The sequence below is a fragment of the Ferrovibrio terrae genome (assembly GCF_007197755.1).
GTDB lineage: Bacteria > Pseudomonadota > Alphaproteobacteria > Ferrovibrionales > Ferrovibrionaceae > Ferrovibrio > Ferrovibrio terrae.
Window position 1 is genome coordinate 1,733,490 of record NZ_CP041636.1, and the last position, 226,861, is coordinate 1,960,350.

214 protein-coding genes, 1 tRNA gene and 1 riboswitch (2 of these 216 only partly in view) are annotated in these 226,861 nt (G+C 64.5%); of the genes, 134 read left to right on the forward strand and 81 right to left on the reverse strand.

All coding sequences use genetic code 11. From position 1 onward, the window contains the following. From gpmI to pdxH, 7 genes are all read right to left on the reverse strand, one after another. Positions 1–1,299: the 5' portion of a 2,3-bisphosphoglycerate-independent phosphoglycerate mutase gene (gpmI, locus tag FNB15_RS08500; protein WP_144068286.1), read on the reverse strand. The gene continues 282 nt to the left of window position 1, outside the view; only the first 1,299 of its 1,581 coding nucleotides appear in the window; its start codon is at positions 1,297–1,299; its stop codon lies beyond the left edge, outside the window. A gap of 78 nt (positions 1,300–1,377) precedes the next feature. Next, positions 1,378–1,848 (reverse strand): 23S rRNA (pseudouridine(1915)-N(3))-methyltransferase RlmH, encoded by a 471-nt coding sequence (rlmH, locus tag FNB15_RS08505; protein ID WP_144068287.1) that lies wholly within the window; start codon positions 1,846–1,848, stop codon positions 1,378–1,380. 51 nt (positions 1,849–1,899) lie between these two features. Next, positions 1,900–2,559: a ribosome silencing factor gene (rsfS, locus tag FNB15_RS21500; protein ID WP_144068288.1), complete on the reverse strand. Its 660-nt coding sequence runs from the start codon at positions 2,557–2,559 to the stop codon at positions 1,900–1,902. 72 nt (positions 2,560–2,631) lie between these two features. After that, positions 2,632–4,041 carry a sodium:proton antiporter gene (locus tag FNB15_RS08515; RefSeq protein WP_144068289.1) on the reverse strand — a complete coding sequence of 470 codons (1,410 nt, stop codon included), beginning with the start codon at positions 4,039–4,041 and terminating at the stop codon, positions 2,632–2,634. Positions 4,042–4,130: 89 nt separating this feature from the next. Further along, positions 4,131–5,567, reverse strand: coding sequence for a sodium:proton antiporter (locus tag FNB15_RS08520; RefSeq protein WP_144068290.1), 1,437 nt, complete (start codon positions 5,565–5,567; stop codon positions 4,131–4,133). Positions 5,568–5,622: 55 nt separating this feature from the next. Next, complete coding sequence (locus FNB15_RS08525; protein WP_246068825.1) at positions 5,623–6,567, reverse strand: cation diffusion facilitator family transporter; 945 nt, start codon at positions 6,565–6,567, stop codon at positions 5,623–5,625. Beyond that, positions 6,564–7,151 carry a pyridoxamine 5'-phosphate oxidase gene (gene pdxH, locus FNB15_RS08530; RefSeq protein ID WP_144068291.1) on the reverse strand — a complete coding sequence of 196 codons (588 nt, stop codon included), beginning with the start codon at positions 7,149–7,151 and terminating at the stop codon, positions 6,564–6,566. The genes FNB15_RS08525 and pdxH overlap by 4 nt, the downstream gene beginning before the upstream one ends. Positions 7,152–7,290: 139 nt before the next feature. Between pdxH and FNB15_RS08535 the strand changes: the two genes are divergently transcribed. Further along, complete coding sequence (locus FNB15_RS08535; RefSeq protein WP_185973779.1) at positions 7,291–7,821, forward strand: RT0821/Lpp0805 family surface protein; 531 nt, start codon at positions 7,291–7,293, stop codon at positions 7,819–7,821. Positions 7,822–7,957: 136 nt separating this feature from the next. Here the strand turns inward: FNB15_RS08535 and FNB15_RS08540 are convergent, their stop codons facing one another. Then, positions 7,958–9,763, reverse strand: a complete 1,806-nt coding sequence (locus tag FNB15_RS08540; protein WP_185973780.1) for a PAS domain-containing sensor histidine kinase — start codon at positions 9,761–9,763, stop codon at positions 7,958–7,960. A 146-nt stretch (positions 9,764–9,909) separates the two neighbouring features. After that, entirely contained in the window at positions 9,910–11,175 is a 1,266-nt protein-coding gene (gene fabF / locus FNB15_RS08545) for a beta-ketoacyl-ACP synthase II (protein ID WP_144068293.1), read from the reverse strand. Positions 11,176–11,280: 105 nt separating this feature from the next. On the opposite strand from fabF, the gene FNB15_RS08550 reads away from it, so the two are divergent. Together FNB15_RS08550 and FNB15_RS08555 are read left to right on the forward strand one after the other, a co-directional pair. Further along, entirely contained in the window at positions 11,281–11,763 is a 483-nt protein-coding gene (locus tag FNB15_RS08550; protein ID WP_144068294.1) for a MarR family winged helix-turn-helix transcriptional regulator, read from the forward strand. A gap of 19 nt (positions 11,764–11,782) precedes the next feature. Continuing rightward, complete coding sequence (locus FNB15_RS08555; protein WP_144068295.1) at positions 11,783–12,241, forward strand: DUF3237 domain-containing protein; 459 nt, start codon at positions 11,783–11,785, stop codon at positions 12,239–12,241. 12 nt (positions 12,242–12,253) lie between these two features. Here the strand turns inward: FNB15_RS08555 and FNB15_RS21375 are convergent, their stop codons facing one another. The 3 genes from FNB15_RS21375 to FNB15_RS08570 all read right to left on the reverse strand — a co-directional run bounded on the left by FNB15_RS21375 (position 12,254) and on the right by FNB15_RS08570 (position 15,468). Then, positions 12,254–13,345, reverse strand: coding sequence for a PAS domain-containing protein (locus tag FNB15_RS21375; protein ID WP_144068296.1), 1,092 nt, complete (start codon positions 13,343–13,345; stop codon positions 12,254–12,256). Positions 13,346–13,508: 163 nt separating this feature from the next. Beyond that, complete coding sequence (locus tag FNB15_RS08565; RefSeq protein WP_144258692.1) at positions 13,509–14,537, reverse strand: site-specific DNA-methyltransferase; 1,029 nt, start codon at positions 14,535–14,537, stop codon at positions 13,509–13,511. A 277-nt stretch (positions 14,538–14,814) separates the two neighbouring features. Then, positions 14,815–15,468 (reverse strand): ribonuclease HII, encoded by a 654-nt coding sequence (locus tag FNB15_RS08570; RefSeq protein WP_425460310.1) that lies wholly within the window; start codon positions 15,466–15,468, stop codon positions 14,815–14,817. A 151-nt stretch (positions 15,469–15,619) separates the two neighbouring features. On the opposite strand from FNB15_RS08570, the gene FNB15_RS08575 reads away from it, so the two are divergent. Both FNB15_RS08575 and FNB15_RS08580 read left to right on the forward strand, forming a co-directional pair. Beyond that, positions 15,620–16,426, forward strand: coding sequence for a crotonase/enoyl-CoA hydratase family protein (locus tag FNB15_RS08575; RefSeq protein WP_221932774.1), 807 nt, complete (start codon positions 15,620–15,622; stop codon positions 16,424–16,426). After that, positions 16,426–17,886 (forward strand): M48 family metalloprotease, encoded by a 1,461-nt coding sequence (locus FNB15_RS08580; protein ID WP_144068297.1) that lies wholly within the window; start codon positions 16,426–16,428, stop codon positions 17,884–17,886. Before FNB15_RS08575 ends, FNB15_RS08580 begins: the two co-directional genes overlap by 1 nt. Positions 17,887–17,890: 4 nt before the next feature. On the opposite strand, the gene FNB15_RS08585 is transcribed toward FNB15_RS08580, so the two are convergent. The 7 genes from FNB15_RS08585 to FNB15_RS08615 form a co-directional block, all read right to left on the reverse strand. Next, the gene (locus tag FNB15_RS08585) at positions 17,891–18,715 is read right to left on the reverse strand and encodes an RNA polymerase factor sigma-32 (RefSeq protein WP_246068826.1); all 825 of its coding nucleotides are present in this window, start codon (positions 18,713–18,715) and stop codon (positions 17,891–17,893) included. 155 nt (positions 18,716–18,870) lie between these two features. After that, complete coding sequence (locus FNB15_RS08590; RefSeq protein WP_185973781.1) at positions 18,871–19,482, reverse strand: PAS domain-containing protein; 612 nt, start codon at positions 19,480–19,482, stop codon at positions 18,871–18,873. 57 nt (positions 19,483–19,539) lie between these two features. Beyond that, complete coding sequence (locus tag FNB15_RS08595; RefSeq protein WP_144068300.1) at positions 19,540–20,316, reverse strand: hypothetical protein; 777 nt, start codon at positions 20,314–20,316, stop codon at positions 19,540–19,542. 294 nt (positions 20,317–20,610) lie between these two features. Next, positions 20,611–21,096: a CarD family transcriptional regulator gene (locus tag FNB15_RS21525; protein ID WP_425460316.1), complete on the reverse strand. Its 486-nt coding sequence runs from the start codon at positions 21,094–21,096 to the stop codon at positions 20,611–20,613. Between the two features lie 891 nt (positions 21,097–21,987). Further along, complete coding sequence (fdxA, locus tag FNB15_RS08605) at positions 21,988–22,329, reverse strand: ferredoxin FdxA (RefSeq protein ID WP_144068302.1); 342 nt, start codon at positions 22,327–22,329, stop codon at positions 21,988–21,990. 215 nt (positions 22,330–22,544) lie between these two features. Next, a complete protein-coding gene (locus FNB15_RS08610) occupies positions 22,545–22,826 on the reverse strand; it encodes an RNA-binding S4 domain-containing protein (RefSeq protein WP_144068303.1) in 282 nt (93 codons plus the stop codon). Between the two features lie 31 nt (positions 22,827–22,857). Then, a complete protein-coding gene (locus tag FNB15_RS08615; protein ID WP_144068304.1) occupies positions 22,858–23,982 on the reverse strand; it encodes a carboxylate-amine ligase in 1,125 nt (374 codons plus the stop codon). A 180-nt stretch (positions 23,983–24,162) separates the two neighbouring features. On the opposite strand from FNB15_RS08615, the gene FNB15_RS08620 reads away from it, so the two are divergent. The 15 genes from FNB15_RS08620 (at position 24,163) to FNB15_RS08690 (ending at position 35,908) form a co-directional block, all read left to right on the forward strand. Continuing rightward, on the forward strand, positions 24,163–26,478 hold the full coding sequence (locus tag FNB15_RS08620; protein ID WP_185973782.1) for a fused MFS/spermidine synthase: 2,316 nt from the start codon (positions 24,163–24,165) through the stop codon (positions 26,476–26,478). A gap of 57 nt (positions 26,479–26,535) precedes the next feature. Continuing rightward, positions 26,536–27,276, forward strand: a complete 741-nt coding sequence (locus FNB15_RS08625; protein ID WP_144068306.1) for an SDR family NAD(P)-dependent oxidoreductase — start codon at positions 26,536–26,538, stop codon at positions 27,274–27,276. 101 nt (positions 27,277–27,377) lie between these two features. Further along, entirely contained in the window at positions 27,378–28,688 is a 1,311-nt protein-coding gene (locus FNB15_RS08630) for a bifunctional phosphopantothenoylcysteine decarboxylase/phosphopantothenate synthase (RefSeq protein WP_144258695.1), read from the forward strand. Then, on the forward strand, positions 28,688–29,173 hold the full coding sequence (dut, locus tag FNB15_RS08635) for a dUTP diphosphatase (protein ID WP_144068307.1): 486 nt from the start codon (positions 28,688–28,690) through the stop codon (positions 29,171–29,173). Before FNB15_RS08630 ends, dut begins: the two co-directional genes overlap by 1 nt. A gap of 3 nt (positions 29,174–29,176) precedes the next feature. Next, positions 29,177–29,629, forward strand: a complete 453-nt coding sequence (locus tag FNB15_RS08640; RefSeq protein ID WP_144068308.1) for an RrF2 family transcriptional regulator — start codon at positions 29,177–29,179, stop codon at positions 29,627–29,629. 124 nt (positions 29,630–29,753) lie between these two features. After that, entirely contained in the window at positions 29,754–30,725 is a 972-nt protein-coding gene (gene cysK, locus FNB15_RS08645) for a cysteine synthase A (protein ID WP_144068309.1), read from the forward strand. A gap of 5 nt (positions 30,726–30,730) precedes the next feature. Beyond that, the gene (locus FNB15_RS08650; protein ID WP_144068310.1) at positions 30,731–31,489 is read left to right on the forward strand and encodes a HesA/MoeB/ThiF family protein; all 759 of its coding nucleotides are present in this window, start codon (positions 30,731–30,733) and stop codon (positions 31,487–31,489) included. A gap of 122 nt (positions 31,490–31,611) precedes the next feature. Further along, the gene (locus tag FNB15_RS08655; protein ID WP_144068311.1) at positions 31,612–32,205 is read left to right on the forward strand and encodes a PAS domain-containing protein; all 594 of its coding nucleotides are present in this window, start codon (positions 31,612–31,614) and stop codon (positions 32,203–32,205) included. An 82-nt stretch (positions 32,206–32,287) separates the two neighbouring features. Continuing rightward, the gene (locus FNB15_RS08660) at positions 32,288–32,866 is read left to right on the forward strand and encodes a PAS domain-containing protein (protein ID WP_144068312.1); all 579 of its coding nucleotides are present in this window, start codon (positions 32,288–32,290) and stop codon (positions 32,864–32,866) included. Between the two features lie 262 nt (positions 32,867–33,128). After that, positions 33,129–33,509, forward strand: coding sequence for an AtpZ/AtpI family protein (locus FNB15_RS08665; RefSeq protein ID WP_185973783.1), 381 nt, complete (start codon positions 33,129–33,131; stop codon positions 33,507–33,509). Position 33,510: 1 nt separating this feature from the next. Beyond that, a complete protein-coding gene (locus FNB15_RS08670; protein ID WP_144068314.1) occupies positions 33,511–34,269 on the forward strand; it encodes a F0F1 ATP synthase subunit A in 759 nt (252 codons plus the stop codon). 55 nt (positions 34,270–34,324) lie between these two features. After that, entirely contained in the window at positions 34,325–34,549 is a 225-nt protein-coding gene (locus FNB15_RS08675; RefSeq protein WP_144068315.1) for a F0F1 ATP synthase subunit C, read from the forward strand. 5 nt (positions 34,550–34,554) lie between these two features. Then, on the forward strand, positions 34,555–35,049 hold the full coding sequence (locus tag FNB15_RS08680) for a F0F1 ATP synthase subunit B family protein (RefSeq protein ID WP_144068316.1): 495 nt from the start codon (positions 34,555–34,557) through the stop codon (positions 35,047–35,049). 11 nt (positions 35,050–35,060) lie between these two features. Next, positions 35,061–35,546: a F0F1 ATP synthase subunit B family protein gene (locus FNB15_RS08685; protein WP_144068317.1), complete on the forward strand. Its 486-nt coding sequence runs from the start codon at positions 35,061–35,063 to the stop codon at positions 35,544–35,546. 95 nt (positions 35,547–35,641) lie between these two features. Next, the gene (locus FNB15_RS08690; protein ID WP_144068318.1) at positions 35,642–35,908 is read left to right on the forward strand and encodes a hypothetical protein; all 267 of its coding nucleotides are present in this window, start codon (positions 35,642–35,644) and stop codon (positions 35,906–35,908) included. Here the strand turns inward: FNB15_RS08690 and FNB15_RS08695 are convergent. Together FNB15_RS08695 and FNB15_RS08700 are read right to left on the reverse strand one after the other, a co-directional pair. After that, positions 35,905–36,843, reverse strand: a complete 939-nt coding sequence (locus FNB15_RS08695) for a class I SAM-dependent methyltransferase (RefSeq protein ID WP_185973784.1) — start codon at positions 36,841–36,843, stop codon at positions 35,905–35,907. The genes FNB15_RS08690 and FNB15_RS08695 overlap by 4 nt on opposite strands. A gap of 272 nt (positions 36,844–37,115) precedes the next feature. Beyond that, a complete protein-coding gene (locus FNB15_RS08700; protein WP_185973785.1) occupies positions 37,116–37,865 on the reverse strand; it encodes a DEAD/DEAH box helicase in 750 nt (249 codons plus the stop codon). A 726-nt stretch (positions 37,866–38,591) separates the two neighbouring features. On the opposite strand from FNB15_RS08700, the gene rpmI reads away from it, so the two are divergent. From rpmI to FNB15_RS08740, 8 genes are all read left to right on the forward strand, one after another. Further along, positions 38,592–38,792: a 50S ribosomal protein L35 gene (gene rpmI / locus FNB15_RS08705; protein WP_144068321.1), complete on the forward strand. Its 201-nt coding sequence runs from the start codon at positions 38,592–38,594 to the stop codon at positions 38,790–38,792. A 17-nt stretch (positions 38,793–38,809) separates the two neighbouring features. After that, positions 38,810–39,178 (forward strand): 50S ribosomal protein L20, encoded by a 369-nt coding sequence (gene rplT / locus FNB15_RS08710; RefSeq protein ID WP_144068322.1) that lies wholly within the window; start codon positions 38,810–38,812, stop codon positions 39,176–39,178. Between the two features lie 100 nt (positions 39,179–39,278). Then, positions 39,279–40,364 (forward strand): phenylalanine--tRNA ligase subunit alpha, encoded by a 1,086-nt coding sequence (pheS, locus tag FNB15_RS08715; RefSeq protein ID WP_144068323.1) that lies wholly within the window; start codon positions 39,279–39,281, stop codon positions 40,362–40,364. After that, positions 40,361–42,769: a phenylalanine--tRNA ligase subunit beta gene (gene pheT, locus FNB15_RS08720; RefSeq protein ID WP_144068324.1), complete on the forward strand. Its 2,409-nt coding sequence runs from the start codon at positions 40,361–40,363 to the stop codon at positions 42,767–42,769. The genes pheS and pheT overlap by 4 nt, the downstream gene beginning before the upstream one ends. Before the next feature lie 9 nt (positions 42,770–42,778). Continuing rightward, positions 42,779–44,449 (forward strand): hypothetical protein, encoded by a 1,671-nt coding sequence (locus FNB15_RS08725; protein ID WP_144068325.1) that lies wholly within the window; start codon positions 42,779–42,781, stop codon positions 44,447–44,449. A 112-nt stretch (positions 44,450–44,561) separates the two neighbouring features. Next, a complete protein-coding gene (locus FNB15_RS08730) occupies positions 44,562–45,536 on the forward strand; it encodes a tripartite tricarboxylate transporter substrate-binding protein (protein WP_144068326.1) in 975 nt (324 codons plus the stop codon). 77 nt (positions 45,537–45,613) lie between these two features. Further along, positions 45,614–46,684 (forward strand): tartrate dehydrogenase, encoded by a 1,071-nt coding sequence (locus FNB15_RS08735; RefSeq protein ID WP_144068327.1) that lies wholly within the window; start codon positions 45,614–45,616, stop codon positions 46,682–46,684. A 152-nt stretch (positions 46,685–46,836) separates the two neighbouring features. After that, entirely contained in the window at positions 46,837–47,643 is an 807-nt protein-coding gene (locus FNB15_RS08740; RefSeq protein WP_144068328.1) for a class I SAM-dependent methyltransferase, read from the forward strand. Positions 47,644–47,666: 23 nt separating this feature from the next. On the opposite strand, the gene FNB15_RS08745 is transcribed toward FNB15_RS08740, so the two are convergent. After that, positions 47,667–49,688, reverse strand: coding sequence for a BTAD domain-containing putative transcriptional regulator (locus FNB15_RS08745; RefSeq protein ID WP_144068329.1), 2,022 nt, complete (start codon positions 49,686–49,688; stop codon positions 47,667–47,669). Positions 49,689–49,930: 242 nt separating this feature from the next. On the opposite strand from FNB15_RS08745, the gene mddA reads away from it, so the two are divergent. Together mddA and FNB15_RS08755 are read left to right on the forward strand one after the other, a co-directional pair. Then, on the forward strand, positions 49,931–50,692 hold the full coding sequence (gene mddA / locus FNB15_RS08750; protein ID WP_144068330.1) for a methanethiol S-methyltransferase: 762 nt from the start codon (positions 49,931–49,933) through the stop codon (positions 50,690–50,692). A 294-nt stretch (positions 50,693–50,986) separates the two neighbouring features. Beyond that, positions 50,987–51,736 (forward strand): hypothetical protein, encoded by a 750-nt coding sequence (locus FNB15_RS08755; RefSeq protein ID WP_185973786.1) that lies wholly within the window; start codon positions 50,987–50,989, stop codon positions 51,734–51,736. 156 nt (positions 51,737–51,892) lie between these two features. Here the strand turns inward: FNB15_RS08755 and FNB15_RS08760 are convergent, their stop codons facing one another. Beyond that, entirely contained in the window at positions 51,893–52,165 is a 273-nt protein-coding gene (locus FNB15_RS08760; protein ID WP_144068332.1) for a hypothetical protein, read from the reverse strand. Positions 52,166–52,685: 520 nt separating this feature from the next. Here FNB15_RS08760 and FNB15_RS08765 point away from each other — a divergent pair. Further along, positions 52,686–53,114 (forward strand): PaaI family thioesterase, encoded by a 429-nt coding sequence (locus tag FNB15_RS08765; protein ID WP_221932775.1) that lies wholly within the window; start codon positions 52,686–52,688, stop codon positions 53,112–53,114. Between the two features lie 27 nt (positions 53,115–53,141). Further along, positions 53,142–54,947 carry a translation elongation factor 4 gene (gene lepA / locus FNB15_RS08770; RefSeq protein ID WP_144068334.1) on the forward strand — a complete coding sequence of 602 codons (1,806 nt, stop codon included), beginning with the start codon at positions 53,142–53,144 and terminating at the stop codon, positions 54,945–54,947. 19 nt (positions 54,948–54,966) lie between these two features. Here lepA and FNB15_RS08775 read toward each other — a convergent pair whose 3' ends face one another. Next, positions 54,967–55,287: a hypothetical protein gene (locus tag FNB15_RS08775; protein ID WP_144068335.1), complete on the reverse strand. Its 321-nt coding sequence runs from the start codon at positions 55,285–55,287 to the stop codon at positions 54,967–54,969. Positions 55,288–55,412: 125 nt separating this feature from the next. On the opposite strand from FNB15_RS08775, the gene FNB15_RS08780 reads away from it, so the two are divergent. From FNB15_RS08780 to FNB15_RS08815, 8 genes are all read left to right on the forward strand, one after another. Next, positions 55,413–55,503: transfer RNA gene (locus FNB15_RS08780), tRNA-Ser, on the forward strand. Between the two features lie 476 nt (positions 55,504–55,979). Beyond that, entirely contained in the window at positions 55,980–57,101 is a 1,122-nt protein-coding gene (locus FNB15_RS08785; RefSeq protein WP_144068336.1) for a BMP family ABC transporter substrate-binding protein, read from the forward strand. A 4-nt stretch (positions 57,102–57,105) separates the two neighbouring features. Continuing rightward, positions 57,106–58,197, forward strand: coding sequence for an ABC transporter permease (locus FNB15_RS08790; RefSeq protein WP_144068337.1), 1,092 nt, complete (start codon positions 57,106–57,108; stop codon positions 58,195–58,197). Then, the gene (locus FNB15_RS08795; RefSeq protein ID WP_144068338.1) at positions 58,194–59,120 is read left to right on the forward strand and encodes an ABC transporter permease; all 927 of its coding nucleotides are present in this window, start codon (positions 58,194–58,196) and stop codon (positions 59,118–59,120) included. Before FNB15_RS08790 ends, FNB15_RS08795 begins: the two co-directional genes overlap by 4 nt. Continuing rightward, positions 59,117–59,827 carry a biuret amidohydrolase gene (gene biuH, locus FNB15_RS08800; protein ID WP_221932776.1) on the forward strand — a complete coding sequence of 237 codons (711 nt, stop codon included), beginning with the start codon at positions 59,117–59,119 and terminating at the stop codon, positions 59,825–59,827. The genes FNB15_RS08795 and biuH overlap by 4 nt, the downstream gene beginning before the upstream one ends. Next, a complete protein-coding gene (locus FNB15_RS08805) occupies positions 59,827–61,374 on the forward strand; it encodes an ABC transporter ATP-binding protein (RefSeq protein ID WP_221932777.1) in 1,548 nt (515 codons plus the stop codon). The genes biuH and FNB15_RS08805 overlap by 1 nt, the downstream gene beginning before the upstream one ends. Further along, positions 61,374–62,042, forward strand: a complete 669-nt coding sequence (locus tag FNB15_RS08810; protein ID WP_144068339.1) for a cysteine hydrolase family protein — start codon at positions 61,374–61,376, stop codon at positions 62,040–62,042. Before FNB15_RS08805 ends, FNB15_RS08810 begins: the two co-directional genes overlap by 1 nt. A gap of 32 nt (positions 62,043–62,074) precedes the next feature. Continuing rightward, positions 62,075–62,782 carry a GntR family transcriptional regulator gene (locus FNB15_RS08815; RefSeq protein ID WP_144068340.1) on the forward strand — a complete coding sequence of 236 codons (708 nt, stop codon included), beginning with the start codon at positions 62,075–62,077 and terminating at the stop codon, positions 62,780–62,782. 51 nt (positions 62,783–62,833) lie between these two features. Here the strand turns inward: FNB15_RS08815 and FNB15_RS08820 are convergent, their stop codons facing one another. After that, positions 62,834–63,418 (reverse strand): GNAT family N-acetyltransferase, encoded by a 585-nt coding sequence (locus tag FNB15_RS08820; protein WP_144068341.1) that lies wholly within the window; start codon positions 63,416–63,418, stop codon positions 62,834–62,836. A 60-nt stretch (positions 63,419–63,478) separates the two neighbouring features. On the opposite strand from FNB15_RS08820, the gene FNB15_RS08825 reads away from it, so the two are divergent. The 15 genes from FNB15_RS08825 to FNB15_RS08895 all read left to right on the forward strand — a co-directional run bounded on the left by FNB15_RS08825 (position 63,479) and on the right by FNB15_RS08895 (position 78,533). After that, positions 63,479–64,123 carry a helix-turn-helix domain-containing protein gene (locus tag FNB15_RS08825; RefSeq protein ID WP_185973787.1) on the forward strand — a complete coding sequence of 215 codons (645 nt, stop codon included), beginning with the start codon at positions 63,479–63,481 and terminating at the stop codon, positions 64,121–64,123. After that, complete coding sequence (locus FNB15_RS08830; RefSeq protein ID WP_144068343.1) at positions 64,120–64,608, forward strand: class I SAM-dependent methyltransferase; 489 nt, start codon at positions 64,120–64,122, stop codon at positions 64,606–64,608. Before FNB15_RS08825 ends, FNB15_RS08830 begins: the two co-directional genes overlap by 4 nt. 40 nt (positions 64,609–64,648) lie before the next feature. Next, positions 64,649–66,235: an ABC transporter substrate-binding protein gene (locus FNB15_RS08835; protein WP_144068344.1), complete on the forward strand. Its 1,587-nt coding sequence runs from the start codon at positions 64,649–64,651 to the stop codon at positions 66,233–66,235. A gap of 24 nt (positions 66,236–66,259) precedes the next feature. After that, positions 66,260–67,288: an ABC transporter permease gene (locus tag FNB15_RS08840; protein WP_144068345.1), complete on the forward strand. Its 1,029-nt coding sequence runs from the start codon at positions 66,260–66,262 to the stop codon at positions 67,286–67,288. Beyond that, positions 67,285–68,181 (forward strand): ABC transporter permease, encoded by an 897-nt coding sequence (locus FNB15_RS08845; protein WP_144068346.1) that lies wholly within the window; start codon positions 67,285–67,287, stop codon positions 68,179–68,181. The genes FNB15_RS08840 and FNB15_RS08845 overlap by 4 nt, the downstream gene beginning before the upstream one ends. Next, positions 68,174–69,016: an ABC transporter ATP-binding protein gene (locus FNB15_RS08850; protein WP_144068347.1), complete on the forward strand. Its 843-nt coding sequence runs from the start codon at positions 68,174–68,176 to the stop codon at positions 69,014–69,016. The genes FNB15_RS08845 and FNB15_RS08850 overlap by 8 nt, the downstream gene beginning before the upstream one ends. Further along, complete coding sequence (locus FNB15_RS08855; RefSeq protein ID WP_144068348.1) at positions 69,013–69,780, forward strand: ABC transporter ATP-binding protein; 768 nt, start codon at positions 69,013–69,015, stop codon at positions 69,778–69,780. Before FNB15_RS08850 ends, FNB15_RS08855 begins: the two co-directional genes overlap by 4 nt. Positions 69,781–69,917: 137 nt before the next feature. Further along, positions 69,918–71,201 (forward strand): hypothetical protein, encoded by a 1,284-nt coding sequence (locus FNB15_RS08860; RefSeq protein ID WP_144068349.1) that lies wholly within the window; start codon positions 69,918–69,920, stop codon positions 71,199–71,201. Then, positions 71,198–71,974 (forward strand): VanZ family protein, encoded by a 777-nt coding sequence (locus FNB15_RS08865; RefSeq protein WP_144068350.1) that lies wholly within the window; start codon positions 71,198–71,200, stop codon positions 71,972–71,974. The genes FNB15_RS08860 and FNB15_RS08865 overlap by 4 nt, the downstream gene beginning before the upstream one ends. After that, positions 71,949–73,553 carry a sulfatase-like hydrolase/transferase gene (locus tag FNB15_RS08870; protein ID WP_144068351.1) on the forward strand — a complete coding sequence of 535 codons (1,605 nt, stop codon included), beginning with the start codon at positions 71,949–71,951 and terminating at the stop codon, positions 73,551–73,553. The genes FNB15_RS08865 and FNB15_RS08870 overlap by 26 nt, the downstream gene beginning before the upstream one ends. After that, on the forward strand, positions 73,550–73,864 hold the full coding sequence (locus tag FNB15_RS08875) for a hypothetical protein (RefSeq protein WP_144068352.1): 315 nt from the start codon (positions 73,550–73,552) through the stop codon (positions 73,862–73,864). Before FNB15_RS08870 ends, FNB15_RS08875 begins: the two co-directional genes overlap by 4 nt. 305 nt (positions 73,865–74,169) lie before the next feature. Beyond that, on the forward strand, positions 74,170–75,228 hold the full coding sequence (locus tag FNB15_RS08880) for an ABC transporter ATP-binding protein (protein ID WP_144068353.1): 1,059 nt from the start codon (positions 74,170–74,172) through the stop codon (positions 75,226–75,228). Between the two features lie 23 nt (positions 75,229–75,251). Further along, the gene (locus FNB15_RS08885; RefSeq protein ID WP_144068354.1) at positions 75,252–76,556 is read left to right on the forward strand and encodes an ABC transporter substrate-binding protein; all 1,305 of its coding nucleotides are present in this window, start codon (positions 75,252–75,254) and stop codon (positions 76,554–76,556) included. Positions 76,557–76,643: 87 nt separating this feature from the next. Then, the gene (locus tag FNB15_RS08890; RefSeq protein WP_144068355.1) at positions 76,644–77,606 is read left to right on the forward strand and encodes a carbohydrate ABC transporter permease; all 963 of its coding nucleotides are present in this window, start codon (positions 76,644–76,646) and stop codon (positions 77,604–77,606) included. Positions 77,607–77,648: 42 nt separating this feature from the next. Next, positions 77,649–78,533, forward strand: coding sequence for a carbohydrate ABC transporter permease (locus FNB15_RS08895; protein WP_144068356.1), 885 nt, complete (start codon positions 77,649–77,651; stop codon positions 78,531–78,533). Between the two features lie 92 nt (positions 78,534–78,625). Here FNB15_RS08895 and FNB15_RS08900 read toward each other — a convergent pair whose 3' ends face one another. Genes FNB15_RS08900 through FNB15_RS08915 form a run of 4 tightly spaced genes read right to left on the reverse strand, consistent with a single transcriptional unit; the run spans position 78,626 to position 83,262 of the window. After that, entirely contained in the window at positions 78,626–79,852 is a 1,227-nt protein-coding gene (locus FNB15_RS08900; RefSeq protein ID WP_144068357.1) for an ABC transporter substrate-binding protein, read from the reverse strand. A gap of 44 nt (positions 79,853–79,896) precedes the next feature. Then, positions 79,897–80,655: an enoyl-CoA hydratase/isomerase family protein gene (locus FNB15_RS08905; protein ID WP_144068358.1), complete on the reverse strand. Its 759-nt coding sequence runs from the start codon at positions 80,653–80,655 to the stop codon at positions 79,897–79,899. After that, on the reverse strand, positions 80,655–81,893 hold the full coding sequence (locus tag FNB15_RS08910; protein ID WP_144068359.1) for a CaiB/BaiF CoA transferase family protein: 1,239 nt from the start codon (positions 81,891–81,893) through the stop codon (positions 80,655–80,657). The genes FNB15_RS08905 and FNB15_RS08910 overlap by 1 nt, the downstream gene beginning before the upstream one ends. Before the next feature lie 37 nt (positions 81,894–81,930). Then, the gene (locus FNB15_RS08915; RefSeq protein WP_246068828.1) at positions 81,931–83,262 is read right to left on the reverse strand and encodes a hydroxymethylglutaryl-CoA reductase, degradative; all 1,332 of its coding nucleotides are present in this window, start codon (positions 83,260–83,262) and stop codon (positions 81,931–81,933) included. Between the two features lie 149 nt (positions 83,263–83,411). On the opposite strand from FNB15_RS08915, the gene FNB15_RS08920 reads away from it, so the two are divergent. Next, positions 83,412–84,791 (forward strand): aminotransferase-like domain-containing protein, encoded by a 1,380-nt coding sequence (locus tag FNB15_RS08920; protein WP_144068360.1) that lies wholly within the window; start codon positions 83,412–83,414, stop codon positions 84,789–84,791. A 1-nt stretch (position 84,792) separates the two neighbouring features. Here the strand turns inward: FNB15_RS08920 and FNB15_RS08925 are convergent, their stop codons facing one another. Then, entirely contained in the window at positions 84,793–85,458 is a 666-nt protein-coding gene (locus FNB15_RS08925) for a TetR/AcrR family transcriptional regulator (RefSeq protein ID WP_144068361.1), read from the reverse strand. 131 nt (positions 85,459–85,589) lie between these two features. Here FNB15_RS08925 and FNB15_RS08930 point away from each other — a divergent pair, with 131 nt between their 5' ends. The 7 genes from FNB15_RS08930 (at position 85,590) to FNB15_RS08960 (ending at position 95,022) form a co-directional block, all read left to right on the forward strand. Next, positions 85,590–86,684: an efflux RND transporter periplasmic adaptor subunit gene (locus FNB15_RS08930; protein ID WP_144068362.1), complete on the forward strand. Its 1,095-nt coding sequence runs from the start codon at positions 85,590–85,592 to the stop codon at positions 86,682–86,684. 3 nt (positions 86,685–86,687) lie between these two features. Continuing rightward, complete coding sequence (locus tag FNB15_RS08935) at positions 86,688–89,759, forward strand: efflux RND transporter permease subunit (protein ID WP_144068363.1); 3,072 nt, start codon at positions 86,688–86,690, stop codon at positions 89,757–89,759. A 72-nt stretch (positions 89,760–89,831) separates the two neighbouring features. Then, positions 89,832–90,893: a TauD/TfdA family dioxygenase gene (locus tag FNB15_RS08940; RefSeq protein ID WP_144068364.1), complete on the forward strand. Its 1,062-nt coding sequence runs from the start codon at positions 89,832–89,834 to the stop codon at positions 90,891–90,893. 2 nt (positions 90,894–90,895) lie between these two features. Beyond that, positions 90,896–91,819: a 3-hydroxyacyl-CoA dehydrogenase NAD-binding domain-containing protein gene (locus tag FNB15_RS08945; RefSeq protein WP_246068829.1), complete on the forward strand. Its 924-nt coding sequence runs from the start codon at positions 90,896–90,898 to the stop codon at positions 91,817–91,819. 117 nt (positions 91,820–91,936) lie between these two features. Next, on the forward strand, positions 91,937–92,761 hold the full coding sequence (locus FNB15_RS08950) for an isocitrate lyase/PEP mutase family protein (protein ID WP_144068365.1): 825 nt from the start codon (positions 91,937–91,939) through the stop codon (positions 92,759–92,761). Between the two features lie 75 nt (positions 92,762–92,836). After that, entirely contained in the window at positions 92,837–94,318 is a 1,482-nt protein-coding gene (locus FNB15_RS08955) for a sensor histidine kinase (protein ID WP_144068366.1), read from the forward strand. After that, on the forward strand, positions 94,315–95,022 hold the full coding sequence (locus FNB15_RS08960; RefSeq protein WP_144068367.1) for a response regulator: 708 nt from the start codon (positions 94,315–94,317) through the stop codon (positions 95,020–95,022). The genes FNB15_RS08955 and FNB15_RS08960 overlap by 4 nt, the downstream gene beginning before the upstream one ends. A gap of 66 nt (positions 95,023–95,088) precedes the next feature. On the opposite strand, the gene FNB15_RS08965 is transcribed toward FNB15_RS08960, so the two are convergent. Continuing rightward, the gene (locus FNB15_RS08965; protein WP_246068830.1) at positions 95,089–96,804 is read right to left on the reverse strand and encodes an MFS transporter; all 1,716 of its coding nucleotides are present in this window, start codon (positions 96,802–96,804) and stop codon (positions 95,089–95,091) included. Positions 96,805–97,087: 283 nt separating this feature from the next. Further along, positions 97,088–98,593, reverse strand: a complete 1,506-nt coding sequence (locus FNB15_RS08970; RefSeq protein WP_144068368.1) for a M20 family metallopeptidase — start codon at positions 98,591–98,593, stop codon at positions 97,088–97,090. Positions 98,594–98,703: 110 nt separating this feature from the next. On the opposite strand from FNB15_RS08970, the gene FNB15_RS08975 reads away from it, so the two are divergent. Then, entirely contained in the window at positions 98,704–100,287 is a 1,584-nt protein-coding gene (locus FNB15_RS08975) for an ABC transporter substrate-binding protein (protein WP_221932778.1), read from the forward strand. Between the two features lie 68 nt (positions 100,288–100,355). On the opposite strand, the gene FNB15_RS08980 is transcribed toward FNB15_RS08975, so the two are convergent. Both FNB15_RS08980 and FNB15_RS08985 read right to left on the reverse strand, forming a co-directional pair. Next, positions 100,356–100,949, reverse strand: coding sequence for a carboxymuconolactone decarboxylase family protein (locus tag FNB15_RS08980; protein ID WP_144068369.1), 594 nt, complete (start codon positions 100,947–100,949; stop codon positions 100,356–100,358). Between the two features lie 20 nt (positions 100,950–100,969). Further along, positions 100,970–102,652 (reverse strand): long-chain-fatty-acid--CoA ligase, encoded by a 1,683-nt coding sequence (locus tag FNB15_RS08985; protein WP_144068370.1) that lies wholly within the window; start codon positions 102,650–102,652, stop codon positions 100,970–100,972. 148 nt (positions 102,653–102,800) lie between these two features. Between FNB15_RS08985 and FNB15_RS08990 the strand changes: the two genes are divergently transcribed. Both FNB15_RS08990 and FNB15_RS08995 read left to right on the forward strand, forming a co-directional pair. Next, complete coding sequence (locus FNB15_RS08990) at positions 102,801–104,099, forward strand: aromatic ring-hydroxylating dioxygenase subunit alpha (RefSeq protein WP_144068371.1); 1,299 nt, start codon at positions 102,801–102,803, stop codon at positions 104,097–104,099. A gap of 2 nt (positions 104,100–104,101) precedes the next feature. Continuing rightward, positions 104,102–104,602, forward strand: a complete 501-nt coding sequence (locus tag FNB15_RS08995; protein ID WP_221932779.1) for an aromatic-ring-hydroxylating dioxygenase subunit beta — start codon at positions 104,102–104,104, stop codon at positions 104,600–104,602. Here FNB15_RS08995 and FNB15_RS09000 read toward each other — a convergent pair. Beyond that, positions 104,599–105,384, reverse strand: coding sequence for an IclR family transcriptional regulator domain-containing protein (locus FNB15_RS09000; RefSeq protein WP_144068372.1), 786 nt, complete (start codon positions 105,382–105,384; stop codon positions 104,599–104,601). The genes FNB15_RS08995 and FNB15_RS09000 overlap by 4 nt on opposite strands. A gap of 115 nt (positions 105,385–105,499) precedes the next feature. On the opposite strand from FNB15_RS09000, the gene FNB15_RS09005 reads away from it, so the two are divergent. The 5 genes from FNB15_RS09005 (at position 105,500) to FNB15_RS09025 (ending at position 110,996) form a co-directional block, all read left to right on the forward strand. Next, entirely contained in the window at positions 105,500–106,831 is a 1,332-nt protein-coding gene (locus FNB15_RS09005) for an aromatic ring-hydroxylating dioxygenase subunit alpha (RefSeq protein WP_144068373.1), read from the forward strand. Positions 106,832–106,856: 25 nt separating this feature from the next. Next, entirely contained in the window at positions 106,857–108,296 is a 1,440-nt protein-coding gene (locus FNB15_RS09010; protein WP_221932780.1) for a glutamine synthetase family protein, read from the forward strand. Next, positions 108,296–108,919, forward strand: a complete 624-nt coding sequence (locus tag FNB15_RS09015; protein WP_144068375.1) for a TIGR02466 family protein — start codon at positions 108,296–108,298, stop codon at positions 108,917–108,919. Before FNB15_RS09010 ends, FNB15_RS09015 begins: the two co-directional genes overlap by 1 nt. A 103-nt stretch (positions 108,920–109,022) precedes the next feature. Then, positions 109,023–110,135, forward strand: coding sequence for an NADH:flavin oxidoreductase/NADH oxidase (locus FNB15_RS09020; RefSeq protein ID WP_144068376.1), 1,113 nt, complete (start codon positions 109,023–109,025; stop codon positions 110,133–110,135). Between the two features lie 102 nt (positions 110,136–110,237). Then, a riboswitch (FMN riboswitch) is annotated at positions 110,238–110,394 on the forward strand. Positions 110,395–110,486: 92 nt separating this feature from the next. Continuing rightward, a complete protein-coding gene (locus FNB15_RS09025; RefSeq protein ID WP_144068377.1) occupies positions 110,487–110,996 on the forward strand; it encodes a 6,7-dimethyl-8-ribityllumazine synthase in 510 nt (169 codons plus the stop codon). A 65-nt stretch (positions 110,997–111,061) separates the two neighbouring features. Here FNB15_RS09025 and FNB15_RS09030 read toward each other — a convergent pair whose 3' ends face one another. The 4 genes from FNB15_RS09030 to FNB15_RS09045 all read right to left on the reverse strand — a co-directional run bounded on the left by FNB15_RS09030 (position 111,062) and on the right by FNB15_RS09045 (position 115,510). Next, complete coding sequence (locus tag FNB15_RS09030; protein ID WP_144068378.1) at positions 111,062–112,003, reverse strand: hypothetical protein; 942 nt, start codon at positions 112,001–112,003, stop codon at positions 111,062–111,064. Positions 112,004–112,013: 10 nt separating this feature from the next. Then, positions 112,014–113,168: an aminotransferase gene (locus FNB15_RS09035; RefSeq protein ID WP_144068379.1), complete on the reverse strand. Its 1,155-nt coding sequence runs from the start codon at positions 113,166–113,168 to the stop codon at positions 112,014–112,016. 93 nt (positions 113,169–113,261) lie between these two features. Then, entirely contained in the window at positions 113,262–114,068 is an 807-nt protein-coding gene (locus FNB15_RS09040) for a hypothetical protein (RefSeq protein ID WP_144068380.1), read from the reverse strand. A 2-nt stretch (positions 114,069–114,070) separates the two neighbouring features. Then, complete coding sequence (locus FNB15_RS09045; RefSeq protein ID WP_144068381.1) at positions 114,071–115,510, reverse strand: DHA2 family efflux MFS transporter permease subunit; 1,440 nt, start codon at positions 115,508–115,510, stop codon at positions 114,071–114,073. 251 nt (positions 115,511–115,761) lie between these two features. On the opposite strand from FNB15_RS09045, the gene FNB15_RS09050 reads away from it, so the two are divergent. From FNB15_RS09050 to FNB15_RS09060, 3 genes are read left to right on the forward strand one after another with little or no spacing between them, the layout of a single operon-like run. Continuing rightward, complete coding sequence (locus FNB15_RS09050) at positions 115,762–117,165, forward strand: cytochrome ubiquinol oxidase subunit I (RefSeq protein ID WP_144068382.1); 1,404 nt, start codon at positions 115,762–115,764, stop codon at positions 117,163–117,165. A gap of 4 nt (positions 117,166–117,169) precedes the next feature. Next, a complete protein-coding gene (gene cydB, locus FNB15_RS09055) occupies positions 117,170–118,177 on the forward strand; it encodes a cytochrome d ubiquinol oxidase subunit II (RefSeq protein ID WP_144068383.1) in 1,008 nt (335 codons plus the stop codon). Then, the gene (locus tag FNB15_RS09060; RefSeq protein ID WP_185973788.1) at positions 118,161–118,295 is read left to right on the forward strand and encodes a DUF2474 domain-containing protein; all 135 of its coding nucleotides are present in this window, start codon (positions 118,161–118,163) and stop codon (positions 118,293–118,295) included. The genes cydB and FNB15_RS09060 overlap by 17 nt, the downstream gene beginning before the upstream one ends. Here the strand turns inward: FNB15_RS09060 and FNB15_RS09065 are convergent. Both FNB15_RS09065 and FNB15_RS09070 read right to left on the reverse strand, forming a co-directional pair. Continuing rightward, on the reverse strand, positions 118,273–118,983 hold the full coding sequence (locus tag FNB15_RS09065; protein WP_144068384.1) for an RluA family pseudouridine synthase: 711 nt from the start codon (positions 118,981–118,983) through the stop codon (positions 118,273–118,275). The two genes, FNB15_RS09060 and FNB15_RS09065, sit on opposite strands and share 23 nt — an antisense overlap. A gap of 42 nt (positions 118,984–119,025) precedes the next feature. After that, entirely contained in the window at positions 119,026–119,799 is a 774-nt protein-coding gene (locus tag FNB15_RS09070) for a COG3650 family protein (protein ID WP_144068385.1), read from the reverse strand. Positions 119,800–119,908: 109 nt separating this feature from the next. On the opposite strand from FNB15_RS09070, the gene FNB15_RS09075 reads away from it, so the two are divergent. From FNB15_RS09075 to FNB15_RS09130, 12 genes are all read left to right on the forward strand, one after another. Further along, positions 119,909–120,415, forward strand: coding sequence for a GNAT family N-acetyltransferase (locus FNB15_RS09075; RefSeq protein WP_144068386.1), 507 nt, complete (start codon positions 119,909–119,911; stop codon positions 120,413–120,415). Positions 120,416–120,548: 133 nt separating this feature from the next. Continuing rightward, entirely contained in the window at positions 120,549–121,235 is a 687-nt protein-coding gene (locus FNB15_RS09080) for a GntR family transcriptional regulator (protein ID WP_144068387.1), read from the forward strand. 243 nt (positions 121,236–121,478) lie between these two features. Beyond that, on the forward strand, positions 121,479–122,585 hold the full coding sequence (locus FNB15_RS09085; protein ID WP_144068388.1) for a TRAP transporter substrate-binding protein: 1,107 nt from the start codon (positions 121,479–121,481) through the stop codon (positions 122,583–122,585). A 9-nt stretch (positions 122,586–122,594) separates the two neighbouring features. Continuing rightward, positions 122,595–123,155: a TRAP transporter small permease subunit gene (locus FNB15_RS09090; RefSeq protein ID WP_144068389.1), complete on the forward strand. Its 561-nt coding sequence runs from the start codon at positions 122,595–122,597 to the stop codon at positions 123,153–123,155. Further along, a complete protein-coding gene (locus FNB15_RS09095; protein ID WP_144068390.1) occupies positions 123,142–124,467 on the forward strand; it encodes a TRAP transporter large permease in 1,326 nt (441 codons plus the stop codon). The genes FNB15_RS09090 and FNB15_RS09095 overlap by 14 nt, the downstream gene beginning before the upstream one ends. A 44-nt stretch (positions 124,468–124,511) precedes the next feature. Continuing rightward, entirely contained in the window at positions 124,512–126,101 is a 1,590-nt protein-coding gene (locus tag FNB15_RS09100; protein ID WP_144068391.1) for a gamma-glutamyltransferase family protein, read from the forward strand. Positions 126,102–126,229: 128 nt separating this feature from the next. Then, positions 126,230–129,667 (forward strand): transglutaminase family protein, encoded by a 3,438-nt coding sequence (locus FNB15_RS09105; protein WP_144068392.1) that lies wholly within the window; start codon positions 126,230–126,232, stop codon positions 129,665–129,667. Between the two features lie 36 nt (positions 129,668–129,703). Beyond that, the gene (locus tag FNB15_RS09110) at positions 129,704–132,277 is read left to right on the forward strand and encodes a circularly permuted type 2 ATP-grasp protein (protein ID WP_144068393.1); all 2,574 of its coding nucleotides are present in this window, start codon (positions 129,704–129,706) and stop codon (positions 132,275–132,277) included. Continuing rightward, positions 132,277–133,161 (forward strand): transglutaminase family protein, encoded by an 885-nt coding sequence (locus FNB15_RS09115; protein WP_144068394.1) that lies wholly within the window; start codon positions 132,277–132,279, stop codon positions 133,159–133,161. Before FNB15_RS09110 ends, FNB15_RS09115 begins: the two co-directional genes overlap by 1 nt. A 427-nt stretch (positions 133,162–133,588) precedes the next feature. Beyond that, positions 133,589–134,200 carry a glutathione S-transferase gene (locus tag FNB15_RS09120; protein ID WP_144068395.1) on the forward strand — a complete coding sequence of 204 codons (612 nt, stop codon included), beginning with the start codon at positions 133,589–133,591 and terminating at the stop codon, positions 134,198–134,200. A 25-nt stretch (positions 134,201–134,225) separates the two neighbouring features. Further along, entirely contained in the window at positions 134,226–134,774 is a 549-nt protein-coding gene (locus FNB15_RS09125; protein ID WP_185973789.1) for a PAS domain-containing protein, read from the forward strand. Next, positions 134,764–135,573 (forward strand): alpha/beta fold hydrolase, encoded by an 810-nt coding sequence (locus FNB15_RS09130; protein ID WP_144068397.1) that lies wholly within the window; start codon positions 134,764–134,766, stop codon positions 135,571–135,573. The genes FNB15_RS09125 and FNB15_RS09130 overlap by 11 nt, the downstream gene beginning before the upstream one ends. Here FNB15_RS09130 and FNB15_RS09135 read toward each other — a convergent pair. Beyond that, positions 135,570–137,645 carry an elongation factor G gene (locus FNB15_RS09135; RefSeq protein ID WP_144068398.1) on the reverse strand — a complete coding sequence of 692 codons (2,076 nt, stop codon included), beginning with the start codon at positions 137,643–137,645 and terminating at the stop codon, positions 135,570–135,572. The two genes, FNB15_RS09130 and FNB15_RS09135, sit on opposite strands and share 4 nt — an antisense overlap. A 399-nt stretch (positions 137,646–138,044) precedes the next feature. On the opposite strand from FNB15_RS09135, the gene FNB15_RS09140 reads away from it, so the two are divergent. Next, the gene (locus FNB15_RS09140; protein ID WP_144068399.1) at positions 138,045–139,334 is read left to right on the forward strand and encodes an NCS2 family permease; all 1,290 of its coding nucleotides are present in this window, start codon (positions 138,045–138,047) and stop codon (positions 139,332–139,334) included. Positions 139,335–139,436: 102 nt separating this feature from the next. Here FNB15_RS09140 and FNB15_RS09145 read toward each other — a convergent pair whose 3' ends face one another. Continuing rightward, positions 139,437–139,709 (reverse strand): GNAT family N-acetyltransferase, encoded by a 273-nt coding sequence (locus FNB15_RS09145; RefSeq protein ID WP_144068400.1) that lies wholly within the window; start codon positions 139,707–139,709, stop codon positions 139,437–139,439. Positions 139,710–139,747: 38 nt separating this feature from the next. Continuing rightward, entirely contained in the window at positions 139,748–140,659 is a 912-nt protein-coding gene (locus FNB15_RS09150) for an EamA family transporter (protein WP_144068401.1), read from the reverse strand. Positions 140,660–140,803: 144 nt separating this feature from the next. Here FNB15_RS09150 and FNB15_RS09155 point away from each other — a divergent pair, with 144 nt between their 5' ends. After that, positions 140,804–141,550, forward strand: coding sequence for a substrate-binding periplasmic protein (locus FNB15_RS09155; RefSeq protein ID WP_185973790.1), 747 nt, complete (start codon positions 140,804–140,806; stop codon positions 141,548–141,550). 92 nt (positions 141,551–141,642) lie between these two features. On the opposite strand, the gene FNB15_RS09160 is transcribed toward FNB15_RS09155, so the two are convergent. The 3 genes from FNB15_RS09160 to FNB15_RS09170 all read right to left on the reverse strand — a co-directional run bounded on the left by FNB15_RS09160 (position 141,643) and on the right by FNB15_RS09170 (position 143,850). Further along, complete coding sequence (locus FNB15_RS09160) at positions 141,643–142,128, reverse strand: SRPBCC family protein (RefSeq protein ID WP_221932781.1); 486 nt, start codon at positions 142,126–142,128, stop codon at positions 141,643–141,645. A gap of 85 nt (positions 142,129–142,213) precedes the next feature. Further along, positions 142,214–143,461: an RNA polymerase sigma factor gene (locus FNB15_RS09165; RefSeq protein WP_144068404.1), complete on the reverse strand. Its 1,248-nt coding sequence runs from the start codon at positions 143,459–143,461 to the stop codon at positions 142,214–142,216. Then, the gene (locus FNB15_RS09170; RefSeq protein ID WP_144068405.1) at positions 143,458–143,850 is read right to left on the reverse strand and encodes a YciI family protein; all 393 of its coding nucleotides are present in this window, start codon (positions 143,848–143,850) and stop codon (positions 143,458–143,460) included. Before FNB15_RS09170 ends, FNB15_RS09165 begins: the two co-directional genes overlap by 4 nt. Positions 143,851–144,108: 258 nt before the next feature. Between FNB15_RS09170 and FNB15_RS09175 the strand changes: the two genes are divergently transcribed. The 7 genes from FNB15_RS09175 (at position 144,109) to FNB15_RS09205 (ending at position 152,326) form a co-directional block, all read left to right on the forward strand. After that, the gene (locus tag FNB15_RS09175) at positions 144,109–145,293 is read left to right on the forward strand and encodes an HPP family protein (RefSeq protein ID WP_144068406.1); all 1,185 of its coding nucleotides are present in this window, start codon (positions 144,109–144,111) and stop codon (positions 145,291–145,293) included. A 64-nt stretch (positions 145,294–145,357) separates the two neighbouring features. Further along, the gene (locus tag FNB15_RS09180) at positions 145,358–146,014 is read left to right on the forward strand and encodes an alternative oxidase (protein WP_144068407.1); all 657 of its coding nucleotides are present in this window, start codon (positions 145,358–145,360) and stop codon (positions 146,012–146,014) included. Positions 146,015–146,319: 305 nt separating this feature from the next. Next, on the forward strand, positions 146,320–146,970 hold the full coding sequence (gene cmk, locus FNB15_RS09185) for a (d)CMP kinase (protein WP_144068408.1): 651 nt from the start codon (positions 146,320–146,322) through the stop codon (positions 146,968–146,970). Between the two features lie 123 nt (positions 146,971–147,093). Beyond that, positions 147,094–148,824: a 30S ribosomal protein S1 gene (rpsA, locus tag FNB15_RS09190; RefSeq protein WP_144068409.1), complete on the forward strand. Its 1,731-nt coding sequence runs from the start codon at positions 147,094–147,096 to the stop codon at positions 148,822–148,824. Between the two features lie 156 nt (positions 148,825–148,980). Continuing rightward, positions 148,981–149,628: a hypothetical protein gene (locus FNB15_RS09195; protein ID WP_144068410.1), complete on the forward strand. Its 648-nt coding sequence runs from the start codon at positions 148,981–148,983 to the stop codon at positions 149,626–149,628. Positions 149,629–149,704: 76 nt separating this feature from the next. Next, positions 149,705–150,379 carry a hypothetical protein gene (locus FNB15_RS09200; RefSeq protein WP_144068411.1) on the forward strand — a complete coding sequence of 225 codons (675 nt, stop codon included), beginning with the start codon at positions 149,705–149,707 and terminating at the stop codon, positions 150,377–150,379. A 9-nt stretch (positions 150,380–150,388) separates the two neighbouring features. After that, on the forward strand, positions 150,389–152,326 hold the full coding sequence (locus FNB15_RS09205; RefSeq protein WP_144068412.1) for an adenylate/guanylate cyclase domain-containing protein: 1,938 nt from the start codon (positions 150,389–150,391) through the stop codon (positions 152,324–152,326). A 4-nt stretch (positions 152,327–152,330) separates the two neighbouring features. On the opposite strand, the gene FNB15_RS09210 is transcribed toward FNB15_RS09205, so the two are convergent. From FNB15_RS09210 to FNB15_RS09220, 3 genes are all read right to left on the reverse strand, one after another. Then, entirely contained in the window at positions 152,331–155,468 is a 3,138-nt protein-coding gene (locus tag FNB15_RS09210; protein ID WP_144068413.1) for a CHAT domain-containing protein, read from the reverse strand. A gap of 88 nt (positions 155,469–155,556) precedes the next feature. After that, a complete protein-coding gene (locus FNB15_RS09215; protein WP_144068414.1) occupies positions 155,557–157,086 on the reverse strand; it encodes a hypothetical protein in 1,530 nt (509 codons plus the stop codon). A gap of 142 nt (positions 157,087–157,228) precedes the next feature. Continuing rightward, positions 157,229–157,753: an RNA methyltransferase gene (locus FNB15_RS09220; RefSeq protein WP_144068415.1), complete on the reverse strand. Its 525-nt coding sequence runs from the start codon at positions 157,751–157,753 to the stop codon at positions 157,229–157,231. Positions 157,754–157,828: 75 nt separating this feature from the next. On the opposite strand from FNB15_RS09220, the gene FNB15_RS09225 reads away from it, so the two are divergent. After that, the gene (locus FNB15_RS09225; protein ID WP_144068416.1) at positions 157,829–158,860 is read left to right on the forward strand and encodes an asparaginase; all 1,032 of its coding nucleotides are present in this window, start codon (positions 157,829–157,831) and stop codon (positions 158,858–158,860) included. Next, positions 158,860–159,309, forward strand: a complete 450-nt coding sequence (locus FNB15_RS09230; protein WP_144068417.1) for a GNAT family N-acetyltransferase — start codon at positions 158,860–158,862, stop codon at positions 159,307–159,309. Before FNB15_RS09225 ends, FNB15_RS09230 begins: the two co-directional genes overlap by 1 nt. Here the strand turns inward: FNB15_RS09230 and FNB15_RS09235 are convergent, their stop codons facing one another. The 4 genes from FNB15_RS09235 to FNB15_RS09250 form a co-directional block, all read right to left on the reverse strand. Then, positions 159,310–160,128, reverse strand: a complete 819-nt coding sequence (locus FNB15_RS09235; RefSeq protein WP_144068418.1) for a BUD32 family EKC/KEOPS complex subunit — start codon at positions 160,126–160,128, stop codon at positions 159,310–159,312. Beyond that, a complete protein-coding gene (locus tag FNB15_RS09240) occupies positions 160,125–160,541 on the reverse strand; it encodes a flagellar protein FlgN (RefSeq protein WP_144068419.1) in 417 nt (138 codons plus the stop codon). The genes FNB15_RS09235 and FNB15_RS09240 overlap by 4 nt, the downstream gene beginning before the upstream one ends. Before the next feature lie 9 nt (positions 160,542–160,550). Beyond that, positions 160,551–161,702, reverse strand: a complete 1,152-nt coding sequence (locus tag FNB15_RS09245) for a CobW family GTP-binding protein (protein ID WP_144068420.1) — start codon at positions 161,700–161,702, stop codon at positions 160,551–160,553. 71 nt (positions 161,703–161,773) lie between these two features. Then, positions 161,774–163,063 carry a nucleotide sugar dehydrogenase gene (locus FNB15_RS09250; protein ID WP_144068421.1) on the reverse strand — a complete coding sequence of 430 codons (1,290 nt, stop codon included), beginning with the start codon at positions 163,061–163,063 and terminating at the stop codon, positions 161,774–161,776. A gap of 155 nt (positions 163,064–163,218) precedes the next feature. Between FNB15_RS09250 and FNB15_RS09255 the strand changes: the two genes are divergently transcribed. Genes FNB15_RS09255 through FNB15_RS09265 form a run of 3 tightly spaced genes read left to right on the forward strand, consistent with a single transcriptional unit; the run spans position 163,219 to position 167,396 of the window. Further along, positions 163,219–164,391 (forward strand): glycosyltransferase family 4 protein, encoded by a 1,173-nt coding sequence (locus FNB15_RS09255; protein WP_144068422.1) that lies wholly within the window; start codon positions 163,219–163,221, stop codon positions 164,389–164,391. Beyond that, positions 164,388–165,422 carry an MraY family glycosyltransferase gene (locus FNB15_RS09260; RefSeq protein ID WP_144068423.1) on the forward strand — a complete coding sequence of 345 codons (1,035 nt, stop codon included), beginning with the start codon at positions 164,388–164,390 and terminating at the stop codon, positions 165,420–165,422. The genes FNB15_RS09255 and FNB15_RS09260 overlap by 4 nt, the downstream gene beginning before the upstream one ends. 9 nt (positions 165,423–165,431) lie before the next feature. Further along, a complete protein-coding gene (locus FNB15_RS09265; protein WP_246068831.1) occupies positions 165,432–167,396 on the forward strand; it encodes a polysaccharide biosynthesis protein in 1,965 nt (654 codons plus the stop codon). Between the two features lie 147 nt (positions 167,397–167,543). On the opposite strand, the gene FNB15_RS09270 is transcribed toward FNB15_RS09265, so the two are convergent. The 4 genes from FNB15_RS09270 to FNB15_RS20945 form a co-directional block, all read right to left on the reverse strand. After that, a complete protein-coding gene (locus tag FNB15_RS09270) occupies positions 167,544–168,521 on the reverse strand; it encodes an HpcH/HpaI aldolase/citrate lyase family protein (RefSeq protein ID WP_144068424.1) in 978 nt (325 codons plus the stop codon). Positions 168,522–168,624: 103 nt separating this feature from the next. After that, positions 168,625–169,536: a site-specific tyrosine recombinase XerD gene (gene xerD, locus FNB15_RS09275; protein ID WP_144068425.1), complete on the reverse strand. Its 912-nt coding sequence runs from the start codon at positions 169,534–169,536 to the stop codon at positions 168,625–168,627. 6 nt (positions 169,537–169,542) lie between these two features. Beyond that, a complete protein-coding gene (locus FNB15_RS09280; RefSeq protein ID WP_144068426.1) occupies positions 169,543–171,486 on the reverse strand; it encodes a hypothetical protein in 1,944 nt (647 codons plus the stop codon). Positions 171,487–171,488: 2 nt separating this feature from the next. Continuing rightward, positions 171,489–171,629: a hypothetical protein gene (locus tag FNB15_RS20945; protein ID WP_185973791.1), complete on the reverse strand. Its 141-nt coding sequence runs from the start codon at positions 171,627–171,629 to the stop codon at positions 171,489–171,491. A gap of 189 nt (positions 171,630–171,818) precedes the next feature. Between FNB15_RS20945 and FNB15_RS09285 the strand changes: the two genes are divergently transcribed. From FNB15_RS09285 to FNB15_RS09295, 3 genes are read left to right on the forward strand one after another with little or no spacing between them, the layout of a single operon-like run. After that, complete coding sequence (locus FNB15_RS09285; protein ID WP_281287797.1) at positions 171,819–172,454, forward strand: shikimate kinase; 636 nt, start codon at positions 171,819–171,821, stop codon at positions 172,452–172,454. Further along, positions 172,451–173,575 carry a 3-dehydroquinate synthase gene (aroB, locus tag FNB15_RS09290; protein ID WP_144068427.1) on the forward strand — a complete coding sequence of 375 codons (1,125 nt, stop codon included), beginning with the start codon at positions 172,451–172,453 and terminating at the stop codon, positions 173,573–173,575. The genes FNB15_RS09285 and aroB overlap by 4 nt, the downstream gene beginning before the upstream one ends. A gap of 16 nt (positions 173,576–173,591) precedes the next feature. Then, entirely contained in the window at positions 173,592–174,482 is an 891-nt protein-coding gene (locus FNB15_RS09295; RefSeq protein ID WP_144068428.1) for an AEC family transporter, read from the forward strand. On the opposite strand, the gene FNB15_RS09300 is transcribed toward FNB15_RS09295, so the two are convergent. Together FNB15_RS09300 and FNB15_RS09305 are read right to left on the reverse strand one after the other, a co-directional pair. Further along, a complete protein-coding gene (locus FNB15_RS09300; RefSeq protein ID WP_144068429.1) occupies positions 174,436–174,783 on the reverse strand; it encodes a ribbon-helix-helix domain-containing protein in 348 nt (115 codons plus the stop codon). The genes FNB15_RS09295 and FNB15_RS09300 overlap by 47 nt on opposite strands. A gap of 147 nt (positions 174,784–174,930) precedes the next feature. After that, positions 174,931–175,203 carry a BolA family protein gene (locus tag FNB15_RS09305; RefSeq protein WP_144068430.1) on the reverse strand — a complete coding sequence of 91 codons (273 nt, stop codon included), beginning with the start codon at positions 175,201–175,203 and terminating at the stop codon, positions 174,931–174,933. Between the two features lie 105 nt (positions 175,204–175,308). Here FNB15_RS09305 and FNB15_RS09310 point away from each other — a divergent pair, with 105 nt between their 5' ends. From FNB15_RS09310 to cobT, 3 genes are all read left to right on the forward strand, one after another. Further along, positions 175,309–175,920 carry a J domain-containing protein gene (locus tag FNB15_RS09310; protein WP_144068431.1) on the forward strand — a complete coding sequence of 204 codons (612 nt, stop codon included), beginning with the start codon at positions 175,309–175,311 and terminating at the stop codon, positions 175,918–175,920. 84 nt (positions 175,921–176,004) lie between these two features. Continuing rightward, the gene (gene cobS, locus FNB15_RS09315; RefSeq protein ID WP_246068832.1) at positions 176,005–176,976 is read left to right on the forward strand and encodes a cobaltochelatase subunit CobS; all 972 of its coding nucleotides are present in this window, start codon (positions 176,005–176,007) and stop codon (positions 176,974–176,976) included. A gap of 18 nt (positions 176,977–176,994) precedes the next feature. Continuing rightward, complete coding sequence (gene cobT, locus FNB15_RS09320) at positions 176,995–178,878, forward strand: cobaltochelatase subunit CobT (protein WP_144068433.1); 1,884 nt, start codon at positions 176,995–176,997, stop codon at positions 178,876–178,878. Positions 178,879–178,912: 34 nt separating this feature from the next. Here the strand turns inward: cobT and FNB15_RS09325 are convergent, their stop codons facing one another. Next, positions 178,913–184,132 (reverse strand): PAS-domain containing protein, encoded by a 5,220-nt coding sequence (locus FNB15_RS09325; protein WP_185973792.1) that lies wholly within the window; start codon positions 184,130–184,132, stop codon positions 178,913–178,915. A 91-nt stretch (positions 184,133–184,223) separates the two neighbouring features. Here FNB15_RS09325 and FNB15_RS09330 point away from each other — a divergent pair, with 91 nt between their 5' ends. Next, positions 184,224–185,231, forward strand: coding sequence for an esterase-like activity of phytase family protein (locus FNB15_RS09330; protein ID WP_144068435.1), 1,008 nt, complete (start codon positions 184,224–184,226; stop codon positions 185,229–185,231). Positions 185,232–185,318: 87 nt separating this feature from the next. On the opposite strand, the gene rpmB is transcribed toward FNB15_RS09330, so the two are convergent. After that, a complete protein-coding gene (gene rpmB / locus FNB15_RS09335) occupies positions 185,319–185,612 on the reverse strand; it encodes a 50S ribosomal protein L28 (protein ID WP_144068436.1) in 294 nt (97 codons plus the stop codon). Positions 185,613–185,930: 318 nt separating this feature from the next. On the opposite strand from rpmB, the gene rpmH reads away from it, so the two are divergent. From rpmH to argB, 6 genes are read left to right on the forward strand one after another with little or no spacing between them, the layout of a single operon-like run. Then, on the forward strand, positions 185,931–186,068 hold the full coding sequence (rpmH, locus tag FNB15_RS09340) for a 50S ribosomal protein L34 (RefSeq protein ID WP_144068437.1): 138 nt from the start codon (positions 185,931–185,933) through the stop codon (positions 186,066–186,068). A gap of 10 nt (positions 186,069–186,078) precedes the next feature. Beyond that, entirely contained in the window at positions 186,079–186,447 is a 369-nt protein-coding gene (gene rnpA / locus FNB15_RS09345) for a ribonuclease P protein component (protein WP_144068438.1), read from the forward strand. After that, complete coding sequence (gene yidD, locus FNB15_RS09350; protein WP_144068439.1) at positions 186,444–186,701, forward strand: membrane protein insertion efficiency factor YidD; 258 nt, start codon at positions 186,444–186,446, stop codon at positions 186,699–186,701. The genes rnpA and yidD overlap by 4 nt, the downstream gene beginning before the upstream one ends. After that, on the forward strand, positions 186,701–188,545 hold the full coding sequence (gene yidC / locus FNB15_RS09355; protein ID WP_144068440.1) for a membrane protein insertase YidC: 1,845 nt from the start codon (positions 186,701–186,703) through the stop codon (positions 188,543–188,545). The genes yidD and yidC overlap by 1 nt, the downstream gene beginning before the upstream one ends. A 5-nt stretch (positions 188,546–188,550) precedes the next feature. Beyond that, a complete protein-coding gene (yihA, locus tag FNB15_RS09360) occupies positions 188,551–189,216 on the forward strand; it encodes a ribosome biogenesis GTP-binding protein YihA/YsxC (RefSeq protein ID WP_185973793.1) in 666 nt (221 codons plus the stop codon). Between the two features lie 36 nt (positions 189,217–189,252). Further along, on the forward strand, positions 189,253–190,167 hold the full coding sequence (argB, locus tag FNB15_RS09365; protein ID WP_144068441.1) for an acetylglutamate kinase: 915 nt from the start codon (positions 189,253–189,255) through the stop codon (positions 190,165–190,167). 52 nt (positions 190,168–190,219) lie between these two features. Here argB and FNB15_RS09370 read toward each other — a convergent pair whose 3' ends face one another. Both FNB15_RS09370 and gcvA read right to left on the reverse strand, forming a co-directional pair. After that, complete coding sequence (locus FNB15_RS09370; RefSeq protein ID WP_144068442.1) at positions 190,220–191,110, reverse strand: DMT family transporter; 891 nt, start codon at positions 191,108–191,110, stop codon at positions 190,220–190,222. Positions 191,111–191,182: 72 nt separating this feature from the next. Then, positions 191,183–192,094 (reverse strand): transcriptional regulator GcvA, encoded by a 912-nt coding sequence (gene gcvA / locus FNB15_RS09375; RefSeq protein ID WP_144068443.1) that lies wholly within the window; start codon positions 192,092–192,094, stop codon positions 191,183–191,185. An 86-nt stretch (positions 192,095–192,180) separates the two neighbouring features. Between gcvA and FNB15_RS09380 the strand changes: the two genes are divergently transcribed. Beyond that, positions 192,181–192,645 carry a VOC family protein gene (locus tag FNB15_RS09380; RefSeq protein WP_144068444.1) on the forward strand — a complete coding sequence of 155 codons (465 nt, stop codon included), beginning with the start codon at positions 192,181–192,183 and terminating at the stop codon, positions 192,643–192,645. Here FNB15_RS09380 and FNB15_RS09385 read toward each other — a convergent pair whose 3' ends face one another. Together FNB15_RS09385 and purB are read right to left on the reverse strand one after the other, a co-directional pair. After that, on the reverse strand, positions 192,646–193,527 hold the full coding sequence (locus FNB15_RS09385; RefSeq protein WP_144068445.1) for a haloalkane dehalogenase: 882 nt from the start codon (positions 193,525–193,527) through the stop codon (positions 192,646–192,648). An 83-nt stretch (positions 193,528–193,610) separates the two neighbouring features. Then, positions 193,611–194,990 carry an adenylosuccinate lyase gene (gene purB, locus FNB15_RS09390; RefSeq protein WP_144068446.1) on the reverse strand — a complete coding sequence of 460 codons (1,380 nt, stop codon included), beginning with the start codon at positions 194,988–194,990 and terminating at the stop codon, positions 193,611–193,613. A gap of 352 nt (positions 194,991–195,342) precedes the next feature. Between purB and FNB15_RS09395 the strand changes: the two genes are divergently transcribed. Then, positions 195,343–195,912: a PRC-barrel domain-containing protein gene (locus tag FNB15_RS09395; RefSeq protein ID WP_185973794.1), complete on the forward strand. Its 570-nt coding sequence runs from the start codon at positions 195,343–195,345 to the stop codon at positions 195,910–195,912. A gap of 80 nt (positions 195,913–195,992) precedes the next feature. On the opposite strand, the gene FNB15_RS09400 is transcribed toward FNB15_RS09395, so the two are convergent. Beyond that, positions 195,993–196,463, reverse strand: coding sequence for a MarR family winged helix-turn-helix transcriptional regulator (locus tag FNB15_RS09400; RefSeq protein ID WP_144068448.1), 471 nt, complete (start codon positions 196,461–196,463; stop codon positions 195,993–195,995). A gap of 144 nt (positions 196,464–196,607) precedes the next feature. Between FNB15_RS09400 and FNB15_RS09405 the strand changes: the two genes are divergently transcribed. From FNB15_RS09405 to FNB15_RS09420, 4 genes are all read left to right on the forward strand, one after another. Next, positions 196,608–197,033: an organic hydroperoxide resistance protein gene (locus FNB15_RS09405; protein ID WP_144068449.1), complete on the forward strand. Its 426-nt coding sequence runs from the start codon at positions 196,608–196,610 to the stop codon at positions 197,031–197,033. Between the two features lie 53 nt (positions 197,034–197,086). Continuing rightward, the gene (locus FNB15_RS09410; RefSeq protein ID WP_144068450.1) at positions 197,087–197,878 is read left to right on the forward strand and encodes an alpha/beta fold hydrolase; all 792 of its coding nucleotides are present in this window, start codon (positions 197,087–197,089) and stop codon (positions 197,876–197,878) included. Positions 197,879–198,148: 270 nt separating this feature from the next. Beyond that, entirely contained in the window at positions 198,149–198,781 is a 633-nt protein-coding gene (locus tag FNB15_RS09415) for a LysE family translocator (RefSeq protein WP_144068451.1), read from the forward strand. Positions 198,782–198,785: 4 nt separating this feature from the next. Continuing rightward, positions 198,786–199,427, forward strand: a complete 642-nt coding sequence (locus FNB15_RS09420) for a glutathione S-transferase family protein (protein WP_221932782.1) — start codon at positions 198,786–198,788, stop codon at positions 199,425–199,427. 43 nt (positions 199,428–199,470) lie between these two features. Here FNB15_RS09420 and FNB15_RS09425 read toward each other — a convergent pair whose 3' ends face one another. From FNB15_RS09425 to FNB15_RS09465, 9 genes are all read right to left on the reverse strand, one after another. Further along, positions 199,471–199,653 (reverse strand): hypothetical protein, encoded by a 183-nt coding sequence (locus FNB15_RS09425; RefSeq protein ID WP_144068453.1) that lies wholly within the window; start codon positions 199,651–199,653, stop codon positions 199,471–199,473. Then, positions 199,653–201,284: an anti-phage dCTP deaminase gene (locus FNB15_RS09430; protein WP_144068454.1), complete on the reverse strand. Its 1,632-nt coding sequence runs from the start codon at positions 201,282–201,284 to the stop codon at positions 199,653–199,655. Before FNB15_RS09430 ends, FNB15_RS09425 begins: the two co-directional genes overlap by 1 nt. A 93-nt stretch (positions 201,285–201,377) precedes the next feature. Beyond that, positions 201,378–201,779, reverse strand: coding sequence for a hypothetical protein (locus tag FNB15_RS09435; RefSeq protein WP_144068455.1), 402 nt, complete (start codon positions 201,777–201,779; stop codon positions 201,378–201,380). A 62-nt stretch (positions 201,780–201,841) separates the two neighbouring features. Next, the gene (locus FNB15_RS09440) at positions 201,842–203,026 is read right to left on the reverse strand and encodes a benzoate/H(+) symporter BenE family transporter (protein ID WP_144068456.1); all 1,185 of its coding nucleotides are present in this window, start codon (positions 203,024–203,026) and stop codon (positions 201,842–201,844) included. 71 nt (positions 203,027–203,097) lie between these two features. Further along, a complete protein-coding gene (locus FNB15_RS09445) occupies positions 203,098–204,129 on the reverse strand; it encodes an HlyD family secretion protein (protein WP_144068457.1) in 1,032 nt (343 codons plus the stop codon). 25 nt (positions 204,130–204,154) lie between these two features. Then, a complete protein-coding gene (locus FNB15_RS09450; RefSeq protein ID WP_144068458.1) occupies positions 204,155–205,492 on the reverse strand; it encodes a glycosyltransferase family 2 protein in 1,338 nt (445 codons plus the stop codon). A 12-nt stretch (positions 205,493–205,504) separates the two neighbouring features. Beyond that, positions 205,505–206,821 (reverse strand): TackOD1 domain-containing metal-binding protein, encoded by a 1,317-nt coding sequence (locus FNB15_RS09455; protein ID WP_144068459.1) that lies wholly within the window; start codon positions 206,819–206,821, stop codon positions 205,505–205,507. 289 nt (positions 206,822–207,110) lie between these two features. After that, positions 207,111–208,130, reverse strand: a complete 1,020-nt coding sequence (locus FNB15_RS09460; protein WP_144068460.1) for an NAD-dependent epimerase/dehydratase family protein — start codon at positions 208,128–208,130, stop codon at positions 207,111–207,113. Between the two features lie 169 nt (positions 208,131–208,299). Further along, positions 208,300–209,037 (reverse strand): SDR family oxidoreductase, encoded by a 738-nt coding sequence (locus tag FNB15_RS09465; protein WP_144068461.1) that lies wholly within the window; start codon positions 209,035–209,037, stop codon positions 208,300–208,302. Between the two features lie 131 nt (positions 209,038–209,168). Between FNB15_RS09465 and FNB15_RS09470 the strand changes: the two genes are divergently transcribed. Continuing rightward, a complete protein-coding gene (locus FNB15_RS09470; protein ID WP_221932783.1) occupies positions 209,169–209,807 on the forward strand; it encodes a TetR/AcrR family transcriptional regulator in 639 nt (212 codons plus the stop codon). 95 nt (positions 209,808–209,902) lie between these two features. On the opposite strand, the gene puuE is transcribed toward FNB15_RS09470, so the two are convergent. Genes puuE through FNB15_RS09485 form a run of 3 tightly spaced genes read right to left on the reverse strand, consistent with a single transcriptional unit; the run spans position 209,903 to position 213,376 of the window. Next, positions 209,903–210,886: an allantoinase PuuE gene (gene puuE / locus FNB15_RS09475; protein WP_144068462.1), complete on the reverse strand. Its 984-nt coding sequence runs from the start codon at positions 210,884–210,886 to the stop codon at positions 209,903–209,905. 5 nt (positions 210,887–210,891) lie between these two features. Continuing rightward, positions 210,892–212,127 (reverse strand): ArgE/DapE family deacylase, encoded by a 1,236-nt coding sequence (locus tag FNB15_RS09480; RefSeq protein WP_144068463.1) that lies wholly within the window; start codon positions 212,125–212,127, stop codon positions 210,892–210,894. Positions 212,128–212,140: 13 nt separating this feature from the next. Next, complete coding sequence (locus FNB15_RS09485) at positions 212,141–213,376, reverse strand: allantoate amidohydrolase (protein ID WP_144068464.1); 1,236 nt, start codon at positions 213,374–213,376, stop codon at positions 212,141–212,143. 185 nt (positions 213,377–213,561) lie between these two features. Between FNB15_RS09485 and FNB15_RS09490 the strand changes: the two genes are divergently transcribed. From FNB15_RS09490 to FNB15_RS09520, 7 genes are read left to right on the forward strand one after another with little or no spacing between them, the layout of a single operon-like run. Next, entirely contained in the window at positions 213,562–214,785 is a 1,224-nt protein-coding gene (locus tag FNB15_RS09490; RefSeq protein WP_144068465.1) for an AGE family epimerase/isomerase, read from the forward strand. Further along, a complete protein-coding gene (locus FNB15_RS09495) occupies positions 214,782–216,068 on the forward strand; it encodes a glycerate kinase type-2 family protein (RefSeq protein ID WP_144068466.1) in 1,287 nt (428 codons plus the stop codon). The genes FNB15_RS09490 and FNB15_RS09495 overlap by 4 nt, the downstream gene beginning before the upstream one ends. After that, complete coding sequence (locus FNB15_RS09500) at positions 216,068–217,345, forward strand: serine hydrolase domain-containing protein (RefSeq protein WP_144068467.1); 1,278 nt, start codon at positions 216,068–216,070, stop codon at positions 217,343–217,345. Before FNB15_RS09495 ends, FNB15_RS09500 begins: the two co-directional genes overlap by 1 nt. 43 nt (positions 217,346–217,388) lie before the next feature. After that, positions 217,389–217,931 (forward strand): 2-oxo-4-hydroxy-4-carboxy-5-ureidoimidazoline decarboxylase, encoded by a 543-nt coding sequence (gene uraD, locus FNB15_RS09505; protein WP_246068833.1) that lies wholly within the window; start codon positions 217,389–217,391, stop codon positions 217,929–217,931. A gap of 11 nt (positions 217,932–217,942) precedes the next feature. After that, positions 217,943–218,296 carry a hydroxyisourate hydrolase gene (gene uraH / locus FNB15_RS09510; RefSeq protein WP_144068468.1) on the forward strand — a complete coding sequence of 118 codons (354 nt, stop codon included), beginning with the start codon at positions 217,943–217,945 and terminating at the stop codon, positions 218,294–218,296. Positions 218,297–218,316: 20 nt separating this feature from the next. Then, positions 218,317–218,790 (forward strand): nucleoside deaminase, encoded by a 474-nt coding sequence (locus FNB15_RS09515; protein ID WP_144068469.1) that lies wholly within the window; start codon positions 218,317–218,319, stop codon positions 218,788–218,790. 12 nt (positions 218,791–218,802) lie between these two features. Further along, positions 218,803–219,600, forward strand: a complete 798-nt coding sequence (locus FNB15_RS09520; RefSeq protein WP_144068470.1) for an alpha/beta fold hydrolase — start codon at positions 218,803–218,805, stop codon at positions 219,598–219,600. Positions 219,601–219,637: 37 nt separating this feature from the next. On the opposite strand, the gene FNB15_RS09525 is transcribed toward FNB15_RS09520, so the two are convergent. Next, positions 219,638–220,825, reverse strand: a complete 1,188-nt coding sequence (locus FNB15_RS09525; protein WP_144068471.1) for a urate hydroxylase PuuD — start codon at positions 220,823–220,825, stop codon at positions 219,638–219,640. A gap of 170 nt (positions 220,826–220,995) precedes the next feature. Between FNB15_RS09525 and FNB15_RS09535 the strand changes: the two genes are divergently transcribed. After that, positions 220,996–221,559 (forward strand): histidine phosphatase family protein, encoded by a 564-nt coding sequence (locus tag FNB15_RS09535; protein WP_144068472.1) that lies wholly within the window; start codon positions 220,996–220,998, stop codon positions 221,557–221,559. Between the two features lies 1 nt (position 221,560). On the opposite strand, the gene phnF is transcribed toward FNB15_RS09535, so the two are convergent. Then, positions 221,561–222,313, reverse strand: a complete 753-nt coding sequence (phnF, locus tag FNB15_RS09540; RefSeq protein WP_144068473.1) for a phosphonate metabolism transcriptional regulator PhnF — start codon at positions 222,311–222,313, stop codon at positions 221,561–221,563. 132 nt (positions 222,314–222,445) lie between these two features. Here phnF and phnG point away from each other — a divergent pair, with 132 nt between their 5' ends. The 6 genes in view from phnG to phnL are tightly spaced (at most 7 nt apart) and all read left to right on the forward strand, a layout consistent with a single transcriptional unit that may run on beyond the window. Then, the gene (gene phnG, locus FNB15_RS09545; protein ID WP_144068474.1) at positions 222,446–222,919 is read left to right on the forward strand and encodes a phosphonate C-P lyase system protein PhnG; all 474 of its coding nucleotides are present in this window, start codon (positions 222,446–222,448) and stop codon (positions 222,917–222,919) included. Between the two features lie 2 nt (positions 222,920–222,921). Then, positions 222,922–223,527 (forward strand): phosphonate C-P lyase system protein PhnH, encoded by a 606-nt coding sequence (gene phnH, locus FNB15_RS09550; protein ID WP_144068475.1) that lies wholly within the window; start codon positions 222,922–222,924, stop codon positions 223,525–223,527. A 1-nt stretch (position 223,528) separates the two neighbouring features. After that, a complete protein-coding gene (locus FNB15_RS09555; protein WP_144068476.1) occupies positions 223,529–224,629 on the forward strand; it encodes a carbon-phosphorus lyase complex subunit in 1,101 nt (366 codons plus the stop codon). Beyond that, a complete protein-coding gene (locus FNB15_RS09560) occupies positions 224,626–225,537 on the forward strand; it encodes an alpha-D-ribose 1-methylphosphonate 5-phosphate C-P-lyase PhnJ (protein ID WP_144068477.1) in 912 nt (303 codons plus the stop codon). The genes FNB15_RS09555 and FNB15_RS09560 overlap by 4 nt, the downstream gene beginning before the upstream one ends. Further along, a complete protein-coding gene (gene phnK, locus FNB15_RS09565) occupies positions 225,534–226,322 on the forward strand; it encodes a phosphonate C-P lyase system protein PhnK (protein WP_144068478.1) in 789 nt (262 codons plus the stop codon). The genes FNB15_RS09560 and phnK overlap by 4 nt, the downstream gene beginning before the upstream one ends. A 7-nt stretch (positions 226,323–226,329) precedes the next feature. Further along, on the forward strand, positions 226,330–226,861 hold the 5' portion of the coding sequence (gene phnL / locus FNB15_RS09570) for a phosphonate C-P lyase system protein PhnL (RefSeq protein ID WP_144068479.1). The gene runs 167 nt beyond the window's last position; 532 of the gene's 699 nt are visible here — the first part of the coding sequence; it begins with the start codon at positions 226,330–226,332; its stop codon lies off the right edge, out of view.

The window sequence follows — 226,861 nt, forward strand, 5'->3', positions numbered from 1 at the left end:
GGTCACGGCTTTCTCAAGCTTGGCGATGCAGGCATCGATCGTCTCCGCCGCCTTGATCGCCGCCGGCATCGAGCCGGTATGGCCCACCATGTCGGGGTTGGCGTAGTTGACGATGACGAGATCGTATTTGCCCGACGTAATGGCTGCCGTCAGCTTGTCGGTCAGTTCCGGCGCCGACATTTCCGGCTGCAGGTCATAGGTCTTCACTTTTGGCGAAGGAACCAGAATCCTGTCCTCGCCAGAGAACGGCTGCTCCTCGCCGCCATTCATGAAGAAGGTGACATGCGCGTATTTCTCGGTCTCGGCAATGCGCAGCTGGGTCTTGCCGGCATTGGCCAGCACTTCGCCCAGCACATTGGGATAGCGCACCGGCGCATAGGCGGTCGCGAGGAAGGGGTTCAGTGCGGTGGAATATTCGGTCAGGCCGACAGCGCCGGCAAACTTGACGACACGCGCGCGATTGAAGCCATCGAAATGCGGATCGAGCAGGGCCGTGAGAATTTCGCGTGCACGGTCGGCGCGGAAATTCGCCATCAGCACGGCGTCGTTGTCCTGCATGCCCGTGAAGCCATCCAGCGCGGTGGGCGAGATGAACTCGTCGGTCTCGTCTGCTGCATAGCCCTGTTCGACGGCGGCTTCCGCCGTTGCGGCCGTTTTGCCTTTGGCATTGACCAGCGCGTCATAGGCCTGGCCGACACGCTCCCAGCGCTTGTCGCGATCCATGGCGAAGAAGCGGCCGGAGACGGTGGCGAAGGACACGTTCTTCGCATCGCCGATCTGCCGGCGGAAAATTTTCAGGAAATTCAGCGCGCTTTTCGGCGGCGTATCGCGGCCATCGGCGAACATGTGGATGTTCACCGCGAGGCCGGCGGCCGAGAAGATTTTCGCCACGGCGGCCATATGGTCCTGGTGCGAATGCACGCCGCCATCCGACAGCAGGCCGAGCAGATGCAGCCTGCCGCCGCTCGCCTTCAGCTTTTCGATCAGCCCGGTGATGGCGGCGTTGTCCTTCAGCGTGCCGTCGGCCACCGCATTGTCGATGCGGCCGAGATCAGGCACGGCAATACGCCCGGCGCCGATATTCATATGACCGACTTCCGAATTACCCATCTGGCCGTCGGGCAGGCCGACATCGCGGCCGGACGTGCCGACTTTGGCGAACGGGCGGGTGTCCAGCAGGCGGCGATAGTTCGGCAGCCGCGCCTGGGCCAGCGCGTTGTCGGTCGGGTCATCGCGCAGGCCCCAGCCGTCCAGGATGCACAGAACGACGGGTTTGCGGGCGATATCGGTCTTGGTCATGGCAATCAATGAAAAGGCTGAGGTTTCTAGGATTCTACATAGCGCAGATGGCCGGAAAGGTCGATCCGTCCCGGTAAATCAGTCCCGGTGATAGGGATGCCCGGTCTGCAGGCTCCAGGCCCGGTAAAGCTGCTCCAGCAGCATCACTCTGGCCAGCAAATGCGGCCAAGTCATGGCCGAGAGCGACAGCGTCAGCCTCGCCTTGGCCGCCAGTGCGGGGTCCAGCCCGTCGGCCCCGCCGATCAGGAAAGCCACCTCCTGCTCGCCATGGTCGCGCCATTGCGCCAGCTGATCGGCGAACTGCCGGCTCGACAGGCTCTTGCCGCGCTCGTCCATCGCCACGATCACGGCGCCTTTGGGCAAGGCGGCCAGCAGCAGTGCGGCTTCGCGACTTTTGCGCTCCGCCGGGGTGCCGCCCTGCTTCTTGTCCTCCACCTCGCGGATGGTGACCGGCCAGGGCAGGCGGGCGCTGTAGCCCTCGATCAGGCTCTGGGCCGCATCATGCTTGGCGCGGCCGGCCTTGCCGACGCAGGCGATGGTGATCTTCATGGGATGATGTTCATGCCGCCAGCCGTACAGACCGGCGGCATGCGTTCGGTCTCAGGCCGCAGCCGGCTCAGGGATGGCCGCGCCGCCCCACATCTTTTCAAGATTGTAGAAGTTGCGCACATCGGGCCGGAAGATATGGACCACGATGTCGCCGGTATCGATCAGAACCCAGTCGCCGACCGCCTTGCCTTCGGCGCGTACTTTGCGGCCGGTTTCCTTGGTGATCCGGTCGACCAGATGTTCGGCGATGGCGGCGACCTGGCGCGACGAGCGGCCAGAGGCAATCACCAGGAAATCCGCAATCGAGGACTTGCCGGCCAGCTCGATCGATACGATCTCCTCGGCCTTGTCGTCGTCGAGCGACTTCAGGATCAGCTGATGCAGCTTGAGCACGGCCGGCGGCAGGACGTGCTTCTTCGCGGCGGGTTTTGCGGCTGCGGCTTTCGGGGTCTTGCTCGCCGCCTTGGGCTTGGCAGCGGATGTCCTTGCTGTCTGGGCAGCGGCCTTGGTCACCCTGGTTGTACTCTTCTTCGGGGTCGTGACCGTCTTGGCTTTACCCGCAGCAGCCGGTTTCTTGGCGGCGGCGGTGGATTTCGACTTGGTGGCGGCCTTGGCCTTGCTGGCGGGGGCCGTCGATGCGCGCTTGCGCGACGTGGTGTTTGCTATGGCCGATACTCCTCTGCAAACTCCGGAAATCAGGGGATCCGACATGCGTCGAATCGGGCTCAGTCTATCGCGACTCGGGTTTATCGACAATGAAAGTCCGGTGACGAAGGTTAGTTCCTACAGAAACCACAGCCAGGTGATCAGGGCGAAGGGCAGCAGCAGCAACGGGAAGGACCACAGCATGTAGCCGAAGAAGCTCGGCATGCGGACGCCGCTTTGTTCGGCGATCGCCTTGACCATGAAATTCGGCGCATTGCCGATATAGGTCAGCGCGCCCATGTAGACCGCGCCCATGGAAATGGCGAGCAGGGTGGAGGCCATCGGCCCCATCAGCGCCTGCGCATCGCCGCCCGCCATATGGAAAAACACCAGGTAGGTCGGCGCATTGTCGAGGAAGGCGGACAATAGCCCGGTCAGCCAGAAATACATCTCGTCGCGTGGCGCGCCGTCCGGCCCGGTGGCGATCGCGATCAGGTCGCGCAGGGCGCCGCTTTCGCCGGCGCGCAGGATGGCGATCACCGGCACGATGGTCAGGAAGATGCCGGCAAACAGCTTGGCGACTTCCAGGATCGGCTCCCAGTTGAAGCCGTTGCCGTCGCGTGTTGCCTTGCTGGTGATCAGCAGCGACAGCCCGGCCAGGCCGAGCAGGATGACGTCGCGCGCCAGATTCTGCGGCTTCAGCTCCACGCCGGCGATATCGAAACTCCAGGCCGGCTGCCAGGTGCCTGACATCAGCACGGCGCCGATCACGCCGCCCAGCAGGAAAATGTTGGCGCCGCCCTCGACGCCGATCGTGGTATCCGGCGTCGGATCGCGGGTGATGCCTTCCTTCACATAAAGATAGCGGTCAACCAGATAGAAAACCCCGAGCAGGATGCCGCCGAGCAGCAGCGTCGGCGTGAACAAGGCTTCCATGGTCCAGAAGAATCGCACGCCGTTGAGGAAGCCGAGGAACAGCGGCGGATCGCCCAGCGGCGTCAGCGCACCGCCCACATTGGCGACCAGGAAGATAAAGAAGATCACCACATGCACATTGTGCCGGCGGTTGTCGTTGGCGCGGATCAGCGGCCGGATCAGCAGCATGGCGGCGCCGGTGGTGCCCATCCAGCTTGCCAGCACGGTGCCGGCGGCCAGCAGCCCGGTATTCAGGCTCGGGCTGCCCTGCAGGTTGCCGGTGATGCGCACGCCACCGGCGATAGTGAACAGCGACAGCAGCAGCACGGTGAACGGAATATATTCGTGCAGCGCCACTTCCAGCACGACATGCACGGCGCTGCCGGTGCCGCTGTGCAGTGCGAAGGGCAGAAGGAAGGCCAGCGCCCAGAAGCCCGCGATCTTGCCGTAATGATGATGCCAGAAGGCCGGTGCGACCAGCGGACAGAGCGCGATTGAGAGCAGGATGCCGGCAAACGGCAGGCCCCAGAGCAGCGTGAGCTGCGAACCGTCGATAGCCGCGGCCTGCGCCGGGGCCGCGAAGCCGAAAACAGATGCGGCGACGAGGCCGATGCGAAGGACGGGCGCGCGCATCGGCCACCTCTTGATGGTTAAGAATATTTACGCGATGTTTATATCGGTTAACGCCGCGGCCGACAACCCGTCCAGCAGTCCTGGGCCGGTTACCACAGGAAGAACAGCAGCGTCACCAGCACGAAACAGGGCAGCAGGATGCCGCAACTCCACACCATATAGCCGAAGAAGCTCGGCATCTTGACGTTCATCTCTTCGGCAATCGCCTTGACCATGAAGTTGGGTGCATTGCCGATGTAGCTGTTGGCGCCCATGAACACCGCGCCGGCCGAAATCGCCAGCAGCGTGGAGGCCAGCGGACCCATCAGGGTCTGCGCATCGCCGCTCGCCATGTTGAAGAAGACGAGATAGGTCGGCGCATTGTCGAGGAAGCTCGACAGGATGCCGGTCAGCCAGAAATACATCGCATTGTTCGGCGAACCGTCAGCATTGGAGGCCAGGCTGACCAGACCGCCCAGCGCGCCATCGGTGCCGGCGCGCAGGATGGCGATGGCCGGGATGATGGTGACGAAAATGCCGGCGAACAGCTTGGCGACTTCGACAATCGGCCCCCAGGTGAAGCCGTTATCGCTGCGGGTCTGTTGCGCGGTCAGCTTCAGCGAGGCGAAGGCGATGGCGAGCAGCAACAGGTCGCGCGCCGCGTTTTGCAGTTCAACGCCGACGCCGAAGATGCTCAGTTCCACGCCGGGTTTCCAGGTGCCTGACATCAGCACGGCCAGGATCACGCCGCCGAGCAGGATCAGATTGACGCCGCCTTCCATGCCGATAGCGCTGTCGGGCGTCGGGTCGGGTGCCACGATGCCCTCCTTTTTATAGTAGTGGCTGTCGACGGCATAGAACACGCCGAGCAGCACCACGGTGACCAGGAAGGTCGGCATGAACAGCGCCTTGGTGGTCCAGAAGAAGTCGACACCTTTGAGGAAGCCGAGGAACAGTGGCGGATCGCCCAGTGGCGTCAGCGCACCGCCGATGTTCGACACCAGGAAGATAAAGAAAATCACCACATGCACATTATGCTTGCGGTCGTCATTGGCGCGGATCAGCGGCCGGATCAGCAGCATCGAGGCGCCGGTGGTGCCCATCCAGCTTGCCAGCACGGTACCGACCAGCAGCAAGGCGGTGTTCAGGCTTGGGCTGCCATGCAGGTTGCCGGTGATACGCACACCGCCGGCGACAGTGAACAGTGCGAACAGCAGGATGATGAAGGGGATGTATTCGTGCAGCGCCACTTCCAGCAGCACATGCGCGGTGGGGATGGCGCCAATCTGCAGCGCGAACGGCACGGCAATGCACAGGCCCCAGAAGCCCGCCACCTTGCCATAGTGGTGATGCCAGAATTGCGGCGTGAACAGCGGCATCAGCGCGATGGAGAGCAGGATGCCGGCAAAGGGCAGCACCCACAGGATGCTCAGCGTCTTGCCCTCGATGGCGGCAGCAGCCTGCGCCGGGGCGGAAATGGTCAGGGCAGCGATCAGGCCTGGACCAACGGCAGACGCGACAAGGCGCAGGATGCGTGAAAACGACATGACTCCCCCAACGGCAAAGCAGAGCCGCTAACTTAGCGGGGGCGGCAACCGGGGATCAACCCGTCCCGGTCGGCTTGCCCGACGGACTGACGAATTCAGAAACCGGATCGTCATAGCCTGCCGGATCCTGGTGGATCAGCACGCCGGCGCCGGGGAACATCCGGCGCAACTCGGTCTCGATCTCATCGGTGATGCGATGCGCCGCGCGTAAACTGATCTCCGGGTCGAGTTCGAGATGGAACTGAATGAAGACCTGCAACCCGGCGCGGCGCGTGCGCAGGTCGTGCAGGGCGCGCGCCTGCGAATGCTGCCGCACCACGGTCAGGATGCGCTCGCGGTCCACCTCAGCCATCTCGCGATCCATCAGGTTGTCGAGCGCACCGCGTACGATGTCGATGGCGCTTTTCACGATGATGGCGGCGACGATCAGCGCCGCGACGGCATCGACCCAGACATAGTCGGGCTGGCTGGCCAGCAGCAGTGCCGCAATGACGGTGAGGTTGGTGGCCAGATCGGCAACGTAATGCAGCCGGTCGGCGGCGATGGCGAGAGAGCCCGTCTGCCGCACGATGTGGCGCTGGTACAGGATCAGGCCGCCGGTCAGCAGGATCGACAGCACCATCACGGCGATGCCGGCCGGGCTGCTGCCGATCGGTTGCGGCGTGATCAGATGCTGGATGCCGGTAATGAAAAGATACAGCGCCGAGCCGGTGACCAGGGCACCCTGGCCCAGACCGGCGAGCGCTTCGGCCTTGCCATGGCCGAAGCGGTGTTCGTCATCGGCTGGCGTCAGCGCGTGGCGCACCGCCAACAGATTGATGGCGGAGGCCACGCCATCGAGCAGGCTGTCGACCAGCGATGCCAGCAGGGCGACGGATTCGGTCTGCAGCCAGGCTGCCATCTTTGCCGCCACCAGCACCAGGACCACCAGCACCGAGGCATAGGTGGCACGGCGCATCAGCCGCGCCTTTTCGCTGGCGGCTGGCGCGCTCTTGCTCACGGATACAGGAATTCCGTTGTCCACGGCACGGATGCGTCGCTGCGCCGGTAGACCAGCCGTTCATGCAGGCGGAATGGCTTGTCGGTCCAGAATTCGATGTAGCTCGGCGCGATGCGGAAGCCCGACCAGTAGGGCGGCCGCGGGACATCGCCGATGGCATGCCTGGCGGCGTATTTCGCCACCGCGGCTTCCAGTGCGAAGCGGCCCTCCAGCGGACGCGACTGCTGCGAGGCCCAGGCGCCGATGCGGCTGTCGCGCGGGCGCGAGGCGAAATAGGCATCGGCCTCGGCCTCGGTCACCACGCTGACCGGACCGCGCAGGCGCACCTGCCGGCGCAGGCTCTTCCAGTGGAACATTGCGGCGGCCTGCCGGTTGGCCAGCAGTTCGCGGCCCTTGGCGCTTTCGAAATTGGTGTAGAAGACAAAGCCGCGCTCATCGAAGCCCTTCAGCAGCACCATGCGCACATTCGGCAGGCCATCCGCGTCGCTGGTCGCCACCGCCATGGCGGTGGGATCGTTGGGTTCGCCGGCTTCGGCATCCTTCAGCCATGCGGCAAACTGGGCAAGCGGGTCAGCGGCGGTCATTGCGGTTCTCTGAGCTTCCGGGGTGCCCCATGTTACATCCTGCCGCCAAGTTACCCAACCCTTGCCGCAATCCCGCCTCAATCCGCCCGCAGATTTTTCCCGTGTCCAACCTGGGCATGTATATAGGATTCACACGGCCATGAACGTCCTCGCCCCCCGCCCTCCGTACCATCCCCGTCCGGCCCGCGCCCTTGCGCGTCGCGCCGTTTCGGTGGTTGCCGCGCTCGGCATCGTCGGCATGCTGGCCGCCTGCGCCAATGACAGCGGCCCGAAGCAGAATGTCGGCACCGTGCTCGGTGGCGTCGGCGGCGCGGTCGCCGGCGCGCAGTTCGGCAAGGGCTCTGGCCAGCTGGTCGGCGTCGCCGCCGGTACGCTGATCGGCGCGTTGCTTGGCTCGGAAGTCGGCAAGTCGCTCGACAAGGCCGACCGCGGCTACATGGACCGCGCAAACCAGCGCGCGCTGGAAACCACGCCTTCGGGCACGCAGGTGTCGTGGCGCAACCCCGATAGCGGCAATGCCGGCACCATCGTGCCGCAGCCGGCCTATCAGGCCGCCAGCGGCGAATACTGCCGTGAATTCCAACAGACCATCCAGGTCGGCGGCGAAAGCAAGCAGGGCTACGGTACGGCCTGCCGCCAGCCCGACGGAAGCTGGAAGATCATGCACTGATTGCGTCCGGGAGCCATTAGTGCTTCCGGGACGCCGAGTACCGCGTTTTTTCTTTTCCCTTCCCCCCAGACTTACGGCGTGTTCTTCGAGCACGCCGTCTTTTTTTGTGCTGCGTGAGATTGAGAAGAGACGGGAGCTATGCGTGGCCGGCCAGCGGCAGACGAAGATGCAGCGCGGTGCCGTCGCCGCGTGTCTCGCTACGCAGATCGCCGTGATGGCGCCGGACCAGTTCCTTCATCAGCGCCAGATGCAGTCCCAGGTCGCTGGCATGATAGGCGACGCGCGCCTCGAAACCGTGCAACAGCGCAGTGTCGGCGGCGATATCGGGCAGTGGCGCCTCGCTGGTCAGGGTCAGGCGCAGCATCGTCTGCTCATCCGCGCTTGCCAGACTCAGCCGGTTGCCCGGCGGCGACAGCCGTATGGTTTCAGCCAGCAGGGTTGCCAGGATCTGCCGCACGCGCTGCGCGTCGCCGCGGATATCGCCGCCGCCGCCTGAAACCTCCAGCCGGCAATCCGCCTTTTCCAGCGCCGGCTGCGCCTGTGCGGCAGTTTCGGCGATCAATGCCGCCATGGCGATGGTTTCGGATTTCAGTTCCATCTGACCGGTTTCGATCTGCGCGATATCCAGCAGGTCGTCGATCAGCACCAGCAGCTCGCGGCTGCTGGTCAGGATCAGGCTGGCATATTCCGCCGTGCGCGGCGTTCCGGCTGCGCCAGTCCGAGGCAGGGTCAGCATTTCAGCGAAACCGATCACGGCATTCAGTGGTGTGCGCAGTTCGTGGCTCAGATTGCCAAGAAAATTGGTCTTGGCCCTGCTGGCCCGCTCAGCGACCGCTTTCGCGGCGATCAGCGCATTCTCGTAGTCGCGCTGTTGTGTCACGTCGCGCAGCGTGCCGGCAATGCGCACGATTTTTCCGGTCTCGTCCTGCATCGCTTCCGTGACAGCGAACAGGATGCGCGTCTCGCCATCGATCGGCTTGAGACGGAATTCCGCCGTGACCCGTGTACCGCTGCGGGTCACTTCTTTGAGGCGCTCCGTCACCCGGTCGCGGTCTTCGGCATCGACCAGGGCCAGGAATGCCTCGCCATCGGGTGTCATGCTGCCGGGTGCTTTGCCGATCAGGCGATAAAGCTGGTCTGACCAGAACAGCTTATCTGTTGCGGCATACCAGTCCCAGTTGCCGACATTGCCGATGCGCTGGGCATTCTGCAGCGAGTCGAGCGTGCGATGGTAATTGTCTTCTGCCAGGTCGCGCGCGGTTTCCGCCATGGCGCGCGCCTGCTCCACCTCGTGGATCAGTTCGGCGTTGCGCAGGCGCAAGGCGGCCGAGCGCAGTTCGCGGTCGTGCGCATTGTGACTCCAGATCGAGGTGAAGATCACGAAGACCACGCCGCAGAAGGCAATCGTCAGGGCTCCGGGTGTTCCTTCTATCAGGCAGCGCAGCAGCGGTGGTGTCAGGGTTGCGGCCATGAAGGTGTAATAGGACGGCAGGTGCACGCTGCGGGTCAGCACGCTCAGGGTGATCAACCCGCACATCGCGAAGCCGAGCGTGAGCTGCGATTCGAAATTGTCGGGTGCGAAAGCGAACCAGCCGAGCAGGCCCCAGCCAGTGCCCGTGACGGCTGAAGCCAGTGCGAAGCGGGTGGTCCAGACGTCGGCCGCCGCGAAAGGGTCTGGCCGGCTGGCGAAACGGCGGCGCAGATGGTCGAACCACAGCGTGCCGCCCAGATTGAAGGCAAAGCACAGGGCCATCTGCCAGCCCTGCAGAGTGTGCCAGAAGGCGGCAAACAGCCCCGCCATGAACAGGAAGGCCATGTATCGCGTCGGACGACTGGCGCGATACAGCCGTTCGGCGATCACCGCGTCGGTCAGCGGTCGGTCGGCGGGTTCCGGGGTGGCATCGGTCTCATCGATCAGCCGTTTCAGCCGGTCTGCAGACATCCCCTCAATTCTGTTCATGCATCCCTGGTCCGGCGTCGGAAGACCAGAGCAACTTAACCAGCCGGGGACAAAATGCCACGGCTAGTTTCGGCTACCACCCGTTGGTGGCGGCGGCTACAGCGGGAGGTAGAGGGCGCCGCCGTTTCTTAGCGACCGAAGATCAATGCCGCATTGACGCCGCCGAAGCCAAAGGCGTTCGACATCGCATAGTCCACGGTTTTCTCTTTCGCCACATGAGGCACCAGGTCGATGCCGTCGCAGGCCGGATCGACCTGATCGAGGTTGCGCGTCGGCGGCAGCAGGCCGCTGCGCACAGCCAGCAGGCTGTAGATCGCCTCCACCGCACCGGCTGCGCCCAGCAGGTGGCCGATGGCGGATTTGGTGGACGACATGGCCAGCTGCGCGATGACGTTGCCGAACAGGCTTTTCACCGCCGAGATCTCAGCGGCATCGCCCACCGGCGTGGCGGTGGCATGTGCGTTGATGTAGCCGATCTGGCCCGGTTCCAGTCCGGCCTGGGTCAGCGCGATCTGCATGGCGCGGCGCGCGCCGTTACCGTCGTCCGGCGGTGCGGTGATGTGATGGGCATCGGCCGTGGTGCCATAGCCCAACACGCGGCCGACGATTTCCGCGCCACGCGCCCGCGCATGTTCCTCTGATTCCAGCACCAGGATGCCGGCGCCTTCGCCCATCACGAAGCCATCGCGCGCCGCTTCGAAGGGCCGCGAGGCTTTCTCCGGTTCGTCGTTATGCGCGGTGGCCAGCGCGCGCGCCGCGCCGAATCCGGCCAGGCTGACGCGGTCGATGCAGGCCTCCGCGCCGCCGGCCAGCATCACATCGGCTTCACCGCTGCGGATCAGGCGCGCGGCGTCGCCGATGGCCTGCGCGCCGGCGGCGCAGGCCGTCACCGGGCAGCCGAGCGGGCCCTGCAGGCCGTGGCGGATCGAGACATGGCCGGCCGCCAGATTGCCGAGGAAAGAGGGGATCACGAAAGGCGACAGCCGGCGCGGTCCGGCGCGCTCCACCGTGCGGGTCGCTTCGGCAATCGCCGGAAAGCCGCCGATGCCGGTGGCGATCATGCAGCCGGCGCGCACTTTCGCAGTCGTTGCCGCATCGGTCAGGTTCAGCCCGGCCTGCTTCAGCGCCTCACCCGCCGCCACCAGCGCGAACTGGATGAAGCGGTCCATCTTGCGGCGGTCTTTCAGTGGTGCGGCCGCATCCGGATCGAAGCCCTGCGGGTCGTCGGCGATATCCGGCACGATGCCGGCGACTTTCGCGGACAGATCCGAGGTGTCGAAGCCGCTGATGCGGCGCAGGCCGGAAAGTCCGGCCGTCAGCCGCTGCCAGTTGATCGCGGTTCCGACGCCGAGCGGCGTGACAAGGCCCAGTCCGGTGACGACGACGTTGCGCATGGCGGCAGGCCCTTTCCAAAAAAGATGTATATACATATATTGTAGCTACAGATAGGCTGCGTCAGAGCGGTTTGCAAGGCCGGCTGAAACCGCTATTGAAAAGGGATGACCCGCAAGCGCGAGGCCAGACGCAGCGACCTGCCCGACACAGCTGCCTTCCGCCAGTTGATGGAGGAGGGCTGCACGGTGCTGCGCCTGCATGCTGCAACGCGACTGGGCATGCAGGCCTATAATGCCTTCATGGCCGAGGTCGATCTCACCATGCCGCAATTCGCCACGCTGGCCTCGCTCTGCCAGGCAGATGGTCTCTCGGTGACGGCGCTGGCCCAGCTGATCGGCGTCGATTCCACCACACTGACCCGTAATCTGCGCCTGCTCGAACAGCGCGACCTGATTATCCAGGGCGCTGCGGTCGATGATCGGCGGCGCCGTATCGTGCGGCTGACGGCGGATGGCCGGCGGCTGTTTGCGCGTGCGCTGCCGCTCTGGCAGAAGGCGCAGGCGGCATTGACGCGCAAGCTCGGTGCGGCGCAGACCGCGACCCTGCATCAACAGCTCAGCCAGACGATTGAGAAGCTGAGGACCTGAGGACCTGAGGGAGACTGCCATGCTGACACCGGTTTTCGAACTTGCCGTCGAAGTGGGCGTGCCGCAAAGCGTGGGCCGCGATGCCGCCGGCGAACGCCGCTGCGTGCCGATCACCGGCGGTGCGGTGACCGGCAAACTCAGCGGCGTGGTGCTGGCGGGCGGCGCGGACTGGCAGGTGCTGCGTCCTGACGGGCTGGCGGATCTTGATGCGCGCTACATGCTGAAGCTGGACGCCGATTCTCCAGGTGGGGCAGCACAGGTCGAGGTCTGGAGCCGCGGCCTGCGGATCGGCCCGGCCGAGGTGATGGCGAAACTGGCGCGTGGCGAGCGCGTCGATCCCTCCAGCTATTACATGCGCACCGCGATGCGGTTCGAGACGGCGGCACCCGATCTGCAATGGCTGGTGCAGCGCCTGCATGTCGGCTTCGGCGAACGCACGCCCGACCAGGTGCGGCTCAAGGTCTACAGCGTGGATTGATCTGCAGGCCAGTCAATCTGCAGGCTCGGCGCGCAGCAGACCGCGGATCCAGGTCACACTGCCATCCGGGCCGCGTTCGCTTTCGGCAATCGACTGCAGCCATACCGCCGGCGAAGCATCGCCCGCCAGCCGGAAGCTGACCGAGTCGCGTGTCGCGCCGCTGCGCAGGCGCTGGTAATGGCTGCGCAGGATTTCGCGATCATCCGGGTGCACGCGGTCGAGCCACGCCGCCGGCGCGGCCGGGCAGGATTGCGGCACCAGGCCGAGCAGGCGATAGAACTGGTCGCTCCACACGATGTTGCCGTCCGGCCCCTGCCAGTGCCACGAACCGGTCTGGCTCAGCCGCTGCAGGCTGGTGAAATCTGCCGCCATGGCGTGGTGCGCGCGTGACAGTTCCACGCGACTGGTTTCGGCGGCGACGCGCGCGCGGTCCATCTGGCCGATCAGTTCGGCATTGCGCAGGCGCAAAGCTGCTGACAGGCGTTCGCGTCGATTGTTGACCTGGGCGCAGAAGCATTGTGCCGCCAGCAGGATGGTGCCGAAGAAGGCCATGCCCACCGTGCTGGCTTCGCCGAACAGGAAGCCGCGCGCAAAGAACGGCACCGAAATGCCGATGATGAAGGCATAGAAGGAGGGCAGATGTACCGCGCGGGTGTTCAGGCTGCTGGTGGTCAACCCGGCCCAGGCGACGCAGAGCATCGCCTGCAGGGCGAAGTCGCCCGGCGGATAGCCGAACCAGCCGAGCAGGCCCCAGGCGAGGCCGGTGCCGCCGCAGCCGATGGCGAAAAGCAACCCCCAGTTCCTGCCGATTTCCAGTCCGCCGCTTAGGGTATAGGCATCGCGCAGGCGATCGAGATGCAGCGTGGAGACGCAGTAAAGCAGGCCGATCAGGCCGATCTGCCACCAGTTCAGGTGATCCTGGTAGATGACGAAAGCGCCGAACAGCATCGGGATCGGCACATAGCGGGTAGCGAAGCTGCTCTGGTAGAGCCGCTCGATCAGCATGGCGTCGATGCGCGTGTCGTTGCGGTCGAGCAGCGACTCATCGTCTTCGGCCAACCGCTGCAGTAATGCGGCTGATGCTGTCTGCCGATTTTCCGACACCCCGGATCCCCTTGAACGCCGCCCTAGAATCGACCTGTTGAGTCTCTTGGGGCGAATCACCCCGGCAGCGCATGTCGCAAGGTAACACCGGCCTGACGAATCAGGCCAGTTATTCCAGAGTCCGGGATCCTGAATTAATTGCGGAAAATGAAACTTTCCGGCGTCAGATCATTTCGGCGCGCAGTTTCTGGCGCAGGATATCGATCGGCTTCAGCTGGCCCTCGACATCATAGAACCAGAAGGTCCAGCCGTTACAGGCCGTAGCACCCATCACATGGGCGCCCATCTTGTGGATCGAACCGCTGGCATCACGCGTGGCCAGGCTGCCATCGGCGCGCACCTTGGCGGAGTGCCGGCGCGACTGGTCGAACAGCACGGTGCCGGGCTGCAGCAGGCCGCGTTCGACCACCCAGCCGAACGGAATGCGCGGTTCTTCCTTCTTAGAGCGCATGGTCTCGACATCGTCATGCGCGGCCGGCTGTACGGTAGAAATGCGGCGTTCTGCCGCTTTTGCGTAGCGTGTTTCACGCTCGATACCGATGAAGCGGCGGCCGAGCCGCTTGGCCACCGCGCCGGTGGTGCCGGAGCCGAAGAAGGGGTCGAGGATCACGTCGCCCGGCTTGGTGGAGGAGATCAGTACGCGATGCAGCAGGGCTTCGGGCTTCTGCGTCGGATGCGCCTTGGCGCCATCGTCGCCGCGCAGGCGTTCGCCGCCCGAGCAGATCGGGATCAGCCAGTCGGAGCGCATCTGCAGATCGTCGTTCAGCACCTTCATGGCGTCGTAGTTGAAGGTATAACCGCGCGCATCCTGGCTCTTGGAGCACCAGATCAGCGTTTCATGTGCATTGGTGAAGCGCTTGCCGCGGAAATTCGGCATCGGATTGGTCTTGCGCCAGACCACGTCGTTCAGCATCCAGAAGCCAAGGTCCTGCAGCTGCGCGCCAAGGCGGAAGATGTTGTGGTAGCTGCCGATCACCCAGATGGTGCCATTCGGCTTCAGCAGGCGCTGCGCGGCCTTCAGCCAGGCCTTGGAGAATGCGTCGTAATCCGAGAAGGAATCGAACTTGTCCCAGTCGTCATCGACCGCGTCGACCATGCTGTCGTTCGGGCGGCGCAGTTCGCCGCTGAGCTGCAGGTTGTACGGCGGGTCGGCAAAGATGCAGTCGATCGATTCCGCCGGCAGGGCGTTCATCTGCGCGATGCATTCGCCGATCAGGATCTTGTCCAGCGGCAGGTCGGGATGCGGCAGGCTCTGCGCCAGTTCGGCGCGGACCGGCTTGGCCAACAGCGGCTTGGCGCGGGTTGCGGTCGCGGTGCGCTTGGTGTCGGGGCTGGTGCCGACGAGCCGGAGATGACCCTTGCGCAGCCCGGCCTTGTTGCGGGATTTGCTGGTCGGATCGATAAACGTCGGCGCCATGTGCGGATCATCCCCCAAAAACAATCCGCAAGTTATTAGATTCTCTAGGTTTTTAATTGGTTAACACTAAATCTAGAGTCAGCTGACTCCTCACAGGCGCAAAACCTAGTCGGTGGTGCTTGGAGACTCCAGCGAGGCGTAGCCCGGCCTGGTGTTCCGGGGTGCCGTAGCCCTTGTTGTTGGCCCAGCCATATTGCGGGTAACGGGCATGCAGTTTGGCCATCGCGCGGTCGCGCACCACCTTGGCCACGATCGAGGCCGCCGAGATCGAAACGCTGAGCGCATCGCCATCGACCACGGGAGTGCAGGGGCAGCCGAGCTGTTTCGGCGCATGGTTGCCGTCGATCAGGGCATGCGCCGGCTGCACGCGCAGCGCCGTCACGGCGCGGCACATCGCCAGCATGGTGGCGTGAAAGATGTTGAGCCGGCCGATTTCAGCCACGGATGCCGCGCCCACGCCGATATGCGCATGGCCCTCGCGGGCATAGTCGAACAGGCGCGCGAACAGCAATTCGCGCTGTTCGGCCGTCAGCTTCTTGGAATCGTCCAGTCCGCGCGGGCGTCTCCGGCGGTCCAGGATCACGGCGGCGGCCACGACAGGGCCGGCCAGCGGGCCGCGGCCGGCCTCGTCCACGCCGCAGATCAGTCCGCCGGGGAACTGGCCCCCGGGCCCCATCAGTTTCAGTTCGAGTGCGAAATCAGGCACCCAGCCCCCATTCCCCACAATGCCAAGCTTCTGCCATGAATCAGCTTCTATACTGGGGCGTATTATATACTGGCCTGCCTTGCCTGTATCCGGCGCGGTATGGAAAAGTCGACGCATATCCCAGCCCCAGGGCCAACAAGGAAAACGGCGGATGTCTGCCCAAATGAAGACGGTCGATGCGGACGGCGAAATCCTTAGCCGGCGCGAGGGTGCGGTTTTCCTGATCGGCCTCAACCGCCCGGCCAAGCTGAACGGCTTCACGCCGAAGATGCTGAAGGAACTCGCCGCCGCCTATACGGCTTTCGAGCATGACCCGGCCGCGCGCGTCGCCGTGCTTTATGCCGAGGGTTCGCATTTCACCGCCGGGCTGGATCTGCCGAAGGTCGCCCCGCTGATGGGACAGAAAAACCTGCTGCGCGCGCCCGACCAGATCGATCCCTGCAACAACCTGCCGCCGTTCCGCACCAAGCCGGTGGTGGCGGCCGTGCAGGGGATTACATATACGATCGGCATCGAACTGATGCTGGCCGCCGACGTTGTCATCGCGGCCAGCGACTGCCGCTTCAGCCAGCTGGAAGTGAAGCGCGGCATCATGGCCACCGGTGGCGCCACCATCCGCATGGTTGAGCGCGCCGGCTGGGGCAATGCGATGCGCTACCTGCTCACCGGCGATGAATTCGATGTCGCCACGGCCCTGCGCCTGGGCTTCGTGCAGGAGGTGACGGCGCCGGGCGATCAGCTGAACGAGGCGATGAAAATGGCCGAACGTATCGCGGCCCAGGCGCCGCTGGCGGTGTCAGCCACGTTGCGTAACGCGCGACAGGCGGTGGAGAACGGCCCGGCCGCCGCGGTGACGGAATTCGAGCCGACACAGGCGGTGCTGATGGGCAGCGAAGATGTCAGGGAGGGTGTCGCCAGTTTCGTCGAGAAGCGCGCCGCCAATTTTAAAGGACGCTAATGATGCGCCGTATTGCTTTCGTCTTCGCTTTCACTTGCTCCCTCGTCGCCGCCGCCATGCCGGCCACGGCACAGATTTTCATGTCGCCCGAGGATGCCAAGAAAGTCGGCAAGGAAGAGCATCCGAAAATCCTCAAGGAGTTCGGCGGCGTGTATGACGATCCCGAGATCGGCGCCTATGTCGCCGGCATCGCCGGGCGCATCGCCGGGCAATCCGGACAAGCTGCCAGCAGCTTCACCTTCACGGTGCTGAACTCGCCGATCGTCAACGCATTTGCGCTGCCCGGCGGCTATGTCTACATCACGCGCGGCACTCTGGCGCTGGCGAACAACGAAGCCGAGACGGCTGGCGTGCTGGGCCATGAAATCGGCCATGTGATCGCGCAGCATTCGGAAAAGCGTTACGACAAGTCGATCATGACCAATCTCGGCGTCGCCGGGGCGTCGATCCTCGGCTCGATCTTCGGCGGCTCCGGTGTCGGCGACCTGATCGGCCAGGGCGGCCAGGTGCTGGGTGGCGCCTATCTGGCCGGGCACAGCCGCAGCAATGAATTCGAGGCGGATACCATCGGTGTGAAGCTGCTGTCGCGTGTCGGCTATGCGCCGGATGCGCAGGCCGGCTTCCTGCAGGGCCTGAGCGATTACAGCGACCTAGCCAGCAAGATGGCGGGCCAGGCCGGCAAGGATCGCATGAACGACCTGTTCGCCACGCACCCGGGCGGTCCCGAGCGTGTGAAGGAGGCGATGGCAGCGGCGAAGGAATATCCGAATTCGCCGGTCTACAACCGCGATGAATATCTCAAGCGCATCGACGGCATGATCTACGGCGACGACCCGAAGGAAGGCGTGGTACGCGGCAATACGTTTACGCATCCCGACCTTCGCCTCAGCTTCTCGGTGCCGGACGGCTGGCGCATTTCCAACACCAGCGATGCGGTTCTGGCCACGGGGCCGGGCGGCCGGCTGCAGTTTGACATCGAACTCGACAAGAAGAAGCTCCAGTCCTCGCGCGGCGCGAAGGATTATCTGACCCGCATCTGGCTGCCGAACCTGCGGCTGAACAATGCCGAAGACATCAAGGTCAATGGCATGCCGGCGGCCACGGCATCCGGGCGCGTACAGATGAAAAGCGGCAATGCCGATGTGCGCTTCGTCGCGGTCGGTTTCCCCACCGATGCGATCCTGCGCTTCGTGATCATCGCGCCGCCCGGCGGGTTGTCGAAGATCGAGCAGCCGGTGATCCGCGCGGTCAACACGCTGAAGCATCTGTCTGATGCCGAGGTGAAGGCCGTGCGGCCGGTGCGGCTCAAAGTCGTGCAGGTCGGCAGCGGCGACACGGTGGAGAAATACGCCGCCGCCACGCCGCTGGGCAATTATGCCGCCGAGCAGCTGCGCGTGCTGAACGCCCTCAAGGCCGGCGAACAGCCCAGGGCCGGTGAGAAGTTCAAGACGGTGGAGTGACGCCTCAGGTCTGCGCCGCGACTTCGCGCTGCAGGTCGGGGATGTCGCCCAACCGCCGGCGCAGCCGTGTCAGCGCCTGCGCTTCCAGCTGGCGCACGCGCTCCTTGGAAATGCCCATATGCGCGCCGATGCGGTCCAGCGTGATCACCTGATCGGCAAAGAAGCGCGCTTGCAGCACGCGACGTTCGCGTTCCGGCAGGTCGGCCAGCGCGCGGCCGAGCCAGCGGCGCTTCAGCCGACCGTCTCGCTGCTGCATGATGATGGCCTCCGGGTCGGGGCCGTCATCCACCAGCAGGTCCTGCCACTCGCTGTCGCTGTCCTCGCTCAGGGTTACGTTCAGTGAGCGGTCGCCGGCCCCAAGCCGGCCTTCCATATGCAGCACATCGGCTTCGCTCACCTTCAGTTGCCGCGCCAGTTCGCGGCGGCCCTGTGGCGTCAGCCGGTCTTGTCCGCCAGCTTCAATGCGCGCGCGCAGACGGCGCAGATTGAAGAACAGCGATTTATGCGCCGCCGTGGTGCCGGTGCGCACGATCGACCAGTTGCGCAGCACGAAATCCTGGATGGCGGCGCGAATCCACCAGGCGGCATAGGTGGCAAAGCGCACCTCGCGCGCCGGCTCGAAACGTGCTGCCGCCTGCATCAGGCCGAGATTGCCCTCCTGGATCAGGTCGCTGACGGCCAGGCCGTAATGACGGAAGCGGATCGCCGTCGAGATCACCAGCCGCAGATGCGGCGTGACCAGCTTGTGCAGCGCGGCCTGGTCCTGCGCCTCGCGCCAGCGTCGGGCGAGCTGCACTTCCTCATCGGGCGTCAGCAGCGGCAGGCGCATGGCATGGCGCACAAATGCTCTGTCGGCGTCTGGGGCGCGGTCAGCATCCTGAGTGGGAGGGGCGGTCGGATGGGGCGCAGTCGGCAGTGGCGTCATGGCAGCCTCGCGGATCTGCCATTTTTACGCAGGCCACCGCGCCCCGGATCACTTGGGGATCACCTGATGTCGGCGGTTTCCGGCCGGGCTGTCCTGCTCTTCCAGGCCGGCGGGCGCCAGGGGCCGGCGATGTTGCAGGCCAGGAAACGGCTGACCTGTCCGTCCGGGCCGGCCAGCGGCAGGGCCAGGCGCTGCCAGGATTCCACCGCCACATGGGCGGGCGGGAAATGGTGCGAGTAATAGGGCGCCCTGCGCAGCCAGGCGGCACGATACAGGGCGCGGAAGAAGACCGAGACATAGTTGCCGCCGTCGATCTCCGAGATCAGGCGGCCGGTCATGTCGCGCCCGTAGGTTTCGGCCACCTTGGTGCCATAGAGGCGGAAGCGGCCGTCCCAGCCTTCGTCCAGCACGTCGATCAGCACGATATGGCCCAGTGCCGGTTTCAGCTCGAAGGGCGAAACATCGCAGGCCTGCGGAATCGCCGCGTCGCCACGCAACTGATGCCAGTATTCGATCAGAAAGCGCATGACGTCCTGACCCGTATCCGTGCTGGTTGGATTCCAGATCAGGCTGTCAAGCCGCGCGCTACGCGCGGTGAAATAGTCTCTGAGGACCGTCTGTCGGTCGTCGAGCATGTCGACGACCAGTTGCTCCATTTCGGGAGTCTGCATGGCGGGCATGCTATCGACGCCACGCCATCTTGCAACCGTCAGGCGGTGTTTGGCCGGCTAGATCGCGAAACTTTCAACCAATGCGCCATCCAGCCCGAAGCAGGCGACATTGAGCGGGCCACCGAAACCGGCGCCGCCATCGAGGCAGCAGGTGAAGGCATCGAGATGCGCACCCTCGCCACGCGGGTTGCCGCCGCTGACCACGCGGCGGAAGCCGGCATAGGGCTGGGTCAGGCCGCGGAAGGCCGGCGAACCCCACCAGAGATGATCAGACTGTGCGGTTAGTGCCACGGCGGGGTCGATGCCGGCATGCACGAACAGCAGTTCGTTGCCCGATGTATAGGCAGCGCGGCGGAAGCAGCCGAACAGATCGTCATGGCCCGGATGCTTGCGGATCGCAGCGCGGAGCGAGTTGGTCCAGCGGCTGATGCCCTGCGCGCCTTCACGCAGGACGCCGCGCGCCTGCTGCGGATCGACGCCATAGCCTTGCAGCATCGGCGTCAGGCCATGCTTCAGCATCCAGTCGAACACTTCGGCCGGGCCGGGCGCGAACTGGATCTGCAACAGCTTGCGCCACATTTCTTCCTGCGCGCCGCGCAGGTAGACGATGTCTTCCGGAATGGCGCCGGGCAGGCAGAGAAAGTCGCGGCGAAACGCCAGCAGTTCATTCAGCGTGGCAATGGTGTCGCTGCCATGGCCGATCATGTTGCCAAGATAGATCAGCCGGTCGCCAGGCAGCAGCCGGGCGGCAAGCTCATTATGCGCCTCGTGCAGTTTCCCGGTTTCGGAATGCGCGGCGGCAACAGCCCAGACGCGGCGCGCATGGCGCAGCACGGCAAAGGCTTCGGACGATGAGGGAGGGGTGGCGGGCGCAGCCCGGGCAGGAGCCCCGGAAGCAGACACGGGTGGTTTCGCTGCCGGGATCGGCGGCGGTACGAGGGTAGTGGCTGTGCTCAGAGGCGCGGACAAATCAATAACGAATCGGCCATATGAAAGCGGGTCCGGCAACCGATGCTACCGGACCCGCTGGATAATGCGAGCGAAAAGCCCTGTGATTTTTTCGCGTCTCGCGTGATTGCGAGAACAAATCAGAATCAAACGCCGAGAAGATCTCCTGCAAGTCTCCGGTCAGGGGACCTTGAGAATCTTCTCCAGTTTCTTGCCGGCGGAATCCTCGTCGATGCGTTCCACGGCGGCGAGTTCGCGCACCAGACGATCGAGCGCGGATTCATAGATCTGGCGCTCGGAATAGCTCTGGTCCGGCTGGCCGGCATTGCGATGCAGGTCGCGCACCACTTCGGCAATCGACACCGGATCGCCGGAGTTGATCTTTGCCTCGTATTCCTGGGCGCGGCGGCTCCACATGGCGCGCTTGACGCGAGCGCGGCCCTTCAGGGTTTCCAGCGCCGACTTCATCTTCTGCGGCGTGCTGAGCTTGCGGATGCCGACCGAGTTCACCTTGGTCAGCGGCACGCGCACGGTCATCTTGTCGCGCTCGAACTCCACCACCATCAGTTCCAGTTCGAAACCGGCGATCATCTGGCGCTCGATGCGCAGGATCTTGCCCACGCCATGGGTCGGGTAGACGACATGGTCGCCGGCGGCGAAATCGATCTTCACCTTGGCCGGCACGGGCTTGAGCTGGATCGGCTTGGTCGCCTGCGACTGCTTCGGCTCGGGCGCCGGTGGCTTCACCGGCTGCGGCAGCGGACGGGTCGGTGGCGCGGACACGGCGAGCGGACGGCCCGAGAAGGCCGGCTTCACCGGCGCGGCAGCCACCTTGGCGGCGATGCCCTTGCCGGCCGACTTGGCGGCAGGCTTCGTGGCAGCGGCAGCTTTGGCGGCCGGCGCGGCAGCAGGCTTGGCGGCGGGCTTCGCCGCAGCAGCGGGTTTCGCGGCAGCCACCGGCTTCGCCGCCGGCTTGACGGCGGGCTTTGCCACCGGCTTCGGGGTCGGCTTGGCAGCAGCTTTCGCGACCGGCTTGGCGGCAGCCGATTTCGCGGCCGGCTTCGCAGCGGCCTTCGGGGCCGGCTTCTTGGCCACGGTCGCGGGCTTCTTGCTCGCCGCCGCCTTGGCAGCCGGCTTCGACTTGGCCGGCGTCTTGGATTTTTTCACTGGGGCTTTCGTCACGGAACCACCCTCGCTTGGCATTTACGCATCAGAACGGCGGTCCGATCGGTCCGCCTTGTGAAATTGACCTGAACCAGGCCCGACCGAATAACCGCCTGCCCAGGTTCGCTAAGAACCTGCCGCAAAGGCGCTATAGTCGAAACCTGCGACGCGAACGCAACCGGGAGCTGCACATTGCCTCCCCTGCAGTCCAGCTGGCGTTCGACCGACCGCAAAGGATTGCAGGCCGGGGTTATTCAATCGTTATAAATCTACCACAAAAACCCGCCTGATGACAGACGGGAACGGCCCTTCTGGCGGCTCGGAAAGCGCGTGAAAGTAGAATCTTGTCGGATATCTGACGGATTTGGAGAAATCCGGCACGGATCGGGTGGCTTACTTGTTACCGTCGCCGGGGTTCGGGCTGAAATGCGTCTCGAACTTGCCCTCGACGCCCTTCCAGGCATCGGCATCGGCCGGCTGCTCGCCCTTGCGAGTGATATTGGGCCACTTGGCGGCATATTCCCGGTTCATCTCGACCCATTTCTCAGCTCGATTGTCTGTATCGGGCAGGATCGCCTCGGCCGGGCATTCCGGCTCGCAGACGCCGCAGTCGATGCATTCATCCGGATTGATGACCAGCATGTTCTCGCCGACATAGAAGCAGTCGACGGGACAGACCTCGACGCAATCCATGTATTTGCACTTGATGCACTGCTCGTTCACGACATAGGTCATGGCGGGAGTCCCGGGGTCGAAATGCTGGTCGATACTGAAACCGCCGTTGATATGGGGCGGCGGCGGGCGTTCGGGTAGCACAGGGCCTGATTACGGTCAATTATTCGTACACATATGATGACTGGTCAAACCCTATTTGATGTGGGGTGTGCGAAACGGCTGCGACACTGCGCCGCGAATCCACAGGCGCGGGCGGGAAATCATCAGGCGCGTGATCAGGGGATCACCTCGTAGCTCGCCTGCGCCTCAGAGGCGGGCCCGCGGCGTTCGGGCAGGTGCAGCACCTTCAGCACTTTCACGCCAGCCGGCAGCGGCAGGGTGATCACGTCACTGGCGCGCACCAGCGCATGCGGCTTGTCGACCACGCGGCCGTTGATGCGGATGCGGCCCTTGTTGGCCAGCTTCTGCGCGATCGCCCGCGTCTTGCAGAAGCGCGTCATCCACAACCATTTGTCGAGCCGCAGCGCCCCGGGAATATCATCATCGTCGTCACGCATGACGCAACTATATCGCCTTGCGCAAAGCTGGCTAGGCCGCCGTCGTCTCCGCCAGCCAGGTCATCACCTGCTGCAGCGCTTCGGGCCGCGCCGCGCCGTCTTCATCACGCGCCTTGCGATAGATCGCCACCTGCTGCGCCGCCGAGGTGCCGCGTGCGATGATGGTGCGGGCATGCAGAACTTCCGCGGTGCACCCCAGCGCCTCGGCATCCTCGGCCACCAGCTTCAGGATGTTTTCAATCACGTCGGCAAACGGGATGATGCGCTTCTCGTTGAAATCGATCATGCCTTCGGTGGTGCCGTAGCGCTGCGCACGCCAGCGGTTTTCCTCGATCAGCAGCCGGGTATGATTGCGCCAGATGCCGTTGATGTCCGGCTGGCGGATCAGTGCGCGGATCAGGCAGCGATACAGCGCGGCGATGCACAGCGTGTCTTCCAGATGGGTGCAGGAATCGCCGATGCGCAGTTCCAGCGTGGGATAACGCAAACTCGGCCGGATCGCCCACCAGACATGGCTGGAGTCTTCGATGGCGCCAGCCGAGACCAGCGTGTCGACGAAACTGTTGTAGTCGGCCAGGTTCATGAAGAAATCGGGAATGCCGGTGCGCGGCAGCTCGTCATAGGCGGCGAGGCGATAGCCCATCAGACCGGTCGGATATTTGCGCCAGAACGGCGACGACGTGCTGAGCGCCAGCAGCACCGGCAGGAAGGCGAGCATGCGATTCATGACGTCGATGCGCACATGCGGATTGGCGATCTCGACATGGATATGCATGCCGCACATCATATTGCGCCTGGCAAGGAATTTGAGGTCGTTGGCCAGCTTCTCGTAGCGCGGCTTTTCGGTTGGCGTTTGCTCGGACCATTCCGCCATCGGATGCGTGCCGGCGGCAAACACCTCGATGCCGAATTCGGCACCGGCGTCTTTCAATGCGCGACGATAGCGCCGCAGATGCTGGCGTGCTTCATCCAGCGAATGGCAGACCGGCGTCACCACCTCGATCTGCGACTGCAGCAGTTCGGGCGTCACCTGCGCGCCCAGCACGCCGGATGCACGGCGGGTGAAGCCCTCCGGTACTTTCGAGACGGCATTCTTGCCGTCGACCTCGGCCAGGAAATACTCTTCTTCGATGCCAAGCGTGTAATCCGATGTCATGCACTCTCCATTCAGGGCCGCATGACCAGCTGTGGCTGCGGCGGCAATGGAAAACGATGTGGCGGCGAAAAAACTCCCGCTGCACTGCGGCAATTACGGCAGGATTGTGGTGTTTTCGCTGGCGTGCGGCGGCCGCCCAGCCTTAAGGTTCCTGCCGATTACAGGGTGGGAACCAGAAACATGCCGCAGGTCAGTACAGCAGCGTCCGCGCGTCCCGTTGCTTTCCTGGCGCTCTGCGCCGCCTTCTTCCTCTCCGGTTTCGCCGCGCTGATCGATCAGATCGTCTGGCAGCGCATGCTCGGCCTGTTCGCCGGCTCCGATGCGGTGACGGCCGCGCTGGTGGTGGGCGCGTTCCTGCTCGGCCTCGGTCTCGGCAGCCTGGTTGCTGGCCTGGTTACCGACCGGCTCGGCATGCGCGCCGCCCTCATCGGCTTCGTGCTCTGCGAAATCGGCATCGGTGTGTTTGCGCTGTGCAGCCGCGTCTTCCTCTATGATTTCGTCGTGCAGGTGATCGGCCCGCTGGTGCCCAGTCGCTGGGGCATCTTCGCCGTCTGCTTCGCCGGCGTTCTGATTCCCACCGTACTGATGGGCGCATCGCTGCCGCTGCTGACCAAAGCCGCGATCAACTCGCTGGCCGATGCCGCCCCCCGCATCGGCTGGCTATACGGTCTCAACACGCTGGGTGCGGGGTTGGGTGCGCTGCTTGGTGGCTGGTGGCTGATCGGCACGCTGGGCTATGAGCACAGTTTGCAGGTCGCTGCGCTCTTCAATCTGATCGCTGCAGGTATCGGCCTGGTGCTGTGGCGCCGGGATGCCGCGCCGGCACTACAGCCCGCTGCAGCTGATGAAAAATATGCGCAGCCGGCCGGCAACTTCGGTTTCCCCACCTGGGCCATACTGGTCTTTGTCTCGGGCTTCGCCATCGTCGCGCTCGAAATCCTGTGGGTGCGCGTCGCCGGCGTGATCGCGCAATACACCGCCTACAGCTTCGCCACCATCCTCGGCACTTTCCTGCTGGCCGATGGCCTCGGCATGGTGCTCGGCGCGGTCTGGCTCAAGCGTCTGAAAGATACGCGCGCCGCCTTCTTCGCCGTGCAGGCGCTCGCCACGCTCTATGCGCTGGCCTCGATCTGGCTCGTCTATGCGCTGGCCGGCTCCGACTGGTGGGAAACGCTGCTCGCCACCGAAGTCACACGGCATTACGGCCTGTCGCTGGCGGCGGCCTTGCTGGTCACCGTGCTGCTGGTCGCGCCGCCCTCGCTGCTGCTCGGTATCTCTTTCCCGCTGGCACAGCAGGCGGTGCAGACCGATCTCAGCACCATCGGCTGGCGCGTGGCGGCCGTGCAGGTGGCGAATATCCTCGGCAACGCGGCCGGCAGCCTCGCCACCGGGCTGGTCGCGCTGCACTGGCTCGGCACGGCTGGCACGCTGAAACTGATCGCATTGCTGGCGGTGGCGCTGCTGCTGTTCTGGAGTCTGTCGGCCTGGCGCGAACGTCTGCCGTCGGCTGCCGGTATGGCGGGCGCGCTGGCGGGTGTGCTGGCCATCGTCGTGATCGCCTTTCCCGGCAACGCACAATTCTGGGCGCGCCTGCATCAGGCCGCCGAAGAGCACGAAATCCTGGTGGCCGAAGATCGCTCGGGGTTGGCGCTGTTCCGCCTCAACGAAGCCGGCGGTGCCAGTCCCTTCTTCATCCAGGGCTTCACGCAGTCGAAGTGGCCTTTCCTGATCGAACACGCCTTCCTCGGCGCCGTCGGTCCGCTGCTGCATGATGATCCGAAGGACGTGCTGGTGATCGGCTCGGGCAGTGGCGGCACGCCATTCGGCGCCGGTGTCAATCCCGCCACCGAACGCGTGCGCGTGGTCGAACTGGTCGGGCCGGTGTTCGATGTACTGCGAAAATTCGCCGCGCGTGAGCCGGACTCCGCCATCGCGGGCATTCTGCGCGACCCGCGCTATGAATTCGTGGTCGGCGACGGTCGCCGCGCGATCTTCGCCGCCGCGCGGAAATACGACGTGATCCAGGCCGATGCGATCCTGCCGGAATCGTCGCACAGCGGCCTGCTGTATTCACAGGAATTCATGCAGCTGGTGCTGGCCGCACTGGATGATGACGGCATCTATGTGCAATGGGGGCCGACGGCGCGCAGCGTGGCGACGTTTACGGCGGTCTTCCCGCATGTCGCGATGCTGCAGCCTTTCCCGGTGCTGATCGGTTCACGCCAGCCGGTGCAGCTCGATCATGCGCGTCTTGCCAAAGTATTCGGTTCGCCGGACACCCAGACGCATTTCGCCACCGCCGGCATCGACACGGCCTCGGCCAGCCGCCTGTTCCAGGATGCCATCCTGCGCGACCCGGTTTCATCGGGCGCAAGTGTGAAAGGGGCGGGGCTGATCAACATCGATCTGTTCCCGCGTGATGAATATTACATCAACAACCGCCTGCGCGCGGCGACGGTGACTCCGCAGGGTACTGGGGCGAAACCTGGTACCTGAGGGTATTTCGCGGGGGGTGGCTGGTTTCCGCGCCCTTGCCGCGATAGATTTGCATCTATGCCAGATCGACAGCGCACACTCATCCTCACCGGCGCCAGCCGTGGTATCGGTCATGCCACCGTGAAACGCTTCTCCGCCGCGGGCTGGAGGGTCTTCACCGTGTCGCGGCAGCCCTTCTCGGAACATTGCCCCTGGGAGGGCGGCGCCGAGAGCCATGTGCAGATGGATCTCAACGATATTTCCACCCTGCCGGCGACGATTGCCGATCTGAAAAAGCGCCTGCCCGACGGCAAGCTGGACGCCCTGGTCAACAATGCGGCGATCTCGCCCAAAGGCGCGGGCGGCTCGCGCATGGGCGTGCTGGACACCGATCTCGCGGCGCTGATGCATGTCTATAACGTCAACCTGTTCTCGGTGGCCCTGCTGGCCAAGGGCCTGTTCGACGAGCTGAAGGCGGCGCAGGGTTCGATCGTCAATGTCACCTCGATTGCCGGCAGTCGCGTGCATCCCTTCGCCGGCATGGCCTATGCCACCTCGAAGGCGGCGCTGGCCGCGCTGACCCGTGAAATGGCCTGGGAATTCGGGCCGCATGACGTGCGGGTGAATGCGATTGCCCCGGGCGAGATCGATACCTCCATCCTGTCGCCCGGCACCGACGAGATCGTGCGCCGCGATATCCCGATGCACCGTCTGGGCAAGCCGGAGGAGGTCGCTTCTACGATCTATTTCCTCTGTACACAGACTTCTTCCTATGTGAATGGCGCCGAAATCCACATCAACGGCGGCCAACACGTCTGAAATTACCCCCGAAGCCTTGTAGTTTCTGCTCAGGTGGATTAACTTGAAGCACATTCAGCTTGCGTGGTATTCCGCCCGCAGCTGAGGTGAGGGTGGAGACGATGCTCAAGGGCAAGCGAATCCTGCTGGTGGTGTCTGGCGGTATTGCCGCCTTCAAGGTGCCGGACCTGATCCGGCGCCTGGCCGAGCGCGGCGTGAGCGTGCGCTGTGCCATGACCAGGGCGGCCGAGCAGTTCGTCACCCCGCTGACGCTCGCCTCGCTGTCGGGCGAAAAGGTCTCCACCGATATCTTCTCGCTGACCGACGAAGCCGAGATGGGCCATATCGAGCTGTCGCGCGATGCCGATCTGGTCGTGGTCGCGCCGGCCACCGCCAATATCCTCGCCCGCATGGCGAACGGCCATGCCGATGATCTGGCGACGACCCTGCTGCTGGCCACCGACAAGCCGGTGCTGGTCGCGCCGGCGATGAATGTCCGCATGTGGTATCACCCGGCCACGCAACGCAATGTCGAACGGCTCAAGGCTGACGGCGTCGACTTCATCGGGCCGAACGAAGGCGAGATGGCCTGCGGCGAATACGGCCCCGGCCGCATGTCCGAACCGCTGGAGATCGTCGCCGCCATCGAGGCGCAGTTCGGCAAGCCGCTGCCGAAGCATCTGACGCTGGTGCAGTCGCGCCCCGCCCAAAAGGAGAGCGGCGCGGCCATCACGCCGCTCAAGCAGGATCTCAAAGGCCGCCGCGCCATCGTGACCTCCGGTCCGACGCATGAGCCGATAGATCCGGTGCGCTATATCGCCAATCGTTCGTCGGGCAAGCAGGGCCATGCGATTGCCGCAGCCTTGGCGGCGCGCGGCGCGGAGGTGACGCTGGTGACCGGGCCTGTCACGCTGCCCGATCCGCCGGGCGTCAGGACCGTGCATGTCGAAGCGGCGCGCGACATGTTCTCGGCCTGCTTCCTCGATCTTCCCGTCGATATTTTCGTGGCAGCCGCCGCCGTCGCCGACTGGCGTGTGGCGGTCGAGGCGCCGCAGAAGCTGAAAAAGTCCGGCGACCTGCCGCCGGTGCTGAAGCTGGCGGAGAACCCCGATATCCTGCGTGCGATCAGCACCACCGATGCCAAGCGACGGCCTGCTCTCGTCGTGGGATTTGCCGCCGAGACCGAAAATGTGGTCGCGCATGCGCAGAAGAAGCTCAGCAGCAAGGGCTGCGACTGGATTCTCGCCAATGACGTGTCGGAAGGCACACAGACCTTTGGCGGCGACAGCAATGCCGTGCATCTGGTGACGGCCAATGCGGTGGAAGACTGGCCGCGCATGAGCAAGACCGAAGTGGCCGCGCGGCTGGCCGAACGCATCGCCGCCGCCTTCAACGAAGACACAACGAAGAAAAATCTCAAGAAAGGTTCGTGATGACCCGTCCGGTTCCCCTGCATGTGCCGATCAAGCAGCTGCCGCATGGCGCCGACCTGCCGTTGCCGGCCTATGCCACGCAGGACGCCGCCGGTTTCGACCTGCTCGCCGCCGTCGCCGAACCGGTGACGCTGAAGCCCGGTGAACGCAAGCTGGTCCCGACCGGCCTGAGCATTGCCGTGCCGCCCGGTTTCGAGGCGCAAGTGCGCCCGCGCTCGGGCCTCGCACTGAAACAGGGCATTACCGTGCTCAATTCGCCCGGCACCATCGATGCCGATTATCGCGGCGAGGTAGGCGTGATCCTGATCAATCACGGCGATGCGCCCTTCACCATCAATCGTGGCGAACGCATCGCGCAGATGATTGTCGCCGCCTACAGCCGCGTGGAATGGGTGCCGGTCGCCGACCTGCCCGAGACCGCGCGCGGCACCGGCGGCTTTGGTTCTACCGGCGTTGCGACGCCCAAGACTGCAGCAGGAGACTGAGCCATGTTGAAGTGTACGCGGCGCACCATGCATGCGCTGGAGGCGGTGGTGGATATTGCGTTCCATGCGCGGCCTGAACCGGTCCAGTCAAAGGATATCGCCGAGCGGCAGAATGTGCCGCAGCGCTATCTCGAACAGGTGATGCAGCATCTGGTGCGCAATGGCGTGCTGAAGGGCGTGCGCGGCCCGCGCGGCGGCTACACGCTGGCGCGTGAACGTCGCCGCATCACGGTGGGCGAGGTGGTGCGCATCGTGTCGGAACTGGATGCCGATGGCGAGGAGGATTTCTCCGCCGGCTCCGAACTCGGCAAGCGCACGGTGCAGCCGATCTGGGAAGAATGCCAGGCCGCCATCCTGGCGCGTATCGACAAGATCACGCTCGACGACCTGTGCGCCCGTGCCGAGACCAGCGGTTTCGCGGCCCAGCTCGAAGGCGCCGACAATTTCGCCATCTGAATTTTTTATACCTCGTCATTCCCGCCCAGGAACGGTTCGTTGGCGGGCATCCCATTTTTAGAAAACGAAAGAATGGGATGCCGGATCAAGTCCGGTATGACGTAAGAAAGAGATCGGAGACGCCATGACCGAAGCCAAGAATCCGCATTTCAACCCGCCGCGCGGCAAAGTGTATGACTCGATCGTCGACACCATCGGGGCCACGCCGCTGGTGCGCATCAATCGTCTGGCGAAAGAGTCCGGCGCGCGCGCCGAGCTGCTGGCCAAGCTGGAATTCTTCAATCCGCTGAATTCGGTGAAGGATCGTATCGGCATTGCCATGATCGAGGCGATGGAGCAGGCCGGCAAGCTGAAGGCCGGCGCCACCATCGTCGAACCGACCTCGGGCAATACCGGCATCGCGCTCGCCTTCGTCGCCGCCGCCAAGGGCTATCGCCTGATCCTGGTGATGCCGGAAAGCATGTCGATGGAACGCCGCAAGATGCTGCGCTTCCTCGGCGCCGAACTTGAGCTGACGCCGCCGGGCTTGGGGATGAAGGGCGCGCTGGCGCGTGCCGATGAACTGCTGAAGGAAATTCCCGGCAGCGTGATGCCGCAGCAGTTCGAGAATCCGGCCAATCCGGACATTCATCGCAAAAGCACGGCGGAAGAAATCTGGGTCGATACGGCGGGCAAGGTCGATGTGGTCATCTCCGGCGTCGGCACCGGCGGCACGCTGACCGGCGTGGGCAGCGTGCTGAAATCGCGAAAACCGTCCGTGCGCATGATCGCGGTCGAGCCGGAAGACAGCCCGGTGATTTCCGGCGGCAAGGCCGGCCCGCACAAGATCCAGGGCATTGGCGCCGGCTTCATCCCGGGCAACCTGGATACCAGCCTGATCGACGAGATCGTCACCATCGGCAACGAAACCGCTTTCGAGACCTCGCGCCGCCTCGCGCGGCTGGAGGGCATTCCCGCCGGCATCTCGTCGGGCGCTGCGATCGCCGCCGGCCTTGAAGTCGCGGCGCGGCCGGGCATGGAAGGCAAGACGGTGGTGGTGATCATTCCGTCGTTTGCCGAACGCTATCTCTCCACGGCGCTGTTCGACGGTCTGTAATATCCGTGTTTGGCCCGGACGAACTGGAGCGCTATTCCCGGCATATCATTCTGCCGGAAATCGGCGGCGCGGGTCAGCAGACGCTGAAAAAAGCGCGCGTGCTGGTGATTGGCGCCGGCGGGCTGGGCTCGCCGCTGCTGCTCTATCTGGCGGCGGCCGGCATCGGCACCATCGGCATCGTCGATGACGACACGGTGTCGCTGTCGAATCTGCAACGCCAGGTGTTGCATGGCACCGAGGATATCGGCCGCAGGAAAACCGAAAGCGCCGCCGTCAGCATCGCTGGCCTCAACCCGCATGTACGCGTGGTCGAGCATACCGAGCGGCTGACGCCGGAGAATGCCGATGCACTGATCGGCGCCTATGACATCATCGCCGACGGCAGCGACAATTTCGACACGCGCTTCCTGGTCAATGACACCTGCCACAAGCTGAAGAAAACCCTGGTGACGGCGGCGATCCTGCGCTTTGACGGCCAGCTCTCCACCTTCAAGGCGTATCGGGGCGAACCGCATCCCTGCTATCGCTGCGTCTTCCCCGAACCGCCGCCGCCCGGCAGCGTGCCGGCCTGTTCCGAAGCCGGCGTGCTCGGCGCGCTCGGCGGCGTGATGGGCAGCCTGCAGGCGCTGGAGGTCGTGAAGGAACTGCTGGAGCTGGGCGACAGTCTGTCGGGTCGTCTGCTGCTGTATGATGCCTTGCGCGGCGATGTCCGCACCGTGCGATTGCGCCGCGACCCCCAGTGCCGCACCTGCGGCACAAAGTAGAGATCCAGTGCCGCACCTGCGGCAGTATCACGATCTAATCCTGCAGGGCTAAATCACCCGTCGTCGTTGTGGCGTATCCTCCCGGCCAAAGATCAGACTGCGATCAGCAGTCATGGGGGAACATGCAGGATTATCTGGTGAAGGCGGGCGTCGCAGACGCCGTCGCCCGCGAAGCAACCCTGTCGCCGCCGGGCCGTTGGCCCGATCTGAATGACCCGCGCTTCATACGCGTGCTGCGGCACTGGGCCGAGTGCCGCCAGGGCGCGATGACACCGCGCAGCGCCATCGACCCCGGTGCAATCCGCGACTGCCTGCCCAATGTCTGGATCTACCAGTATCTGCCCGAGGAGGACGATTTCATCTGCAGGCTGTCGGGCGAAGCGGTCAACCAGGCCTGGGGCCAGAGCCTGATTGGCAAGCGCGTCAGCGCGATCATGCCGGAAGCCATCATCGACCGTGTGCAGCTGCTCTATCGCAGCACGCTGCTGATGCCGGCAGTGCAGTTCAGCCGCCGCCGCATCCTGCCCAACGATGGCGTGGCGCAGAGCGCCGACCGCCTGATCGTGCCGCTGTCGCGCGACGACGGCAGCCCCTACGGGATATTCGGCCTCACGCTCTATTACCTCGGCAAGCAGAGCACGTTCGACGATCCGCGCGACATCCAGGGCCACGTCACCCTGTACGACTGCAACACCCTGCCGCCCACCTTCCCCTGAAGGCGCCGGCCAGAGGGGGTGTCTGTTTTTCAACCCTCAGATGCGTCGACGGCCCCCCTGACCCTCGCTTAGCATTGCCAGCATGGTGGGACAGGCTGGCAATGCGGGGGCGGCGGAGGGCGCGGTGGCGGAGCCAGGCGTCTGGCCGGTCTTTCGCGATCCGCGTTTCCTCACCCTGCTGCGTCACTGGGCGTCAAATCGCGTCGGACTGATGATGCCGCGTGCAGTCCTCGATCCCGTCGACATCAAGGCCTGTCTCGCCCATATCTGGCTGGCGCAATACCTGCCGGGCGAGGACAGCTTCGTCTTCCGCCTGGCCGGCGAGCGGGTCAATGAGGCCTGGGGCGCCAATATCACCGGCAAACGGTCGGAAGAGTTCATGCCCGCGGCCAGCGCCGTTACCGCCACGCAGATTTACCGCCGCATCCTGCTCACCCCCGCCGTTCATGTCGGCTATCGCCGCATCGAGCCGGCCGAGCGGCAGGAGAAGGGCGCCGAGCGGCTGGTGGTCCCGCTGAGTGACGCTGATGGCGGCCCCTGGGGCATCGTCGGCATGTCGCTGTATCACTTTAACCCGGTCACCGAGGCCGACCTGCCGCCCTATGTCGGGCCCGATGTCACCTATTATCCCTGTGCCGGGCTCCCGTCCGGCAGCCCTTAAGCCACATCCGAGTCGACCAGTGCGGCGGATTGTCGCAGCGCAGGGGTGCTCGGCCAGCCCCCCGCCGGAGCGTATATCGGGGGATCGCGGCTTTCAGGAATAGGTCAGAAAAACCCTAGTCTTGCTAGGGGGTTGATTTGGCACATGCGATCAATTCTTAACTAAAACCCACCCGGCTGCCGGCTTGACGCTGACTCACCCTGTTTCTATGGTGCCCGCGCTTTCTGGGGGCGGTCGCCTCTGGCGCCGGGGGTATTTGTCCATGGCCGAACAGGAACGACCGACACCAGCAGGCAGCGATGCCGACGATCCGGCGCTCGCCCGGCTCGACCGCGATCTAGAAGCGGTCCGGGTCAGGAAGGCAGCCGAGGCGGCCTCGCGGCGTCCGGATGCCGATCCCGCGCAGGTGCGGAATCTCGGCAAGGCCTGGTCGCTGGCGATCGAGATGGTCGCGGCGGTCGGTGTCTGTGTCTTCATCGGCTGGTGGGTAGACCGCTGGTTCGGGACGGCACCCTGGGGGCTGGTCGGATTTATCCTGCTCGGCATTGCCACGGCCATGTGGTCGGCGATCCGGACGGGCATGGCGATGCAGCGCGCGCAGCTCGAAGAGAGTGAGCGCGGCGCAAGGAAAGAAGGGGACTAACGTGGCAACCAGCCCGCTCGATCAATTCAAGGTCAAGTGCATCGCCTTTTGCGGCGAGGGCGGCCAGCTTCAGGCCTTCTCCTTCACCAACGCTTCCCTCTTCATGGTGCTGAGCGCCGCGGCCGCCGTGCTGCTGATGGTCTACGGCATGCGCCAGCGCAGCCTGGTGCCGGGCCGGCTGCAGTCGGTGGCGGAACTCTCCTACGAATTCGTCGCCAACATGGTGCGCGAAAACGTCGGCCCGAACGGCCGCGAATATTTCCCCTTCATCTTCTCGCTGTTCATCTTCGTGCTGATGGCGAACATGCTCGGCATGATCCCGTACAGCTTCACGGTGACCAGCCACATCATCGTCACCTTCGCGCTGGCGATGACCGTGTTCCTCGGCATCACGCTGATCGCGATCGTGCGCAACGGCATCCACTTCTTCACCCACTTCATGCCGTCGGGCGTGCCGATGTGGCTGGCGCCGATCATCGTGCCGATCGAGATCATCTCCTATCTCTCGCGCCCGATTTCGCTCAGCCTGCGTCTTTGCGCCAACATGCTGGCGGGTCACACCACGCTGAAGGTCTTCGCCGGCTTCGTCGTGTCGATGATCGGCATGGGCGGCGTGCTGTCGGCTTCGGGCTTGCTGCCGATGATCATGCTGATCGCGCTCACCGCGCTGGAATTCCTGATCGCCTTCCTGCAGGCCTACGTCTTCGCCATCCTCACCTGCCTCTATCTGGCTGAGGCCGTGAACATGGAACACCACTAAACTTTATCACCAGTTCAACCAAACCAGTTCAAACCTAGAAAGAAGGATGAGTATTATGGATCTTGCTTCAGCCAAGATGATCGGTGCCGGCATTGCTGCTATCGGCATGGGCGGCGCCGCGATCGGCGTGGGTCTGATCTTCGCGAACTTCCTCAACGGCGCGCTGCGCAATCCGGGCGCTGCCCCGAAGCTGTTCGGCAACCTGATGCTCGGCTTCGCGGTGACCGAAGCGCTCGGCATCTTCGCGCTGCTGATCGCGCTGCTGATCCTGTTCGTCTGAGTTAAATGCCTCAGCTCGATACAGCCACTTTTCTGCCGCAGCTCGTCTGGCTGCTGATCTCCTTCGTCGTCCTCTATGTGTTGATGGCGAAGGTAGCTCTGCCGCGCGTAGCTGAGGTGGTGGACGGGCGTCGCAAGCGCCTCGAACACGACCTCGAGGAAGCGGCACGGCTGAAGCGCGAGACTGAGAAGGCGATCGCCGACTACGAGCAGGCGCTGGCACAGGCCCGGGCGAAAGCCCAGGCCATTGCCGGTGAGACCCGGGCCCGCATCTCTGCTGAACAGGCGGCGGTGAAGGCCAAGCTCGAAGCCGAGATCACCGAGCGGACCAAGGCGGCGGAAGCCAGCATCCTCGCGGCCAAGCAGCAGGCGTTGAGCCAGCTGAAGGCGGTCGCGGCCGGTGCTGCCTCTGATGTCGTGGCCCGTATCAGCGGCACGGCGCCGAGCAACGATGCGGTTTCCACCGCCGTTGACCAGGCGCTCGCCAAACGCGGCGCATAGGGAACACAGATATGTTGCAGGACTCGACATTCTGGGTTCTCGTCGCCTTCGTCCTGTTCTTCGCCGGCATCTTCTATCTGAAGGTTCCGGGCAAGGTGCTGGGGCAGCTCGATGAGCGCGCCGCCCGCATCAAGAAGGACCTGGACGAGGCCGAGAAGCTGCACCAGGACGCGCAGCATCTTTTCGCCGAGTATCAGCGCAAGCAGCGCAACGCTCTGAAGGAAGCCGAGGAGATCGTCGCTGCGGCCGAGGCCGAGGCGAAGGCCCTGTTCAAGGAGACCGAGGCCGATCTGAAGATCAGCCTGGAGCGTCGCCGCAAGCAGGCCGAGGACAAGATCGCCCAGGCCGAGAAGCAGGCCGTGCAGGAAGTGCGCGATACTGCCGTTGAAATCGCCGTTGCCGCCGCCGGTGCGGTTCTGAGCCAGTCGCTGCAGGGACCTGCCGCCGCCGCCCAGATCGACCGCGCCATCGGCGACGTCAAGGCCAAGCTGCACTAAGCTCTCGCTGAAGCACACGGATACGAAAAGGGCCGCAGCGATGCGGCCCTTTTTCTTTGTGCTAGGCTGCCCTCAGCAAATACGGGGGACCCGCCATGCATATGCTGATGATGACGTCGCTGGGGCTGGCGCTGCTCGCCGCCTTCTGGTTCGTCGGCCGCATGCTGAATGTTCGCGCCGGCCGCGCGGTGATCAACGGTCCGCGCGTCTTCCTGCTCGTCTGGGCGGCGGTCAGTTTCTACAACGGCTATGTCGGCGTGACCAAGGCCGGCTACTCAGTGCAGGCCGAGCTGCTGGTGCATGTCGTGGTGTTCGGATTGCCGGCCGCGATCGCGGTCTGGCTGATGCTGCGGAAAGCTTAGTCGACCGTGCGGCAGAACACGCGGTAGAGCCGGATCACGTTGGCGTCCATGGCGCTGAGGCGGATCGCCCAGTGCTCGCCCTCGGTGATCGCCCATTCGCGCTCGTTCTCGTCGACCGCCTTGCCGAGCAGCTTCACTTCCTCGGCGTATCTGCCAAAGGACTCGATCACCGCGGCTTTGAGCTCGTGGGTGACGTCTTCCATGTAGCAGATGATGAAGTTCAGGCTTTCCAGTTCGGCCTGCAGGCCCTCGGGCGTCAGCAGATGCGGCTTCACCGGCTCGCGGTCCCACCACACTTCATAGACGCGGCTCTCGGTCGAACCGGTCAGCAGGAAATCGGTGAACATCAGCTGCCCGCCCGGCTTCATGGCGGCGCGCAGCTTGGCGAGCAGCAGGCGCTTGTCCTGCACGCTCATCAGCCCGTCCTTGGACAGGAAGACGTCGACGCTCTTGCGCTTGAAGCTGATATCGTCAAGCGCCGTCGATTTGATATTGGTGCGCTGTTTTACGCCCTGGCCTTTCGCCAGTTCGATCGAGACGGCGGCCAGGTCCGGATCGGGCTCATAGGCATCGATCCACAGATTCTCGCGCGCCATCATGCGCGACATGCCACCCATGCCGCTGCCCAGTTCGGTGATCGACATATTGGGATTGAGGCCGAGCGGCGCGGTCAGCGGCTTCATCAGCTCTTCGCCGCCGGGCGTGTTGAAGCCTTCGCCGAACAGCTTCTGCGCCACCTGCAGACGGCGCGGCGACCAGCTATCGATGCTGGGCACTTCCCTGGGCGCGTCCTCGGCCGGAAGATCGGTCGTGGACGGCTGTGTCGAGTAGTCCTTGACCATGTGTTGCATCACATAGTCATCGCCATGCCACCAGGCGCGCAGCTTGTCGCGCCAGGTCATGTCGTCGGACTGCTCAGAATTCTCCTTCGCCACCAAAGCCGTATCCAAATCAGAATCAGCCAAATTTAGAATCAGACTGTCTGCTGTAGCGCCGGGATGGTTGATTTTTGGTTGCCAAGCCCGCAGCGCGACGATGTCCGTGTCAAAAACACTGGCGCAGGGGGTGCCCATAAGCAAGCGCCCGCTGTTTAGGCGGGCGCTCTCATATACTTTAGATTTGGTTACCGTTCCTTCGGCCCAGTTCTTTTGGCTAAGAACGGCAGGCCGAAATCGTCAGGCTGCGGCGCTTTTAGCGACGCCAGTCTTCAGCGACGGCTGGCCATACGTTCGGGCAGCAGGTCGCGCACGCGACGACGGGCTTCGGTGTCGCGGATGCGGGCCGACTGGGCCGTGGTGATCAGGCGCGGCGCCGGCGGATTGGCCAGCACGGTGACCGGATCGGTCAGCAGGTTGTCGGCCAGTTGCTTGATCTCGGCCGGCAGGGTGGTGGCAAACACGATGGTCTGGCGCTCGGTCGGCGCGGCCTCGAAAATGGCGCGCAGTTCGTTGGTCACGCCCAGTTCGAGCATGCGGTCGGTCTCGTCCAGCACCATGATCTCGAGCTTGTTCAGCTCCAGCTGGCCGGCATTGATCAGTTCGACCACGCGACCGGGCGTGCCGATCAGGATGTCGATGCCGCGCGACAGGGCCTGCGCCTGCGCAGCCTTGCCCGGGCCTTCATAAACGGTGACCTGTGACAGCCGCACGAAGCGGCCGTAGGCGCGGAAGCTTTCCTGGATGTGCTGCACGCGCTCGCGCGACGTGGTCAGGATCAGGGCACGCACCTTGCGCGGACCGGCCGGATGACGGTCGATCGACAGGTGCTGCAGGATCGGCAGGGTGAAAGCCACGGTTTTGCCGGCGCCGGCTTCGGCCTGGCCCAGCAGATCGCGGCCCTGGAGCAGGTGCGGAATGGCCTTGGCCTGAATCGGCGTTGGCGCAACGTGCTTCTCAGCCGTCAGGGCGCGCTGAATGGGTTCAACAAGATCGAGGGAAGAGAATTGGCTGTTGCTCAAAATTGGCCTGCAAAGGTTAGTTACGCGGCAGGGATACCACTTGAGACCGTAACACCTGGAACCGGGCTTGAGTGACAAATTTTCCCTGTCCGGCAGCGTACGAAGCGCGGCGGCGAACGAAGGTTTTTGTCATGGAGGCCAGGATCTAGAGGCTACGGCTACGTCCGGCGGGGTACCGCGAACCCGCGTGATACTAGCGGTCGTTCCCTGTTTTGCAAGCGCGAAACAACGTGGTGCGACAATCGGGTAAAATCCACCAAAAACGCCGTTTTTCCGAGCCTGCCTTACAAAAAGCAAATGGGGACAAGAGTCTGGCTTTTCAAGCATATGCCAAAGATTTCCACAGCCGTTCTGCGGCGCTCCCGCGCCAGGCGCATGGCAGCCTTGCCCGCGCGGCAGACGGGCGAAACAGCCCCGGCCGGTGACGACTCGGGGCCGCTGTGCCAGGGGACTCGGTCTGGGCGGGAAATTGGTTAACGGGGCGGTTTTCAGGCGACTTTCCCTTACGGAAGCCGGGTGCCCGGCCAGAGTCATTTCAGGAGCCACGCCCGGGGCTGCGGCCGGGGCGTGGAAAACCGGTCCCGGCCCACCGTCTTTCTGGCCCCAATCCGCCTTGCATTCCCCGGGATTGGCCGCTAAAACCGCGCGCTCTACGTATCGGGCGTTCCGGCTAAAGGGCTGCCGAGTTCGTCTTGAAGATCACTCCATACCTCGGAGGTATATGAAATGCCCAAGTTGAAGACCAAGAGCTCGGCCAAGAAGCGCTTCAAGCTCACGGCTACGGGTAAGGTGAAGCGGGCCCATGCGGGCAAGCGTCACGGCATGATCAAGCGCACGAACAAGCAGATCCGGAATCATCGCGGCACCGCCGTGGTGTTCGAAGGCGATGCGCGCAAGATCATCAAGAACTACCTGCCCAACGCCTGAGTTAAGGAGACACCCACATGGCACGTGTTAAGCGGGGCGTTACCGCCCATGCCCGCCACAAGAAGGTCCTGAAGCTCGCCAAGGGCTATCGTGGCCGCAATTCCACTGTATTCCGCGTCGCGATCGAGAAGGTCGAAAAGGGCCTTCAGTATGCGTTCCGCGACCGTCGCGCCAAGAAGCGCAACTTCCGTTCGCTCTGGATCCAGCGCATCAACGCTGCGGCCCGCGAACAGGGGCTGACCTACGGCCGATTTATCAACGGCCTTGAGCTCGCCGGCATCGAGATCGACCGCAAGGTCCTGGCCGATCTCGCCGTGCATGAGCCCGAGGCTTTCAACGCCCTGGTGGCGCAGGCCAAAGCGGCCCTGCCTGCCGCGGCGGCCTGATCGGCCCGCACTCGCCAGTTCAATATTAGCGACCGTTTGCGAAGGGGGCCGTCACCACGGCCCCCTTTGTTTTTGTCTGCACTGAAAAAGAAGAGTCCCAATGACCGAGATCGCCAGGCTGGCTGCTGAAACCGAAAGCGCAGTCGCCACTGCCCAGACTCTGGATGCCCTGGAAGAGGCCCGCCTTGCCGTGCTCGGCAAGAAGGGCTGGCTCTCGGCGGCGATGAAGGAACTCGGCGCGCTGTCACCTGAGGACCGCAAGACGCGCGCTACGCAGCTCAATGAAGTGAAGGATCGTGTCACGGCATCGCTCGAGGCGCGCAAGACCGTGCTGGCCGATGCCGCCATCGAGGCAAGGCTGAAGGCCGAAACGCTCGACATGACGCTGCCGCTGGCCGAGAGCGCCGAACAGGCCGGCCGCATCCATCCGGTCAGCCAGGTGATCGACGAGATCACCGAGATTTTCGCGGCGATGGGGTTCAGCATCGCCGAGGGTCCGGATATCGAGGACGACTTCCACAATTTCACCGCGCTGAACATCCCGCCCGAACATCCGGCGCGGCAGATGCAGGATACCTTCTATCTGCCCAAGCGCGGCGCAGATGGCGAGCAGATCGTGCTGCGCACGCATACCTCGCCGGTGCAGGTGCGCACCATGCGCGGCGGTCCGCCGCCCTATCGCATCATCGTGCCGGGCCGCACATACCGCAGCGACTACGACATGACGCACACGCCGATGTTCCATCAGGTGGAGGGTCTGGTGATCGACCGCGCCATCCATATGGGTCACCTCAAGGGCGTGCTGACCGAATTCTGCAAGGCCTTCTTCGAGACCGACAAGGTGAAGATGCGCTTCCGCCCGAGCTATTTCCCCTTCACCGAACCCTCGGCCGAAGTGGACATCAACTGCTCGCGCGACGGCGGCGTGCTGCGCGTGGGCGAGGGCAATGACTGGCTCGAAATCCTCGGCTCCGGCATGGTCAACCCCAAGGTGCTGGAGTATTGCGGCCTCGATCCGAATGAATGGCAGGGCTTTGCCTTCGGCATGGGCATCGACCGCATCGCCATGCTGAAATACGGCATCCCGGATCTGCGCAGCTTCTTCGATGCCGATCTGCGCTGGCTCAAGCATTACGGTTTCGTGCCGCTCGACATTCCCACGCTGGGTCAGGGAGTCGCGCGATGAAATTCACGCTCGCCTGGCTCAAGAGCCATCTCGACACCTCTGCGTCGCTGGATGAAATCGCCGCGAAGCTGACCGCCATCGGCCTGGAAGTGGAAGGCATCGAGGATCGCGCCGCGATCTTCGCGCCTTTCATCGTGGCCGAGGTGAAAAAGGCCGAGCAGCATCCCAATGCCGACAAGCTGCGGGTCTGCGAAGTCTTCACCGGCACCGAAACCATCCAGGTCGTCTGCGGCGCGCCGAATGCGCGCGCCGGCATGAAGGGGATTTTCGCGCCGGCCGGCTCGACCGTGCCGGGCACGCAACTGCTGCTGAAAGCGACCACCATTCGCGGCGTGGCCTCGAACGGCATGCTCTGCTCCGAACGCGAGATGGGCCTGACCGACGAGCATACCGGCATCATCGACCTGCCGCTCGACACGCCGCTGGGCGCTCCGATGGCCAAGGTCTTCGGCCTCGATGATCCCGTGATCGAGATCAAGCTGACGCCGAACCGCGGCGACTGTCTGGGTGTGCGCGGCATTGCGCGCGATCTGGCCGCGGCCGGTCTCGGCACGCTCAAGCCTTACGCGGTGCCGTCGATCAAGGGCAGCTTCAAGAGTCCGATCGGCGTGTCGCTCGATTTCCCGGCCGGCGTGGAAAATGCCTGCCCGGTTTTCGCCGGGCGTTACATTCGTGGCGTGAAGAACGGTCCGTCGCCGGCCTGGCTGCAGCAGCGCCTCAAGGCCATTGGTCTGCGTCCGATTTCGGCTCTGGTCGATATCACCAACTTCTTCACCTACGATCTCGGCCGCCCGCTGCATGTCTTCGATGCCGCCAAGGTGAAGGGCAACATCACCGCCCGTCTGGCCAAGACCGGCGAAAAGCTGCTGGCGCTGGACGGCAAGGAATACACGCTCGACGACAGCATCACTGTCATCGCCGACGAGAACGGCCCGGAAGGCCTTGGCGGTGTGATGGGTGGCGAACATACCGGCTGTTCCTTCGACACCACCGAGGTCTTCCTCGAATCCGCCTGGTTCGATCCGGTGCGCACGGCCACCACCGGCCGCAAGCTCGGCATTCATTCCGATGCGCGCCATCGCTTCGAGCGCATCGTCGATCCCGCCTTCATCCAGGGCGGCGTCGAGGTCGGCACGCAGATGATCCTCGATCTCTGCGGCGGCGAGGCCTCCGAGGTCGTGCTGGCCGGCAAGGCGCCCGACTGGAAAAAGACCGTCAGCTTGAGGCCCTCGCGCCTCCTCGGCCTGGTCGGTTTCGATCTGCCGGTCGCGGAGCAGACCCGCATCCTGGAATCGCTTGGCTTCACGATTGCCAAAAGCGGCGATGTCCTGTCGGTCGATGTGCCGTCCTGGCGTCCCGATATCGACGGCGAAGCCGATCTGGTCGAGGAAATCGCGCGCCAGCATGGTTTCGACGCCATTCCGGCCGAACCATTGCCGCCTTTGCGCGCCGTGCCAGCGCCGGCCGTGAGCGCCGGGCAGCGTCGCGTGCGTGTCGCCCGTCGTGCGCTCGCCGCGCGTGGCCTCACCGAAGCCGTCACTTACTCCTTCATCCGCGGCACGGAAGCCGAAGTCTTCGGCGGCGGGCAGGAGGAATTGCGTCTGGTCAATCCGATCAGCGCCGATATGGACACGATGCGGCCCTCGATCCTGCCCGGCCTGATTGCGACGGCGAAACGCAACATGGATCGTGGCCAGATGGATGTCGCGCTGTTCGAGATCGGACCGCAATATGCCTCTGTTGCCATGGATGGCCAGTCCATCGTGGCGACCGGCCTGCGTCGCGGCGCCACTGGCGCACGCCACTGGCGCGACCGCCCGCGTAACGTCGATGGCTACGATGCCAAGGCCGATGCGCTCGCCGCGCTGTCTGCGGCCGGCGTCGACACCGCGCCGCTGATGGTGATGGATGGCGCACCCGGCTGGTATCATCCGGGCCGCTCGGGCACCTTGCGCCTTGGCCCGAAAACCGTGCTGGCCACCTTTGGCGAATTGCATCCGCGCGTGCTGCAGACTCTCGACATCAAGGGACCGGTCGTGGCCTTTGAAGTCTGGCTCGAACGTATCCCGGCCAGCCGTGGCAAGGCGGGTGTCCGCACCAAGCCGGCGCTGAAGCTGGCCGAACTGCAGGCGGTGGAGCGCGATTTCGCCTTCATTGTCGATGCGGATGTGCAGGCGGAAAATCTGCTGAAAGCCGTGCGCGGGTCAGACAAGGCGCTGATCGCACGCGCCTCCGTGTTCGACGTCTTCTCCGGCGCGGGCATCCCCGAGGGCAAGAAGTCGCTGGCGATCACCGTGCGGCTTGAGCCGCAACAGCAGACGCTGACCGATGCCGAGATCGAGGCGGTGGCGAAGAAGATCGTGGCAGCGGCCGAGAAGGCCTGCGGCGCCACGCTCCGTGCGTAACGGCTGATCATGCTGGTGCTCGGCGTCCATTCCGGTTGGCAGGACGCCGGCGCCGCTGTCTTTGATGGCAGCCGTCTGCTGGCTGCCGTGCCGCTGGCGCGGCTGAGCGGCGTGATGCGCGATGGCGGGCGTCTTCCCAATGAGGCGATCGGAGAGTGCCTCGACATCGCGAATCTGCGCGCCGGTGATATTGCCGGGCTGGCGTTGAGCCAGGGTCTGTTCCCGGGCCGGCATTTCCGCGCACTGTCCTTGCCCCGGCGTGTCGGCCGTGGCTTGCGCAGCCTGCTCGGCCGCGACACGCCAATCAGCCTGCCGGACGAGGCGCGCAAGCATAACCGCAGCTCACCCGACAGCCTGCTCGACCTCGGGCTGCTCGCCGGCGATCTCGGCCTCAACCGCCATGTGCAGACGCGGCTGTATGGCCGGCATGAGGCTTACGCGCTGCTGGCGCTGGCCGATGCGCCCTGGGCCGACGACACGCTGGTCTTCACGGCGGACCAGACCGGCTGCGCCGCGCGCGTGCTGAAATACGGTCGCCTTGCCGTGCTGTACGAAGACAGCGAAGGCAGTGCCGCAGATTCACCCAGTCGAGACTCTCTGGGTCGCCTTGTGGGTCTTGCCATCGACGGTCTTGGCCTGCCCGATATGGCCGCACTGTTCGCGCTCGGATTGCAGGCGGAGCCGATCTTCGGCGAAGCCTTCCGTGCCCATGTCACTGTCGATGCACAGGGACATATCAATACCGATTTCTCCGACGAAGGCGGCGCGGCGCGGTGGCTGCGCCGGCTCGCCGAGGATCAGGCGCCGGAGCTGCTTGCCGCCTCGCTCAACCTGCTGCTGGCCGACCGTTTCGCCGAAGCGATCAGGGCGCTGCTCGACCGTCACAGCCTGCGCCGCGTGGCTCTGGCCGGGCCGCTGCTGGCCGATCCGGTTCTGCTGCTGCAGTTGCAGACGCGGCTGGGCGAGGGTGTCGCCATCTCGGCGCAGCTGATGGAGGAAAGCGCCTTGCCGATGGGCGGTGCGCTCACCCTTCTGTTGCAGCAGGACGGTCTCGACGCATTTTTGCGCCAGCGCCGGCCATTGCGTGACGCCGCCTGGGGCCGTGACTACACCGGCGATCTCGATCCGGTGCTGGGCAATGCCGGCTGCCGCATGGTCAGCCGGGATCCGCTGCGCGCCGCCGCCGCCTTGCTGAATGCCGGCAAGGTGATCGCTATCGGCGACGGCCGCGGCATCGGCAGCAGCGGCGGCATCAATCGCCTGATCCTGTTCGCCGGCAGCGATGCCGCATTGCCGGCCCAGGTGAATGCGCGGCTCGATCGCCCGGCCTTCGTGCCGCCCACGCTCTATGCGCCGCGTGCGGCGCTGATCGAGCTGCTGCCGGATTGGCGCGATCCGGCGGTGGCCGCAGTGCTCGCCCCGCGCTGGGTGCCGCAGCTGCCGGCCGCGGCACAGCAGCCGCTGCGCGCCGATGAGGTGGACGAATTGCGGCATCCGCTGCTGCATGGCCTGATCGAGACCTACAAGTCGCTGTGCTGGCTGCCCGGCCTGCTGGGTCTGCCGATGCAGATCGGCAACGAACCCGCGCTGGATGCCCCGTCCGACATGCTGCGCCTGCTGCGCGAGGGACGTGTGGATTACATCGTCACCGACCAGGCAGTGTGGGAGCGGGGCGTATAAGGCTGGCCGCTATGCCGCCCCGGCATCGAGTGAGGCAACAGCGGCATTGGCCGCCGCCTGCGCCTGCGCGCTAAACTCTTCCGTACAAATATAAAACCGGAGGAAACCCCCAATGCGTCATCTGATGATTGCGGCAGCCTTGCTGCCCGTTCTGGCCGCCGCGCCCGCTCTTGCGCAGGCCTGGCCGTCCAAGCCGATCACCGTCGTGGTGCCCTATGCCGCCGGCGGCCCGACCGATACGGTCGCGCGCCTGACCGCGCTGGGCCTGTCGCGCCAGCTCAACAACCATACCGTGGTGGTCGAAAACGCCACCGGTGCCGGCGGCACCATCGGCGCCAACCGCGTCGCCACCGCCGAACCCGATGGCCATACTTTGCTGGTGCATCATGTCGGCATCTCCACGGCGGCGACGCTGTATCGCAAACTGCCGTATGATACCAGGACCTCGTTCGCGCCGATCGCGCTGCTGACCGATTCGGCAATGACCATCATCGCGCGCGATGATTTTCCGCCCAACACGCTGCCCGAACTGGTCGCCCATCTGAAGAAAGAGGGTAACAAGGTCTCCTATGGCAATGCCGGTATCGGCGCCGCCTCGCATCTCTGCGGCATGCTGATGATGTCGGCCATGGATGTGCAGCTCAACACGGTCGGTTATCGCGGCAATGCGCCGGTGATGCAGGACCTGCTGGGCAAGACGCTCGACATGACCTGCGACCAGGCCACCAACACCACCGGCCAGATCAAGGCCAAGAAGGTGAAGGCCTATGCCATCACCACCAAGCAGCGCCTGGCCGACCTGCCCGACCTGCCGACCGCCGACGAGGCCGGCCTGAAGGGCTTCGAGGTCAATGTCTGGCACGCGCTTTATGCGCCGAAGGGCACGCCGGAGGCGACCGTGCAGAAGCTGGCCGGTGCTGTGCGGGGCCTGCTGAAGGATGCCGAAATCGTCAAACGCTTCGCCGATATCAACACCACGGTGGCCTCGGATGCGCGGGCGACCCCGGCGGCGCTGAAGGCGCATCTGGACGCCGAAATCGAGAAATGGGCCCCGCTGATCAAGGCGGCCGGCCAATATGCTGACTAAGACTGGATGCTGACTGAAACTGAGTAAACTGCTTAAGTCTCCCCAGATTTGAAAATCAAAAAAGGACGCGTGAACTCATGGCCAAGAAACACAGGATCGCGGTGATCCCCGGCGACGGCATCGGCAAGGAAGTGGTGCCGGAAGGCGTGCAGGTGCTGGATGCGGTGGCGCGCCGCTTCGGCATCGATTTCGCCTACGACCATTTCGACTGGAGCGTCGATCACTATATGAAGCATGGCGCGATGATGCCGGCCGACTGGAAAGACAAGATCGGCGGCCATGACGCCATCTTCTTCGGTGCGGTCGGCTGGCCGGAGAAAGTGCCGGACCATATCTCGCTCTGGGGCTCGCTGATCCAGTGGCGCCGCGAATTCGACCAGTATGTCAATCTGCGTCCGGTGCGCCTGATGCCGGGCATCCCGTCGCCGCTGGCCAATCGCAAGGTCGGCGATATCGACTTCTACGTCGTGCGCGAGAATACCGAGGGCGAATATTCCTCGATCGGCGGCCGCATGTTCCATGGCACCGAGCGTGAATTCGTCGTGCAGGAAACCATCCTCAGCCGCATCGGCACGGATCGGATTCTCAAGTTCGCCTTCGAGCTGGCGCAGAGCCGGCCGAAGAAGCATCTCACCTCGGCCACCAAGTCGAACGGCATCTCGATCACCATGCCCTACTGGGACGAGCGCGTGGCCGAGATGAAGAAGAGCTATCCGGGCGTCAAGGTCGACCAGTATCACATCGACATTCTCACTGCGCATTTCGTGCAGCATCCCGACTGGTTCGATGTCGTGGTCGGTTCCAACCTGTTCGGCGACATCCTGTCCGATTTGGGCCCGGCCTGCACCGGCACCATCGGCATCGCGCCTTCGGCCAACCTCAACCCGGAACGTAAATTCCCCTCGCTGTTCGAGCCCGTGCATGGCTCGGCGCCGGACATTGCCGGCAAGGGGATTGCCAATCCCGTGGGCCAGATCTGGTGCGGCGCGATGATGCTCGAGCATCTCGGCCACAAGGACGCGTCCGACGCGGTGATGAAGGCGATCGAGGAGGTGCTCGAAGCCGGGCCTCGTACCCCCGACATGGGCGGTCAGGCCAATACGAAGGATGTCGGCAAGGCGATCGCCGAAGCGGTGGCGAAGGGCTGAGACTTCAGGTCATCCGGAGAAAGCGAAACGGCCGGGGCTTCACCTCCGGCCGTTTTCATTTTTCGCCTGCATTCACATGCCGGCTTCAACGGGCATTCCCACGTCAGTCTGCGACGTCACGCTCCGGTTTTAACGGACAGGGACACAACGCGATGACACCCTCCGATCTCGAAGCGGTCAAGACGCGGCAGCAGGCCGCCTGGTCGTCGGGTGATTATGCAATTGTGGGGACGACATTGCAGATCGTCGGCGAGCAGCTGTGCGAAAGCCTCGATCTGCGGCCCGGCGCCAGGGTGCTGGATGTCGCGGCCGGCAACGGCAATGCCAGCCTGGCGGCGGCACGGCGCTGGGCCAGCGTCACCTCCACCGATTATGTGCCCGAGCTGCTGGAGCGCGGTCGCGAACGCGCCGGCGCCGAACGGCTGGATATCAGCTTCCGCACCGCCGATGCCGAGGCGCTGCCGTTCACCGACCACAGCTTCGATGTCGTGGTTTCCACTTTCGGCGTGATGTTCACCGCCAACCATGACCGCGCCGCCGGCGAACTGCTGCGCGTCTGCCGGCCGGGCGGCAAGATCGGGCTGGCCAACTGGACGCCGGACGGCTTCATCGGCGAGATGTTCAGAATCCTCGGCCGCTATATCGCGCCGCCGCCGGGCACCCGGCCGCCGCCGCAATGGGGCTCGCTCGCGCGGATCGAGGAGATGTTTGCAGCAAATGCCGATATTCAGGCCGAACGGCGGGTGTTCAATTTCCGCTATCGCTCGGCCGAACACTGGCTGCATATCTTCCGCAGCTATTACGGCCCGACGCTGAAGGCCTTTGCCGCCCTGCCCGCCGCCGCGCAGGCGGCGCTGGAGGAAGATCTGCTGGCCAACGTGCGGCAGTTCAACCATGCCGGCGATGGCACGATGGTGGTGCCGTCGGAATATCTGGAGGCAATAATCGTGACGCGCTAAGCGCCAGCGGCACGCATCGTATTTCAGGCATCGACGCGGCGCGCCACGTTGCGCACCATCGCAGCCCCTTCGGGCGCCAGCCGCATGGCCGAGAGATAAGTCTCGACATTATAGGACGGCCAGTGCTTTCGGATGCGCGCCATGCCGGCTTTGGCATCCGACAGGCGGTCGGCCAGGCCGAGCGCATAGGCGCTCAGGGCCTGCACATGCAGATGCGCATTGGGACGGGCTGCCGCGCGCAGGGCCCAGTCGGAGGCCTCGTCGAAGCGCTTGAGCCGCAGCAGCGCGACGGCGCGGCTCGCCAGCATGGCGAACATCAGCGGATCGAAGGGGCTGATCTCGCGCGAATGATCCGATGCCGTGATCGCGGCCTGCGGATCGCCGGCCAGGCAGTGGAAGAACGAGAATGTATAGTGTCCCGGCACGAAATTCGGGCTCAGGTCAATGGCGGTTTCCAGCTCGGTCAGTGCGCCATCCAGCTGGTCGCGCAGCCACAGCGCGCGGCCCATCACCTCATGCACCGCCGGATCGCGGTCATCGGCCATCAGGCCCTGGCTGGCGGTGGCATAGGCGCGTTCAGCCTCCTGCGCGCGGTCGGCGGCCCAGCCCTGGAAGGCATTCTGGTAATGCGTGAACGACAGCCCGGCATGGGCGCGCGAAAAGGTCGGATCGAGCTGCAGGGCCATCTCGAAACACTGCTGCGCCTTGCGGTTTTCCTCGCGATCGAACCGGTAGAAATGCCACATGCCGCGGTGATAGGCCTCCCAGGCGGTCAGCGACGCCGGCGGTTTCAGGATGGCGTGCCGGCGCTCAGCGGCATCCACCTCGTTGGTGATGCGATCCGCCACGCTGCTGCCGATCTCGTCGAAGGCCAGCAGCGCGTCCTCTGCCTTGCGATCGAAGGCCTCGGTCCACAGGATGCGGCCCGTGCGCGTCTCGGCCAGTTCGACGGTGATGCCGAGGCGGCCATTCTGGCGGCTGAAACTGCCGTTCACCAGATAATCGACATTGAGCAGCCGCGCAGCATCCTCGGGCGAAACCCAGCGGTCGCGCAGCGCCAGCGTCGTGCCCTGTGAGATCACCAGCAGGCTGCGCAGCCGTGCCAGCCGCACGATCACGTCGGTGGTCAGCCAGTCGGCGATGCTGGAAGGGGCGTTGCTGTCGCGGAACGGCATCACGGCAATCGAGGCGCGCCGCATCGACTCAAGGATCGGCAGGCCGGCCGCTGGAGTGGCCGCGGCCGGTTCGATGCGCGGCAACACAGGATGGCTGCGCTGACGCGCCGTCTGCCAGGCGGTGCGCAGCGGCCGGTGTTCCAGCTCTTCGGACTCGAACAGCCGCACCGTCGCCTGCAGATGCGCCTCACCCTCGGCGAAGCGGCCCTGCCTGGCCAATGTCTGCAGCAGCTTTTCATGCACCCGCAGATCGAAGGGCATCAGCTGCTGCCACTGTTCCAGCCAGGGCAGGGTGGCAGAGGCGTCGCCGTGTGCCACGATCTGCTCCAGCAGCGCAACGCGCAGGCCGCGCAGGTGGCGGCGCTGCGCCATCAGCCAGGTGTTGAAGGCCGGCATGCGGTCGGCATCCAGGCCTTCCAGAAACTCGCCGGCGAATAATCCGGCCAGCCTGTGCAGCTCGTCCTGCGGCAGGTGCTCGAGCCCGCCCTGCACGGCAGCGGTCACCTCGGCGGCATCCAGACAGGTATTGTCCAGCCGCAGGCCTACGCTGTCATCCTGCGTCTCGACGCGGCTGGAACAGGGAGGTGCATCGATCACGGCACGGATGCGGCTCAGGCACCAGCGCAACTCGCCGCGCGGATCGTTCGGACCGTCCCACAGCAGGTCGCAGAGCTGGCTGCGTGGCACCGGCTGCGCCGTCATGGCAAGGTAGCCGAGCAGCGCGCGCACCTTGCGCGAGGCCGGCAGTGCAATGGCAGTGGCGTCACGGGTCACGCGCAGGGGGCCGAGCAGGCGCAGCTGCAGCGGCGCGGCTCCCGCGCGGGTTCCGGCGCTGGTCCCGTCCTGCATTGCCCGGCTCTGTGTCGTCATGGGTGCCATCGCTCCATCCCGTCCAGGATAACGTGTCTGCCCCGCCGCAGGCTGTGACATAGCCCGCAGCGCTGCCTCAATAGTCCTTGGGGGCTATCCGGTTTTCACCGCTCCATAGATAGACCGGTTCCGCGGGCTTTTATTCCGTGACGTTTCCATTGCCGCTTCCATGCCGGCTCCCACGCGCAAGGATTAGACCTCTGGCCCTCTGCGGGCGGCCGCGGGACCGGTAAGAGGAAAAAATGGGCGGATTTCTTGCACTTGTGTATGGCCTGGGCTGTTACCTGATCTTCTTTGTCACCTTCAGCTATGCCATCGGATTCGTCGGCAACATCCTGGTGCCCAAGAGCATCGATGGTCCGGTCCAGTCTTCACTCACCTCGGCCTCCATGGCCGAAGCGCTGGTGATCAACACGCTGCTGCTCGGCGCCTTTGCCATCCAGCACAGCGTGATGGCGCGGCCAGGCTTCAAGCGGCTGTGGACCAGGATCGTGCCCAAATCGGTCGAGCGCAGCACCTATGTGCTGTTCGCCAGCCTGATCCTCGCGCTGCTGTGCTGGCAGTGGCGGCCGATGCCCGCGCCGGTCTGGGTGGTGGAGCATCCCGTCGGTGTGCTGGTGCTGCAGGCCACCTTCTGGCTCGGCTTCGGCCTGGTGCTGCTCAGCACCTTCCTGATCGACCATTTCGAACTCTTCGGTCTGCGCCAGGTGGTCGGCCGCCTGCTGAAGCGCGAACTGCCGGGTCCGGTCTTCCATCTGCCCTGGGTGTATCGCCAGGTGCGGCATCCGCTCTATCTCGGCTTCATCATCGCCTTCTGGTCGGCGCCGGTGATGAGCCAGGGCCATTTGTTCTTCGCGATCGCGTGCACGGCCTACATCTTCATCGGCATCTTCTTCGAGGAGCGCGACCTGATCGACACCTTCGGCGATACCTATCGCAACTATCGCAAGCAGGTCGGCATGCTGATCCCGCGCCTCGGCGGCGGCGCGACGCCGGAGAAATAGATCCCACCTGCGGGCCGCGGCTCCCTCAGTAAAACATCCGCGGCCGGCAGTGAGCGGCCGGAGACAAACGTCTCCGGCCGTTTCTTTTTTGGGTCGGGTGCGGGAGATCAAAGGCCAAGCTGCGCTGGCTTTTGGCTCTGCGTTAATCAACGGCTGCCTGCGACATCGCGTCCACCGCAGTGATTCCAACGACATAAAAAATGTCCCGCCGGTGTCACCTCGCCAGCCACTTTTCCTGCCCTAAATAGGGGCTGCCCAGCCGTCTCCCCAACCCCGGCCGGCCCCTTGAAAAACATGCTGAACGAACTCTCCTGGGACACCTATGTCCTGCCGGCTGAAGCCCTGCTTTGGCGCGCGGATGTCGAACGCGCCAGCGGGCTTACGGTACACCTGATGCGTGACGACGAGATGAGCGGCGCCGAGGGCGAGGCCTGGTCGGAGCCCGGCCTGCGCGCGGTGGTGCTGGCAGGGGCGGCCCCGGCACCTGGCGATACCATGACCATCGTGCACGAACTGGGACATCTCAAGCTCGAAACGCAGGGCTGGCCGCATTGCTATCTCTGCCATGAAGACGCGCGCTGGATCGACTGGCATTACGGCCTGATCAGCGATCTGGTCTCGCTGATCGAGCATCAGTCTTTCTTCCCTGCGATGCTGCGCATGGGGCTCGATCCCTACGCGGCGTCGGAAGCCGATCTCGCCGATGCCGATGTGCTGGACGAGTTGCGTAACCTCGCGCCGTCGCTGCCGCTGCCCGGCCTCAAACCCGACTGGGCGATCACCATGCAACTGCTGCGCGCGTTGCTGGAATGCGGGCCGCAGACGGCCGAGGCGATCCTGCGCGATGCCGCGCAACTCGGCCCGGAAGTGCGCATGGCGCGCGAGCTCAGCAGCATCATCCGCACCGCACCGCAAACGCCGCAGGGTTTTACGACGGCGATGCGCGACTGCTGGCGTGCCATGGGGTTTGCCGAGGATACGCTGTGTGTGGGTGAGGAGGAGGCGGAAACGCCGTCTCTCAATATACTGGCCGCCGGCGCCTGACAGACTCAGTTGCTTATGATCGTGTGATGTCTGGGTTCAGGCCGTGGCCTCGGGCGCAGCATTATGGTCGTCGCGCGATGCGCCACAAAAATGGCCGGACAGATCGCTCTGTCCGGCCGTCTGTCAGTCACCGTTTGCGAGACGGGCGGGAAAACCTTATTGCAGGCCGGCGGCGGCCAGGCGGCGCTGCAGGGTGATCAGCTGGCGGCTGGCGACACGCCATTCATCCGAGATGCGCTCGCGCTTGCGCAGGATCGTGTCGTAATCGTCCATATCCTGCGGACGGATGCTGATGCGGCCCAGATGCGCATTCATGGCGCGGAATTCCATGTCGCAGACATCGCGCTCTTCGCGCAGGTCATGCTCCTGCTGCTGGGCGGCGTGGATCTGGGACTGCAGATTGACGAGCGCGATGTGGGTCTGGGTCATTTTTCTCTCCGCTTTTGCGTCTTGTCTGGTGTGTCGTCGTTGCAGAAACCATAGGCCGGATTTTGCCGCCCGTGGTGTGATGGCTTCGCTATCAGCCGGTGACGCGGCCGTGACTGTCGGCCCCCTGGCTGTGACCGGAAGGGGACAGGCGGCCTCCACCGGGCACCGGCGAGGTCACAAGCTGGACAATCCGCTCATTTGTTCCTATAATGTTCTCATAATCCCGAGCCCGGGTCAAGCCCGGATGCTGTATTCGCAAACCATTGGAAAAACGCATGAATCAGGAATTAGTGAGAAATAAGCATCAAATAAGCCGAGATAAGCGTGCTTTCAGCCGGCATACCCTCCGGCAAGCCACGACCAAGGCGAAACCGGGGTCGGTTGCCGCGCCCCGCCGCAATCGTCGCGCGGCTGCGGCGGCGCCTGCCGCTTACATTGCCGCTCTGGTCCCCGGATGCTACAACCCCCGCCCATGAGCTCCCCCCAAACAATGGAAAATCCGGCGACTGTTCCGGCCGGCATGAAAAAGCTGCAGCTGCTCGCCGGTTTCCTCGAAACCAACGGGCCGCTTTGGGGTCGGCTGCATGAAGACGACGGACTGCCGGTGATGGGGTTCCGCGTCGAGCTGCGGCACTGCAATCCGATGCAGATCTGCCATGGCGGCATGCTGATGACCTTTGCCGACATGCTGCTGAGCTTCACCTGCGGCATCGGCGCCGGCGGCAGGAAGTTCATGCCGACGATTCAGTTGTCGGGCGACTATGTCGGCCCGGCGCCGCTGGGCAGCTGGGTCGAAGGCCATGGCCGCCTGCTGCGCACCACGCGTAACCTCGCCTTTGCCGAGGCAATGATCACCGCCGATGGCGCGCCCTGTCTGCGCACCTCCGGCATCATGAAGATTCCGAGCCAGGAAACCCGCGAAGGCAACATCCTCGCGCTGTTCAACTGAGCCCATTTCCGTAGAGCAAGAGCAATCGTGGCGACCGATCCTTCCCTGATCCGCAACTTCTCGATCATCGCGCATATCGACCATGGCAAGTCGACGCTGGCCGATCGTCTGATCGAGGCGTGCGGCGGCCTCGAAAAGCGCGAGATGAGCGAACAGATTCTCGACAGCATGGATATCGAGAAGGAGCGCGGCATCACCATCAAGGCGCAGACCGTGCGCCTGAACTATCATGCGAAGGACGGCAAGGATTACGTCCTCAACCTGATGGACACGCCAGGCCATGTCGACTTCGCCTATGAAGTCAGCCGTTCGCTGGCCGCCTGCGAGGGCTCGCTACTGGTGGTCGATGCGTCGCAGGGTGTCGAGGCGCAGACGCTGGCCAATGTGTATCACGCGCTGGATGCCAAGCACGAAATCGTGCCGGTGCTGAACAAGATCGACCTGCCGGCCGCCGAGCCCGACCGCGTCAAGCAGCAGATCGAGGATGTGATCGGTCTCGATGCCTCGGATGCCGTGCCGATCTCGGCCAAGACCGGCATCGGCATCGATCTGGTGCTGGAAGCGCTGGTCAATCGCCTGCCGGCGCCCAAGGGCGATCGGAACGCGCCGCTCAAGGCATTGCTGGTGGATAGCTGGTACGATGCCTATCTGGGCGTCGTCGTGCTGTTCCGCGTCGTCGATGGCGTGCTGAAGAAGGGCATGAAGATCAAGTTCATGTCGTCCGGCGCCGTGCATCCGGTCGAACGTGTCGGCATCACCACGCCGAAAAAGGTCATGGTCGATGAACTCGGCCCCGGCGAGATGGGCTTCTTCACCGCCGCGATCAAGGAAGTGGCCGACACCTCCGTCGGCGACACCATCACCGAAGACAAGCGCCAGGCGGCCGAAGCCCTGCCGGGCTTTAAACCCTCCGTGCCGGTGGTGTTCTGCGGACTGTATCCGATTGATGCCGGCGCCTTCCCGGAACTGCGCGAAAGCCTGGGCAAGCTGCGGCTCAACGATGCCAGCTTCCATTTCGAGATGGAGAGTTCGGCAGCACTGGGCTTCGGCTTCCGCTGCGGCTTCCTGGGGCTCCTGCATCTGGAAATTATCCAGGAGCGGCTGGAACGCGAATTTAATCTCGACCTGATCACCACCGCGCCGAGCGTGATCTATCACGTCTACAAGACCGACGGTTCGATGGAAGAAGTGCACAATCCGGCCGACATGCCGGATGTCATGCAGATCGACCATATCGACGAGCCGTGGATCAAGGCCACCGTGATGGTGCCCGACGAATATCTCGGTGCGATTCTCAAGCTGTGCGAAGACAAGCGCAGTCGCCAGATCGAACTCACCTATGCCGGCAATCGCGCCATGGTGGTCTATCGCCTGCCGCTCAATGAAGTGGTGTTCGATTTCTACGACCGCCTCAAGTCGGTCAGCCGCGGCTATGCCAGCTTTGATTACCAGATGGATGGCTACGAGGCCGGCAACCTGGTGAAGATGACCATCCTGGTGAACAACGAGAATGTCGACGCGCTGGCCAGCATCGTCTATGCCGGCCGCGCCGAGACGCGCGGTCGTCAGCTCTGCGAGCGCCTCAAGGAACTGATCCCGCGCCAGATGTTCAAGATCGCCATCCAAGCCGCCATCGGCGGCCGTATCGTGGCCAGAGAAGACATCTCGGCCTTGCGCAAGGACGTGCTCGCCAAATGCTACGGCGGCGACATCAGCCGCAAGCGCAAGCTGCTGGAGAAGCAGAAAGAGGGCAAGAAGCGCATGCGTAATGTCGGCAATGTCGAGATTCCGCAGGAAGCCTTCATCGCCGCGCTCAAGATCTCGGACAATTAAGTCCGTTTCGCTGAGCGTCCTAGGAGAGGGCGCCGAACCGCTGGCGTCGCTTCGTGGCGCGCCGGCGGAAGATCAGCAGCAGCACCAGCCCGAAGACGCCAGACACCGCGACGGCCGGCCAGCGCAGGATGGTGGCCAGGCCCGGGTCCCACAGGACCGGCGGCAGGTAGTCGTGGCCGATCGTCCGCAGCAGGTTCCAGGTCGGCGGGTCGAGCCGGGCCCAGAAATCGCCCAGCGAGATGAAATTCATCATGCCGGTTTCAAGCCAGCGCAGTCCGTCGCCGCCCAGCGCCAGCAGCGCCACGGCCATCAGCAGCCAGCCCAGAATGCGTCCCAGCAACACAGCCTTCCCCCTCGGCCAGTGGCGGCTTCGCTTGGTGAATCCGCCTGTCCCGACAGCATGTTAAGCCCAAGGCCCGGCCGATTGCAAATTCGCTGCCGGCGGGTATAGTGCCGGCCCGCGCTGGAGAGATGGCCGAGCGGTCGAAGGCGCACGCCTGGAAAGTGTGTATACCTCAAAAGGGTATCGTGGGTTCGAATCCCACTCTCTCCGCCACCCGATCAGTCCCTGGAGATCCGCTCTCCACGGGATCGCCCGCACACACATCCTTCCACATCAGGATCAGTGGCTGACGACCTTCAAGGCGGCAAGCCGCCTGACGATGTCGGATGTAGAGAGAGTCGCGGCCGGGATTCTCGGCGGCAATGTCCATGCCGCCCGTCAGGACGGAAGCATCACGAACGCGCGGCCGATATCCGGACCTGGAGATCATCCGGGGCCGGTACTCATGGCCATCCGGAGACCAGGCACTTCCCGAAGAGGGCACGCCCTTCCCGCGCCCAAATTGCATACAATAACGAAATAATGATCGACATTTAATCAGTTCTCTTGGCGATCCGGACCTCGGCGCTTCCTTGAAATCAATCTAAGGCATTATAAAATAAACATATTATGACCACCTGCCCTGACGGCACGACTTTTGCTCTCTCCAGAAGACGAGACATGTCAGCCACGGGGAACAGGGGGATATCATGACATCCGCATTCAAGCTCAGCCGTCGCGCACTCTTGCAGGGGACTGCTGGCCTCGGCGCCGCCGCTCTCACCGCCGGCCTGCCGTTCGGCCAGGCCCAGGCCAAGGACGTCGCTATCGGCTTCATCTATGTCGGGCCGCGCGATGACTTCGGCTACAACCAGGCTCATGCCCAGGGCGCGGCTGCGCTGAAGAAGCTCGGCGGCTTCAAGGTGCTGGAAGAAGAGAACGTGCCGGAGACCGTCGCGGTCGAGAAGACCATGGAGTCGATGATCAACCTCGACGGCGCGGCTTTGGTCTTCCCCACCTCGTTCGGCTACTACAACCCGCATATGATCAAGCTGGCCAAGAAGTACGACAAGGTCCGCTTCCTGCATTGCGGCGGCCTGTGGTCGGACAAGGACCCGGCCAATGCCGGCAGCTATTTCGGCTATATCGACGAGGCGCAGTATCTCAACGGCATCGTCGCCGGCTATACCAGCAAGACCGGCAAGCTCGGCTTCATTGCCGCCAAGCCGATCCCGCAGGTGCTGCGCAACATCAACGCCTTTACGCTCGGCGCCAGGCTGGCCAATCCGAATGTTACCACGCAGGTGATCTTCACCGGCGACTGGTCGATGCCGGTGAAAGAAGCCGAAGCCACCAACGGCCTGATCAACCAGGGTGTCGATGTCGTCACCTGCCATGTCGACAGCCCCAAGGTGATCGCCGAGACCGCCGAGAAGCGCGGCATCATGGTCTGCGGCTATCACGTCGACCAGTCCAAGCTGGCGCCGAAGGGCTATCTCACCGGCGCCGAGTGGAACTGGGAAGCGCTGTATCCCAAGCTCGCCAAGTCGATGCAGGGCGGCGAGAAGATTCCCAATCTGGTGCGCGGCGGCCTCAAGGAGGGCGTAGTCAAGACTTCGGCCTACGGTCCGCTGGTGGAAGAAAAGGCGCGCAAGCATGCCGACGATATCAAGACCAAGCTGACCGCCGGCTCCTATGTGATCTTCAAGGGTCCGATCAAGGACAACAAGGGTGCCACGGTGATCGGTGCCGGCACCGAACGTGGCCAGACCGATATCGAACTGGAGAAGATGAATTACCTGGTCGAAGGCGTCCTCGGCGCCATCGCCTAAATACGTGGAAGCCAGCCCGCTTAAAGTCGACGACGCCTCGGCCCATTGGCAGGATATCCTGCGCAGCGGTGCCGAGGCTGTCGCCGTGCCGCTGCTGGCCATCCTGGCCGCCCTCGTGGTGTTCGGTATTTTCGTCACACTCGCCGGCGTCAATCCCTTCGACACCTACCAGCTGATGTATGCCGGCGCCTTCGGCTCGTGGTTCTCCTGGCAGAACACGCTGACCCGCGCAGCCCCACTGATCCTGACCGCCTTGTGCTGCGCCCTGCCGGCGCAGCTCGGCATGGTGGTGATCGGTGGCGAAGGCGCCCTGGTGCTGGGTGGCCTTGCGGCGGCCGCGATCGCGGCGACCATGCCCGATGCCGCGCCGCTGGTGGTGCAAATCGCGATGATCATTGCCGCCATGATCGCCGGTGCGGCCTGGATCGCACTGGCCGGCGGATTGCGGCACTGGCGCGGCGTGAATGAAACCATTTCCAGCCTGCTGCTGGTCTATATCGCCATCGCCGTGTTCAACCATCTGGTCGAAGGCGCGCTGCGCGATCCGGCCAGCCTGAACAAACCTTCCACGCCGCATATCGGCGATGCCAACATGCTGACGGCGATTCCGGGCACCGACATCCATTGGGGCCTGGCCTACGGCGTCATCGCCTGTGTGCTGGCCTATATCCTGATCTATCGCACCACCTTCGGCTTTGGCATGCGCGTCGCCGGCGGCAATGTGAAGGCCGCGCGCATGGTCGGATTGCCGGTCGGAAAACTCGTGCTGGTGGCCTGCGGCCTCGCCGGTGCCTGCGCCGGCCTCGCCGGTATGGTGGAAGTGGCGGCCGTGCATGGCAAGGCCAATGCCTCTCTGGTCGTCGGCTACGGCTATACCGGCATCCTTGTCGCGTTTCTCGCGCGCCATAACCCGCTTGCCATTATTCCGGTCGCGATCCTGCTTGGCGGCATCGGCGCGAGCGGCGGACTGCTGCAACGTCGCCTTGGTCTGCCCGATGCCACCGTGCTGGTGCTGCAGGGCATGATCTTCATCGCGATCCTGACCAGCGAAGTGCTGTATGGGCGTATTCCCTGGCTGAAACGGAGACCGGCATGACGGGCGACCTGCTCGGCTGGTGGGGCGTGCCGCTGGCGGTGCTGGCGGGGGCCATCCGCGTCAGCACGCCGTTCCTGTTCGTCAGCCTCGGCGAATGTATCACCGAGAAAAGCGGCCGCATCAATCTCGGTCTCGAAGGCACGCTGGTAATGGGTGCCATGAGCGGCTACGCCATCTCCTACCTCACCGGTTCGCCATGGCTTGGCGTGCTGGCGGCCGGCTGCGCCGGTGCCGTCTTCGGCATCCTGCACGCGGCGATCTGCAGCTTGCCGCGCGTCAACGACATCGCTGTCGGCATCGCGTTGATGCTGTTCGGTATCGGCCTTGCGTTCTTCCTCGGCAAACCGTTCATCCAGCCGCAGGCGCCGAACCTGCCCTCCATTCCCTTCGGCAACTGGAGCGACAATGCGCAGGTGCGGGATTCGCTGCGCATCAACGCGCTGTTCCTGATCGGCGTGGTGTTGGCGCCGCTGCTGCTCTGGGCTTTCCGCAACACACGCTGGGGTCTGATCGTGCGCACAGTGGGCGACAGCGCCGATGCAGCGCTTGCGCTCGGCTATGCCATCAACCGCGTGCGCATGTTCTCCACGGCCGCCGGCGGCTTCCTCGCCGGGATCGGCGGCTCCTTCCTGTCACTGTCCTATCCTGGCAGCTGGAGCGAAGGACTATCATCGGGCCAAGGCATTACGGCGGTCGCGCTCGTGATTTTCGCACGCTGGAATCCGATGCTGTGCTTCTGGGCCTCGCTGCTGTTCGGTGGCGCGGCCGCATTGGGCCCGGCGCTCCAGTCCGTCGGCATCACGTCGGGCTACTACCTGTTCAATGCCGCGCCCTATGCGTTGACCCTGCTGATCATGATCCTGACCTGCTCGCGTGACCGCACACTGGCCGGTGCACCGGGTGAACTGGGGGTGACCCGATGACCGACCAGACCGCGATCACCGCCAAATTGACAGGGCGTCACGTCGTCGCCGATCCTTATCCCTGGCCATGGAACGGCGATCTGCGGCCCGCGAACACCGCGCTCGTCATCATCGATATGCAGACCGACTTCTGCGGTAAGGGCGGCTATGTCGACACGATGGGCTACGACCTGTCGCTGACCCGTGCGCCGATCGAACCGATCAGGACGCTGCTCGCCGCCATGCGGGCCAAGGGCTACCACATCATCCATACCCGCGAAGGCCATCGCCCCGACCTGGCCGACCTGCCGGCCAACAAGCGCTGGCGTTCGCAGCGCATCGGTGCAGGGATTGGCGATCCCGGCCCCTGCGGCCGCATCCTGGTGCGCGGCGAACCGGGCTGGGACATCATTCCCGAACTGGCACCGCAGGATGGCGAGGTCATCATCGACAAACCCGGGAAGGGTTCGTTCTGCGCCACCGATCTGGAACTGATCCTCAACCTGCGCGGCATCCGCAATATCGTCCTGACCGGCATCACCACCGATGTCTGCGTCCACACCACGATGCGCGAAGGCAACGATCGCGGTTTTGAATGTATCCTGCTGGAGGATTGCTGCGGCGCCACCGATCGCGGCAACCACGATGCCGCGCTGAAGATGATCAAGATGCAGGGCGGCGTCTTCGGCGCGGTCGCCACCTCGGCTGATTTCCTGAAGGCCATCTGATGGTGATGTTCGTCCCGGATCCTGCCGCTCCGCCCAGCACCGGCGCCGTGTCGCTGGAAGCGCTGGGCATGAGCAAGCAGTTCGGCGCGCTGAAGGCGCTGGACAATGTGACCATGAAGGTCGAGGCCGGCAGCTTCCATGCCCTGCTCGGCGAGAACGGCGCGGGCAAGAGCACGCTGGTCAAATGCATCATGGGCTATTACACGGCCGACCACGGCCAAGTGATGGTCGGCAACCACGAGCAACCGATCTCCAGCCCGCGCATGGCGCATACCCTGGGACTGGGCATGGTCTACCAGCATTTCACGCTGGTGCCGGATATGACGGTGGCGGAAAACCTGGTGCTGGCCCGCACCGATCTGCCGGCCGTGATCGACTGGAAAGCCGAACATGCGGCGCTCGAGGCTTTCTTTGCCACCATGCCCTTCCGGGTGCCGCTCGACCGCAAGGTGGCGGCGCTGGCGGCTGGCGAGAAGCAGAAAACCGAAATCCTCAAGCAGCTCTATCTGCAGCGCCGCTTCCTGATCCTGGATGAGCCGACTTCAGTGCTGACGCCCGCCGAGGCTGACGAAGTGCTCGGCCTGCTGCGTGACATGACGCGTGCGAAGCAGCTGACGGTGCTGACAATCACGCATAAATTCCGTGAGGTCTTTGCCTTCGCTGATACCGTCACCGTGCTGCGGCGCGGTAAATTCGCCGGCAGCGGCAAGGTCGCCGATCTCACCGCCGACGATATGGCGAAGATGATGATGGGTGAGCAGAAGCTACCCGATCCCGCGCCCCGAACTGGTGCACCTCGCGATGAAACCCGGCTTGCGATCACAATGCTGAACGTGGCCGACGACGCCGGAAACCCGGCCGTGAAGGAGATGTCCCTGCAGGTGCGCGCTGGCGAAATCCTCGGCATCGCCGGTGTCTCTGGTAATGGCCAGCGCGAACTGGTGGAAGCCATCGCCGGACAGCGCGATATCCGGGATGGCACGATCATCCTGCATGGCGAAGCCTTCGACCGCAGCCGCGCGGCGATGAAACGTCACAAACTGTCCTGCCTGCCGGAAGAGCCGTTGCGCAATGCCTGCGTGGCGAAGATGAGCGTGGCCGAGAATCTCGCCTTCCGCCGTTTCGACGAGGAGCCATTCGCGGCCGGCGGCTGGTGGCTGAAACCCGGCGCCTTCCGCACTGCGGCGCAGCAGATCATCGCGCGCTATCGCGTGAAAACGCCAGGGCCAGATGCCGCCATCGGGCAGCTCTCGGGCGGCAATGTGCAGCGCGCCGTGCTGGGCCGTGAGATCGGCGGCGAGGTGAATGTTCTGGTGGCGGCCAATCCCTGCTTCGGCCTCGATTTTGCCGCCGTCGCCGATATCCACGGCCAGATCATGGCGGCGCGGAACCGTGGTGCCGCCGTGCTGCTGGTCAGCGAAGACCTCGATGAACTGTTCGAGCTGTCCGATCGGATTGCCGTGATGTTTTCCGGCCGTATCGTCTACGAGGATGCCATCGGCAATGCCGACCTCACCGTGATCGGCCGCCATATGGCAGGACATTGATGCCAACGATCTCAGCCGCCAGACCCTATCCCTACAATTTCCCGCTGGAGCGCACCGCGCTGGTGATGATCGACATGCAGCGCGATTTCATCGAACCCGGCGGCTTCGGCGCTGCACTGGGCAATGATGTCAGCCGGCTCACCGCGATCATCCCCACGGTGGCGCGGCTGCTGGCGGTGTGGCGCAAGGCGGGATTGCCGCTGATCCACACGCGCGAAAACCACCGGCCCGATCTGTCCGACTGCCCTCCGGCGAAGCTGACGCGCGGCAATTCAAGCCTGCGTATTGGCGATCCCGGCCCGATGGGTCGTATTCTGGTGCAGGGCGAACCGGGCAACGATTTCGTGCCGGAACTGGCGGCCCTGCCCGGCGAACTGGTGATCGACAAGCCCGGCAAGGGCGCCTTCTATGCCACGACGCTGCAGGATGAGCTGAAGGCGCGCGGCATCACGCATCTGCTGTTCGGCGGCGTCACCACCGAAGTCTGCGTGCAGACCTCGATGCGCGAGGCGAATGACCGCGGTTATGAATGCCTGCTGGTGGAAGATGCCACCGAAAGCTATTTCCCGGAATTCAAGGCCGCGGCGGTCGAGATGATCCGCGCCCAGGGCGCCATCGTCGGCTGGACCGCCACCACCGATCAGGTGACCGCCGCATTGGCGTCTTGAAATTGATGTGCGGAATATTCTAAGACCATTCCATGAGTGAAAAGCGCACGCTGGCGGAGCAATTGCGAGACACGCTCGCCGAGCAGATCGTGACCGGGGAACGCCTGCCCGGGGCACGGCTGGACGAAGCGGATCTTGCGGAAACCTTCGGCATGTCACGCACGCCGGTGCGCGAGGCCCTCAAGGCGCTGGCCGGGATCGGTATGGTGGAATACCGCCCCCATCGCGGCGCCCTCGTTGCTCTGCCGACCACGCGCCGCATCGAGGAAATGTTCGAAGTCATGGCCGAGATCGAGGCGACCTGTGCCCGCCTGGCCACGTTGCGCATGACGGCATCTGAGCGGCGGGAGCTGGCGGCGATTCACGGGGCGGCCCTCACCCTGGTGAAGGCTGGCGATCTGAAGGAATACGCGTCCTTCAACAACGAGTTCCACGACCTGATCTATCGCGGCAGCAAGAACGACTTCCTGGCGGAAACGGCCTGGGCCACCCGAAGACGCGTCCTGCCCTTTCGCCGGTCACAGTTCCGCGTGCTCGGCCGGTTGCAGGATTCGCATGCCGAGCACGACCGCGTGGTACAGGCCATTCTCTCTGGCGATGCGCCAGGCGCCGAGGCCGCCATGCGCGGCCATGTCGGCAAGGTGACGACTGTTTCGCTCGGCCAGGTTACCGAAGCGCGGCCGGAACAGTCTCCGGCTGATGCACCTACGGCCGGGCTCGCCATCCGCCCGGCGAAGTGATGTCCGGCGTATCGCTTCGGCATGCCACGCCGCAGGGACTGGCTCAGTAGATCAGGACGGGCCTGTCTCGCTGGCGAGGCAGGCGTAGATCAGCCGGTCGATCCATTCGCCCTTGATCCATTCCGATTGCCGGAACTGCGCCTCGCGCCGCATCCCGAGTTTTTCCATCAGGCCGGCAGAAGCCAGGTTACGCGCATCGCAGCGGCCGATGATGCGACGCAGGCCGGCATCGCGGAAGCCGATATCCAGCATCGCCCGGGCTGCCTCCAGGGCATAGCCGCGGCCTTGATGGTCGGGATGCAGGATGAAGCCGATCTCGCCCTGCAGTAGCGCGCGGTCATTGAGGATCAGCGCCACTTCGCCCAGCAGCCCGCCGTTTTGCTTTCCGGTCACCGCCAGCACCAGCTTGTCACCGTCCTTTATTAGTCCTGGCACCGCCCTGCGGGTGTCGAGCAGCAGGCGGGACTCATCGAGGCCGGCATGGGCTGGCCATGAGACGTAGCGCACCACTTCGGCGCGGCGATGGATGTCGTGCAGCGCCGCGAGATCGTCGGGCTGGTAGGGCCGGATCAGCAGCCGCGCCGTTTCGACCGGTTCGGGTCGCCAGAGGCAGTCAGGCAGGATGGGATCGGGCATCGCGGTTCACTTTTACTAAAATTATTTTACTCCTGTCAAAATCCTTGTAATACTTCTGCCATGGAGCGTGATTCCCTTTCCACCGATGTGGCGGGCGATACCGAGGATGCCGCATTGGCGGCCCGCGAGGCGCTGGTCTCCAACCTTGGTGTGCTGATCCGTCAGGAGCGCCAGAAGCGCAAGCTGACGCTGGTGCAGGTGAGTGAGAAGGCGAGGCTGTCGCCGGCCTTCCTGTCGCTGGTCGAGCGCGGCATGGCGACGCCTTCGCTCGGCAGCCTGGCCGGCATTGCCTTCGCGCTCGAACTGCCGGTCTCCACCTTCGTGCATGTCAGTTCCACCGCCGGCGCGATCACGCGCGCCAGCCAGCGGCACCAGTTCGGCATCGAGGCGTCTGACCTGCGGTACGAGCGCCTGTCCACCGTGTTTCCCGGCCAGCAGATGGATGCCGTGATCATTCATGTCCCGCCGGGCTATGGCGCCGAGACGATCGCGCATGTCGGCGAGGAATGGCTCTACGTGCTGAACGGGCAGCTGGAACTGGTGATTGACGGCGAAGCGGCCACGCTGGGGCCTGGCGATACCTGCCATTTCCGCGGCGACACGCCGCATTCCTACAGCAATCGCGGCAAAAAGCCCGTCGCCGTCATCTGGGTCGGCACCGTGCCGGTGTTTCGCAGTAACGAGTCGCAGGGATTCCATCCATGAGTTCAATCAACACTCTGGTTTTCGATATCCAAGGCAGCTGGGCCGCGCCGGATCAGCCGCGCAGCCTGCTGGAAGCCGTGGGCAAGGCCTTCGCCGCCACCGTGGGCTTCAAGCTCTATACCGTGACGCAGATTCTGAAGGGCGGCCGCGAGGTGGAGCGGATTCACTCGACCAATCCGGCCGTCTATCCCGTCGGCGGCCGCAAGGCGGTGCTGCCCAATGCCTATAACGAGCGGGTGCGCACCCAGATGCAGCCCTTCCTGGGCCGCACGGTGGAGGATTTCAAATCCTATTTTCCCGATCACGAGACGATCGCCGGTTTAGGTCTGGGCTCGGTGATGAATCTGCCGATCGTCTATGGCGGCGCAGTGCTGGGGACGGCCAATCTGCTCGACAGCCCGCTTGTTTACGACACACAGCATCTGGAACCGGCCATGACCATCGCGCGGCAACTGCTGCCGGCGCTGCTCACCGCCGAAAGCTGAACTGCATCGATTGCATCATCTGACCAAAGGGGGACCGACCATGAACCGAGTAAGTCTGACATTGGCCGCGACGCTCATCGCCGCCGCCGCCGCCGTGCCTTTCGCGGATGCCAAGACGCCGCCGAACCTGCTGGTGGTGGCGAAAAATATCGACGATATCGTCAGCCTCGATCCGGCGCAGGCTTACGAGTTTACCAGCGGCGAGGTGGTCGCCAACATCTACAACAAGCTGGTCGAATACAATCCGGCGCAGATCGAGACGGTCGTGCCGGGCCTGGCCGAGAGCTGGAAGATTTCCGATGACGGCAAGACCATCACCTTCAAGCTGAAGAGCGGCGTGAAATTCGCATCTGGCAATGCCGTGCGGCCGGAAGACGTGGTCTTCTCGCTGCGCCGCGTGATCGTGCTGAAGAAGGCGCCCGCCTTCATCCTGGCGCAGTTTGGCTGGACCGCCGACAATATCGACCAGATGGTGAACAAAGTGTCGGACAGCGAGGTCTCGGTCTCCATCGCCGAGAATTTCGCGCCCTCCTTCGTGCTGAACGCGCTCGCCGCGCGTCCCGGCTCCATCGTCGACGAAAAGGAAGCGATGAAGAACGCCAAGGACAACGACCTGGGCAATGCCTGGCTGTCGCGCAACTCGGCCGGCTCCGGCCCGTTCGCGCTGCGCGTCTGGCGCCCGGGTGAGTCGCTGGTGCTGGATGCCAACAAGAATCACGCCGGTGGCGCGCCGAAGATGAACCAGATCGTCTTCAACCATGTCGCCGAGGCTTCGACCCAGCGCCTGATGGTGGAATCCGGCGATGCCGATATCGCCCGCAATCTCGGTCCCGACCAGATCGCCGCCGTGAAGGACAAGGCCGGTATCAAGGTCGAGACCTATCCGCAGGCCGCACTGCATTTCTTCAGCTTCAACCTGAAGCACGACAAGCTGAAGAACCCGGCGCTGTGGGAGGCGATGCGTTACCTGATCGACTATGACGGCATCGCCAACACGCTGCTGCGCGGCCAGATGAAGGTGCATCAGACCTTCTGGCCCTCGGGCTTCCCCGGCGCGGTAGAGGACAAGCCCTACAAGCTGGATGTCGCCAAGGCGAAGGACATTCTGGCCAAGGCCAACATCCAGAGCCTGTCGGTCGACATGGACATGATCTCGTCGGCGCCGTTTACCGACATCGCCCAGTCGATGCAGGCGACCATGGCGCAGGCCGGCATCAAGGTGAATCTGCTGCCTGGCACGTCGGCGCAGGTGATCACCAAGTATCGCGCCCGCCAGCATGAAATGATGCTGCTCTACTGGGGTCCGGACTTCATGGACCCGCATTCCAACGCGAAGGCCTTCGCCTACAACGTCGACAATGCCGATGGCAGCCCGCAGAGCACCACCACCTGGCGCAATTCCTGGGCCCCTGCGGATCTTTCGGCCCGCACCCGCGCCGCGCTGGTCGAGCGCGACGCTGCCAAGCGCCTGGACATGTATCGCGACCTGCAGCGCGACGTGCTGAAATCGTCGCCCTGGGTGATGACCTTCCAGGCCCAGGCCCAGGTTGCCTTGCGCAACGAGGTGAAGGGCTTCATCCATGGCCCGACCAATGACCTGGTGCTGTACCGCAACGTGACCAAGTAAAGTCGGCGGAGTGGTATCCAGTCCATGAAGGGGAGTGCGGCCGGCTTTCTGGTCTTCCTGCGCGGCGTGGCGACTTTGCTCGTCACGCTCGCAGGCCTCCTCTTTGCCACCTTCATCATTGGCCGGGTCATGCCGATCGACCCGGTGATCGCGGTGGTGGGCGACAAGGCCTCGGCCGAGACCTATGCCCAGGCCCGCGAGGAAATGGGCCTCGACCGCCCGCTCTGGGTGCAGTTCGGCCGTTACATCGAAGGCATCGTCCAGGGCGATCTCGGGCAATCGTCGTCCAGCGGACAGCCGGTGATCGAAGACATCGCCCGCGCTTTCCCGGCCACGCTGGAGCTTTCGGTTCTGGCCATCATCATCGGCATCTGCGTGGGGCTTCCGTTAGGCGTCTATGCCGCGCATCGCCGCAACACCTGGTTCGACCATACGGCGCGGGTGCTGTCGCTGTTCGGCTATTCCACGCCGGTCTTCTGGCTCGGGCTGATCGCCTTGCTGATCTTCTATGCCCAGCTCGGCTGGACCGGCGGTCCCGGCCGCATCGGCACGGCCTATCGCTACACGGTGCAGGAGTGGAGCGGCCTGATGCTGGTCGACACGCTGCGCAGCGGCGACTGGCATGCCTTCCGCAGCGCGTTTTCGCATATCATCCTGCCGGCGCTGCTGCTCGGCTATTTCTCGCTCGCCTATATCGCGCGCATGACGCGCAACTTCATGATCGAGGAACTGAACAAGGAATATGTCACGATGGCGCGCATCAAGGGCGCCTCGGAAACCCGCGTGCTGTGGCACCACGCCTTTCCCAATGCGCTGGTGCCGGTGGTGACCGTGATCGCGCTGTCGTTCGGCCATCTGCTGGAAGGCGCGGTACTGACCGAGACGGTGTTCGCCTGGCCCGGCCTTGGCCTCTATATCACCAAGAGCCTGTTCTCGGCCGATATGCCGGCCGTGCTGGGCGGCACGCTGGTGGTCGGTATCTGTTTCGTGCTGCTGAACAAGCTGACCGATGTGATCTACCCGCTGCTCGATCCGCGGACCCGCAACCGATGAGCAGCGCGCCCGCTTCATCACTGCAGTCGCCAACCTCGCGGCGCGAAGCCCGGCTGATCCAGTTCAAAATCGGTCTGCGCCGCGTGGTGCGCAATCCGTCCACGCTGGTGGGCGGCCTGCTGGTGCTGACCCTGCTGGTCATGGCGCTGATCGCGCCGCTGATCGCCACGCATGATCCGATGGCGCAGGTGCTGGCCGACCGGTTGCAGCCGCCGGGCGCCGCGCACTGGCTCGGCACGGATCAGCTCGGGCGCGACATCTACAGCCGTCTGGTCTATGGCGCGCAGCCCACTTTGCTGATCGTCATTCTGGTCATCGTCTTCTCGGCGCCGTTCGGCCTGATCATCGGCATGGTGGCCGGCTATATGGGCGGCTGGGTGGAAACGCTCCTGATGCGGCTCACCGACATCTTCATGGCGTTTCCGCGCCTGATCCTGGCACTCGCCCTGGTCTCCGTGCTCAAGCCCGGCCTGACCAATGCCGTGATCGCCATCGCCATTACTGCATGGCCGTCCTATGCGCGACTGGCGCGTGCCGAGACATTGGCCTTGCGCCATGCCGATTTCGTCGAGGCCGCGCGCGGGCTCGGCCAGTCCGGTCGCCGCATCGTGATGGGCCAGATTCTGCCGCTGTGTCTCTCGTCGGCCGCCATCCGCGCCACGCTCGATATGGCCGGTATTATTCTGACCGCCGCCGGCCTCGGCTTCCTCGGCCTGGGCGCCCAGCCGCCGATGGCCGAATGGGGCGCCATGATCGGCACCGGCCGCGACCATGTCTTCGATGCCTGGTGGGTCGCCGCCGCGCCCGGTGTGGCGATCCTGCTGGTCAGCCTCGGCTTCAACCTGCTGGGTGACGGCCTGCGCGACGTGCTGGACCCCAAGCATCATGACTGAAGCCTCGCTGCTCAGCATCGACGGCCTGACCGTCACTTTCCCGAGCCCGGATGGCCCGGTGTCGGTGGTGCGCGATTTCAAGCTCGAGATCGGCCGCGAGAAGGTCGGTATCGTCGGCGAGAGCGGGTCCGGCAAGTCGATGACGGCGCGCGCCATCCTCGGCCTGATCCCGAAGCCGGGCGTGACGACGGCGAACAGCATGCGCCTGCACGGCCGCGACATGCTGTCGCTCGACAAGGTCGGCTGGCGCCGCCTGCGCGGCAAGCAGATCGGCATGATCCTGCAGGACCCGAAATTCTCGCTCAATCCGGTGATGCGGATCGGCGACCAGATCACCGAAACGCTGCGCCTGCATGAAAAGATCAGCCGCGCCGAGCAGCGCGAGCGTGCGCTGGCCATCCTCACTGCCGTCGGGATCGATGATCCGCAGCGCGTCTATGCCGCCTATCCGCATGAACTGTCGGGCGGCATGGGGCAGCGCGCCATGATCGCCGCCATGCTGGTGTCCAGTCCCGACCTGATCATCGCCGACGAGCCGACCAGCGCGCTGGATGTGCTGGTACGCGAACAGGTGCTCAAACTGCTGGACGATCTGGTGACGCGGCGCGGTATCGGTTTGATCCTGATCAGCCACGATCTGCCGATGGTGGCGCGGTTCTGCGACCGAATTCTCGTGATGTATCGCGGCCGCGTGGTGGAAAGCCTGGATGCAAAACATCTCGACCGTGCCACGCATCCCTATACGCGCGGCCTGATCGCCTGCCTGCCATCGCCCGCGCTGCGCGGGCAGACGCTGCCGAGCCTGAGCCGCGATCCGGCCTGGGAAACCGCATGAGCATTGCTGCAGCCATCATCGTCAGCGGCGTCGACATCTATCATGGCGCTGGCCACCAGCGGTTCCATGCCGTGCGCCAGGCCGACCTGACGGTAGCGCCGCGCGAAACCTTCGGCCTGGTTGGCGGCTCCGGTTCGGGCAAATCGACATTGCTGCGTGTGCTGGCCGGGTTGTCGTCGAACTGGACTGGCACAATCACACTGGCCGGACAGAGCCTGCCGCCCGGCAAACGACCGCCGCGCAGCTATCACCGCCATGCGCAGATGGTGTTCCAGGATCCCTATGCGTCGCTGAATCCGCGTCACACCGTCGACCGCATCCTCGCCGAAGGGCTGGTGCTGCACGGTTTTGCGGATGTCGAACCGCGCATCCGCAATCTGCTGGACCAGGTTGGTCTGGGTCCGCGTTTCCGCTTCCGCTATCCGCATGAACTGTCGGGCGGCCAGCGCCAGCGTGTCGCGATTGCCCGCGCCATTGCGCTGGAGCCCGACGTGCTGCTGCTGGACGAACCAACCAGCGCGCTGGATGCCTCGGTGCAGGCGGAAATCCTCAATTTGCTGATGGCGATCCGTCGCGAACGCCCCGTCACCTGTGTCTTCGTCAGCCACGACCTCGCCGTGATCGCGCATCTATGCGACCGCGTCGCCGTCATGCAGCAGGGTGCCATCGTTGAGCGTCTGAGCGGCGACGACCTGGTGGCCCGCCGCGTGCAGCATCCCTATACCCGCCAGCTGCTGGCCGCCTCCGAAGGCCTGTCCGGATAACGCGTCTGGCGAGACGCGAATTGTTCATCGTGACAATTGCGCAGATCGGATACTGTCCGGGCAGGAGTCACTCATCTGTCGCGCGTCGCATGATATCCCGCCCAGTCCGTTGTTTCGCTACCGCTCTGCTGGTCGGCATGGCCCTCGCGGGCTGCGCCGCTGCGCCGCGGTTTGAACTGCCCGACAGTCCGGTGCAGGGCATGTATCGCTCGGGCGTGCCGCATACCGACCGCGAGGGGCGCAGGATGATGGCCTTCGAGGCGGGTCGGTCGTTCCTGCCGATCGGCATCTACCATGGCCTGCAGGGCGATCATTTCGGGCGGCGGTACGATCCGGCCGATCTGGCTGCTGCCGGGTTCAACACCGCGCATCTGTGGCAGGTGCAGGACATACCGGCGGCTGTGTCGGCCGCGCAGCGCAGTGGCCTGCAGGTCATCTTGCCGGCGGCAACAGAGGTCGAACTGGATACTGTGGCGGGCAATCCTGCGATCCTGGCCTGGCTGGGCGAGGATGAGCCGTCGCAATATGTGCCGGCGGCAAAGACCGCGGCACGGATTGCGGCTTTTCAGGAGTTGCGCGCGCGCCTGCAGCGGCGCGACATGGCCGAGCGTCCGGTCTTTGTCATGGAGCCCGCCGGACTTTCGCCGCGGCAGGCCAGCACCTGGCGGCAATGGATCGCGCAGGGCGATGTTGCCGTCCACTTCAATTATCCTTTCGCCCGCCAGTTTGCGCCGGTGCGGACTATTGAACGCGTCGCGGTTTCGGTCCGCCGCGCGGTGCAACTGAACGACGCGTGCAAGCCGGTCTGGTTCGTCTATCAGGCGTTCGCCGGTCAGGCCGGCTGGACCATGCCCGAACCGATACAGATGCGGAGCATGGTGTATGCCGCGCTGATCCATGGCGCCACCGGCGTCATGGCCTTCGGACTGGACAGCTACGCCATGCGGGATGGCCATGTGGTCGGGATCGCGCCGCAACCCGCGGCCTCTTACGGCCCGACGCCGGACTACGACAATAGCGGCCGCCCGCCGCTGGAGGTCGACGCGGCGCAACTGGCGAAAAGCCGCCGGCTCTGGCAGGCCGTCGCAAAGCTCAATGGCGAGCTGAATGCGCTGACGCCGGTCATCCTGTCGCCGACCGCCGCGATGACGGTTGAGGTTGAGCCTCACGGACAAGCCGTCACGCCGATGCCGGTCCGTATCCTGCTCAAGCGCCTGCCGGATGGCAGTCACGTGATGCTCGCCGTCAATCTGGATGATGCGCCGCTTGACGTGAGCTTCCGGTTCCCGGCAGACATCATTGCGGTCGCGCGACGTTTCGATGAGGGCAGCGAGCCCATGCGGCAAGGCCGGCATCTGCAAGACAGGTTCCGGGCCTTCGATGTGCGGGTCTATGACTTGCGGTTTGCTGGCGCGTCATGACGCAGAGACTCCTGCCATGGGCGATCTATATGACTGCGGCCATCCTGGTGGTCATCTACGTCAACCTGTTTCCGGTCTGGCAGGGCCTGTCGCAGCTGGCAGCTGGCAGGGGACTGACGGTGGCGCCGATTGTTGCGGCGCTGGCAGTTCCCCTGTTGCTGATGATCCGGCGTCGTCGGCGCTGGCTGCCGGTTTTGCTTGCACTGGCCTTTGCCGCAGGTGGCCTGCTGCTGGCCGATCCGCTATTTCCGGCCAAGCGCATTCATGTGGCTGAATACATGCTGCTCGCGGCCCTGCTGCGTCTGGCCGCGCCCCGGTCACTGGGCGCCTGGCAACGCACGATGGTCGCGGCCATGGCGGGTGCGCTGTTCGGGATGCATGACGAGATGATCCAGGGCCTGCTGCCGGAACGGACATTCGGGCTTGCCGATCTTGCGGTGAATGCCTGCGGTGCCGCGGCCGGTGCATTGCTGGTGCAGGGAGGCTCGGGTGACGATGTGAAGCCTGAAGAACGTCTCACGGATTTGCCATGGCCGTTCTGGGCTGTGCTGTTCGGCGTCGTCCTGGAGGCGGTCGCATTGCCGGCCTTCCGCGATCGTGCGCTGCCGCTATGGAGCACGGCGCCCGTCCTGGCGGCAGCCGCCGCCTGTTTTCTGCTGCCGCCGCCGCGCAGTGCGGCTTTGCGGCATGTGCAGGTTCTTGTCGTGGTGCTGGGCGTTGCGCTCGCGCTCTATCCGGTTGTGACCCATGTGGCTCCGCTCAGTTTTCGCTAGCCTGCTGGCGCTGGCCGCGCTGGCGTCGCTCGTGCCGCTGCTGGCCGGGCGTGCCGCGCCGCCACGATATAATGTCATCCTGCTGACGGTAGAGAGCCTGCGCATCGAGATGATGAGCGACGCCAATGCGCCGCAGCTGCGCGCCGCAGCCGGGCAGGGATTGAGCTTCACGCAGCATCGCGCCATCTCGGCCTGGACTGCGCCGAATATCGTCGCGTTGCTGACTGGCCTGGATGGTTTCCGCCAGGGGATGCATTCCTCGGCCGACATGCTGCCACGCGGCCTGCCGCGGCCCCTGCAAGATCTCTCGCGCGAGGGCTGGCGGGTGTCAGGCCTACAGCCATTCATGCTGCTCAACCAGTTCCAGTCGCTCGGTCTGCTAATCGAAGCCGGCGAAAGCCTGTTGCCCTGGCTGGCGGCGCGCCGGCTGGAGCAACGGCCTTTCTTTCTCTGGCATCATTATCTCGACACGCATCTGCCCTATGCCCCGGCGCCGGCCTTCATGCCCGACTGGGAGAGTCTGCTGCCCGCCGGTGACGCCAGGGCGCAAGCGCGGATGCAGATAGTGATGACGCAGTCGTCCATCCCGGCCGGCAGTGTCGCATGGCAACCCTCGGATCGCCCTGCTATCGCTGCCCTGCATGCGGGAACCTTACGCCAGTTCGATGCCTGGTTCGGCGACTTCTGGCGCTTCTTCAATGACAGCGGCCTGCGCGACACGACGATCCTGGTGGTGACGGCAGATCACGGCGACGAGCATCTGGAGCGCGGCCAGGTCGGCCATGCCTCCACCACACGCGCGGGGCATCTGCATGAGGAACTGCTGCGCGTCCCGCTCTTCGTCTGGCTGCCGCCGGACCTGAAGGTCGCGCCGCAGCACCTGGATCGTCCCACCGATCATACCCAGGTGATGCCCAGCCTGCTGAGCTGGCTCGGGCGTCAACCCTCCGCGCCGCCGCTGCTCAGTTCGTCGCAGCGGTCCTGGTCGGGCCTGACCAGCCATGCCGGATTCGGTGAGCCGGACCCGTATCGGGTGACAGTCTTTCACGCCGCGCGGATCGAAGGTGACTGGAAACTGCATCATGAATACCGCGATGGCCGCCTGACGGAGGCGCGGCTGTATAATCTGTCAGACGATCCGGGCGAGACGCTCAACCGGATCGCGCAAGCGCCGGAGATCGCGACGCGACTGGGGACAAAGCTGGAGTCTGACTTTGCCGCGCGCCAGCAGTCGGTATCCCTTGCGGCCCCGGCGGCTGATGTTGGGGCGCCGGCGCCGCACTGGCTGGAGCCGGCCGGCAGCCGCGCGTTACGCTTTGTCGATGTGAAGGATCGCTTCCGGCTGGCCTGGAGCGGCGCGCCGGAAACCGCTTATCGCATCGAATACGAAGCCGGCGAGGGACGCATGACGCTGAACGGTACGCTCGAAACCCTCGGGCCGGAACGGATCTTCAGCGGCATCGATGAACATTACTGGCGAACCTATATCCTGCCCTACCAGCGCGTCAGGCTGCGGGTCGGTCCGGTCGGTCGTGACGATGCCTGGAGCGACTGGCTGGAGTTGAGGGCGCTGCCATGAGCCATCTCCTGCGGCACAGCATCGCGATCCTGATTTTTGTTCTCGCCTGCGGCGGCTGGCTGCTTGGGGCGATGGACACGCCACTGTTGAACCGGCAGCTGGCGGCGCAACATGCATTGGCGACCTCTGTCGCCAAGACCGGCGGCCTCGACCTGATGGCGGAACAGCGGCTCGCAGAGGCCTATTGGCAGCGCAATCCGGATGTCGCCGCCAGCAGCCATTACGGCCGCCAGGGCAGAACAGGCATTTTTGGTGCCCGCGAGCATTGGCTCAGTCATGGCAGGGGCGAGGGACGGCACTGGGGCGAGTGAGCGAAGCCAGGCTTGCCTCATGCGCCGGTGACGATCTGTATACGCCACAATTAGGCAAGTGCATCGCGGTATCGCACCTGCGAAGTGTTGCAGTTGCGAAGTTTAGTAAACTCCACGCAGTCTCTGCGGTCGCAGTTGCGCAATATGGCAGCTGATACTCTGCGAGTTTAGTAAACCCTGCCGCAGCTGCGGCATGCGACACAGGTCGAAAGCCGCCGCGTCTTGTCATGCTTGCGGCTGCCGCAAGGCCAGCTATATGCTGCCCGCAAGTCTGAACATATATATCAGATATAAAGGGAGGCATAATGGCGGGAGTATTCTGCCGCGACGTCCGCAAGGCGTTCGGCTCGACACAGATTCTGCACGGCGTCTCGATCGATATTCAGGATGGCGAGTTCGTCGTGCTGGTCGGGCCTTCAGGCTGCGGCAAATCCACCCTGCTCCGGATGATCGCCGGCCTGGAAAACATCACGGGCGGCGAAATCGCCATTGGTGATCGTGTGGTCAACAACGTTCCGCCGAAAGAGCGCGACGTCGCCATGGTGTTCCAGAATTATGCGCTCTATCCGCATATGACGGTGGAGGCCAACATGGCCTTCTCGCTGATGTTGCGCGGCGCCGAGAAGTCCGAGATCGACCAGCGTGTGCAGCAGGCTGCCGGCATCCTCGGCCTGAAGCCGCTGCTGGAGCGTTTCCCGCGCCAGCTGTCCGGCGGCCAGCGCCAGCGCGTCGCCATGGGCCGCGCCATCGTGCGCGATCCGCAGGTCTTCCTGTTCGACGAGCCGCTGTCGAATCTCGATGCCAAGCTGCGCGTGGCGATGCGCACCGAGATCAAGGAACTGCACCAGCGACTCAGAACCACCACCATCTATGTGACGCATGACCAGATCGAAGCCATGACCATGGCTGACAAGATCGTGGTGATGCATGACGGCCGCGTCGAGCAGATCGGCACGCCGCTCGAACTCTACGACCGGCCCGACAACATATTCGTCGCCGGCTTCATCGGCTCGCCGGCGATGAATTTCGTGCGTGGCAAGACCAATGGCGGCAGCTTCGCGGCCGACAGCGGCATTCATCTGCCGTTGCCCACGCGCGGCGGCGGCGCATCCGGCCAGCCCACTGTCTATGGCGTCCGGCCCGAGCATTTCGCGCTTGCAGATGACGGTGCCGAAGCCGAGGTGCGCGTGGTCGAGCCGACCGGCTCCGAAATCATGGTCGCCGCCAAACTCGGCGATGCTGATGTGATTGCAGTGTTTCGTGAACGTCACAAATTCAAGCCGGGCGACAAGATCCGGCTGAAGCCCAATCCCGAGCTTGCCCATCTGTTTGACGCGTCGACTGGAAAAAGGCTGAACGCCTGAATAATCAACGGAGGAAAAGACCGATGAAAGATTTATCACGTCGTACATTCGTCCAGGCCAGTACTGCTGCTGCCATTCTGAGCAGCTCCTCGTTTTTCGATTGGGCCAAGGCCTGGGCGCAGACCGCGCCCTGGAAGCCTGAAGCCGGAGCCAAGATCAACCTGATGCGCTGGCGCCGCTTCGTGGAAGCCGAAGATGCCGCCTTCATGAAGATGGTCGCCGCCTTCAAGGCCGCCACCGGCGTGGACGTGAATGTCGTCAACGAATCGTTCGACGACATCCAGCCCAAGGCTTCCGTGGTTGCCAATACCGGCCAGGGCCTCGACATGGTCTGGGGCCTGTACTCGCTTCCGCATCTGTTCCCGCAGAAGTGCCTCGACCAGACCGACGTCGCCGACTATCTCGGCAAGAAATACGGCGGCTGGGCTCCGGCGGCCGAGATGTACGGCAAGTCGGGCGGCAAGTGGATCGGCATTCCGGTGGCCACCACCGGCGGCCTGATGAACTACCGCATTTCTTCGATGCAGAAGGCAGGCTTTAAGGAGTTCCCGAAGGACACGGCGAGCTTCCTTGAGCTGGTCAAGGCGCTGAAGAAGAACAACACGCCGGCCGGTTTCGCGCTTGGCCATGCCTCGGGTGACGCCAATACCTGGCTGCACTGGGCCTTGTGGTCGCATGGCGGCCAGCTGGTCGACAAGGACGACAAGGTCATCATCAACTCGCCTGAGACCGCCAAGTCGCTCGAATTCGTCAAGGCGCTGTACGAGAACTTCATTCCCGGCACCGCGTCGTGGAATGATTCGTCCAACAACAAGATCTTCGTGTCGGGCGATCTCCACCTCACCTCGAACGGCATCTCGGTCTATGTGGCGGCCCAGAAGGATAACAAGGCCGTTGCCGACGACATGGACCATGCCTATATGCCGATCGGCCCGGTGGGCAAGCCGACCGAACTGCATCTGGCCTTCCCGATCCTGACCTTCAACTTCACGAAGGCGCCGAATGCCTGCAAGGCCTTCACGGCCTTCATGCTGGAAGCGGAAAACTTCAATCCGTGGGTCGAGGCGGCGCAGGGCTACCTGTCGCACTTCCTGAATGCCTACGACAAGAATCCGGTCTGGACGTCAGATCCGAAGCGCACGCCGTATCGCGACGTGTCGAAGCGGACCCTGACGCCTGGCGGTCTTGGTTCGCTCGGCGAAAAGGCGGCGGCTGCGGTTGCCGACTTCATCGTCGTCGACATGTTCGCCAACTACGCGACGGGCCGTGAAGACGTCAAGGGAGCGATTGCCGTGGCTGAGCGGCAGGCCAAGCGCATCTATCGCTGATCGAGAAACGGATCGCGGGCGGGCAACTGCCCGCGATCCTCTCTTCTCCCGATATTTTGAATATGAGCGGCACTGGACGGAAACAGAATGGTTGATGTGGCCGAGAAACCGACGACGAGGCGCGCTCCGCAGGCGATGGAAGTCAGCGCCTGGAGCCAGCTCAAGGCGAACCGCAACTGGCTCGGCTGGTGGTTCATGCTGCCAGCGCTTGGTATCCTGGTGCTGTTCCTGGCCTATCCACTCGGCCTTGGTGTCTGGCTGTCCTTTACCGATACCAAGATCGGCCGCAGCGGCGTTTTCATCGGCCTGGAGAATTACGAATGGCTGCAGGGCGATACAGTCTTCTGGCTGTCGGTGCTCAACACGCTGCTCTACACCATCGTCGCCAGTATCGTGAAATTCGCCGCAGGCCTCTATCTCGCGCTGCTGCTCGACAAGCATATTCCCTTCAAGGCGCTGATCCGCGCCGCCATCCTGATCCCCTTCATCGTGCCCACCGTGCTGTCGGCCATCGCCTTCTGGTGGATCTACGATTCGCAGTTCTCGATCTTGTCCTGGTCGCTGAAAAAGATGGGGCTGATCACGCAGAATATCGATTTCCTCGGCGACCCGTGGAATGCGCGCTGGTCCACCATCTTCGCCAATATCTGGCGCGGCGTGCCCTTCGTGGCGATCACGCTGCTGGCCGGCCTGCAGACAGTGTCGCCATCGCTCTATGAGGCCGCGACGCTGGATGGCGCCACGCCCTGGCAGCGCTTCCGCCATATCACCTATCCGCTGCTGACGCCGATCATCGCGGTGGTGATGACCTTCTCGGTGCTGTTCACCTTTACCGACTTCCAGTTGATCTGGGCGATGACCCGCGGTGGCCCGGTGAACGCCACCCATCTGATGGCCACGCTGTCGTATCAGCGCGGCATCCTGGGCGGACAGCTCGGCGAGGGCGCGGCCATCGCCACGGCTATGATTCCGTTCCTGCTCGGCGCGATCATGATTTCCTGGTTCGGCCTGCAGCGCCGCAAATGGCAGCAGGGTTCAGATAATGACTGACAGGGCAATGACTGATACGGCAATGACTGGAGTGCGAATCTGATGGCGATTGCAGAAACGAAGTCCGATCACTCCGAGGGCATGAGCTATCTCGAGACCGTGCCGAAACGGCTGGTCACGCTGTATCTGCCGCTGCTGATCTTCCTGGTCGTTCTGCTGTTCCCGTTCTACTGGATGGCGCTGACGGCGATCAAACCGAACGAGCAGCTGCTCGACATGGAGCGCGTCAGCCCGTTCTGGACCTGGGATCCGACGCTGCAGCATATCAAGAAGCTGCTGTTTGAATCGAATTATCCGAAATGGCTGTGGAACACGATGTATGTCGCCGCCGGCGCCACGGCACTGTCGATCATCGCCAGCGTGCTGGCCGCCTATGCCATCGTGCGCCTGCGTTTCAAGGGTGCGCAGACGGTGGGGGGCCTGATCTTCCTCGCCTATCTGGTGCCGCCGTCGATCCTGTTCATCCCGCTGGCCACCGTGGTATTCCAGTATGGCCTGTTCGACAGCCCGCTGGCGCTGATCCTGGTCTACCCCACCATCCTGATCCCGTTCTCCACCTGGCTGCTGATGGGCTATTTCAAGACCATCCCGTTCGAGCTGGAGGAATGCGCGCTGATCGACGGAGCCTCGCGCTGGCAGATCCTGACCCGCATCGTGCTGCCGCTCTCGATCCCCGGCCTGATCTCGGCCTTCATCTTCTGCTTCACGCTGTGCTGGAACGAGTTCATCTATGCGCTGACCTTCCTGCAGTCGGTGACCAACAAGACTGTGCCGGTCGCCATCGTGAACGAGTTCGTCGACGGCGATATCTATCGCTGGGGCTCGCTGATGGCTGGCGCGCTGGTCGGCTCGCTGCCGCTGGTGGTCCTCTATGCCTTCTTCGTCGAGCACTACGTCTCGGCGATGACCGGCGCCGTGAAGGAGTAGCCGCGAAGGAATAGCAGGAGTCTTCTCCGCGAATAAAAAAGCGGGCCTGCATTGCAGGCCCGCTCCCGTTTAAGCTTCCGACTGGCGTGAAATTACTTCTTCACCAGCGGGCATTTCGACTGCGACAGCGGCTGGAAGGCTTTGTCGGCCGGGATGGTCGCCAGCAGCTTGTAGTAATCCCAGGCAGCCTTCGACTCAGACGGCTTCTTCACCTCGAACAGATACATGTCGTGGACCATGCGGCCGTCCTCACGGATCTTGCCGTTCTTGTAGAAAACGTCGTTGATGGTGATCTCGCGCATCTTCGCCATCACCTCTTCGGTGCTGTCGGTGCCGGCCGCCTGCACCGCCTTCAGGTAATGCAGGACCGACGAGTATGTGCCGGTCTGCAGCATGTTCGGCATGGCGCCCACGGTGGCGAAGAACTTCTGCGACCATTTCCGCGTGTCGTCATTCATGTCCCAGTAGGAGGCTTCGGTGATGGTCAGGCCCTGGGCTTCCTTAAGGCCAAGCCCATGCACGTCGTTGATGAAGCCGGCGAGCGCTGCGAGCTTGTAGCCGCTCTGGGTCAGGCCGAATTCCGAGGCCTGCTTGATCGAATTGATGGTGTCGCCGCCGGCATTGGCCAGCGCGATTACCTTCGGCTTGGCGTTTTGCGCCGTCAGCAGGGCGGACGAGAAATCCGACGTGCTGACCGGATGCCGGGTGTTGCCGAGCACCTTGCCGCCGAGGCTGGTGACGACGGCGCTCAGGTCGTTTTCCAGGCTGTGGCCGAAAGCGTAATCGGCCGTGACAAAATACCAGGTGTCGAAGCCCTGCTCGACCAGCGCGCGCCCGGTGCTTTGGGCAATGGCATAAGTGTCATAGGCCCAGTGAACGGCATAAGGCCCGCAGGCATCGTTGGTGATGCGGATCGAGCCCGGCGAGCTCAGCGTCAGGATCTTTTTCTTTTCCTTGGCGATCTCAAGCACCGCGAGTGCCGGCGAGGAGGAGGCGACATCGAGGATGGCGTCGACCTTTTCGGTATCGAACCATTTGCGCGCCACGGCGGCGCCGATATCGGGCTTGTTCTGGTGGTCGGCATAGACAAGTTCGACTGGCATGCCGTTGACCTTGCCGCCGAATTCATCGATCGCCATCTGCGCGGCGGTCACCGCGCCCTTGCCGGTGATGTCGGCATAGACGCCGGACATGTCTTCGATGACGCCGACCTTGATCACGCCGTCGGAAATCTTGGCACTCTGCGCGAGTGCGGTGTGCGAACAGAAAGCCGCTGTGGTGGCGATCAGGGCTGCGGCGGTGCGATATGGCATTTTCATTTGAGTCCTCCCCAGGACGTTGATACTCAGTTTCGGATATCGGCCTACTTTTTGGTCCCTTTGTCGGCAAAGGCGGCGAGGCCGCGTCTGGCGTCCTCGCTGGTAAAGGTGCGCTGGCCCAGCGCGGCCTCCTGACGGAAGGCCTCGGCGAGCGGAAGATCCTGCAGCGTGAGTGCGGCTTCCTTGATTGTCTGCACGGCGCCGGGGCTCAGGGTCGCGATCTTCTCCGCGATCTTGAAGGCAAGAGGTTCGACCTGCTCAGAAGGACAGACCCGGTTTACGACGCCTTTGGCCAGCATGTCCTGCGCCGAAAAACGTTCGGCGGTCAGCATGATCTCCATGGCATGGGCATAACCGATCTGCCGCACCAACCGCACCAGCGTACCGCCTGCCGGTACGAAACCGTGCTTGGGCTCCGGTAGCTGGAAGATGGCTGTGCCTGCGGCGATACGGATGTCAGTCGCCAGCATGATCTCGAAGCCACCGCCCATGCACAGGCCGCGAATGGCGCTGATCATCGGCTTATGGAAGCCGGTGAATTTGAGATGCGCCGGGTCCCAGGCCGAGATATCCATCTTGTCCGACGCCAGCGCGGGAATGGATTCGGTGAGATCGGCGCCGACGCAGAAGGCGCGCTCGCCCGCACCGGTCAGCACCACGACGCGGACATCAGCATCGTCCTTGATGTCGAGGAAGGCGCTGCCGAGATCGTCATACATGGCCAGCGTCAGCGCATTCAGCTTGTCGGGCCGGTTGATGCGAACCGTGGCGATATGACCGTTTCTGATCAGATCGATCGACATCAGATCGCCCCCGATGACTTGAGGCGTGCGAATTCCTCCGGCGTCACGCCAGCCAGGCGTGCCAGCACCAGTTCGTTATGCTCGCCGGGCGCCGGGGCTTTCTCGAAGGCGATGTCGGCCAGGCCGGACAGTTTGATCGGCTGGCCGAACATGCCGAGCAGCCGGCCCGCGATGGGCACGTTGACGATCATGTTGCGGGCCGCGATATGCGGGTCTTCCACCACTTCAGCGATATTCTTGATGGCGCTGAGCGGCACCTTGTCGCCGGCCATCTCCTCCAGTTCGGCCTTGGTGTATTTGCCGAACCAGCCTTCCAGCAGCGGCTTGACGATGGTTTCCGCCACCTTGTGGTCGAAGCGCTTTTCCATCGTATCGATGGCCGGGTCCTTGGCCTTGTCCGGTTCGCCGAACAGGGCGCAGGTAATCGCCCAGAATTTGTCCGTATAGCCGCCGAAGAAAACGTAGCCGTCCTTGCAGCGGAACTGCCCGTAGGGCCGCACGAAAGGATGATCGTTACCGAGTGGCGAGGCGATCTCCTGCTTGCTGGTGTAGCGCACGACGGCATGTTCAGTGAGTGTCAGCACCGAATCCTGCTGCGAGACATCGACCACCTGGCCGCGGCCGGTCTTTTCGGCTTCGCGCAGGGCCGCCAGCGTACCGATGGCGGCATAAAGCGAGGCAGCCAGATCGCCGATAATGGTGCCGACGCGCACCGGCGGCATATCGGGATAGCCGTTCATCGACCACAGCCCGCCGGCGGCCTGCCCGGTATTGTCATAGGCCGGCTTCGACGAGTTGGGCCCGGTGCGGCCGAAGCCGCTGATCGCGGTGTAGATCAGGCGCGGATTGATCTGCTGCAGCACCTCGTAGCCCAGTCCGAGCTTGTCCATCGTGCCAGGGCGGAAATTCTCGACCAGGATATCGGTGTTGCGCACCAGCTTCTTCAGCAGCTCCTTGCCCTCGGCCGATTTGAAATTGAGGGTGATGCCGAGCTTGTTGCGGTTGTACTGCGTGAAGAAGGCGCTGAGCTGCGCATCGTCCGGGCCGACGAAAGGCGGGAAGCTGCGCGCATAATCCGGATCGCCGGGATGCTCGACCTTGATCACGGTGGCGCCCAGATCGGCCAGCAGCATCGAACAGAAGGGTCCTGCCACGACGCGCGTGATGTCCAGCACCGTCAGGCCTTTCAAAGGGCCGGCGCGTTCCTCGAGTCCTTCACTCTGCGTCTTTGCGGTCACGTCAGTCTCCGATGCTGCAATGGATCTGCGGCATCAACTATTTCCGGGATTTATGACCGCGCAAGGCGTCCAGCAGCTCCTTGGCGCGATCGGTGCGCACGTCATGGCTGGCGGCCAGTTCGGCCGCCACCTTGTCGATCTCCTCGCCCGAGGCACCGGCGACGATGGCGATGTTGCGGGCATGCAGCGCCATATGGCCGCGCTGGATGCCTTCGGTGGCCAGCGCGCGCAAAGCCGCCATGTTCTGCGCCAGGCCGACGGTGACGGTGATTTCGGCCAGTTCCTGTGCGCTGCTCACGCCCAGGATACGCAGCGCCAGCTGGGCCAGCGGATGCGTCTTGGTCGCGCCGCCGACCAGGCCAAGCGCCATCGGCATTTCCAGCGTGCCGACCAAGCGGCCGTCCTTGCTGAGTTCCCAGGTGGTCAGCGAGGTGTAATGCCCGCTGCGCGCGGCAAAGGCATGCGCGCCGGCTTCGATGGCGCGCCAGTCATTGCCGGTGGCGACCACGACCGGGTCGATGCCGTTCATGATGCCTTTGTTATGCGTGGTGGCGCGGTAGGGATCGACGGCCGCAAAGGTATAGGCATCCAGGATGCCTTCGATCACGCGCTTGCCGGAGAATTCCTTCGTGGTCAGCGATTCTTCGGTCAGGCTGACGCGGGCGCGTGCAATGCGGCGATCGGCCAGATTCGACAGGATACGCAGGCGCACCTGGCCGCCGGTGACACGCTCGATGATCGGCGCGACCGTCTCGGCCATGGTGTTCACCGTGTTGGCGCCCATGGCGTCGCGCACATCGACCAGCAGATGCGTCACCACGATGGGGCCGCGCGGCGTCTGCGGGAAGACATGCACCTCGATGTCGCGGCAGCCGCCGCCCAGCCCGATCAGCACCTTGTCGCGCGCATTGGCTGCGGTCACGATCTCGTCGCGCGCTGCCAGGATCTGCAGTCGTGCGCCATGCGGATCGCTCACGCCGATCAGTTGCACCTGGGCGCGCATGATCGGCAGCGTGCTGGAGGTTTCGAAGCCGCCGCAGTCGCGCGCCAGCCGCGCCATGTAGGAGGCGGCGGCGACAACGGAAGGCTCTTCCACCGCCATCGGGATCAGATAGTCGCGGCCGTTGATCTGGAAGTTGGTGGCAATGCCCAGCGGCAGCTCGAAGGTGCCGACCACATTCTCGATCATGCCGTTGGCGCGCTCGACCGGCAGGGCGCCAGGTTGCGCCAGCAGGGCACGGTCGGCATCCGACAGGCCGGCGGCGGCGGCGAGCGCCGCCAGACGCTGCGCCGGCGTCATGTTGCGGTAATTCTCGATACGCGAATTGATCATCTGTCCTGCCGTACCGGCAGAGACCGCCTTGCTCATCGTGTTTCCTCCACTTGGCCGCCGCCTTGCCGGCGCGGTCCTGATCACGGTTTCAAAATCACGGTGCATGCCGGTTTAAACAAGGGACAATTTCCGCTATTGTCCGAGGAACTGTACTGATTGAATAACTGGTACAGTCTGGAGGAAACATGCGGATTTCCCGCGCCGAACAGATCGCGCGCAACATCGCGCAGCAGGTCGAGCAGGGTCATCTGACGCCCGGCGCGCGGCTGGGCTCGGTGCGCCAGGCCGCCGCTGAATTCGGCGTGTCCAAAAACACTATGGTCGAGGCCTACGACCGCCTGGTGGCGCAAGGCTATCTCGAACCCAAGCGCGGCTCGGGCTTCTATGTCGCGCGGCCGCGACCCAGGACATCGAGCGCGATCCGCCCCGCGCATGTCAGCGAGGCAATCGACCTGGTCTCGCTGCTGCGCGAGCAGCTCAACCAGCATTATGCCGTGCGCGTCGGCGACGGGCGGCCGCCAGCGACCTGGATGGAGGCGTCTGAACTCGGCCGTCATCTGCGCCTCAGCACGCGCGGCGGCGAACGTGTCGAACATGGCTATGGCGCGCCGCAGGGTTATGAACCCCTGCGCGAAATGATCGCGGGCCGGCTGATCGAACGCTCGATCCATGTCACGGCTGAACAGATACTGCTCACCTTCGGCGCCAATCACGCGCTCGATCTGATCGTGCGGCATTTCATCGAACCGGGCGAGGCCGTGCTGGTCGACAGTCCCGGCTATTACCCGCTGTTCGGCAAGCTGAGGCTGGCGCGCGCCAATGTGATTGGCGTGCGCCGCACTGCGGATGGCCCCGATCCCGAAGACCTTGAGGCCAAGGCGGCGCAGTATCGGCCCCGCCTGTTCTTCACGCAGACGCTGGCGCATAACCCGACTGGCACCTCGATGACGCCGGCTGCGATGCACCGCCTGCTGCAACAGGCCGAACGGCTTGGCATGATCCTGGTGGAAGACGATCCCTTCGCCGACCTGCTGCCGCCGATCACGCCGCGTCTTGCCACGCTTGATCGTCTGGAGCGCGTGATCTATGTCGGCACGTTTTCCAAGACGCTGTCGGCCTCTTTACGCACCGGCTATATCGCCGCGTCGCCGGCGCTGATCCGTTCGCTCACCGATGTGAAGATGCTCACCGTGGTGAACAGTTCAGGCTATGTCGAACGCCTGATCCACGAGCTGATGGCCGATGGGCATTACCGCCATCACCTGAGCCGGCTGCGCGACCGCGTGGCGCGCGCCTCCAGCCGCGCCATGGCCGAGCTCTCCGCCATTGGCATCGACGGATTCAATCCGCCGGCCGGCGGCTATTACATGTGGTGCCCGCTGCCCGCCAGCTGCGACGATGTGGAACTGGCGCGGCTGGCGGCCGAGCGCGGCATCTTCCTGGCGCCCAGCTCGATCTTCACGCTGGACCGCGCCACGCATGTCTCGGCTCTGCGCGTCAACATCGCCTATGCGGATGATCCGGCATTTCTGGGGTTCATGGCCGAACACTGCCGCCCAGTTTAGCCTAAGCTGGCGTGCGGCGTTTAAGGCAGCCATTGAGAAACAGTTCGACCGCGTGGTCGATGGCGGCATCAAGCGCAGCCTTTGATTTCGCCGCCGGTTTGCCGGCCAGCAGCAGGCCGAGCTGGTTCTGCGCCAGCACCATGCCGAGGAACTGCTGCGCCGCCAGGTCCGGGTTGGCGATCCGCAGGCTCGGCTGCGCCTTCAGATATTCCGCCAGGGTGGCGGCGATGGCGACCGGGCCATGGCGGTGGATGAGCCGGCCGAGCTGCGGCTGGCGGGCGGCCTCGGCCACCACCAGACGGTGCAGCGCCAATGAGCGCGGGGCGAGTGCGAGGTCGAGATAGGCGCGCGCCATCTGCCGCAGTGCCTTTTCAGGGGGCAGTCCGGCCAGGGTCATGCGCTGGAAAGCGCCGGTCAGCCGGCCGGCCAGTTCGGCGATGATGGCGCTGAACAGCGCCTGCTTGCTGGAAAAATGCGCATAAACCGTGATTTTCGAGACTTTGGCGCGGGCTGCGATCGCATCCATGCTGGCGGCGTGGTACCCGCCCTCGAGGAAGACGTCCATCGCCACCGCCAGGATATCGGCATGCTTGCGGGCATCGGCCGGGCGTCCGCGCCGCCGTGGCGGCGGGGTGGGGGAATTGGTACGTTTGGTCCGTGCTGTCATGCGGTAATAATTGCCTTATATTTTCTACACTCTACAGTACAGATATATGGCGCGCATCCGGATCCGCATGAGGATCCGGCGAAAACCCGGGGAGGGGTGGCGCCGTAGATTTCCGAATTGGCAGGCGGGTGATGAAGAAGAGCTTCGGTATCAGCATTGTTGCGCTGGCGGTGGTCGGCGGCGTGATCTGGGTTTACGGCCCGGAGATCCGCGAGAAGGTCACGCCCAGCGCATCGGGCACGACGGCGACCGCGCCGCGGCAGGGCAGCGCGCAGGCGCCGATCCCGGTGGATATCCGCCAGGTCGGCACCGGCGCGGTGCGTCAGCAGATCGAAGCCATCGGCAGCCTGCGCTCGGATGAGTCTGTCGTGGTGCGGCCGGAAATCGCCGGACGTGTCAGCGAAATCCTATTCGAGGAAGGCCAGCCGGTGAAGCGCGGTGCGCCGCTGCTGCGGCTCGACGCCGCCATCGCACGCGCGCAGGTCAACCAGGCGCGCGCCAGCATCACGCTCAGCCGCGCCAATTTCAGCCGCGCCAAGGAACTGGCCGACCGTGGCGCCGGCACCCAGCGCACGCTGGACGAAGCGCAGGCCAAGATGTCGACTGACGAAGCGGCTCTGGCGCTCGCCCAGGCCACACTCGACAAGAGCACGCTCAGCGCGCCCTTCGACGGCATCCTCGGCCTGCGCCAGGTCAGCGTCGGCGACTATGTCAATCCTGGCCAGACCATCGCCAATATCGAAAGCGTCGAACAGCTGAAGGTCGATTTCCGCATTCCGGAAATCTATGCCCAGGTCATCGCCAGCGGCCAGGCGATCCGCGTGCGCCTCGATGGCTTCCCCGGCGCGACCTTTGACGGCCGCGTCTATGCCATCGATCCGGCGATCGACCCGAACGGCCGCGCCGTGATCCTGCGCGCCCGCCTGCCCAATGCCGACAAGAAGCTGCGGCCGGGCATGTTCGCCCGCGTCACGCTGATCGTGGAAGAGCGCCCGAATGCGGTGCTGATCCCCGAAACCGCGCTGATGCCGATGGGGCGCGATGTCTTCGCCTTCCGCGTCATCGATGGCAAGGCCGTGCAGACCAGGCTGCGCACCGGCCTGCGCCGCGGCGGCGAGGTCGAGGTGCTGGAGGGCCTGCAGGCCGGTGACACCATCGTGTCGGAAGGCGCGCAGAAGCTGCGCGACGGCCAGTTCGTACGCGCGTCGAAGCTGGCGGGTTCGTAAGCCATGAAAATCTCCGACCTCTGCATCCGACGGCCCGTTTTCGCCACCGTGCTCAGCCTGGTGGTGATCCTGGTCGGCCTTGTCGCCTTCACGCGGCTGACGGTGCGCGAATATCCCAATATCGATCCGCCGGTGGTGCTGGTGGAAACCGTCTATCGCGGCGCCAGCGCGGAAGTGATCGAAAGCCAGGTTACGCGCGTGCTGGAAGAGTCGATCGCCGGCATCGAGGGGATCGACTTCGTGCGCTCGATCACGCGGCCGGAGCGCAGTCTGGTGGTGGTGCGCTTCAAGCTGTCGCGTGACGCAGAGTCCACCGCCAATGACGTGCGCGACCGCGTCAGCCGCGTGCGCGGTAAGCTGCCCGATGAAATCGACGAGCCGATCGTGTCGAAGGTCGAGGCCGATGCCCAGCCGGTGCTCTATATCGCCTTCTCGTCGGATCGCCATTCCGCACTTGAATTGACCGATTTTGCCGACCGCTATGTGAAAGACCGCCTGCAGTCGATCGCCGGCGTGTCCGAGGCGCGTATTTTCGGCGAGCGCCGCTACGCCATGCGCATCTGGCTCGATGCCGGGCGTCTGGCCGCCTACAACCTGACGCCGCAGGATGTGGAAGGCGCGCTGCGCCGCCAGAATGTCGATCTTCCGGCCGGCCGCATCGAAAGCCGCAACATGGAATTCACCGTGCTGTCGGAAACCGACCTGCGCACGGCCGAACAGTTCGGCGCCATTATTGTCCGTGAAGTGAACAGTTACCCGGTGCGGCTCAGCGATGTCGGCCATGTCGAGGTCGGCCCGGCCGATGAGCGCGTCAGCGTGCGTTTCAACGGCAAGCCCGCCGTCTCGCTTGGCGTCGTCAAGCAGGCGGTTGCCAATCCGCTGGATATTTCCGCAGGCGTGCGCGAGGCGCTGCCGTCGATCCTGGAAAACCTGCCCGAAGGCATGCAGGCGCAGATCGCCTACGACACCTCCGTCTTCATCCGCGCCTCCATCGACTCGGTGTATCGCACCATTGGCGAGGCGGTTCTGCTGGTGGTGGCGGTGGTGTTCCTGTTCCTGCGCAACTGGCGCGCCACGCTGATTCCGGTTGTCACCATCCCGGCCTCGCTGATGGGCGCGTTCGCCATCATGTATGCGATGGGTTTCACCATCAACACGCTGACCCTGCTCGCCATGGTGCTGGCCATCGGCCTGGTGGTCGACGACGCCATCGTGGTGCTGGAAAACATCTATCGCCATATCGAAGACGGCATGGCGCCGCTGGACGCCGCCTTCAAGGGCGCCAAGGAAATCGGTTTCGCCGTGGTGGCGATGACGCTGACGCTGGCCGCCGTCTATGCGCCGATCGGCTTCATGAGCGGCACGACCGGCCGCCTGTTCACCGAATTCGCCTGGGCGCTGGCCGGTGCCGTGCTGGTCTCCGGCTTCGTCGCGCTGACGCTCAGCCCGATGATGTGCGGCCGCCTGCTCAAGCATGAAGTGAGCCATGGCCGGCTGTTCAACCTGGTGGAAAAAGCGCTCAACGGCATGACCGACGGCTACAGCCGTTTTCTGCGGCAGGCGCTGAAGGCGCGGCCGCTGGTGATCCTGATCGGCGTCGTCTTTGCCGGCGGCAGCTATTTCCTGTTCGCCATGCTGAAGCCCGAACTGTCGCCCATTGAAGACCGCGGCACCATCATCGGCAGCTTCAACGGCCCCGAAGGTGCCACGCTGAACTACATGGAGAAATACGCCCGCCAGGTCGAGAGGATCATGGAAGAAGTGCCCGAGGCGGTGTCGCGCTTCGTGGTGTCGGGCAATCCGATCCTGTCGCAGGGTGTGTCATTCACCCGCCTGGAACACTGGAACGACCGCGACCGCAAGCAGCAGCAGATCGTCACCCAGCTGACGCCCAGGTTCAACGAGCTGGCCGGCGTGCAGGGCTTCGTCAACAATCCGCCGTCGCTGGGCCAGAATCTGCGCTCGCCGCCGGTCTGGATCGTACTGCAGGGCAGCATGGACTACAGCGAACTCAACCGCCTGGTCGGCCTGGTGACGGCCGAGGCGGCGAAGTATCCGGCGCTGACCAACATCGACACCCGGCTGAAAATGAACAAGCCGGAGATCAAGGTTGCGGTCAATCGCGAGAAGGCGTCCGATCTCGGCATCGATGTCGACACCATCGGCCGCACGCTGGAAACCATGCTGGGCGGCCGCCAGGTCACGCGCTTCAAGCAGAACGGCAAGCAGTACGACGTCATTGTGCAGGTGGCCAATATCGAGCGCGCCAACCCGGAAGACCTGTCGAAGATCTATGTACGCGGCCGCAGCGGCCAGATGGTGCAGCTGTCGAACCTGGTCGATGTGCGCGAGTCGCTCACCGCGCGCGAACTCACCCGCATGAGCCAGCTGCGCGCCGCCGACGTGACCGCCAACGTGGCGCCGGGCTATTCGGAAGGCGAGGCGCTGGCCCAGCTGGAAGCCGCCGCCCGCGCGGTGCTGCCAGCCACGGTGCAGATCGACTACAACGGCCAGTCGCGCGAATTCAAGCAGGCCTCGGGCGATATCCTGTTCACTTTCATCCTTGCGCTGTTGTTCATCTACCTGGTGCTGGCGGCGCAGTTCGAAAGCTTCATCGACCCCTTCATCATCATGCTGACGGTGCCGCTCTCGATGACCGGCGCGCTGCTGGCACTGAAACTGGGCGGCGGCACGATGAACATCTACAGCCAGGTGGGATTGGTCACACTGGTCGGCCTGATCACCAAGAACGGCATCCTGATCGTGGAATTCGCCAACCAGCTGCAGGAAGAAGGCCGCAGCCGGCTGGAGGCCGTGATCGAGGCCGCGTCGCTGCGCCTGCGCCCGATCCTGATGACCACGGCGGCGATGGTGCTGGGCGCGCTGCCGCTCGCCATGGCGCTGGGCGCCGGCGCCGAAAGCCGCAACCAGATCGGCCTCGTCATCGTCGGCGGCCTGCTGCTTGGCACGCTGCTGACGCTGTTCGTGGTGCCGACCGCCTATACGCTGCTGGCACGCGACCGCAGCAAGGTGAAGGCCGCCGCTCCTGCGGCGGTGCACCATCCGGCCGAGTGACTGCTGTCTGCTGGCGGGGCCTTGATCAGCCCCGCCTCTTGATCGAGCACGGAGGTCGGGCATTATCGCCGCATGACCGCAGCCGCAACCCTGCCGCCCGAAATCAACGATGCCTCCGCCTGGTATGGCCCGGCCATGCTGCAGGACCAGAGCTGGCTCACGCATTTCACACCTGACGAAGTCGCCGAGGTCGAGGCCGCGATGCGGCGTATCGCCAGCGGCCCGGATGCGGTAGCCGCGCAGCTGACGCCGGCGGATTTCCCGTTGCCGATACTGGGCCCGCGGCTGGCCGGCATCAGGGCCGAGGTGCTGGACGGTCGCGGCTTTGCGCTGCTGCGCGGACTGCCGGTCAAGCACTGGTCCTTGCGTGAATCCGCGATTGCCTTTCTCGGGATCGGCAGCCATCTGGGCAGCGCGCGGTCACAGAATGCGCGCGGACATATCCTTGGCCATGTCAGGGATATGGGGCTCAGCAGCAACGATCCGAATGTGCGTATCTACCAGACGCATGAACGCCAGACGTTTCACACCGATTCCGCCGATATCGTCGGGCTGCTGTGCCTGCAGGTGGCAAAATCCGGGGGCCATTCGGCTCTGGTCAGTTCGGTCACCGTGTTCAACGAAATGCGCCGGCGCCGGCCGGACCTGCTGGCGCATCTGCTGGCACCCATCGAGACCGACCGGCGCGGCGAAGTGCCGGTGGGCGAGAAGCCGTATTTCACCATCCCGACCTACAACTGGCATGACGGCCATCTCTCGGCGATCTATCAGCGCCAGTATATCGAGAGCGCACGCCGCTTCGACGACGTCGCGCCGCTGACGCCCGAACAGGTCGAGGCCTATGACCTGTTCGACGCGCTGTGCAACGATCCGGCGCTGAATTTCCACATGGTGCTGGAGCCGGGCGATGTGCAGCTGGTGCACAATCACACCCTGCTGCATGATCGCACGGCCTTTGAGGACTGGGATGATCCGGCGCAGCGGCGGCACCTGCTGCGGCTCTGGCTGGCGCCGAAACAGGCACGATCGCTGCCGCCGGTCTTCGCCCAGCGCTATGGCAGCGTCACGCCCGGCGAGCGCGGCGGGATTATTGTCCCTGGCACGCAGCTGACCGTGCCTTTCGAAGCGGTATGAGCATGATGGATATAAAAACGGTTGCCATTGTTGGCGGCGGACTGATCGGCGCCAGCTGGGCGGCGTTGTTCACGGCAAACGATATCGACGTTATCGCCTGGGACCCCGATGCCACGGCGCGTGCGCTGTTCCGCGAGCGTATGAAAGCGGCGCGCAAGCAGCTGGCCCAGCTCGGCCGGCGTGGCAAAGGCAAGGTGAAGGTTGTGGCGCGGCTCAAGGCGGCCGTTGCCGATGCCGACCTGATCCAGGAAAACGCACCCGAGAAACTGGAACTGAAGCACAAGCTGTTTGCCGAGATTCTCGCCGCCGCCAAACCGCAGGCCACCATTGCCAGCAGCACATCCTCCTTTGCCTGGTCGCAGCTGACCGAGGGCATGAAAGACGCGGCGTCGCGACTGATCGTGTCGCATCCTTTCAATCCGCCGCATCTGGTTCCGCTGGTCGAACTCTATGGCACCGATGCCGACCGCGTGGCGCAGGCCGGCGCCTTCTATGAGGCGATGGGCAAGGTGACGATCCGCATGAAGCGCGAGGCGCCCGGCCATGTCGCCAACCGGCTGGCCTCGGCGCTGTATCGCGAGGCCGTGCATATCGTCGCCGAGGGCATCGCCGGTGTTGCTGATGTCGACAAGGCGCTGGTCGAAGGTCCGGGTCTGCGCTGGTCGATCCAGGGCGCGCATATGACCTATCACCTCGGCGGCGGTGATGGCGGCTACCGTCACTATCTCGACCATCTCGGCCCCAGTCAGGAAAAGCGCTGGGCCGCCCTCGGCCAGCCGTCATTGACCTCCGAGGTAAAGGACAGGCTGGTGCGCGGCGTCGATGAGGAAGCCGCCGGCCGCAGCATCGCGGAGCTGTCGGCCGAACGCGACACCATGCTGATCGAGACGCTGAAACTGCGGGCGAAGCAGCGCCGGCAGCGCTGAACCGCGAAATGTAGCCAGACAATATTCGGCCCATAATTCGGTCCTGGCCGAAACATCCTGCCTTGTTCCGGCACGATCCGGCCTTACTCTGGTGCAAACAAACCAGAGGAAACCGCCATGCCTGTCTCCGCCACCGACAAACGCACCGCCTTCCGCAAGCTGCATGAGAGCGGCTGCTTCGTCATTCCCAATCCCTGGGATGCCGGCTCAGCCGTGCTGCTGCAGAGTCTGGGTTTCAAGGCGCTCGCCTCCAGCAGCGCCGGCATGGCCTGGTCGATGGCGAAGCCCGACAACAAGGTTGAGCGTGACGACGTGCTGGCGCATCTGCGCGCGCTGACCGCTGCCACCGACATTCCCGTCAATGCCGATTACGAGAACGGTTTCGCCGACGACCCGGACGGTGTCGCCGCCAATGTGGTCAGGGCGGTCGAGGCTGGTGTCGCCGGGCTGTCGATCGAGGATTCGACCGGCAACAAGGCGGCGCCGCTGTATGATTTCGACCTCGCCGTGAAGCGCATCGCGGCGGCGCGGGCTGCCATCGACAAGACCAACAGCGGTGTGCTGCTGACCGCGCGCACCGAAGGTTTCTTTGTCGGTCGTCCGGACCTGGACGAGACGGTGAAGCGGCTGAAGGCCTTCGCGGCCGCCGGCGCCGATGTGCTCTATGCGCCCGGCATCAAAGAAGACGCGCAGATCCAGGCGGTGGTCCAGGCTGCCGGGAGCAAGCCGGTCAATATGCTGACCATGGGGCAGAGCGTGGCCGACCTGGCCAGGCTCGGCGTGCGCCGCATCAGCGTCGGCGGTTCGCTGGCGCGCGTTGCCTGGGGTGAATTCATCCGCACCGCCAAGGAGATTGCCGCCGAAGGCACCTTTGAGCATTTCAAGCAAGGCGCACCGGGTGCGGAACTGAACCGGCTGTTCACCCAGCGCCTGAACAGCTGACGGAATTGGCGGCAGCTTAGTTGCCGCCGGCTTGGTTGCCGATGGGGGCGGGGCAGGGCAGACTGTCGCTCCGCCATGCGCCATATCCTGCCATATCTGCTTACCAGCCTGGCCCTGATTGCGGCCGGGGTGGCGGCGCATATCGTCACCAGTGTGACGCCGGTGGTGGCGGTGTCGCTGTTCTTCGTGCCGGTGGTGCTGGTCTCGGCGCTCGCCTTTGGCGTGTTCCTGGCGCTGTATGCCGCGATCTGCACGCTGGTCATTGCGGCCTATTTCTTCTATCCGCCCATCTTCTCGCTCGCCGTGCTCGACCCGGTGCAGATGGTCGATCTGGCGATCTTCACTGTGGTCGCGGCGGTGGTCGGGCCGCTGGCGGCCTGGGCGCGCAGTTCGGCACAGCGCATGCAGCAGCTTTACGACGTCGGCCGACATCTCGCCGCCGTGGCAGAAACCCCCGAGATTCCGCAAGCCATCGCGTATCAGACCCAGCGGGTTGCCGGCGTTCCTTGCGCCGTGTTGCTGCACCAGGATGATGCCTGGACGGTCGCGGCGGTTTCGGGAATGGCCAATCCGCCCGAAGCCGATCTGATCGATGCGGCCTCGAGCTGGGTCATGGACAGGGACGGCGTACAGCGCAAAGTGGTGGAGGGCCCATGGGTTCTTTATGCGGTGCGCCACGGCAAACGACTGCTGGGCGGCCTGGCGCTGCATGGCAGCAGTACGGCGATGGAACCGGTCTTCCTGGCCGCGCTGATCGAACTGGTGGCCACTGCGCTGGAGCGCAAGCGCCTGGCCGAACGCAGCGAGATTGCCCGTATCGATGCCAAGGCGGACCAGTTGCGCGATGCAATCATCAGTTCGATGTCACATGACCTGCGCACGCCGCTGGCCGCCATCCTCGGCTCTTCCTCAACGCTGGAGCGCTACGGCAACCTGTGCAGCGAAGAAGAGCGCACGGAACTGGTGGTCGCGATCCGCGAAGAGGCCGAACGGCTCGAGCATTTCATCGGCCGCCTGTTCGACCTCACTCGCATCCGGGCCGGCCGCCTGCATCCGGTGCTCGAGCCGACCGACCTGATCGATATCGTCGAGGCGGCGCTCCGACACTGCCACGGTCATCTTGAGGGCTATCACCTGCGCGTCGAACTGCCAGCCCACCTGCCCATGGTGACGGCGGATGCGGTGCTGCTGCAGCAGGCGCTGGTCAACGTGCTGGAAAACGCCGCCAAATACGCCTCGCCTGGCAGCCCGATCCTGATCGGCGCCTTTGCGGCTGCGCGTTATGTCGAACTTTTCGTGCGCGACAACGGCCGCGGCATGACCCCGGAACAGAGTCTGCAGGTCTTCGACCAGTTTTATCGTGCCATCAGTCAGGTCGAGGAGCCGCATGGCACCGGCCTTGGCCTGACGATCAGCCGAGCCTTCATCGAAGCCAGCGGCGGGAGTATCATGGCGGAAAGCGCCGGCCTGGGACAGGGCACCACGATGCGGATACGCCTGCCGATCATGGAATCCAGCGGCGCGGCCCAGGGCGAATATCGCGGAGTCGCGGAATGAACAGTGCGCGTACCATCCTGGTCGTCGATGACGAGAAACAGATCAGACGTTTCCTGCGCACCGGCCTGTCGGTGCATGGCTATGAGGTGATTGAAGCCGAATCAGGCGCCGAAGCCCTTCGCGAGGCCTCCACGAAATCGCCCGACCTGGTGGTGCTCGACCTGCAGCTGGGCGACATGGACGGGCTGGATGTGCTGCAGCGGATTCGCGAATGGTCGTCGTTGCCGGTGCTGATCCTGTCGGTGCGCAACCGCGAGGTCGAGAAGGTGAAAGCGCTGGAGCTGGGCGCCGACGATTACATCACCAAGCCCTTCGGCATCGCCGAATTCATTGCCCGGGTGAATGCGCTGCTGCGCCGCATCCCCGAAGTCGTCGCCCAGCCGGTCTTCGCCGTCGGTGACCTGAACATCGATATGGCGCGTCGCCAGGTGCTGCTTGCCGGCGCCGAGATCAGGCTGTCGCCTAAGGAATATGCCCTGCTGCAATACCTGACCCGCCACGCCGGCAAGGTGGTGACGCATGAGCAGATGCTGAAGGAAATCTGGGGCGACGGCCATGCCGAGGATGCGCATTACCTGCGCATTTTCATGCGCAAGCTGCGCCAGAAGGTGGAACGCGACCCGACCCAGCCGCGCTATATCGTCACCGAGGTCGGCGTCGGCTATCGCCTGCGCGTGCAGGACCAGCTCGAAGCCTCATCCTGAACGGATTGCCCGATAAAAAAGGCGCCGGGTTGCCCCGGCGCCTTCTTCGTGTCCTGGCGACGACGATTACTTGTCGTCGGCGAAGATGTCCTTGTTCCGGTTCTCCGGAACGAAGATCGCGCCGATGATCAGCGTGCCGACCGCGATCACGATCGGGTACCACAGGCCGGTGTAGATGTTGCCGGCTTCGGCGCTCATCGCGAAGGCAGTGGCCGGCAGCAGACCACCGAACCAGCCGTTACCGATATGGTAGGGCAGCGACATGCCAGTGTAGCGGATGCGGGTCGGGAAGAGTTCGACCAGCGCCGCGGCGATCGGGCCGTACACCATCGTGACCAGGATGATCAGGAAGGTGAGGAGCACGATCAGCTTGAGCGGCTGCGCCCGGAAGATGTCGAAGAAGCCCGAGGTCTTGACGATCTCGGTATTGGCGACACCCGGAACCGGATACCCGGCGGCGCCCAGCGCGTCGTTCACCGACTTGGTGAAGGCGGCCGGAACGGTCTTGGCTTCGTCGCCAGTCAGCTTGCTGGCGTCGTAGGAGTGGATCTCCTTGCCGGCGATCTTCACCACCGTTTCGGTCGCACCCGCCTTGCTCTCGGTGGTGTACTGCACCGAGCTGCGCGCGAGCGTCGCCTTGGCGATGTCGCAGGCCGTGGTGAACTTCGAGGTGCCCGTCGGGTTGAACTGGAACGAGCAGTTCTTCGCGTCGGCGATCACCACCACCTCAACCGACTGATGCGCCTTGTGCAGCTGCGGGTTGGCGGTTGCGGTGATGTAGTTGAACACCGGGAAGTAAGTGATGGCTGCGATCAGGCAGCCGGCCAGGATGATTACCTTGCGGCCGACACGGTCGGACAGCGAGCCAAAGAACACGAAGCCGCCGGTACCGATGATCAGCGCCCATGCGATCAGCACGTTCGTGGTCAGCAGGTCGACGCGCAGCACGTTCTGCAGGAAGAACAGGGCGTAGAACTGGCCAGTATACCACACCACGGCCTGACCGGCGGTGAGGCCGAGCAGGGCGATCAGGGCGAACTTGGCGTTCTTCCACTGGCCGAAGGCTTCCGACAGCGGCGCCTTCGAGGTGCGACCCTCTTCCTTCATCTTGGTGAAGGCCGGGCTCTCTTCCATCTGCATGCGGATGTAGACCGAGATGATCAGCAGGAAGATCGAGAGCAGGAACGGCACGCGCCAGCCCCAGTCGGCGAAGTCCTTCTCACCGAGGTAGCTGCGGCAGGCCAGGATGACCAGCAGCGACATCAGCAGGCCGAGCGTGGCCGTGGTCTGGATCCAGCTGGTGAAGTAACCGCGACGGTCCTGCGGGGCGTGTTCCGCCACGTAGACCACGGCGCCGCCGTATTCACCGCCGAGCGCCAGACCCTGCAGCATGCGCAACGCGATCAGGATGATCGGCGCGGCCCAGCCGATGCTGGCATAGCCGGGCAGCAGGCCGACCAGGAAGGTCGAGGTGCCCATGATCAGGATGGTCATGAGGAAGGTATATTTGCGGCCGACAATATCGCCGAGGCGACCGAAGACCAGCGCACCGAACGGGCGGACCAGGAAGCCGGCGGCGAAGGCGAGCAGCGCGAAGACGTTGCGCGTCGCTTCCGGGAATGCCGAGAAGAACTGCGCGCCGATCATCGCGGCCAGCGAACCGTAGAGATAAAAATCGTACCATTCGAAGATGGTGCCGGCGGACGAGGCGAGAATGACTCGCTTCTCATCCTTGGTCATCGGCCGACGGCGCCCGCCGTCGGCAGCAATATTGGCGCTCATGAGCGTTCCCTTCCCTTGTGAAGCGGTCGCGGCTTTTCAAGCGCGCGATCCGATGGGGAATCATAAATTGTTGAGGTATCGGAGTGGGATAGACCAAGGTCAAAAGCACCCCCCGACCTTGGTGGAGGCGCATGCGGCGTTTCGTATACGCGTTGTTTACAGGGTGACTCGCGTTTGTTTATACGCATGAAGAAAGAGCGCAAGAATACGGTCTTTTCTGATCGTCACCGCATAGCCGGTCGGCCGCGCCGCGCCGCGCTTCGCTATCTGGCCTTCAGACGATTCAAACCGGCTTGCTGCGGGTGAGCGGTGCGGCGGTGAAGGGAGAAGCGCCGCCGCCCAGCAGCACGCCGCCTTTGCTCTTGCGCGCGAATGGCAATTCGACCAGCGGCGGGATCGGGCACTGATACGGCGCACCGGCGGTGCGCTTCTCCCATTCGCTGCGCGCCTGCTTCAGCAGGTCTTCATCGGTCAGTGCATCGATGGCAGTGGCTGCCATCGCCTTGGCCGCCTGCGCCATGGCCTTATGCGCGGCTGGCTGCTTGCCCTGTGCCACCAGCTGCCAGGAATGGCCCGGCGTGCCGACGGCAAAACACGGACCCCAGCACTGAACAGTGGGCGTCAGCCAGCTGACATCACCTACATCGGTGGAGCCATAGAGCTGTCGCGGCGTGCCGTTGAACGGCAGGATGCCGTCATGCAGCGGCTTGTCGTAGGTGGTCGGCTCGCCGACGCTGCGCAAACTGGAGAACACATCTTCCGGCGTCAGCGCCTCGCGCCGCATCCTGTCGGCGAAGGCGCGGTCGGCGTCGTCAAAGGCCACCGGGCCCAGCGCCTCGATATTGCGATGCATGGCCCATTCCAGCGCCGTGTTGGGCAGCACTTCGGAACAGGCCTTGTCGAAATCGACAAAGGCCTGCGTCTCGGTCATCAGCGCGGCGCCCTCGGCGATCTTCTTCACCCGCTCGAACAACTGGGTGGCCGCGGCGACGGTGGGCGCGCGCACCAGATACAACACCTCGGCAGTGGCCTGCACCACATTGGGCGAAATGCCGCCGGTATCGGTGACGGCGTAATGTACGCGCGCATTGGCCGGCATGTGCTCGCGCATGTAGTTGACGCCGACATTCATCAGTTCCACGGCATCCAGCGCACTGCGGCCCAGATGCGGGGCGCTGGCGGCATGTGCCGCGCGACCCTGGAAACGGAAATAGGCCTGGATATTGGCCAGGGTGTTTACCGACATCACGCCCCAGAAGTTGCCGGGGTGCCAGCAGATCGCGGCATCCAGATCCTTGAACAGTCCGGCGCGGGCCATGAAGGTCTTGCCCGAACCGCCTTCTTCCGCCGGGCAGCCGTAGTAGCGCACGCGGCCGGGAATCTTATGGGCGGCCAGATGATCCTTCACGGCAATCGCCGCCAGCACCGCACCGGCGCCCAGCAGGTTGTGGCCGCAGCCCTGGCCATTCGCCTGCGCCGTCGGCCGGCGTTCGGTCACGCCCGCCGTCTGGCCCAAGCCGGACAGGGCATCGTATTCGCCGAGCAAACCAATCAGCGGACCATTGCCGCCGCCGCTGTCATGGCCGGCTTCCGCCATGAAGGCGGTGGGAATGCCGGCAATATCGCGCGTCACGCGAAAGCCCTCTTTTTCCAGCAGCGCGATCTGTGCCGCCACGGCGCCATGCTCCTGGTAGCGCAACTCGGCCAGGTCCCAGACCGCGTCGCTCATGGCGATGCAGGTATCGGCTTTGGCGTCGCACATTGCTGCAATGTCGGTAATGGTCTGCATGTGGTTCACGTCTTTTTGCGCTTTCAGGGAGGCCTAACTCCTTCTACTCTGAACTCCTGACTGCGGTAAGGGCAACAGACCCGAGGCCGCAAAATAGCGGGGACATAACGATGACGCAGCCTGAACATTTCCATCGCCGGATGGCGCTCGTGCTGACCAGCGCAGTCGCGCTCGGTCTGGCATTGCCGGCCGCAGCGCAGGAGCTCAAGATCGGTCTGAAGACCGAGCCCAGCTCGCTCGATCCACAGTATCACGCGCTGACACCGAACCTGCAGATCGCCTTCCATATCCATGATGCCGTCACCATGGCCGACAAGGATGGCAAGATCTATCCGGGCCTGGCCGTATCGTGGAAACCGCTCGACGACACCACCTGGGAATTCAAGCTGCGGCCGAATGTGAAATTCTCCGACGGCTCGCCCTTCACCGCGGAAGACGTGGTCTACACCTACCAGCGCGCCGCCAAGGTGCCGAACAGCCCGTCGCCCTACACGGTCTACACGCGGCAGATCGCGGGTTACGAGATCGTCGATCCACTCACGCTGCGCATCAAGACCGATGGTCCGGCACCGGCGCTGCCGCTCGATATGTCCAACATGCCGATCATGCCGAAGAAAATCGCCAAGGCGGAAATCGCCGAAGGCGTGACGTCTGAATCGCTCAACCAGGGCCAGGGCCTGATCGGCACCGGCCCTTACAAGTTCGTCGAATGGAAGCGCGGCACCCAGCTGGTGCTGGAACGCAACGATGCCTACTGGGGCAACAAGGGACACTGGAAGACGGTGACGTTCCGCCCGATGAGCAATTCGGCAGCACGCACCGCTTCGATGCTGGCCGGCGACGTCGACCTGATCGAGGATCCGCCGACCGACGATATCGAGAAGCTCAAGAAAGATCCGAAGCTGAATGTCAGCCAGGCGGTGTCGAACCGCATCATCTACATTCACCTCGATCATGTTGGCGAACCCAGCGTCGGCATCGAGGGCACGACCAAGAATCCGCTGAAGGACAAGCGGGTGCGCCAGGCGCTCTCGCTCGCCATCGATCGCGATGCGATTTCCTCCCGCATCATGGAGAATCTCGCCATTCCGGCCGCAGACTTCCTGCCCTTCCCGATGTTCGGCACGCGCAAGGATGCCAAGCCGGACAAGTATGACCTGAACAAGGCCAAGGCGCTGCTGGCCGAAGCCGGCTATCCCGATGGCTTTGGCATTTCGCTCGGCACGCCGAACGGCCGCTACATCAACGACATCAAGGTGGCGCAGGCCATTGCGGCGATGTGGACGCGCGCCGGCGTGAAGACCAAGGTCGATTCGGCCGTGCCGCCGGTCTTCTTCAAGAACCGCGACGAGTTGAAATACAGTGCCTATATGGCCGGCTGGTCGTCGCAGGAAATGAGCAACGCCCTGCGCTCGCTGGTCGCCACGCCGAACCGCGAAAAGGGCATGGGCACCACCAACAAGGGGCGGTATTCCAACCCGGCCATGGATGCCAAGTTGCTGCAGGCCATGGGTACGGTGGACGACGAGAAGCGCTCGGCCCTGCTGCAGGAAGCCAGCAAGATGGTGGTCGAGGATTACGGCCTGCTGCCGCTGCATTTCGAGCAGTCGGCCTGGGCGATGAAAAAGACCATCAACTATCCCGGCCGCAACGACCAGATGGTGCGTGCCGACTACATCATGCCCGCCAAGTAAGCGACGGGCTCCGGACGTGGAAAGGGCCGCAGCGATGCGGCCTTTTTTTTTATGGATGGCGAAGACGGTCAGTCGGCATGCTTGCCCTTCTGCCAGCCGGTGTGTTCCAGATTGCGGCTGCCGGCTTCGATGCCGATATCTTCCAGTGTCGTGGCCATTGAATCGTTCCAGCGATTGAGGAAGCCGAACAGCGCCACCACGCCGACGATTTCCACGATCTCGTCTTCGTTCCAGTGCTGACGCAGGGCCTGCTGGATATCCGGTGTGACTGCATTCGGCACGCAGGCGGCGGCCAGTGCGAAATCGAAGGCTGCCCGTTCCGCCGAAGTGAAATGTGGGCTCTTCTGGTATTCCCAGATATCGCGCAGCCGTTCCGGGCTGGCACCGAAGCGTTCGGCGGCCAGAATCGTATGAGCCTCGCAGTAGTGGCAGCCGGCGGCATGCGAGGCGACATAGCCGATCAGGCGCTTCTGCTCGGCGGTCACGCGGCCGCCAGTCTCCATCACGGCCTTGTTCAGGTCGGTGAAGGCGCGGGCGATGGCTGGCCGACGCTGCATGGTCAGCACGCTGTTCGGCACCACACCCAGAGGGCCGCGGAAAAACTGGACCAGGTCGACAAGATCGGGATTGTGGTCTTCAGGCAGCGGCGTAACCAGGGGCATGAACGGCCTTTCAAAAAAACTCAGTCTGCGGCGTCAGGTTTCGCGGCAGCGCGCTCCTCGTCCTGCAATACGCGCCACAGAATCTTTCCTGTGGCGGATTTCGGCAGGCTTTCCGCGAAGGTGATCACGCGCGGCACCTTGTAGGCCGCCATGCGCTCGCGACACCAGGCCTGCACATCGTCTGGCGTCAGCGTCGCACCCTCATTCGGAATGATCACGGCTTTCACCGTTTCGCCGCGATGCGCATCGGCGGTGGCGATCACGCAGACTTCGCGGATGCCGGGATGGGCATACATCATCGCCTCGATCTCGCTGGGCCAGACCTTGAAGCCGGAGGCATTGATCATGCGCTTCAGCCGGTCGACCAGGTAGAAGTAGCCCTCGTCGTCGTAATAGCCGAGATCGCCGGAGCGGAAGAAGCGCTTGCCGTCGCGCTCGAAGACCACCTGCGCTGTTTCCTCCGGCCGGTTCCAGTAGCCGAGGAAAATCTGCGGCCCGGCCATCACGATCTCACCGGTCTCGTTCGGGCCGAGTTCCTCCAGGGTGTCGGGATTGACGATGCGGGAATCGACGTCGAAGACCGGAATGCCCAGGCATTGCGGCTTCGGATTGCTCACCGGGTTGATATGCGTGGCGGCGATGGTCTCCGACAAGCCATAGCCTTCGATATACTCCAGTCCGGTGAATTCCTTCAGTTTCGCAGCCACCGCTTTCGGCATCGGTGCGCCGCCGCCGCCGATGCCGATCAGCGACGACAGGTCCCAGTTGGCCGAGTCGGGGTCGGACAGGAAATCGACGCACATGGTGGTGATGTTGCGCCAGTGCGTGACGCGATGGCGGCGGATCAGGTCGGCGGCCACCTTGCGGTCCCAGCGCGTCATCAGCACCAGCGTGGCGCCGTTGAACAGCGGCGCATTCATCGAATTCTGCATGCCGGTGACATGGAACAGCGGCAGTGTGACCAGTTGCACGGATTCGGGCGTTGCCGGATTCCAGGCAATCGAACCGAACAGGGTGGCCGTCACGCCGCGGATGCTGTGCAGGCAGCCCTTCGGCGCCCCAGTGGTGCCCGAGGAATACGGCAACACGCACCAGTCGTCATGCGTGGCCTTGTGCGGACCGGCGGCATGGTTGGCTGCCAGCGTGTCGTTCCACGCGATGGCCGGGGCGGGCACCGGCATACGCGGCGCGGCGACGACATCGGGCTGCACGATGTCGTTCGGCCTCAGATGATAGGGTGTGACGTAATCGGCATAGGCCGCGACGATGGCGTGCTGCAGCTCATGGCCGAGCAGCGGCTGTGCGAAGGCGAAGACATCCTGGCCGCAGAGAATGGTGCTGGCGCCGGTGTCGCGCGCGATATGGCGCAGCTCCTCAGTCTTGCTCATCGGATTGACCGGCACGACCACGGCGGTCAGGCGCTGGATGGCGTAATAGGCGATCACGAATTGCGGGCTGTTCTGCATATACAGCAGCACGCGATCCTGCCGCCGCACGCCGCAGACGTGTTCCAGCCAGCCGGCGAGACGGTCGACATGATCCTTCAGTGCGGCATAGCTCAGCGCCGAGCCGTAATAGATCAGCGCCGGCTTGGTGGGGTAACGCCGGACGGACAGTTCCAGATTCTCGTACAGGCTGGTGGCCGGCAGGGTCAGGTGCTTGGGCACGCCCTTGGGCCAGACCGCATAGTGACGGTCGAACATTCGTTTCCTCCGGTTCTGCCCGGCATGGTCCGGCGTTTTGCGTCGCGATTCAATTATGACCTAGCGGAAAGCACGCGCAGTTGACGCGGAGCCGGATTGGACGGATAATATTTGCAAATGCAAATATTATCCGTATCGGGAGTATCGGATGAATTTCGCGCCCCCCCAGACTGCATCCTCGCCTGAAACCCTGCCCCCCAGCGGCTTGCCTGAATGGGAGGGCGAAGGCTCCAGCCGGATACCCTTCTGGGCCTATACCGATCCGGCCGTATACCGCCGCGAACTGGACCGCATGTTCTACGGCAACGGCCACTGGTGCTATGTCGCACTGGAGGCCGAGCTGCCGAAATTCGGCGACTACAAGATATCTTACGTTGGCGAACGCCAGGTGATCGTGGTGCGCGAGCGCGATGGCAGCCTGAATGTAGTGGAGAACCGTTGCGCCCATCGCGGCGTGCGTTTCTGCCAGAAGCCACGCGGCAATGCGCGCAGCTTCGTCTGTCCCTATCACCAGTGGACCTACAAGCTGAACGGCGACCTTGCCGGCCTGCCGTTCCGCCAGGGCGTGAAGAAGGACGATGGCGAAGTGCAGGGCGGCATGCCCGCCGATTTTGACCTCAAGCAGCATGGCCTGACCAAACTGAAAGTCGCGACCTATAACGGCCTGGTCTTTGCCACCTTCGATCATGACGCGCCCAGCTTCGAGGACTATATCGGCCCGGATGTCCTGCCCTGGCTCAACCGCATCTTCGACGGCCGCAAGCTGACCATCCTCGGTACCAACCGCCAGCGCATTCCGGGCAACTGGAAGCTGATGATGGAAAATATCAAAGACCCGTATCACCCGGGTCTGTTGCACACCTGGTTCGTCACCTTCGGCCTGTGGCGCGCCGACCAGCAGTCGCGCATGGTGATGGACAGCGAGGGCCGCCACGCGGTGATGATCTCGCAACGTAATGCCGGCGGCGAAGCCAGGGCCGTCACCGAAGGCGTTACCAGCTTCAAGAAGGATATGGCGCTTAACGATGCACGCTTGCTCGATGTGGTGCCGGAATACTGGTGGAAGGGGCCGACCGTCACGATGATTACGCTGTTCCCCAGTGTGATCATCCAGCAGCAGGTCAATTCGCTGTCCACGCGGCATATCGTGCCGTCGGGGCCGGACTGTTTCGATTTCGTCTGGACGCATTTCGGCTTCGAGGAAGACGACGAGGCGATGACGCGGCGCCGTCTACGGCAGGCCAATCTGTTCGGCCCGGCCGGCTTTGTCTCGGCCGACGACGGTGAGGTGATTGAATTCTCTCAAGCCGGCTTCCGCCAGAAAGGTGCTGAAGGTTCGACGATCTGCGAACTCGATGGCCGTGGCGTGGCGCCGACCCCGCATATGGTGACCGAGACGCTGATCCGCGGCATGTACGGCTACTGGCGCAAGGTGATGGAGCTCTGATCATGCAGATGCGTCCACAGGCATTGCCGCTGTCCGTGCTGGAAGCTCAGTATCGCGTCGACCAGTTCAATGCCGCCTATGGCGATATCCTCGACCGCGGCGACTATGCCGCCTGGGTCGAGCTGTTCATCGAGGAGTGCCTCTACAAGGTGATCCCGCGCGAAAACCACGATGCGGGCCTGCCGCTGGCGACCATGGCGCTGGAAAGCCAGGGCATGCTGAAGGATCGCGCCTATGGCATCGTCAATACGCTGTTCCATGCGCCCTATTACCAGCGCCATGTGATCGGCGTGGCGCAGATCCTGAACGACAACGGCATCGAAATCCGCGCGACGGCGAATTATTCGGTCTTTCGCACCAAGCCGGGCTCGGTGTCGGAGATCTACAATGTCGGGCGCTATCTCGATATCTTCATACGGGAAGGCGAAGGCCTGAAACTGAAGGAGCGCGTCTGCGTCTTCGACAGCGAGATGATCCTCAACTCGATGATCTATCCGATCTAGACGACCCGGTCCTTTAGTTCCTCCGCCGCGCGCAGCAGATGAGGCAGGAACTCGCTACGCATCTGTGCCGCGCCAGCACGTTCGACGCGCACGCCGATGTTCAGCGCAGCTACAATGCGCCCATCAAATCGCCGCACCGGCACGGCGATCGAGCGGAACCCCAGTTCCGTCTCCTGGTCGGCCAGCGCATAGCCGTCACTTACGACCTTGGCCAACAGCCTCTGCAGCTCGCTGGCATCCGTCACGGTCTGCGGCGTCAGCTTGCGCATCTGGAGCGTTGCGGCATCGATGCCGGTCTCCGACAGCAGCACGCGGCCTAATGCCGAGCAGAAGGCCGGTACGCGGAATCCCAGGCCAGGCGCCGAGGACATGAAGCGCGGTGGCGAGGCATGCGCCACCATGACGGCTTCCTGGCCATGCAGCACGGCGGCCGAACAGGCCTCATCCAGTTTGCGACAGAGCGCATCGCAGGCAATCTGTAAGGCCATCGCATTTCCCGCGGATCCAAGATACGCACCGGCGAGCCCCACCACCCGCGGGGTGAGGCGGAACAGCTTGCCGTCGCTCTCCAGGTAGCTGAGTTCGGTCAGCGTATAGAGCGCACGGCGCACCGTGGCGCGCGGCAGGTCGACGGCGCGGGCGACGTCGCTCAGCGTCATCTGCGGTCGGCTGCCGTCAAAAGCGGTCAGCACGCTCAGGCCCCTGGCCAGTGCCTCGAGGAAATCGGGGCTGCGGCCGGACTGGGCGCGCGTCTTGGCATCGGTATCGCGCAGGCGGGTCATGTTCGGCGTTGCCCTCGGACAAGAAGGGGTTTAAAATCGCACAAATGTTCGCTAGTCGGACATAATCGGACCTGTGGGAGGGTCCGTCAAGGCCAGGATTTGAGGGAGCGGCCCCATGACCACGCACGAGCAGAATATGCGCATGACCCGGGTCGGCCCGGGCCAGCCGGCCGGCCGGCTACTGCGTCGCTACTGGCAGCCGGTCGCCCTGATCGAGGAACTTGACGATCTGCGTCCGGTGCGTCCGGTCAAACTGATGGGCCAGGATTTCGTGCTGTTCCGCGATGAAGCCGGCCACTTCGGCCTGCTGGATCGCGACTGCCCCCACAGAGGGGCCGACCTGGCGTTTGGCCGGCCGGAAGACGGCGGCTTGCGCTGTCCCTTCCATGGCTGGCTGTTCGATGTGAAGGGCAACTGCCTGCAGACGCCGGCCGAGCCGGAAAACAGCAAGCTCTGCCAGCGCATCAAGCAGAAGAGCTATCCGGTGGTGCTGCGCAGCGGGATTCTCTTTGCCTATCTCGGTGAAGGCGAGCCGCCGGCTTTCCCTGATCTCGACTGTTTCATCGCGCCTGACAGCCATGTCTTCGCCTTCAAGGGGCATATCGCCTGCAACTGGCTGCAGGCGCTGGAAGTCGGCATCGATCCGGCGCATGCCTCCTTCCTGCATCGCTTCTTCGAGGATGAAGACCCGAATGCCAATTATGGCCGGCAGTTCCGCGCCAATTCGGCTGATTCCGACATGCCGATGACGCAGGTGCTGCGCGAATTCGAACGCCCCACCATCGAGATCGAGCGCACCGACTACGGCATGCGGCTGATTGCACTGCGCGAGCTGAACGAGAAGAGCACGCATGTGCGCGTGACCAACCTGCTGTTCCCGCAGGCCTTCAACATTCCGCTCTCGGCCGAGATGACCATCACGCAATGGCATGTGCCGGTCGATGACGTGAACTGCTACTGGTTTGCCATCTTCACCAGCTTCACCGGCCCGGTCGACAAGCAGCAGATGCGCGCGCAGCGGCTCGAGCTTTACGAGCTGCCGGACTATATCCCGCGCAAGAACAAGTCGAACAGCTACGGCTTCGACCCCTATGAGCAGAAGACGCGGACGTTTACCGGCATGGGCGACGACATCAACGTGCATGACCAGTGGGCGGTGGAAAGCCAGGGCGCGATCCAGGACCGCACCCGCGAGCATCTCGGCAGCACCGACAAGGGCATCATCAACTACCGCTCGATGCTGATGAAGGCGATCGACCAGGCCGAAACCGGCAACGAGCCGCCGCTGATGGTGCTGGATGCCGAAGCCGCCAAGGCCATTCGCGGTCCGGTCACCATCGACGGCATTGCTCCGACCGGCGCATGGCAGGCATACTGGCGCGAGGCCGATGCGCGCAAACGCGCGGCCGCGCCGTGGCGGGCTCCGGCAGTCCTCGCGGCCGAATAACGCGCTTCGTTTCGGGGGATTTTTCGTGGAGTCATTTGTCGACCGGCACGGCCTGTGGACGGCCGAGCAGCAGAAGGCGGCCAAGGCTGTCGAAAAAGAGGTCGCCGAACGCGGCCTCTCGGTGATCCGCTTCTCCTTCGCCGACCAGCACGGCATCCTGCGCGGCAAAACAGTCGTCGCCGAGGAACTCGCCGGCGCCATGCGCAGCGGTGTCGGCTTCACCACGACCCTGCTGGCGAAAGACACCTCGCATCGCACGGTGTTTCCGGTCTTCACCAAGGGCGGCGGTTTCGGCCTGGAGGAGATGCAGGGCGCTGCCGATGTGCTGATGGTGGCGGACCCCACCACGTTCAAGGTGCTGCCGTGGGCGCCGCAGACCGGCTGGCTGCTCTGCGACCTTTACTTTGCCGATGGCCGCCCGGTGCCGTTCTCGACGCGCCAGCTTTATCGCGATGCGTTGAAACAGGTGAACGATGCGGGCTACGACTATGTCGCCGGCCTGGAAGTCGAGTTCCATGTCTTCAAGCTGGAAGACCCGAAACTGAAGCCGGAAGATGCCGGCCAGCCCGGCACTCCGCCCGAGGTCAGTCTGCTGACGCAGGGCTACAACTATCTCACCGAGCTGCGCTACGACCAGTATGACGCGGTCTATGAAATCCTGCGCAAGGACATCCAGGCGCTCGGCCTGCCGTTGCGCTCGATGGAAGTGGAATTCGGCCCGAGCCAGGCCGAATTCACCTTCCGCCCCGGCACCAATATGGACTCGGCCGATACCATGATCCTGTTCCGCTCGGCGGCGAAACAGATCGCGCGCCGGCATGGCTATCACGTCACCTTCATGTGCCGGCCGAAGCTGCCCAATATTTTCTCGTCGGGCTGGCACCTGCATCAGTCGCTCAATGATCGCAAGACCGGCAAGAATGCCTTCATGCCCACGGAGGACGGCCAGCCGCTATCAATACTCGGCCGGCATTTCCTCGCCGGGTTGCTCGAGCATGCGCCGGCAAGTGCAGCCTTCGCTGCGCCGACCATTAATGCCTATCGACGGTATCGGCCGTATTCGCTGGCGCCCGACCGCGCCATCTGGGGCCGCGACAATCGCGGCGTGATGTGCCGCGTGCTGGGCGCGAAGGACGATCCGTCCAGCCGCATCGAGAACCGGCTGGGCGAACCGGCGGCCAATCCCTATCTCTATATGGGCTCGCAACTGCTCGCAGGCCTGGACGGCATGGCGAAGGGCAAGGAGCCGCCACCGTCGGCTGATACACCTTACGAGACACCGGCACCGGCGCTCCCTCGTTCTTTAGAGGGCGCGCTCGCTGCCTTGAAGGACAGTGCCTGCTACCGCGCCGGTTTTGGCGACCGTTTCGTCGATTACTTCCTGCATATCAAGCAGGCCGAGATCGCCCGCTTCCAGCTCGAAGTGAGCGAGTGGGAACATCGCGAATATTTCGAGCTGTTCTGATGCCGCTGCTCAGCCTGTTTCCCACCCGCATAGAAGTCGCGCCCCTGAAAAAGCGCGGCATGGACGCGTTCAACCAGGACATCATCAATGTCTGCGAGTCCCTGCGTCTGGCCGACAGGACCGGACAGCGCTGGAGTGCCAGGCATTATCCCGGCGGCTATACGTCCTACGGCAGCCACGACCAGATGCATCGCATTTCGTCAGTCTTCGCCACGCTGGAAAAGGCGCTCAATCCGCAGGTGAAAGCCTATGCCCTGGCGCTGGGCTACGATCTGCGCGGACGCAGGCTCAGCATGACCGACTGCTGGGTCAACATGATGGCCGGCGCGGTGACTCATAACCTGCATCTGCACCCGCTCAGCTTCATCAGCGGCACATACTATGTGCAGGTGCCGCGTGGCGCGGCGCCGATCAAGTTCGAGGATCCGCGGCTCGACCGCCTCATGGCGGTGCCGCCGAAACGCGACGACCTCAGCCCGCGCGAACGCCTGCATTTCAGCGTGAAGCCGAAAGCAGGCCAGGTGGTGCTGTTCGAAAGCTGGCTGCGCCATGAAGTGCCGCCCAGTTTCACGGTGCGGGAGCGTATTTCGGTCAGCTTCAATTACGCCTGGTCGCCGGCGTAACAGGCGGCTGAACCACCCGCACCAATCTGGCAGGACTTGACCGCAGGCGTCGCTGCGTCATCCTTCCGGGCAGTCGTTTCCTAAAGCCCGGGATGCCCGCCCCATGTCCGCCCTGTTCGAACCTCTGCAACTGCGTTCCGTCACCCTGCCGAACCGCATCGTGCTGTCGCCGATGTGCCAGTACAGTGCCGTGGATGGCGTACCGAACAACTGGCATCGCATTCATCTCGGCCGCTACGCCACTGCCGGCCTTGGCCTGATCATTGCGGAAGCCACGCATGTGAATGCGAAGGCACGCATCACGCCGGGCTGCCTCGGCCTCTACAATGCCGTGCAGGAAGCCGCCTTCGCGGAGATTGCCGCCGATGTGAAGCAGTTCGGCCCGACGCCGTTCGGCATCCAGCTGGCGCATGCCGGGCGCAAGGCGTCGGCCGACCTGCCCTGGCGCGGCGGCCAGTCGCTGCAGGGCCCGCTGGCCTGGCCCACGGTCGCGCCCAGCCCGATTCCGCATGACACCGGCTGGCACACGCCGGCCGAACTTGATGACGAGGGCCTGAACGAAATCAAACGCGATTTCGTCTCGGCTGCCGGGCGTGCCGACCGCGCCGGCGTCGATCTGATCGAGTTGCATGGCGCGCATGGCTACCTGATGCACCAGTTCCTCTCGCCGATTTCCAACAAACGCCAGGATGGCTATGGCGGCAGTCTCGACAACCGCATGCGTTTTCCGTTGGAAGTGTTTGAGGCTGTGCGCTCCACATGGCCGGCGCATAAACCGCTCGGCATGCGCATGACCGGCAGCGACTGGATGGGCAGCGAAGGCTTAAACATCGAGGATGCGATCATATTCGCCGCGAAGCTGAAAGAACGCGGCGCCGACTTCGTCGATGTCAGTTCCGGCGGCGTGTCGATGCAGCAGAAGATCACCACCGGTCCGGGGTATCAGGTTCATTTCGCCGAAGCGGTGAAGAAGGCCACCGGCATTGTGACGATGGCGGTCGGCATGATCACCGAGCCCGTGCAGGCCGAGGCCATCGTGAAAGAGGGCAAGGCCGATCTGGTGGCGATGGCGCGCGGCCTGCTCAACGATCCCTACTGGGCCTGGCGCGCCGCCGATGCGCTGCACGGCGAGGTGCATGTCGCGCCGCAGTATCTGCGCGGTCGCCAGCGTGGCGTCGATACGCCGCGCGAGGTGGTGCTGAAACCTGCCCGCTGACGTAACGGCCATCACGCAGAATTTGTATCGCTGCAATCGCGGACTTGCCGGCTGTGCGACTTCGTCCTATTCCTGAACACAGGTCGCCGGATGGTCCGGCGGCCACGTTCTCAGGGCGGGGTGAAAGTCCCCACCGGCGGTAAGTGTCGCAAGGCACGAGCCCGCGAGCGCCTCACGGCTTTCATTCGGCCATGAGGGTCCAGCAGATCCGGTTTAATGCCGGAGCCGACGGTCATAGTCCGGATGGAAGAGAGCGGTTAACCGACCATGCTGATGGCGTGCGACCTGTCGCGCGTCTGCGGCAATGTCGGCGCCGTGCGCCCTGATTCAATGGCTGAAAGGATATGCCAGATGAATCAGCGCCTAGAACCCAGTTTTCCCGAAATCCGTCTCGACACGACAGGCAAGGATGCAAAGCGCGTCGCTTTCATCCAGGCCTGCTGGCATCGCGATATCGTCGATGAGTCCTGGGAAGCGTTCCTTCCCGAAATGGCCAAGGCCGGGCTGCGCCAGGGCAGCATCGAGCGTTTCGAACTGCCCGGCGTGTTTGAAATCCCGCTGCAGGCCAAGCTGCTGGCCAAGACTGGCCGCTATCATGCCATCGTCGCCGCCGGCTTCGTGGTCAATGGCGGCATCTACCGCCATGACTTCGTGTCGTCGGCGGTGATCGACGGCCTGATGCAGGTGCAGCTCGAAACCGAAGTGCCGGTGCTGAGCTGCGTGCTGACGCCGCATCACTTCCATGAGCATGACGAGCATCGCCAGTTCTTCCGCGACCATTTCAAGGTCAAGGGCCGGGAGGTAGCGGTGGCCTGCGCCGCGACGCTGAAGAATATTGGCGCGCTGCAGAAGGCGGCGTAACTCTGCAGCCTAAGCCACTGTGTCATGGCCGGGTCAAGTCCGGCCATGACAATCGGGGTGGCTTCTTAAACCGCCAGCCGCTTGACCAGCGCGGGCACTGCATCCATCGCCAGCGCGACCAGGCGGATCAGCAGCAGGATCAGTATCACGCGGAAGACCAGGATCACCCAGATGTCGGCGCCGACGGCCAGCATCAGCCCTGTGTCTTCGATCAGCGAATGGCCGAGCGAGATCCAGCACAGCGCCAGCACGCGCATCTTCGGCTCGAAATTCTTTTCCTGCGCTTCCTTGATGATCAGGCCGCCGCCATAGGTCAGGCCGAGCAGCACGCCCACGGTGGTGACCGGCGCGAGATCCCGGCTCAGTCCGGAGAGGCGCAGCAGCGGCATGATGGCGGCGGTGAACCGGCGCGTGGTGCCGCTGCGCTCGAACAGGTCGAGCAGCAGGATCAGCGCCACGATGATGACAAATGTCGCTGCCAGCGAGATCAGCGACGACACCAGCCAGTCGCTCCAGCCCGCGGTCGGCGAAGCCATGCGATGCAGCAGTCCGGCATCGGCGGGTTCGGACAGCCAGCCGGTGGCCCGGCAGATCGCCGCGATCAGCGCCGCATAGAGCAGGGCGGCGACCAGGCGCAGGCCAGCGGTGAACCAGAAGCTGGCGCCGGCCTTGCGCACGATGGCCTGCTCCATCGGCAGGGCGTGGCAGAACAGCATCATTGAGCAGACGATGGAGAGCTGGGCGACGGTGACACCGGCATCGGCCAGCAGCGGCAGCGCGCCCAGCCCGCCATAGATGCCGATGGTGAAGGCGGCGACCAGTACGAGGCCGGCTTCGGCCGGCAGGCCGAGCAGCGCCATCATCGGCGCCAGCAGCGGGCCTAATGCTGCGATCAGCCCGAGTTCAGCGGCGATCTTCACCGCCAGCATCACCGGCACCATGATCTTGATCAGCTGCCAGAACACCCTCAGGCTGGTCTGCAGCCTGGAATTCAAGTAAGCGCGCATTCTGTGGCGGTCAGCCGCGCTTGATATGGGCGGCGATGCGTTCGATCGCGCCGTCCAGCTTGTCGTAGGTCTTGGCGAAGCAGAAGCGGATCACGGTCTTCACCTGGTCTTCCGAATAGAAGGCGCTGACCGGAATTGCCGCCACCTTGGCCTGTTCCACCATATTCTGGCAGAAGGCGGCGTCATCGACGTCATTCGAAATGGGCGAGAGATCGACATTGAGGAAATAGGTCGCCTGGCTCGGCAGCACGGTCAGCCCGGCTTCGGTCAGGCCTTTGGCGAAACGGTCGCGCGCGGTCTGCAGGGTCTGGCGCATGCCGGTGAAATACGCGTCGTCCTTGTCGAGGCCATAGGCGACGGCGGCCTGCAGGTTCGGCGGCGTGGTGAAGGTGACATATTGATGTGCCTTGGCCAGCACCTTCATGATCGCAGGTGCCGCGCAGACAAAGCCGACCTTCCAGCCGGTCAGCGAGAAGATCTTGCCGGCCGAGCCGATCTTGATGCAGCGTTCGCGCAAACCGGGCAACGAAATCAGCGGCGTGTGCGACAGCCCGTCGAACAGCACATGTTCCCAGACCTCGTCGCAGATCGCGATGGCGTCGTATTTCACCAGATAACGGCCCAGCAGTTCGAGGTCTTCGCGCGGAAATACGCTGGCGGTGGGATTGAGCGGGTTGTTGAAGATGACGGCCTTGGTCTTGGGCGAGAAGGCGGCCTGCAGGGCGGCCTCGTCGATGCGCCAGTGCGGCGGGCGGAGCGTGACGAATTTCGGCACGCCGCCGGCGCGTTTCACCAGTGGCAGATAGGCATCATACATCGGCTGGAACAGCACGACCTCGTCGCCCGGCTGCAGGATGGCGAGCAGGCTGTCGGCCAGCGCTTCGGTGGCGCCCGAGGTGATCATCACTTCGCTCTGCCAGTCGAGGTCGAGCTTGTGGAAGCGCTTGTAATGTGTCGCCACCGCCTGGCGCAGGTCTGGAATCCCCATCATCGGCGGATACTGGTTCCAGCCCGACAGCAGGGCGGCGGCGGCCTTGGCGCGTACATCCTCGGGGCCGGGATCGTCGGGGAAGCCCTGGCCCAGGTTGATCGCGTCATGCTGCATGGCCAGCCGCGACATGGTTTCAAAGATAGTGGTCGGCGCGTCGGCGAAGATCGGGTTCATAGCCAGAAAGTCCAATGAAATCGCGTGAATTGCGCAGTCCTGTGCGCGTCGCTCATGTAGCATGATGGCCGCGAAGGCAACAGGGCCGGATTGTTAACGGGCCGCGCTCCGCAGGTGGCGGCGGCGCAGGACACCCAGCGCCACCGCGATGCCGAGCGAACCGACCACGCCCAGGGTGAAAGCCGGCCAGGTCCCGAGCTTGGGGCCGAGCAGGGCGATGGCCGTGAAGAAGGGGATGTGGCTCGCCATGCCGATCTGGGCCGCGCGGAGCGCTGCGCGGATGCCCGCGCTTTCCAACCGGCGTGGCAGGAACCAGCAGACCGTCATCAGCGCCACCGGGAAGGAGGCAAAGATGCCGGCCACCGTCGGCCCCAGCAGATGCGCCAGGCCACTCACGACCGCAACCAGTATACCGGCGGCGCAGCCGCGCAGCGCAATCTCGTAAAGCGGCGAACGTCCGCTTGCCGCAGGTGCCGTCATCGGCACGCGCCGGCCGCTCCACCACGCGATCAGGCCGGCGACGGCGATCACGCCGAAGGAGACCGGCAGCGCGGCGGGCAGGGCGCGGATGATCAAGCCTGTCGCGAGCCAGGCGCCGAGTGCGCCCGCCAGCACGACCGCCATCGGCAGGCGGCCGACCAGCGCGATGGCGGTGACCAGGAAGAGCAGCACCGACCCGACGGTGGCAAGGCTGCCGAGAGCGGCCTGCGCCACGAAGCCGGCATCCTGGTGCAGGATGATGAAGACGTAAGCCGGCGCGGTGACGATCGGCAAGGCCAGCACGATCCCGCCGATGAAGGGCGAGGCGCGTTCCATCAGCGCCACCACGCCGCCGACGAAGCCGGCAGCGGCGATGCCGCGCGCCGCCACGGCGAGAATTGCGAAGGCGGTTGCATCCATGGTCAGCGGGGCCCGGTGTCGCCCGGGCGCGGCGGTGTGCCCTGGCTCAGGCGCTGGGTCGGCGCCACCAGGCGATGGCCGCTGACTTCGGCACCGGCATCTTTCGGCAGTCGCAGGAAAACGAAGACCGACAGGGTCGCGATGGCACCGACGGTGAAGAAGGCCGGCATGAAACTGTCGGCGCGGATCTGGTCGACGCCGCCGCCATAGCTGACGGTGGCATGCAGCACCATGGCGCCGACCGCCACGCCGGCCGACAGCGACAGTTGCTGCATCATCGAGGTGAAGCTGGTGGCGCGGCTCATCTGGTTATTCGGGATATCCGAGATGGTCAGCGTGTTGGTACTGGTGAACTGCAGTGAGCGGAAGAACCCGCCCATCAGCAGGAGGCCCATGATCAGGGCATGCGACAGATCGGGCCGGAACAGGCCGCAGACCGCGATGAAGCCGCCGCTGATCAGCGCATTGGCGATCAGCACGCGTCGGAAGCCGAGATGGCGCAGGATCGGGCCGGCGGTCACTTTCATGGTCATCGCGCCGGCCGCCGAGACGAAGGTGATCATGCCGGACTCGAATGCCGAGAGGCCGAAGCCGAGTTGCAGCATCAGCGGCAGCAGGAAGGGCATGGCGCCGACGCCGATGCGGAACAGGAAGGCGCCAGCCATGCCGGCGCGGAAGGTCGGCACTTTCAGGAGCGACAGATCGATCAGCGGATGCGGATGCCGTCTGGCATGGCGCAGGTAAAGTCCGATGCCGATGGCGCCGACCACCAGCAGGCCGGCGACGGCAGCATCTGGAAGCAGCCCGCGGCCGATAGTCTCGAAGCCGAAGACCAGGCCGCAGAGGCCGAAGGCCGACATCAGGAATCCACGCCAGTCGAGCGGTGGTGCCTTCTCTTCGCGGATATTCGGGATATAGAGCGACACCAGCACAATGCCGAGCAGGCCGATCGGCAGGTTGATCCAGAAGATCCAGCGCCACGACAGGTAGGTGGTCAGGAAACCGCCCAGCGGCGGACCTATCACGGGGCCGATCATCGCAGGCACGGTGAGCCAGGTCATCGCGCGCAGCAATTCGGATTTGGGGGTCGAACGCAGAATCACCATGCGGCCCACCGGTACCATCAGCGCGCCGCCGAAGCCCTGCAGTACGCGCGCGCCGACCAGGGTCCAGAAACTGTCGGCCAGACCGCAGAGCAATGAGCCGATAGTGAAGATGATGATGGCGGTGCGGAACACGGTGCGCGCGCCGAAACGGTCGGCGACCCATCCGCTGACCGGGATGAACACCGCCAGGCTGAACAGATAGGAGGTGATCGCGAGGTTGAGCTTGAGCGGGCTCTCGCCCAAGGAGGCGGCAATGCTGGGCAGCGCGGTGGCCAGCACGCTGGAGTCGATATTCTCCATGAACAGCGCGCAGGCAACGATCAGGGGAATCAGCATGGCGGTGGGCGGAACTGGAAAACCGGAGGGGCGGGGCGGCGGCAGCTTGGGCGGCACTATAGTGCCTTGCCGGCGGTTATAGCCTTGCGAAGGCTGCAAGTCTCGCATGACGGGGCGGCAGACGCCCTGCGGCGCTTTGCCTCAATGTGGCAATTCGCGCCTGCAGCATCGCGTTGACCCCAGCGCAGCGGTGCGGTTTTCTTTGGGCGCGACCGGCAAACGGTTTACCATGCCGGCACGGAGGTCCGCCGATGCAAGCGCTGCTCGATCCCGTCTTTCTGGCCAGGCTGCAGTTCGCCTTCACGGTCTCGTTCCATATCGTTTTCCCGGCCTTCACCATCGGACTCGCCAGCTATCTGGCGGTGCTTGAGGCGCTGTGGCTGTGGACCAAACGCGAGGTCTACATCCAGGTCTTTCGCTACTGGATCAAGATCTTCGCCGTCACCTTCGGCATGGGCGTCGTGTCGGGGCTGGTGATGAGCTACCAGTTCGGCACCAACTGGGCGGTGTTTTCCGACAGGGCCGGGCCCGTGATTGGTCCGCTCATGGGTTACGAAGTGCTGTCGGCCTTCTTCCTCGAAGCCGGCTTCCTCGGCGTGATGCTGTTCGGCATGCAGCGTGTGGGCAAGGGTCTGCATTTCTTCGCCACCGCCATGGTCGCTTTCGGCACGTTCATCTCCGCCTTCTGGATTCTCGCGGTGAACAGCTGGATGCAGACGCCAGCCGGCTATGCCATCGCGCCGAACGGCCAGTTCGTGCCGGAAGACTGGTTCGCCGTGATCTTCAATCCGTCCTTCCCCTATCGCCTGGTGCATATGGTGCTGGCGGCCTATCTCACCACCGCCTTCGTGGTTGGCGCAGTCGGCGCGTGGCATCTTTTGCGCGACAAGACCAATGCCGGCGCGCGCGTGATGTTCTCGATGGCGATGTGGATGGCGGCCATCGTGGCGCCGATCCAGATCTTTGCCGGCGACCTGCACGGCCTGAACACGCTGCAGCACCAGCCGGCCAAGATCGCCGCGATGGAAGGCCATTACGAGGAAAGCATCAAGGGCGCGCCGCTCTACCTGTTCGGCCTGCCCGACAACGAGGCCGGCGAAACGAAATACGCCATCGGCATCCCCAAGCTGGGCAGCCTGATCCTGACGCATGACTGGGATGGCGAAATGAAGGGGCTGAAGGCCTTCCCGCGCGAAGACTGGCCGCCGACCCCGGTGGTGTTCTGGAGCTTCCGCATCATGGTGGGGCTGGGCATGCTGATGGCGCTGGTCGGACTGGTCAGCCTGGTCATGCGCCTCGGCGGCCGCATCTACAGCAACAGCCTGCTGCATCGCGCCGCACTCGTGATGGGGCCGAGCGGCTTCGTTGCCGTGCTGGCCGGCTGGGTCACTACCGAGGTCGGCCGCCAGCCTTATACAATCTATGGCCTGCTGCGCACGGCCGACTCCGTCTCGCCGATCGGCCTGCCCGGTGTGGCGACCTCGCTGATCGCCTTCATCATCGTCTACTTCATCGTGTTTGGCGCCGGCATCTTCTACCTGCTGCGCCTGATGGCCAAGACGCCCGGCGCCATCGGCAAGGCCGAACCTGAAACGCCGATGCGGGCCGCCGGCATCATGCCTGGTCCGGCTCAGCAAATCGCGAAAGGGGAGTAGGGCCATGACACTCGATCTTCCGCTGATCTGGGCCGGCCTGATCGCCTTTGCGGTGCTGGCCTATGTGGTGCTGGACGGTTTCGATCTCGGCATTGGCATCCTGTTCCCGCTGTTCAAGAAAGAACGCGAGCGCGACGTGCTGATGAATTCGGTAGCCCCCGTCTGGGACGGCAACGAGACCTGGCTGGTGCTGGGCGGCGGCGGATTGCTCGCCGCCTTCCCGCTCGCCTACGCCACCATCCTGCCGGCGCTCTATGCCCCGCTGACCGTGATGCTGCTTGGGCTGGTCTTCCGCGGCGTCGCCTTTGAATTCCGCTGGCGCACCGTGCGCTGGAAACGGGTGTGGGACTGGAGCTTCACGCTCGGCTCGCTGCTTGCCACGTTTATGCAGGGGATCGCGCTTGGCGGCCTGATCCAGGGCATCAAGGTGGCGAACCGGGCCTATGCTGGCGGCTGGTGGGACTGGCTGACACCGTTCAGCCTCCTCACGGGGCTCTCGCTGGTGGTGGGTTACGCACTGCTCGGCGCCTGCTGGCTGGTGATCAAGACCGAGGGCGAGATCCAGAATCGCTGCTACGATCTTGGCCGCAAGCTCAGCGTCGGCCTCGTGCTGCTGATTGGCCTGGTCAGCCTGTGGACGCCATTCCTGGGTGAGCAGTTCCTGCAGCGCTGGTTCACCTGGCCGAATATCCTGCTGACCGCGCCGATGCCGCTGCTGGTACTGCTGGCGGCCGGATCGCTGTGGCGCGGGCTGCATGATTACAAGCGGCCGCTGCAGCCTTTCCTCTCGGCGCTGGCGCTGTTCGTGCTGTCGTATATCGGTCTGGGGATCAGCTTCTGGCCGTTGATGGTGCCGCCTTCGCTCACCTTCTACGACGCGGCGGCACCAGATGTCTCGCTCGGCTTCCTGCTGGTCGGTGCGGTGATCCTGCTGCCGATCATCCTCGCCTATACCGCCTATTCCTATTACGTGTTCCGCGGCAAGGTCGATCCCGATGCCCATTATCACTGACAGCGAAGCGCAGAAGCCGATCTGGCAGCGACTTTTATGGTTTGTCGCGCTGTGGGCCGGCAGCGTCGCGGCGCTCGGCGTGGTCGGCTATGCGATCAAGCTGGTGCTGAAACCGTAGCCGCCTTGACCCAGCCGCAGGCGGTCAGTGCCACCTGCATATGCGGCGGCGGCTCGGCGCTCACTGTAATTGGCTCGCGTGAGGGATAGAGCGGCAGCGTGATCGCATGACTCTGCAGATGCAGGGTCAGCGGCTTTTCCAGCGCGGCATCGCCGTATTGCGCATCGCCCAGCAAGGGCGCGCCCAGGGATGCCAGATGCACACGGATCTGGTGCGTGCGGCCGGTGCGCGGATGGCATTCGATCCAGCAGAGTCCGTCAGGAGATGTGCCCAGCACACGCCAGTCGGTGACGGCATGCTGGCCGTCCTCGGCAATCGCCATATGCCAGCCGCCGCTTTTGGTGCTCAGCTTTTTCAGCGGCGCATCGACGCGGCCTTGTGCCTCGGCCGGCGCATGACGCGTCACCGCCCAGTAGGTCTTGTCGACCTTGCCGTCCTGGAACAGCTTGCCCAGCTTGCGCAACGCTTTCGGATGCCGGCCCAGTACCAGGCAACCCGACGTGTCGCGATCCAGCCGGTGCGCCAGCGATGGCGGCTTGGGCAGGCCGAAGCGCAGCCAGTTCAGGTGGCGTTCCAGATTGTCGCCGCCGCCGGGGCCGGCATGCACCGGCAGGCCGGGCGGCTTGTCGACCACCAGCATCAGCCCGTCGCGATACAGCAGGCGTTTTTCCAGTTCGGCGGCATTCATGCCGCAGGGGTGACGCAGATGTGGGCGCCGGTCAAGGCTTGCTTACGGAATGGCGGCGGTCTTCTCGGCGCAGCCACGATAGGTGCGGCCCTCAAAGCGCAGTTCCGCCGTATAGGGATAGCTGCGCCTCATACTGTCGCCGCAGGCGGCTTCGGTGATGCTGACCTGCAGCTGCGAGCCGTCGTTGTTGAGCGACCAGGTCTGGCGGTTACCCTCGCTGACCGGCCGCTTCGCGCTGTAATTCTGCGGCAGTTCGCCCAGCCGGTCGAACACCACGTCATTGCCGCTGATCCGCAGGCTCCAGTAGGGTTCATTGCCAAAACCGCGCCAGCCGCTTTCGGCGGCCACGCTGCGCGGCGGGCAATCGGGATTGAAATAGGTGAGCCAGCCGAGCAACCGGCCGGTGCCGCTCAGCACCGGCTCGGGCGTGCCGCAGCGCATATAGGGCTCTGGCATGCTGGCCGGCGTGAAAGCTGGGCCAGCCACGCGCTGACGTTCCGTGACCGCAATCTGCGGCGCCGGGCTGCCGGTCGTACCGGTGCTGCATTCATACAGGCTGCGGTCGGCGCCGCGCAGGCGCACCTGCATCATGCCGTGATTCTGCAAGGTCACATGGGTGGCATAGGCCGGCTGGACCGGATGCGCCGCGAGACAGGCCTGCAGCCCGCCCCAGACATCCGGCAGGTGGCGGCCCCAGTCAGGCGCTTCCTTGCTCTGTTTGGTCAGCACGATGCCGTCATGCGGACGGCTGTCCGTCCCGCCCGAACAGGCGGCGAGCGTGGTGAGGGCGGCGAAGATCAAGATTACACGTTTCATACAGGCATCCAGACAAAGCATCGCGGTGTCACGTCTGTGACACCAATGGCGGGCTATAGGGAAAAACGCAGTTTTCCATGCCCGGTTCCCGAAAGAGTCCCGAACGACCATGGCCATATCTTTACCCGATGCCGTCAGCCTGCAGGCCTATACCTCCGCTGACCTGCCCGCGGTGCGGGCGTTGCATGCCCTGGCCTTCCGCCAGCTGGCCGCCAGCCATCACGATGCAGCGCAGATCGCGGCGCATGAGGCGCTGATCGCAGCCGACGACTATGCGGTGGATGTGGCGCGCTCCAACCTGATCCTCGCCCGCGATCAGGCGGGCAGCCTGATCGCCACCGCCGGCTGGCTGCCGATGCCCGAGCGGCCGAACACGGCCCGCATCCGCAAGGTCTTCGTGCATCCCGGCTGGGCGCGGCGCGGCCTGGCCACCGCGCTGGTGCAGGCGGCCGAACAGGCTGCAGCCGCCGCCGGTTATCCGCAGCTCTATGTGCGGGCCAATATCAATGCCGTGCCGCTGTACCTGAAAATGGGATATCGCGCGGAAGCCGAGGGGCTGATGCCGGCCGGCGGCGCCGAGCTGCCGGTCGTCTATATGACGCGCCCGGCCCGCTGACAGCTTCCACCAAAGGTTTACGCAGATTTTGCACCCGGCGGCGCGGTGCTTCCGCTATCCTGCCCCGATGCGGCGACCATCCGGATAAGGGCGGCGCCGCATTCGGGGGAAACAGTTACGGATTGCCAAAGCCATGAACACGGCTGTGATGGATGGTGGTGTGCGGCGTTCGCAGACGCGCCGCGCCTATGACGAACTGAAGCGCCGCATTCTCGACAATGAATTGCCGCCGGGCACCCAGGCGCTGGAACAGCAGGCTGCCGAGTGGCTCGGCATGAGCCGCACGCCGGTGCGCGAGGCGCTGATCCGGCTGGCGCAGGAGGGTATGGTGGAAGTGCGGCCGCGCCATGGCATGCGCGTGCTCCCCATCGCGATTGCCGACCTGCGCGATATTTACGATCTGCTGGCCGGACTGGAAGCCACCGCCGTCGACATCATCGCGCGGCGCGGGCTGCAGCCGCAGGAGAATGCCGAGCTCGACCGGCTGCTGGCTGACATGACCGAGGCGTTGGCGCTGGATGACCGCACGGTCTGGGCCGAAGGCGATGCGCGTTTCCATCGCCGGCTGGTCGAGATGTCGGGGAACCAGCGGCTGATCGTGATGGTGGAAACCATCCGCGAGCAGTCGCATCGCGCCCGCATGGCCACGCTGCAGCTGCGGCCCAAGCCGACGACCTCGAATGACGACCATGCCGCCGTGGTCGCGGCGTTGCGGCGGCGCGATGCCGAGGCCGCCACCCGGCTGATCCGCACGCATCGCCTGCGCGCGGCCCGGCTGCTGATCGACCTGCTGGAACATCACGGCCTCAATCACCTCTGAATCATCGCGCAGGACGCAGCATTCCGTGCATCTGCCGAGATAAGCAGCAGCGCGCTGCCGGAACCTATTGCGTGCTGTTGCCGGATTGGTCCGTGCGCAGGCTGCGGGCAGGCGTAAAAACAACGGCGTACCAATTTCCGCGCAATGTATACGCGGTGGCATATCGATTGCATACACCAACAGGTCTTTTGCCGCGAAGCGCGCCAGCGTCACGCGGTGTCACTCGGACCTATGGGGGTTGCCATGAAACGTCGTTTCTTCGTCAAGGCTGGTCTGCTCGGCGGCGCTGCCGCTGCCACCTTCGCCAAACCGAATATCGCCACCGCGCAGGCCAAGACCTTCCAGTGGAAGATGACCAATGCCTATGGTCCGGGTTCGCCCTTCTATGTGGCCGGCCCCGGCAGCCCGACCGATTTCTGCGAGATGGTGAAGAAGATGTCGGGCGGTCGCCTGACCATCCAGCATTTCGCCGCCGGCGAGCTGATCCCGGCGCTGGAAGGCTTCGACGCCGTGTCAAAGGGCATCGTCGAGATGAATGCGGCCAACAGTTACTTCTGGGCCGGCAAGATTCCCGCGGCGCAGTATTTCACCACCGTGCCCTTCGGCCTGAATTTCCAGGGCATGACCGCCTGGATTTATCACGGCGGCGGTCAGAAGCTGTGGGATGAGCTGTATGCGCCCTTCGACCTGGTGCCGATGGCGATGGGCAATACCGGCGTGCAGATGACCGGCTGGTACCGCAAGCCGATCACCGGCCTGGACGATTACAAGGGCCTGAAGATGCGTATCCCCGGCCTGGCCGGCAAGGTCTACGCCACGCTCGGCGTCGATGTGAAGCTGCTGCCCGGCGGTGAAATCTTCCCGGCACTGGAACGCGGCGTGATCGATGCGGCCGAATTCGTCGGCCCCTACCAGGACCGTCGCCTCGGTCTGCACAAGGCGGCGAAGTTCTACTACACCACCGGCTGGCACGAGCCCTCCAACGTCACCGAGCTGATCGTCAACAAGAAGGCCTGGGAGTCGCTGCCGCCCGACCTGCAGGAAATCGTTCGTGCCGCGGCCGCCGCCTGCAACACGATCAGCCATACCTGGTGCGAAGCCACCAATGCCGAGGCGCTGGACGATCTGGTCAAGAACCAGGGCGTGACGGCGCAGCCGCTGCCGCCGCAGATCGTCGCCAAGCTGAAGGAAGCCACCGAAGTGGTGCTGAACGACGGCGCCGCCAAGGATCCGGCGATGAAGAAGGTGCATGACGCTTTCCTCGCCTTCAAAGCCAACCACGACAAATGGGCCGGCGTTTCGGAATCGGTCTACCAGAGCCAGATCCGCGGTCAGCTCAGCAAGGCGTAATCACCGTTCATGTTTGCTTTGCGTCTGGAGTCGGCGGCCCGTTTTCTCGATGTCATTGTCGAGCATTCGGGCCGCCTCGCATCCTGGACCGGCTTCGCGCTGGTCTGCGTCATGGCCTTCAATGTGCTGCTGCGCTACCTGTTCCATACCGGATCGGTGGCGATGCAGGAGCTGGAATGGCATCTCATGGCGCCGGTCTCGCTGCTCTGCATTGCCTATGCGATCAAGCATGAGGGCCATGTCCGCGTCGACATCCTCTACGGCCGTTTCCCGCCGTACATCAGGCAGGTGCTGGAAGTCGTCTCCTGCCTGGTTGCGGTCGCCTTTTCCGCCATCATCATCAAGCTCAGCATCGGCTATGTGATGCAGTCCTACCTGATCGGTGAGAAATCACCCGATCCGGGAGGGCTGCCCTATCGCTTTATCCTCAAGGCGATGATACCGGCCGGCTTCCTGCTGTTGCTGGTGCAGAGCCTGGCCGCGACGCTGCGGTCGCTGATTCCCTTTTTCGGTGGCGTGGTTCCGCCTGCCGCCCAACCAGACAAGCCGTTAGAACATGCCGCTGAATGAAATCCTGGCGCTGTCCTGTATCGCGTCCTTCTTCGTCCTGCTCGCGCTCGGCATTCCGGTCGCGCTGACGCTGGCGATCAGCGGTTTCTTCTTCGGCTGGCTCGGCTTCGGCTCGCTGCTGTTCAACCTGCTGCCGGCGCGCATCTATGGCGTCACCGCCAATTATACGCTGATCGCCATTCCGCTATTCGTCTTCATGGGCATGATGCTGGAGAAATCCCGCATCGCCGACGAACTGATGGAAGTGATCGGGCATCTGTCTGGCGGTTTGCGTGGTGGTATGGGGATCGGCATCGTGCTGGTCGGCGTGCTGATGGGCGCCACCACCGGCATCGTCGGCGCCACGATCGTAACTTTGGGCCTGCTCACGCTGCCGACCTTGCTCCGGCGCGGCTACAACAAGAGCATCGCCTGCGGCACCATCTGCGCCTCGGGCACGCTGGGTCAGATCATCCCGCCCAGCACGCTGATCATCCTGCTGGCCGATATCCTCGGTGAATCGGTCGGCACGCTGTTCGCTGCCGCGCTCCTGCCCGGCATGATGCTGGCCGGCATCTTCTGCATATATCTGCTTGCGCTCGGCATCTTCAAACCCGATTTGGTGCCGCCGATCCCGGCCGAGGAACGTTTCGCCATGAGCCGGCAGGAACTGCTGCGCAAGACCTTCAAGGTCGGCCTGCCGCCGATCGCGCTGGTGCTGGCCGTGCTCGGCTCGATCATCGGCGGCATCGCCGCGCCCACCGAGGCCGCCTCGATGGGCGCGCTGGGCAGCATTGTTGTGGCCGCCATCGCAGGGCGCTTCAACTGGAAAATGCTGAAGGAAACCGTTTACGCCACCGGGCGGATCACCGCTTCGATGATGTTCATCCTGATCTGCGCGCAGGTCTTTGCGCTGGCCTTCCGCGGGTTGCAGGGCGAGCAGCTGGTGCACGACTTCTTCAAGCTGGTGCCCGGCGGCATCGAGGGCGTGCTGTGGTTCATGATGTTCCTGATCTTCATCCTCGGCTTCTTCATCGAGTGGATCGAGATCAGCTACATCGTCGTGCCGCTGTTCCTGCCGGTGCTGCAGGCCGCTAATGTCGACATGGTCTGGGTCGCCACGCTGATCGCGCTCAACATGCAAACCTCCTTCCTGACGCCGCCGTTTGGCTGGGCGCTGTTCTACCTGCGCGGCGTGGCGCCGCCGCAGGTGACGACCATGGATATCTATAAGGGCGTGGTGCCGTTCATCGGCCTGCAGGTTTCCGCCGTGGTGATCCTGTTCTACACGCCGTCCATCGCCACCTGGCTGCCGCGGGCCATCGGTTGGTAAGAGATCGGCTGGTAAAGCGCACAGGCCTGTCGTAAGAAACCACCATGCTGAACACACCACGCGCCCGCCGGGGCATGGTCACCGCGCCCCATCATCTGGCTGCCGAAGCCGGCCTTGCCGTTTTGCGCGAGGGCGGCAACGCCATCGAGGCGACGGTGGCGATGGCCGCGGCGCTCACCGTGGTCTATCCGCATATGACCGGCATCGGCGGCGACGGCTTCTGGCTGATCGCGGCACCCGGCAAGGACCCTGTCGCGGTCGAAGCCTGCGGTCGCGCAGCAATCGCCGCCACGCCGGAGCTTTATAAATCCAGAGGTCTCGCTAGCATCCCGTGGCGCGGACCATTGGCGGCCAATACCGTGGCGGCGACCGTCAGCGGCTGGGGCGAGGCGCTGAAAGTCAGCGCCGAACTCGGCGGCCGGCTGCCGCTGTCGCGCCTGGTGCAGGATGCCGTCTGGCATGCCGAGAATGGTTTTGCCGTCACGCAGAGCCAGCACGATCTGACCACCGAGAAAATGCCGGAACTTAGGGACGCGCCGGGTTTCGCCGCGCGCTTCCTGCCCGACGGTGCGCCGCCGGCCGAACGCAGCCTGATGACGCTGCCGGCGCTGGGCGCGACGCTGAAAACCATCGGCGCACATGGCACGGAAGATTTCTATCGCGGCGCGCTGGCCAAACAGATCGCCGCCGATCTGGCCCGCGCCGGCAGTCCGGTGACGGGCGAAGATCTGGCGCGCCATCAGGCCCGCCGCGTCGCACCGCTCTCCGTGGCGCTGAAAGCCGCAAGGCTGTTCAATTTCCCGCCGCCGACCCAAGGGCTGTCGTCGCTGATGATCCTGGCGTTGTTCGAACGGCTGGGTGTGACGCAGGCTGAAGGTTTCGATCACATCCACGGCCTGGTCGAGGCCACCAAGCAGGCCTTCATCATCCGTGACCGCATCGTCGGCGATCCCGAGGCGATGCCCGAACCGCCGGAGAAATATCTCGAAGCCACCATCCTGGATGCGCTGGCCGCGACGATCGACCGCAAGACCGCGCTGCCCTGGCCGCAACCGGCCTCCGGCGGCGACACCACCTGGATGGGCGCGATTGATGCCAATGGCGTGGCGGTCAGCTTCATTCAGTCGATCTACTTTGAGTTTGGTTCGGGCTGCGTGCTGGACGAGACCGGCATCAACTGGCAGAACCGCGGCTCCAGCTTCCTCTTGGAAGGCAGCAGTCCGCGCCTGCTCACGCCCGGCCGCATGCCGTTCCACACCCTCAACCCCGCCATGGCGCGCTTTGCCGATGGCCGCGTGATGGTCTACGGCACCATGGGCGGCGAGGGGCAGCCGCAGACCCAGTCGGCCATCTTCACGCGCTACGGTCTGTACGGCCAGGGGCTGCAGCAGGCCGTCACCGCGCCGCGCTGGCTGCTGGGCAAGACCTGGGGCGAGAACAGCGTGACGCTGAAGCTGGAAAGCCGCTTCGATCCGGGGCTGGTCGCCGCCCTGAAGGCCGCCGGCCATGACGTGGAAATGCTCGGCGCCTTCACCGGCACCATGGGCCATGCCGGCGCCATCGTCCGGCATGCCGATGGCGTGCTGGAAGGCGCCACCGATCCGCGCAGCGACGGTGCGGCGGCGGGATTCTGACATCCCTGCCTAAAATTCGCCCCGACCGCCCCGAGCAAGGCAACTCCCGGCGGCCTTTGTCGTTTTCGCTGGACAGCCGGGCGGCATGTCGATTGCATCGTCTGGAGTAAATCCCGCCGAGAGAGCGCATGAGCATCCAGGTCGCCCTGCACCACCGTACCACCTACCGCTATGACAGGCTGATCAGCCTCGGGCCCCAGGTGGTGCGTTTGCGGCCAGCCCCGCATTGCCGCACGCCGATCGTCAGCTATTCGCTGAAAATCTCGCCCAAGGACCATTTCATCAACTGGCAGCAGGACCCGCAGGGCAACTATCTCGCCCGCCTGGTCTTCCCCGAACGCACAGATCATTTCGAGGTCACGGTCGATCTCGTTGCCGATATGGCGGTGATCAATCCGTTCGATTTCTTCCTCGAGCCGCAGGCCGAGGAGTTTCCCTTCGACTACGACCCCGACCTGAAGGAAGACCTCGCACCTTTCCGGCGCGTCGACGCCCCCGGCGCGCTGCTCAGCCGCTGGCTCGCCGCCGTGCCGCGCGAGAAAAAGCGCACCATCGATTTCCTCGTCGGGCTCAACCAGCGCCTGTCGAACGAGATCAAGTATCTCATCCGCCTGGAGCCCGGCGTGCAGACTGCCGAGCAGACCCTGCAGCTCGGCAGCGGTTCCTGCCGTGATACTTCATGGCTGCTGGTGCAGGCGCTGCGGCACCTGGGGTTCGCCGCGCGTTTCGTCTCAGGATATCTGATCCAGCTGGTCGCCGATGTGAAGGCGCTGGATGGTCCCTCGGGTCCGACGGCGGATTTCACCGATCTGCATGCCTGGGTCGAAGTCTATCTACCGGGTGCGGGCTGGATCGGCTTCGATCCGACATCGGGGCTGATGGCGGGCGAGGGGCATATTCCGCTGGCGGCCACACCGGAACCGCAATCGGCGGCGGCAATCAGCGGCGCCATCGAAAAGGCCGAGGTCGAATTCGACTACGACATGAAGGTGACGCGCTTCGCCGAAACGCCGCGCGTGACCAAGCCGATCCCGGATGAAGACTGGGAGAAAATGCTGCGCCTCGGCGATGCGGTGGATGCCCGGCTCAATGCCGGCGACATGCGTCTCACCATGGGCGGCGAGCCGACCTTCGTGTCGATCGACGACATGGAAGGGACGGAATGGAACACCGCAGCATTGGGCCCTGACAAACGCGAACTGGCCGGCAAGCTGCTGCGCCGGCTGGCGGATCGCTTCGCGCCGTCGCCGCTGCTGCATTACGGCCAGGGTAAATGGTATCCGGGCGAACAGCTGCCGCGCTGGGCGCTGAGCTGCCATTGGCGCAAGGATGGCGAACCGGTCTGGCGCGACCGCGCGCTGCTGGCGGCCGATGAAGATGCCGGAGATGGCTGCACCGTGCATGACGCCGATATCTTCGCGGCTACGCTGGCCGACAGGCTCGGCATCGATCCGGCGCATCGCGTGCCGGGCTTCGAGGATATCTGGTACTACCTGTGGCGCGAGCGCCGCCTGCCGGTGAATGTCGATCCGTTCAAGTCGCATCTGAAAGACGAGCAGGAACGCGCCCGCCTCAGCCGCATCTTCGAGCAGGGGCTCGACAAGGTGGTGGGCTACGCCATCCCGCTGACGCGCGAATGGACAGCGAACGGTGGCGCCAAGCGCTGGCGGTCGGGCGTGTGGTTCCTGCGGCCGCAGGCGATGTATCTGCTGCCCGGCGATTCTCCGATGGGCCTGCGCCTGCCGCTGGATTCACTGCCCTGGGTGGTAGCCAAGGATTATCCCGGCCGTCATCTGCCCGACACGATGGTAGCGCGTCCGCCGCTGCCGCCACTCGACAGGCCCTTGCAAAGCGCGCCGGCCGCAGCGATCGCGACAACGGCGCCGTTGCCGATGGATCGCAGCCTGATGCAGCGCCTGCAGGAGTGGTTCTCCGGTGGCGGTCGGGGCATGGCACCCGCTGCGGCGCCGCTGCAGCCGCTGGGGCCGCAGACACCGGCGCCGGCGATCCGCGAACAGGAGCCGCTGGCCACCCGGCCAGCCAACCAGCAGTCCGATCCCACCGTGGTGCGCACCGCGATGTGCATCGAGCCGCGTGGCGGCCTGCTGCATGTGTTCATGCCACCTTTCGATATGGCGGAAGACTATCTCGATCTGCTTGTCGCCGTGGAGGATACGGCCGCCCGGCTGGGCCGCAAGGTGGTGATCGAAGGCTATCCGCCGCCGCGCGATCCGCGCCTGATGAATTTCAGCGTCACGCCCGATCCCGGTGTCATCGAGGTCAACATCCATCCGTCGTCGAGCTGGCGCGAGCTCGCCGAGAAGACGTCGATCCTTTACGAGGAGGCGCGGCAGACACGGCTCGGCACCGAGAAGTTCATGCTCGATGGCCGCCATGTCGGCACCGGCGGCGGCAACCATGTCGTCATGGGCGCGGCGCAGCCGTTCGACAGTCCCTTCCTGCGCCGGCCCGATCTGCTCAAGAGCCTGGTCGGTTACTGGCAGAACCATCCCTCGCTGTCGTATCTGTTCTCCGGCCAGTTTATCGGCCCGACCTCGCAGCATCCGCGCGCCGATGAGGGCCGCGACGATGCGCTGATCAACCTGCGCATCGCGTTTGACGAAGTGGCGAAACATCCCGATCCGTCGCCCTGGCTGGTCGACCGCATTTTCCGCAACGTGCTGGTCGATATCACCGGCAATACCCATCGCACTGAATTCTGCATCGACAAGCTCTATTCGCCTGATGGCCCGACCGGCCGCCTCGGCCTGGTCGAGCTGCGCGCCTTCGAGATGCCGCCCGATCTGCGCATGAGCCTGGCGCAGCAGTTGCTGCTGCGCGGCCTGCTGGCCTGCTTCTGGGAACAGCCCTACCAGCGCAAGCCGATCTTCTGGAGCACGCGCCTGCATGACGAATTCCTGCTGCCGCATTTCTGCATGCAGGATTTCCATGATGTGCTGGACGACCTGAACCAGCAGGGCCTTGGCTTCGATCCGGCCTGGTTCGCGGCCCATGCCGAATTCCGTTTCCCGCAGATCGGCCAGCTGGCGGTGCGCGGCATGGAACTGGAACTGCGCCATGCGCTGGAGCCCTGGCATGTGCTGGGCGAGGAAGCTACGGCCGGCGGCACCGCGCGCTATGTCGACTCTTCGGTCGAGCGCCTGCAGGTGAAGATCAAGGGCCTGGTCGATGGCCGGCATGTCCTGGCCTGCAACGGCCGCGCCGTGCCGCTGCGCGCCACCGGCGTGGCGGGCGAATATGTGGCCGGCATCCGCTACAAGGCCTGGGGCCCGCCGAGCGCCATGCATCCCAGCATCGGCGTGCATACGCCGCTGGTGTTCGATCTGTTCGACAGCTGGTCGGGCCGCTCGCTGGGCGGGAGCACATATCACGTTGCGCATCCCGGCGGACGCAACTACGACACCTTCCCGGTCAATGCCAACGAGGCCGAGGCGCGCCGTCGTGCCCGCTTTTTCGCCATGGGCCACACGCCGGGCAGCATGCCGCCGCCGCAACCCGCCTCGTCGCGTGAACAGCCGCTTACCCTCGACCTGCGAACGGGTTAAACTTCCGGTCCGATTCGGACCGCGAAGGGTAGCCTTGTGAATTCGCCCCTGAAGGCCCCGGTTTCCCAACTGCCGCCAGCTCCGGGAACTCCGGCTGAGGCCTATGATGAGATGGTGACCGGCCAGGGCTTCATTCGTGGCCACTGGCAGCCGCTGCTCGCGACCTTGAGCGAACTCGGGCCGGCCGGTCTGCTGGAGCGCGCCGAACGCGGCCGCCAGTATCTCGAAGACGAAGGCGTCACCTACAATCTCTACGAACTGCCCGATGGCGCCGGCGGCGTGATCGCCCCGCCGCTGCCGGAACAGCGGCCATGGCAGCTCGATCCGGTGCCGGTGCTGCTCTCGGCCGAGGAATGGGAAACCATCGAGGCCGGCCTGGTGCAGCGCGCCCGGCTGCTCGATGCGGTGCTGCGCGATGTCTATGGTCCGATGGATCTGCTGCGCGATCACCGCATTCCGCCGGCGCTGGTCTATGGCCATCGTGACTTCCTGCGCGCCGGCCGCCGCACCGATGGCCAGACTCATGGCCGCATGCTGCAGCATTACGCCGCCGAACTGGTGCGCGGGCCCGATGGCGTCTGGCGCGTGATCGCCGACCGCACGCAGGCCCCTGCAGGGGCCGGGTACGCTTTACAAAATCGCCGCGTGATGTCGCGCCTGCTGGGCCAGGCGCTGCGGCAATGCCGCGTGCGGCCGCTGAATGCCTATTTCGAATACTGGCAGGCCGACCTCGCCAATCGCGCACCAAAGCTGCCCAGCGGCGCGGCACCTGACAATCCACGCCTCGTGCTGCTCACGCCGGGGCCATATAATGAAGCCTATTTCGAGCATATCTATCTGGCGCGCGAACTCGGCGCCACGCTGGTCGAGGGCGCCGACCTCACCATGCGCGAGGGCCGCATCTTCCTGAAGACGCTGGCGGGTCTTGAACTGGTCGACGTGATCGTGCGCCGGCTGGATGGCGAATGGTGCGATCCGCTCGAACTGCGCGCCGATTCCACGCTGGGTGTCGTCGGCCTGTTGCAGGCGGCGCGCGATGGCCAGGTGGCGGTGTACAACGCCATCGGCAGCGGACTGGCCGGTGCGCCGGCCCTGCATGCGTTTTTGCCGAACCTGTCGCAGCATCTGCTCGGCGAAGAGCTGGCGATGCCGTCGATCGCCACCTGGTGGTGCGGCCAGTCCTATGCGCTGAGCACCGTCGAGCAGAATTTCGAGAAGATGGTGGTGCGCGGCGCCTACGGCCTGAACGACCGGCCGGTCGTGGTGTCGACGTTGCCCGAAGCCGAACGCGCCAGCCTGCTGGCGCAGATCAAGGCGCATCCGGCCGATTATGTGGCGCAGGAATGCATCGTGCCGTCTGTGTCGCCCGGTCTCGGTCCGAACGGGCTGGAGCCGCAGCCGATCCTGCTGCGCGTGCAGCTGGTGGCTGATGGCGACGATTATGTGGTGATGCCGGGCGGGCTTGCCCGCGTGCCGGCGCGCAACGATCCTTTCGGTGCCACCCTGCAGCGCGGCGGCATCAACAAGGATGTCTGGGTCGTCGCCCGCGACCAGTCGCCCACGGTGATCCGCGGCAGCAGCACGCGGCAGCGGCTGACCCTGCGCCGCTCGTCCGGCACGCTGCAGAGCCGCGTGGCTGATGATCTGTTCTGGCTCGGCCGCAGCGTCGAGCGGCTCGATGACGGCGCCCGCCTGCTGCGGGCCGTGCTGTCGCGGCTGGTCGGCGAATTTGCCTCTGCGCGCGACATGGTGGAAATGGCCGTGCTGGCGCGCGCACTGGCGCGCTGCGGCATTCTTGACCAGCGTGCCGCCGGTGCGCCGCCCGATTCCGCGCTGTTTGCCAGTGCGATCACGCGCGCCTGCACCTCCGGGCAGCTTCTGGGCCAGACGCTGGATGGCATCGAGCGGCTGGCCGCCGTGTCGCGCCATCGCTACTCGGCCGATATGTGGCGCATGTTCAACCACCTGCTGGGCGAGCTGCGCCAGAGCCGGCCGGGCGCGGCGGGCGATGCCGATGCCATGCTGGAATTCTGCGACCAGATGATCCGCGCCACGGCGGCGATCGCCGGCATGCTGTCCGAACATATGACGCGCGGTTCGGGCTGGCGCTTCATCGATTTCGGCCGTCGGCTGGAACGCGCCGTCTTCATCACCCGCAGCGTCTCGGCCGCCACCACGGTGCTGGGCGCCAACAGCGACAGTGCCTTCCGCATCGCGCTGGAAGTCAGCGATTCCACGCTGACCTATCGCCGCCGCTATCGCGCCTCTCTGCAGGCCGCGGCCGTATTCGATCTGCTGCTGCTGGATGGCAGCAATCCGCATGCGCTGGCCTTCCAGCTCAATGCGATGGCGCAGCATCTCGATACCCTGCCGAACTCCGAAGCGCCACCGCGTGGCGCCGACTGCCTGGCGCTGACGCGGCCGTTCACCGATCTGGTCGGGCTGTTCGACCGCGACGAGATCAATCGCGAGGAGATGATCCAGCTGGCGGCGCGTCTGCGCGGCAGCCTGGATGCCGCCGGCGATGCGCTGATGGATATTTCCGACCAGCTGTCGCGCACCTATTTCAGCCACGTTCAGGTCGCCCGTGCATTCGGCTTTGGTTCCTGATGAAATACCGTCTGCGCCATACCACCTCGTACAGCTACTCCTGGGCGGTCGATATCTCGCACCACATGCTGCATCTCGCACTGCCGGACCTGCCGCGCCAGCGCGTGAAAAGCAGTGCCGTCAGCACGAGCCCTACCGCGGGCCGCGTGATCGAGCAGCGCGACCATTTCGGCAACCGCGTCACCTGCCTGACACTGGAAGAGTCGCATACGCGCTTCGATGTCGAGCTGCGCGCCGAGATCGAGGTCGATGCCTTCCTGCCGCCCGATCCATCAGCGACGCCGGCCTGGGAAGAGATTCGCGACGCGCTGGCCGGCGACGGCTTTCCCGAAATGGTGCTGGAAAGCGAATTCGTGCATGACTCGCCGCTGGCCCTGCCGAGCGACGACGCGATCCAGTATGCCCTGCAGAGTTTCACCGCCGGCCGGCCGGTGCTGGCTGCGGCACGCGACCTCACGCAACGCATCTTCACGGATTTCCGCTACGATCCGGCGGCCACCGAAATCTTCACGCCGGTCGCCGCCGTGATGCAAAAGCGCGCCGGCGTCTGCCAGGATTTCGCACATCTGCAGATTGCCATGCTGCGCGGCCTCGGCCTCGCCGCGCGCTATGTGTCAGGTTACATCCGCACGCAGAAGACGGGCGACGATCCCGAGACGGGCTTGCGCGGCGCCGATGCCAGCCATGCCTGGCTCAGCGTCTGGTGTGGGCCGGATCATGGCTGGATCGACCTCGATCCGACCAACAACCTGATCTGCTCGGATGAGCATGTGGTGGCCGCCATCGGCCGCGATTACGGCGATATCAGCCCGGTGCGCGGCGTGGTGCTGGGCGGCGGACCGCACCGGATCGGCGTCGCGGTCGAGTTGCTGCCGCTGTCTTAACAACTGAAATCCTCCGGCCCCGGTGCACCACTGGCCTGCCTCGCTGCTGGGCAGCCGCGCCGCCAGACGCCCGCCTCTTGGGCAGTGAACGCGGCTTTGCCGGAGCAAAAGGGCCCAAACCGCCCTGAAAACGCTGGCACGAAATCTGCTTTATGTAGAACGGCATCCGATGCCGAGGCGCATCGGGCTGCGAGTACCCCGGCTGCTGGGCTTTTGTTCGGCCCCGGGTGGCGAGACGGACACTTTACGCCGGCTGCGGGGTCTTCCCGCCAGCCGGCGTTTTTTTGCCGGACGGGCCCTGAATGCACCCGCCGGCCGCCGAAATTCCGGGAATTGTCCGCATGGCTTTGGCGGCGGACGAGAGCTAGGCTGGCCGCGCCGACAGAAAATACTCCGCCACGACACTCATCCCGGGGACGCCTCAACAATGAAACTCTACTACTCGCCGACCTCGCCCTATGTCCGCAAGGTCACCGTGCTTGCACTGGAAACCGGCCTCGACGCCAAGATCGAGCGCCTGGTCTCGCCGACCACGCCGATCGACCAGAATCCCGATGTGGCCAAGGCCAATCCGGTCGCCAAGGTGCCGACGCTGGTCACCGCCGACGGCCTGCATCTCTTCGACAGCCGCGTGATCTGCGAGTATCTCGACACGCTGCACGACAAGCCGAAATTCTTCCCGGCCAGTGGCCCCGAGCGCTGGAACGCATTGCGCCAGCAGGCACTGGGCGATGGCCTGCTCGATGCCGCCCTTCTGGCGCGCTACGAAGGCTTCCTGCGTCCGGAGGACAAGCGCTGGTCCGACTGGTCGGATGGCCAGATGAAAAAGGTGCATGGCGCGCTGGCCGAAATCGACGCCATCGCCAACGGGCTGGGTGATCGCGTCGATATCGGCACGGTCACGCTGGCCTGCGCGCTGGGCTACATGGACTTCCGCTATGCCGGCATTGGCTGGCGCCAGAAATATGCCAAAGCCGCCAGCTTCGCCGACCGCCTGTTCGCGCGGCCGTCCTTCAAGGCTACCATCCCCCCGGCCTGACCGGCCCTGCTTTGAGTCTGACAGCATGAGCGATGCGGCGTCCCCACGGCCCTGGCTGCAGGATCGCCGCGTCGCGCATCTGCTGTCCTTCTGGCGCGCGGCGCGTCCGGCGGTCGACCGGTTGCCGGCGCGCGCGGCGATGGATCCGGTGCGCCTTGGCCCCGATATCCTGCCCTATCTTGCGCTGGTCGAGGTCACGCATGGCGGGACGCGCTTTCGCTTCCGCCTGGTCGGCAGCAAGCTGATCGAGCATGCCGCGCTCGATCTCTCGGGTAGCTATATCGACGACCTCAATCCCAACACGGACTATGCCGAATACATCAACGGCCTGTACCGGCTTGGCCGCGATGCGCGACTGCCGGTGTATTCCGAAACGCGCTATCGCGCCGACAGCGGCCGTGTCGGCCTGACCCGCCGTCTGCTCTGTCCGCTGGCCGATGACGGCCTCGCGGTCGACCGCTTCGTCGCCGTGCAGGTTTTCGAGACCGATGACCGCATCGGCGATGCACCCACCTACACCTATGCCGCACGATTCCTGCCGGGCATCGCCAAGGCGCTGGCCGATGCGGATTAGTCACAAGATCGCATCCGGACGCGCCACCCTGGCTGCCGAAGTCAGCGGCAGCGGCAGCCCCGTTGTCTTCCTGCATGCCGCCGTCTGCGACAGCCGGATGTGGCGCGCGCAGCTGGATGCCGCCGCCGCAAGCCATCTCGCCATCGCTTACGACAGACGCGGCTTTGGCCAGACCGTGGCTGAAACGGAAGATCACTCGGCGGTTGGCGATCTGCTGTCAGTGATCGATACCGTGGCGCCGGGCGCGCCGGCCATCCTGGTGGCCTGCTCCCAGGGCGGGCGTGTCGCGCTCGATGCAGCATTGCTGCATCCGGCGCGTATCCGTCATCTGGTGCTGATTTCGCCCTCGGTATCAGGTGCGCCGGATCCGGTGCTGTCGCCTGAAATCCAGGCGCTGATGGCGGCGCAAAAGACGGCGGAAGATGCCGGCGATCTGGATCGCGTGAATGCCCTGAAGGCGCATCTCTGGCTGGATGGCCCGCTGCAGCCCGAGGGCCGTGTCAGCGGTCCCGCGCGCGAGCTCTTCCTCGATATGAACGGCATTGCGCTACGCGCGTCGCCGGCCGGGGCAAATATTGATACCGTAACGGCCTTCCGGCGACTGGGCGAGATCACGGCGCCGGCGCTGGTGATCTGCGGCGAGGCCGATTTCTCACATATCCACGCACGCAGCCGCGACATGGCCGCGGCAATGCCGAATGCGTCGTTCCACTCGCTGCATGGCGCGGCGCATCTGCCGAGCCTGGAGCGCCCGGCAGACATCGCGCGTCTGCTGATGGCCTATCTCGCCGGAACTTAAGCGGCCGTCAGCATTCGCCTGCGATCTTCCACCACGCGGTCGGCCAGCTTTCCCGCCAGCTCCTGCAGATGGTCGAAGCGCGAACTGAAGCCGCCGACGCCCAGCGTCATCGAGCGCAGTTCGACGGCCAGGTCATGCATCTCGGCTTCGGGCAGATAGCATTCGATCTCGTCCCAGCCCGGCCAGTCGGCGCGGGCGCTGATGCCGAGAATCTGGCCGCGCCGCGACGACACGATGGCATGCACCTTCGCCGTATATTCGGTCGGCACCGTGAAGGTGACGGCCTGGATCGGCTCCAGCAGCACCGGCGCGCATTTGCTCAGGCCCTCGGTCATCGCCAGCCCGCCGCAGGTGCGGAAGGCCTGATCCGATGAATCGACCGAGTGATACTGCCCGTCGGTCAGCGTCACCATCACATCCACCACCGGGAAGCCGAGCGGGCCTTTGACCAGCGAGTCCCGGACGCCTTCATCCACCGCCGGGATGAAATTCTTCGGGATCGCGCCGCCGACCACGCGGTTGACGAAGTGATAGCCGGCGCCGCGTGCTTGAGGCGCGATATCCACCTTGATGTCGGCGAACTGGCCATGGCCGCCGGACTGCCGCTTGAAGCGGGCATGCTGATACGCGCCATGGCGGATCGTCTCGCGGTATTCGGTCTGCGGCGCGCTGCTATGCACGCCGACATTGAAGCGGTGCTGCAGCTTGTCGAGGCTGAGCTTGAGGTGGATTTCACCCTGGCCCTTCAGCCGCAATTCACCGCCGCCCTGTTCCATGACCAGGCTGGGATCTTCCTCGCACAGCTTGTGCAACGCCGCGGTCAGCTTCACGTCGTCCTTGCGGTCGGTCGGATGCAGCGCCATGGCATGCACCGGCTGGGCGGGGCGCGGCCAGTCGGCAATCGCGCGGCCGCTGCCGTCGCTGCCCAGATGCTGGCCGGTGCTGATCTCCTCCAGCCGGCCGAGGCCGACGATATCGCCGGCCCGTGCCTGCGCCATCTTCTCGCTCTGGCCACCCATCATGCGGTACAGACCGCTCAGGCGCCGGCCGCCGAGCTGCGCATTCTCACTGATGCTGCCGCGCCACAGTCGCGCCAGGCTCAGCTTGCCGGTGTGTGACATGTGCAGCGTCTTGAACACGGTGGCGCTGAGGCCGTCGCCCTTGCTGTCGTCGGCATCGACATCCAGCCGCGTCATGGTTTCCTCGTGATGCGGCGCTTCGTGGCGGAGCGCCTTCCACAGCCGCAGAACGCCATTGCCATGTTCGGCAGAGCCGAAGAAGACCGGCACGATCAGGTCCTCGGCCAGATCCTTGCGCAGGCGACTGTAGATGTCCTTCGGCGCCGGCACGCGGTCTTCCAGCAGCTGTTCCAGCAGCGTGTCGTCGAAATCTGCGATGGTTTCCAGCAATTGCTGCCGTGCCTCGGTTTCGCGCGGCCGCACGCTGTCGGGCATCTCGACCAGGTCGGACACCTTGTTCTCGCGCCACAGATACGCGCGTTCCGACACCAGGTCGACATAGCCGGTGATCGCGTCATTCTCGCGGATCGGCACCTCGCGCAGCACCAGCGGCTTGGAGGAGACCTGCTGCAGCGCCGAGAGCAGGTCGCGCATGCGGATGCTGGTCTTGTCCAGCTTGTTGACGAACATCACATGCGGAATGCGGCGCTCATCCAGGAAGCGCAGCAGCGGCGCCAGGGTCACGGCGCGGGCGGGATCGGGTTCGGCTACCACGATGGCGATATCGGCCACCATCAGCGCGCTCATCGCTTCCTGCGCCAGTTCGACTGATCCGGGACAATCGAGAAAAACCCAGGGCTCGTCGAGGAAACGGCAATGCGTGACATTCGGCTCGATGGTCATCTGCCGGCTGCGCGCTTCGGCGCTGGCATCGCCCACCGATGTGCCGGCGGCGACGGCGCCTTTGCGCGCAATCGCGCCGGCCACGAACAGCAGCGCCTCCATCAGGCTGGTCTTGCCTGCCGTGTAAGGCCCCACGATGGCGGCGACGCGGGGACTGCTGAGTACACTGGGCGAGGATTCTTTGGGCGAGGATTGAGCGGTGTTGGGCATGATCGGTCTCCTCTGTGCGGCATGGATATGCGGCAGGCCTGGAAGGCGGTGGGACCGGTCTTGCTGCCGGTCTCAGACGGACGGAACAGCGTTTAACCCTGCCCCAAGGATTCCATAGAACCCGGCGAGGCGATAGCGGATTCGATCCACAGGGGTGTCGCAGCTTGGCCGTGGACGGAGGGATCGCCCCGGCGTCGTATGACCGGGCCGGCTATGCCCGCAAGGAGGAGGGCGATCCCGTAACCGCATGACGAGTCGCAAGGATTCTGTGTTTTACGGTCCGGTTTCATACTAAAGTCGAACGCATGATTCGGCGGGGGCGTGCCGGGGGGCACGCATCGCCACTGCATCGTCAGCAGGGAAAGCGGATGCAGCCAGACGCACTGGGGGACAACATCCATGCTTGATCGCTATTTCAAACTGGCCGAGAACGGCACCACGGTGAAAACCGAGGTGCTGGCCGGTGTCACCACCTTCCTCACCATGGCCTATATCATCTTCGTCAATCCGGCGATCCTGGGTGATGCCGGCATCGACAAGGGCGCGGCCTTCGTCGCCACCTGCCTGGCCGCTGCCATCGGCACCGCAATCATGGGCCTTTATGCGAATTACCCGGTCGCCCTGGCGCCGGGCATGGGCCTGAACGCCTATTTCACCTACGGCGTCGTGCTCGGCATGGGCCATAGCTGGCAGGTCGCGCTCGGCGCGGTCTTCGTCTCCGGCATCCTGTTCCTGATCCTCTCCATCCTGCCGGTGCGCGAGAAGATCATCAATTCGATCCCGATGTCGCAGAAATACGCCATCGGTGCCGGTATCGGCCTGTTCCTCGGCCTGATCGGCCTGAAGAATGCCGGCATCGTGGTGGATCATGCCGCCACGCTGGTCGGCCTGGGCAAGCTGATGAGCCCCGCCGTCGGCATGGCGATCCTCGGCTTCTTCGTGATCGCCATCCTCGACTATCGCAAGGTGCCCGGCGCGATCATGATCTCGATCCTCGGCGTCACCGTGCTCGGCATCGCGCTCGGCCTGTCGAAGTTCGGCGGTCTGGTGTCGGCGCCGCCCAGCCTGGCGCCCACGCTGCTGCAGATGGATGTCAAGGGCGCGCTGTCGCTCGGCCTGCTCACCATCGTCTTCGCCTTCCTGATGGTCGATCTGTTCGACACGGCGGGCACATTGGTTGCTGTCGCGCCGCGCGCCGGCCTGATGAACAAGGACGGCACGCTGAAGCGGCTCGGCCCCGCGCTGGTGGCCGATGCCACCGCCACGGTGGCTGGTGCCGCGCTCGGCACCTCCACCACCACCAGCTACATCGAATCGGCAGCCGGCATCCGTGTCGGCGGCCGCACCGGACTGACCGCGGTTGTGGTGGCGATCCTGTTCCTGCTGGCGCTGTTCTTCGCCCCCCTGGCCGGCTCGATCCCGGTCTATGCCACTGCGCCGGCGCTGATCTTCGTGGCCTGCGTCATGGCCAGCAGCCTGGCCAAGATCGATTGGGAAGACATCACCGAATATCTGCCGGCGGTGGTCACCGCAGTGATGATGCCCTTCACCTTCTCGATCGCCACCGGCATCGGCCTCGGCTTCATCACCTATGTCGTGCTGAAGCTCTTCACCGGCCGTGCCAAGGATATCCATCCGGTAATGGCAGCCGTGTCGCTGGTCTTCCTGATCAAGTTCATCGTCGCGTAATAACGCCACATCTGAAACGACGCGGGCGGCCCGAAAGGGCCGCCCGTTTTCGTTTTGCCTTTATCGTCATGCCGGCTCAAGGCCGGGGTGACGGATATGGAATTACCCCAGAAGATCCGCCGTCTCGGGATGCCGCTTCATCCAGGCCGCCGCGTAGCTGCACAGCGGAACCAGCTTCTCGTTCTTCTGCCGCGCCAGTTCAACAATGCCCTGCATCAGCCGGCCGGCCGCGCCGGTGCCCCGCAATGCAACGGGTGACTCGACATGCAGCAGCGCGACTGTATCCCCGGTCCGGCGATAGCGCGCGAACACGATCTGGCCCTCGACGGGCATCTCATACTGGCTTCTGGCGGTGTTGTCGGTGACGTCGCTCATACCAATAATCTGGTGAGGCGCGCCGCGCTGATCAAGTCCTATTTGCGCACAGCGAGGCCAAGCAGGATGCCGCCCAGCAGCACCACCACGCCGATGATCTCGGTGCGTGAGGGTTTTTCGCGAAACACCAGATACGACATCAGGAAGGTGAAGATCATCTCGCTCATGCCCAGCATGCGCACATAGGCTGCCGTCATCAGCGCCATGGCGGTGAACCAGCCGGCCGAGCCGGCGGCCGAGGCGAAGCCGACCACCAGGCCGGGCCGCCAGGCGGCGATCACGCGGCTGATCTCGCCCGGCTCGCGCCACAGCAGATAGACCAGCATCAGCGCGATCTGCAGCACGATGGCATGCACCAGCGTCGTGGCGGCGGCCAGTGGCAGGAAGTCTTCGCCGAGCGAAAGAGAGGCCGCGCGGAAGCCGATGGCCGAGACGGCGAACAGCGCGCCCGAGCCGATGCCGATCAGTGCGGATTTTTCCATCCAGCCGAACAGGAACGACTTCAGCGCATTGTCGCTGCCCTTCAGCGAGATCAGCAGCACGCCGACGGTGCCGATCACGATGGCCGCTACACCCGCCGTGCTGACCGGTTCGGCCAGGATCAGCATGCCGAAGGCGGCGGCCTGCAGCGCCTCGGTTTTCGAATAGGCGGTCGCGACGACGAAGTTGCGCATCGACAGCGCCAGAATGAGGAGATTGGTGGCGAGGATCTGCGCCACGCCACCCATGGCAACCCAGGCATAGAATTCGGTATGGCCCTCCGGCAGCGAGCGACCGGTGAAATACAGGCAGGCGGCCAGATAGGCAGCCGCCAGCGGCAGGCCATAGGCGAAGCGCACGAAGCTGGCGCCATTGGTGCTCAGCCGGCCCTTCAGCTGTTTCTGCAGGCCGGTGCGCAGCGTCTGGCAGGCCGCCGCCCAGATGGTGATCGGTATCCAAGCCCATTCCATGCTGCAGAATTAGCCTGTCGCCCATGCAATGGGCAAATGAGAAACGCGCTCATGGGCCTTGAGGAATATTCCCGCAGCGCCGGACGTTTGCTGTAGGCTGGCGCGAGTCGGCAGATGTCATTGCCGGCCTGTTCTGGAGCCCTCATGCGCTGGCGCGTCATCATCGCATCCGTGGCTGCCGGCCTGCTGTTTGCCTGCCAGATCATGTCTGGAGGCGCGGCGGCGGCAGAGGTCTGGCGCATCGCCTGCGACGACAATTTCCCGCCCTACAATTTCGTCGATGGCGACAAGGTCGTCGGCCTCGATGCCGAGATCGTCGCCGCCATGGTGAAACAGGCCGGTGCCGAGGTGGATTTCGAGCCGCAGCCCTGGAGCCGCGTGCAGGACATGCTGGAACGTGGCGAGGTGGATGCCGCCTTCCAGTTCGTCGGCCGGCCAGACCGGTTTGAAAAGTATTTCATGATCGGCCCGCATCGCATGGGGCAGACGGTGTTTGCCGCACGCAGCGGCAGCACCATTGCGGTGCGCGATGTCAACGATCTGCGCGGCTATCGCATCGGTGCGATCCGCGGCTACACCTACGGGCCGGCCTTCGATGACGCGACCGGTCTGACCAGGGACACGACGGCGGGCGACAACCTGCAGCTGGTGCGCATGCTGGCGGCCGGTCGTGTCGACCTGATCATCGGCGACCGCGAGGCGCTGAGCCATTTCGCCCGTACCGCCGGGCTGCATGCGCAGTTGCAGATGCTGCAGCCGGTGCTGTCCGAAGTGCCGCGATTTATTGCCGTGCCGCGCAGCAAGCCGGCGATCGCCGCGCGGCTGGACAAGGCGCTGGTCGATCTGCGCCGCAATGGCGGACTGGCGGAGATACTGAAGAGGTGGGAGTAAAAGTCTGGGCTCCCGCCAGGAAGATTTCCCTGGGCGGGAGCGACGAAATTTATCTCGTCATGCCCGCGAAGGCGGGATCCAGTCTTTAAATGTCACCCCTTCGCCTGCAGCCGCGCCACCACCTCGATCAGCTGATCCGCCACCTGGCCCCAGCCTTCGTGGAAGCCCATCTGCTCATGCGCCTGCAGGTCTTCATCCGACCAGTGACGCGCGCGCGCCGTGTAGCGCGTCTTGCCGTTGCCGAGGTCCTCGAATGTGGTGATCGCCACCATGAAGGCCTTCTCGGTCGGCTGCCAGCCCGGCGTGAAGGCATCGGTGGAGACAATGCGTTCGTTCGGCACCACTTCGAGGAACACGCCGTCGCAAGGATATTCCGCGCCGTTGGTCGGGTCCTTCATGGTGAACTTGAAGCGGCCGCCGGCGCGGAAGTCGATCTCGGTGTCGGTGATGCTCAGCGGCTTCGGCGCGAACCATTCGGCCAGATGATGAGTCCAGGCGCGGTAGACCAGCGCCGGGGGCGCATCGATCACGCGGGTCAGCGACAGTTCGCGGGTGGCGGCAGTCTGAAGATTGGTCATGGCGTTCATCTGTTGGGTCCTTTCCGGTGTTGATACCTCAAGGACGGGGTGGGACAGGACAATCCGACACGCGGCCGGATTTTTTTCAGGCAGTTTTCGACAGCTTGTCGAGGTGCTGGCGGATATGGGCGGCCTCGGCCGGGGTGCGGGCCAGCGCAATGGCGCGGTCGAAAGCCACGCGGGCGTCCTCATTGCGACCGAGCTGCTGCAGCAGCGCGCCTTTCACGCCGAAGAAATAGAAGTAATTCGCCAGTGCCGGGCCCAGCGGCTCGATCAGGTCGAGCGCGGCTTCCGGGCTGTCGGCTTTCGAGACCGCGACGGCGCGGTTGAGCGCGATCACCGGCGAGGGCTGCATGCGTTCCAGCGTCGTGTAAAGCTGTACGATCTGTGCCCAGTCGGTGTCTTCCGCTTGCGCCGCACGCGCATGCAGCGCGGCGATGGCGGCCTGCACCTGCATGGGCCCTGGCTTCGCATGCCGCACCGCCTTGTCGAGCAGGGCGAGGCCTTCCTGGATCAGGTCGGCATCCCAGCGCGAACGATCCTGGTCGTCCAGCAGGATGATCTGGCCGTCGGCATCCAGCCGCGCCCCGGCGCGGGCATGCTGCAGCAGCATCAGCGCGGTGAGTCCCATGATCTCGGGTTCGGAGGGGAACAGCCGCAGCAGCAGGCGGGCGAGGCGGATCGCCTCGGCGCAGAGCGGCTGGCGGATCAGCGCATCGCCGCCGCTGGCGGAATAGCCTTCGTTGAACAGCAGGTAGAGCATCGCCGCCACCACGCCGAGCCGCTCGACGCGTTCGGCCGCACCCGGCGTGGCGAAAGCGATCTCGGCTTCGCCGATGCGGCGCTTGGCCCGGGTGATGCGCTGCTCCATCGCGCTTTCGCTGACCAGAAACGCGCTGGCGATCTCGGCCACCGTCAGGCCCGACACGATGCGGAGCGCGAGCGCGATCTGCTGCGTGTTCGGCAGATCGGGATGACAGCAGATGAACAGCAGCCGCAGGATGTCGTCGCGATACTGCGCGCCGTCCAGCCGTTCGGCCATGTCGTCCTGCACATCTCCCCCGTCGGTGAGGCTGTCATCCTCCGGCAACGCGACATGCTTCAGGCTGCGGCGTGCGTCATCGACGCCGGAATTGCGCCCGACAAAAATCAGCCAGGCGGCCGGATCGCGCGGCGGGCCTTTCCCGGGCCAGTTCTGCAGGGCGCGCAGGCAGGCTTCCTGGAAGGCTTCTTCCGCACGATCCAGATCGCCGCGGAAATAGCGCAGCAATGCGGCCACCGCCTGTGGCCGGGCGGATTTCAGTGCGGTGTCGATCCAGGTCAGGTCGGTCACGAAATCATGGTCTCCCGTTTCTCAGTGTCAGGAATGAAGGCGCGCAGCGGACGAATCTCGAAGGCGCCGCTGCCGCCATCGCCGTTTTTGCCGGCCATGCCGCGCGCGATGTCGACGGCCTCGTCCAGCGAGGCGACGTCGATCACATACAGGCCGAGCAGCTGCTCTTTGGTTTCGGCGAACGGCCCGTCGATCACGACGGGTTCGGCGCCATAGCGCACCGTGGTGGCGGCAGTGGTGTTCATCAGGCGCAGGATGGGCCCAAGCTGGCCCTTTGCGGCCAGCTTGTCGGTGACGGTGCGGCGCTTGGCGATTACCGCGTCGTCCTTGGCCTTGGGCCAGGCTTCCACGGCGGCTTCGTCGTTGTAGCAAAGGATGGCGTAAAGCATCGGTGCAGGTTCCTGTTGAATCCAAGGACGTGGAAGTATGGCCCAATCCGACAGGCCGGGCCGACAGGCGGGATGAAAAATCTCTGCATATAATTCAGTCCATTACCTGAAAGGTCATGGTCGGACCCGCGCTGCGCGTCACGGCGGTAAACACGTCGGCCGATAGTAAAATTCAATAATTAAGCCGCAGCGCTTGTATTTTATTGCCGGCCAGACCGGCGATTGCTACAAAACGCGGCCCTTTTCAGCCGGTCTTTCATGTCCTCGCTTCTCGGTTTCTTCAGGCATCAGCTGCCAAATCTCGGCCCGATCACCTATGGCGAAAGCCTGCGGGCCTGCTTCGGTGTGCTGGTTGGCATCCTGATCACCGGTCTGCTCAGCCGCGCAGCGCTAGGGCCCAGCAACCTGCCGGTGCTGATCGCGCCGCTTGGCGCCTCGGCCGTGCTGCTGTTCGCCATGCCGTCGAGCCAGATGGCGCAGCCCTGGTCGATCCTCGGCGGCAATATCGTCTCGGCGCTGATCGGCACGGCTGTGTTGCGCCTGCTGCAGCTCGGCCTGCTGTCGGATCTGCTGCCGGCGGCGGCACTGGCGGCGGCGCTGGCAATCGCAGCGATGTATCTGCTGCGCTGCCTGCATCCGCCGGGTGGCGCGGTGGCGCTCACCGCCGTGCTCGGCGGTCCGGCCATCCAGGAGGCTGGCTTCAGCTTCGCCTTCTGGCCGGTGGGCCTGAGCTCGCTGCTCATGCTGGTGGTGGCCTTTGCCTTCAACAACCTGACCGGCCGCCGCTATCCGCATCTCACGGCTGTCCCGCGCAGCATCCACAACACCAAAGACCCGCTGCCCAGCCGCCGCGTCGGCGTCACGCCGGACGATGTCGCGCAGGTGCTGCAGCAGCAGGACGAAATCTACGATGTCAGTCCCGAGGATCTCGGCCGTCTGGTGCAGCAGGCCGAAATGCAGGCCTGGCATCGCCGCAGCGGCGAGGTGCGCATCGACGACATCATGTCGCGCGACGTGGCGGTGGCGACGCCGGAGATGCCGCTGCGCGCCGCCTGGGCGCGGATGCGCGGCCATCGCATCAAGGCACTGCCGGTGGTGGACGATGCGAACCGCGTGGTCGGGATCGTCACCCAGACCGATTTCATGGTCCATGCCGGCTGGTATGCCGAACCGCGCTCGCTGCGGGGTCTTGGCAGCTTCATCCGCCGCGCCAGCTGGCGCAACTGGCCGCTGGCCAAGACGGTCGACCAGGTCATGACCGCCGATGTGCAATGTGTAAGTCCTGAGCTGCGCGTCACCGAGCTGGTGCCGGTGATGGCTGATCTCGGCCGCCATCATCTGCCGGTGGTGGATGGCGAACGCCGCCTGGTCGGCATCGTCACGCAGTCGGATCTGATCGCCGCGCTGTTCCGCCGCCGCCTGGTGACATCCTCGGCGGCCTGACCGTCCTGAACTTCTGGCCTCCGGAACGGTTCTTGACTGTATCGCCCCGCAGTCAGGAGCTGTCATGACCGCCGACCAGACGCCCCATCACGTTCCGCAGGATATCTCCGACCGCATCGCGCGCGGGCTGGTGAAGGTCATGCGCTTTTTCGCCGATGCCTTCTTTGCCAGACGCTACGGCCATCGCGCCGTGGTGCTGGAAACCGTGGCGGGCGTGCCGGGCATGGTGGGCGGCATGCTGGTGCATCTGAAAAGCCTGCGCCGCATGGCCGATGATCGCGGCTGGATTCACACCCTGCTGGAAGAAGCCGAAAACGAGCGCATGCATCTGATGGTGTTTGCCGACATTGCCAAACCCAATGCCGTTGAGCGTTTGCTGGTGCTGCTGGTGCAGGGCGCATTCTTCAACGCCTATTTCGTGCTCTATCTCGTGGCGCCGAAAACGGCGCATCGCGTGGTTGGCTATCTGGAGGAAGAGGCGGTGGCCAGCTACACCCAGTATCTGGCCGAGATCGACAGCGGCCGGCAGGACAACATCCCGGCGCCGCGCATCGCCATCGACTACTGGAAGCTGGCCGGGGATGCGCGGCTCCGCGAGGTCGTGCTGGCGACGCGGGCCGACGAGGCCAAGCATCGCGACGTCAATCACCGCTTCGCCGATGTGCTGGCGGGCGAACGCCCGGGGGCGAAGCCGGCCGAGAAAGGCGGGCCGGCGGACTAGACCGAATACAAAGTATTCATTGGCCGGTGGGCTTGAAGCCCGAGGAATCGTCTGTCCCCGATTACCCCGCCCCCGATGACGCCCTGCAGCCCTTGAATTGCCGGAAATGTTCCTTATATGTACTTATACGCGGCGATAAGCCCCGCGAAGCTGCACGAACCGCCACGAACCCGTACGAACCGCTGCGAACGCCAGCGAACCGCCACGAACACCAGCGAAGCGCCGCGAACCTGAACGAAGCAAAACGAAGCCATTCCGGTCCCGGCCCCTTGTTCGGGGCGGGGCGGGCGGTTTACCAAGTCGGCATGACAAATTCTGTCGTCATCGCCGTCGATGGCCCCGTGGCGGCCGGCAAGGGCACGCTGGCCCGTCGGCTGGCCGACAAATACGGCTACGCCTATCTCGATACCGGCTCGCTGTACCGCGCTGTGGGCGCCAAGGTGCTGCGCGCCGGCGGCGATCCCGCCGATGCCGGTTTTGCCACCAGGATGGCGGAATCGCTGGAAGATTCCGACCTGACGTCGAAAGACCTGCGCAGCGAGGCGGTCGGCCTGGCGGCCTCCAAGGTCGCGGTCGTCCCCGGCGTGCGCGCGGCTTTGCTGGACTACCAGCAGCGTTTCGCCAGCCAGCCGCCGGGCGGCAAGCCGGGCGCGGTGCTGGATGGCCGCGATATCGGGACTGTTGTCTGCCCGCAGGCCCAGGTGAAGCTGTTTGTCACCGCCCGGGATGAAGTGCGGGCCGGCCGTCGGCATAAGGAGTTGATGGATAAGGGAGAAAACGTGACCTTCGAGCGCGTGCTGGACGATCTGCGCCGCCGCGACGAACAGGACCGCGCCCGGAGCGCCGCGCCGCTCAGGCCGGCGGACGATGCGCACTTGCTGGATACCTCGGATTTGGCTATAGAAGCCGCCGTTGCTGCGGCTGTGGACATCATAGCCCGGAAGCTGAAGCCCTGACGCCGGCTCCAGTCCCATAAACCAACCCACCGGTCGTTTGCGTCGCGCCGGATGCCTGCACTGCCCCGCGGACTTCACATGGTCCGGCAGGCCACCAACCCCCGGGGCTCTCTAGGAGAAAATATGGCCAAGCGTCCTGCCGTTAAGGCTGCCGTGGAAGAATATTCCGCGGACAATGAGAATTTTGCCGCCCTGCTCGAAGAGTCCTTCACCTCGTCTTCCGCCATGGAAGGCTCGGTCGTCAAGGGCATCGTTGTGGCGATCGAGAATGACTTCGCCCTCATCGATGTGGGTCTGAAGTGCGAAGGCCGCGTGCCGGTCAAGGAATTTGCCGGTCCGGGCCGCGCTGCCGAAATCAAGGTCGGTGACGTGGTCGAGGTCTTCCTCGACCGTATCGAAAATGCCATGGGCGAAGCGGTCATCAGCCGCGACAAGGCCCGCCGCGAAGAAGCCTGGGAAAAGCTGGAGCAGAGCTTCAACGCCAACCAGCGCGTCGAAGGCGTGATCTTCGGCAAGGTCAAGGGCGGTTTCACCGTCGACCTGTCGGGTGCCGTCGCCTTCCTGCCGGGCAGCCAGGTCGATGTGCGCCCGGTGCGCGACATCGGCCCGCTCATGGGCCAGCCGACCGCCTTCCAGATCCTCAAGATGGATCGTCGCCGCGGCAACATCGTTGTCTCGCGTCGCGCCGTGCTCGAAGAGAGCCGCGCCGAAGCCCGCAGCGAGCTGGTGTCCAACCTCAAGGAAGGCCAGATCCTCGACGGCGTGGTCAAGAACATCACCGATTACGGTGCGTTCGTTGATCTCGGCGGCGTCGACGGCCTGCTGCACGTCACCGACATCGCCTGGCGTCGCGTGAACCATCCGTCGGAGGTTCTCTCGATCGGCCAGACCGTCAAGGTGCAGGTCATCCGCGTGAACCCGGAAACCCAGCGCATCAGCCTCGGCATGAAGCAGCTGGAAGCCGATCCGTGGGAGGGCGTGAAGTCCAAGTATCCGGTCACCGCCCGCTTCATGGGCCGCGTCACCAACATCACCGACTACGGCGCCTTCGTGGAGCTGGAGCCGGGTGTGGAAGGTCTCGTGCACGTGTCCGAGATGAGCTGGACCAAGAAGAACGTCCATCCGGGCAAGATCGTTTCGACCTCGCAGGAAGTCGAAGTGATGGTGCTGGAAGTCGATCCGGCCAAGCGCCGTATCAGCCTCGGCCTGAAGCAGTGCATGTCGAATCCGTGGGATGCCTTCGCCGAGAAGCATCCGGTCGGCTCGAACATCGAAGGCGAGATCAAGAACATCACCGAATTCGGTCTGTTCATCGGTCTCGATGGCGGCGTCGACGGCATGGTCCATCTGTCGGATCTCGACTGGAACAAGCCGGGCGAGCAGGCCATTGCCGAATACCAGAAGGGCCAGGTGGTGCAGGCTCAGGTTCTCGACATCGACGTCGAGAAGGAGCGCATCTCGCTGGGCATCAAGCAGCTGGGCAACGATCCGTTCCAGTCGCTCGGTGACCTGAAGAAGGGCAGCGTCGTCACCTGCACGGTGACCGCGGTCGATCCGAAGGGCATCACCATCGCCGTCGGCGATGGCGTGCACGGCTATATCCGCCGTACCGAGCTGAGCCGCGATCGCGACGAACAGCGTCCGGACCGTTTCTCGGTCGGCGACAAGCTGGACGCCAAGATCGTCACCATCGACGGCAAGGCGCGCAAGCTGACCCTGTCGGTGAAGGCGCTGGAAATGGAAGAAGATCGCAAGGCGATGGAACAGTTCGGTTCCACCGACTCGGGCGCGTCGCTCGGCGACATCCTGGGCGCTGCCATGCGCAAGAAGAAGGACGACGAAGTCAGCGAATAAGCTGCTGCGTCAGTCGATCGCAAGACAGACCCCGGCGGAGCGATCCGCCGGGGTCTTTTTCTTGTTTTTATTGCCTTGAATCCAAGGCTGTGTCCGAATGCATGGATTGGTGTGCAGGGGCGGTTGGTGCGGTTTTTCCTTCTTGCGGGTCTGTTGATGCTTCCGGCGCCGGCCCATGCAGCCGAGCCGCTGCTGTGCCCGCAGAAGATCGCCTTCATCGGCAATGACGCGGCGTTGCGGCGTCAGGCCGACGACATGAAGGCGCTGTATGCGCGCATCGGCTGTCCCGATGTCGCCTTTGTCGGCCTGCCGGGCCGGCGCGGCGTCGTCGCCTTCAACACCGGCGAGGTGCAGGGTGAGCTGATGCGGTTGCAGGGCGTCGAGCCGGAATACACCCGGCCCTTCCTGCGCGTGGCGCGCCCGATCGTGAAAATGACGGGGCGGCTCTGGGCGCGCAGCGAGGCGCAGGCCGCTTCCGGCCCGCTCGGCTTCATCCTCGGCGTGGTCTGGCAGGAGCGGCAGGTCCAGCAGAGCCTGGGCCGGAGCACTGGCTATCCCAGCCAGGTCGAGATGCTGCAGGCCTTCAGCGCCGGCCTGATCGACCGCTTCCTGGCCGAGGATGCGGTGGTGGTGGCGGCAATGCACGAGGGCCGTCTGGCCGCCCGGCCGGCCCATGCCGGGCAACCGCTGGTTTCGGCCGGCCTGCATCATTACCTCGGCATTGAATTCGCCGCCGTCGCAGCCGCCGTCACAGCCGAACTGGAACGGCTCGGCCAGGATGACAGCGGCACGGAGACGCAATGACAATCCCTGTCGTGGCGGCCATGCTATGCTAGATCGTGCCATGCTAGACTGCCAGCAAGGCAGCCGGGGGGTAGGAATGATTCGGGTTTTCAAGTCCATGATGCTGCTGGCGGCGATTGTGTTCGCAGCGGGCGCCGCACAGGCCCAGGTGCAGGGCAACCAGGCTGCGGTCGTCGAGGATCTGTCGGGCACGGTATCCGGCGTCGAGGTGTTCGATTTCCTCAGTCCCGGCAAGACCGTCACGCTGCCGGCCGGCGCCAAGCTGGTGCTCGGCTACATGAATTCCTGCACGCGCGAGACCATTACCGGTGCCGGCACGGTCACCATCGGCGAGACCGGCTCGAAGGTGTCAGGCGCCAGACTGCAGACCGAACAGCTGAAATGCGCCGCCGCCAACCAGCTGGCGCAGGGCCAGGCCGGCAAGAGCGCTGCCATGGTGTTCCGTGGCCAGCCGGGCAGCGGCCGCAAGCGCGCGGAGGTTCCGCAGCCCAGCGCCGTGCTGATGTATACCGCACCGGCCTTCCAGGTCCTGAAGCCTGGCCAGCTCACCATCGAGCGGCTCGATGTCGCCGAGACGGTGCAGGTCTTCCAGGTCACCGGCAAGCTGTTCGATTACGGCAAGACCGGCAAGAAGCTCGATGCCGGCGGCTATTACCGTGTCGAGCTGAACGGCAAGTCGACGGTGTTCCACATTTCGCTGGATGCCGGCGAAGGCGCCGGACCGTTGCTGCTGCGTCTGGTCCGCTTCTAGGGTAAGACTATGACGCCGGCGAAACTGCGCGATCTCGCGGTCGTCGGCGCCTTTGCGCTTGTTGCTGCGATTGGCTTTACAAGCGGCCCGGCCGCCGAATGGCTGCGCGGCGCCTCGCTCGACCTGCTGGTGCCGCTGCGCCATGCGGTGTTCGCGCAAACAGCATCGGCCGGCCGTGTCGCCGTGGTGGCGATCGACGAGGAAACCTATCGCCGCCCGCCGTTTGCCGAGATGCCGCAGGCCGGCTGGTCGCCGCTGCTCGCCCCGGTGCTGAACGCGGTGGCGGCCGAGGCGGCGGTGGTTGGTTTCGACGTGGTCTATTCCACCTCGCTGGACAATCTGCAGCGCGGCTACGAGCGCGACTTCCTGATCGCGCTGCGCAACACCGCCCGCGCCGGCAAGCTGGTGCTGGGCAAGGTGCAGCATTCGGCGCACCCGATCCTGCCGCATGGGTCGCAACAGGTCGCCGTCGGCGGCGCCGCGAATATCCGGCCGCTCAATGCCTTTGAGGATTCCGATGGCGTGATCCGCCGTCTGCCGCTGTCTTTCGCGACGGCCGATGGAAGGGAAGCCGGTCTGGCAGCGGAACTCGCGCTGCGCGCAGGTGCATCCGCCATGCCGCCGGTGGATGCCGCTGGCAACCTGCTGCTCGATTTCAATACGGCGCCCGGCGCGGTGCCGACCTATTCCCTTGCGGATCTGCATGCCTGCGCCGCCGCAGGCCGCAGCGATTATTTCCGCGATCATTTCGCCGGCCGCGTCGTGATCCTCGCCACCGTGCTCGATGTCGAAGACCGGCGCCTGACGTCGCGGCGCTTCGTGCCGATGACCGATGGCGTGGCCGCTCCGCCGCGCTGTGTCCATCCGGCGATGCAACTGGCCGCTGCGCCGCGCGACAGCATTGCCGGCGTCTACATCCATGCCACGGCAGTGAACAACATCCTCGATGGCCGGCCGCTGCGCGACTGGCCGGCCGCGACCACCGCAACCGTTGCCGTTGCGCTGGCGCTGCTGACGGCGGCGGCGGCGTTTCTGCTGCAGTTGCGGGTCGGCCTGGCCGGCATCGCTGTCGTGCTTGTTCTCCTGCCCTTTGCGACCGTCCTGCTGCTGCAGGGCGGCAGCGTGATGCCCTGGCTCAGTCTGGCCGCGGCGATGGCAGTCACGGCCGCTGTCACCGTGGCCTACCGCTTCGCGGTGTCCGATCGCGACCGTCGGCTGATCGCAAGGCTCTTCTCGCTGTATCTGCCGCCGGTGGTGGTCGAGCGCATGGTGGCTGGTGGCCGCATGCCGGCACTGGGCGGCGAAGAGCGCGAGGTGACGGTGCTGTTCAGCGACATCGCCGGTTTCACGGCGATCTCGGAAGCCTGCGATCCCGCCACGCTGGTGCAGGGGCTGAATATCTATTTCAGCACCATGACCGATATCATCGAGGCGCATGGCGGGTTCGTCGACAAGTATATCGGCGATGCCATCGTCGCCGTTTTCGGCGCGCCGCTGGACGCGCCGCGCCATGCCGAGCAGGCGATGCGCGCGGCGATGCAGATGCGCGATGTGCTGCGTACCGAGCCGGAGCGTTTCTCGCTGGCTGGCCTGCCGCTCAAGACCCGGATCGGGCTCAATACCGGCCGCGTGCTGATCGGCAATATAGGTTCGCCGCGCCGCTTCAATTACACGGCGATGGGCGATGCGGTGAACCTGGCTGCGCGGCTGGAAGGCGCCAACAAAGCCTATGGCACATCGATCCTGGTCAGCGAGGACACGATGAAGGCGGCTGGTGAGGCGGTCGTCGCACGCCGCGTCGATATCGTACGCGTGGTCGGCCGGGCGCAGCCGGTGCGGCTGTATGAACCACTGGCGCCCCGCGAGGCAGCCAGCGCGGAAGACCTGCGCCTTGCCGCCGTGCCGGAAGATCCGGCGCAGGCCATCCGCGATCTGAAAGAAAAGTGAAGGCCTAGCCGCCGTCGCCCATCAGCGTGTAGGGCGCCCAGAAGATAGGGTGGCCGTAGCTGAACAGTGTCTTGCCGTCTTCCTGATAGCCCGGACCATCCAGCAGCGCGACCATGGCCTGGCGCAGGGCTTCGGCGCGACCCAGTTTTGCATCGGCGGCCTGGCGGCGGAACAGGTCGGTGACCAGATCGCGTGCCGAGGCCGAATGCACCGACCAGTTGGTCAGCAGCAGGGCGCGGGTGCCGGCATAGAAGAAGGCGCGGCCCAGGCCCGAGGCGGCTTCGGCGCCCGCACCCGCACCGGTGCCGGTGTTGCAGGCCGACAGCACCACCCAGTCGGCATCCAGCTTCAGGCCAAGGATTTCATCCATGGTCAGCAGGCCGTCGCCATCGACATCGGCGACCAGCGGCGCGGAGAGCGCCAGCGCCGGTTGGGTCAGGCCGTTCAGTTCGCCGGGGATCAGGCCATGCGTGGCGAAAGCCACCACCCTGTAGCCATCCAGCTTGGCCTGCTTGACGGTCTTTTCGTTGGCGGCCTTGCCAAGATACAGCGATTTCGAAAGATCAGCCTGCATGGCGCCGGCGACCGAGCGCAGTTCGTCGGCGGTGTCGGGCAGGCGTGGCAGCATGCCGAGCTCAGCGCTGTTGACGCCCTCGGTCGCCGGCGCGTTGCGGCGCTTCAGCTTGGCGCCACGCACCGCGACCGGATCGCTCGATGCGATGTGCAGGGGGGCTTCACTGGCGGCTTCGGCGGCCTGTTCGGCATTGAAGAAGGGATCGCCGAAGCCGATCAGCGGCGCGCGGCTGGCGCTACCGGCCGGCAGGCCGCGGAGCGTCTTGAGCGCCGCTGACGAAGGCAGCTGCGTCACGGCATGCGTGCGTGCGAGCCATGGCACGGTCTTGTAGCCATCGAATAGCGGCGCGGCTTTCATATCGACCGTCGCGGGTGCCGTGGGCAGCAGCGCCAACGGCAGCAGGCCGAGTGCGCCGTTGCTGACCACGAACAGGCTTTTTGCCGGCTTCCAGCCGGCTTCCACCGGCTGCAGCAGCGTGCGGTACAGTTCATGCGCCAGGGCAAGATCGAAGGCAGGGATATCGCCCAGCGTTTCGGCCTGCGGTTCCAGCGCGCGGCGCAGGCGGTTGACCTTCTGCTCGATGGCAGCTGCGCCGACCGGGCTGGCAGCAAAGCTGACCGGACCGTCTTTCGGCACCACCCAGGTGAAACTGTTGTCCTGCGCCAGATAGAAAGAGACCAGCGCCTCACCCGGGCGCAGCGTTGCGCGCATGTCCTCGATGGAAGGCGGCCGTGGGTCGATCAGGCTGGCATATTCGGGGAACTGCTTCTCGATCTGCTGCCGCGTTTTGGCGCGGGAATCGCGCAGCTTGTCGACCTCCGTGCGCAAGCTGAGGATCGCTTTGTCGTCGCGCTGTCCCGGTGGCAGGGCCAACAGGTTGCTGAGCAGGCCGAACTGGGCCGCGATCTGTTTCAGGACATCCTGTTCTTCGCGGATCAGGTTGGCCAGCGCCGGATCGCGCACTGCAGCACGTGCTGCCGAGGCCGACAGCGCGCGCTGCACGCTGCGGCCGCGCGCCGCATCAGCCAGTCGGAAACTTTCGGTACCGGCATCCAGTCCGGCGGCGAGCGGCGAGCCCTGCACCCTGGCCAGCAGCACGATGTAGCTCTCGACGATGGTCTGGATATAGAAATCGCGCGCCGCCGATGTGGCCTCTTCGGTATCGGCCTGGCGCGAACTGCTCAGGATCACCGGCAGGGCAGCGCGGAAGGCGGCGACGGCCTCGGCATCGTTGCCGGCGGCGGCCAGCGCCACGCCGTGCAGGCCGCGGGTCAGCGCGGCGTCGAAATGGCGCTCGCCGAGGCGAGCCGTCACAGCTTCCAGGATGCGGCCGCCGACCTCGACGGCGCGCGGTCCCTGGCCGGTGCGGGCCAGTGCCAGGATGCGACCATTGCTGATGCGGTTGCCGGCGCGGGCGAGTTCCTGCTGGCTGCCTCCGGCGGTGGTGCTTTCTTCATAGAGTGCGGCCGCGTCCTGCCAACGGCGCTGCAGGATCAGGATATTGGCCAGCGCGCGCTTCTGCTGCATGACCTGCGGAGCTGTCTCGTCAACACCGATGCCGCGCGAAATCTCGACGGCAGTGCGTGACAGCGCCTCGGCATCGGTGTAGCGACCCTGTTCGACCATCACGGTGGACAGGCTGGCGACGGTCTGTGCGGTCGGACCGAAATACTTGCCACCGCGGCGCAGGATGCTGAGTAACGCCTGCCGTACATCCACCTCGGCTTCGACGATGCGGCCTTGCGCCAGCTTGGTTTCGCCCAGCTTGGCCAGGACAATGTCGTTGCCGTTCTCCATGCCGCCGGCTGGCGGTTTGTCGGCCCAGTGTTTCGACTTTTCGATCGCATCGCGGACATTGGCGATGCTGCTGGCTAAATGCTTCTCGGCCTCGGCATAGCGCCCGCGCGTCTGGGCAATCTGCGCCTTGCCCAGATCGATGCTGCCCTGCCAGCTGGTGAAGAACATGAAGGCGCCCGCAGCGCTACGCGGGTTGGTGGCCAGTTCGGTGTAAGTCGTCTGGGCGTAGCCGACATACTTCTCGGCGACATCCAGCTTGCCCATTTCCAGCGCCATCATCGCGGCATTCTGATAGGCATTGATCGCACGGCCGCGCTGGGCCGGTGCCTTGTCCATCGCCTCGCCGTATTTGGCAAGGATGTTGAATGCTTCCTGCACCTGCCCGGTCTGGCGGGTCATGCTGGCAAGCAGCTGTGCGATGCGGAAGCTGTCGGCGCCGACCTGCTCGGCCAGCTGCAGTGCCAGTGTCGCATCCTTGAGCGCAGCTTCGGGCCGGCCGATCAGTGCGGCGGCTTGGGCGCGTTCATAGAGGAAGCGGCTGCGCTGGCGCGCATCCAGACCGGCCGGCTCGGCGGCTTCCGCCTCGGCGATTTGCTTGGCGCGTTTGGCCGGATCGGGCTTTTCCTGGTCGAGGATCGCCAGGATGTCGGCGATGCTGCGTGGCGGTGCCGCCAGTGCCGCGGGAGCGGTCTGCGCTGTCGCCTGCTGCACTGGCAGGGCGGCACACAGCAAAGCGATTGATAAACCAGCAGCGACAACCCGCATAGCCATTCCCCCTAATCCCCTAGGGCGAGCAGCATAGCCCCACTTGGGGTGGCGTCAACGCAGCTTATACGAGCGGGAAGGGCGGAAGGGCCGTTTAGGCGCGGGCGCCGGCCAGCGGATCGAAATACAGCGCCACTTTCTTCGCCGTCTGGGCATCGAGGCAGCGGTATTTCATCGCCACGAGGCCGTCATCGCTGTAGCGCACGACATCACCTTCCGCATCGAAGGTGATCTGCAGTTTCGGGTTCTTGATCTTCACGGTCAGCTTGAGCAGCTCGCCTTCCAGGAAGGTGCCGGTGATCGGGCCGAACAGCAGACCGATCGCGCTCCAGTTCTTCAGCGGGATGCGGTTGCCTTCCAGCACGACATGGTCTTCCGGGCCGCACTGGGTGCGGGTCGCCTTGCGCTGGTCCTGGCCGATGCGCTGGATCAGCGGGTCGAGAATGCCGATGAACTGTTCGCGGCGATGGTCCGACAGCCCCGCGCTGATCAGCTTCTTGCGCAGCTCCTGCGCGATCTCGGTCTTTTCCTCGTTGGAATAGGCCGGATCGACGAATTCCTTTTCCAGATCGCGATGCTCAAACAGATAGGCGATGTATTTCAGCAGAATCTCTTTCGGCCCTTCACCGATGCTTTCCTCGAACAGCTTGAGGCCCTGCATCAGTTTTGGCGCGGAGAAATGTCCCGGGATCAGACGGCTCAGCTTTTCCGCCGTCACCAGGCGTACCATGCGTTTCTCGAACAGGTCGGCGGCGCCGAGCTCGATGGCGAATTCACGGTCCTTGGTCAGCAGCGCATAGACTTCGCGCGTGGCGGGGAATTCCTCGGCCGGCTCTTCCGACAGCAGCGGCACGGATGACAGCAGCAGGCGGCGCACCAGCAGGATCACGGACTCCCGCACCGCCGGCATCGGATGCTTGGCGGCAATCGTGTGCAGCCGGGTGGCGAAATCGGTGGCATAGGCATCGTCGTCGGCGGCGTAACGGCCGTCCAGCAGGGCCATCAGCTGGATGATGCGCAGGCGCGCATCGCGGAACTTGCCGAGCAGTTCCGGCACGGCGGTTTTGGCCTGCAGGATTTCCGACAGCGCTTCGTCCAGCACGGCGACGGCGGCGGGCTCGATGGCGGCATCGAACAGCGCCAGTACCCGGCCGGCCTTCTCGCTCCACGACTTCGACATATTGAGGTGATGCGCCAGTGCGCAATAGGCGATGCGCGTGCCATACAGCGGATCGGACCCGTTGAGCTGGGTCAGCAGCCGGTGCGTCAGCGGCGTGGAGGGCAGGCGTTTCTCGAAGGCTTCGACCTGCGTGATCGCCGCCGTCGTGATGGCGTAAAGCTTCTTCACCTTGTCGCGCATCGGCGTGTTGGTGGCCTGCGCCTGCGCCACCGCAGCCTTCTGCACCAGGGCGGCGCAGAGGTTCTCGGCGCCGTTGAGCAGCCTGGCATGGCCGCTGTGATGCAGCAGTTCGATGGGGGTGAGGATATTCTCGTCGAGGTAGTCCCGGCAGACCCGGCCGATCATCGACAGCGCGCGACGTTCCGACAGCGAATGCGCGTCCTGGCACAGGACAATACCGCTGCCGACTTCTGTTACGCCCGATGGTGCGCTGCTCACATTCATCTTTGTCACTTCCCCGTCGCGATACTATGGCAGGGGCGTGTGGAAAAGTGAATGAGGTGTTTGATTTCGCTTGGAGATTGTTGCGAATCGGAGGTGCAGTGAAACTCCAGATTGCCCGCACCCAGAGGGGTGATCGGGTGATCTAGAGACTCCGCTTCGGGTGTCGCCCGCCGGGGTTCGCCGGGGCAGTTGCCGCATGGGCGAGCGGCGAGAGCGGACGCTCGGCAAACTTCCCCAGGGTAATGAGGCGGTCGTACATCACGATGGCGCCGGCCACGCCGACATTGACGCAGAAGCTGGTCGGAATCTTGATCACATGATCGCAGCGCGCCAGCAGCGCGGGGCTGAGCGAGCCCATCTCGGGGCCCAGCACATAGGCGGCGCGCAGCGGGTGGCGGAAACTCGGCAGTTCGGTCGCGTCGTCCAGCAGTTCGATGCCGACCAGCTTGCAGCCCTCGGGCAGCGCCAGTTCGGCCGGGGTGTCGTAGAGATACCAGGGCAGACTGTGCGGCGTCTTGCTGGTATCCGAACGCGCCGCCTTCACCGAATAGGTGGCGGCAATGGTGAAGACGAAGCTGCCGCCGAAAGCATGCGCCGTACGGAACAGGTTGCCGGCATTCATCGGCTTGCTCAGGCCTTCAACGCCAATTCCGAAAAAGCCGCGCATGGTCAGTCTCGTTTCTTATCAGTCTGCAGGGTTGCGTGTATAAACGGCCGGATTTCACGGACAGGAGTACAAGCCATGGGTAAGCCCTTCGCCTCCCTGCCTGCGCCCGGCGCGCGGCCCTTTATTGTCGAGGTTCGGCGTGGCGCGCAAGTGGAAAGCCGGCATCCGGTGGTCGCCACCATCGTGGATGGCGATGGCAAGGCGCTGGCATCGTGGGGCGATCCGCAGGCCTGGATCTTCCCGCGCTCCTCCAACAAGGCAATCCAGGCCCTGCCGCTGGTGGAAAGCGGCGCGGCCGACGCCTTTTCCTTAAGCCAGAGCGAACTGTCGATGGCCTGCGCCAGCCATGGCGGCGAAACGCGCCACACCGAAACCGCGGCGGCCTGGCTCGCCCGCATCGGCCGCAAGCCCGAGGACCTGGAATGCGGCGCGCACTGGCCCTACCACGAAGAGACCGCGCGCCAGATCGCGCGCGATGGCAGAGCGCCGACCAGCCTGCACAACAACTGCTCGGGCAAGCATTGCGGCATGGTCTCTGTCGCCACGCATCTGGGCGAGGACGTCCGCGGCTATGTGATGCCGGATCATCCGGTGCAGCGCCGCGTCACCGCCGCCATCGAGGATGTCTGCGGCGTGAAAATCCCGGCTGAGCAGTTCGCCACCGACGGCTGCTCGATGCCGACCATGGCGATCCCGCTGCACAATCTGGCCTGGGGTTTCGCCCGCTTCGTCACCGGCACAGGCCTCGCGCCCGAGCGTACAAAAGCCGCGAAGCGCCTCGCCGCCGCGGTGGCTGCCGAGCCTTTCTTCGTGGCTGGCAGCGGTCGTTTCTGCACGGCCGTGATGCAGGCCGGAAAGGGACGTTTCATCGCCAAGACCGGTGCCGAGGGCATCTACACGGCGGCCTCGGCCGAACTGGGGCTGGGCATTGCGCTCAAGGTGCTGGACGGCACGGCACGCGCGGCACAGACCGCGCTCGGCGGCCTGCTCGAACATCTCAAGCTGCTGGATGAGGATGCCCGCGAACAGATCCGTCCGCTGGTCGAGCAACCGCTGAACAACTGGCGCGGCATTAACGTGGGCAGCATCGGGTTACCAGCGTTCTGATGGTTTCCATCGCCATCGAAAATCCCGATCAGCCGGATATCGTCGCGCTACTGCGGGCCGCCGACGACTGGTATGCCACGCTATATCCGGCCGAGAGCAACCACCTGCTGGATGTCTCGACCCTGCAGCAGCCCGGCATCGCTTTCTTTGTGGCACGCGACGACGGCGAACTGCTGGGGTTTGGTGCCGTGGCTGACCGCGGCGACTATGCCGAGATCAAGCGCATGTATCTGGCACCAGCGGCGCGCGGACGAAAGCTCGGCCGTCGTATCCTGCAGGCACTCGAAAGGCATGCGGCGCAAGGCGGGCAGGATTGCTGCCGTCTTGAAACCGGCATCCATCAGCCCGAGGCCATCGGGCTGTATCGCAGCGCCGGATATCAGGATGTCGGGCCGTTCGGCAGCTATGGCCCGGATCCGCTCAGCCTGTTCATGGAAAAGCGGCTCTAGTCAGTTTTTCAGGGCTGCTGCCAGCGCTGCATCGGCGGCGGCGGCCTGGCGCACATCGCGGCCGGCATGCGGTGCCAGCCAGCGGGCCAGCGCCAGCAGCCAGGCCATGCGCCGGCGCAGGCGACGGATACAGTCCTGTACATCAGGCGTGGCGTTGCCCAGCAGACTGGCCGCCAGCGCCGGCAGGCGTGGATGGGCTGTGTCCCGGTCGTAACGCGTCAGCGAATAGACGAACAGCAGCAGGTCGCGGGCCTGTTTCTCGGCCAGCGTCATGCCCGGCAGATCATGGTCCTCGAAATCCAGCAGGCCCGGTTGATCGCTGCGCCAGCTGAAATTGCGGATCTGCGCGCCGCCATGCCACTGGTTTGCTGCATGCAGTCGGACGAGCAGGATGCCGGCCGCCGCGATCAGCCGCCAACAGTCGTCCGGCGCGCGGTCGCGCAGCGAGTTCAGTCTGCTTTCCAGCGCCTCACCGGCATCGCCCAGCACCAGCCAGTCCGGCGTGCAGGCGATCACCGGGGGCACCGGGAATCCGGCCGCCGTCAGGTCGCGCAGGGCCGCCGCTTCATCCGCCAGGCCACGTGCGCCGCCGCGATTGCGCGCCGGCTGCAGCACCGGCAGGCCGAAGACAAAAGCAATGGTCTTCTGCAGCAGCACCGAAGAGCGCAGGCGCGGTGCCGCGACGGTTTTCACCCACAGCCGCGCGCCATTATAATGCGCGGAGAAAACGCGATCCGGCGCCGTGCGATGCAGGCTGCGGATCAGCGCCTCCAGTTCGGCATCGAGGCCGGCAAGATCTGGACTGGGCAGATTGGTCATATGCGCGGCTTCAACCTGCCATCCCGGCCATACCCGACGGCACCGGTCTGTCGTTGCCGCGCCTGCTGGCGCAGCATGTCCATCATCGCGGCAGCATGCAGCTGCTCGCCGGCGATCAGTTTGGCGTTTTCCTGCAGGGCGGCCTCGCACTCGGCGGCGACTTCCTGCCAGCGCGCGCGGTCCGCGGCATTCGCCTTGGCGCGGTGCAGCTCCAGCGCGGCCAGGCTCTGCTTCAGGCAATCGAAATACTCGCCCTTGCGCGCCGTCAGCGCCTCGAAGCTGCTGCGCTCACCCTTGCGCAGCGCGTCGGTTTCGGCGCGCACCACCGTGGTGAAGACGAGGCCCAGCGCGATCAGCCCGGCGAGATCGGTCGCCGGAGCGGCAGCCGGAAAATCAGGCAAGCCGCTGTTCATATGGGGGGCTCACGGATGGCTCTGTTGTGGCGCCGACGGTTCGGCCTGCAGCAGGGCGGTCAGCGTCTGTTCGATCACCTCGCGGTTGAGGTCGCGGGTGATGAAAACAATGCGGCTCTGCCGGTTGTCATCGGGCCAGGCGGGAATGGTTGCCGGCGGATGGAACAGGTGCTGCACGCCATGGATCACCACCGGGCGGTCGACGCCGGCGACATTCACCAGGCCCTTCACGCGCAGCAGGTTGTCGCCGCGATAGGCCGCCAGCAGGTCGAGCCAGGTGGCGAGCGTGTTCCACTCGAAAGGCTGGTCGAAGGTCAGGCAGAAGGACTGGATCGACGCATCGTGCCGGTTGACGTCGACCTTGCCTTCCGCGGTCTGGAAATGCGCGTGGTCATGGTGTTCATGAGCATGGTCGTGGTGGTCATGACCGTGATCATGATGGTGATCGTCATGATCATGATGATGGTCATGATCGTCGCCATAAGCTTCGGCGCGCAGCCAGTTCTGCACGTTGAAGCTCTTGGTCTTTGGATCGTAAAGCCCGGCATTGAACAGCTGGTTTGGTGCGATGTCGCCACCGATCGCGGTAAAGACCGGTGCGCCAGGATTGAGATGCTGCAGGCGATGGCGCAGATGCTGCACGGATTTTTGCTCGGCCAGGTCCACCTTGGTCAGCACCAGGCGGTCGGCCACCGCGGCCTGCTTCACGGCTTCGGTGTGATGATCCAGCGTGCCGCTGCCGTTCACGGCATCCACCAGCGTCACCACGCTTTCCAGCCGGCAGCGCTCGGCCACCACCGGATCGCTCATCAGCGTGTGCAGCACGGGGGCGGGATCGGCCAGACCGGTGGTCTCGATCACCACGCGCTTGAATGGCTTGATCTCGCCGGCATCGCGCCGGGCAGTCAGGTCTCGGAAGGTGTTCACCAGATCGCCGCGCACGGTACAGCACAGGCAGCCCGAGCTGAGCAGGATGGTGTCCTCTTTGCTGGAGGCGATCAGCGCGTGATCAAGCCCGATCTCGCCAAACTCGTTCACGATCACTGCCGTGTCGCCCATGTCGGGGTGACGCAGCAGGCGATTGAGCAGGGTGCTCTTGCCAGCCCCGAGGAAGCCGGTGATGACGGATACCGGAATGCGGCGGTCGATCTGTTCGGACATCTTGCGCTCCTGTCGAGCAGGATATTTCGGGCGGGACCGGTACGAAGTCCAGTGCGTTCAGGAAATGGCGGCTACAACGTCCAGTATTTCAGGCCGGCCGGCAGCTTGCGGTCACGCCACATGCCCTTCAGGTCGGCCACCAGGCCGCCGGCTTTCACCAGGCGCGCCAGTTCCGTATCGGCGAAATTGCGGTAGGCGGCATGCGGCACGGCGCCCAGCACGGCATCGAAGCCGGCCAGCTGGTCCAGCCGGGGTGCCAGCATCAGGCCATATTCGTGCTGCGCCTCGTTCGGATCGGCCAGCGGGTCGTGGATCGTGACGGCGTGGCCGAGCCGCTTCAGGTGACCGGCGAGGTCGGAGACCTTGGAATTGCGCAGATCGGGCACGTCTTCCTTGAAGGTAAGGCCGAGCAGCAGCACGGCGCCGCCCGGCGCGATGCGCGCCGATACGGCTTCAGCGACATAGGCGCTCATGCCGTCATTGATGGCGCGGCCCGACAGGATGATGCGCGCGTGATGGCCCAGTTCCTCGGCGCGGTGCGCCAGATAATAAGGGTCGACGCCGATACAGTGTCCGCCGACCAGGCCGGGCTGGAATTTCAGGAAATTCCACTTGGTGCCGGCGGCTTCCAGCACGTCGTAGGTCGAGATGCCCAGCTTGCCGAAGATCATCGAGATCTCGTTGATGAAGGCGATGTTGATGTCGCGCTGGGCGTTCTCGATCACCTTGGCGGCTTCGGCAGTCTTGATCGTCGGCGCCAGATGAATGCCGCCCGAGGTGATCTTGCCGTAGAGGTCCGCGAGCGTAGCGGCCACCGCGGGCGTCTGGCCGGCCACCACCTTGGTGATCTTGTCGACGGTGTGGACCTTGTCGCCGGGATTGATGCGCTCAGGCGAATAGCCGAGGAAGAAATCCTTGCCGCAGGTCAGTCCGGAGATCTGTTCCAGCAGCGGGCCGCAGATATCCTCGGTCACACCGGGATAGACGGTGCTTTCGTAGACCACGATCGCACCCGGCGCCGTCTTGATTTTCAGGGCCTGGCCGACGGTGCGCGAGGCCGAGCGCACCGGACCGAGATCGGGGACATTCTTGTCATCCACCGGCGTCGGGACGGTCACGATATAGATGGCATGGCCGGGCAGTTCGGCGGCATCGGCGCTCAGGCGCAGGCTGGAACTGCGCAGGATTTCCGGCTCGATCTCCCGGGTGCGGTCTTCGCCACGGCCAAGCTCTTCCACCCGGCTGCGGTCGATATCGAAGCCCAGAACGGGGAAATGCCGGGCCAGGGCGACGGCCAGCGGCAGGCCGACATAGCCAAGGCCGATGACGGCGATCGAGGGGGAAGGTGCGGAGTCGGGCAAAGGCGGGGACTTTCACTGAAACTGCCCGTAGGGGGTAGCCGCCCGGCCCGCAACTGTCAATAAAGTCAGGACTTCAACCTTACCGGCGTGGGTTGCCGCCAATTGAGGGATTCCAGCATCTTGACCCGCCCTCCGGCAGCCGGTAGAGCGCGGGGATGGCCCGTCGGTTACTGATCGTCGTCCAGGAAGCCCTGTTCTTCACCACCCACCGGCTGCCGGTGGGCCGGGCGATGCGACAGCGTGGCTGGGCGGTGCATGTCGCCGCTCCGGAAGACCCCGCGATTGCCGCCCAGCTGGCGGCCGAGGGTTTCACTTTCCATCCGATCCCGCTGACCCGCAGCCGGCAGAACCCGATTGCCGAGTTGCGGTTGCTGCTGGCGCTGAGCGCCCTGTATCTGAAGCTGCGGCCTGACCTGCTGCATCTGGTCTCGGTCAAGCCGGTGGTCTGGGGCGGGGCGGCCGCGCGGCTGCTCGGCCTGCCGGCCGTGGTGCATGCCATCACCGGGCTGGGCTATGTCTTCATCCGTGCGGGCAATGGCGGGGCGGGCGGCAGGTCCGGCCTGCTGCGTCGCCTGCTCGAGGTGCTGTACCGGCTCGCACTGGCGCATCGCAACAGCGTGACGATTTTCCAGAATCCCGACGACCGCACGGTGTTTGAGACCCTGAACCTGGTGCCGGCCGGCCGTTCGGTGATGATCCGTGGCTGCGGCGTCGACATGCAGGTGTTTGCCGCACAGCCCGAGCCGGTCATCGATGCCGCGCATCCGCCTGTGGTGATGTTTCCGGCCCGCCTGCTGGGCGACAAGGGCGTGCGCGAATTCGTCGTCGCCGCCGAACGGTTGCGCGCGGAAGGCGTCAGCGCGCGCTTCGTCCTCGTGGGCCGGCGCGATCCCGACAACAAGACCGATATCGGCGAGGCGGTGCTGCAGGACTGGATCGAGAGCGGTACAGTCGAATACTGGGGTTTTGCGCAGGAGATGCCCGCCATGCTGGCGCGCGCGCATATCATCGTCCTGCCGTCGTATCGCGAGGGCCTGCCGCGCGGCCTGATCGAGGCAGCGGCGATCGGTCGCGCCATCGTCACCACCGATGCACCGGGCTGCCGCGAAGTGGTGCGGCATGAGGAAAACGGCCTGTTGGTGCCGGTCGGCGACGGTGACGCCGTGGCAGCCGCAATCCGCCGTCTGCTGGAAGACCCAATGCTGCGTCAGCGGCTGGCGACGCGCGGCCGTGCGATTGCCGAGAGCGAATTCTCTGTCGAGTCTTTCATCGAAGCCAGTCTGGCGGCCTACGACCGCGTGCTGCGCATGCAGGGGGCCGGGCTGTGAGCGGCGCGGACGGCAATTGGGCCGATAACTGGATGATTGCCGCAGCCGTGGCTGCCGGCACCGGGCTGTTCGTTTATCTGCTGCTGAAGCCGCTGATCGGCTGGCTGCATCGCCGCGCGATCATGGACATCCCGAACGACCGCTCCAGCCATGTCGAACTGACGCCACGTGGCGGCGGCATCGCAACCACGGCCGGCATGCTGCTGGGGTTGGCAATTTGGATCACCCTGCGCCCGGATGCCACTGCGCCGCTGGTGCTGCTGGGCATGGCAGTGCTGGCAATGGTGTCCTGGCTGGATGATCGCAGTGGCGGACTGCCGGTCGGCGTCCGTCTTGGCGCGCAGGCTGTCAGCGTCGGCGTCGTGCTGGCGATGCTGCCGATGGAGGCGACGGTCACACAGGGACTCGCCCCCGCCTGGCTCGAACGTGTCGTGCTGTTCTTTGCCTGGATGTGGTTCACCAACCTGTTCAATTTCATGGACGGCATCAATGGCATCACCGGCGTTGAGATGGTGACGATCGGCGCCGGCGCCGCATTGGTGGGCGGGATTTCCCAGACGGGGGGGGATGTAGAAGCATCCGGGCTGATCGTGGCGGCCGCGGCGCTGGGCTTCCTGCCGTGGAACTGGGGCAAGGCAAAAGTCTTCCTGGGCGATGTCGGCAGTATTCCGGCGGGCTACCTGCTCGGTGGCCTGCTGCTGGCCCTGGCGCTTTCAGGCCACTGGGCTGCGGCGCTGATACTCCCAATGTATTACTGGGTCGACGCCACCTACACTTTGCTGCGCCGGCTGCTGCGCGGCGAAAAGGTCTGGCAGGCGCATCGCAGCCATTTCTACCAGCAGGGCGCGCGCAAGCTGGGCAGTCATGCGGCCGTGGCAGTACGGATTGCCGCGCTGAACCTGCTGCTGGTCGTCCTTGCCGTGGCCAGCAGCCTGGGCTGGCAAATCGCCGTTGGCGCCATCGTGATTGCCATTGCGGCCACGATCACCCTTTGCAGGCATTTCGCGGAGCCGGTTCAACCGTTAGGATGACCGCCGCCCATGAAAGACAAGCCGCGATTCGCCTTTTCCTTGCGCCTGAACCACCGCGTCCTGCTGGTGGCGGCGCATGACATCGTCATGGCGGCAGTGTCGCTGCCGTTGGCGATCTGGCTGCGATTCTGGATTGTCGATATCGAATGGTCGCCGCTGGAAGCCTGGCTGCCGACCCTGATCTTTGCCGGCGTGGCCGGTGTGGTCTTCCAGTATACTGGACTCTATCGTGGCATCTGGCACTTCGCCTCGCTGCGCGACATGCTGGCGATCCTGCGCGGCAGCCTGCTGTCGCTGCTGATCTTCCTGCCGCTGCTGTTTGTCTTCACCCGCCTCGCCGACTACCCGCGCAGCGCGCTGGTGATGCAGTTCTTCATCCTGATGCTGCTGCTGGCGGGCCCACGCATCCTGTATCGCAGCTGGAAGGACGGCAGCCTGGCCACGGTGCTGTGGCGCGGCGACGACAAGCGGGTGCCGGTGGTGCTGATCGGTTCCAGCCTCGCCGCTGATACTTTCATCCGCGAGATGGAACGCGGTCCGGCCTCCTATCGCGTTGTCGGGATCATCGATGATTCAGCGGGCCGGCATGGTCGCGACATGCGTGGTATCCGCGTGCTCGGACGGCTGGCCGATTTGCCTGCCATCGTAAACAACATGCGCGAGATCGACCGGCCGCGTCGCGCCATCATCGCCGATGACCGGCTGGATGGCCGCGTGATCCGCGAGCTGGTCGAGACCGCCTCGCAGTTCGGCATCAGTGTGGCACGACTGCCGCGCATGACCGAGTTCCGCAAGGAAAGCGAGGCGGGGCAAGTGCAGTCGATCGATGTGGAAGACCTGCTGGGCCGGCCGCAGCGCGTGCTGGATCGCAGCGCGGTGACGCAGCTGATTGCCGGCCGTCGTGTCCTGGTCACCGGCGCTGGCGGCACCATCGGCTCCGAACTGGTGCGCCAGGTGGCAGCGCTGCAGCCAGCTGCCATCGTGCTGTTCGAGCAGAGCGAACACGCGCTCTATCAGATCGACATGGAATTGGCCGAGCGCATGCCGGAGCTGCCGCGCGTGGCCGTGCTGGGCGATGTGCGCGATGCCGATGCGGTGGAAACCGTCTTCGCGGCGCAGCGGCCCGATATCGTGCTGCATGCCGCGGCCTACAAACATGTGCCGCTGGTGGAAGCCAATGCCGGCGAAGGACTGCTGACCAATGTGCGCGGCACCCATGTTGTGGCGCAGGCCTGCCAGCGCCACAACGTCGCCGTGATGGTGATGATCTCCACCGACAAGGCGGTCAATCCGACCAACGTGATGGGCGCCACCAAGCGTATCGCCGAGATGGTCTGCCAGAGCCTCGATCTCGAACGCGTCACCAGCCAGCGCAACTCGACCCAGTATGTGACCGTGCGGTTCGGCAATGTGCTCGGCTCGTCGGGCTCGGTCGTGCCGCTGTTCCAGCGCCAGCTCGCCAGTGGCGGTCCGCTGACGGTGACGCATCCCGATGTCACGCGCTTCTTCATGACCACACGCGAGGCGGTCGAACTGATCCTGCAGGCCGCCGCCATGCCGAACGACGTGGTGCATGCCGAGGGCAAGATTTTCGTGCTCGACATGGGTGAGCCGGTGCGCATCCAGGATCTGGCGCGCCAGATGATCCGGCTGACCGGCCGTCAGCCCGACAAGGATGTGAAGATCGTCTTCACCGGACTGCGGCCGGGCGAGAAGCTGTATGAAGAAGTGCTGCACAGCGCCGAGACCACCATGCCGACGCCGCAGGAAGGCGTGATGCTGGCGGCACCGCGCATCATTGACCGCGCCGAACTCGAGCGTGCGATTGCCACGCTGATCCATCATGCCGAGCGGCGCGACACGGCGGCGGTGGTGGCCGGCATCGCCGCGCTGGTGCCAGAATTCGAACATGCACCGAACGGACAGGGCAGCAGCAGCGAGACTGCCGCGCCCGTGAATCGCCCCGCGGCTTGAAGTTCAAGTCGTCATGCCCGCGGAAGCGGGCATCCAGTGTCGGAACAGCCCGTGTGCTGCAATCAGTATCCCCACCCGTCGCGCTTTGCGCGACAATATATGTAAGGCGGCAATGCCGCCGGGCGCGGGGATGACAAATTAAGGGCCTCACCCCTTCGCGATCAGTTCCGCCTGCTTGACGATGCCTTCGGCCTGACGGATCGAGGCGATGTCGATCAGCTTGCCGTCCAGCGCCACGGCGCCCTGGCCCTTGGCCTGCGCTTCCTTCATCGCTTCGAGAATCCGGCGCGCCTTGGTCACTTCAGCTTCCGGCGGCGTGTAGACCGTGTTGGCCAGCGGAATCTGCGCCGGATGGATCGCCCACTTTCCTTCGCAGCCGAGAATGGCGGCGCGGTTGGCCTGCGCGGTGTAGCCTTCGTTGTCCGAGAAATCGCCGAACGGACCGTCGATGGGACGCAGGCCGTTGGCGCGCGCCGCCACCACCATGCGCGAAATCGCGTAGTGCCACATATCGCCCCAGAAATAGTCGCGCGGCTTGTCACCGTCCTTGTCGGTCAGCACGCCGTAGAGCGCGTTCGGCCCGCCGATCGAGGTCGTGCGCGCCCGCGTCGAGGCGGCGTAATCCGCGACGCCGAAATGCAGGCTTTCCATCCGCGGTGAGGCGGCGGCGATCTCGTGGATATTCTGCATGCCGAGCGCGGTCTCGATGATCGCCTCGATGCCGATGCGCTTCTTGAAGCCCTTGGCGGTCTCGATCTGGGTCAGCAGCATGTCGACGGCGTAGATATCCGCCGCGGTGCCGACCTTGGGCACCATGATCAGGTCGAGCTTGTCGCCGGCGCCTTCGATCACCTCGACGACGTCGCGATACATGTAATGGGTATCGAGGCCGTTGATACGCACCGACATCACCTTGCGGCCCCAGTCGATATCATGGAGCGCCTGCACGATATTCTTGCGCGCCTGCGGCTTGTCGTCGGGCGCCACGGCGTCTTCAAGATCAAGGAAGACCACATCGGCGGCGCTTTTCGCGGCCTTCTCGAACAGCTTCACACTGCTGCCGGGCACCGCCAGTTCGCAGCGATTCAGCCGGGCGGGGGCGGGGGTGATGGTCTTGAAGCTCATGGCGCGCCTGTTCTCCCTGTTTTTCCCTATGCTGCACCTGCTAACTGGCGCGCGAGGATTTGGCAAGCCTGACGTTGGGGTAACCTGGAAATGCCTGTGAAATCTATGCTTTAGAGAGCGGATGGTGCTGGCGCACCAGGGCCTGCTTCCGCGCTTCCAGCACGTGGGTGTAAATCTGGGTCGTGCTGATATCGGCATGCCCCAGCATCTTCTGCACGGCGCGCAGGTCGGCGCCGCGTGCCAGCAGGTGGCTGGCGAAGGCATGGCGCAGCACATGCGGCGAAACCTTGGCCGGATCGATGCCGGCGACAACGGCAAGGTCCTTCAGCAGCTGGCCGAAACGCTGGCGTGTCAGATGGCCGCTCTCGCCGCGCGACGGAAACAGCCAGGGCGAGGTCTTGCCTTCGATGAAGTCGCTGCGCCAGCTGGCATAGTCCTTGATGGCCTGCCGCGCCGGCTCAGACAGGGGCACCAGCCGTTCCTTGTTGCCCTTGCCGCGGATCACCAGAAAGCGCGCATCGTCGCCAAATGGCGGCCAGCGCAGGCCGACCAGTTCGCTGACGCGTAAGCCTGTGGCGTAGAGCACTTCCAGCAAGGCGGTGAGGCGCGCGGATTCTGCCGGATCGTCGCGCAAGTGCCGCGCTTCAGTCAGCAGCCGGTCGACGTCGTCCTCGCTCAGCAGCTTAGGGAGAGGCCGTGCGCGTTTTGGCGCATCCAGCAAAGCGGCCGGATCGTCCTTGCGGATATTCTCCTGCACCAGGAATTTGAAGAACTGCCGCAGTGCCGACAGCCGCCGCGCCGCCGTGGCAGCAGTCATGCCTTCATCCGACAGGCCCTGCATGTAGAGCCGCAGCGCATCGGTGCCGATAGTTTCGGGGTTTTCATTGCGGCCGGCGAGGAAGCCGCTGAAATCGGCGAGATCGGTGCGATAGGCCAGCAGCGAATTCTGCGCCAGCCCGCGCTCGGCGCTCAGCATTTCCAGGAAGCTGTCGAAATGGCGGCTGGCGCGGGCCATCCGCGTTTACAAACCGCGCAGCAGCGCCGCTTCCAGCGCGATCTGCTTGGCTTCCGCCGTCAGGCCCTGATCGCGCAGCGCGCCGAGCGCGCTGGCCAGGCCCTGGCCGTCGATCTCCAGGCTGCCCTTGCCGCCCAGCATGGCGAGCGCCAACGCAACGGTTTCGGCTTTTGCCTTGGCGGCATTCGCGCGTTGCAGGTTGCGCCACACGGCCACAGAGGGCGAGCCGCGGCGGTCGTTGCCGGCGGCCGCGGCCAGCAGGCTGTCCCATTTCTCCGGCGGCACGGCAATGCCGGCGGCTTCGGCCAGCGTCAGCAGCTGCGCGGCGCGGTTGTTGCGTTCGGCGGCCGGCAGTTCGGCCTGCGCGGTCATCCAGGCTTCGTAACGGCTGTCGCGCCAGTCGCCGTCTTCGCCGGCGATCAGCAGCAAAGGCCAGGCCTCGGCGACAATCTCGCCGGCATTGTCGCGCTCCGGCGGCAGGGCCAGCAGGATGTTGCGCCACAGCCGCGCCGTGCCGGTCTCGCCGGCGGCCAGCGCCATGCGGATCACCGCAGGTGCGGCGGCGATGCTGGCTTCGTTCGGCACCAGGTTGTTCAGCAGCGGTTTGTAGACTGCCGCCGTCACCAGCAGCAGGTCGCGCGCTACCGCCAGATCGTAGGCGCGCTTGATCAGGTCGGCCCGCGTCCTGGCGTCGGTCGCGTTTTTGGTCGCCTGGTACAGCAGAGCCGCGGCACGCACGCTCTTGTCCTTGCCGGCCACAATATTGGCCAGCAGCGCGGTGCGCTGTGCCTCGGGGATTTCAGCGGCCGCATAGGCCTCGCCCAGCAGTTCGGGCGTCAGCGCGCCGTATTGCACGGCGCGTTCGGCTGCCATCAGCCGCAATTCGGCATCGGCCTTGTCGTATCCGGCCAGCGCCACCAGCAGGGCCGGCGTGGCGACGTCCAGCACATCCTTGGGCAGCGGCCGTCCGGCGGCGCGCAGCATGGCGAAATGCAGCGGGCTGGCGCCGCCCAATGTCTCGACCTTGGCGCGCGCATCGCCGCGCAAAGCGGCGGCCAGCGTGTTGAAGGAAGGGTCATTCCCGCCGCCATCGCGCCACAGGCTGAGCGCCAGGTCGCCGCCTGCGATGTCCTTGGCGTTGTAGCGGCACAGCACGGCGGCCTTCTGCCAGACGGCCGAGGCGTCTTCGCGCAGGCCATTGGCGGCGATCTCGCAGGCCTTGGGCAGGTCGTTCTTCAGCAGCGCCAGATCGAAGGGCAGTTCGCGGAAGACTGGATCCTTCAGATCGCGCGACGGCAGCGATGCCAGCCGCTCGGCCTCGGCCAGGCGGCCCAGGCGATAAAGCTGCGCCACGCGCAGGCCAAGGATGCTGGGGGTGGCCGCAGTGCCGGGCGGCACTTCGGCGACGCTCAGCAGCAGGCGGCGCTGCAGATCGCGCAGGGCGGTACCTGACACCGGTGCCGGCAGCACGCCGAGCGCCTGCACGGCCTGTGCGCGATTCGAGCTCTGCCACATCGCCGTGCCGAGGCCGCCATTGCCATCATCGAGCAATCCGCCTGACGACGGGTCGGGCGCATTCAGCGGCTGGATGACGAATTCAGCAGCCTTCGGATTGCTGCTGCCGCTTTCCGTGGCCTGAGCGCCAGTCGTCTCGCCGAGCACCGGTTGCGGGGCTGGCAATGTCTGAGCTTGGGGTGCAGGCGGCATCACGGGCGATGGCATGGCCGGAGGCGCCAGAGGCTGGCTGCCAGCGGGCATCGTATTCGTCTGGACGGGTGGCGTGAGTTGCGGTGCCGGTTCCTGCTGGGCAGCCGGTTCCTGGCTGCCGCCCGGGGGTGTCAGGCGGATCGGCTGGGCCTGCGCCGGCAGGATTGCCAGGGCCAGAGGCAGAGCCAGGCTGGCGGCCAGCAGCAGGCTGGCCCTCGAACCGACCTTCCCCCGCGACGACATGGCTATTTCCCGAGCCGGTCGGCCGGGATGACCTTTTCGACCTTGGAACGAGGGGCGGGAATATCCCAGCTGGCCAGGAAGGCGACGCCGCCGCCCACCAGCAGGATAAGGACCAGCCCCATGATCATCGACAAACGGGCCATTCAGATACACTCCCGACTTGCACAAACCGGCTGGCAACCGGTTCGGCTGCGGCGGGCGTGCTGGAAATATGACTCGATTGCTCTATTGTATCGGCGCTGCCGGCCCCAGGCAATTGGCGGGCAGCAAAGGCAAATCCGGCTATTTGGCCTGCCTGATCATCGAAGCGCCCGGTAATTACGGAATTCAGCGTGAGCAGCACCGACACCGTTTCCGCCATGGCCGCTCCGTCCGCTGCCGCGGACGTTGACGGCGATGCCGCGGCCGCGCTGCGCAGCCTGGTTCTGGTCGGCCTGATGGGCGCGGGCAAAAGCTCGGTCGGCCGCCGGCTGGCCACCCGGCTCGGCTTCGATTTCATTGATGCCGATACCGAAATCGAAAAGGCGGCCGGCGCCACCATCCCGGAAATTTTCGCCGAACATGGCGAGGCGGCCTTCCGCGACGGCGAGCGCAAGGTAATCGCCCGCCTGCTGGACCAGCCGCGCATCGTGCTGGCCACCGGCGGCGGCGCCTTCATGAATGGCGAGACGCGCGCGCGCATCCGCGAGCGCAGCCATTCGATCTGGATCAAGGCCTCGCTGGATGTGCTGGTCAAACGCTGTGCGCGCCGCAGCAACCGCCCGCTGCTGGCCAACGGCGATCTGCGCAGCACGCTGGACCGGCTGATGCGCGAACGCTATCCGGTCTACGCCGAGGCCGAATTCACCGTCACCAGCCTGGATGGTCCGCATGAGGCGGTGGTCGAAGAGATTCTCCAGGTGCTGCCCGAAGCCTATCGCCAGGCAGCACATGTCGCAGACGATGGCAGGATTGGTCCGATAGAATGAACACCACGCCGAAAACTGTGCGCGTCGATCTCGGCCAGCGCGCTTATGACATCAAGGTGGGTGGTGGCCTGCTGGAGACTGCGGGCGATCATATCGCGCCGCTGCTGCGCCGGCCTTTTGCGGTGATCGTCACCGACCAGAATGTCGCGGCCACGCATCTCGACACGCTGAAGCGCGCGCTGGCGCAGAAGAATATCGGCTGCGAGGCAATTATTCTGCCGCCGGGCGAGTCGCAGAAATCCTATGCCGGCTTCGAACATCTGTGCGAAGCGCTGGTGGCGCTGAAGATCGAGCGGCGCGACCACCTGATCGCGCTCGGTGGCGGCGTGATCGGCGACCTCGTCGGCTTCGCAGCCTCCGTGCTGCGCCGGGGCATGGATTTCATCCAGGTGCCGACCTCGCTGCTGGCCCAGGTGGACAGTTCCGTGGGCGGCAAGACCGCGATCAACAGCCGCCAGGGCAAGAACCTGATCGGCGCTTTCCATCAGCCGAAACTCGTGCTGGCCGATGTCGCGCTGCTGGATACGCTGTCGCCGCGCGAGTTGCGCGCCGGCTATGCCGAGGTGGTGAAATACGGCCTGCTCGGCGATGCCGACTTCTACGCCTGGCTGGAAAAGAACGGCGCCAAACTGCTGGCCGGCGATATCGCCCTGCGCACCGAAGCCGTGGCGCGCTGCTGTGCCCACAAGGCGCGCATCGTGGCGGCGGACGAGCGCGAGGAAGGCGAGCGCGCGCTGTTGAATCTGGGTCATACCTTTGGTCATGCGCTGGAAGCTGAAACCGGCTATTCGCAGCGCCTGCTGCATGGCGAGGGCGTGGCGGTCGGCATGGCGCTGGCATTCCATCTCTCGGGCCGGCTCGGGCTCTGCGCCGCCGATCTGGCGCCGCGCGTGGAAAGCCATCTGGCCGAGAGCGGCCTGCCGGCGCGACTCGCCGATGTCGATGGTGCGAAGCAGTTCAAGCCGGCCGTGCTGCTCGAGCATATGAAGCAGGACAAGAAGGTGCGCGACGGCAAGCTGGTCTTCATCCTGGCCGAGGCGATCGGCCGCGCGGTGGAGCGCAGCGATGTGACACCGCAAGCGGTTGAAACCCTGCTCGCCGAACAGCTCGTGGCGGCCTGAAGCGTCGCCGCCCGCCATGCCATTCGCCTTGCTTGCGGAAATTTTCTCGGTCATCGCGCCGCTGGTGATGCTGGCCGGATCCGGCTGGGTCTGGGCCAAGCGCGGCAAGCCCTATCAGGTCGATCAGATCAGCCTGCTGGTCACCAACTTCGGCACACCCTGCCTGGTGATCCATTCGCTGCTGGTGGCCGAGATCGATCGCGCGATGATCGGCACCATGGCCTTCGCCACTGTCGTGGCAATGGCGGTGTTCATGGCGATCAATGCCGTCGTGCTGCGTCTGATGAGCCTGTCGGTGCGCGATTATGTGGCGGGACTGACATTTCCCAATGCCGGCAATGCCGGGCTTTCCTTGAGCCTGTTCGCCTATGGCCAGCCCGGCCTTGCGCTCGGCATCATATTCTTCGCAGTCACGTCGCTGAGCAATTTCACCGTCGGCCAGACGATCCTCGCGGGCCGTGGCAATCTCGGCGCCGTGCTGCGCTCGCCGATGATCTATGCGGTGCTAATCGGCATCGCGGGCAACCTGCTGCAGGTGCATCCGCCGGTCTGGATCATGCGCAGTCTGCAGGTGGCCGGCGGCATCGCCATTCCGCTGATGCTGTTCACGCTCGGCGTGTCGCTCGCGACATTGCAGGTCAACGATCTGAAGCGCGGCCTGCTGCTGTCGGCCCTGCGGCTGGCTGTCGGCATCGCTGCAGGCTTCGGCCTGAGCGAACTGCTGGCGCTGGACGGTGTCGCGCGCGGCGTCTTCATCATCCAGTGCGCGATGCCGGTGGCGGTGGTGAATTATATCTTCGCGGTGCGCTACAACCGTGATCCGCAGACCATGGCCAGCCTGGTGGTGATTTCCACCCTGCTCAGTTTCGCGACTCTTCCCGCTCTGCTGGCGTTTGTGCTGCGCTAAGACTGGCTGCCAGCCCGTTGCCGGGCTGCAGCACGATCAGGCCCGACCGCGCCACAAAATAGGAAAGGATGGCGCTGCGCACCCGTGAGGTCAGCGTCTTTTCCCGCCGCTGCGGGTCGCGGTCGACCTGCATGGCGAAATGGTGCCGGTCGACACCCTCGGCATTGCAGATCGCATCCAGCGCCGCCCATTCCAGACGTTCGAGCCGGATACTGGTGCGCCCCCGTCCCAGACGCAGGTTGCGCGTCACCAGGCTGGAGCCATGCAGGGCGGTGTGTTGCGAGCGGCGTGTCGTCGGCATATCGCAACCTATAATGGATATTTTCCGAATGATCAAAGGAAATAGGTTGTACCTTTTGCGGATTATCGGCTGGTGAAGTTGTATTTCCGAATCAACCTCTTGGCGGGGATCGCGGTTTGCCGCCCCATGTCCGGTCCGGGCCGGCTTCTACTCCCCCGGCGCCTTGGCGGTGACGGCCAGGGCGTGCATTCCATCGGCGAATTCCTGCGCCAGCAGGCGATAGATCTCGCGCTGGCGCTGCACCCGGGGCATGTCCCGGAAAGCCTCGGCCACGACGGTGAGGCGGAAATGGGTTTCCTGCGCCGCCAGTCCCTGCATGCCGGCATGGCCGGCGTGATGCGAGGATTCATCCACCAGTTCGAGCCGGGCAGGGTTGAACGCCCCGGTCAGCTTGGTGCGGATGCGCGCGGCGATCGACATGATGAAAACTCCTCGTCCACTCAAGAAAATTGCAGCTTTACGACAGGGTAGGATGTCGCCTCTGGTCTTGCCAGTGCTGTGCGGCGGACCCATACTTTAAGGGTCATGGCACGCGCACGCGCACAGCAGAAATTCTTCCTTGGCCTCGAAGCCGAAGCCGCCTTCGGCCGGCAGGGGCTGCGGCGCTGCGACCATCCGAGTTGCAGTGAGGAAGGCCGTTTTCCGGCACCGAAAAGCCGGGAATCGCGCGACGGACGCTGGCTGTTCTGCCTCGATCACGTGCGGCAATACAATCTGGGCTGGGATTTCTTCCGCGGCATGACCGATGCCGATATCGAGAAATACCAGCGCGAGGATGCGCTGGGCCACCGCCCGACCTGGCGGATCGGCACCAAGCCGCAGACCGAAGATCCGCAGGTCTGGGTCAAGGACGATCTCGGCATCCTGGCCGATGTGGGATTGCGGATGGGCGAGCCGAAGCCCAAAAGCACCGCCGAGCTGCGCCTGCCGCCGCGCGAGCGCGAGGCCATGGTGGCGCTGGGTTTCGATCTGGCCGGACTCGAACTGCCTTTTGGCAAGGGCGTCCTGAAAAAGCAATATAAAACAATGGTGAAGCGCTATCATCCGGACGCCAATGGCGGCGATCGGGAGGCCGAGGAACGGCTGAAAAGCATCACCCAAGCCTATGCCTATCTGCAATCGCGCGGCTATACTTAGGCGAACAATCTCCCCACGGCGTAATAATAAAGCCCAAAAAACCCGAGAGTGACGATGACGGCCCTTCAGACAAAGCCCGTTTCCATGCCGGCGAATGATTTGCCGGACACCACGGTTTCCGTGCGCGATGTGTTCGGGATCGACAGCGACATGAAGGTGCCGGCGTACAGCCAGCCGACCGAGCATGTGCCGGATCTGGATCCGACCTACCGTTTCGACCGCGAGACTACGCTCGCCATCCTCGCCGGCTTTGCCTACAACCGCCGCGTCATGGTGCAGGGCTATCATGGCACCGGCAAATCCACGCATATCGAGCAGGTCGCCGCGCGGCTGAACTGGCCCTGCGTGCGCGTCAACCTCGACAGCCATATCAGCCGTATTGATCTCGTCGGCAAGGACGCCATCGTGCTGCGCGACGGCAAGCAGGTGACGGAATTCCGTGAAGGCATCCTGCCCTGGGCGCTGCAGTCGCCGGTGGCACTGGTGTTCGACGAATACGATGCCGGCCGTCCGGATGTGATGTTCGTGATCCAGCGTATCCTGGAGGTCGAAGGCAAGCTCACGCTGCTCGACCAGAACCGCGTCATTCGCCCGCACAAGGGCTTCCGCCTGTTCTCGACCGCCAACACCGTTGGCCTGGGCGATACGACGGGCCTCTATCATGGCACGCAGCAGATCAACCAGGGTCAGATGGACCGCTGGAGCATCGTCTGCACGCTCAACTACCTGCCGGCCGATGACGAGGTCGCCATCGTGCTGGCCAAGTCGCCGACCTATACCGGCGACAAGGGCAAGAAGACGATCCAGAGCATGGTGGCGGTAGCCGAACTCACCCGCGCCGGTTTCATCAACGGCGACATCTCGACCGTGATGAGCCCGCGGACCGTGATCACCTGGGCCGAGAATGCACGCATCTTCGGCAGCGTCGGCTTCGCCTTCCGCCTCACCTTCCTCAACAAGTGTGACGAACTCGAGCGGCCGCTGGTGGCCGAGTATTACCAGCGCAGCTTCGGCGAGGAACTGCCGGAAACGGCTGCCAAGGCCGACCTCGCCTAAACCGGAGCAAGGCGCCGCATGGCGAACAAGCCGGAAAGCCCGATCGAGCCGTTCAAGCGTGCGCTGACCGCAGCGACGCGCGCGATCTCGCATGACCGCGACCTGCAGGTCAGCTTCGGGCCGGAAACGCCCGGTCTGCGCGGCAAGCGCGCGCGCCTGCCGGTGCCGGGGCGCGATCTGCCGGCCGCCGAAGTGGCGCAGATCCGCGGCCTTGCCGATTCCATGGCCTTGCGCCTGCGCCATCACGACGACAGCCTGCATTCCCGTCTGCTGCCGCAGGGCGGCACCGCACGCGCCGTGTTCGACGCCATCGAACAGGCCCGTGTGGAGGCCATCGGCGCCACGCGGATGGCTGGCGTGGCGCAGAACCTGAACGCGGCGCTGGATGAGCGCTGCCGCTCGAAAGGCTATGCCAAGGTCAAGGATCGCTCCGAGGCGCCGCTGGCCGATGTGGTAGGCCTGATGGCGCGCGAGCGGCTGACCGGCGAGAAGGTGCCGGCGCAGGCACAGAAGATGGTCTCGCTGTGGCGCGACTGGGTCGAGGAAAAGGGCGGTACCGATCTCGATGGCCTGCTCGCCAACCTCAACGACCAGCGCGCCTTCGCGAAAGTCGCGCGCAGGCTGATCAAGGATCTCGAACTCGTCGATGACGAAGACGGCGATCTCGACGACGAGGATGAAGGCGAGGACCAGGACAGCCAGGGCCAGCAGCCGCAGAGCCAGTCGGACGGGTCTGATTCCGAACAGGGCGAAGCCGCCTCGTCGGGCATGGACCAGGCCGATGCCGCCGACGCTTCGGGCGGTGAATCCGTCGAGATGGAAGCCGAAGCCGGCATGGAAGAGCAGGTCGCAGGCTCGGGTGAGGAAGCCGGCAAGGGCCGCCGTCCGCCAGCGTCCGACATGATGGGCCATAACCGCGAAGCGCTGTACAAGCCCTATACCAAGCAGTTCGACGAAGTGGTCGGTGCCGACGATCTGTGTGATGCCGAGGAACTGGCCCGGCTGCGCCATCATCTCGACCAGCAGCTCAACCACCTGCAGTCGGTGGTCGGCAAACTGGCCAACCGCCTGCAGCGCCGCCTGATGGCCAAGCAGTCGCGCTCGTGGCATTTTGATCTCGAGGAAGGCATGCTGGATGCAGCGCGCCTTGCCCGTGTGGTTGCCAACCCCACGCTGCCGCTCAGCTACAAGCAGGAAAGCGACACCGATTTCCGCGACACCGTTGTCAGCCTGCTGATCGACAATTCCGGCTCGATGCGCGGCCGTCCGATCACGGTGGCGGCGATGTGCGCCGATATTCTCGCCCGGACGCTGGAACGCTGCGCGGTGAAGGTGGAAATCCTCGGTTTCACCACGCGCGCCTGGAAGGGCGGGCAGAGCCGCGAACGCTGGCTCTCCGACAACAAGCCGGCCCAGCCCGGCCGCCTGAACGACCTGCGCCATATCGTCTACAAGGGCGCCGACGCGCCCTGGCGCCGTGCCCGGCGCAATCTCGGCCTGATGCTCCGCGAAGGCCTGCTGAAGGAAAACATCGACGGCGAGGCGCTGCTCTGGGCGCATGACCGCCTGCTGGCGCGCACCGAACAGCGCCGCATCCTGATGGTGATCTCCGATGGCGCGCCGGTGGACGATTCCACGCTGTCGGTCAATCCGGGCAACTACCTGGATCGACATCTGCGCGAAACCATCGACTGGATCGAGCGCCGCTCGCCGGTCGAACTCACCGCCATCGGCATCGGCCATGACGTAACGCGTTATTACAAGCGCGCGGTCACCATCGTGGATGCCGAACAGCTCGGTGGCGTGATGATGGAAAAGCTCGCCGAACTGTTCGACGAGACGCCGGAGCAGGGCAAAGGCAAAGGTCTGGGCCGGCTCAAGAAGACCAGCCGCGCCGCCTGACTCCAGTCAGTTTCGCTTTTTCAGTTCAGCTTTTTCAGTTCAGCTTTTTCAGTGAGGCCAGCAGGTTGCCCAGCCCGGCCTTGGCCTTTTCGTCCAGCGGCGCCGGGCCAGCGGCGGCTGCCGCATCATTGCCGGCGGCCTGTTCGCTGGCGCCCATCACGCGGTTCATCGCGGCAATCAGCAACGGCAGCGCAATCGGCTTGGCGACATAGTCGTCCATGCCGGCGCTGATATAGCGCTCGCGGTCGCCTTCCATCGCGTTGGCAGTCAGCGCGATGATCGGAATCTTCGCTGCGGCATGCTGCATCTTGCGGATGGTGGTTGTTGCGGTCATGCCGTCCATTTCCGGCATTTGCATGTCCATCAGCACCAGATCGTAAGGCGCCTTCTGCACCTGTTCGCAGGCCTCGATGCCGTTGGTGACGATATCGGACTGGTGGCCGAGCTGGCGCAGCATCAGGCCGATCACCATCTGGTTCACCTGGTTGTCCTCGGCCACCAGGATGCGCAGGCTGCGCAGGGTGGCGGGGCCATTGGCCGGCACCGGCAACGCCTCGGTCTGCACGGGCTGGCCTTCGGCGAGCGGCAGCTCGAACCAGAAGGTGCTGCCCTTGCCCTCCTCGCTATCCACACCGATGCGGCCACCCATCAGCTCGGCCAGCTGCTTGGAAATGGCCAGGCCGAGGCCGGTGCCGCCGAAGCGGCGTGCGATGGAGCTGTCGGCCTGGTTGAAGCGGCTGAACAGACGGTCGATCTGGTCGGCGGCGATGCCGATACCGGTGTCGCGAACCTTGACCAGCAACATGTAGCGACCGTCATCGAGCTTGCGGGCATCGACCAGGATACGCACCTCGCCCTTGTCGGTGAACTTGATGGCGTTGCCGGCCAGATTGAACAGGATCTGGCGCAGACGACCCGGATCGCCCTTGAGGAAGCGCGGCACGCCGTCGGCGAGTTCGCTCGACATGCGCAGGCCCTTCATCACGGCGCGGGGGTTCATCATCGAGATCGCGCTCTCGACCAGATGGGGGAGATCGAAGTCGATTTCTTCCAGGTCGATACGCCCTGCCTCCAGCTTGGAGAAATCGAGAATGTCGTTGATCAGCGACAGCAGATGTTCGGCCGAATCACGCGCCGTGGTGATCAGTTTGTACTGATGCTTTGACAGGTCGGTATTCTGCAGCAGGCCGATGGTGCCCAGCACGCCATTCATCGGCGTGCGGATTTCGTGGCTCATCATCGCCAGGAATTCCGACTTGGCGCGGCTGGCGTCCTCGGCACGTTCCTTTTCTTCGGCATAGCGGTCGGCCAGTTCGCGCATATGGAAGGACTGCTGCTCCACCTGGCGCTTGGCCGCTTCCAGGTCGGCAATGTTCCGGTGCAGGATTTCCTGCTGTTCCTTCAGGGCGGTGATGTCGGTGCGGATACCGACGACGCCGCCGTCCGAGGTGCGCCGTTCGGTGTTGCGCACCCAGCGTCCGGTGGCGAGCCGGGTTTCCGTGCTGCCGCTGCCGCGGCGGAACAGTTCCAGCCGCTCGTTCAGCCAGTCGTCGAGGAAGGTTGAGTCCATGCCGACCATGTCGCGCTGCAGGCTGGCCTTCAGGATGTCGGAGAAGCGCGCGCCCGGCACCAGAAGGTCCTCGATTTCGCGATAGAATTCGCGATAGCGCGAATTGCACAGGATCAGCCGCTCGTCCTTGTCGTAAAGCACGAAGCCGTCCGAGATGCTTTCGATGGCATCATACATCTGCCGTTCGGCCTGTTTGACGGCGGTGATGTCGGTCCCGGTGCCGACAATGCCGCCATCGGCGGTGCGCTGCTCGCGCACCAGTAGCCAGCGACCGTCGGCAAGGCGGCGTTCGTGCGCGTCTTCGGAGTGGCCATGTTCGTGCACACGGCGCTGAATCCAAGCTTCCGGATCCAAATCGCCGGTCTGGAAGATACCGCGGGTGACGCCGGCGCGGGTGATCTCCTCGAATGTGACGCCGGGCTGGATGATGTCGGCAAGTTCGGGGAAATGGTCGCGTATGCGCTGGTTGAACAGCACCACGCGGTCATCCTTGTCGTAGAGGATGAAGCCTTCATTCACCGAATCGATGGCATCATACAGCCGGCGCTCGGCTTCCTTCACCGCGGTGATATCCGTGCCGATGCCGACGATGCCACCATCGGCGGTGCGCTGCTCATGCACCAGCAGCCAGCGGCCGTCCTGCAGATGGCGCTCGATCGGCTTGCCTGGATTGCGGTGCTGCTCCAGCCGTTGCGCGATCCAGGCTTCGGGCTCGGCGCCGCGCAGGTCGACAATGCCGGCGGAGATAGCCGCGCGCAGCAGGTCTTCGAATTTTATGCCGGGGCGGATCAGTTGCGCCAGGCCCGGATTGTGGTCGGTGAACTGCGCATTATACATCACGACGGCATCATCGGCGTCATAGAGCACGAAGCCGTCGCTGATCGACTGGATGGCGTCATGCAGGCGCTGCTCGGCGCGCTTCAGGTCGCTGATGTCATTGAATACCGTGATGATGCCGCCATCGACAGTGCGGCGGCGCTGCATGCGCAACCAGACGCCGGGGAAGGGCTGGGCATCGACCGGACGACCGGTCGGCTTGCGGAATTCCCGCGTCAGATTCTCGATGTAGTTTTCCAGGTCGAGCTTCGTGTCGTAATCGGCATGGCGCATCGCGGTGATGCGCATGATCTCGCTGAAATGCGTGCCCGGGCGCACGATCTTCGGGTCGTGCCGGGTCATTTCGTAATAACGGCTGTTGGCCATCGCCAGATAGCCTTCCCTGTCGTACAGCACAAAGCCTTCGGTCAGGGTCTCGATGGCGTCGCGCAGGCGGGCTTCCGCCAGTTTCAGGTCGGTGATGTCGCTGGCGACCAGGATCACGCCGCCATCGGCGGTGCGGTGGCGCATGTTGCGCAGCCATTTGCCGGGCAGGAATTCGCCATCCACCGGCTTGCCCGAAGGATTGTGGTAGTCGGCGCGCGCCGCGGTGATGTAGCCCTGATGATCGAAATTCGGCCAAGACTTCTTGCGGCGCGCGGCTGCGACATCGACCACCTCATCGATGGTGGCCCCGGGCAGCAGGCTGTCCGGCGGCAGGTCGAAGGCGTCGTAATAGCGCCGGTTCGCCATGATCATGCGCTGATCCGGCCCGAACAGGATGAAGCCCTCCGACAGCGCCTCGATGGCGTCGCGCAGGCGCTGCTCGGTCTGCTTCAGGTCGGTGATGTCGCTGACCACCGAGATGGTGCTGCCATCGGCAGCGCGATGCCGCACGCTGCGCAGCCACTGGCCGGGCAGGAATTCACGATCGATCGGCCGCCCGCTCGGGTTGGCATGTTCCGCACGCAGCATGGCGGCATAGCCGTCATAGTCGCGTTGTGGCCAGATTTTCTGGCGGCGCTCGATCACGATATCGATAATCTCGTCGTGGCTGATGCCGGGCTTCACCACGGCTGGATCGTGACCGGTGAGTTCGTAGAGTTTGTGGTTGGCCAGCATCATCCGGTTGTCGGGGCCATAGAGCACGAAGCCGTCCGACAGGCTTTCGATGGCATCGCGCAGGCGCTGCTCGGCCTGCTTGAGGTCGGAGATGTTGGAAACGATGGCGATCACGTCGCCATCCAGCGTGCGGTGGCGCACGGTGCGCAGCCAGTAGCCGGGCCGCGCCTGGATGTCGAAGGGCAGACCCGAGGGATTTTCGAAATCCGCCCGCAGTGAAGCGACATAGGCCTCGGCCTCGGCTTCGCGACCCAGCGTGCGGCCGGTCGCCAGGACGTTCTCCATGATGTCGTCGTTATGCGCGCCGGGGCGCACCAGGCTGACATCGTGGCCGGTCAGCTGGTAGTAGCGCTGGTTCACCTTCAGCAGGACGCCGTCGCGACTGAACAGCGCAAAGCCTTCGGCCAGCGCCTCGATGGCGTCGTTCAGGCGTTGCTCGGCCTGCTTCAGTGCGGTGATGTCGGTGATGATGTCGACCGCGCCGCCTTCCTGCGTGGGATTGACCGTGAAGCGCAGCCAGCGGCCGTCAGCGGTGCGGCGCTCGAACTGGTAGCCGCGTTTTTCCTCGAACAGCATCTTGTGGCGATAGGCGACGCGGCCGGCGCGACGCTCGGCCGAAGGCGGCGAACCGAAATCGTCTTCCAGCGCCATCATCACATCGGCGAACGGCGTCGGTCCGCGTCCGGAAAACCGTTCCAGCGCCGGCAGGATGGCGACGGTCTGCTGGTTGAAGCGCACCAGCCGGTCCTGTTCGTCGTAGAGCAGGAAGCCGTCCGACAGGCTGCCGATCGCATCCGACAGCCGTTGCTCGGCGAAGCGGCGGCTCAGCGTCTGGCGATGCAGCACCACCAGGAAGGCGATGCCGGCAACGATTGCCACGATCAGGGCAACGACGCTGAACTGCAGGTTGCCACGCCAGGAGGCCAGGATGTTGTCGCGCGCCAGACCCACACCAACTACCAGCGGATAGCCGCCAATGCGGTTGACGGCGAGATAACGCTCCACACCGTCGAGCCCGCCAGTGGTCAGCAGGTCACTGCGCGCCTGCTGGCTGTAAGGCGGATTGAACAGTGCGAGATTGGCCGCCGAACTGCCGATGCCCGGGCCGGTTTCAGGTACGCGGGCGATGCGCATGCCGGATGCGTGATACAGCGTCAGCGAATTGCCGGCGCCGATGGCGGCATCACGGAAGAAGGCGAGGAAATATTCCGGCTCGACGCTGACCGAGATCACGCCACCGAAGCTGCCATCCGGTTTGTTGATGCGGCGGCTGACGCTGATGCCCCACATGCCATTGATACGGCTTTGTACCGGCTCGCCGACAAACACGCCGGCATGCGGGCGCTCGGCATGGATACGAAAATACGCGCGGTCGGCGCCGTTGAAGTGGCGCGGTACCACCGCAGCGCTGTCGATGATCGAATCGCCCTTGTCGTCCAGCACGATATAGGCACGCGCCTGCGGCAGTTCGCTCAGGCGCGAATTCATACGCTGCCGCAGCGCCGACAGGCTGCCGACAGGCGAGGTGCCGGCCATGCCGCTCATGGTTTCGGCGAAATTGAGCAGGAAAATGTCGACGGCGCCAAAGCTGCGGCTGGTATGTTCTTCCAGCAGATTGGCCAGCGAGCGCGCGGTGGCGCGGCCTGCCGCGATTTCGTCATGATACTGGCGATAGAGTTGCAGCCCGAGCATGGCACCGAGCAGGACCAGCATCGCGATGACGAACAGCGCCGGAGCGCGCATCATGCTGCTCGCGCGCCGTTCTGTAATATGGGATGCGCCTGTTACCCTGTCAGCCATGATTGACGTCTGGTCCTCCGCCCGGAAAGCATAGCGAATGATGACTGCCGCGAGCAAAGCTAAACATCGGAATGGCCTGATTCTGTTGGGCTTTGCCGGCCTGCTCTGCCTCCTGGCCGGGCCGTCCGTCCGCGCCGAACCGGTCGTGGTGCGTACCGCTGTACTCGAGCTCAATCCGACCGCCCCCGCCGCGGCGAAGCTGGGCCGGCTGGACTATCTGGGTGGCCTGATCCTGGCCAGTGAAGGTGGCGGCTTCGGCGGCTATTCCGGCATAGCGGTAGATGCAGATGGCGCCGGCCTGTGGGCGATTGCCGATACCGGCCACTGGCTGCGGCTCGATTTTCGGTGCAACGATGCCGGCCTGCCGGTGGAGATCGCGGCAGCCGAGATTCTGCCGCTGCGCGACGCCAATGGCGCCGAGATCACGCGCAAGACACTGAGCGATGCCGAAGCATTGCGGCATCTGGCGGACGGACGCTGGCTCGTCTCGTTCGAGCGCGCGCATCGCCTGTGGTTCTACGACCGGCCGGGCGGCGTCGCGACCGCCACATTATCCACGCCCGCCAGTATCACGCAGCAGCCCGGCAATGGCGGCATCGAGGCGGTCGCCGCCTTTGCCAATGGCGATCTGCTGCTGCTGAGCGAGGATATGACGGCCGCAAACGGCGGCGACGGTAATGCCGCATGGCTATGGCGCAATGGTGCTTGGCGCGATCTGGTCTGGCCGGCGCGCGATGATTTCAAGCCGACCGATGCGGTCGCGCTCGACAACGGCGACGTGATCGTGCTGGAGCGCTATTTCAAACCGGTGATCGGTCCGAAGGCGCGGCTGCAGCGCATTCCAGCCGCGTCGATGCAGGGGACGGAGGCCGTATTGCAGCCGGAACTGCTGGCGGAATGGGCCGCACCTTACTCGGTCGACAACATGGAAGCGCTCGATGTGCGCCGCATGCCCGATGGCAGCCTGTGGCTCTATGTGATGTCGGACGACAACCAGAATATCCTGCAGCGCACGCTGCTCATGGTGTTCCGCTACCAGCCCTGAAAAGACCGGGCTCTGAAAAGCAAAACGCCCGCCGTTTGACCGGCGGGCGTTTGCGAAATTCTGAAAGAAGACTTAGGCGGCCCAATATCAGGCAGCGCGGGCGGCCAGGGCCTTCTTGATCTTGCGCTTGAACGACAGGGCGTCGCTCGACAGGAGCTCGTCCTTGGTCTTGATCAGCCAGTTGTCGATGCCGCCATTGTGCTCGACCGAGCGCAGGCCATGCGAAGACACGCGCAGCGTGATGTCGCGGCCCAGAACTTCGCTGATCAGCGACACGACATGCAGGTTCGGCAGGAACCGGCGACGGGTCTTGTTGTTGGCGTGGCTGACGTTGTTACCGGACTGAACGCCCTTGCCGGTCACTTCGCAACGACGGGCCATGATGAACCTCTAACTTTCCAAGTGTTGGTCGTAAATTCGGTGGCCGGTTATAGGGGTCTGATCCGGGAGCGTCAACCGGCAAAAGCCCTCCAAAAGCCTGTTGTGGCGGGGTAAGAGGGCAGCCCCGGCAAGGCTGCGACAAAATGGCGGAAAAGCCCGCCAAATCACTGCCAAATCCCGCGTTGACTCTACGCAGGCTACCCCGTATACAGCGGGACCGATTTTCCGGGGGCCTTCGCGGGCCCCCGACGTGTTTATGTTGAACCATCTTTTTAGCGGTTTTCCGCGAAAAGCTGGGAAGTCAGACGGAGAGCCGCTGTGTCGAAACGGACTTATCAACCTTCCAAGCTGGTGCGCAAGCGCCGCCATGGCTTCCGCGCCCGCATGGCCACCGTGGGCGGTCGCAACGTGATTGCCTCGCGTCGCGCCCAGGGCCGCAAGAAGCTCTCGGCGTAATTTACCCGCGATGGCGTCGGGCGGTGTCGAGCGACTCCGCCGCCGCGCGGATTATCTCCGGGTGCAGGCGGCCGAGCGGCGCATAGCGCTGCCGGGACTGCTGCTGCAGGCCGCGCCCGGCGAGACCGGCTGTTGCCGGGTTGGCTTCACTGCTTCGCGTAAAGTGGGCAATGCCGTGACCCGCAATCTGGCCCGTCGTCGCCTCAAGGCGCTGGCCGGTGAAATCCTGCCCAAACATGCGACCCCCGGTCACGACTACGTGCTTGTGGCGCGTCAGGCCACGCCGCAGCGAGACTATTCCGCGCTGCGTCGCGACCTCGAAGCCGCGTTGAAAAAACTGCGCCTGTGGTCGGATCCGTCGCCGGCAGGCGCCGCATGACGCCGGCCGCACAGCTGCTCAGCCTGCCGATCAAGGCCTATCGACTCGTGCTGTCGCCCTGGGTCGGGCATAACTGCCGTTATCAGCCGACCTGCTCCTGCTATGCGCTCGAGGCGCTGGCGACTCATGGCGCGGCGCGCGGCGGTTACCTCGCGGTGCGACGATTGGCCAGTTGCAATCCCTTTGGCGGTAGTGGCTACGATCCTGTCCCGCCGGTTCGACCCGTTTCCTCCGTACAACAAGGCTCAGTCTGATGTCCGACCAGAAGAATCTCATCATCGCGATCGCCGTGTCGGTGGCGATCATGCTCGGCTTCCAGTTCTTCGTCGAAGCGCCGAAGCAGGAAAAGCTGCGTCAGCAGCAGGTCGCGCAGCAGCAGGCCCAGACCCCGACTGCCCCGGGTGCGGCGCCCGGTGCAGTTCCGGGTGCGCCCGATGCCAGCGGCCTGCCGGCGCTGCCCAGCCTGGCGCAGCAGGTGGATCAGGCGGCCTCGCGCGACAAGGCGCTGGGCGAAACCCCGCGCGTGAAGATCGAAGGCAAGCGCCTGTTCGGTTCGCTCAGCCTGGTCGGCGGCCGCATCGACGACGTGGTGCTGCCGGAATATCGCGAGACCATCGAGAAGGATTCGAAACCGATCCATCTGTTCTCGCCCACCGGCGGCCCGTCGCCCTATTACGCCGAATTCGGCTGGACCGCGTCAGGCAGCAGCGTTGCATTGCCGACCGGCCAGACGCGCTGGACCGCCGACAAGGATGTGCTGCGCCCCGGCCAGCCGGTGACGCTGACCTGGGAGAACGGCCAGGGCCTGGTGTTCAGCCGCAAGATCGAGATCGACGAGAATTATCTCTTCACCGTCACCCAGTCGGTGGAGAACAAGGGCGGCACTGCCGTCACGCTCTTCCCCTATGCGCTGGTGTCGCGCCATGGCACGCCGCATACCGATGGTCTCTACATTCTGCATGAAGGCCCGGTCGGCGTGTTCCGCGAGAAGGCGTCCGACGGCGGCACGCTGAAGGAGCTGAGCTACAAGGACCTGTCCGACGACAAGGCCCGCGAATACGACTCGGTCGGCGGCTGGGTCGGCTTCACCGACAAATACTGGCAGGCCGTGCTGGTGCCCGGCGCGGAGCAGAGCGTGAAGGCGCGCTTCACCCATGCCAAGCCGGCCAGCGGCGTCGACCGCTATCAGGCCGACTATCTCGGCGGCGGCCAGCAGCTTGAAGCCGGCAAGAGCATCAGCGCCACGTCGCTGCTGTTTGCCGGCGCCAAGGAAGTGAAGCTGATCGATCGCTACGAAGAGACGCATAAGATCGCCAAGTTTGAATTGTCGATCGACTGGGGCTGGTTCCACTTCCTGACCAAGCCGATGTTCTACAGCATCGACTACCTGAAGGGCCTGCTGGGCAATATCGGCCTCGCCATGCTGGCGGTCACCGTGATCGTCAAGCTGATCTTCTTCCCGCTCGCCTACAAATCCTATGTGGCGATGAGCTCGATGAAGAAGCTGCAGCCCGAAATGCAGAAGATGCGCGAGAAATACGGCGAAGACCGCGCCAAGATGCAGCAGGAGCTGATGGCGCTGTACAAGAAGGAAAAGGTCAATCCGGCCGCCGGCTGCTTGCCGATCCTTCTGCAGATCCCGGTCTTCTTCGCGCTCTACAAGGTGCTCTATATCGCCATCGAAATGCGCCATGCCCCCTTCTATGGCTGGATTCGCGACCTTTCGGCGCCCGATCCGACGACCTGGATGAACGGCTTCGGCCTGCTGCCCTGGGATGTGCCGCATCTCGGCCCGCTGCAGATTCTTTCGATCGGCGTCTGGCCGATCATCATGGGCATTTCCATGTTCCTGCAGATGAAGATGAATCCGACGCCGCCCGATCCGGTGCAGCAGAAGATTTTCGCGCTGATGCCGCTGGTCTTCACCTTCATGCTGGGCAGCTTCGCCGCCGGCCTGGTGATCTACTGGAGCTGGAACAACACGCTGTCGATCCTGCAGCAGTATGTGATCATGCGGCGCATGGGCGTGAAAATCGGCGGCGGTGCCGAGACGCCCGATCCTGCGCAGAAGCCCCCTGCGGCCAAGCCGAAGAAGTAACGATCATGGCCGATCTGCCGGCCCCTGACGAAAGCTTCACTCCGGCCGCGCTGGAACGCGGCCGGCTGCTGTTTGCCGCGCAGTGCGATTTCTTTGCCGGCGCGATGACGGTGCCGCAACTGGCGCCGGCGCGCGGGCCGGAGATTGCCTTTGCCGGTCGCTCCAATGTCGGCAAGTCGTCGCTGGTCAATGCACTCACCGGGCGCAAGACGCTGGCGCGCGTCTCCAACACGCCGGGCCGCACCCAGCAGCTCAATTTCTTCGACCTCAACCTTGGCGCGATCAGCCTGGTCGATCTGCCGGGCTACGGCTATTCCTCGGTCGGCAAATCCAAGGCGGCGGCCTGGACCGAAACCACGCGCGCCTATCTCAAGGGTCGGGTGGAGCTGAAGCGGGTCTGCCTGCTGGTCGACAGCCGCCATGGCCTCAAGCCCGGCGATGAAGACATCATGACGCTGCTGGACAAGTCGGCCGTGATCTACCAGGTGGTGCTGACCAAGGCCGACAAGACCGGCCCGACGGCGCTGGCCGAGGTGAAGGCGGCCACGGCAGAGACACTGAAACGTCATGTGGCCGCGCATCCGATCATCCGCGTCACCTCCAGTGAAACCGGCGCCGGTATCCCGGAGCTGCGAGCCGAGCTTGCGGCCCTGGCCGGACGCGATTTATAACTTTCTGAACCACAGAAAACGCCGAGAAGCACAGCCATGAAGACGACCGGGCCGCAACCGCTGGAACAGCATCTGCAGCAGACCGCCAAGGTCCTGTCCGAGGCGCTGCCCTATATGCGCCGCTTCGCCGGCCAGACCATGGTCATCAAATACGGCGGCCATGCCATGGGCGACGAGGCGCTGGCGCATCAGTTCGCCCGCGATGTGGTGCTGATCAAGCAGGTCGGCATCAATCCCATCGTGGTGCATGGTGGCGGTCCACAGATCGGCGCGATGCTGGAGCGGCTGAAGATCAAGAGCGAATTCATCGATGGCCTGCGCGTCACCGATCAGGCCACTGTCGAGATCGTCGAGATGGTGCTGGCCGGCTCGATCAACAAGCAGATCGTCACCGCCATCAACGGCGCCGGCGGCACCGGCATCGGCCTCTCGGGCAAGGATGGTCGCCTGATCGAGGCGCGTAAATTACGTCGCTCGGTGCGCGATCCGGGTTCGAATATCGAGAAGCTGCTCGACCTCGGCTTCGTTGGCGAGCCGACGCGCATCAATCCGGATATCCTGCGCACCATGCAGACTTCCAACCTCATCCCCGTCGTGGCCCCGATCGGCATCGGTGAGAATGGCGAGACCTACAACATCAATGCCGATACCTCGGCTGGCGCGATTGCCGCCGCCATGGGCGCGACGAAGCTGCTGATGCTCACCGATGTGGCCGGCGTGCTGAACAAGGACAAGAAGCTGATCCCCAACCTCACCGCCAAGGAAGCGCTGGTGCTGATGGGTGATGGCACCATCTCGGGCGGCATGATCCCGAAGGTGGAAACCTGCCTGGATGCGGTGCGTGGCGGCGTGAATGCCGTGCATATCCTGGATGGCCGCATCCCGCATGTGCTGCTGCTGGAACTGTTCACCGCGCATGGCGTCGGTACGATGATCGAACGCACGCCGTAACAGGTCTGCATCAACGTTCTGAAAACCGCCGGTGTAAAAACCGGCGGTTTTTTTATATCTTTCTGCGGTTCACCAGCAGGATGCCGGCAATGATCACCACCACCGCCGACCAGACCAGCAGGCCATAGCGTTCGCCGAAGACAAAATGCCCGATGCCCAGGCTGGTGGCTGCCATCACATAGCCGATCTGGCTCAGGTAAACTGGGCCGGCCACGCGCTGCAGTTCGAAATAGGGAATGAAGCTGAGGCATGAGAAGAAGCCGGCTGCCAGCAACACCCAGTCGGCAGGCGCCGTATTCGATGGCAGGTAAAGTCCGCCATTGAGAACAAGACTGCCGAGCAGCAGCCAGAAGGCCGCGCCCAGCAAGGTGCCGGCGGCGAGCGCCAGCGGCGGCGCATCCTTGGGCCAGTAGCGGGTGCGATAGATGTTGCCGGCCGCGAGCGACACCGGCGCCAGCATGGCCAACAGCATCCAGGGCAGGTGGGCGTCGCTGATCGGGCCGGTGCGCGGCAGCAGGATGATCAGGATGCCGACCACGCCTAGGCCGATCCCGGCGGCGCGCGTCCAGATCAGTTTCTCCATCCGCAAGCCCAGCGCGAAGGCATAGGTCAGCATGGCGGGGAAAGCGTAGGCGATGCTGGGCAGCCCGGCGCCGACGCGTGCGACCGCCAGGAAAATCAGCAGGCTGGGCAGCGCCAGCGTGATCAGACCGCTGATCACATAGAAGCGCAGATGCCGCAGCGGCGGTCGTGCGCCGGTCATGACAGCAAGTGCGAGCAGCAGCAGGCCGCCGACCAGATTCTGCCAGAAGGCAAAGGCAATCGGCGAGACACCGCTGCCGATGGCGATTTTGGCGAACGGCGGTGCCAGACCGAGCGTGACGCCGGTGGCGATCAGCAGCAGCAGGGGATAGGAACGCGACTGGCGCAGCGAGGCGAGCATGTTTTGTGTCTTGCGAGGTGGGAGGGAAGGCGATGCCGAGCGATATATGGCAGTGCCGAGGCCTGTCCAGTCTCAGCTGAACAGCCAGTTGCGGAAGCCGCGGATGGCGGGCTCGCGTTCGCGGCCCTTGAGGCAGAGCAGGTAATAGCCGCCCGGCCGCCGCAGGCGGAATTCCGGTAATGGCTCGACCAGTCGTCCGTCACGCAGCTCCTGCACCACGAAGAAATCCGGCACCAGCGCGAGACCAAGCCCGTTCACGGCGGCCTCGATCGACATGAAGAAATGTTCGAACGCCGGGCCTTTGCCGGCGCTGCCTTTCAGCCCGGCTGAGGCGAACCATTCGGCCCAGGCCTCGGGCCGGGTCGAATGCGTCAGCAGCACATGGCGCTTCACATCATCCGGTTTTCGTAGTGCTTTGCTTTTCAGCAGGGCCGGACTCGCCACCAGGGTGACGGTTTCGGGAAACAGGAATTCGGCATGCAGTTCGGCGGACCAGTTTCCGCTGCCGTACTGGATGCCGACATCGACGGGCTCGCTGGCGAAATCCACCGGCCGGTCGGCGCTGGTGACATCCACCGCGATCTCGGGATTCAGCTGGTGGAAGTCGGCCAGCCGCGGCATGAACCAGCGCATGGCAAATGTCGGCAGCATGGTGATCGCCAGACGATTGGCGGGGCGGGTGCTGCGCATGATCAGCTTGGTGGCGGCCAGCATGCGCTCGAAGGCCTCGGTCAGTGGCGGCAGATAGGCGCCGCCGGCCTCGGTCAGTTCCAGGCCGCGCGGGCCGCGGCTGAACAGGCTGACGCCGAGATCTTCCTCCAGCTGCTTTACCAGCCGGCTGACGGCGCCCTGCGTCACATGCAGCTCGTCGGCGGCACGCGTGAAGCTGAGATGCCGGCCGGCCGCAACAAAGGCGCGCAGTGCATTCAGCGAAGGCAGTCCGCCCGGAATCCGGGCAGGATCGATATGAGATAAACTCATCATGGGGCGAGTTTAAATCGGTTGCCGGCTGAGCGCCAGCCGCTAATATCCGGCCCAGTTCAAGCCCCCCAGAACGAGGATAACTCATAATGAATGCCCTTGCTCCGTTGACCGCCCCGGCTCAGAACCAGGCGAAGGCGCTGCGTCCCTTCCATCTCGCGTTTCCGGTCAAGGACATTGCCGCCACGCGCAAGTTCTACGGCGAGCTGCTCGGCTGCGCGGAAGGCCGCTCGGCGGAGCATTGGGTCGATTTCGATTTCTACGGCCACCAGCTGGTGGCGCATCTGGCGCCGGAAGAATGCACCATCAAGGCCTACAGCTCGGTCGACGACCACCAGGTGCCGGCCAAGCATTTCGGCGTGATCCTCTCGATCCCGGACTGGAAGGCGCTGGCGAAGAAGCTGACCGAAGCCGGCATGGACTTCATCATCGAGCCCTATGTGCGGTTCGAGGGCGAAGTGGGCGAGCAGCACACCATGTTCTTCCTCGATCCCTCGGGCAACGCGCTCGAGTTCAAGGCCTTCGCCAACGACTCGGCGATCTTCGCCAAGTAATCAGAACCGGCTGAGCGCCTCGGTCGCGACGCGCTCGCCCCATTCCTGCACGAAATGCCCGGCGTCAGCTAATTCCAGCGGCGCCGGGCAATTTTTTATCTGGCTGCGCAGTGCGTTCATCACCGACGGGCCCAGCACCGGATCGGTCATGCCGATCGCCATGAAGCTGGTGCCGGTCCAATCATTTTTCCAGAAGTCGCGCGCGCGCTGCGATGTCGCGGCGCCCGGCGCATCGGGCGCATCGGGCACCAGGTTGGGGAAGCGCCGCACACCGCCCTTGTAGTCCTTGTCGGGATAGGGCGCTGCATAGGCGGCGGATTCTTCAGCGCTCAGATGCGGGCAGCTGCGTTGCATCAGCTTGGCCACCGCCATGTCCGGGTTCTTGTTGTTCCAGGCGCGCCAGTCGAGGAAGCCCTGCGTGAGCGGCATGTCGCCGGTGCCGAGCGCGGTGTTCATCACCAGCAATCCGCTGAAGCGCTCGGGCATCTTCATCGGGATGGTGAGACCCAGCAGGCCGCCCCAGTCCTGACAGACCAGCACGATGTCATGCAGGTCGAGCGCGCGGATCAGCGCGATCAGGCTGTCGCGGTGGAAATCGAAAGTGTAGGTGGCGTCGTCGCGCGGCTTGTCGGATTTTCCGAAACCGAAGAGGTCCGGCGCCACCACGCGATGGCCGGCGGCCGTGAAGACCGGGATCATCTTGCGGTAGAGGTAGCTCCAGGTCGGCTGGCCATGCAGGCAGAGGAAGGTCTTGCCGGCATGCTTGCCCTCATCGAGGTAATGCATGCGCAGGCCATTGGCCTGGGTCAGGTAATGTGGCCGGAAACTGTAACCGGGAAGATTGTCGAACCGCTCGTCCGGCGTGCGCAGGGCTTCGATCATGGCGTCCCTCTCCCGTTGTTACAGGGAGAGGCTGTCACGATTACCCCAGCCGGATCAATCCTGACGTTTGGGCCGACGTAAGGTCAGCGCTTCTTCGGCTTGCTCTTTTGGGCCGCCTTCTTCTTCGGTGCGGCCTTTTTGGCCTTCTTCGCCTTGGGGATTACCCCCTCCTTGCCGAAGACGCGGACGAAGATGGTGTCGACATGCTTGAGATGGTAGCCGAGGTCGAACAGCGCGGTGAGCTGCTTGGGCTTGATCTTGGCGGTCACTTCCTTTTCAGCCAGGAGCGCCTGCAGGAAATCGCCGCCATGCTGCCAGATCTTCAGCGCATGCTTCTGCACCAGGCGATAGCTGTCCTCGCGGGAGAGGCCCGCCTGGGTCAGCGCCAGCAGGATACGCTGCGAATGCACCAGGCCGCCGAAGCGGTCGAGATTCTTCATCATGTTGTCGGGATAGACCACCAGCTTCTCGACCACGCCGGCCAGGCGATGCAGGGCGAAATCGAGATGGATGGTGGCATCCGGCCCGATGCCGCGCTCGACCGACGAGTGGCTGATGTCGCGCTCATGCCACAGCGCCACGTTTTCCAGCGCCGGCACCACGGCCGAGCGCACGAGGCGGGCCAGGCCGGTCAGGTTTTCGGTCAGCACCGGGTTGCGCTTGTGCGGCATCGCGCTCGACCCCTTCTGGCCGGGCGAGAAGAATTCTTCCGCTTCCATCACCTCAGAACGCTGCAGATGGCGGATCTCGGTGGCCAGACGTTCAATCGAAGACGCCACCACGGCGAGATGCGCGAAATAGGCGGCATGGCGGTCGCGCGGGATCACCTGCGTCGACACCGGCTCAGGCTGCAGGCCGAGCTTCTTCGCCACCCATTCCTCGACGAAGGGGTCGACATTGGCAAAGGTGCCGACGGCGCCGGAAATCGCGCAGGTGGCGACTTCCTCGCGCGCCGCGACCAGGCGCTTGCGCGCGCGCTGGAACTCGGCATGGAAGCCGGCCAGCTTGAGGCCGAAGGTGGTCGGCTCGGCATGGATGCCGTGGCTGCGGCCAATCGTGGGCAGCAGCTTGAATTCAAAGGCGCGGTCTTTCAGCGCGGCCAGCACGCGATCAGTGCCGGCAATCAGCAGATCGGCAGCGCGCACCAGCTGCACGTTGAGGCAGGTGTCCAGCACATCCGACGAGGTCATGCCCTGGTGCACGAAGCGTGCGGCCGGACCGACATATTCGGCCAGGTTGGTCAGGAAGGCGATGACGTCATGCTTGGTCTCGCGTTCGATCTCGTCGATGCGGTCGACCTTCCACTTGCCCTTCTTCCAGACTTCCTTCGCCGCGGCCTTGGGGATCACGCCCAGTTCGGCCTGGGCATCGCAGGCATGCGCCTCGATCTCGAACCAGATGCGGAAGCGCTGCTCCGGCTCCCAGATGGCGGCCATTTCAGGACGGGTATAGCGCGGGATCATCGAAGCCTCAGCGAGAAGAAGAATGGCGGAATCGGAAGGGGCGGTTAGGCCGGCTGGCCGCGGCTGGTTTAGACGCTCGGGCCATGCGGATCAAGCGAAGGTTCGGGGCTCGTTTTGGTTCGTGGCGGTTCGTACGTGTTCGTAGCGCTTCGCCAGCGTTCGTGACGGTTCGTGGGTGTTCGTGGGCGTTCGTAGCGGTTCGCGCGCGTTCGTTTCGCTTTTTCCTTGTCCTGGATGCAGCCCGATACAACCACAAGAACATATATAGAACATGTATCCGGTTTCAAGAGGGCGGAACAGACCTCCACCGCCGGGGTTGGTTTGGCAGGACAACCACGCACAGGAGATCCACATGAAAGCACGACTCATCGCGACCGCCGCTGTGATCAGCCTCGGCCTGGGGGGCGCGGCTTTCGCCCAGACCGACCCGAGCCGGAGCCCCACCAGCACGCCGCCCGGTGCAGGAACGCCTCCGGCGGCCTCGGACCAGACCACACCCTCAACCGGTTCCCCGGGCATGGGCAGCGGCACGACCAACATGCCGGGCAGCAGCACCATGACAACCGCGCCCGCCGGCACCGGTGGCGGGATGGGCGGCGGCGCCATGGCAGGCGTCGATGCCAGGGAGCTGCTCGGCGCCGATCTCAAGAATGCCCAGAATGAAAAGATCGGCGAAGTGCAGGCGGTCCAGCTCGATTCGGCTGGCAAGGTCCGGTCGCTGATCGTCGGGGTCGGCGGTGTCCTTGGCCTGGGCGCCCGCGCGGTTGCCGTGGAGCCCTCCGCGCTGAGCGTGGCGGATGGCGGCGACACGGTTCGCACCACCCTGACCAAGGATCAGCTCAAGGCGATGCCGGAATACGAATATTCCGACAAGAGCTATCGCGGTGAAGTCTTCAGCGACAGCGGTGTCGTGAAGAAGTAACGCACTGGCAGCCGCATGACGAAAGAGCGGGCGGTCCGGTTTCCGGGCCGCCCGTTTTTTTGCCGCCATGCCGTGTCAGCTCACGCCGGCATGTCCCAGCCGCCGATATTCTTGTAGATCGTGTCGCGCAGTTGCCGGACCTCGCGGTTCAGGCTGCCGAGATTTGCCAGCGGCTGTCCCGAGATCGACAGCAGCGCGTCATTGAGGCAACCGGCCCTGGATTGCAGCGCGCGACCCTGATCGGTCAGGGCGACGACAACCTGGCGCTCATTCTCAGGATTGCGCGCGCGCCGCAGGAAACCTGCAGCTTCCAGCCGCTTGAGCAGCGGCGTCAGCGTGCTCGATTCCAGCGCCAGCTTGTCGGCGATGGCGCCCACCGTCAGGTCGTCGTCGCGCCAGAGCACATTCAGCACGAGATATTGCGGATAAGTCAGCCCCAGTTCGTCGAGCAGGGGCTTGTAGACCCGCTGGATGGCCATGCCGGCAGAATAAATCGCGTAGCAGAGCTGATCATCTAAGGGTGCGGGATTGCTGGGCTTTTTCTGGGTCATGGCGGGTCTCCTGCGCCTTCATATGGGGATTATAATCGCAAAAATACATATCGCGATAAAAATTATGCTTGACGGTTGGCGGGGATGGGGTTAGATAATCTTTATCGCGATAACAATTATCGCTATTTAATTAGGAGAGACGCCATGAACATTCTCTATCGCACCGAAGCCACTGCCACCGGCGGCCGCACCGGCCGCGCCGCCACCGCTGACGGCGCCTTCAGTGTCGCGCTGGTCACGCCGAAGGAACTCGGCGGCCCCGGCGGCGCCGGTAATAATCCCGAGCAGCTGTTCGCCTCGGGCTATGCCGCCTGCTTCCTCGGCGCGCTCAAGTTCGTCGCCAGCCAGCGCAAGGTGAAGATCACCGATGACAGCAGCGTCACGGCTGCGGTCGGCATCGGCAAGCGCGTGGACGGCCAGGGCTTCGGCCTTGATGTCGAACTGACCATCGCACTGCCCGGCGTCGACGAAGAGGTTGCGCGCCAGCTGGTCGATCAGGCGCACATCGTCTGCCCGTATTCGCACGCCACCCGCAACGGCCTGGATGTCCGCCTGACGCTGGCGGACTGACGCTGGCCGACTGACCTTCCCAACTTCCTCCCCGAGAAAAAGGACCATTTCCCATGTTGACGAATATCCGCACTGCTTTGGCATCCGCCGTTGTTGCCACCGTCTTCGCTGCCGTTGGCGTCCAGGCCGCCGAGCGCATCCCCGCAACCCAGGCCGTCAAGAATGTCGTGCTGGTGCATGGCGCTTTCGCCGACGGTTCCGGCTGGCGCGGCGTCTACGATAACCTGACGGCGCGCGGCTACCGCGTCACCATCGTGCAGAATCCGCTGACCTCGCTGGCCGACGATGTGGCGGCCACGCAGCGCGCGCTGGCCCGCGTGAACGGTCCGGCCATCCTGGTCGGCCATTCCTGGGGCGGCACGGTGATCACCGAAGCCGGTACCGCGCCAAACGTGGCGGGTCTGGTCTATGTCTCGGCGCTGTCGCCCGATGCCAATGAGACCACGGCGCAGCAGTATGAAGGCTTCACCACGCCGCCCGAATTCGTGCTCGACGTGCACAGCGACGGCTATGGCTATGTGAAGCCGGAGCAGTTCAAGGCCGGCTTCGCCGCCGACACGACGGATGCCGATGCCGCCTTCATGCGCGACTCGCAGGTGCCGATCGCCATGTCGGCCTTCGGCACCAGGCTGACGAATGCCGCCTGGCGCAGCAAGCCCAGCTGGGCGGTGATCGCCACCGACGACAAGGCCTTTGACCAGAAGATGCTGCAGCATATGGCGAAGCGCATCAACGCGAAGGTGACAAATGTCGCCGCCAGCCATGCGGTGTTCATGACGCAGCCCAAGGTGGTGGCGGACGTGATCGACCAGGCGGCGAAAGAGTCCGTGACGGCCGCGCGTTAAGCGGCAATCACGGTACGCGGCGGGCAGGCGGCTGACCTTGGGGGTCCCGCCTGCCCGTTTGTAGAGATCGTCATTCCCGCGAAAGCGGGAATTCAGCGCAAGCGGATCGACTGGGCTCCGCCCGTCGCGCCGTGCGCGACAGCATATGTAAGGCGGCAAAGCCGCCGGGTGCGGGAGCGACGACTAAAGAATGTCTCCCGACAATTCCGCTGCTGAAACGCGTCGATCACCCGGCTAGGATGGGGAAAACTCCAGACAGCGAGTCTCCCCATGCCGACCACCGCAAACCTGCTGGCCTTTGCCCTTGTCGCCCTCGGCATGGTGCTGACGCCGGGTCCGAACATGATCTACCTGATCTCGCGCTCGATCTGTCAGGGGCGCGTGGCGGGCCTGATCTCGCTGGGCGGCGTGGCGCTTGGCTTCGTCTTCTACATGCTGGCCGCTGCCTTCGGCATCACGGCCCTGCTGCTGGTGGTGCCTTACGCTTACGAGGCTTTGTGCTACGGCGGCGCGGCCTATCTGTTGTTCCTGGCCTGGCAGGCGATCAAGCCCGGCGGCCGCTCACCGTTCCAGGTGAAGGAACTGCCGCAGGACAGCCCGCGCAAGCTGTTCACCATGGGGCTGATCACCAACCTGCTCAATCCCAAGATCGCCATGCTGTACCTCTCGCTGCTGCCGCAGTTCATCAATCCCGAGCAGGGCAACGTGCTGGGCCAGTCGATCACGCTGGGCTTCGTGCAGATCCTGATCAGCGTCAGCGTCAATGCGGTGATCGCCATTACGGCGGGCAGCATCGCCGGCTTCCTGGCCGGTCGCCCCGTCTGGCTGCTGGTGCAACGCTGGCTGATGGGCACGGTGCTCGCCGGCCTCGCCGTGCGCATGGCGCTTGAAGCCAAGCGCTAAGCCCGTGTCGGTCACGCTTTTCGGCGCGGCCTACAGCGTCTATACGCGCAGCGCCCGGCTGGCGCTGATCGAGAAGGGCGTGCCGTATCGCTTCGACGAGGTGCATGTCTTTGGTCCCGGCGGCGCACCCACTGAGCATCTGGCGCGGCAGCCGTTCGGCAAGGTGCCGGCCTTCGAGCATGACGGCTTCGCGCTGTTCGAGACGGCCGCCATCCTGCGCTATGTCGATGAGGCCTTTTCAGGCCCGGCGCTGCAGCCGGTGGATACGCGCTCACGCGCCCGGATGACGCAGGCGATGTCGGTCTGCGACAGCTATCTCTACGGCCACGGCGTCTGGGGCATTTTTGTCGAACGCGTCGCGAAGGCCAAACGCGGCGAAGCGGCGGATGAGCAGAAGGTCGCGGCGAGCCTGCCAAAGGTGGCGGCGTGCCATGCGGTGCTGGCGGATATTCTCGGCGATCAGGACCATCTCTGCGGTGATGCGCTCACACTCGCCGATCTGCACGCTGCGCCGATGCTGGCCTGTCTGGCGATGACGGACGAGGGCCGCGCCATGATGGCGGCGCATCCGCGGCTGGAGAAGTGGTGGCAGCGCATGGGCGCGTGGCCTGCGATGGTGCAGACTCGCGCCGGCACAGATGTCTGAGGATTATTATCTAAATACTTTGAGCCACAGTTTGAAAGTAAAGCTATGCTTTCTTTCTCACTGGCTGATCAGTATGAGGCGAGCTATCGCGAAGCTTTCCAGAACTTCCAACCTCTATGGATCGAGCTTGATCTTTCATCCATTGAGGCCAGCTATCAAGCTCTTTTGAAACCTGGTCAAGTTGAGCTTTTAGCCACTCACTTCCAATCTTTGGCTTTTCGCTCATCAGAGTTCTCCTCCAGCAGTCGCATGGCCGAAGCCTTTAGCTTCAAGCGTATTTCTGAGTGCCAACTTAGCCATCTGCTCAATGAAGATGTAGGAGGGGACTAACCGCTTTAACCGAGGAAGTGCGGCTGCGGGTTGCCATTCAACTGCATCTCCATTGTCTATTTTGCGTTTGGTTTTCTCAAACAAATCCATAAAACGGCCTGGAGCTATGCCAATAAAAGGATCAAACGTCACATGATCGGATTCTATTCCACTGTCAACGCGAATAGAATCCCTATAAAGGCCTTTTGCCATGCTTTTTGGGTAAGGCTCAATGTAGATCACCCTTTTAATTCCCGCCGCGACGATATGTCGTGCGCACATGTGACACGGGAAGGTTGTGCAGTAAAGCTTCGCTTCTTTTAAAGGGGTGCCTCTTCTGGCGGCATCGGTAATCGCCGCCATTTCGGCATGGACAATTCGGCCAAACTCCAAAAGTTCGGAAATTCGTGTTCCTCGTAAAGGCCGAGCAGTTCCTCGAAGTGCTTGCTCAGCTAATTCAGCCGCATCTAGTTCGACTTTTTCATCCGTTAGCCATTTAGATTCTTTCAAGCGCTGCAAGAGTTCTTGCAACAATATTTGTTTATTCTTGGCGCTAGAGTCGTAGCCAACTTTAAAGTCGCGAGCATCGTTATTGTCTCCATCCCAATACAGGCCACCGCCAAATTTTGGCACCTCATTGCAGCCTACGGATAGAAGGTCGCCATCTGTTGTGGTTATTGCCGCACCTACCTGCCTTGATAGATCAGCAGATCGCAGCGCGGTTGCTCGCGCATAAAACATCGCCAATTCATCTTTTGTCGGTGTGTGGAATGGATGGCCAAAAATGAGTTCGACGAAGCGGCGCAAAGATTTTTCAACAGTGGCCTTCTCTGTCGCAACGATAAAAAGATCTGCAAGCGGGAAGGTATCTCTGACTCGTTGTCCATACTCAACATTGGCCTCTTCTTCATCCCAAACGATCAGTTCCTCTGCTTTCGGTAAATACTCGTCGGACCCTGGAGGTTTGTGTCTGGACTTTGCAATTTTCTCCGCCAGAGCGGATTTGCGGGAGTCTCTTGGGGCAGTCGCAGCGACAAGATAAAATGCGCGGCCATATATATTCCGTAAGACCTCAACTTCCTCAGGGTGTTTTAACGACCGAATGATATAGGCTTGTCTTTTTGCAGGGCTGTTTGGATCTTGAGTCAGATTGGCGCGTTCAGCAGAAATCTTTGCCGAAGACAGTAATGCAAACAGGTCTTCGCCCAACTCTCCGCGCAGCCTCGTCCCAGCTTGCATATGTGTTGAATAGCGCTCGTCTTCCGGACCGGAAGTGGGGAGGTCGGAATCTAAGATGTGCATTAATTGGCTAATCTGCACTAAGCAGGTCTTGTAATTTACCCGGCCTAATTCTTCCTCAAGAACATGTGAGACCATATTTAGATCGGTCCCAATTGGTCCGACTAAGCCAAATACCAGTTCGGGACCGGTTAACGGCTCGAGGCTTTTATGAGCAGTTTTCTGTTGTGGGGTGCGGGCAGCTTTATCTCGTGCCCGCTTTTCCGCGTGCTTAGTCTTTTTCGGAATTACTTTTGAGCGATTCGCCATCCCCACCCAGCCCGATTCGCGAGGTGGAGATTAGCAGGAATTTTACACCTGACGTTAATTGAAGTGCGACATAATATGGTACTCGGGTAACCATCAGCCCTTGCCCTCGCCGCCGATGCGGCCGTAGCGGTCTTCCTTCGGCTTGGCGGTCGGGCGCAGCGGACCACCCTGCGGATCGCACAGGCCTTCGGGCAGCTCGCGGTCATTTACGAAATCGTCGTGATGCTCGGCGGCGAACTGGTCGTTGCCATAGGTGCCGGGTCCGACGCGTTCCTGCTGCGGCGAATGCTTCACCAGCGGTTCGGTATGCAGCGGCCCGCTGCCGCGGCCGTGATCGCCGGGCTCCAGCGTGAACTGCTGCTGCGGCTGCACGGTCTGCGGCTTTTCCCTGCTGGGCGGATCGCCGATGGGCTTTTTGTAATCGGGCGTGTCGCCGGGCACCTTGTCCTTTGGTGCCTTGTCGTCGGGCGGGGTCTGCGGTTTCGGCTCTGACATGGCGGGTTCCTCCTGAAAGGTTAACCCGCTGCCACCGCCGAGGTTCCGCTCAAGATGGCTGTTCAGCCTTGGCGCTTCCACCGCGTCAGCGCCAGGATCGCGCCGCCGGCGACCAGGCCCCAGAAAGCGCCGCCGATGCCGAACAGCGTCAGGCCGCTGGCCGCGACGATAAAGGTAATCGCGGCGGCCTCGCGGCTTTCGATGTCGCTCAGCGCCGTGACCAGCGAATTGGCGAAGGCGCCTAGTAGAGCGAGACCCGCGACAGCTTGAATCAAAACAGGGGGCGCGGCGCTGAACACCGCCGTCGCCGCCGTGGCCAGCAGGCCGAAGACGATATAGCCGACACCGGCGACGACGGCGGCGATCCAGCGCTTGCCCGGATCGGGATGTGCCTCGGGCCCGGCACAGATGGCGGCGGTGATGGCGGCGAGATTGACGGCATGGCCGCCGAAGGGCGCGCCGAGCACGGAGAAGATGCCGGTCTCGCGGAACAGCGGCGCCGGATCGGGCTTGTAGCCGTTGGCCTGCAGCACGGCGATGCCGGGAATGTTCTGCGACGCCATGGTGACGATGAACAGCGGCAGTGCGATGCCGAGCAGCGCCTCGAACGAAAACTGCGGCGCTACCCACACCGGCTGCGGCCACAGCGTGGCGACATCGAGCGCGCCGAGTTCGCCGCCGGCAACGATGAAGCCGAGCGTGACCAGCACGGCGGCCGGCATCGCCCAGAGGCGCTTGAGTTTGGCCACCAGTGCCCAGACGATCACGATGCTCAAGCCAGCCACGGGAAGTGCTGCGACGGCTTTGACCGGCGCAAGACAAAGCCCGAGCAGGATGCCGGCCAGCATGGCGTTGGCGAGTGCGGAGGGAATCGCAGCGACGGCGCGGCCGAGCGGTTTCCACAGGCCAGCCAACGTCAGCAGCGCGCCGCAGATCAGAAACGCGCCGACCGCGCCGGCAAAGCCGCCGGCGATCTCATGGCCGGCGCTGGCGGCGAGCAGCGCGCCGCCCGGCGTCGACCAGGCGATGCTGACCGGCATGCGCGTGCGTAAAGACAGCCAGATCGCGCAAACGCCCATCGCGAGGCTGAGCGCCATCAGGCCGCTGGCGGCCTGCGCCTGTGTCGCACCGACTGCGATCAGGCCCTGCAGGATGACGGCAAAGGACGAGGCAAAGCCGACGAAAGCCGAGAGCAGGCCGGCGGCAATGGCGGGGGCAAGGGAGGGGGAGGGGGCGGTGGGTGACATGGGCGAATACTAAGCGAGATATCGCCACCAAAACCACCATCATCCCCCACCTGCTCGGGGATGAGGCCGGGTCAGAAAATCGTGCCGATGATCCGGCCGATGACGCCGCCGCTGTGGATGCCGACCTTGGCAAACAACGGCGGCAGGCTGGCCCGGTCGCTCGCATCCTCGAACTCGATGCGCAGCAGCTGGTTGCGCGCCACCGGCTTGAAGGCAGTCTGGAATTCCTTCGGCAGCGCCATCGCCACCGGTTCGATCGCGGCGATGCGTCCATATGCGCTGCGCACGCCCCATTCCACCACCACGCGATCCCCGGCCTTCACGCTGTAGAGCGTGCCGGTCGGAACATAGGCCAGCACATAGCTTTCATTGCCGTAAATCTCGACAAGCACATCGCCCGGCGTGATCACCGTGCCGGTCTCGACATTGCGGCGGCCGATAATGCCGTCGATGGGCGCGATGACATCGCCGCTGCCGTAGAGGCGATCCATGTTGTCCAGCGCGGCCTCGGCCTTGTCGATGACCGAGGCCAGACGCGGCAGCTGCTGCTCGATCGCATCCGTCTCGGCCTTCAGTGCGCCGGAATCCAGCAGGCTGCGGTATTCGCTGTCCATCGCCGCCATGCGCTTGTCCATCGGCAGGATGCCGCGGCGCTGCAGCGTCTCATATCGTTCGCGGGTTTCACTGGCGAGCTGGCTGCGTTGCGAGGCGAGGCCGAGCAGCGAGCCGTTGCGTTCGCCCTGGATGCGCAGCTGGGCTTCCTGGGTGCGCAGCCGCGCCAGCTCACTGGTCAGCCGGGCCACGCTTTCCGACACCTGCTGCGACGACACTCCGGCAATGCGCTGGCCGGCGGTGACGTGGTCGCCTTCGCGCACGCTGACATCGCGCACGGTGGCGGGATATTCGGTCGAGATCGTCGCGCTCGGCGCAATCACCATGCCCTCGCTCTTGAGATAGAGATACGAGCCGAACAGGAAATCGCCGAACCACAGGCCGAGCAGCAGCAGGACGCCGAAATAGACCAGTCGGGTCCAGGCCACGGTGCTGCGGCGGATGTCGTTGTTGAGGGTGTCGGCGCGGGGACGGAGACGCAGGCGTCGCATGAGGCAGCCTTTTTATCGTTTCTGATTAGTAGTCTTCGACCTGACGCATCACACGCCGGGGCACATAGGAATCCTGATAGGAATTGCGGAACACCCATTCATCCACCGCGGCGTAGAAGCGCACGGCGCGCATCACGAAACAGGCAAACACCACGTAATAGGGCAGATAGAGAAACCGCCGCAGCACGTCGCGGTCGTTGTCGGCCAGGCCGGCGATCAGCAGCATCATGGCGGCCATCACCGTGTAGACGGCGAGCGTGGCGAACAGCAGTACGAAGCCGAACCAGCCAAAGGTGACGATCAGCCAGCCGAGATAGACGAAGAAGAATCCGGCGACCACCACCTGCATGAAAAACACATCCCAGATCACCAGCGCGTTGGTGATGCGGAAATTCTCGTGGAAGGGATTGAGCAGCTGCTTGTATTTGCGCAGCCAGATGGTGATCACCGAGCGGTCCCAGCGCAGGCGCTGGCGGATCAGCGCAATCGGCGTTTCGGGCACGTCGGTGCCGGCACGCGCGCGCGGCTCGAAGACCAGCTTCCAGCCGGCTGAACGCAGCTTCATGGTCAGGTCGGCATCCTCGCCGATCTCGACATCGAAGCCGCCGACGGAATCAAGCGCGCTGCGACGAAAGGCGCCGAAGGCGCCCGAGACGATACCGAGGATATCCAGCATCTCGCTGACGCGGCGGCCGAGCGAGATCGAGATGCGGTATTCGATATCCTGGAACATGGTGGTCAGGCTGTGGCCGGCATTGCGCACGAACAGGTTGCCGCCCACCGCGCCGACCCTGGGGTCGTCGAAAGGTGCGATCAGGCGTTCGAAGGCGTCGCGGTCGAAGGTGGTGTCGGCATCCACGACGATCACCACATCATGGTGACAATGCGCCAGCGCGAGATTGGTGGCGGCCGATTTGCCTCCCCGCAGTTTCAGCGACAGCGCGATATCCACCAGGCCCTGACGCTGCAGGTCGGCGATCGCATCCGCCGTATTGTCGCTGGAGCCATCGTCCACCACCACGATCTGGCCGCGCCGGAAGCCCTGCACCGTGTCATGCATGACGGATTGTTCGAGGATCGAGCGGATGCAGGAAGGCAGCGCCAGTGCTTCATTATGGCCGGCGATAATGACGCTGAAGCTCCGGCGTTCCAGTGCCGGCTGGCCGGGGTCTTCGGCCGAGGCATCGTAGAAATGCAGCAGGCCGATGCGGCGCAGGCTGAAACCAAAGAAGACCAGCGCGCCGATCAGGTAGCGCGGCAGTTCCAGCACGATCATGAACCAGAACAGCCGGATCAGGTCGCGCGCATCCAGCGCGAAGACGAGCTGAACGCCGGAAACAACGGTGGCGATGATGTCCTGCATCGGTCCGCCGCCTTATGCCGTCGCGGCCAGTTCGTCCAGCATCAGGCCGGCGCGTTCGGCCGGCACGGCTTCAAACTCGAGCTGTACCGGCAGCGCCAGATGGCGGTCGGCCGCCGCGCCGATGCGGGTGAATACGCCTTCGGCCTGCTGCGGGCTGGTTTCCGGCATGGCGACCAGCAGCAGGTCGTCGCGCGGACTGCTGACGAAATCGGTATCACGCAGGGACTCGACCAGGATCTGCGAGAACAGCCGGATGGTGGCGCCGCCGGCGGCAATACCGGCCTGCTGGCGGAGCGCAGCCAGGTTGCCGATGCCGATGCGGCCCAGGGTGAGCGGCCGGCGATAGCGCTGCGCCACCAGCAGCTGGCCGCGCAGCAGCAGTACGAAATCCTTCAATGCGAAAGTGCGCGGGAAGATGCCTGTGACCTCAACGCCCTCGGCCGGCAGTTCGCCGCTGCGCAGCGCCGCGATGCCGCGTTCGGTCAGGCTGTAGTCGAACCAGTCCAGCGGCCGCGCCTGTTCGCCGCGTGACACGGTGTGGCAATCGAGGCAGTGGAAACGCGGCTGCGGCTCGCTCATCACCTGCATGCAGCTGAGGCAGCGCTGCATCACGCCGGGCCGGCCGTAGTCGACGCCGAAATGGCGGAGTTCCTGGTTGCATTTCGGGCAGATCAGGTCATTGCCCTGCAGGAAGCGGCTTTCGCCATCCTGAAAGCCGCAGCGATAGTGATGCACGATGGCTTCTTCGGTCAGGTTACCGCTGCCACAGGCGGTGCAGGCCTCAAACGCCGCGAGGCGACCGTTGCGACAGGCCGGGCAGCACAGCACGCGCGCGGCGAAACGACGTTCCAGCAGGTTCTGGCCGGCCAGGCTTTCCAGTGCCGTGCGCTGCGCCATGATGTCGAGCGCGGCGCGGCCCCGCAGCAGCGGATAGTTGAGCGTGGCGGGCGAGGCCGGATCGCGCGCGGCGCGGATCGGCTGCGCGCGGCTGTGGCTGAGGCACAGGATGTCGAGCCCGCTGCCCGGCGCATGCAACCCGCCACTGGAACAGTCGCCCAGCCGCTCGCTGATCGGCGCCAGTGCTGCCAGCATGGCGTCGAGCTGTTCGGGACTGGACAGCACCGGGGCGGCAAAGTCGGCGGCGAGGCTGGAGGTTTCGCCACTGAACTCGATCACCGGCAAAGCTGGTGGCAGACCGGGTGGCAAAGCTGCGCCATCGAACAGGGCGACGGCATCGGCTGGCTGTTGCGGATCGTCCAGCCAGTGAATCTCGTCATGCGCCGGCAGCGTGCTCTTGATGCGGCCGATTGCCAGAATATGCCAGGGCATCGTGTCTCTCTTTGGTTCGTCGGCACACTCGTAAATCGCGCATGGCATCGGCGAGACTTGCGTTTGTATGCAGCATCCGAACGGTCGAGCTGAGAGATAATTGCAGAAGAATGCGGAAAAAATTTATTGAACTTGTCTGCACATCTCTCGGAACCGCCCGTTCTGCTTGTGTTACTCGTCTCAGCGTGGCGTGGCAGTAGGCAGGCGCGGCGAGAGTTGCCCCCGAGAGCGCGCAGCGACACATCCAGCCGAAATGGGCTGGCGCGCAGTGGTGTGGGGATATGTGCAGTTACTGGGAGAGCAGGCGGCTCGACCAGTGGACGCCAAACGGCGTGACTGGATCGAGACCCGGGATATCCGTCGGTGTGGGGGGCTGCAGGCGGCTCAGCGTCTGGCGCAGGCCGTCTTCCAGCGCGGTGGTGGCGGCGATGCGCAGATGGCGGATCGCTGCCGACGGATCGCCGAGCGAGCGGCGAATGTCGCCAGTGCGGGCCGGCGTGGATTGCAGTTGCAGCGGACGACCGCTCAGCCGCGCGATCACGGCGGCCAGTTCGCGGATGCGCGTGGGTTGGCCGGTGCAGACATTGAAAACGGCGCTGGCGGCGGCCTTGCCGTCGCGCTGGCGCTCGAGCAGACGGTCCATGGCCGCCACCAGATGCGCGGCGACATCGGCCACGAAGATGAAATCGCGCGTCTGTTCGCCATCGCCATGCATCGTCATGGCTTCGCCCTCCAGGGCGCGGGCGGCAAAGATGCTGATCACGCCGGCATAGGACGAGGCGGGGTCCTGGCGCGGACCATAGACATTGAAGAAGCGCAGGCCGGCGGTGGGCACGCCATGCAGGCTGGCGGCGATGCGGCCATGCAGTTCGCAGCCCAGCTTGTCGGCGCCATAGGCGCTGAGTGGCCTGGTCGGCGCCATTTCCGACAGGCGCTGGTCTGCGCTGTCGCCGTAGACGGCGGCTGACGAGGCGTAGACCACCGGCACGGCACGGCTGCGCGCGGCCTCAAACACGGTGATGGTGCCGGTGAGGTTGGTGCGATGGGCGCCGAGCCAGTCTTCCGTCGAGGCCTGCACGCTGGCATTGGCGGCGAGATGGAAGCAGCCGGTGACGCCCTTCATCGCCAGCGTGACGATGGCGACATCGGCGACATCGCCGATCATCAGTTCGGCTTCGGGCGCGAGGTTGTGGGTGCGGCCACTGGAAAGATCGTCCAGCACGCGCACGCGATGGCCCTGGCGCACCAGAAGATCCACCAGATGGGACCCGATAAAGCCGCAGCCGCCGGTGACAAGGTAAGTGGGCATGTCGCGCGTCCCAGTTCAAACGGACTGAACTGAAAAACGCTTGCAGGAACAATCGGTTCCTTACGGCGGAGGCGGTGGCCGATATGGCCGGAAAACCGGCAATTGCGGAGCGCCGGGGAACAGGCATGGCCGACGGCGCGCGTGGCGGCGCCGTCGGCCGCACTGATTCTTAAGCGTTGGTGCCGCCATCGACGGCGATCTGCGCGCCGGTGATGTAGCTGGCGGCCTCGCTGGCCAGGAAGACCACCGTATCGGCGATCTCTCGGGTATGGCCGTAGCGGCCGAGCGCGGTATTGGCGACCTGCGACGCGGCATATTCGCTGTCGGCCGGGTTCATGTCGGTGTCGATCGGGCCGGGTTGCACCACGTTGACGGTGATGCCACGAGGTCCAAGATCGCGGGCCAGGCCGCGGGTCATGCCGGTCATCGCCGCCTTGCTCATCGAATAGAGCGTGATGCCGGCCTGGCGCACGTTTTCACCGAGGCAGGAGCCGATGGTGATGATGCGGCCACCCTGTTTCATCACCTCTGCGGCGGCCAGTGCCGCCACATAGGGTGCGCGCGTGTTCACCGCCAGCACCTTGTCGATGTTTTCCAGCGTGTCCTCATAGGTCACGATACCGGCATTGTTCACCAGGATGTCGAAGCGGCCAAAGGCCCTGGCGGTCTGCGTCACGGCCTCCTGCACGGCTTTGGCATCGGCGCTGTCGGCCCGGATGGCGATTGCCTTGCCGCCAAGCTCCTTGACGACGGCCGCCGCCTTGTCGGGCGAGCTGGAATAGGTGATGGCGACATCGGCGCCGGCGGCGGCGAGTGCTTTGGCGATGGCGGCGCCGATGCCGCGGCTGGCGCCGGTCACCAGGGCGGCTTTGCCCTTCAGGTTCAGGTTGGTCCCGAAATTTGTCATGGGGGAGGTTTCCTTTGTTTATGTAGTGATCGATACAGAATGAGAAGCGGAGGATAGGGCCTTGCCGGGAGGGGTCAAGCGCTTTATTTATCGATTGCTACAGAATTGGAATGAGACAGCAGGAAACGGTCATGGCCGTGCGCAAGGTCACAAAGTCGAAAGCCGCGAAAAAGGGCCGCCCGCGCAGCTTCGACCGCGCGGCAGCTCTCACGGCCGCCATGCAGGTTTTCTGGCAGCGCGGCTATGAAGCGACGTCTCTAAGCGATCTGACAGGGGCGATGGGTATCAACGCGCCCAGCCTTTACGCGGCCTTTGACTGCAAGGAAGCGCTGTTCGAGGAAGCGCTCGCGCTCTATCAGGCAAGTGAAGGCGCCGCGCCGCAGCGGCTGCTGCAGGAAGCGCCGACCGCGAAGCAGGGTTTCGCCGCCATGCTGCGCTTTCATGCGATGGACTATGTCAATCCGCAGAAGCCGCCGGGCTGCATGGCGGTGCTGGCCGCCATCACCGGCACACCGGAGAACAAAAGCGTGCGTGCCCTGATGACCAGAACCCGGCGTTCGGCGGTGGATGGCCTGGCGGCACGGATCAGGCGAGGCATCGCGGCTGGCGATGTGCCGAAAGCCGCCGATCCGGTGGCGATGGCGATGTTTTACACGACGCTGATGCAGGGCATGTCGATCCAGGCCCGCGATGGCGCGACCAAGAAGCAGCTGCTGGCGACCGTGGAGGGCGCGATGGCGGCCTGGGATGGGATGGCGGGAAAGATTTAGCCAACCCCGTCACGGTCGGGTCCAGGGAGATCTTATTGGCCGACCATCCCCGGCCGACCGGAGAAAGGTCTTCAGGTCGAGCCCGAGAACGACGATCAGGCGGCCTTGAACGGATGCACTGTCTTCCAGTGCTGCGCGATGTCGATGCGGCGCGCGATCCACACCTTATCGTGTTTCTGGATGTAATCCATCAGCCGCGCCAATGCGGCGGCGCGACCCGGTCGGCCGATCAGGCGGCAATGCAGCGCAATGGTCATCATCTTGGGTGCGCCCTCGCTGCCTTCGCGATAGAGCACATCGAAGGCATCCTTCACATGGCTCTCGAACTCTGCGCCGGTGGCGAAGCCGTGCAGCTGGCCGAATTTCATGTCGTTGTTGTCAAACGTATAGGGCAGCATCAGCAGCGGCTTCTTGCCGATGCTGGTCCAGTAGGGCAGGTCGTCGTCGTAGGAGTCCGAGGCGTAGACCAGGCTCTTTTCCTCAGTCACCAGTTTCAGCGTGTTTGACGACAGCCGCCCGGTATACCAGCCCTGCGGCGCCACGCCGGTCGCCTGTTTGATGGCCTCGATGGCCAGCTTCATATGCGCGCGCTCGGTGGCGAGCGGTATGCGTGAATAGTCGAACCAGCGCCAGCCATGGCTGGCGACTTCGTGACCCTGCTCCTGCATCGCGGCTGCCGCTTCGGGATAACGCGCCACCGCCATGCCGACGGCCCAGGAGGTGAAGGGAATACCGCGCTCCCTGAACAGGCGCAGGATGCGCCACAATCCGGCACGGCTGCCGTAGTCGTAGACGGATTCCACCTGCTCATCGCGCATCTTTTCGCGCGGCGTGCCGCCCGGCACTTCGGTCAGGAAGACTTCCGAGGTCTTGTCGCCATGCAGGATACTGCGTTCGCCGCCCTCTTCGTAGTTGAGCACGAAACTGACCGCGACCTTCGCGCCGCCGGGCCATTTCGGATCGGGCGTATTCGGGCCGTAGCCTTTCAGGTCGCGCGGATAGGGTGTCTTGCCCAATGCGGCCGCAACAATGTCGACTTTCTTCGCAGTCTTCTTCGGGTTTTTCTTTTTGGCGGCCATGATGTTCAGCTCAGCAGTTCGTACAGCGTGCGGGCCACCACTTCGGTGGCCTTGTAGAGGTCGCTCAACACCAGCTTCTCGTCGGCGCGATGGCCGTTGGCTTCCAGCAGGTTGCGCGGCCCGGCGCCATACAGCACGGTCTTCACGCCGGCCGCCGAATAATGCCGCGCATCCGTATACAGGGGGATGCCCTCGGTGCCGACCGGCTTGCCCATCACCTCGGTCGCATGGCGCGTCAGCATATCGATCAGTTTTTCCACGCCGGGCACGTCGCCAAACGGCCGCGCCAGCAGCACGCGGTTGATCTGCACGCTGATGCCCGGCAGACCCTGCACGGTCTTTGCGATCAGGTCGCGCAGACCGGCTTCGACCTGCTCGGGATTTTCCTCCGGGATCATGCGGCGGTCGAGACGCAAGGACACGCGATCCGGCACCACATTGGTGTTGATGCCGCCCTTGATCAGCCCCACGACCAGCGACGGCGTGGTGATGCCTTCCACCTTCGAGCGCGTGCCACTCAGCGTATCGCGATAGGCGTAGAGTGCGGTCAGCACCTTGTTCGCGGCTTCCAGTGCGTCATGGCCGGTATCGGGCCGCGCGGCATGGGCGGACAGCCCGTTGACGATCACTTCCAGATGCAGGCAGCCGTTATGCGCGGTCGTCACGGCGTAAGAAAAGCCGGCCGAGAAGGCATAGTCGGGTTTCGACAGGCCGGTTTTCAGAATCCACTCCGGGCCAATGCCGCCGCCGACCTCTTCGTCGTAGGTCAGGTGCAGTTCGATCGTGCCCCTGATCGGCTTGCCAAGTTTCTGCAGCGCCAGCAGAGCATAGGCATAGGTGACGAAATCGGATTTCGACACCGCCACGCCGCGACCATACATCACGCCGTCTTTCACGGCGGCGGCAAAGGGATCGACGCTCCAGCCCTCGCCGGGCGGCACCACGTCGCCATGCGCGTTCATGGCGACGACGGGGCCTTCGCCAAATTTTTTCCGCACGATCAGGTTGGTGCAGGTGATCATGCCGTTGGCCTGCACCAGATCGGCCGGCACCGGGTGCTGCTCGACGGTGAAGCCGAGCTGCTCGAGCAACGCCGTGGCTCTTTTTGCGTGGGGCGCGCAGTCGCCCGGCGGATTGTCGGACGGCACCTTCACCAGCTCGGCCAGCATGCCGGCCATGTTGCGCTGCTCGGCAGTGACGAAATCGTGGATCGCCGTGGCAACGGCCTTGTCGATGGTCATGGGAAAAGCCTGATCACTGGACGGGTTTGAAATTCTCGATGAAATGCATCAATGCGGCGGTGGCGACTTCCACATCCTCGGGCAGCACGGCTTCCAGCGGATTGTGGCTGATGCCGCGGGTGCAGCGCATGAAGATCATGCCGATGGGGCAGAGCGGCGCCAGCGTGGCGGCGTCATGGCCGGCGCCGGATGGAAGCCGCATGGTCGGCAGCCCCTGCGCCTTGATAGCAGTCTCGGCGGCATCCATCAGGGCGGGATGGCAGGGAGTCGAGGTGCTGGCATACAACTCGGTGATCTTCACTTCGAGCGTGCGGCGGGCGCAGATCGCCTTGATCTCTTTCAGCACGTCTGCGATCGCGGCATCACGCACGGTGTCCTCGGCGGCGCGGATGTCGATGGAGAAATTCACCTTGCCCGGGATCACGTTCATCGCGCCGGGCAGGCATTCCAGCACACCCACGGTGCCGACGAGTGTCGGCGTGCCGGTGCAGCGCGTCTCGATATACTGCACGGCTTCGGCGGCGGCGAGCAGCGCATCCTGGCGCTGGCCCATCGGCACGGTGCCGGCATGGCCGGCGAGGCCGGTGACCTCGACGCGCAGCCGCTTGGCGCCGGAAATCGCGGTGACGACGCCGAGCGCCAGGCCTTCATTCTCCAGCACCGGGCCCTGTTCGATATGCAGTTCCATGAAGGCGGCGATGCTGCCCGGTTTGCGGGCGCAGCTGCCGACCCTGGCCGGGTCGAGGCCGTAAGCCTGGTAGGCCTCGCCCATGCTGATGCCCTGCTTGTCGGTCTGCTTCAGCATGGAATTGTCGAACACGCCGGCGACCGCGCGGCTGCCGGCCATGGAGGCGCCGAAGCGGGTGCCCTCCTCATTGGCGAAGCCGACCAGTTCGATGGCGAATGGCAGCCGCTTGCCGCGCCTGTGCAGGTCGGCGATGCAGGCCAGCGGCGCGATCACGCCCAGCATGCCGTCGTACTTGCCGGCATTGCGCACGGTATCCAGATGCGATCCGGTCATCAGGGCGGGCGCCGATGCGTCGGTGCCGGCATAGCGGCCGACCACGTTGCCGGCGGAATCATGTTCCACCTCCATGCCGGCCTCGCGCATCCACTCGGCGACGCGCAGATGGGCGGTCTGGTGCTCGGGCGTCAGGAAGGTGCGCTGCAGGACGTCGGGGCTTTCGCTGATGCGGCCGAGTTCGTCGAGCTGCGCGAGCATGCGGTCGGCGAAGCGGGTGGCGGCCATGGCTGTAGTCCTGTCGTGACGCGGGGAGATTGTATACAGTTTCCGAAACATAGCATCGGGCCACAGCCGAGGCCAAGCGGGGTTGCCGCAGGTCCGGAAAAGGTTCGGGATAAATTTGTCGGGAGAAGGCCTCAGTGTCCGGGAATGGCTCGAATTCTGCCGCCGGACGTGGCAATGAAAGCGCCGTGACCAAATCCTCGCCTGTCATGCCCTTTACCGAACCGCAGCGTGCCGCCGCGCAGCGCTTCATCACCCATGCTTTTACCGACACGGCCAGGCTCTGGCTTGAGCATGGCTGGGATGCCGCCGGCGGGCATAGTATCGAACGCCTGCAGGCTGCCAATCTGACGCCCGTGCTGGTGGGCTATCGCCGCAGCATGGCGGTGGCGCGGCAGCTCTTCTTCTTTTCGCAGGCCTGGCGCATCACCGGCGACGAGCGCTGTGCCGCGCGGGCGCACGCGCTCTACGCCGATCTCACCGGTCGTTTCTGGGACCATCAGCATGATGGCTGGTTCTTCAGCCTGAGGACCGGCGCGGATGCACATGCTCCGGCCGATCCGCGCAAGGATACCTATGGCCACGCCTTCGCGATCTTCGCGCTGGCCGAGTATGGCGCGGTGTTCGGCAAACCTGCCGCCATCGACTGGGCGCGGCGCACGCTGGAGATCGTGAAACGGCGCCTGCTGCTGCCGCAGGGCTGGCTCGCCCAGAGCGCCAGCCGCGACTGGCGCGCGCTGGACATGGTGCTGGAACAGAATCCGCACATGCACATGCTGGAGGGCCTGCTGGCGCTGCATGGCGCCACCCGCGACGCAGCCGTGCTGCAGGAGGCCGGCATGCCGGTCATGCTGTTCATGCAGCGCCTGCGCTCCGATGACGGTACCAAGGTGCTGGAGCATTTCGATGCCGCCGGCCGGCCGAACGGTGAAAGCGGACGCATCGTCGAGCCCGGGCATTCCTACGAATGGGTTGGCCTGCTGCGTGATTACGCGATGGCCCGCGGCGAGGCGGAGTATCGCGCGATCACCGCGCCAATGGTGGCCTGGGCCGATGCGCATGGTTTCGACCCGCAGCATGGCGGCATCCATGACCAGCTCGACACCGAAGGCCGGGTGATCAGCGACCGCAAGCGCATCTGGCCGCTGACCGAATGCATCAAGGTGCAGGCGATGCGCGCGACCGACACGGCGGAACCGGCGGCCTATGCCGCGCTAGACCGCCGCATCGCCTTCCTCACCCGGCATTATCTGACACCGGGCGGCGGCTGGCGCGAGTTCCTGCGCCGCGATCTCACGCCCGACAGCGACTACCTGCCGGCCACCACGCCCTATCACATTGCCACCGCGGCGCTGAAAGTGGCGGAGGCCTATGGCCTGGCCGGGCGGGCCCATGCGAAGGTGACGGTATGACGGGCGATCCGGCAACCCTGCTGCAGGCGATGTTCACGGCGGCGCGCGACGCGGCCGATCCGGCGCATTGCGTCGCGCCGCATCTGCCGAAGGCTCCGAAAGGCCGGACAGTTGTGGTCGGCGCCGGCAAGGCTGCCGCCAGCATGGCGCGCGCGGTCGAGCTGGCCTGGCCGGCCGAGGCTCCGCTGGAGGGCCTGGTGGTGACGCGCTATGGCCATGACCTGCCCTGCGACCGCATCCAGGTGGTGGAGGCCTCGCATCCGGTGCCGGATTCCGCCGGCGAGAAAGCCGCCGCGCTGATCCTGCAGAAGGTGAAGGGGCTGGGGCCCGACGATCTGGTGCTCTGCCTGATCTCGGGCGGTGGCTCGGCCTTGCTGTCGCTGCCGGCGGAGGGGCTGACGCTCGCCGACAAGCAGGCGGTGAACCGCGCGCTGCTGTCCTGCGGCGCGAATATCGCGGAGATGAACTGCCTGCGCAAACATCTCTCCGCCATCAAGGGCGGTCGGCTGGCGGCGGCGGCCGCGCCGGCGCCGCTGGTGTCGCTGCTGATCTCGGATGTGCCGGGCGACGATCCCGCGGTGATCGCTTCGGGGCCGACCGTGCCCGATCCGACGACTTACGCCGATGCGATGGCGGTGATCGAGAAATACGGCATCGACCTGCCGGCCAATGTGAAAAAGCATCTGGCCGCCGCGAGAGATGAGTCACCCAAGTCCGGCGACAAGGTTTTTGCCAATACCAGCATGAAAATGATCGCCACGCCGCAGATGGCGCTGGAAGCTGCCGCGAAAGTGGCGGCTGCGGCCGGGATCACGCCGCTGATCCTGGGCGATGCCATCGAGGGCGAGGCGCGCGATGTCGCCATGGTGATGGCGGGGATCGCGCGGCAGGTGCGCCGCCATGGCCAGCCGGTGAAAGCACCCTGCGTGCTGCTGTCGGGCGGTGAGACGACGGTGACGCTGCGCGGCAAGGGCCGCGGCGGGCGCAATGTCGAATTCCTCACGGCACTGGCGGTCGCGCTGGCCGATTCTTCATCTGGTATGGGGGCCGAGGGTATCTATGCGCTGGCCGCCGATACCGATGGCATCGACGGCAGCGAGGACAATGCCGGCGCCTGGCTTGCGCCCGACAGCATCGCGCGGGCCGCGAGGAAGGGCATCGACGTGAAGGCCTGTCTCGCCAACAACGACGGCTACAGCTTCTTCCAGGCCGCCGGCAGCCTGGTCGTCACCGGTCCGACGCTGACCAACGTCAATGACTTCCGCGCCATCCTGGTGTTGTGATGCGCTCTGCCGCTCTGCTGGTGGTCCTGGCTCTGCCTCTGGCCGCCTGCACCACCAGCGGCAGGGCGCCGACAGCGCAACCGGCCTCCGCGCCCTCTGCAACCGGCATCCGCGTCAATCCCGGCGGCCCGGATCTCGAACGTTACACCAATAATGCCGGCGAATATCCGCGTGCCACAGCGGCCAACTGGCGGTCGCCGGCCTACAGCGTGGACGGCTTCTCCCGGCTTGAGGACATTCTCAATACGCGCAGGGTACCTCGGGCCGAAACGCCAAGTCCGTGGCGGCGCGCGGCAGCCGAGCCGGCGGTACAGTATCTGATCCCGCCGGTGCGCGGCGGCGGGCGCGCCACCATCGACGGTTATCTCGCGCGCAATCCCGCCACCGGCCTGCTGGTGGCGGTGGACGACACGATCCAGATCGAACGCTACCAGTATGCCCGCAGCGAAACGCATCGCTTCGTGTCGTTCTCGATGGCCAAGACGATCTGCGCCATCCTGGTCGGACTGGCCGTCGCCGACGGCGCGATTACGTCCATCGAGGACACGGCCGAAAAATATGTGCCGGCGCTGACCGGCAGCGAATATGGCCGCACGCCGATCCGGCATCTGCTCACCATGTCGTCGGGCGTGCAGTTCCGCGAGGATTACGATGGCGCCGATGACGCGGCGAGACTTTCACGCGCGCTGCTTCTCGGGCCTGGCGGTGCCGGCGCAGTGCGGCAGTTCAACACGCGAGACGCCGAGCCCGGTGCGCGCTGGTATTACGCCTCGTCCGAGACCTTCGTGCTGGGCCTGGTGCTGACCGGCGCACTCAAACGACCAGTGGCCGAGTATCTGTCGGAGCGCCTGTGGCAGCCGATCGGCGCCGAGGCCGATGCCAATTGGGTCATCGACCGTACCGGACAGGAAACCACCCACGGCACTTTCAGCGCCGTGCTGCGGGACTATGCGCGGCTCGGCCGACTGCTGGCCAATGGCGGCAAAGCGGGCGACAGACAGGTGATCCCGGCCGACTGGCTGCGCGAGATGACGCGACCGCATTTCAACAGCAACCAGACCGGCCGCTGGCTCGGCTACGGTTTTCAGACCTGGATATTCCCCGAGAATGACGGCAGCTTCGCCCTGCTCGGCGTGCGTGGCCAGACCCTGTTTGTCGATCCGGCGCGCAAGCTGATCATGGTGCATACCGCCGTGCGGCCCGATGCGCGTGATGCCGGCGGCGCCGAAGCCACGGCGCTATGGCGCGGCCTGCGCTTGCATTTCCCGCGCCAGTAACACGGCTGCGCTGGCCTGATGCGGCCCTGATGGGGTATACAGGATGCTGCAGCCCGGAGGCTTCATGCAGCATGTCACGCTGAGTCTTGTCGATCTGAACCGCATGAGCGACAGCGATTTCGTCGCGGCGTTAGGCGGCATTTTCGAGCATTCGCCCTGGGTGCCCGAACGCGCCGCGGCGAAGCGGCCGTTCGGCAGCCTCGACAGCCTGCATGGCGCCATGGTGCTGGCGATGTGGGCAGCGAACGAGTCCGAGAAGCTGGCTTTGCTGCGCGCGCATCCGCAGCTGGCCGGCAAAGAGGCAGACACCGGCACGCTGACGGCGCATTCCACCTCTGAACAGGACAGCGTGGGCCTGACGCGGCTGAGCGCCGACGAAAAGGCGAAGATCGTCGCGCTCAATGCCGCGTATCTGAAGGCGCACGGTTTCCCTTTCATCATCGCGGTGAAACTGCGTACCAGGCGCGAGATCTTTGCCGAATTTGAGCGGCGGGTGAACAATCCGCGCGAGATTGAATTCACCACGGCGCTGAGTGAGGTGGGCAAGATCGCCCGCATCCGCCTCGAAGCCCTGCTGGCTGCTTAAGGAAGATATGAATGGCCCGCCTCAGCACCCATGTCCTCGACACCATGAACGGCAGGCCGGCCGCCGGCGTGAAGATCGCGCTCTATCGCCTGGAGGGCGAGGCGCGCAGCCTGGTGAAAGAGGTTGTCACCAACGCAGACGGCCGCACCGATGCGCCGCTGCTGACCGGCGATGACTACAAGACCGGCCAGTATGAACTGGTCTTCCGCATCGGCGATTATTTCCGCGGGCTCGGCGCCAACCTGCCGCAGCCGGCGTTTCTCGATATCGTGCCGCTGCGGTTCGGCATTGCCGAGGCGGACGGGCATTACCATGTGCCGCTGCTGGCCTCACCCTGGAGTTATTCGACGTATCGCGGTTCGTAATCGTCACGGGAGGATATCCCATGAGTGATCATGAGACTTTCATGCGGCAGGCGATTGCGCTCAGCCGCATTCATATGAGCGCCAATGCCGGCGGACCCTTCGGCGCGGTGATCGTGGCCGAGGGCAAGGTGGTGGGCGAAGGCTGGAACAAGGTCACCTCGACCAACGATCCCACGGCGCATGCGGAAGTCGTGGCGATCCGCGATGCCTGCACCCGGCTGGCCCGCTTCGACCTCAGGGGTTGCGTGCTCTATACCAGCTGCGAACCCTGCCCGATGTGCCTGTCGGCCACCTACTGGGCGCGGATCGACAAGGTGTATTACGCCAACGAACAGGCCGACGCGGCGGCGATCAACTTCGACGATGCCTTCCTGTATCGCCAGCTCGCCCTGCCGCGCGAACGCCGCTCGCTGGTCTGCGAGCAGATCCTGCGCGACGAGGCGCTGGAGGTGTTCCGCGAGTGGAATGTGAAGCCCGACAAGACGCCATATTGAATGGGGCATAGGATGCGTGCCGCCCTGGTATTTGCCGCCGCTGCAGCTTTTGCCGCGCCGGCCGTGGCGCTGGAAGTGGTGGTCGATATCCCGGCGCGTGGCGGCGTTATGCATGTGCTGGTCGATGCGCCCGACAATGCGAAGGCGGCAGTGATCCTGCTGGCCGGCGGTGCCGGACGGCTCGATATCGGTGCCTCCGGGCGGATCGGCAGTCTGGGCGGCAACCAGCTGGTGCGAACCCGCGCGGCCTATGCGAAAGCAGGGTTCATTGCCGCGACGCCGGATATCGCCGAAGACCTGAAAGAAGGCGCCAGCGGCGTGCGCAACAGCTATCGCTGGAATGCGGAGCAGGCGGCCGATCTCGGCGCACTGGTGGAGTATCTGCGGCGGCAGGCACCCAAAGTCTATCTGATCGGCACCAGCCGCGCGGCGCTCAGCGTCGCCAATGCCGCCGCGCGCCTGACCGGCATGCAAAAGCCCGATGCCATCGTCATCACCTCCGGGATGCTGATGCAGACCGATGCGCGGCAGCCGTCCGTGCATCGCATGGTGAAGCCGCTGGAGGCCATCGTCATGCCGGTGTTGCTGCTGGCGCATGAGAATGACGCGTGCCCTTATACTCCGGCCAGCGCCACTGCGGCGTTCAGGTCTTTACTGACGGCCGCGCCGAAAGTCGACCTGATGATGCTGAAGGGCGGGACGCCGGACCGCAAGGGCGAGGAATGCGAGGCTGCCGGCCATCACGGTTTTGCCGGTCTCGACAGCGAGGTTGTGCAGACGATCACCGGCTGGCTGAAAGCGTTGCCTTAATTCACCTTCGCCCGGAATTGCATGTAAGGCGCATCGCTTATTTGAGCGATGCGCCGGCGGCGATCCAGGCGCCCAGCACCTGGCGTTCTTCCGTCGTGATCTCGGTGACGTTGCCGGGTGGCATGGTTTCGGTGCGCACGGCCTGCTGGCTGATCAGTGAGGCGAAGCGGCGGATCTGCGCCGGGCTTTCCAGCATCACGCCCTTGGGCGCCTCGGTGATACCGTCAAAGGTCGGCCGGGCGGCATGACAGGTCGTGCAGCGCGCGGCGATCACGGCCTGCGCCTGCGCAAATGTCGCGCCTTCCGACAGCGTCACGCGGCGCGGATCCCAGTGCGTGAAGAACACCAGCCCGACGGTGAGCAGGAAGGCAACGACGAGGAATTCGTAGCGGATGCCGCGGCCCTGGTTCTTCAGGTTGAAGAAATGCCGCACCAGCCCGCCGATCACCATGACGACAGCAAGGATCACCCAGCCATAAGGATGGCCGTAAGTGACCGGGTAATGATTGCTGATCATGGCGAACAGCACCGGCAGGGTCAGGTAGTTGTTATGCAGCGAACGCTGCTTGGCCATCTTGCCGAAGCTGGGATCGGGCGCCTGGCCGGCGATCATCTGGGCCACGGCGATCTTCTGGTTCGGGATGATGTTCATCGCCACATTGGCGGCCATGATCGTGCCGATCAGCGCACCGACATGCAGGTAGGCCGCGCGGGCCGAGAAAATCTGCGTGTAGCCCCAGGTGGCCAGCACCAGCAGGGCGAAACCGACGATAGCGAGTGCCGTATCGCTTTTGCCAAGCGGCGAGCGGCAGAGCAGGTCGTAGACCACCCAGCCCAGCACGAGCGAGATCAGGCTGAAGCTGATGGCCTCGCCCTGGCTGAGCGCCAGCACCTTGTCGTCAATGAGATAAAGGTCGGCGCTGACGTAATACAGCGCGCCCATCAGGAAGAAGCCGCTGATCCAGGTGAAATAGGCCTCGTATTTGAACCAGTGCAGTTCGGCTGGCAGCTGCGGCGGTGCCACCGAATACTTCTCGGTGAAATAGAAGCCGCCGCCATGGATCAGCCAGGCCTGGCCCAGCACGCCGGCCTGCTGGTCGGGCGCTTTACGCAGCGAGTTGTCGAGCCAGACGAAGAAGAAGGACGAGCCGATCCAGGCAATGCCGAAAATCAGGTGCATCCAGCGCAGCACCAGATTGAGCCATTCCATTGCCAGATCGAACATGCCGGATCACCCCCGCGCTGGCACAACTGCAGCGCTTGCCCCAAGCCCTACCCAGACCGGCGGGGATCGTCAATCCGGATTGTGTGCAATTTTACCCACCAAGGTTCCGTCAGCGGCCCTCGCCGGAACGCAGCGGCACGCTATATCCGACATGCGACAGGGAGGCCGGCATGATGTTTCGAACGGTGTGGTTTGCAGTCATCCTGTGCTGCGGTGCTGTCGGCGCGGAGGTGGCCCGCGCCAGCCCGCGGCTGTGGGAGGCTTTACGCAGCGGCGAGGCCGTGGCGCTGGTCCGCCATGCCGAAGCGCCGGGCACCGGCGACCCGGCCGGCTTCCGGCTCGATGACTGTGCGACCCAGCGCAATCTTTCGCCCGATGGCCGCGCCCAGGCGGCCCGATTGGGAGAGGCCTTCCGGCGGCAGGGGATCGCGGCGGCCGAAATTCGCAGCAGCGCCTGGTGCCGCTGTCGCGACACGGCAAGCGGCCTCGCGCTGGGCCCGGTGCAGGTGGCAGCGCCGCTCAACTCCTTCTTTGGGGCGTCGGGCGCCGCCGCCGACAGCACCACCGCGTTGCGCCAACTGATCGCCGCGCTGCCAGCGGCCAAGCCGGCCGTGCTGGTGACACATCAGGTCAATATCACGGCGCTGACCGGCATCTTTCCGCGCAGTGGCGAAGTCATCGTGGTGCGGCGCGACGGCCTGGCGACTCTCGGCCGCCTCGATGCGGGCGGCTGAATTATTCCAGGTGCTCGATGCTGAGTGTGACGTGATCCGCCGCGAAGCGCGCGCGGACATACTCCACCGGACGTCCGCGTTCATCGACATTCACGGTTTCGCTGATCAGCACCGGCCGCGTGCGCGGCAGATCCAGCAAGCGCGCGTCATTGGCGGCGATCAGTCTGGCCGCGATCTTCGTGGTGCGGCGGTGATAGTCGGCAACGCCGGCCAGTTTCAGCGCGCCGGTGATGGAGTTGGCGCGGCGGAACAGCTCGGGCATGTCGGGGAAGCGATCGGCACTGAAGAAATGGCTGCTCATGCTGACGGCGCGATCATCGGCGTGGTTGCGCGTCTCGATCTGCCACAGCGGCGCGCCGGTCGGGATGCCGAGCGCACGCGCGATATCGGCGGGGGCGGGGACCTGATCGGCCGAAATCAGTTCACGCAGCGGCTTCTTCTGCCGGGTCAGCAGGTTTTCGGTGAAACGCGTGCGTGCGCCGATGCGGTAATCCAGTGAACCTTCCGCGACGAACATGCCGCGGCCTTGCTCGATGCTGACCAGGCCGGTTTCGGCCAGGCGGTTCATGGCCTGGCGCACGGTATGGCGATTGACGCCGAAGCGGTCGGCCAGCTGTTTTTCGGTCGGCAGCTGGATGCCCGGCTTGTAGTCGCCGCGACGGATCGCCTGCTCCATGGCGAAGGCGATCTGTCGCCAGACCGCCGTGCCGACGCCGCGTTCGATATGTCCCGCGACCGCTGCTCGTTCAGACATCGCTGCACTCCGCCTTCAAAGATTGGCCGTCATAAAAACTTCGCCAAGTCGTGGCTTGCTGAAGCCAGCCCGGCGGGGTATTGAATATATAGATGTCTAGACAAATTTAGACCATTGCGCAAGAGGTCGAGTATGACAGCTCAAGCCACCCAGACGGACCCGGAGATCGGCGCGCGCCAGCGCCGCCTGCGCATCCTGGCCCGCACCGACCGCGCCACGCTGGAAGCCGCATTGGCCGCACTGCCGGCGCCGCCGGCCTGGCGCCGGCTGAAGCAGCCCGAGACGGGCCTCGCCATGGTGCGGGGGCGCGCCGGCGGGGTGGGGCAGCGGTTCAATCTCGGTGAGATGACGGTGTCGCGTTGCGTGGTGACGCTGGAGAGCGACGGCAAGATGGGCGTGGGCTACGTGCAGGGCCGCGATCGCCGCCGGGCCGAACTGGTCGCCGTCTTCGATGCGCTGAGTCAGGACGCGGACGGCGCCGAGAAGATCGAACAGCTGCTGATCGCGCCGGTCGAACAGAAACTGGCAACAGAGCGTGCGACCCGCGCGGCGAAAGTGGCCGCCACCAAGGTCGATTTCTTCACCCTGGTGCGCGGGGAGGACTGAGCATGACTGAAATCCTTGAGACACCCGCGACCGGCTTCGATGATCCGGTGCAGCAGAGCCAGCAGGCCTTCCGCGCCCTGCTCGATGCCATGGCGCGGCCCGGCCGCGTGGTGACTGTGGAAACCGAAACTGGCCATCCCGACGGTTTGTCGCCGGCGCTGGCCGCCGCCTTGCTGACGCTGGCCGATCTCGACACGCCGGTCTGGCTCGGCCCGGGTTTCGATACAGATGCCGTACGCACCTGGCTGCGTTTCCACAGCGGCGCGCCGCTGGCGGCGAAACCCGATCAGGCCGCGTTTGCAGTGCTTGATGCCGCGCAGATGCCCGCGCTCGAGACTTTCTCCTTCGGCACCGATGAATCGCCCGAACGCGGCGCGACGCTCCTCGTGCAGGTACAGAGCCTCGGCGGCCCATCTTTGATGACCTGGCGCGGGCCGGGCATCAAGGACAGCATCAGTATGTCCTTCTGCGGCCTGGATCAGAGCCTGTGGCGGCAACGCGCGGCGCTCTCTATCGAATTCCCGCGCGGTGTCGATCTTTATCTGGGCTGCGGCCGTGATCTGGTCGCCCTGCCGCGCAGCACAGCGATCAGCTTCGAGGGAGCCTGACATGTATGTGGCAGTGAAAGGCGGCGAGACCGCCATCGGCAATGCCCATCAGCTGCTGGCGGAAGATCGCCGCGGCAATCCGGACGTGCCCGAACTGAGCGTGGCACAAATTCGCGAACAGATGAGCGGCGGCGTCGACCGCGTGATGACCGAAGGCTCGGTCTACGATCCCGATCTGGCCGCACTGGCGCTGAAGCAGTCGCGCGGTGACCAGGTCGAGGCGATCTTCCTGCTGCGCGCCTATCGCACCACCTTGCCGCGCCTGGCGGTGTCGCTGCCGATCGATACCGGCAAGATGAAAGTATCGCGCCGCATTTCCTCCTGCTTCAAGGATATGCCGGGCGGCCAGCTGCTGGGGCCCACCTTCGACTACACGCATCGCCTGATCGATTTCGCGCTGGAAGCCGGGTCTGCTCCGCAGGCGGAAGGCAAGGGCGAGCTCGCCGATCACCTGCCGCAGGTGGTCGATCTGCTGAATGCCGAAGGCCTGATCGAACGCGAACTGCCCGATGCCGAGGATGCCGCGGTGGGCGACCTGACGCGCGAGCCGCTGACTTTCCCGGCCGGGCGCGACATCCGGCTGCAGAATCTGGCGCGCGCCGACGAGGGCTACCTGCTGGCGCTGGGCTACTCCACCCAGCGCGGTTATGCCCGCTCGCATCCCTTCGTCGGTGAAATCCGCACCGGCGAAGTGGCCGTGGAAATCGATATTCCGGAACTCGGCTTCGCGGTCGATGTTGGCGACATCACCGTCACCGAATGCCAGATGGTCAACCAGTTCGTGGGCTCGAAATCCGAGCCGCCGAAATTCACCCGCGGCTACGGCCTCGCCTTCGGTTATGCCGAGCGCAAGGCGATGGCGATGTCGCTGGTGGATCGCGCGCTGCGCGCCGAGGAACTGGGCGAGGATATCACCGCGCCGGCGCAGGATGCCGAATTCGTGCTCTACCATGCCGACAATGTGGAGGCTTCGGGCTTCGTGCAGCATCTCAAGCTACCGCATCACGTCGATTTCCAGGCCGAGCTGACACTGGTGCGCACCATGCGGGCCGAGATTGCTGCTGCCAATGAACAGGCCGAGATGGCGGAGGCCGCACAATGAACACGCAGGGCTATGAAGCCAGCGCCACGCTCGCGGGCTACAACTTCGCTTTCCTGGACGAACAGACCAAGCGCATGCTGCGTCGCGCGATCCTGAAGGCGGTGGCGATCCCGGGCTACCAGGTGCCGTTCGGCAGCCGTGAAATGCCGCTGCCCTATGGCTGGGGTACTGGCGGCATGCAGGTGACGGCGGCGGTGATCGGCGCGAAAGACGTGCTGAAGGTGATCGACCAGGGTGCCGATGACACGACCAATGCCGTGTCGATCCGGCGCTTCTTCGTGCGCATGACCAATGTCGCCACCACCGAGAAGACGCGCGAGGCCACGCTGATCCAGACGCGCCACCGCGTGCCGGAGACGCCGCTGTCGGAAGGCCAGATCCTGGTCTACCAGGTGCCGATCCCGGAGCCGCTACGCTGGCTCGAGCCGCGCGAGACCGAGACCCGCAAGATGCATGCGCTGTCGGAATATGGCGTGATGCATGTGAAGCTGTATGAGGATATCGCCCAGCACGGCCATATCTCCACGGCCTACGATTATCCGGTGCTGGTGAACGGCCGCTACCTGATGCGCTGCTCGCCGATCCCGAAATTCGATACGCCGAAGCTGCATATGAATGCAGCACTCCAGCTGTTCGGCGCCGGCCGCGAAAAGCGCATTTACGCGGTGCCACCCTACACCGAGGTCAGGCCGCTGGATTTCGAGGATCATCCCTTCGAAATCGAGCGCTGGCCGGAAGACTGCGCGCTGTGCGGCGCACATGACAGCTTCCTCGATGAGGTGATCCTGGATGACAAGGGCAGCCGCATGTTCGTCTGCTCGGACACCGATTACTGCGGCGAGCGCCGCGAGGCCGGCCATACCGGCCGCATGAGTGCACCCTACACGAAGGCGGAGGCCGCCGAATGACCCCCGATCTTGACCAGACCCCGCTGCTCAGCGTGGAAGCACTGAATAAGAGCTTCGGCCGCCATGCGGCCTGCTGCGATGTCTCCTTCGACCTGTGGCCGGGCGAAGTGCTCGGCATCGTCGGCGAATCCGGCTCGGGCAAATCGACCTTGCTGAATGCCATCGCCGGGCGGCTTGCCGTGGACAGCGGCCGGGTGCTGTATCGCACCGGCGCGAACAGCATTGTCGATCTGGCGTCCGCGTCGGATGCACAGCGCCGCCACCTGATGCGCACCGAATGGGGCTTCGTGCAGCAGCATGCCCGCGACGGCCTGCGCATGGGTTTTTCCGCCGGCGCCAATATCGGCGAGCGGCTGATGGCGCTGGGCGACAAGCATTACGGCAAGCTGCGCGACACCGCGCTGGACTGGCTGCAGGCGGTGGAGATCGCGCCGGAACGCATCGACGACCTGCCGCGGACTTTCTCCGGCGGCATGCAGCAGCGCCTGCAGATCGCCCGCAACCTGGTGACGCGACCGCGCATCGTGCTGATGGACGAGCCGACCGGCGGCCTGGATGTTTCGGTGCAGGCGCGCCTGCTCGACCTGATCCGCCGGCTGGTGCAGGAGCACAACGTCGCCTGCATCGTGGTGACGCATGATCTGGGTGTCGCCCGCCTGCTGGCGCATCGCCTGATGGTGATGCGGCGCGGCCAGGTGGTGGAAGCCGGTCTGACCGACCAGTTGCTCGACGATCCGCAGCATGCCTATACGCAGCTGCTGGTCTCCTCCGTGCTGAGCGTGTGAGCCAATCATGACCGAGATGATCAAGGTCGAGAGCCTCGACAAGACCTTCACCCTGCACTTACGCGGCGGCATCGCCCTGCCGGTGCTGCGCAACACCGGCTTCAGCGTCAATGCCGGCGAATGCGTCACCCTGCATGGGCCATCAGGTGCCGGCAAATCCACCTTGCTGCGCTCGATCTACGGCAACTACCGGCCGCAGGCGGGCCGCATCCTGATCCGCCATGACGGCGCACCCGTCGATATCGTGCCGGCCGAACCGCGCGTGGTGCTGGAAATCCGCCGCCGCACGCTGGGCTATGTCACCCAGTTCCTCCGCGTGATCCCGCGCGTCGCGACCCTGGATATCGTGGCGGAGCCGATGCTGGCGCGCGGCGCCGGCGAACAGGCGGCAAGGGCACGCGCCGCTGAACTGCTGGCCCGGCTGCAGATCGCGGAAAAGATGTGGAGCCTGCCGCCGGCGACCTTCTCGGGCGGCGAGCAGCAGCGCATCAATATCGCGCGCGGCTTCTGTGCCGATTACCCGATCCTGCTGCTGGATG

Bases quoted from the DNA above. Each gene is read 5' to 3' on its own strand.
- rlmH (WP_144068287.1), bottom strand. From the start codon at position 1,848: ATGAAGATCACCATCGCCTGCGTCGGCAAGGCCGGCCGCGCCAAGCAT.
- rsfS (WP_144068288.1), bottom strand. From the start codon at position 2,559: ATGTCGGATCCCCTGATTTCCGGAGTTTGCAGAGGAGTATCGGCCATA.
- FNB15_RS08515 (WP_144068289.1), bottom strand. From the start codon at position 4,041: ATGCGCGCGCCCGTCCTTCGCATCGGCCTCGTCGCCGCATCTGTTTTC.
- FNB15_RS08520 (WP_144068290.1), bottom strand. From the start codon at position 5,567: ATGTCGTTTTCACGCATCCTGCGCCTTGTCGCGTCTGCCGTTGGTCCA.
- pdxH (WP_144068291.1), bottom strand. From the start codon at position 7,151: ATGACCGCCGCTGACCCGCTTGCCCAGTTTGCCGCATGGCTGAAGGAT.
- FNB15_RS08535 (WP_185973779.1), top strand. From the start codon at position 7,291: ATGAACGTCCTCGCCCCCCGCCCTCCGTACCATCCCCGTCCGGCCCGC.
- FNB15_RS08540 (WP_185973780.1), bottom strand. From the start codon at position 9,763: ATGTCTGCAGACCGGCTGAAACGGCTGATCGATGAGACCGATGCCACC.
- fabF (WP_144068293.1), bottom strand. From the start codon at position 11,175: ATGCGCAACGTCGTCGTCACCGGACTGGGCCTTGTCACGCCGCTCGGC.
- FNB15_RS08550 (WP_144068294.1), top strand. From the start codon at position 11,281: ATGACCCGCAAGCGCGAGGCCAGACGCAGCGACCTGCCCGACACAGCT.
- FNB15_RS08555 (WP_144068295.1), top strand. From the start codon at position 11,783: ATGCTGACACCGGTTTTCGAACTTGCCGTCGAAGTGGGCGTGCCGCAA.
- FNB15_RS08565 (WP_144258692.1), bottom strand. From the start codon at position 14,537: ATGAACGCCCTGCCGGCGGAATCGATCGACTGCATCTTTGCCGACCCG.
- FNB15_RS08575 (WP_221932774.1), top strand. From the start codon at position 15,620: ATGTCTGCCCAAATGAAGACGGTCGATGCGGACGGCGAAATCCTTAGC.
- FNB15_RS08580 (WP_144068297.1), top strand. From the start codon at position 16,426: ATGATGCGCCGTATTGCTTTCGTCTTCGCTTTCACTTGCTCCCTCGTC.
- FNB15_RS08585 (WP_246068826.1), bottom strand. From the start codon at position 18,715: ATGCGCCTGCCGCTGCTGACGCCCGATGAGGAAGTGCAGCTCGCCCGA.
- FNB15_RS08590 (WP_185973781.1), bottom strand. From the start codon at position 19,482: ATGCAGACTCCCGAAATGGAGCAACTGGTCGTCGACATGCTCGACGAC.
- fdxA (WP_144068302.1), bottom strand. From the start codon at position 22,329: ATGACCTATGTCGTGAACGAGCAGTGCATCAAGTGCAAATACATGGAT.
- FNB15_RS08610 (WP_144068303.1), bottom strand. From the start codon at position 22,826: ATGCGTGACGACGATGATGATATTCCCGGGGCGCTGCGGCTCGACAAA.
- FNB15_RS08615 (WP_144068304.1), bottom strand. From the start codon at position 23,982: ATGACATCGGATTACACGCTTGGCATCGAAGAAGAGTATTTCCTGGCC.
- FNB15_RS08620 (WP_185973782.1), top strand. From the start codon at position 24,163: ATGCCGCAGGTCAGTACAGCAGCGTCCGCGCGTCCCGTTGCTTTCCTG.
- FNB15_RS08625 (WP_144068306.1), top strand. From the start codon at position 26,536: ATGCCAGATCGACAGCGCACACTCATCCTCACCGGCGCCAGCCGTGGT.
- FNB15_RS08630 (WP_144258695.1), top strand. From the start codon at position 27,378: ATGCTCAAGGGCAAGCGAATCCTGCTGGTGGTGTCTGGCGGTATTGCC.
- dut (WP_144068307.1), top strand. From the start codon at position 28,688: ATGACCCGTCCGGTTCCCCTGCATGTGCCGATCAAGCAGCTGCCGCAT.
- FNB15_RS08640 (WP_144068308.1), top strand. From the start codon at position 29,177: ATGTTGAAGTGTACGCGGCGCACCATGCATGCGCTGGAGGCGGTGGTG.
- cysK (WP_144068309.1), top strand. From the start codon at position 29,754: ATGACCGAAGCCAAGAATCCGCATTTCAACCCGCCGCGCGGCAAAGTG.
- FNB15_RS08655 (WP_144068311.1), top strand. From the start codon at position 31,612: ATGCAGGATTATCTGGTGAAGGCGGGCGTCGCAGACGCCGTCGCCCGC.
- FNB15_RS08660 (WP_144068312.1), top strand. From the start codon at position 32,288: ATGGTGGGACAGGCTGGCAATGCGGGGGCGGCGGAGGGCGCGGTGGCG.
- FNB15_RS08665 (WP_185973783.1), top strand. From the start codon at position 33,129: ATGGCCGAACAGGAACGACCGACACCAGCAGGCAGCGATGCCGACGAT.
- FNB15_RS08675 (WP_144068315.1), top strand. From the start codon at position 34,325: ATGGATCTTGCTTCAGCCAAGATGATCGGTGCCGGCATTGCTGCTATC.
- FNB15_RS08680 (WP_144068316.1), top strand. From the start codon at position 34,555: ATGCCTCAGCTCGATACAGCCACTTTTCTGCCGCAGCTCGTCTGGCTG.
- FNB15_RS08685 (WP_144068317.1), top strand. From the start codon at position 35,061: ATGTTGCAGGACTCGACATTCTGGGTTCTCGTCGCCTTCGTCCTGTTC.
- FNB15_RS08690 (WP_144068318.1), top strand. From the start codon at position 35,642: ATGCATATGCTGATGATGACGTCGCTGGGGCTGGCGCTGCTCGCCGCC.
- rpmI (WP_144068321.1), top strand. From the start codon at position 38,592: ATGCCCAAGTTGAAGACCAAGAGCTCGGCCAAGAAGCGCTTCAAGCTC.
- rplT (WP_144068322.1), top strand. From the start codon at position 38,810: ATGGCACGTGTTAAGCGGGGCGTTACCGCCCATGCCCGCCACAAGAAG.
- pheS (WP_144068323.1), top strand. From the start codon at position 39,279: ATGACCGAGATCGCCAGGCTGGCTGCTGAAACCGAAAGCGCAGTCGCC.
- pheT (WP_144068324.1), top strand. From the start codon at position 40,361: ATGAAATTCACGCTCGCCTGGCTCAAGAGCCATCTCGACACCTCTGCG.
- FNB15_RS08725 (WP_144068325.1), top strand. From the start codon at position 42,779: ATGCTGGTGCTCGGCGTCCATTCCGGTTGGCAGGACGCCGGCGCCGCT.
- FNB15_RS08730 (WP_144068326.1), top strand. From the start codon at position 44,562: ATGCGTCATCTGATGATTGCGGCAGCCTTGCTGCCCGTTCTGGCCGCC.
- FNB15_RS08735 (WP_144068327.1), top strand. From the start codon at position 45,614: ATGGCCAAGAAACACAGGATCGCGGTGATCCCCGGCGACGGCATCGGC.
- FNB15_RS08740 (WP_144068328.1), top strand. From the start codon at position 46,837: ATGACACCCTCCGATCTCGAAGCGGTCAAGACGCGGCAGCAGGCCGCC.
- FNB15_RS08745 (WP_144068329.1), bottom strand. From the start codon at position 49,688: ATGACGACACAGAGCCGGGCAATGCAGGACGGGACCAGCGCCGGAACC.
- mddA (WP_144068330.1), top strand. From the start codon at position 49,931: ATGGGCGGATTTCTTGCACTTGTGTATGGCCTGGGCTGTTACCTGATC.
- FNB15_RS08755 (WP_185973786.1), top strand. From the start codon at position 50,987: ATGCTGAACGAACTCTCCTGGGACACCTATGTCCTGCCGGCTGAAGCC.
- FNB15_RS08760 (WP_144068332.1), bottom strand. From the start codon at position 52,165: ATGACCCAGACCCACATCGCGCTCGTCAATCTGCAGTCCCAGATCCAC.
- FNB15_RS08765 (WP_221932775.1), top strand. From the start codon at position 52,686: ATGAAAAAGCTGCAGCTGCTCGCCGGTTTCCTCGAAACCAACGGGCCG.
- FNB15_RS08785 (WP_144068336.1), top strand. From the start codon at position 55,980: ATGACATCCGCATTCAAGCTCAGCCGTCGCGCACTCTTGCAGGGGACT.
- FNB15_RS08795 (WP_144068338.1), top strand. From the start codon at position 58,194: ATGACGGGCGACCTGCTCGGCTGGTGGGGCGTGCCGCTGGCGGTGCTG.
- biuH (WP_221932776.1), top strand. From the start codon at position 59,117: ATGACCGACCAGACCGCGATCACCGCCAAATTGACAGGGCGTCACGTC.
- FNB15_RS08805 (WP_221932777.1), top strand. From the start codon at position 59,827: ATGGTGATGTTCGTCCCGGATCCTGCCGCTCCGCCCAGCACCGGCGCC.
- FNB15_RS08810 (WP_144068339.1), top strand. From the start codon at position 61,374: ATGCCAACGATCTCAGCCGCCAGACCCTATCCCTACAATTTCCCGCTG.
- FNB15_RS08815 (WP_144068340.1), top strand. From the start codon at position 62,075: ATGAGTGAAAAGCGCACGCTGGCGGAGCAATTGCGAGACACGCTCGCC.
- FNB15_RS08820 (WP_144068341.1), bottom strand. From the start codon at position 63,418: ATGCCCGATCCCATCCTGCCTGACTGCCTCTGGCGACCCGAACCGGTC.
- FNB15_RS08825 (WP_185973787.1), top strand. From the start codon at position 63,479: ATGGAGCGTGATTCCCTTTCCACCGATGTGGCGGGCGATACCGAGGAT.
- FNB15_RS08830 (WP_144068343.1), top strand. From the start codon at position 64,120: ATGAGTTCAATCAACACTCTGGTTTTCGATATCCAAGGCAGCTGGGCC.
- FNB15_RS08835 (WP_144068344.1), top strand. From the start codon at position 64,649: ATGAACCGAGTAAGTCTGACATTGGCCGCGACGCTCATCGCCGCCGCC.
- FNB15_RS08840 (WP_144068345.1), top strand. From the start codon at position 66,260: ATGAAGGGGAGTGCGGCCGGCTTTCTGGTCTTCCTGCGCGGCGTGGCG.
- FNB15_RS08845 (WP_144068346.1), top strand. From the start codon at position 67,285: ATGAGCAGCGCGCCCGCTTCATCACTGCAGTCGCCAACCTCGCGGCGC.
- FNB15_RS08850 (WP_144068347.1), top strand. From the start codon at position 68,174: ATGACTGAAGCCTCGCTGCTCAGCATCGACGGCCTGACCGTCACTTTC.
- FNB15_RS08855 (WP_144068348.1), top strand. From the start codon at position 69,013: ATGAGCATTGCTGCAGCCATCATCGTCAGCGGCGTCGACATCTATCAT.
- FNB15_RS08860 (WP_144068349.1), top strand. From the start codon at position 69,918: ATGGCCCTCGCGGGCTGCGCCGCTGCGCCGCGGTTTGAACTGCCCGAC.
- FNB15_RS08865 (WP_144068350.1), top strand. From the start codon at position 71,198: ATGACGCAGAGACTCCTGCCATGGGCGATCTATATGACTGCGGCCATC.
- FNB15_RS08870 (WP_144068351.1), top strand. From the start codon at position 71,949: ATGTGGCTCCGCTCAGTTTTCGCTAGCCTGCTGGCGCTGGCCGCGCTG.
- FNB15_RS08875 (WP_144068352.1), top strand. From the start codon at position 73,550: ATGAGCCATCTCCTGCGGCACAGCATCGCGATCCTGATTTTTGTTCTC.
- FNB15_RS08880 (WP_144068353.1), top strand. From the start codon at position 74,170: ATGGCGGGAGTATTCTGCCGCGACGTCCGCAAGGCGTTCGGCTCGACA.
- FNB15_RS08885 (WP_144068354.1), top strand. From the start codon at position 75,252: ATGAAAGATTTATCACGTCGTACATTCGTCCAGGCCAGTACTGCTGCT.
- FNB15_RS08890 (WP_144068355.1), top strand. From the start codon at position 76,644: ATGGTTGATGTGGCCGAGAAACCGACGACGAGGCGCGCTCCGCAGGCG.
- FNB15_RS08895 (WP_144068356.1), top strand. From the start codon at position 77,649: ATGGCGATTGCAGAAACGAAGTCCGATCACTCCGAGGGCATGAGCTAT.
- FNB15_RS08900 (WP_144068357.1), bottom strand. From the start codon at position 79,852: ATGAAAATGCCATATCGCACCGCCGCAGCCCTGATCGCCACCACAGCG.
- FNB15_RS08905 (WP_144068358.1), bottom strand. From the start codon at position 80,655: ATGTCGATCGATCTGATCAGAAACGGTCATATCGCCACGGTTCGCATC.
- FNB15_RS08915 (WP_246068828.1), bottom strand. From the start codon at position 83,262: ATGAGCAAGGCGGTCTCTGCCGGTACGGCAGGACAGATGATCAATTCG.
- FNB15_RS08920 (WP_144068360.1), top strand. From the start codon at position 83,412: ATGCGGATTTCCCGCGCCGAACAGATCGCGCGCAACATCGCGCAGCAG.
- FNB15_RS08925 (WP_144068361.1), bottom strand. From the start codon at position 85,458: ATGACAGCACGGACCAAACGTACCAATTCCCCCACCCCGCCGCCACGG.
- FNB15_RS08930 (WP_144068362.1), top strand. From the start codon at position 85,590: ATGAAGAAGAGCTTCGGTATCAGCATTGTTGCGCTGGCGGTGGTCGGC.
- FNB15_RS08935 (WP_144068363.1), top strand. From the start codon at position 86,688: ATGAAAATCTCCGACCTCTGCATCCGACGGCCCGTTTTCGCCACCGTG.
- FNB15_RS08940 (WP_144068364.1), top strand. From the start codon at position 89,832: ATGACCGCAGCCGCAACCCTGCCGCCCGAAATCAACGATGCCTCCGCC.
- FNB15_RS08945 (WP_246068829.1), top strand. From the start codon at position 90,896: ATGATGGATATAAAAACGGTTGCCATTGTTGGCGGCGGACTGATCGGC.
- FNB15_RS08950 (WP_144068365.1), top strand. From the start codon at position 91,937: ATGCCTGTCTCCGCCACCGACAAACGCACCGCCTTCCGCAAGCTGCAT.
- FNB15_RS08955 (WP_144068366.1), top strand. From the start codon at position 92,837: ATGCGCCATATCCTGCCATATCTGCTTACCAGCCTGGCCCTGATTGCG.
- FNB15_RS08960 (WP_144068367.1), top strand. From the start codon at position 94,315: ATGAACAGTGCGCGTACCATCCTGGTCGTCGATGACGAGAAACAGATC.
- FNB15_RS08965 (WP_246068830.1), bottom strand. From the start codon at position 96,804: ATGAGCGCCAATATTGCTGCCGACGGCGGGCGCCGTCGGCCGATGACC.
- FNB15_RS08970 (WP_144068368.1), bottom strand. From the start codon at position 98,593: ATGCAGACCATTACCGACATTGCAGCAATGTGCGACGCCAAAGCCGAT.
- FNB15_RS08975 (WP_221932778.1), top strand. From the start codon at position 98,704: ATGACGCAGCCTGAACATTTCCATCGCCGGATGGCGCTCGTGCTGACC.
- FNB15_RS08980 (WP_144068369.1), bottom strand. From the start codon at position 100,949: ATGCCCCTGGTTACGCCGCTGCCTGAAGACCACAATCCCGATCTTGTC.
- FNB15_RS08985 (WP_144068370.1), bottom strand. From the start codon at position 102,652: ATGTTCGACCGTCACTATGCGGTCTGGCCCAAGGGCGTGCCCAAGCAC.
- FNB15_RS08990 (WP_144068371.1), top strand. From the start codon at position 102,801: ATGAATTTCGCGCCCCCCCAGACTGCATCCTCGCCTGAAACCCTGCCC.
- FNB15_RS08995 (WP_221932779.1), top strand. From the start codon at position 104,102: ATGCAGATGCGTCCACAGGCATTGCCGCTGTCCGTGCTGGAAGCTCAG.
- FNB15_RS09000 (WP_144068372.1), bottom strand. From the start codon at position 105,384: ATGACCCGCCTGCGCGATACCGATGCCAAGACGCGCGCCCAGTCCGGC.
- FNB15_RS09005 (WP_144068373.1), top strand. From the start codon at position 105,500: ATGACCACGCACGAGCAGAATATGCGCATGACCCGGGTCGGCCCGGGC.
- FNB15_RS09015 (WP_144068375.1), top strand. From the start codon at position 108,296: ATGCCGCTGCTCAGCCTGTTTCCCACCCGCATAGAAGTCGCGCCCCTG.
- FNB15_RS09020 (WP_144068376.1), top strand. From the start codon at position 109,023: ATGTCCGCCCTGTTCGAACCTCTGCAACTGCGTTCCGTCACCCTGCCG.
- FNB15_RS09025 (WP_144068377.1), top strand. From the start codon at position 110,487: ATGAATCAGCGCCTAGAACCCAGTTTTCCCGAAATCCGTCTCGACACG.
- FNB15_RS09030 (WP_144068378.1), bottom strand. From the start codon at position 112,003: ATGCGCGCTTACTTGAATTCCAGGCTGCAGACCAGCCTGAGGGTGTTC.
- FNB15_RS09035 (WP_144068379.1), bottom strand. From the start codon at position 113,168: ATGAACCCGATCTTCGCCGACGCGCCGACCACTATCTTTGAAACCATG.
- FNB15_RS09040 (WP_144068380.1), bottom strand. From the start codon at position 114,068: ATGGATGCAACCGCCTTCGCAATTCTCGCCGTGGCGGCGCGCGGCATC.
- FNB15_RS09045 (WP_144068381.1), bottom strand. From the start codon at position 115,510: ATGCTGATTCCCCTGATCGTTGCCTGCGCGCTGTTCATGGAGAATATC.
- FNB15_RS09050 (WP_144068382.1), top strand. From the start codon at position 115,762: ATGCAAGCGCTGCTCGATCCCGTCTTTCTGGCCAGGCTGCAGTTCGCC.
- cydB (WP_144068383.1), top strand. From the start codon at position 117,170: ATGACACTCGATCTTCCGCTGATCTGGGCCGGCCTGATCGCCTTTGCG.
- FNB15_RS09060 (WP_185973788.1), top strand. From the start codon at position 118,161: ATGCCCATTATCACTGACAGCGAAGCGCAGAAGCCGATCTGGCAGCGA.
- FNB15_RS09065 (WP_144068384.1), bottom strand. From the start codon at position 118,983: ATGAATGCCGCCGAACTGGAAAAACGCCTGCTGTATCGCGACGGGCTG.
- FNB15_RS09070 (WP_144068385.1), bottom strand. From the start codon at position 119,799: ATGAAACGTGTAATCTTGATCTTCGCCGCCCTCACCACGCTCGCCGCC.
- FNB15_RS09075 (WP_144068386.1), top strand. From the start codon at position 119,909: ATGGCCATATCTTTACCCGATGCCGTCAGCCTGCAGGCCTATACCTCC.
- FNB15_RS09080 (WP_144068387.1), top strand. From the start codon at position 120,549: ATGAACACGGCTGTGATGGATGGTGGTGTGCGGCGTTCGCAGACGCGC.
- FNB15_RS09085 (WP_144068388.1), top strand. From the start codon at position 121,479: ATGAAACGTCGTTTCTTCGTCAAGGCTGGTCTGCTCGGCGGCGCTGCC.
- FNB15_RS09090 (WP_144068389.1), top strand. From the start codon at position 122,595: ATGTTTGCTTTGCGTCTGGAGTCGGCGGCCCGTTTTCTCGATGTCATT.
- FNB15_RS09095 (WP_144068390.1), top strand. From the start codon at position 123,142: ATGCCGCTGAATGAAATCCTGGCGCTGTCCTGTATCGCGTCCTTCTTC.
- FNB15_RS09100 (WP_144068391.1), top strand. From the start codon at position 124,512: ATGCTGAACACACCACGCGCCCGCCGGGGCATGGTCACCGCGCCCCAT.
- FNB15_RS09105 (WP_144068392.1), top strand. From the start codon at position 126,230: ATGAGCATCCAGGTCGCCCTGCACCACCGTACCACCTACCGCTATGAC.
- FNB15_RS09115 (WP_144068394.1), top strand. From the start codon at position 132,277: ATGAAATACCGTCTGCGCCATACCACCTCGTACAGCTACTCCTGGGCG.
- FNB15_RS09120 (WP_144068395.1), top strand. From the start codon at position 133,589: ATGAAACTCTACTACTCGCCGACCTCGCCCTATGTCCGCAAGGTCACC.
- FNB15_RS09125 (WP_185973789.1), top strand. From the start codon at position 134,226: ATGAGCGATGCGGCGTCCCCACGGCCCTGGCTGCAGGATCGCCGCGTC.
- FNB15_RS09130 (WP_144068397.1), top strand. From the start codon at position 134,764: ATGCGGATTAGTCACAAGATCGCATCCGGACGCGCCACCCTGGCTGCC.
- FNB15_RS09135 (WP_144068398.1), bottom strand. From the start codon at position 137,645: ATGCCCAACACCGCTCAATCCTCGCCCAAAGAATCCTCGCCCAGTGTA.
- FNB15_RS09140 (WP_144068399.1), top strand. From the start codon at position 138,045: ATGCTTGATCGCTATTTCAAACTGGCCGAGAACGGCACCACGGTGAAA.
- FNB15_RS09145 (WP_144068400.1), bottom strand. From the start codon at position 139,709: ATGAGCGACGTCACCGACAACACCGCCAGAAGCCAGTATGAGATGCCC.
- FNB15_RS09150 (WP_144068401.1), bottom strand. From the start codon at position 140,659: ATGGAATGGGCTTGGATACCGATCACCATCTGGGCGGCGGCCTGCCAG.
- FNB15_RS09155 (WP_185973790.1), top strand. From the start codon at position 140,804: ATGCGCTGGCGCGTCATCATCGCATCCGTGGCTGCCGGCCTGCTGTTT.
- FNB15_RS09160 (WP_221932781.1), bottom strand. From the start codon at position 142,128: ATGACCAATCTTCAGACTGCCGCCACCCGCGAACTGTCGCTGACCCGC.
- FNB15_RS09170 (WP_144068405.1), bottom strand. From the start codon at position 143,850: ATGCTTTACGCCATCCTTTGCTACAACGACGAAGCCGCCGTGGAAGCC.
- FNB15_RS09175 (WP_144068406.1), top strand. From the start codon at position 144,109: ATGTCCTCGCTTCTCGGTTTCTTCAGGCATCAGCTGCCAAATCTCGGC.
- FNB15_RS09180 (WP_144068407.1), top strand. From the start codon at position 145,358: ATGACCGCCGACCAGACGCCCCATCACGTTCCGCAGGATATCTCCGAC.
- cmk (WP_144068408.1), top strand. From the start codon at position 146,320: ATGACAAATTCTGTCGTCATCGCCGTCGATGGCCCCGTGGCGGCCGGC.
- rpsA (WP_144068409.1), top strand. From the start codon at position 147,094: ATGGCCAAGCGTCCTGCCGTTAAGGCTGCCGTGGAAGAATATTCCGCG.
- FNB15_RS09195 (WP_144068410.1), top strand. From the start codon at position 148,981: ATGCTTCCGGCGCCGGCCCATGCAGCCGAGCCGCTGCTGTGCCCGCAG.
- FNB15_RS09200 (WP_144068411.1), top strand. From the start codon at position 149,705: ATGATTCGGGTTTTCAAGTCCATGATGCTGCTGGCGGCGATTGTGTTC.
- FNB15_RS09205 (WP_144068412.1), top strand. From the start codon at position 150,389: ATGACGCCGGCGAAACTGCGCGATCTCGCGGTCGTCGGCGCCTTTGCG.
- FNB15_RS09210 (WP_144068413.1), bottom strand. From the start codon at position 155,468: ATGGCTATGCGGGTTGTCGCTGCTGGTTTATCAATCGCTTTGCTGTGT.
- FNB15_RS09215 (WP_144068414.1), bottom strand. From the start codon at position 157,086: ATGAATGTGAGCAGCGCACCATCGGGCGTAACAGAAGTCGGCAGCGGT.
- FNB15_RS09220 (WP_144068415.1), bottom strand. From the start codon at position 157,753: ATGCGCGGCTTTTTCGGAATTGGCGTTGAAGGCCTGAGCAAGCCGATG.
- FNB15_RS09225 (WP_144068416.1), top strand. From the start codon at position 157,829: ATGGGTAAGCCCTTCGCCTCCCTGCCTGCGCCCGGCGCGCGGCCCTTT.
- FNB15_RS09230 (WP_144068417.1), top strand. From the start codon at position 158,860: ATGGTTTCCATCGCCATCGAAAATCCCGATCAGCCGGATATCGTCGCG.
- FNB15_RS09235 (WP_144068418.1), bottom strand. From the start codon at position 160,128: ATGACCAATCTGCCCAGTCCAGATCTTGCCGGCCTCGATGCCGAACTG.
- FNB15_RS09240 (WP_144068419.1), bottom strand. From the start codon at position 160,541: ATGAACAGCGGCTTGCCTGATTTTCCGGCTGCCGCTCCGGCGACCGAT.
- FNB15_RS09245 (WP_144068420.1), bottom strand. From the start codon at position 161,702: ATGTCCGAACAGATCGACCGCCGCATTCCGGTATCCGTCATCACCGGC.
- FNB15_RS09255 (WP_144068422.1), top strand. From the start codon at position 163,219: ATGGCCCGTCGGTTACTGATCGTCGTCCAGGAAGCCCTGTTCTTCACC.
- FNB15_RS09265 (WP_246068831.1), top strand. From the start codon at position 165,432: ATGAAAGACAAGCCGCGATTCGCCTTTTCCTTGCGCCTGAACCACCGC.
- FNB15_RS09270 (WP_144068424.1), bottom strand. From the start codon at position 168,521: ATGAGCTTCAAGACCATCACCCCCGCCCCCGCCCGGCTGAATCGCTGC.
- xerD (WP_144068425.1), bottom strand. From the start codon at position 169,536: ATGGCCCGCGCCAGCCGCCATTTCGACAGCTTCCTGGAAATGCTGAGC.
- FNB15_RS09280 (WP_144068426.1), bottom strand. From the start codon at position 171,486: ATGTCGTCGCGGGGGAAGGTCGGTTCGAGGGCCAGCCTGCTGCTGGCC.
- FNB15_RS20945 (WP_185973791.1), bottom strand. From the start codon at position 171,629: ATGGCCCGTTTGTCGATGATCATGGGGCTGGTCCTTATCCTGCTGGTG.
- aroB (WP_144068427.1), top strand. From the start codon at position 172,451: ATGAACACCACGCCGAAAACTGTGCGCGTCGATCTCGGCCAGCGCGCT.
- FNB15_RS09295 (WP_144068428.1), top strand. From the start codon at position 173,592: ATGCCATTCGCCTTGCTTGCGGAAATTTTCTCGGTCATCGCGCCGCTG.
- FNB15_RS09300 (WP_144068429.1), bottom strand. From the start codon at position 174,783: ATGCCGACGACACGCCGCTCGCAACACACCGCCCTGCATGGCTCCAGC.
- FNB15_RS09305 (WP_144068430.1), bottom strand. From the start codon at position 175,203: ATGTCGATCGCCGCGCGCATCCGCACCAAGCTGACCGGGGCGTTCAAC.
- FNB15_RS09310 (WP_144068431.1), top strand. From the start codon at position 175,309: ATGGCACGCGCACGCGCACAGCAGAAATTCTTCCTTGGCCTCGAAGCC.
- cobS (WP_246068832.1), top strand. From the start codon at position 176,005: ATGCCGGCGAATGATTTGCCGGACACCACGGTTTCCGTGCGCGATGTG.
- cobT (WP_144068433.1), top strand. From the start codon at position 176,995: ATGGCGAACAAGCCGGAAAGCCCGATCGAGCCGTTCAAGCGTGCGCTG.
- FNB15_RS09325 (WP_185973792.1), bottom strand. From the start codon at position 184,132: ATGATGCGCGCTCCGGCGCTGTTCGTCATCGCGATGCTGGTCCTGCTC.
- FNB15_RS09330 (WP_144068435.1), top strand. From the start codon at position 184,224: ATGATGACTGCCGCGAGCAAAGCTAAACATCGGAATGGCCTGATTCTG.
- rpmB (WP_144068436.1), bottom strand. From the start codon at position 185,612: ATGGCCCGTCGTTGCGAAGTGACCGGCAAGGGCGTTCAGTCCGGTAAC.
- rnpA (WP_144068438.1), top strand. From the start codon at position 186,079: ATGGCGTCGGGCGGTGTCGAGCGACTCCGCCGCCGCGCGGATTATCTC.
- yidD (WP_144068439.1), top strand. From the start codon at position 186,444: ATGACGCCGGCCGCACAGCTGCTCAGCCTGCCGATCAAGGCCTATCGA.
- yidC (WP_144068440.1), top strand. From the start codon at position 186,701: ATGTCCGACCAGAAGAATCTCATCATCGCGATCGCCGTGTCGGTGGCG.
- yihA (WP_185973793.1), top strand. From the start codon at position 188,551: ATGGCCGATCTGCCGGCCCCTGACGAAAGCTTCACTCCGGCCGCGCTG.
- argB (WP_144068441.1), top strand. From the start codon at position 189,253: ATGAAGACGACCGGGCCGCAACCGCTGGAACAGCATCTGCAGCAGACC.
- FNB15_RS09370 (WP_144068442.1), bottom strand. From the start codon at position 191,110: ATGCTCGCCTCGCTGCGCCAGTCGCGTTCCTATCCCCTGCTGCTGCTG.
- gcvA (WP_144068443.1), bottom strand. From the start codon at position 192,094: ATGATGAGTTTATCTCATATCGATCCTGCCCGGATTCCGGGCGGACTG.
- FNB15_RS09380 (WP_144068444.1), top strand. From the start codon at position 192,181: ATGAATGCCCTTGCTCCGTTGACCGCCCCGGCTCAGAACCAGGCGAAG.
- FNB15_RS09385 (WP_144068445.1), bottom strand. From the start codon at position 193,527: ATGATCGAAGCCCTGCGCACGCCGGACGAGCGGTTCGACAATCTTCCC.
- purB (WP_144068446.1), bottom strand. From the start codon at position 194,990: ATGATCCCGCGCTATACCCGTCCTGAAATGGCCGCCATCTGGGAGCCG.
- FNB15_RS09395 (WP_185973794.1), top strand. From the start codon at position 195,343: ATGAAAGCACGACTCATCGCGACCGCCGCTGTGATCAGCCTCGGCCTG.
- FNB15_RS09400 (WP_144068448.1), bottom strand. From the start codon at position 196,463: ATGACCCAGAAAAAGCCCAGCAATCCCGCACCCTTAGATGATCAGCTC.
- FNB15_RS09405 (WP_144068449.1), top strand. From the start codon at position 196,608: ATGAACATTCTCTATCGCACCGAAGCCACTGCCACCGGCGGCCGCACC.
- FNB15_RS09410 (WP_144068450.1), top strand. From the start codon at position 197,087: ATGTTGACGAATATCCGCACTGCTTTGGCATCCGCCGTTGTTGCCACC.
- FNB15_RS09415 (WP_144068451.1), top strand. From the start codon at position 198,149: ATGCCGACCACCGCAAACCTGCTGGCCTTTGCCCTTGTCGCCCTCGGC.
- FNB15_RS09425 (WP_144068453.1), bottom strand. From the start codon at position 199,653: ATGAGCGAAAAGCCAAAGATTGGAAGTGAGTGGCTAAAAGCTCAACTT.
- FNB15_RS09430 (WP_144068454.1), bottom strand. From the start codon at position 201,284: ATGGCGAATCGCTCAAAAGTAATTCCGAAAAAGACTAAGCACGCGGAA.
- FNB15_RS09435 (WP_144068455.1), bottom strand. From the start codon at position 201,779: ATGTCAGAGCCGAAACCGCAGACCCCGCCCGACGACAAGGCACCAAAG.
- FNB15_RS09440 (WP_144068456.1), bottom strand. From the start codon at position 203,026: ATGTCACCCACCGCCCCCTCCCCCTCCCTTGCCCCCGCCATTGCCGCC.
- FNB15_RS09445 (WP_144068457.1), bottom strand. From the start codon at position 204,129: ATGCGACGCCTGCGTCTCCGTCCCCGCGCCGACACCCTCAACAACGAC.
- FNB15_RS09450 (WP_144068458.1), bottom strand. From the start codon at position 205,492: ATGCAGGACATCATCGCCACCGTTGTTTCCGGCGTTCAGCTCGTCTTC.
- FNB15_RS09455 (WP_144068459.1), bottom strand. From the start codon at position 206,821: ATGCCCTGGCATATTCTGGCAATCGGCCGCATCAAGAGCACGCTGCCG.
- FNB15_RS09460 (WP_144068460.1), bottom strand. From the start codon at position 208,130: ATGCCCACTTACCTTGTCACCGGCGGCTGCGGCTTTATCGGGTCCCAT.
- FNB15_RS09465 (WP_144068461.1), bottom strand. From the start codon at position 209,037: ATGACAAATTTCGGGACCAACCTGAACCTGAAGGGCAAAGCCGCCCTG.
- FNB15_RS09470 (WP_221932783.1), top strand. From the start codon at position 209,169: ATGGCCGTGCGCAAGGTCACAAAGTCGAAAGCCGCGAAAAAGGGCCGC.
- puuE (WP_144068462.1), bottom strand. From the start codon at position 210,886: ATGGCCGCCAAAAAGAAAAACCCGAAGAAGACTGCGAAGAAAGTCGAC.
- FNB15_RS09480 (WP_144068463.1), bottom strand. From the start codon at position 212,127: ATGACCATCGACAAGGCCGTTGCCACGGCGATCCACGATTTCGTCACT.
- FNB15_RS09485 (WP_144068464.1), bottom strand. From the start codon at position 213,376: ATGGCCGCCACCCGCTTCGCCGACCGCATGCTCGCGCAGCTCGACGAA.
- FNB15_RS09495 (WP_144068466.1), top strand. From the start codon at position 214,782: ATGACGGGCGATCCGGCAACCCTGCTGCAGGCGATGTTCACGGCGGCG.
- FNB15_RS09500 (WP_144068467.1), top strand. From the start codon at position 216,068: ATGCGCTCTGCCGCTCTGCTGGTGGTCCTGGCTCTGCCTCTGGCCGCC.
- uraD (WP_246068833.1), top strand. From the start codon at position 217,389: ATGCTGCAGCCCGGAGGCTTCATGCAGCATGTCACGCTGAGTCTTGTC.
- uraH (WP_144068468.1), top strand. From the start codon at position 217,943: ATGGCCCGCCTCAGCACCCATGTCCTCGACACCATGAACGGCAGGCCG.
- FNB15_RS09515 (WP_144068469.1), top strand. From the start codon at position 218,317: ATGAGTGATCATGAGACTTTCATGCGGCAGGCGATTGCGCTCAGCCGC.
- FNB15_RS09520 (WP_144068470.1), top strand. From the start codon at position 218,803: ATGCGTGCCGCCCTGGTATTTGCCGCCGCTGCAGCTTTTGCCGCGCCG.
- FNB15_RS09525 (WP_144068471.1), bottom strand. From the start codon at position 220,825: ATGTTCGATCTGGCAATGGAATGGCTCAATCTGGTGCTGCGCTGGATG.
- FNB15_RS09535 (WP_144068472.1), top strand. From the start codon at position 220,996: ATGATGTTTCGAACGGTGTGGTTTGCAGTCATCCTGTGCTGCGGTGCT.
- phnF (WP_144068473.1), bottom strand. From the start codon at position 222,313: ATGTCTGAACGAGCAGCGGTCGCGGGACATATCGAACGCGGCGTCGGC.
- phnG (WP_144068474.1), top strand. From the start codon at position 222,446: ATGACAGCTCAAGCCACCCAGACGGACCCGGAGATCGGCGCGCGCCAG.
- phnH (WP_144068475.1), top strand. From the start codon at position 222,922: ATGACTGAAATCCTTGAGACACCCGCGACCGGCTTCGATGATCCGGTG.
- FNB15_RS09555 (WP_144068476.1), top strand. From the start codon at position 223,529: ATGTATGTGGCAGTGAAAGGCGGCGAGACCGCCATCGGCAATGCCCAT.
- FNB15_RS09560 (WP_144068477.1), top strand. From the start codon at position 224,626: ATGAACACGCAGGGCTATGAAGCCAGCGCCACGCTCGCGGGCTACAAC.
- phnK (WP_144068478.1), top strand. From the start codon at position 225,534: ATGACCCCCGATCTTGACCAGACCCCGCTGCTCAGCGTGGAAGCACTG.